We start from the raw sequence: 224,120 nt of genomic DNA, 5'->3' as shown, positions 1-224,120 counted from the left end.
GACAAGTACAGCGGCTCTGGCGGCGGCGGCGGGGACTCGGGCAAAGCCGGGTCAGCTGTTTCCAGCAAGTCCACCTCGTCCAGCAAGAACGAATACGGCTACGAGAAGACCACCACGACCACGACCTACAAGTCTGGTGTCTCGCAAACCACCACGAAGCAGACCGTAAGCACCCCAGCAGGGCCGAAGGAAGTCACAAAGACCACCACCAAGGCCGCACCACAACCCAAGGACGACCCGAAGAAGACCGGCCCGCAGCCCGTCCTCCTCGACCTAGACGGGAACGGGGTCAAGATCACCGAATACCAGAACTCCACCCAGTTCATGACCGGGAAGGACGGGTTCCAGCACCGCTCGTCCTGGGCGGGCGCGGGGGATGGGGTGCTGTTCTATGACCCCGATGGTAGGGGCGCGATCACCGAACACCGGCAGTATGTCTTCACCGAATGGAACCCCACGGCGGCGGGGGATCTGGAGGCGTTGCGCTCGATCTGGGACACCAACGGCGATGGCAAGCTGACGGCGGCGGACGCGGAGTTCGCGAAGTTCAAGGTGATGGTCACCAATGCCGATGGCTCGACCACCGTGATGACGCTGGCGGCCCTGGGGATCACCGAGATCAACCTGACGGCCAATACGGTGAACATTGAACTCCCCGATGGGTCGGTCATCACCGGGCAGACGACGTTCACCCGAGCGAACGGGACGACGGGGACGGTGGCGAACACGACGCTGGCAGGGGATGGGGCGGGGTCTTGGCGGGACCGGGACCGGCGGTTGGCGGCGTGAGTGTCCACGGTGGACAAACGCGGATGGATGTTTGGAATCAACGGGTTGGTCGCGGGCGTTAGGGATTTGGAAAGGTTTGACTTTCCGACTTTTGGGGCGCGCGCGTGACGGGTGAAAGGTGGTCGCCCTTAGGTTGATATTATGGTTCTGGAGGGGCGGCGCTGCTGGAACTTCGTGACAGTGGGTGTGCGCTGTTGCGTGTAAGGAACCACTTGGTTGAGTGAGGGTGGGGGCCGTAAAATATTCCTGTGGGAAAGTGTCAGGGGAGATTGACAGCTCACGGTTGTGTGAGGTCTGGTGAGAGCGTGGTTAACGGTTCGGTGCGCGGATGGACGGGGTTGGAGTGAGGGGTGTGGGGGGTGGGCTTGGCGCGGGGAGCAAAGATGAAGGGAAGCGGAAAGTTCGCACTTCTTCAACGCTTGCTACGCTGCGAGTGCGCATAGAGATTAGGAACCCGTGCCTTGAGTGTTCGAGCGATAACTAAAATTATAGCCTTATCAAGCTTTGGTTTCTGCTTGTTCTTGGCCGCATTTCTCCTGTCATTGTTTCTGAATCCATCACTTTCCCGAAGCGACTCTTCCGCTGAAGCGGGTCATGCTGGAGTTAGCCAATTGGAAAGGATTCTCCTTGACCTCAGCGCTACATCAGTCAGTGGAGCCATTGAACTCTCGTTGGTGCTAGTATTCTTCTTTGTATTCACCTTAATCGTCACTATCATTAGCGAAGTACTCAAAGCTGTCGGAGTTGAAAATTCTTATGCGAGCTCGATTTCCCTTCTTTTCGTAAATGGGATGCCGGCTGCTGTACTTGCCCTTGGGCTGGTAGTTCTCGACTTCTTCGTTGATGACCAGTCGTTGAGGGATACTGGCACCGCCGTGTACTTAACCCCACTCAGGAGTTTTGTTGTTTGCATGAAGCTTTCAACAATAATCCTTCTTTCAGGCTGTGCTGCGTACTTTCTAGTTAGAACCTTCAGGCGAGGACTGAGCCAATGAACCCCATTCTGGACACTGCCGCAGAGCGCATTGAGGCGATTGTTAGCGGGCAGCCTGGCACCATTGAGCTCGATCAGAGCACAATGAGGTCAGATGAAACTGTGCGGAATTATCCGATCCAGTCCCTGGTCCTGTCAAATACAGCAGCAGCAACGACGTTAACTTCTACCCGGATGCAATTCTTCGTGAACAGGCAGGTTATGAGGGCGGGACGAGCTCTGGATCGTCTTCTACGCCCAAGAGCGGCACAAGCTCTTCTAGCAGTTCGAAGAAGGACGACTATGCAACCAAGTACAGCGGCTCTGGCGGCGGTGGCGGAGACTCCGGCAAAGCCGGGTCCGCTGTGTCCAGCAAATCCACCTCTATTACCAAGAACGAATACGGCTACGAGAAGACCACCACGACCACGACCTACAAGTCTGGTGTCTCGCAAACCACCACGAAGCAGACCGTAAGCACCCCAGCAGGGCCGAAGGAAGTCACCAAGACCACCACCAAGGCCGCACCACAACCAAAGGACGACCCGAAAAAGACCGGCCCGCAGCCCATCCTCCTCGACCTTGACGGCAATGGCGTCAAGATCACGGAATACCAGAACTCCACCCAGTTCATGACCGGGAAGGATGGCCTCCAGCACCGCTCCTCCTGGGCGGGGGCGGGGGATGGGGTGCTGTTCTATGACCCCGACGGGCGGAATGCGATCACCGAACACCGGCAGTATGTCTTCACCGAATGGAACCCGACGGCGGCGGGGGATCTGGAGGCGCTCCGGTCGATCTGGGACACCAACGGCGATGGCAAGCTGAGTGCGGCGGACGCGGAGTTCGCGAAGTTCAAGGTGATGGTCACCAATGCCGATGGCTCGACCACCGTGATGACGCTGGCGGCCCTGGGGATCACCGAGATCAACCTGACGGCCAATACGGTGAACATTGAACTCCCCGACGGGTCGGTCATCACCGGGCAGACGACGTTCACGCGGTCAAACGGGACGACGGGGACGGTGGCGAACACGACGCTTACCGCCGATGCGGCGGGGTATCGGGTCGTGGAAAGCGCCACGACCAACGTCGCGAACGAGCGGGTGCTGACCCAGACGGGGTATGACACCGATGGGGGCGTGGCGTTCCGCGTGATCTCGTTCACCAACCCGGCGGGTACGGCGTCGCTGCGGATGTATGACGACAACGGCGACGGGGTGACAGACCGGGTGCAGCGGATCGACCGGGTGACGAACGGCGACGGGACGAAGGTCGAGACGGTGGTGAACCGGCTGGGCGCGGACTGGACGGTGGGGATCCTGACCAGCCGGACAGTGACGACGACCAGCGCGGACGGCAAGGTCATCACGATCCAGCGCGACTCGGTCGGCGGCGGCTGGTTCGACCAGCGCGAGGTCTGGACGACGAATGCGGATGGCAGCCGGACCGAGGTGCTTCAAGAGCTGGCACAGAACGGTGCGGTGATCCACGGGCGGACCGAGACGGTCTCGGCCAACGGTTTGGTGCGGTCGGAGGGGACGGACCGGGACGGGAACGGGGTGGCCGAGACGTTGGAGAGCCACTCGATCACCATTGCGGCGAACAACAGCCGGACCGAGGTGACCGAGATTCGGAACGGCGACGGGACGCTTCGGGCGCGGGAGACTGAGACGGTCAGCGCGGACGGGAAGGTGCGGACGGGAAGGTGCGGACGGTGGCGCTGGACCTGGACGGGAACGGCACGGTGGACCGGACGGACCAGATGTCGATCACGGGTGCGGCGGGGACGGCGACGACCTCGGTGGCGACGGTGAAGAACGGAGATGGCAGCACGCGGTCGGTGACGACGGTGGTGCAGTCGGCGGATGCGCTGGTGAAGACGGCCAGTGCGGATGTAGACGGGGATGGCGATATCGACCTGGTGACCGTGGATCAGACGGTGATTGCGGCGGATGGCAGCCGGGTCAGGACGGTGACGGCGACGAACACCGATGGCTCGGTGCGCGGCTTGATGCGCGAGACGCTAGGGGCCGACAAGGTGACGGCGCAGACCTGGGTGGACCAGAACCAGGACGGGGTGTTCCAGGCGACGGACCTGGTGCGGCAGGTTGTGGTGAATGGGGCGCTTGTCACCGCCACGCTTGTGGCCCTCACCGACCCGTCCGGGTTCCGCGCCCAGGTGGTCTCCGTCCGCGCCTGCGACGCCGCCGCCGACATCGACGACCAAGCCGATTGACCCCGGGTCCCCCAGCGCGCCGCTGGCGATGGCTGCTGCCTGCGGCTCGGGCATGAAATCCACCTCCCGAAAGCCGGCCGCCAGGTAGCAGGCGCGCAGATCCGCCTCGGCTGCCGCTTCGCGAGGATCGCCGACGCCGTGAAACACCACAGGCCGCCCCGAGAGGACGCGGTCAAAGATCGTGCCGGCCTCGGCCTCGGCCCGTGCCTTCACCTCGGCCAGAAAGCGGCCGACGATGTCGACGAAGGTCACCCGCTCGTTCAGGATCTGTCGGCGCTCATGCATGAGGCTGGTGCCCAGGACGCGCTTGAGTGCCCGCATGAAACGCCCTTCGACACCGTCAAGGAGCGCCTGATTGGCAAGTTCGCCAATCAGCATCCTGCGTGCGTCATAGTCAAAGAAGAAGGTCGTCGGGATTGTGGTCCGGCCGGACGCGAACTGGATAAGGCGCGGCCGATTGTTGCACATATAGCCGGCGGCGGTATTTGACGTGCCAAAGTCAACCCCAAGCCCAAGTGCTCGTTGTGCCATGTTGGTGATCCTCGCGGCCTGCGGAGCCAGCGCCGTAGGGGGCGTGAAGGAGGGTGTCAAGGACGTGCCCAGCCGAGACAACCTTCTGCGCCGCTTTGAAAATGAACGCATGGCCGCACAACTGACGAAAATCAGCCTCCGGCAACTTCCGCGCAGTTCACGGCCTTTCGATCCAGGCGCAACAAATGCTTTGACAGTGCGGGACGATCACCGAAAGCTGGGCTGGCACGCGCACTTCCGATCAACGGGAGGCGGACGATACCCAACAGATCCGGAGAGAAAGATGAGAACGCGCTACCCGATGGCCATTGCGGCCTTGCTGATCGGTGCCGGAGCGGCAATAGCCGAGCCGGAAAGCACTGATCCGATCAAGCTGACGCTGCACGACTGGACCGGACAGCTGATCACGACCAACATCATGGCCGCCGTGCTGGAGGAGGCGGGCTATAACGTCGAACTGGTGCAGGCCGACTACCTTGCGCAGTTCCCGGGGCTGGAATCCGGCGATCTGCACATCGCGATGGAACTGTGGGAGACGACGGCCGCCGAGGCGATGGCCGCCTCGCTGGCGACGGGCAACACGGTCAGTTTCGGGCCGACCGGGATGCAGGGCAAGGAAGAGTGGTGGTATCCCGCCTACATGAAGGAGCAATGCCCAGGACTGCCGGACTGGCAGGCGCTGAACGACTGCGCCGAGCTGTTTGCCACGCCCGAGACCGCACCCAAGGGACGCTATCTGGGCGGACCCGTCACCTGGGGCGGCTTCGATGAAGAGCGTGTCGCGGCGCTGGGGCTGAACTACGAAGTGATCCACGCAGGCACCGACGCGGCCATGTTTGCCGAGCTGGAGTCAGCCTATCAGCGCAAGGCGCCGATCCTGTTGTGGATCTATGCGCCCCACTGGGCTCCGATCAAATATGAGGGCGAATGGGTGGAATTCCCGCCCTATTCGGTCGAGTGCTACACCGATCCGGCTGCGGGACTGAACCCCGACGCGACGCATGACTGCGGCAAGCCGACAGGGGGCATCCTGAAAGTCGGCTGGGCCGGCCTGGAGGGCAAGTGGCCGGGCGCCGCGAAGGCGATCACCGCGTTCCAGATGACGAACGACGAAATGGGCGCGATGGTCGGCAAGGTGGATGTCGACGGCATGTCGGTCGAGGATGTGGTGGACGAGTGGATGACCGCGAACGAGGCTGTCTGGACGACGTGGATCCAGTGATCTCGACCGGCGGGAGGGACAAGCGCCCTCCCGCCTCTCTGCCGATTGGCTGCCGGACCTTTGCCCCTGGAAATCTAGATGATCGAACGCCCCGTCAAGCTTGCCTGTCGGCATGTCTGGAAGATCTATGGCCCGCACCCGCAGCGGCTTTTGGCCAAGGGTGGCGTGCCGAGCCTCGAAGAGATCAGGCAGTCGGATCATGTCGGCGCGGTCCGGGATGCAAGCCTTGAGATCGGCGAGGGCGAGATCTTCGTCATCATGGGGCTGTCCGGGTCGGGGAAAAGCACGTTGGTGCGCTGCCTGTCGCGGCTGATCGAACCCACGGCGGGTGAGATCCTGTACGACGGCGAGGACCTGCTGAAGGCTTCGGCCGCACGGATGATCGAGATCCGGCGGCACCGGATGGGAATGGTCTTCCAGCACTTTGCCCTTCTGCCGCATCTGACGGTCCTGGAAAACGTGGCTTTCCCGCTGGAAGTGCAGGGGATCGACCGCAGGACGCGCGAGGCTCGGGCGCGTGAGGTCGTGCAACTGGTTGGCCTGCAGGGGCGCGAGGGCAACTTTCCGCGGCAGCTTTCCGGGGGGCAGCAGCAGCGCGTGGGGATTGCCCGGAGCCTGGCCGTCGAACCGGACCTGTGGTTCCTGGACGAGCCCTTCAGCGCGCTTGACCCCCTGATCCGCCGCGAAATGCAGGAGGAGTTCCTGCGCATCCAGCGGCAGTTGAAGAAGACGATCATCTTCATCACCCATGACTTCGACGAGGCGATACGGCTGGCCGACCGCATCGCCATCATGAAGGACGGAGCCGTCGTGCAGGTGGCGACCCCGGAGGAACTGGTTCTGGCCCCGGCGAACGATTATGTTGCGGCCTTCACTGCGCATGTGGCCCGGGCGAAGGTCGTGACCCTGGGCCGGATCGCTGTTGCCGGCCAGTTCGAGAGCGTGGCCGGAACATTGCCCGCCGGGGCGCGTATCGAAGACGTCGCTGACCGCATCGTCCTGGCGGATGCGCCGTTTGCCGTCGAGCGAGATGGCGCCGTGATCGGTCATGTCACTCCGGCCGCGGTGATCTCGATCCTGATCGGCAAGCACACATGACGCTTTGGCGCGGGATCTGGGCCAGCCTTGCCCTGGTTGCGCTGGGGCTGGCGGTCTTTGCCAGTCTTCCTGCAGGCTGGCTGTGGCCGCCGCCTGAGATGCAGGTGCCGTTTGCGGGCTGGCTGACGGCGGCGATGAAATGGCTGACGGACAGCGCCGCGATCGGCCCGGTGACGGTGAAGGATTTGACACGCGGCTTCGCCGCCCTGGTCGAGGCTCCATACGAGGTGGTCAAGGTCCTGCTGGTCGACGGCATTACCGAAGGCAAAGGCCGCCGAGCGACCACGATCATCCCACCCCTGTCCTGGGTGGCGGTCACGGTAGCTGTCGTGGCCTTGGGGCATTACGCCCGCGATATCTGGCTGGGGCTGCTTGCCGGGGCGTTGATGACCTACCTGGCGGTTTTCGGGCAGTGGGACAGCGCGATGGTCACGCTGGCCTCGATCGCGATTGCGGTGCCGCTGGGGGTGCTGGGCGGCGTCGCACAGGGCATCGCGGCCTGGCGGTGGCCCTGGGTCGAGCGGGTGCTGTCCCCGATCCTTGACCTGATGCAGACGATTCCGACCTTTGCCTTTCTGGTGCCGATCCTGGTGCTGTTCGGCTTTGGCCCGGTAGCGGCCCTGCTGGCCACGATCATCTACGCCATGCCGCCGATGGTGCGAGTGACCATTGTCGCCCTGCGCGCGGTGCCGTCCGAGATTCTGGATTTCGCCAACATGGCCGGCTGCACGCCCTGGCAGCGGATGCGCAAGGTCATGTTGCCGGTGGCACTCCCCGACCTGATGGTCGGGGTCAATCAGGTCATCATGCTGAGCCTGAACATGGTCATCATCGCCTCGATGATCGGGGCCGGGGGGTTGGGCGCCGACGTACTGGCAAGCTTGCGCCAGCTGAACATCGGCGGCGGGATCGAGGCGGGGCTGGCGATCACCGCGCTTGCCGTGGTGCTGGACCGGCTGGGGCAGGCCATGTCGGAACGGGTGGCCCGGGCCGAAGTGCGGCAGGGCAACTGGTGGCGCCGCCACCCCCGAACGACCGTTGTGCTGATCGTGGCACTGGTCAGCGGGGCGCTGGGCTATCTGCTCCCCGCCTTGCAGGACTGGCCCAAGGCCTGGGAGATCACCACCAAGCCATTCTGGTCCGACCTGATCCAGCACATCAACGTCACCTACTTCGACCAGCTTGAAGCTGTGCGCGTCTGGTTCCTTGAGGCTCTGCTACTGCCGGTGAAGCGGTTCTTCCTGGGTCTGCCCTGGCTTTTTCTGCTGGCGGTCCTTTCACTTGCGGGATGGCGGCTTGGGGGGCTGCGGCTGGCGGGTCTGGTGCTGGCGCTGGGCCTATTCGTCGCGGCGACCGGGCTTTGGGAGCTGGCGATGATTACCGTCTACCTGTGCGGGTTGTCGGTGGTGATCGCCATGCTGATCGGCGTGCCGCTGGGGATCCTTGCCGCCTCGAACGAGACGGCGGGCAAGGTGATCGGCACGGTGGTCGACACGCTGCAGACGCTGCCGTCGTTCGTCTACCTCATCCCGGTGGTGATGCTGTTCCGGGTCGGTGACTTCAGTGCGATGATCGCCGTCGTCCTGTTCGCGCTGGTGCCAGCCGTGAAATACACCGCCCACGGCCTGCGCTCGGTCCCGGCCGAGCTGATCGAGGCCGGCGTGGTCTGCGGCTGCACCAGGGCGCAGATCCTGCGCAAGATCCAGTTGCCGATGGCGGTGCCGATGATCCTTCTGGGGTTGAACCAGACGATCCTCTTGGCGCTGTCGATGCTGGTCATCACCGCGCTGGTCGGCACGCGCGACCTTGGGCAAGAGGTCTATTCGGCGTTGGCCACCGCCGATGTCGGGCGCGGTCTTGTGGCCGGTTTCGCCGTCGCCGCAATCGCGATCATCGCCGACCGGCTGATCGGAGCTGCCGCATGGCGCGCGCGCGCGCGTCTGGAGGGCGCGTGATGCGGCGCATCCTAAACAGATGGACCTGAAGACAGGCGCGCAAAGCCTTCGACCGCCTGGCGGGCGGCGTTGAAGCGGGCGCTCCGATGCGCGTGCTGGCTGCCCGTTGCGCGGACATGTCGGCCTTGTCGGGTTTCGGCAAGCCCGATACCCGACGCCTCGGCGGCCATACGGGCAAGACCTGCGGCGGTCTGTTCGGTTTCATCCGGCAGGAACAGGTCATGGCCAGAGACCTCTGACAGGAACTGCACGAAATAGGGGTTCCGCGACAGGCCGCCGTCGATCGAGACCGGGCCCTGGAACGGCTGGAGTGCTGCCATTGCCGCCAGCACCTCGGCGGTGCGCAGGGCGACCCCTTCCAGAAGCGCCTGCATCATGTCGGCCTTGCCGTCGGCCAGCGACAATCCCAGCCAGGCACCCCGGACGGCACGGCTCCAATGGGGGCAGCCAAGACCCGCCAGGGCAGGAACGAAGGCGATGCCCCGGTCGATGGCGGGCGACTTGGCGAAATCGGAAATCGTGTCGTAGTCTTGGAAAAGCCCAAGCTCGCCCGCCCAGTTGACCGCCGAGGCTGCGGCATAGACGCCACCATCCAGCGCATAAGCAACCGGATTCCCGGTCGGCTGCCAGGCGACGGTGGGCAGGGGACCGGGCCTTTCTGGCCGCAACAGCCCGGTCGTGAGGCACTGGACGAAAGCGCCGGTGCCGAAGGTCACTTTGGCGTCTCCGGGTTCGCGGCAACCATGTCCCAAAAGCGCCGCCTGCTGGTCCACGATCGAGGCGGCAAGCCGGGCGCCGCCGGGCAGCACCCCCAGATCGCCCGAGGTTGGGCCGATCACCGGCAGGCACGCCATCGGCACGCCGAAAAGGGCGCAAAGATCGGCGTCCCAGGTGCCGGTCGAGAGGTTCATCAGCGAGGTGCGCGAAGCTGTGGCGATGTCAGTTTCGAACCGACCGGTGAGCCGGTCGCGGAAGAAGGCATCCGTCGTGCCCAGTCGCAGGTGACCAAGTGCTGCAAGCTCTGCCGCGCGGGGCACGTGGCGCATGATCCAGCCCAGCTTCGAGGCCGAAAAATACGCATCAAGCGGCAAACCGGCCCGCGCCATGACCAGAGGCGCGGCCCCGTCCCGCGTCAGCGCGGCGGTCACGTCGGCGGTGCGGTCGTCCTGCCAGGTGATGACCGGGCAGATTGGTCGACCGTCTCGTGCATCCCAGGCGAGGCAGCTTTCCCCTTGGTTGGCAAGGCCGACCACCTCTGCCGTAGCCCCCATCAGACAGTGCTGGATGTTGGCCAGCAGCTCTTCGCCATCCTGCTCGACTTGGCCGGGCAAGGGGTAGGTCTGGGCGTGCGGCAGGGACAGCACCGGAGTCAGACGCCCGTCCGAGGCCATCAGCAGAACACGGGTGCTGGTCGTGCCCTGATCAATCGCGGCGATCTTCATGTCTTTTCGTCAATCGTCAGCGTCAACGGGCCGTGGCCAAGTTTGTGTGGCAAGAGCAATGACAGGCGACGTTCGGGACGGCTGTCGATCCGGGTCGCGGCAAGGATGCGTCCATCCTGCATCAAGCGCAACTGGCCTTTCGCGGGACGGCTCAGGCGGACTTGCAGGCGGTCATACGGAGAGCCGGAGGCACCAGCGCCGACAACCTGCGGTACCGCCAAGCGTAGCGCGGGATGGGCAAGCGAGAGCCTCACACCTCCCGGTTCCGGCAGATGATCCTGCAAGGCGGCAAGGATGGCCTGGGCAACACGCCGTCCTTCCGACCAGCACCAGCCTGCGGTTTCCACGCCGCGCAACAAGTTGCCGCAGGCAAAGTAGGCGGGATCGGACAATCGGCCCCAGCGGTCGATGACCGGCCCGCCAGAGGCGGCATCGATCTGAAGATGGCTGCCAACTAGAAGTGCCGCGTCGGGGCGAAAGCCGCCCGAGACGATCACTCCATCGGCTGGCAGATCCCTTTGGCCGGCAGGGGTGGCAAGCGTCACGCCGTCCACCCGTGTCCGGCCGTGAATCGCGGCGATGTCGCTGTGCAGCAGGATCGGAACCCGCATCGCCGCGGCTAGCCAGCGGGCCGAAGTTCGCGTCGTGATCCGGCTTGCCGGTTCGATCATCGCCAGGGGTCTGATCCCGGCATGGCGGCAGGTCAGCAGCGCCGAGAAGGCAACCAGTTCGCTTCCCAGGATCACCGGCTGGCGGAAAGGCCGCTGCCGGTTGAGATAGACCATCCCCTGCAAGGCCCCGGTGGACAGGACCCCGCCCGGCTTTTCCCCGCCGATCAACCGGGCCGCACGGCTGGTCTCGCGAACGCCGGTTGCCATCAGGACGACCTTCGCGGTCAAGGCTGAGGGCCCTGCGTCATCCGTGATCTCGACCACGCCGCCAGGTTGCAGGGACGTGACGGTCGTACGGGTGCGGATCGTTACACCGGCAGCGCGTGCGGCATCCGTCAGGCGCGCGGCATAGTCGGGGCCGCGCAGCAGGCGTTGAAACTCGCGCATGCCGAACGGGTAATGGCCGCAGTGTCGGGGGATGCCGCCCGCCTGCGTTTCACGCTCCAGAACCAGAACACGCCGCCCGGCCTGCGCCAGGGCAGTGGCCGCCCCAAGGCCCGCCGGCCCGCTGCCGATGACGATGACCTCGGGTTCAGTCATGCGGAGGCTCCGCCATTGGCTGCGCCAGACGCCCTTCGGTCATCCGCGCCAGTTCGGCCGTGCAGTAGAACCCCTGACAGCGCCCCATCGTCACCCGCGTCCGCCGTTTCAGACCGGCAAGACTGCCCGTGGCCAAAGGTCCGGTCAGTGCCGCCTCGATCTCGCGCCGCGTCACCAGTTCGCAGTGACAGACGATCCCGCCATGTCCGGGGCATTGCCAGTCGCGGGCACCGTCAACCGAGATGTTGGTCATTCTGGGCCAGACCGGGTCGGCGATCGGAGTGTGACTGCGTTCGGCCAGCCGCACGACATGCTCCGCTATGCCGAGAGCCGCAGACAGGCCGGTGGACCTGATGCCGCCGACGCAGATGTAGCCCGGAGCAAGGTCGGTGCGGATGCGGTATTCCTTTTCCTCGGTCGCGGGGCGCAGGCCCGCATAGACCGCCGTGACCTCATGCCCGGCCAGGGCGGGCAGGATCTCTTCGCCGCGCCGCATCAGCGCCTGCAGGGTCGGCCGCTCGACTGGCGCGTGTTCGCGGTCATCCTGTTCTTCGGCCGTTGGTCCTACGAGCAAGTTGCCGAATGCAGTCCGGCACACGACGATGCCCTTGGTGATCTTGGTCGGGACCGGCAGAAGAATGTGACCAGCCAAGGCGGCGGCGGTCTTGTCATAGACGACAAACTGCCCCTTGCGGGGGCGGATGGTGAACCAGCTTTCCCCGGTGACCCGGCGGTCGACCTCATCCCCCCAAAGGCCCGCTGCATTGATGACAAGGTTGGCCGAGACGTCTCCGGTCGTGGTTGCAAGATGCCAGCGGTCGCCCGACCGCCGCCCGGCGAGGACTTCGGTCTGGCGCTTCAGTACGGCCCCATTGGCCAGGGCCTGCAGAAGATAGCCATGCGCGGCGGACCAGGGGTCGATCAGGTGCTCGCCCGGTACCTGGAAACCCGCGCGGACGGCACGAGACAGCGCGGGCTCCAGCGTCTGTGCTTCGGGTCCGGTCAGCGGCTGCACGTCCAAGACGCCATTGGCCGTCGCCTGGGCGATCAGCGCGGGCAGCCCGGCCTCTTCTTCCTCGGTCCAGGCCAGGACCATCGCCCCGGCGCGGACAAGCGGCAGGCCCAGCCGGTCGCGGATGTCATGGTAAAGCGCATAGCCTTCGCGGATGCAGGCCAGTTCAACCGAAGCTTCGGGTGCGTCAAAGCCGGTGTGCAGGATGGCACTGTTGCCCTTCGATGCCCCATCAAGGACGTCGACTGCCTTTTCCAGGACCACAACCCTTGCCCCGGCCAGCGTGAACGCCCGTGCCAGCGCAGCGCCGACCACCCCGGCACCGATCACCGCGACGTCAAATGATGTGCCCTTGTCCGGGTGATCCGCGAGGTTCATCCAATCACCACGAGGTTTTCAACAGATATTGACTACTTGGTCATTTCCGTCAAGCTGACTGTCTGAAGGGACGTCAAGATTTCACCATTCGGTCAAGAAAATTGTTGACCTTGGTCGCCCAAGGCGGTCGGTTGATCTGGGGATGATGATGAAGCCGCACGAACGACAGCCTCAGATCGAGGCGATCATCCGGCGTGAAGGGGAAGTGTCGGTCGAGATGCTTGCAGCCAGGTTCGACGTATCGGCCGAGACCATCCGCCGGGACCTTGGCAACCTGGACGCGCTTGGCCGGGTCCAGAAGGTGCATGGCGGCGCACGGCGTCGGCAACTGATCCGCGAGCCCAGCCACGACGAACGCAAGATCGTCGCCGCGGAGGCCAAGGCTGCCATTGGCCGCCGCCTGGCCCAGTCCATCCAGCCGGGCGAGACCCTGTTCATCGACACCGGATCGACCACGCTGGCCGCAGCCGAACCCCTGGCTGCGATTCCGAACCTGACGATCATCACCAATTCCTGCCGTCTGGCAGAGCGGATTTCGCATGCAGGTGCCGATGCGACGATCCACCTTCTGGGCGGGCGGTACGGAGCCGACAATGCGCAGACCACTGGCGTGGCGGTGATCGATCAATTGCAGGCCTTTCGCGCCGACCGGGCGATCCTGACGGTGGCGGCCGTCGATCCAGACCAGGGCGCCATGGATGCTAGCCTGGACGAAGCGCAGATTGCCCGTGCGATGATCAAAGGGTCGCGGACGCTGACGATCCTTGCGGATTCCACCAAGTTCGGACAGCACGCAGCCTATGCGGTCTGCGCCATCGACGATGTCGACGTGATCATCAGCGACAATCAGTTGGACAAGGCGCACAGAGAGGCGCTGAGAGTCAGGGGAGTGGACTTGTGGACCTGAGCAGAACCGCAGTGGCAGGCACACGATGCCGCATCTGATCAAGGCCTATGTGCGGATCGTCGACAGGATATCCGATTACGTCGGCTACCTTGCCGCCTCGCTGATCTTCGTGATGGTCGCGACGCTGCTTCTGGACGCGGTCACGCGCAACGTCCTGAACATCCCGATCCACTGGGCCATCGAATTCACCCAGTTCACGCTGGCCGCCTATTACTTCATGGGCGGACCGATCACGCTGAAGAACAACGAACATGTCCGTATGGACCTGTGGTACGCGAACATGTCGGACCGTGGGAAGGCCAGGCTGGATCTGGTCACGGTCTGGTGCATGATCTTCTATCTGGGTGTCATGCTTTTCGGGTCGATCTCGTCGCTGCAATACGCCATCGAGACCGATGAGAAGCGGTTCTCGATGTGGAACCCCTCGGTCATCCCGATCAAGGCGCTGCTGACGGTCTGTCTTGTCCTCATGCTGTTCCAGGCCTTTGCGCTGGTGTTCAAGCACATCGCGACCCTGCGTGGAGAGCGCCTGTAAATGTCTTACGAGATGATTGCGCTGCTGATGTTCGCCACCATGGCGCTTCTGCTGATCACCGGCCAGCGGGTCTTTGCCGCCATCGGGTTCGTGGCCGCGGGGGCGGCGCTTCTGCTGTACGGCAACGGGGCGGTCGAACTGCCCTACAATCAGGTCTTCAAGCTGTTCAATTGGTACGCTATGCTGACGCTGCCCATGTTCATCTACATGGGCTACATTCTGGCGGAAAGCGGGATCGCCGAAGACCTGTACAAGATGATGCATGTCTGGTTCGGCCGCCTGCCCGGTGGCTTGGCCGTCGGCACCATCCTGGTGATGGTCATCATCTCGGCGATGAACGGGTTGTCGGTCGCGGGCATGGCCATCGGCGCGACCATCGCCCTGCCCGAGATGCTGCGGCGCGGCTATGACAAGGTGCTGATCTCGGGCGTGGTGCAAGGCGGATCGTCGCTGGGCATCCTGATCCCGCCCTCGGTCGTGCTGGTGCTGTACGGCATGATCGCGCGACAGCCGGTGTCGAAGCTGTGGTTCGCCGGGCTGGTGCCGGGTCTGATGATGGCCGCGATGTTCATCACCTACATCGTGATCCGCGCCAAGCTGAACCCCAAGCTTGCCCCGCCGGTCCCCCCGGAAGAGCTGAACATGACCTTCGGGCAGAAGCTGGCCCTTGCGCGGGCCGGAATCATCCCCTTCCTGATCTTCTTCTTCATGACCGGGCTTTTCGTCACGGGTTACACCAGCCTTGTCGAAAGCTCGGCCGTGGGCGCGACCTCGGCCACGCTGGCGGCGCTGGTGAAGGGCCGCTTCACCTGGCGTCTGATCCGCGAAACTTCGATGAAGACCCTTGCCGTATCCTGCATGTTCCTGTGGCTGATCCTGGCGGCCTTGGCCTTCGGCGCGGTCTTCGACGGGCTGGGCGCGGTCCGGGCCATCGAGAACCTGTTCCTGAAACAATGGGACCTCAGCCCCTGGGCCATCATCATCATGATGCAACTGAGCTTCCTGATGCTGGGCATGTTTCTTGACGACACCGCCATGCTGGTCATTGTCGCGCCGCTTTACATCCCGCTGGTCGCCAGCCTCGACCTCGGCTTCGACAACCAGCTGATCTGGTACGGCGTCCTTTACACGATCACCTGCCAGATCGCCTACATCACGCCGCCTTTCGGCTACAACCTGTTCCTCATGCGCTCGCTTGCCCCAAGAGAGATCAGTCTGGGCGACATTTACCGCTCGATCTGGCCCTTTGCGGCCATGATGGCACTGACCATCGTGCTGTTGATGATTTTCCCGCAGATCGCGCTCTGGCTTCCCGAGCAGATTAATGTTCGCGGCTGACCGAACGGACCACCACGAGGGCCATAGAAGCCCGTAACAACAAGGAGATGACGATGACCGACAATAAACCGCAAAGCCCGTCCGAGGCGATCCTAGCCTCGCGCCGGAACTTCCTGCGCAAGTCCGTCCTGGGGGCGGGTGCCGCTGCGGGGGCCACGCTGGCCGCACCGTACGTCAATGCGCAGTCCGGTCCGATCAAGTGGCGGCTTCAGACCTACTCCGGCGCCCCCCTCGGCGCCCATGTGATCAAGCCGCAGATCGAGGCCTTCAACGCCGCCGCCAACGGCGAGATGGAGATCGAACTTTACTACGCCGACCAGCTTGTCCCCACCGCCGACCTCTTCCGCGCGCTGCAGAACGGCACGCTGGACGCGGTGCAATCGGACGAGGCGACGATGGCCTCGCCGGTCGACATCTCGGTCTTCGGCGGCTACTTCCCCTTCGCCACCCGCTACAGTCTCGATGTGCCGGCGCTGTTCCAGTACTACGGGCTGAAGGAAATCTGGGAAGAGGCCTACAACGAGGTCGAGGGCGTGACCTGGCTTTCCGCCGGGGCCTGGGACCCCCTGCACATCTTCACCGTGAACAAGCCGATCCGCAGCCTGGCCGACATGGCGGGCCTGCGCGTCTTCGGGGTGCCGACGGCAGGCAAGTTCCTGGCGAAATACGGCCTGATCCCGGTGACGATCCCGTGGGACAACGTCGAGGTTGCGATGCAGACCGGCGAGATCGACGGCGTCGCCTGGTGCGGCTTTACCGAGGCGTATGAGGTTGGCTGGGCCGATGTCTGCAAATACGCGCTCACGAACTCGGTCACCGGGGCCTGGTTCGGCAGCTACTTCGCCAACACCGCCAGCTGGGAAAAGGTCCCGCCGCATCTGCAACAGCTGTTCAGAAGCACGATCGACCAGTCGCACTATTATCGCCAGGTCTGGTACTGGGGCGGCGAGGCGAAGCTGCGCGTCGAGGGCGAGAAGATGGAGCTGACCTCGCTGCCGGACGCGGAATGGGCGCAGGTGGTCGAGGATTCCAAGGGCTTCTGGGACGAAGTCGCCGCGTCGTCGCCGCGGTCGGGCAGGGTGGTTGATGCGTTCAAGAAATACGCCGAGACGATGGATAAGGCTGGATATCCGTATCGGTGAACAGGCTGAGGACTGGCGGCGCGTCCGGTGAGGGCGCGCCCAAGGTTCGCGCCCTCACGTCTGTTATGGGCTGATCGCTCAGCTTGCGGTCAGGGCCTTGTCAAGCAGTGCCTGGATGTCGGCTTTGGATGTGCCGGCGACGATACGGCCCAGTTCCTCGCGGCCTTTCAGGAGCACGAGAGTAGACCGACGCGGGATGCGGAGATCCATCGCCAGGGTGTCCTTTGCATAAAGGTCCCAGTCCACCTTGTAGAACATGATTTTCCGCTCGTAGGCCGGGTTTTCGGCCTTGAGGGTGTCAAGGACACGTTCCTGGGCGGCGCAGGTCGAGCACCAGCTGGCCCAGAAGTCGAGAAGCACGATCTTGCCAGCGTCCATCGCGGTTTCTGCGGACCCAGGTGCATAGAGCAGCGGCTCTGCGGCATGAAGTCCGGGGGGCAGCAAGGTGAGGGCTGCCGTCGAGGCAAGGAAGGCGCGGCGGTTCATGAATGTCTCCTTCGGGGGTGAGGGGGTCAGAGGCTGACCGAGGCGTCGATCAGCCAGGCGGGAAGGGTGTCGATCAGCCAGGCTTCGACACCGTGGTTCAGGCGGAACCAGAGCGCGGTGCCGACCAGGATGAAGACGACGCCCATGATCGGCCTTGCGCGCTCGGCCAGGCTGCGCAGCAGGGCCTGGCGGCGGCGCAGGGCAGATTTAGCTCCGTAGGCAAGCCCAAGGATCAGCGTCGAGACGCCAAGCGCGAAAGCCACCATGATCGCCCCGGCCCGGCCCAGGCTTTCGCCGGTCGAGGCGAGTGCAATCGCCGCGCCCAGGGTCGGGCCGATACAGGGGCTCCACACCGCGCCCAGAAGCGCGCCCGAAACGAACTGGCCGCCCAGGCCGGAGTCCGTGGTCTGGTCGATCTGCGCGTCGGCCCGGTTCGCAAGGCCCGCCGTCGCCGTGGCAAAGTGTTGCGAAAAGGCGGGCACCAGCATGACAAGGCCAAATGCCACCATCACCAGAGCCGCAGCCCGCGCGACAAGGTCGCTGTCAAGGCCAAGGGCGGGGCCGATGGCGGTCACGCCAAGACCAAGGACCACGAAGGACAGGCCAAGCCCTGCGGCCAGTGCCACCGGCGCCCGGCGGTCCCGATGCAGGCTGGAGGCAAGGACAATCGGCAGGACAGGCAGGACGCAAGGGTTGATCAGCGTAAGTAGCCCGGCAAGGTAGGCAAACAGCAGTTCCAATGCGGGTCCCCGTCCTGAGTGTCTTCGCAGCCGGTGTTGACGCCAACCCGCTGCATCCACTAGGCCATTCGAAAGCAAGTGGCGTTCGTTACGGATTTCACGCGTTGGTGACTTCGTGCGGAGACGCCTGTGCGGATGTAACAAAAGTGCGTCAATCGCGAACAGGCAGGCAAGGAATGCGTAGTTGATGGACGATTGGGGCACTTTGCTGGCTGAAGCGAACTCTGGCGACAGTCGGGCCTATGCTGCCTTTCTGCGGACGATCACGCCGGTGTTGCGGGGCGTCGTCCGGGCAAAGGCAGGGGGCCTGGGCGAGGCAATCTGCGAGGATGTGCTGCAGGAAGTGCTGCTTGCGGTTCATCTCAAGCGGCACACCTGGCAGGTCGGTGCGCCGGTCCGGCCCTGGCTTTATGCCATCGCGCGGTACAAGGTCGTCGACGCCTTCCGGTCGCGCGGTGGCAAGGTGGAAGTGCCGATCGAGGATTTCGACGAAATCCTTGCTGCCGAGGCCGGACCCGACCCGACCGAGGCCGCCGATATGGCGAAGATGATCGGGCTTCTGGACGACCGCTCGGGGCGGCTGGTCCGAATGATCGGGATCGAGGGGTCCAGCGTGGCCGAGGCCGGGCAGGCCCTTAACATGACGGAGGGCGCGGTTCGGGTGGCCCTGCATCGCGCGTTCAAGACACTGGCCGCCCTAAGGGAAAGGCATTTGAAATGAAGACCGAGAACCTTATTGTGGCGCTTGCCGCCGACAGCCGGACAGAGCCGCCCTTGCGGGCGTTCCTGTGGCCTGCGCTGGCCCTGGCGTTGGCCATGGCAGTTCTGGTGGTCTTGGTCTCGCTCGGGTTCCGGGACGACCTTCTGGCGTCGCTGGGTGAACCTTTCTCGGTGATGCGCTTCGTGCTGACCGCCGCGTTGGGCGTTCTGGGGGTGCGGCTTGCGCTGGTTCTGGCCCGGCCAGAGGGGCGCAGCTTGGCCCGGCTTTGGCCGGTTGCCCTGCCGGTCCTGGCGGCGCTGGGGCTTCTGGTCTGGGCCTATGTCTCCACGCCAGCCGAGGGGAGGCAAATGGCGCTGGTCGGCAAGACAATGACCACCTGCCTGGTGATGATCCCGCTTCTGTCCGTATTGCCGGTCGCGGCGATCCTGATGAGCTTGCACAAGGGGGCCACGACCACTCCCGCATTGGCCGGCTTTGCGGCGGGGCTTGGCGGCAGTGGCCTTGCCGCGATGGCCTATGCGATGCACTGCATCGAGGACAGTCCGCTCTTCTACGTCACGTGGTACGGACTGGCGATCGCCGGGGTCACGCTGGTGTCGACGCTGATCGGGGCCCGGATTCTGCGCTGGTAGCGCCTCGGCGCAAAGCCTCGGGCCAGTGGATCGCCATCTTCGCCGAGCCCTTCGGGATTCGGTGCCCGCCCTTCGCTGGGCGAAGCTGAGGCTAGCATCCAGGGACTGAAGGCAAAGGCGCCGTGCGGCGGTTCATGCCGTGGCTTGCAACTTGTGCGCCGGAGAGGGTGCGTACCCGCCGAGCCGGGATGTTTTGAGGCCAAGCCCCACCATCGCCTCGGCCAATTTGACGGCACAGGTCACTCCGTCCAGCACCGGAAGCCGGTGCGTCGACTCCAGCCGTGCGGCCAGGTCGGCCATCCCCGCACAGCCAAGGACGATCGCCTCGGCCCGGTCTTCGGCCACCGCGCGGCCGATCTCGGCGCTGATCCGGTTGCAGGCGTCCGACCCGGGACGCTCCAGGTCAAGCACCGCAACCTCGGACGACCGCACCCGGGCGCAGCGCGTCGCCAGCCCGTATTTGTGCAGGTTATGCTCCAGCGCCGGAACGGACCGGGCCAAGGTGGTCACGACCGAGAACTTGTTCGCGATCATCGAGGCGAAATGGTAGGCCGCTTCGCCGATCCCGATCACCGGGCGGTCGGTCAGGCAGCGCGCGGCGTCAAGGCCGGTGTCGTCGAAGCAGGCGATGATCACCGCGTCAAAGCCGGGCGTGGTCTGGATCAGGTGCAAAAGGCCGGGCACCGACAGCGCCTCGTCATAGTAGCCCTCGATCGACACCGGCCCGCCCAGCGGGTTCACCGCGATGATTTCGGTCCCGGCACTCGCCGCCCCCCGCGCCGCGATGCCGATCTTTTCGGTCATCGAGGCGGTGGAGTTCGGGTTGATCACCAGCAGGCGCATTTCAGAGGTCTCCACCAAGGTAGGCGGCCTTGATCCGGTCGTCGTGCATCAGGTCTTTCGAGACGCCGGACAGCACGACCTGCCCCGTCGACATCGCATAGGCCCGGTTCGAGATCGACAGCGCCATGCGGCTGTTCTGTTCCACCAGCAGGACCGACACGCCCTCGTCACGGCTGATTGCCACGATGGCGCGGGCGATGTCCTGCACCAGTTTCGGCGCGATGCCCAGCGAGGGTTCGTCCAGAAGCAGTAACTTCGGTTTGGCCATCAGCGCGCGGCCGATCACCATCATCTGCTGCTCGCCGCCCGACAAGGTGCTGGCCTGCTGGGTGAATCGTTCCTTCAGGCGCGGAAAGCGGGTCAACACGCTCTCCAGCGTCTGCTCGATCCCCTGCTTGTCGGTGCGGGTGAAAGCCCCCATCAGCAGGTTGTCCTTCACGCTCATCAGCGGAAAGACGCGCCGCCCTTCGGGCACCATCGCGATGCCGCGCTTGACGATTTCCGCCGCCGGACGGCCGTCGATGCGGTCGCCAAGGTAGCTGATCGTGCCGGACTTGATCTTCCGCAGCCCGGTGATCGCCCGCAGGATCGAGGACTTCCCCGCCCCGTTCGCCCCGATCAGGGCCACCGTCTCGCCCTCCATCAGGTCGATGGACACGCCCTTCAGCGCGTAGACGTGGTCGTAGTACAGCTCGACATTGTCGAAGCTGAGCATCTTCTTGGCCGGTTCCAGATTGGTCGCTGTCTGGGTCATCATTCACATCCCGATCGCAGCGTCTTCGCTGCCCAGATAGGCCTCGATCACGCGGGGGTTGGCCTGGATTTCGGCGGGCGTCCCCTCGGCAATCTTTTCGCCGAAGTTGATGCAGACGATCCGGTCCGAGATCTTCATCACCGCCGGCATGTCGTGTTCGACCAGAAGGACCGTCAGCCCCCGTTCATCGCGTAACCGGCGGACAAGGGCGACCATCCGCATCGTTTCGTCATGGTTCATGCCCGCGAAGGGCTCGTCCAGCAGGATGATCTCGGGGTGCGTCGCCAGCCCGATGGCCATCCCAAGGGCGCGCAGGTGTCCCTGCGGCAAGTTCGACGCCATCTCGTCCCGGATCGCCTGCAGCCCCAGGAAGTCGATGATGTCATCGGCCGACTTCCCGAACTCTGCCTCGTCCGCCTTGGCTTGCGACGACCCGAAGAAGAACCCCAGCAGCGACGCCTTCGACCGCAGGTGATGCGAGACGATGACGTTCTCGCGCACGGTCATCGACTTGAAGATCGTCGTTTCCTGAAAGGTCCGTACCACCCCCAGCCGCGCCACCTTGTGCGGCGGCAGGCCGGAGATTTTGGTGCCCTTGTAGATCACCTCGCCCGTCGTCGGCGTGACGAACCCGGCGATCTGCTTGAAGAGCGTGGACTTCCCCGCCCCGTTCGGCCCGATCACCGACAGGATCTCCTGCGGGGCGACATCGAAGCTGATGTCATTGTTCGCCGTCAGCCCGCCGTACCGCTTGGTGACGTTCTTGACTTGCAGGATGGCGTTCATTTGCTGCCGCCTTTCTTGTCCAGAAGGCTGAGAACGCCGTTCGGCAGGATCAGCATCAGCGCGATCAGTGCGCCAGAGTAGATGAGAAGCTGGTACTGCTTGGCGATGGAAAGCAGGTCCCAGCCGAAGTACAGCAGCAGCGTCCCCAGCATCGGCCCGAACACATAGCCAAGCCCGCCAAGGAAGCAGTAAAGCATGAAGTTCACGCTATCCTGCACCACGAAGGAGGACGGGTAGATCGACTGCGAGATGGCGACGAAGATCGCCCCTGCCAGCCCGCCGAAGAAGGACGAGATGGCATAGGCAAGCACCCTCAGCATCGCGGTGTTGACGCCGATCGAGGCCGACAGCTCCTCGTTCTGCTGCAAGGACCGGCAGAGATGGCCAAGCCGCGAGTTCACGATCCGCCACAGGACCAGATAGGTCAGCACCATCAGCAGCGCGGCCATCAGATAGAAGGCAAGCTTGGGGTTCGCCAGCGTGGCGAAGTCCGGGATGATCGTCAGGCCGAAGATCGACAGCTCGCCCGGCAGCGGGATCGAGGTGATCCCCTTCGCGCCGTTGGTGATGGGCAGCGCAAGGGCAGTCAGGCGCGCAACCTCGGTCAGGACCAGCGTGACCATGGCGAAATAGACGCCGCGCAGCCGCAGGATGGGCAGGCCGATCCCCACCGACACCACCGCACAGAAGATCCCGGCCAGCGGCAGTGTCAGCCAGAAGCTGACCCCGTACTGCGTCATCAGCACGGCTGAGACATAGCCCCCCATCAGCGCATAGGCGCCCTGGCCGATGTTGATCCGGCCGATGTAGAAGGTCAGCCAGACCCCTGCAGCAGCCACGGACAGCAACGCCACCGAGGTCAGGGTGTAGTAAAAGTCCCACCGCCCGCTCAGGCTGATGAAAACCGGCACCAGGACGAAGACGACCAAAAGGAACACCCCGATGCCCAGCAGTCTTGGGGTCGACAGGACGCGGCTTTCGGCAACGGGCGCGGCTTGCGTTTGATCGGTCATCTGCTCAACCCCACGGCTTGCCCATCAGGCCCTGCGGCCGGATGGCGAGGAAGATCATCAGGGTGATGAAGATCATCAGGTAAGTGACGTCACCGTAGGCGGCCAACAGGGTCAGGCCCACCGACTCCATCATCCCCAGGATGAACCCGCCGGCGATGGCGCCCGAGATCACACCTGCCCCGCCGATCATGATCATAAGGAACGCCTTGATCGAGGTCGGGCCACCCATGCCGAGGTTGATGCCGGTGATGGTGACCAGCAGACCGCCGACCAACCCGGCCAGCATCGCACCCATCGCAAAGCCGATCATCGAATAGCGGTCGACGTCGACACCCATCAGTTGCGCGGCCATCCGGTCCTGCGCCAGCGCCCGCATGGCGCGGCCGGTGCGGGAATACTGCATGAACAGGATGAACCCGACGATCAGCCCCACGGCCAGCGCCGCGATCAGGATGCGGTCATAGGGCATGATCAGGCGCATGTCCCAGTTGAAGACGCCATTGACGATCTTCGGCACGCCCCGCTGCTTTTCGCCGAACAGAAGCAGGATCACCGCATCCAGGAAGAAGGCGATCCCGGCGGCCAGGAGCATGGTGGATTCGTCGCGCTTCGATCTTCGGATGACCGGGCGGAACAGGAACTTCTCGATCAGCGCCCCCATCACCGCCAGCACGACGGCCGAGGCGATCAGCCCCACGATGAACGGCAACCCGAACTGGGCGACGACCGTATACGTCACAAAGCCGCCAAAGACGTACATCTGCCCGTGGGCAAAGTTCAGCACGTTCATCAGCGAGAAGATCAGGGTCAGGCCCAGGGCGATCAGGGCGTATTGCGCGCCAAGATACAGGCCGTTGGCAAGGATCTGTTCCATCCGGGGGTCCTTTGCGAAAGACAGCAGGGCCCGGACCGGGGAGCGCGCCCGGACCCTGCATGCGACTCTGAACCGACGTCAGGCCTTAGTCGACCTGCGCGACGAACAGCGTCTCGAACTTGCCGTCCTGGAACTCGTTCACCACCAGCGGCACCGAAACCTGGCGCTTCTGGCCAAAGGACGAGGTGCCGACATAGGTCAGCTTCGCATCACCGACCATGAACGGGTTCGGCGCCTCGAAGGTGTCCATCGTGGTCTTGAACTCGTCCACATTGTCGATTGCCGCCGGGTTCGCCTTCAGCGTCTCGATGATGTATTCCAGCGCATAGACCTTGGTGTTCGACTCGTCGTTGTACTCGCCGAACATCGCTGTGTAGCGGGTGACGAATTCCTTCATCGCATCGCTGGCCAGTTCAGGCGTCGACGCCCCGCCGACCGAGATGAAGCCGTTCGCCAGCTCGCCCGCGCCTTCCGCCAGAACGGCGGCATCCTGCGCGGTTTCGGTCGAAATCAGGCCCGTGTAACCCAGTTCCCGGGCCGAACGGATCAGCTGCGGCGCGTTGGCGGGCGACACACCGGAAAGGACCAGCAGGTCCGGCGCGGTCTGGATCACCGGCAGCAGGACCGGGGTGAAGTCGGTGGTGTCCATCTGGTAGGTCACGGTGTCGGAAACGACGTCCAGCCCCAGATCACGCGCGGCGGCGGCCCCCGAATCGCGCTGGCTCAGCGGGTCGGATTCGTTGCCGGCGATAAAGGCGACCGTCTTTACGCCCTTGTTTTCCATCAGGTATTTGTAGATCGCCGGGCCGGACTGATAGTTCGCCACCATACCCAGGATCGCGTTGGATGCCGGCGCGGTGTACAGCTCTTTCGGGAAGGCATAGGGGAAATACATGATCCCGTTCTGCTCGGCGACCGGGCGCACCGCTGCCGCGCCGTCATCGACGTTCGGGCCGACGACATAGTGGATGCCGTCCTGCGCCATCTTCTCCAGGCCCGCGATTGCGCGCTTGGGGTCCTTCTGGTCGTCGAAGGGGACGATCTCGATGTCATAGGTGGTGTCGCCGATCTGGACGCCGCCCAGCTCGTTCAGCCAGGCCGCGCGGGCCTCCATCGACCGCTGGTTCGAAATGCCCCAGGCCGCCGCCGGACCCGAGGTCACGCCAACGAAACCGATTTTCAGCGTCGCGTTCTGGGCCCAGGCGGCCGAAGTTGCCGTAAGGGCAAGTGCGAGGGTCAGGCCCGTCGTCGCGAGGAAATTGCGTCTCTTCATTCTGATGCTCCCTGTTCATTGGGTCGGCGGAATTCGAGTCCGCGACAGCTTGATTGACAGATCTGCTGACAAGATTGTCAACAAAAATGTTCCGCATGGTACACGATCTGCCTCTTGATGGGCGGGCGCGTCCCCCGTAGCGTATATTCCGAACAGTTTTGGAACGGACATATCGATGGACACCCTCGGCAACACAGCCGAACAGGTCACGCGCGTCGACGAACTGGACGAGGAGGAGATCGTCGAGCGAATCTTCGAGGCGATCATCGACCAGCGTCTGCCGCCCGGGACCAAGCTATCCGAAGCCGCCTTGTGTGAGGCGTTCAACGTCGGCCGGATGCGAATCCGGCAAAGCCTGCTTCTGCTGGCCAGTCGCGAGGTTGTCGACCTTCTGCCGAACCGCGGGGCCTTTGTCGCCTCGCCCACGGCTGAACAGGCGCGCGAGGTCTTCGAGGCCCGACTGATGATCGAGCCGAACGTTGCCCGCCTGGCTGTCGAGAGGGCAACCGCCGACAACCTGTCGATGCTGGAGCAGCATCTTCGGCTGGAGCACGAGGCACATGTAGCCAACCGTCGCCGCGATGCCATCCGGCTGTCTGGCCAGTTCCATGTCCTGCTGGCCGAGATAGCCGACAACACAGTGGCCTTGCGCATGGTAAAGGAACTGGTGACGCGCACCTCGCTGATCATCGGGATATTCGGCAGCCCTGGGGTGTCGAACTGCCGGGACGAAGACCACGAAGATATCTGCACCGCGTTCCGCACGCGCGACAGCGACCTTGCGGCGCAGTTGATGGTCGAGCATCTGCGCCACATCCAGACCCACCTTGAATTGAACGGGCCCGCCGACGGGGCCAGCGATCTGGTGGCGATCTTCCGCAGATAGTCTGTGCGTGCGGGCGTCCGAGGAGGCCCGGCGCAACTGGAAGACGGGTCGTCGCGCGTGGCTAGATTGACTGCGCCAGCTTGAGCAGACTGCGGGCCTGCGCTGGTGTAGCTACCGGGCGGTCATGGCGTTGGCAAATCTCGACCACCCGATGCACAAGGGCCGCATTTGACGGGGCGAGTGCCGTCCGGTCTAGCCGAACATTGTCCTCAAGACCTGTGCGGGCATGGCCTCCGGCTGCGACGGACCATTCGTTCAGCGTGATCTGGTGTGGGCCAATCCCGGCTGCACACCATTCCGATCCCGGAAGCAGGCGTTTGACGGTTCGGATGTAGTAGTCGAACACGTCGCGGTCCGCGGGCATCGCGTTCTTCACGCCCATGACGAACTGCACATAGGCCGGGGCCTTAAGCCTGCCGTCCGACTGCATCGCCGCAGCCTGGTGGATGTGGGACAGGTCGAAGCACTCAATCTCGGGCTTGATGTCGAAAGCCAGCATTTCCGAGGCCAGCCAGTCCACAAGGTCGGGCGGGTTTTCATAGACCCGGGTAGGAAAGTTGTTCGAGCCGACAGAGAGCGAGGCCATGTCTGGCCGCAAGCCAAGCATTGCCCCACGGGCCTTTCCCGCGCCGGAGCGCCCACCGGTCGAGAACTGGATGATCATGCCCGGGCAGTGCTTCTCGATCCCCTCTTTCAGGCGGGCGAACTTCTCGGGGTCGGATGAGGGCGTTTCGTCGTCGTTGCGCACATGGGCATGCACGATGGTCGCGCCGGCTTCAAAAGCCTCATGGGTGGATTCGACCTGTTCAGGAACCGAGATCGGCACGGCCGGGTTGTCGGCCTTCCTTGGCAGCGAGCCGGTGATGGCGACGCAGATGATGCAGGGTTTCATGAGGGGGCCAGGATGAAGTCGTGGTCCACGAGGAAGAAGGGTTTGTCGAACCCTGCCTTGGCGATCTGGGCGGGGTCGGTGATGCGGTCGAATTTCGCGAGCAGGCTTTCCTTTACGCCGAAGACAGCGTCGGAGGTGATGTAGGGATCGTCGGGGTCGAAGATATGCGTGACGAGGCGGGCGTGATCCGGGGCCTCGATGATATAGTGCAGGTGTGCGGGGCGGTAGGGATGCCGCCCCAGGGTCTTCAAGAGCTGGCCCACCGGACCATCATCGGGGATCGGGTAATATTTCGGCTTCACGCCCTTGAACCAGTAGCTGCCGTCCGCCCCGGTGCGAAACACGCCGCGCAGGTTGAAATCGGGCTGGATGCCCTTTTGCTGGACGTCGTAGAAGCCTTCGTCATTGGCCTGCCAGACGTCGATCTTGGCATTTGCCAAGGGTGTGCCGTCGGTGGATCGGATCGTGCCGCGCACGAGCATCGGCTCGCCCTTCTGGTCAAGGCAGATGTCGGCGCCCATTGGCAGTTCTGGCGCGTCGGCGACGTGGAACGGGCCGAGGACGGTGGATTCCGACGCGCCCGACGGCTTGCGGTTGTTGATCGCGTCGACCAGCATCGACACGCCCAGAACATCGGACAGCAGGATGAACTCCTGCCGCCAGTCGGTGCACATTTGGCCCGTCGCGGTAAGGAACTGGATCGCCTGGAACCATTCTGCTTCGGTCGGCTCGATTTCCTTCACGGCGGCGTGGAGGTGGCGGGTGAGGATTGCCATGACTTCGGCAAGCCGGGCGTTCGACGCCTTGGCGTTGCGGGAGATGACGACCTCGGCGGAGGTGGCTTCGGTAAAGAACCCTTGTTCGGTCATGTCAGTGCCCCAGGATTGCGCGGAGGGTGCGGGTGAGGTCGGCCTCGGCTGTGGCAGAGGCGGTCTGGCTGCGCCAGGCGACGTGCTGGTCGGGGCGGATCAGGAGGCAGCCGCCGTCCTTGATGTCGCGGACCTTGTGCCAGTCGCCGACGTGGTCTTCGTAGTCGGCACGCGGACCAATGGTGACCGAACGGATCGGGAGCTTCAGTGACTTGGCGGCGGCTTCAGCGGCCTGGACCCAAGCCTCGCCGCCGATGCCGGTGATCAGGGTGAACTTGCCCTTGCCGCAAAGGTCCAGCGTCGAGTGCTTGCCTCCTTGGCGGTCATAGACCCAGGCGTGGGGCAGGCGCGCGCCGGGGGTGGTGGTGGGGTGATAGTAGAGCTCCATGTTGTCACCCACGGGCGCGCGGGTGCCGTCGCTGACCACGGCGCCCGAAGTGTAGCGCTGGTTCATCTCGACCCCGTGGCAGTCGAATTCGTAAACCTTGAAGTCGATGGCCTTCCGCAGCGCCTCGCGCTGGGCTTCGCCTGCGGGCGTGGCGTCGCAGCGGGCCGCCATGCTGGCTTCGATCCGGTCGTGATCCACGCCGCCGTCCATGCCCAGCGCCTCGAAGATCGGGCCGAACTCGGCGATGGACTGGTTGGCGCGGGTGACGATCTGGCGCGCGATGGGCGCGCGTTCGGTGGAGTAGCTGTCAAGAAGCCTGGGCGTGGCCTGACCCTTCACCACGGCGGCAAGTTTCCAGGCCAGGTTGAAGGCGTCCTGGATCGAGGTGTTGGACCCAAGGCCGTTCGAGGGCGGGTGCCGGTGCGCGGCGTCGCCCATGATGAAGACGCGGTCCTTCTGCATGTGGGTGGCAAAGCAGTTGTTCACCGTCCAGGTATTCGCGCTGATCAGGTCGATCTTGAGGTCCGGCACGCCGACCAGTTGCCGCGCGACCTGTGTCGCCAGCGCCTCGTCCACCACGGGGGCGGGCTGGGTGATGTCGTAGCCCCAGACGATCAGCCATTCGTTCCAGGGGCGGACCATGCGGACGAGGCCCATTCCGATGCCGCCGACGTCTGCTCCGGGCTGCATGACCCAGTAAAGGACGCTTGGCCGGTGCGCGACGTGGCGCGACAGGTCGGCACGGAACAGGATGTTCATCGACCCGCCCACGCCCATCTTGCCTTCGAACGGCAGCCCTGCGTGTTCGGCTACAAGTGAGTTCCCGCCGTCAGCCCCCACAAGGTATTTTGAGCGGATCGTGAGGTTCTTGCCCGTCAGCCGGTCCCGGCAGGTAGTGGTAACGCCGTCGGCGTCCTGTACATGGGTCAGGTATTCGGTAGACATGCGGGGCTGCGCACCGCGCGAGCAGGCGGTCTTGAAGAGGATCGGCTCCATGAAGGTCTGGGGCAGGTCGTTCATCTCGCAAGGGGAGGCGCGGAGGTGGCGGGCTTTCGACTCGGGACTGGTGCCCCAGGATTGCATCCGGCCCAGTTCCTCACCGGCGAGCGATACGCAGAAGACGTTGTTGCCCATCAGTTCCTGCGGGGCAGCGTGGAGCATCGCCTCGGCCTCGACCTCGGGGCCAAGGTCGCGGAGGACCTCCATCGTGCGCTGGTTGGTGATATGGGCGCGGGGGGTGTTGGCAAGCCAGCGGTAGCGGTTCACGACCAGCGTCTCGACGCCGTACGAGGCCAGAAGCGCGGCGGTTGCGGACCCGGCAGGCCCGGTGCCGATGATGAGCACGTCGGTGGTGATGTCGGCAGTCATGGGTGTCCTCCCTTGTGGTCGGGCCGGCTGTCCGAGCCCCGGCCCTGTATTGTCAGGCCGTGATCCAACCGTAGCGCGCGGTGTCCTTCCCGGCATAATCGGGGTCGAGGTAGATGAAGAGGCGGGTGATCTTGCCGTCCTTGACGGTGAAGCAGTCGCACCAGCGCCCGGCACCCCATTTCGGATTGTCTGCCAGCCATGGGCCGTCACGGTGTTCACCCTCCGACGTCCCTTCCACCGCAAAGCTGTCGGTGCCGTTCATGTACCAGGTGAAGCCTTCGTAGTGATGCTTGATCGACTTCAACGTGCCGCCCACGTCGGAGAACATCTTGATGACCTCCTCCTTGCCCTTGGCGATGCCCCATTTCGGGAAGAAGACCTCGGCGTCGTCGGAGAAGTGATCGAAAAGGCCAAGCCCGGTGGTGGGGGACACTCCGCCGGCGTCCAGCGACTTCAGGTAGCTTTCGGCGACGGCCTTGCGCTCATCGTCGGTGGCGGTTTGTGCGCTGGCGGCGGTCGCGATGCCGCCCACGGCCAATGCGGCGGCGGCAAAGGTGTCGCGGCGGGTGAGATCGGTTTTGTCGGTCATGTGGTCCTCCCTTCAGGTTTTATTGGGTTCGGTGGTCACGAGACGTCGTTGCACTGGGAACAGGGCGATGCCCGTACGGTCGTGGATCAGGCCCCAAAGACCGCGCGGGGCGAAGAGCATGGTGGCGATGGCCAGAAGGCCGAGGGCCAGGAGATACCAGCTGCCATAGTCGGCGAAGACGGTCTGCAGGCCCCAGAAGACGAGGACACCGAGGATCGGGCCTTCCAAACGCCCGATGCCGCCGATGACGGCAATGAAGATCACGTAGGCCGTCCAGTTTGTCACGCTGAAGGCGGCGTCAGGACTGATGCGGGCGGTCTGGACGTAGATGAGGGCGCCAACAAAGCCGGTCATGGTGGCGGCTGACAGAAAGACGGTCCACTTCACGCGGCGGGCGTCAACGCCGACCGACTGCGCAGCATTGTCGTTGTCGCGCACGGCGGCAAGGGCGAGGCCGGTGCGCGAGCGCAGGAGCGCATAGATCGCGGCCATAGTGCCGACCGCAAGCGCGAGGGCGAGCCAGTAGGCGAGGACGTCCCGGGCGGCCGCATCCCTTAAGCCGAAGACATCTGCGATGGTTGCGACGCCGATGATGTCGGCGGTTGCCTCGCGGGGGAGCGAGGTGCCGGTGCCGCCCCCAAGGGTCTTCCACTGGGCGACAAGAAGCCGCGTGATCTCTGCTATGACCCAGGTGCCGATGGCGAAGTAAGCCCCTGCCAGGCGAAAGGCGAAGAAGGCCATCGGGATGGCTAGGAGGAAGGCGGCGAGGCCTCCGAGCAGGATGGCGGGGACAGGGTCCCAGCCCCACAGGATGACGCCCGCGAACATCGCGTAGGCGCCGATGCCGACGAAGGCCTGTTGCCCGACGCTGACCATGCCGCCGAAGCCTGCGATCAGGTTCCAGAGCTGGGCCAGGGTCAGCATCGTCAGGATGAAGAACAGGTCCTGGATCAGACTGCGCGAGGCGAAGGCAGGGAGGATAAGGCCGACGCCGATCAGCGCGAGTGCGGCAATCCCGGCGATAGAGCTGGCGCGGGTGCGGGTGGTGACGCTGTGGGTCATCAGTCCACCGCCCGAGGGAAAAGGCCGCGCGGGCGGATCAAAAGGACGACCAGGAAGGCGATGTGCCCCGCCAGGATCTGCCATTCCGGGTTGATCTGCGCGCCGAAGGTCTGGGCGACACCGATGATCGCTCCGCCCGCCAGAGTGCCCCAGAGGCTGCCCAGCCCACCGATGATCACGGCCTGAAACGCGTAAAGCAGGCGGGCCGGGCCGATGGAGGGATCGAAGTTCGATCGCATGCCAAGATAAAGCGCGGCGAGAGTGACGATGACCATCGCCAGGCCGGTGGCGATAGCGAAGATGGATTTCGGGTTCAGGCCCATCAGGCTGGCGGTCGTGGGATCGTCCGAGACAGCCCGGAAGGCGCGGCCCAAGGCGGTGGTGTAGAAGATCCGGTTCAGGACGAAGATCACCCCGACGGCGCTGGCGAACGTCAGAAGCGGCAGGGTGCCGACGGTGACGACCCCAAGATCGATCGAGGCGCTTTCCAGCCGTCCAACCGACAGTCTCTGGCTGTCGGCGCTGAAAATTTCCAGCATTCCGTTCTGCAAGGCGACAGAAAGGCCAAAGGTGACCAGCAGGGGCGGCAGGATGTCTTTCCCGAGGACCCGGTTCAGGACGAAGCGCTGGAGTGTCCAGCCAGCGGCGAACATCAGGGGGGCCGCAAGCAAGGCCGCGAGGAAGGGGTTCAGGCCAAGGGTCCCGGTGATCAGCAGGATTGCGAAGGCCGCAAAGACGATAAGGTCGCCGTGCGCAAGGTTCACCAGCCGCATGATCCCGAAGACAAGGCTAAGCCCGGCGGCGAAGAGCGCATAAAGCCCGCCGAGGAGGATGCCCTGGACGAGAACGTCAATCCAGATCATTGCGCGCCTCGCGGATTGGGGCGGTTCGTGAAAGGAGCGCTGCCGCGCAACTCTTGTGTCTCGTCTCTGCGCGCGACGGGCGCGCAACGGGCTCGGCCGTTTGGGGTGCGTCGTCCGCCCACCTGCTTGAGGATGGTCGCGGACAGATGAAGGGGCAGCGGCAGGGTCATGCGGGTTCCCCGAAATAGGCGGCGTGGATCGCTTCGCGGCTAACTTCCTTCGCGCGAGCGGTCAGTGTTACGCGGCCTTCCATCAGGCAATAGACCCGGTCGGCGACAGCAAGGGCCCGGGTAATGTCCTGTTCGACAATGATGACGGCTGCGCCGGTCGCGCGGATCGCGGGGAGCGCGGCGTAGATGTCGCGGATGACCACAGGCGCAAGGCCGAGGCTGATCTCGTCGCAGAGGAGAAGCTCGGGGTTCGACATGAGGGCGCGGCCGATGGCGACCATCTGCTGCTGGCCCCCGGACAGAGCGGTGCCAGGGGAGCGGCGACGGTCCTTCAGGATGGGAAAGAGCGAATAGATTTCCTCCAGCGACCAGCGGCCCGAGCCGCGGCGGACCTGACCGCCGATCAGAAGGTTCTCCTCGACCGTGAGTGAGGGAAAGAGCTTGCGGCCTTCAGGGACCATCGCGATCCCGCGCCGCAGGATCTGGTCGGGGGACAGCGCACCAATCGGTTGGCCGTTGTGGTGGATCTGGTCGGGGACGTTCCTGATGACCCCGGTGATCGAGCGCATCAGGGTGGTCTTGCCCGCCCCGTTCGCGCCGATGATCGCCACACATTCGCCCGGGTCGACATGCAGGTCGATGCCGAAGAGGGCCTTGAACTGTCCGTACTGCGCGATGAGGCCGTGGGTTTCTAGAAGCGCCATCAGACTTCCATCCCGAGGTAGATCTCGCGCACTTCCTTCGAGGCCATGATCGCATCGGGGTCGCCGACGCCGATGATACGGCCGAAGTCGAGGACGAGGAGGCGCTCCACGACCGAGGTCAGCGCGTGCAGGACATGCTCGATCCAGATGATCGTGATGCCCTGGGCGTGCAGTGCCTTGATCGTGGCGACCAGCGCCAGACATTCGCCCTCGGTCAGTCCGCCCGCGATTTCGTCAAGGAGCAGCAGCTTCGGCCCGGTGGCCATCGCCCGCGCCAGCTCGAGCCGCTTGCGATCAAGAAGCGAAAGCGAGCCTGCCAGCGTGTTGGCCTTGGACAGAAGCTCGGTGTCCCCCAGGATCGAGACACAGGTGTCCTGCACCTCGACCTCGCGCTTGCCCTGGCCATAGGCGGCGGCGGTAAGAAGGTTTTCGAAGACCGTCAGGCCCTCGAACGGCTGCGGAATCTGGAAGCTGCGGCCGACGCCCATGCGGACGCGGTCCATCGCAGGGGAGCGGGTCACGTCGCGTCCAAGCAGGGTTATCGACCCGGTGTCGGGCAGGAAGTTCCCGGTGATCAGGTTGAAAAGGGTGGATTTCCCGGCGCCGTTCGGTCCGATGATACCGAGGGCCTGACCCTTTGGCACGGCAAACGAAACCTCGTCGGTCACCTTGAGGGCGCCGAAGCTTTTCGAGACATTTGTCAGGGTCAGGACGTTTGTCATGATTTACCGGCCTTGTGTGCGGCCCCCTGGAGTGGGGGCCGCATCTTGATCAGGCCAGCGCCTCCATCGTGCCGCCGGTCGGGATCGCCGGGGCGGTCTGGTTGTCGACGATGACGAGGTCGAAGGTGCCGTCCTCTTTCCGCCGCCACTGGCCACCGACGAGGGGGGTCTTGGTGACGTTGGTCTTTGCGAAGTCCGGCACGCCTTCCCCGTTCCAGGCGACCTTGCCGACCATCGTGTCAAGGTCGGTCGCGGCGATGGCGGCTGCAACGGCGTCGGCATCGGTCACGTCCGAAACGCGGCCCATCACGTTCGAGGCGACCTCGAACAACGAATGGACAAAGCCGATTGGCTGGGTCCAGGGGCGGCCCGACTTCGTGGTATAATCGGCCGCAAGTTCGGCTGCCGACTGGCCGGTGAGCGAGGATTTGAACGGGTGGGTGTTCGACCACCAGACCTCGGACGACAGGTTATGCCCGGCCTCGCCCAAAGCCTCGACCGATTGCGGGAAGAGGATGGCCTTGGCGACGGTGATGATCTTCGGGTTGAAGCCCTGCTGGAGGGCCTGGTTGCGGAAGGTGGTGAAGTCGGGCGGGATCACGACTCCGGTGACGATCTCGGCGTTGGCGGCCTTGAAAGCGTTGATCTGGGCAGTGAAATCGTCGTTGAGGTTCTGGTAGCGGCCCGGATCGGTCAGGGTGTAGCCCTGTGCTGCAAAGCCGGGGCCGACGCCCACGTTCGGGTCGCCCCAGGCGTTGCCGTCACCGTCATTGGGAAAGAGGCCGCCGACCTGCTTGTTGGTCTCGACCTGGTTCCACATGTTCAGGAAGACGGCAATCACATCCTCCAGACCCCAGAAGTAGTGGAACGCATAGTTGAAGGGCGTCCACGAGGCCGGGTCGCCGGGGTTGCCTTGCTGGCCGATGAACCAGGGCTGCCAGGGCGCTTTGGTGGAGATGACGGGCATCCCTTCGGCTTCACAGGTCGTCGCCACCGGATTGGTGGTTTCGGGGGTCGAGGCGACGATCATCAGGTTGATTTCGTCGTCAACGATCAGTTCTTTGGCGACCGAGGCAGCGCGGTTCGGGTCGGACTGGCTGTCCTTGACGATGACCTCGAAGTTCTGCCCCGCTTCCGTGGCGAGGAAGGCCTCGATGTTGTAGGCGTCGCTTTCGGCGAAGCCTGCCAAGGGCCCCGACTGCGGGCTGACATAGCCGATGCGGATCTTGGCGCCTTGCGCGATGGCTGGGGCGAAGAGGCCGGGGGTCGCAAGGGCAAGGCTGGTGGCGGCGCCCGATTTCAGAAGCTTGCGTCTGGTGATCATGGTGGTTCCTCCCTTTTGTTGTGGTTCAGGCCGGCCCGTCAGTCGGGGCAGTGCCCGTCGAAGGCCTGTTGCAGCAGGTGACGGATTCCGTCGCGGGTGACGGGGTGTGGGTTGGCGTAGGGGTTCTTTGTGGCGATGTCGGCGGCGCGGTCGAGGTCCTGGGCGGTCAGGCCAAGGTCGGCGAGGCGCATCGGGGCGTCCACCGATTTGGCGAAGTGCCACAGGCCCTTTCCGGCGCTGCCGTGGCCGAAGGTGTTGGAAATGGGCAGCAGGAGGCTGCCCACGGCAGGTTCGTTGTAGGCGGTGGTGTGGGGCAGAAGAACGGCGTGGGTTTCGGCATGAGGCAGTCCAAAACTGCCCCCAAGAACATGGGCGAGCTTGTGGTGCAGCGCCATCGTCACCTGACCAAGCGTCAGCGAGCAGCCCCAGGCAGCGAAAAGCGCCTTGGCACGGGCCTCCTTGTCCTGCGGGTTTTGGGCCAGCGCGGGAAGGGCATCGCGGAAAGCGGGCATCGCGTCTCGGCTAAGAGATTCGGTCACCGGATTGCGGTCGGGGGCATAGAAGCCCTCCATCGCGTGGGCAATTGCGTTCAGCGCCGAGGTCACAGTCAGGGCCAAGGGCAGCGTCAGCGTCAGGTCGACGTCGTAGATCACGACCTCGGGCCGGATCGCGGGGTCGCGGCGGGTGGTCTTCTCTCCGGCTGCGGTTTCGCCGAGGATATCGGTCATCTCGGACCCGGCATAGGTGGTGGGGATCACGACCTGATCGGCCCCGGTGCGGACGGCGATAGCCTTGCCAAGGCCGGTAGTGGAGCCGCCACCAAGGGAGACGACGCAATCCGCGTTTGCGGCGCGGTAGGCGGCGATGGCCCGGTCGGTGACATCAACCGGAGTGTGCATGGTGGCCCCGGCAAAAATGCCTGCAGCCTTGGCACCAAGTCGCTCTGCAAGGGCTTGGGCTTCGGCCTGCTGATGCGGGGTGGAGAGGACCATCGCGCGAGAACGTCCGAGGCGAGCGACCTCATCGGGGACCTGGGTCAGTGTTCCGTGGCCAAAGACGACCCTGGTGGTGAGGCCGGGGAAGGTGAACGCGCGGGTCATCGGGGGGCCTCCATCAGCGGGGAGTGCCCGGCGGCCAGATCGGAAAGGACCGAGTCCAGCATCGCGATCTCGGCGTCCGAGACCTCATGCGGGCGGTCGGGGAAGACATCACAGCGCAGGCGCGCTTCGGCGTGGCCAAGGTCGGCCGCTGCCTCGGCAAAGGCTGCGACCGGTATCCAGGGGTCGGCACTTCCGGCTGAAAGATAGACCGGCAGGCCGGAGGGAAGGGCCTTAGCGCGCACATCGCTTGCCACCCCCACCCGACAGCCGGTGAAGGCTACGACGACCTCGGGGCTGGCGCTCCCCGAGAAGGCGTGCTCCAGGGACAGACAGGCGCCCTGACTGAAACCGCCCAGCACCAGAGGCAGACCTGGCGCCTTCGTCCGCAAGTTCGAAACCACCGCAGTCAAACCCGCCAGCGAGGCGGCAAGCTCGTCCCGCGTCGTGTCGCTTAGGGGATCGACCGCCCGCGCATTGTACCAGGTCCTGTCCCCCGCCTGCGGCAGGACAAAGGCCACGTCAGCGGCGGACAAGCGACGGATCACTGCCGCCTCCATGTCCCCGGGCGACTGGTTCCTGCCGTGGACGAAGACGCAAAGCACTTTCGCCCGGTCAGCCGGAACGCCCAGAGTCAGGATGTCCGCCACTCCCGGCATCAGAACTCCGCCGGTTCCAGGCCAGCTTCCATCTCGGCCTGACGGTCGGCGAACCACGGCGGGAACACGAGACTGCGACCAATGGCGTCGGCGGGTTCGTCCTTTGCCCAGCCCTCGGGCACGGTCCAGGCCAGCTCGAACATCGCGCCACCGGGCGAGCGCATGTACATCGACTTGAAGTACATCCGGTCCTTCTGTTCGCTGACGTCGGTGTAGCCCATGCCTTCCAGGCGGGCTTTCAGGGCGATCTGGTTGTCTTCGTTGCCGGTGTTGAAGGCGAGGTGGTGGACGGTGCCCCCCGCCAGTGTCCAGGTGCCCTGCGGGCTGTCGCGGTCAGTGATGATCTCGATCACGGACCGTAACCCGTCGTTCTGCGGCACGATCCACATGCTGCCGTTGGCGTCGGTGCCTTCACGCCGGAACTGCATGCCGATGTCGAGGAATTCCTCCATCGGGGCCGCGTCCATCACGGCGACCGCGCCGCCGTAGATGCCCTTGATCGCGACCTGGGCGGTGGTGCCCTGTGCTTCGTTCACGATGGGCTTGCGGGGGTCGTCGGGGTTTTCGACCAACTCGTGAGGGATACCGCAGGGATGGGCGAACATGACGCGGGTCAGGCCGAAACGTTCGCCCTTGGCCGCCAGGATGCCGTGCTTGTTCAGCCGATCGACCCAGTAATCCGCCGCGCCCACCGGGATCGCCTGCATGATCGTGCGGGTCTGGTTGGTGCCGCGCCGACCAAAGATGCCAGGCTTTTTGAACGGAAAGGTCGTGATGATCGTCGAGGCATCGCCGTGCTTCGACCCATAGTAAAGGTGATAGACCGGCAGCACTCCGTCAAACAACACCGTGCGCTTGACCGAATAAAGGCCCAGCGCCTTGGTATAGAAGTCATAGTCTTCCTGCACGCCGTGCGTGCTCATCGTCAGGTGGTGGTACCCGGAGACAAGGGCCATAAGAGTCATCCTTCCTCTGAACTGCGTTGTGGGGGATCGTCCCGGTCCAGCACCAGGGCGACCGAAAGGGAAACTCCGGTCTTCTCGGGTCGGAAGTCGCCGATCAGGCCGGGCTTGACGGCAAACAGGGCATCCCGGTCGATGGCCGGATCGCTGCCGTCGAAGATCGAGGTCACCAGCCGCCGGTAGCCCGGAGCGGTGACTGCAAACTGGATGTGGGCGGGCCGGTCCAGCGACAGACCGATGCGACGGGCCAGCTGGCCGACCGGGCCGTCGTCGGGCAGGGAATAGCCCGCGGGTCGGATGCTGCGGAAATGGAAGCGTCCCAGCGCATCGGCAATAAAGCGGCCGCGCAGGTTGTGCTCGGGCTGGTTGTCAGGGTCCTGATTCTCGTAGCGGCCCTCGGCGTTGGCGTGCCACACCTCGACCGCGGCCCCCGCCAGCGGTTCTCCTTTCGGGCCTGTCACACTGCCGGTCACGGCCAAGGGCAGGCCCTCGCCACCTCGGCACAGGTTCGCGCCAAGTGGCAGGGCGGGCGCATCAGGGCGGTAAAAGGGACCGGGCAAGGTCGCCGGGGTGGATCGACCGTTCCCGGTTGCGACGCGTGACATCACTGCATCCGTCAAACCGAACACATCAGCGAGCAGGACCCATTCCTGCCGCCTGGAGTCGGTTGCATAGCCCACATCGGTCAGGAACTGCACCAGCGCGTCCAACTCGTCGGGCGACGGTTGCAGTCGCGAGACCACATCATAGGCATGGTCCAGGATCAGGCGAACAGCTTCACCCAGGCGTCCAGGCGCCGAGGTTGGAAGACGCAACCGCACTTGTGCGCCGCTCCTCTTTCCTTTGGAGCCAGAACCACGCCCGTCCATGTCATCCCCCCGTTGCTCCCACGACACTAGGTCGAGACGGCAACGAGGCTGATGACTTCTTGGAAGATCAGTATACCATTCTGTTATGAAATTGAGCGAGGCTCACCTGATCCAGCTTTCTGCGGTCGTTGATGCCGGTAGCGTCAGCAAGGGCGCGGCGGCGCTTGGCCTGTCGCAACCCGCCCTGTCGCGATCCCTTGCGCAGCTTGAGGCGCGGGTGGGTAAGCCGCTCTTTATCCGCGACCGCAGACCGTTGCAGGCCACCTCACTTGGAATGCAGCTTGCCGCGCATGGAAGAAGGATTCTTCTGGAAAGCCGTCGCGCGACCGAAGCGGTACAAAGCCTGCTGCGCGGCACCCGCGGCCTTGTCCGTGTCGGCGGTGTGCCTTTCTTCATGGACGCCATGATCAGCCGGATAATTGCCGCCTACCAGAACCAGCACCCCGATGTCGATTTCCAGCAGAGCTACGGCAATCTCAGCGAGGTGGGTAATGGACTTCGGGCGGATCAGCTTGACCTTGGGATCGTTCCCCTCGGCACCTCGGGTGAGCCGGAAGGCCTGGCTTTCACCGCGATACTTGCAGCGCGCAACGTCGTCTGCTGCCGCAGCGGCCACCCGCTGCAACGGGCCAAGCGCCTGACGACCGGAGAACTTGGACGCTTTCCCTGGGTGGCGCCGCTGCCTGGCTCGCCGCTTCTGGCAGACCTGTTTGCGATCCGCTCCTCGCTTGGCTCGGTAGACCTGGACATCCGCTATTCGGGGGGGTCGCTGCTGTCTGTCATCAACTACCTGTCCGAGACTGATGCCCTTGCCATCCTGCCTTTCTCGGTCTGGTTCGCCGAGCGGAAGCAAAACCGCATCGCGGTTCTGCCCGTGGACATCCCGCAACCGCAGCGACACCTGGGCATTTTGCGCCTTGTGGGACCGCCAGCAAACCCGGCGGCTGCGGCGTTTGCGGATTTCGTGGTGCACTCCTTCGAAACGATGCAGCAGCTCATCCTGCGACACGAGAATGCTGTGGTGTGGAGGCGATAGCTTGAAAAGCTGATTGTCGAGACCGAGAACCAGTTTGCGTGATTTTGCGACAAGGCGGGTCGGCCTGTTTTACAAATTGTTTGCAACTTTACATGCTGTCGGCTTATCACGGGGGGGGCAAGGAAAGGCATGGCATGTCGGCTCCGCACATCGCATTGGTATCCGACGATCTGACTGGCGCGCTGGACTCTGCCGTTCCGTTTGCACAGGCCGGATTGCGCACTGTCGTCGCGACCGGGCTTGGGTCGCTTGACCACGCATTGCGGGCTGGGGCGGATGTGGTGGCTGTTTCGTTGAACAGCCGCGAAACAGATGAAGCTGCTGCAACGTCCCGCGCGCGGCATGCGGCTGCGGCCCTGTCGGATGTGCCGGTGCTCTTCAAGAAGATTGACAGCCGCATGAAGGGACATGTCCGCGCCGAAGCGCTTGAACTTGCGACCGCACGCGGTCTGAAGCGCATGATTGTCTGTCCCGCCATTCCAGAGCTTGGACGCTTTGTCGCGCAGGGGCACGTCTCTGGTCATGGGGTTGAAGCGCCGATCCCTGTCGCCCTTCCACCGGATGCGCAGATCAAGATGGATTTTCCCGACGCGCTGACGGACGTCGATCTAGATCGGATCATTGCAAGCGCGGACGGTGCGCTGACAGTGGGTGCGCGTGGACTTGCCTCGGCACTTTCCCGACGGTCCGGCTTGCCCGCAAAGGCTTCCGCAGCCCTAGCAATGCTGTCACTGCCGATGACCCTTGTCATCGGCTCACGTGATCCGGTGACCCTTCGGCAGGTGGAGCGACTGCGGGCCGAATTCCCTGATGCGCAGTGGATCGCCGCGGCTGACGGGGAACTTGAGAAACCCCAGGTCTTTTCAGCTCTCGTCATTCTGCAGATTGTCGACGGTGGGGCCAGGCTGGACGGTGCGACCGTCTCGGCGCGGCTTGCCAAGAGCATGGCATCTTGTCCGTTGGCCAGACGCGGAACACTGCTTCTGACCGGAGGCGAAACAGCGGCGGCCTGTCTCGACGTCATGGGTGTAGGAGTTTTGCAGGTGCTGGGCGAGATCCAGCCCGGCCTTCCGGTCAGTGTACCACTGGATTTTCCCGATGGCCCGCATATTGTTACCAAATCGGGGGGATTTGGCGAACTGGACTGTCTTGCCGACCTTGTGCGCGTTGCAATGGACCAAAGTAGGGCAGCATGAACCTAGCTGGCAGGAACTCTGGACGGCACGACACCGTGGTAGAGCGGCCGAAATCCTTGTTGTTGGCCGATATCGTGCATGACCGCATACGGCGTGCGATCCTGAACGGAGAATACGCCGCCGACGAACGCCTTCCAGGAGAGAATGTGCTGGCCGAACAGCATCAGGTCTCACGCCCAGTGGTGCGCTCGGCGCTGTCGCGGCTGCGGGACGAGGGGCTGATCACCTCGCGGCAGGGGGCGGGCAGCTTCGTCAGCGCGCCTGTGACGCCGAAGCCACTGGCGTTTCAGCCACTGGAAACCATCGCCGACCTACAACGCTGTTACGAGTTTCGCCTGACTCTCGAACCTGCCGCAGCGGCCTTGGCTGCGGGGCGGCGCGGTGAAAAGGAACTGGCAGAGATTGAGACCTGCCTGCAGATCATGCGCGACGCGACCGAGCGGCGCAGCCACCGCGAGGATGCCGATTTCGACTTTCACCTGGCGATCACCACAGCGGCGAACAACCAGTACTTCGAAACCTCAATGCGGGCCTTGCGCGAACATATCGCCGTGGGGATGAAGTTCCACGGTCTGTCCTTGCAGACGGTGCGGGGCGGGCTGGACCATGTTCTGGACGAACACGCCAACATCTTTGATGCCATTTCCAGGGGCGAGGCGGAAAAGGCACGCGAAGCGATGCACATCCACATCACCGGATCGCGCGACCGGCTGTTTGAAGGCCGTCTGCTGGACCTGTCCTCGCGCAAGTGAGGCGCGCGCCGTCAGAAGGCGGCACGGTAGATGTCCAGCACCTGATCGACCGACATGTCGCGCGGGTTGTTGTCCATCAGTCGTCGGATCGAGTGGGCCTCGGCTGCCCAGCCGGGCAGATGCTCGGAGAGGGCACCAAGACGAGACAGGCGCATCTCGACCCCGAGATCGGCACACCAGCGCGCGGCATCCTCGCGCAGTGCCGACTCGCTGTCGTGCCGCAGGCCAAGCGCAGAGGCAATTTCGGCCGTTTTGGCCCCGGCGACGGGTTGATTGAACGCAAGCACATGCGGAAAGATCACCGCATTGGCCAGACCATGCGCCAGCTTCAGCCGCGTGCCCAGAGGATAGGCCAGCGCATGTCCTGCCGCCGTGTTCACCGGGCCAAGGCAGATGCCGCCGTAATAGGCCGCAAGGAGCAGCGCCGCCCGCGCCTCGGTATCGCTGCCGTCACGTACGGCGCGGGGCAGGTAACGCGCGACCAGCCCGAAGCCCAGCCTGGCGTAGTTGTCGATCAGGGGGTGGGCCTTGCGGTTGGTGAACGCCTCGACGCAATGCGCCATCGCGTCGATCCCGGTCGCGGCTGTCACCACAGCGGGAACCGACATGGTCAAATCGGGGTCCAATGCGACCATGTCGGGCATCAGGTAGCGGCTTTCCACGGCGACCTTGTTCAGGCTTGATGCATCGGTGACCAGCGCGCGGATGCCCGCCTCTGACCCGGTTCCGGCCGTCGTCGGGACAAGAGCAAGCGCGTTCTGCCGCCCGGCCACCCGGTGCGGTCCGATAACGTCGGCCAGCGTCTGACTGCCACGCAGGACGGTGATCAGCTTCGCCACATCCATGACCGAGCCGCCACCGAATCCGACGACAAGGTCCGGTTTTGCCTGCACCGCAGCGGCAACCGCCGTGGCCAGATTATCGCTGTCAGGCTCGGGCTGAACGCCGGAGAAGACCTCGACCTGCCCCGGCAGCCCAAGCCGGTCGATCAGCCCGGCCATGACGGGCTGGGTCACGACCAGAATACGCCGGAACCCTTCGATCTTCGCCCAGAGGCCAACCTGCGCGGCGCTGCCTGATCCGTAGTCGAACTGGCGCGGCTGAAACAGGCGCAGTGGCGAGGCATAGTCGGTCATGCCGGTGCTCCGGGTGTGTGCATGTCAATCTCGTCAAGCCGCCGTGCGAGGTCGGCCTGTTCAGCAGCCGTGGCGGGCAGAAGCGGAGGGCGCGTCCGCGCCCATCCGCGATTTCCGTAGCGCCGACCGACCATCGCCTTGATGGCGGGAATCTGGACATAGGAATTGGACAGGTCGCGATAGGCGTTGATCCGGGCCTGCGCTGCCGCGACGCCTACAGCCCGGTCGGGGATATTGGCGTGGCGGAAGACGAAGGCCAGGTCGCGGCCTACCAGGTTCGACGTGGCGGTAATGCAGCCCGCGCCTCCCATGCGCATCAGCGGCAGAAGCAGCGGATCGGCCCCGGCCAGAACGGCAAAACCGGGAAAGCGGGCAATCATCGCCTCCATGTTCTCGATCTTACCGGCAGAGTCCTTGATGCCGATGACGGTTTCGGGGAAGGCGGTCAGCAGTCGTTCAATAAGATCATGGCTGATCGGCAGGCCGGTCATCTGCGGTATGTGATAAAGGATTACCCGCAACCGCGCATCGCCGATGCGTTCGATCACGCTGGCATAGGCCGCGAAAAGCCCGTCATCGCTGACACCCTTGTAGTAGAACGGCGGCAGCATCACGACCGTCGTCACCCCGCAGGACAGCGCGTGGCGGGTCAGTTCTACCGTCTCGGGCACATTCGCAAGCCCGGTGCCCGGCAACAGCCGCGCAGGCGGGATGCCAGCGGAGAGCGCGGCTTCCAGGATCGCGCGCCGTTCGGCGGAGGAGAAGGAGTTCGCCTCGCCGGTGGTACCCAGAAGCGCTATGCCGTCGCAGCCGTCGTCCAGCAGCGAGTGGCAATGCTCGGCGTAGGCCTCAAGGTCGGGGGACAGGTCGGCCGCCAAGGGCGTGGCCGAGGCACAGAAGACACCGGATATGGCAAAGGTCATGGTCAGCCCCTCCGCTGGCCGGTCAGACGCGCGGCATAGGCCAGCGCGTGATCTAGGTTGCCGTTGTCCGCGATCCCGCGTCCGGCGATGTCGAAGGCGGTGCCGTGGTCGACCGAGCAGCGGTCGATGGGCAGGCCGACCGACACGTTGACCGCGCTGTCGAAGGCCACCAGCTTGATCGGGATATGCCCCTGGTCATGGTATTGCGCGACCACCAGATCGAAGGCCCCGGTATAGGCGCGGTGAAAGACCGTGTCGGCCGAAATCGGCCCCTGCACGTCGATCCCTTCGGCACGGGCTGCGGCTACTGCGGGGGCGATCTGGTCGTCATCCTCGGTTCCGAAAAGGCCACCCTCGCCGCAATGCGGGTTGATCCCCGCCACGGCGATGCGCGGCGCGGGATTGCCCAGCCGCACGAAATGCCGGTGCCCGGCGCGGATCGTGGCCAGCACGCGGTCCGTCGTGGCGCGTTCGATGGCATCCTTCAGCGAGACGTGGGTCGAGTTGTGGATCACCGACAGCCGGTCCGAGGCCAGCAGCATGTGGCAGGTCTTTGTGCCGGTCAGGTGGGCCAGAAGGCCGGTGTGGCCGTCGTGATGGTGCCCCGCCGCATTCAGCGCGGCCTTGTTGATCGGGGCAGTGACGATGCAGCCGATCCCACCAGTCAGCGCATCACGGACAGCTGCGGCGATGAACTGGTAGCTCGCCTCGCCGCAGCGTGGGTCGAGTTTGCCAAAGTCAGGCAGAGCGCCCGGAATATCCACGTGGACAATGTCCAGCTTGGCAAGGTCAAGACCGGTCTGCAGCACCGCCTCGGCGGCCGCTAGGCTGTCCCGGTTGCCATAGACCCGGATGCCACGGCGCGCGGCGACATCCATCGCGGCCAGCGATTTCACGATGATCTCGGGGCCGACACCGGCGGGATCGCCCATGGTGATGCCAATCGGGGGGGGCGTCATGCCGGGCTGTGCTCCCAGTTCGTTGCGGTGGGTGAGGATACGGCGTGGCAGGCGACAGAGTGCCCGGACACCACTTCCCGCAGAGGGGGCACGTCGCTGCGGCACTGCGCGCGGGCCAGCGGGCAGCGGGTGTGGAAGCGGCAGCCGGGGGGCGGCGCAAGCGGCGAGGGCACCTCGCCCTGCAAGCGTTGCCGGGTGCGCGCGGCGCGGGGGTCGGTGGACGGCACCGCCGAAAGAAGTGCGCGGGTGTAGGGATGCAGGGGCTGCACGAACAAGGCGGCGGCGGGCGCAAGTTCCGCCAGCCGTCCCAGATACATCACGCCGACGCGGTCCGAGATGTGGCGGACCACGGCAAGGTCATGCGCGATGAAAAGGTAGGTCAGCCCGTACTTCTGCTGCAGGTCCAGAAGCAGGTTCAGGATCTGCGCCTGCACCGACACATCCAGCGCCGAGATCGCCTCGTCGCAGACGATGAAGCGCGGCTGGCAGGCCAGGGCACGGGCGATGGCGACCCGCTGCCGTTGCCCGCCCGAAAGCTCATGTGGGTAGCGGCTGGCGAACCGCTCGGACAGGCCGACATCGGCGAGAAGCTGGTGCAGTCGGTCGCGGATTTCCGATTTCCGGGCCAGGCCGTGGAACAGGATCGGCTCGGCCAGCGCCTCGCCGATGGTCATGCGAGGGTTCAGTGTCGAATAGGGGTCCTGGAAGACGATCTGCAGGTCGCGCCGGAACGGCCGCATCCCGTCATCGTCAAGTTGCGCGATATCGGTGCCGGCATAGATCACCGACCCGCTGGTCGGCCGCTGGATGTTCAAGACGCAGTAGCCGGTAGTCGATTTCCCGCACCCGGATTCCCCGACCAGGGATAGCGTCTCGCCCTCGCTGATGTCGATGTTAAGGCAATCGAGGGCATGGACGGTGGCGGCCCGTTCACCGAAAGCGCCAAGGCGGACGGGGAACTCTTTGGTCAGGTTGCGGATGGACAGAAGGGGTGCGGTCACGATGCGCCCTCCCCTGCCGTGACGAAACAGGCCGCGCGATGGCCCGGGGCACTGCCCGCCACGGGTGCAAGGCGTGGGACAGACGTGGTGCAGACAGCGGTCACCAGTGCACAGCGCGGTGCGAAGGGGCAGCCCGGCGGGCGGCGGCCCGGCTCGGGCGGGGTGCCGGCGATGGACGGCAGGCGCGACATCGGCTTGTCGGTCAGCGTCGGCAGCGAGGCGAGGAGGCCGCGGGTGTAGGGGTGGGTGGGCCGCTCGAAAAGCACGTCCACGGGCGAATCCTCGACCACGGTTCCGGCGTAGAGGACGGCGATCCGGTCGGCGAGACCCGCGATCAGCGCAAGGTCATGGGTGATCCAGACCACCGACATCCCGAAGCGGTCCTTCAAGTCGCGGACAAGGTCCACGATCTGCGCCTGGATCGTCACGTCCAGCGCGGTTGTGGGTTCGTCCGCAATCAGAAGCCGCGGCGATCCGGCCAGACCGATGGCGATCATCACCCGCTGGCGCATCCCGCCCGACAGCTCATGCGGATAGGCCATCAGCCGGTCGCGGGGCGAAGGGATGCCGACCAGCTCCAGCAACTCGGCGGCCCGTTCCATTGCGGCAGGCTTGGCCATGCCGCTTTGATAGACCAGCGCCTCGGCGATCTGGGCCCCGACCCGCATTACCGGGTTCAGGCTGGTCATCGGGTCCTGGAAGATGAAGCCGATCTGCGATCCGCGCAGGCGGCGCAGTTCTTCGGACGACATGGCAAGCAGGTCCTTGCCCGCGAAATCCGCGACACCTCCGGTCGCGCGGATGCGGTTGGGCAGAAGGCCTACCAGCGACAGCATCGTCAGGCTTTTGCCGCAGCCGGATTCGCCCACGATGCCAAGGGATTCCCCCTCGGCCACGGTCAGGTCGATACCGTCCACCACGCGGGCAGGGCCGCTGTCACGGTCGATGTCGATGGTCAGGCCACGGATATCCAGAAGCGCGTTCATTTCTGACCCTTCGGATTCAGCGCGTCGTTCAACCCGTCGCCCAGGAAGTTGAAGGCCACTGTCACAACGGCCAGCACGGCGGCAGGGGCCAGAAGCAAGTGGGGATAGTTCGTCCAGACCCGCAGCCCGTCCGAGATCATGTTGCCCCAGCTGGGCGTCGGCGGGTTCACCCCGATACCCAGGAAGGAAAACGCGCTTTCCAGCACCATCGCGGTGCCAAGACCCGCCGAGATGGCGACGATCAGCGGGCCGACAGCGTTCGGCATCACGTAGCGGGTCAGGATGATCCGATTGGTCAACCCCAGCGCACGGGCCGCAGTGACATACGGACGATTGCGGATCGACAGGACCTGCGCCCGCACCAGACGCGCGTAAGGCGGCCACGAGATCAGCGCCATCGACCCGAAGACCAGTACGAAATCGATGATGGCCGAGTTCCGGTAAAGGGGGTTCATCGTCTCCATGTAGCGCGCTTCCATCCACAACGAGATGGGCTGCTTGAGCGATGCGTTGATGACGACGACCAGCAGCAGTTGCGGCACCGACATGGTCATGTCCGTCACCCACATCAGCGTCTTGTCGAAGCGGCCACCGTAGAAGCCCGCGATGGCACCAAGGACGACTCCGATCAGGACAGCGACCACGGTGACCAGGACAGCGACCAGAAAGGCGGTGCGTGCGCCATAGATCACGCGGGACATGACATCGCGGCCCAGGTCGTCGGTTCCGAAGGGATGGCCCAGCGAGGGCGGCAGGTTCCGCGCGTCCAGGTTTTGCGACAAGAAATCATAGGGCGTCAGCCAGGGTCCGAAGGCCGCGACAAAGACCAGAACCGCCAGCACGACAAGCCCGGCCACGGCCAGCCGGTTACGCCGAAGCCTGCGCCAGGCGTCCCGCCACAGGCTGGAGGGCCGGTCCTCGGGCGGGTTGATGATCGTGCCGTCGGTCATGTCCGCGCCGCCTTGGGATCGGTCGCGCGCGGATCAAGCAGCGGATACAAGAGATCAACCAGCAGGTTTGACGCCATGACCAGAAAGGACCCGATCAGCGTGACGGCCAGGATCACCGGATAGTCGGAATTGATCAGCGCCTGCACGGTCAGTCGGCCCAGACCCGGCAAGCCGAAGACCAGTTCGACGAAGATCGCGCCGTTGACGATGGTGATCATGATCAGCCCCAACTGCGTGACGACAGGCGTCAGCACGGGCCGCAGGATGTGGCGCAGGGCCACAACATGCTCGGGGACACCCTTGGCGCGGGCGGTGCGGACGTAATCCTCGGTCATGACGTCGATCACCGCGGCGCGGGTCTGGCGGATGATCAGCGCGATGGGCTGGAAGGACAGCACGATCAGCGGCAGGATGATCTTGACCGAGAAAAGCCCGCCCCAGCCGTAGGGAACTGCCCCGCTGGGCAGAACTGCCAGGAGCATGACCATCAAGAGCGGCCCGGCCACATAGGCCGGAATGGCCCAGAGCGTCACCGCCGTCCCCAGGATCGTGTAGTCCAGGCGGCTGTTCTGGTTCATGCCCGCGATCATGCCCAGGGGAACCGCAACCAGCGCCGTCACGATCATCGCCATCAGACCCAGCATCAAGGACACCGGGGCTGCCGCCGAGATCATCGCCCAGACCGACCGCCCCGAGAAAAGCGAGTTGCCGAAGTTCCCGTGCAGCAGGTTCCAGAGATAAGTGCCGAACTGCACCAGGAAGGGCTGGTTCAGCCCGGCCTGCTCACGGATCGCCTCGATCTTGACGGGGTCATAGGCCACGTCGCCGGGCGCGCGCAGGAAGATCAGCTTGATCGGGTCCCCCGCCCCGTAGAACGCCAGCGCATAGACGCCCAGCATCACCAGAACGACCGAAGGGATCCACAGCAGCAGCCGTCGAAGGATGTAGGCGATCATGGCGACAGGGCCCGTTCAAGGTGACAACGGGCGGGGAAAGGCCCCCGCCCGTCGCTATGGCATGGCAGGTCAGGCGATGGAAATCGCCCAGGGTGCCACGATCTGCCAGTCGAGGTTCTTTTCCATCCCCGCCACGTTCGCGGCCGCCCAGCGGGACATGGTTTGGCGGTACCACGGGATGAACATGAAATCGTCGCGGAAGATCCGCTGTGCTTCCTGCGCAAGCGCGATGCGCGCCGGATCGTCCGAGGGCTTTGCCAGCGCCTCGGTGATCAGCGCGTCGACCTTGTCGTTCTTGTAGGACATCTTCCCCGTCGCATTGCCCGAGGTCGAGGCGATGGAACCCGCCAGATAGCTTGCCGCATCGGGCACGCGGGTGCCGACGTCGTCGCGGAAGATCTGGATCGCGTTCTGGTCAGGGCCGGAATACTGATCCTGCTGCGGTTTCATGTCGACAGCGGTGATGCCAAGGTTCTGGCGCCACTGTTCGGCAATGTACTGCGCCGCCGCCTCGTTCGCGGGGCTGGAGATGCCGACGAACATCAGCTTCGGCAGACGTTCGGGCCCGCCATAGCTCGACTCGGCCAGAAGCGCCTTGGCGCGTTCGGGGTCGAAGGGATAGGGGACGAAGGTGGGGTCATCGGCACCGGGGACGGCGTTCATCACGCTGTCGGTCTTCTGGTGCGGGCCATCGGGGAACGAGGCCTTGATCAGCCCGTCGCGGTCCACCGCCAGGATCAGCGCCTCACGCACTTTCGGGTCGTCCATCGGCGCGCGGGCGGTGTTGAACCAGAAGTGCTGCGAGGTCGGGATCTCTGCCCCCGCGGCAAACTCTGGCCCCAGGTCCTGCACGATGGTCGAGGTCACCAGTTCCGTATGCGCCTGATACTCGCCCGAAGCAAGCATCTGCGTCGCGGTCACGTTGTCTTCGACGGCGGTCAGTTCGATCCGCGCCAGCTTGGGGGCCGGGCCGAAGAAGTTCGGGTTCGGGACCCAGACCAGCTCACCCGTGTCCAGGTTGGCCGATTCCAGCACGAAGGGACCCGAGGTCGCGCCGTTGGCGGCGAGGAAGAAATCGGGGACCTCATTGCCATCTGCGCCGCGCGCGACGGCGACCTTGACGATGGGCGCAATATGGTTGGCAAGCCGCTGGAAGAAGATCGGATCGGGCGCGGCCAAAGTGACCGTCAGCGTCGCGTCATCATTGACGACGATGCCCGAGATGTCGGTGGCCGAGCCGTCCTTCACCGCGCCATAGCCCGCGACACCCGCCAGCACCTGGTCGATGCGCTGGTTTTGCGTGCCCGGCATGGCCGACAGTTCCCACGAACCTTTCACATCGGCGGCGGTGATCGCGCTGCCGTCGGCGAACTTCGCCTCGGGGTTCAGCTTCAGCGTCCAGGTGACGTAATCGGCCGAGGGGGTCCATTCGGTCAGGACGTAGGGCTGGATCTCGCCCTTGTCTTTGAAATACATCGCGCTGGCGTTCCAGACGGAATTCCAGCGGTAGGGCACGCCGCCCCCGCGCAGCGGCGACCAGTCCTGCGAAAATGCAGGATTGATGGCCTTTAGCACCTGTCCGTCCTGCGCCATGACGATGCGCGCGCCCGGACCGAATGCGGCCACCGCGACGAACGAGCCGAGACCAAGCTTCAATGCGCCACGACGCGTCAGGCCGTTGCGCTCTTTCGTGTTGGTTTTCATGTTACCTCCCAAGCGTAAAGCGGACGGCCCGCGCCACGATGGCACTCCTCCGGTTCGGCAGTCTGCGACTGGAAATGGAACAGGTCGCGAGTTTCCTGTCAACTTGTTAGTTTGCTTGTGGCGAGCCGATGCATTCTGGATTCATAGCTGTAGAATTTTATATAATAAAAACAGTAATTTAGTTGTATCTTCCGGCCTCTTGGTGGCGAAATCTCCACATGAAACTTGTAATATTTGAAACTTTCCTCCACAACGGTTTCGCCCGACAGCCGGGTTGTCGAAACATTGGGAGAGCCGCGACCATGACAAAGGCCATGAGACCAGGCGAACTTTCGACAGCGGAAATAGAGGCTTACATGGACGGTCTTCTGCGACCGCACCTGACCGAGTCCGACCGGGTCGAAGCGATGCTGTCCTCGCCCTGCGTCCAGAATCATGCCGCGAATCTGTGCTGGCTACCGGATGACTCGCTGGCATGCGTTTGGTTCGGCGGCACGATGGAGGGAATGGGCGACATCTCGGTCTGGATGTCGCGCCTGCGCCCGGGTTCGCACCACTGGACGTCGGCCGAACGTCTGAGCGACCGCGCTGATCGATCCGAACAGAATCCCGTCCTGTTCGTCGCACCTAATGGCGCTGTCTGGCTCTTTCACACCTCGCAGCCGGGCGGTCGACAGGACGCATGCGAAATCCACTTCCGCCGGTCGCAGGACTGTGGTGCCACGTTCGGAGAAGCACGGCGGCTGGGCGATTTCACAGGAGTCTTCGTGCGCCAACCGCCGCGCATCGGACCACAGGGAGAATGGCTGCTGCCGGGCTTTCGGTGCGTAACCCCGCCGCAGGGTCGCTGGACCGGATCGCTGGACACTGCGGTGATGCTCGTCTCACAAGACTCCGGCATGACTTGGTCGGCCATCGAGGTGCCGGACAGTCTGGGGGCAGTGCATATGAACCCCGTTCCCGCCCAGGACGGCGTCATGCCGGCCTTCTACCGCGACCGCTGCGCGAACCGGGTCCGGCGCAGTCTGTCGGTGGATGGCGGGCTCAGCTGGTCGAAGCCGACCGTTACCGACTTGCCGAACAACAACTCCTCCGTGCAAGCCATCCGCCTTGCCGACATGCGCATCGCCCTCGTCGGCAATCCGATGAACGCCGAAATGTCGGACCAGCGCCGAGCATCGCTTTATGACGAGATTGACGACGAAGGCGAGGCTGGGGGGACCCCAGTCCTCAACGCCACAAGTGGCGCGATCTGGGGCGTGCCCCGCGCGCCGCTTGTACTAGCGCTTTCGCAGGACAATGGCGCGACATTCCCGGACATGCGTCGACTTGAAGACGGCAGCGGCTATTGTCTGACCAATAATTCCAAGGACGGGTTGAACAAGGAATACTCCTATCCGTCCATCATCGCAGGATCTGACGGGGCTTTGCATATTGCCTACACCTATCACCGTCGAGCGATCAAATATGTCAGGCTGCAACGCGCCTGAAGGGGGCAAGGGTTAGGACCGAACTCTGACCAAGCGTCAGCTCAGAGCCTGGAACTCTACCCGCCGGTTCTGGTCCGAGTCGGGATCGTAGTCTTCAAGCAGGAACCGTTCGCCCAGTCCCACCGCCTCAAGGCGATTGGCCGCGATGCCGCAGTCGTTCACGAAGAAGCGCTGCACTTCCTCGGCACGAAGGCGAGACAGCCGTTCGTTATAGTCGTCGGAGCCCGAGGCATCCGTATGGCCAATGATGCGAAAGAGCTGGATATCCGCAGTCCGCATCACGTTGCACAATGTCTGCAGCTTCGGCTTCTGTGCGTCGTCAAGCGCGGCGCTGTCGAAGGCAAACTCTATGCGGATGTTGACGCCCATGCCTTCGGGCATCTTCACAAGTGTCGCGGTTTCATTGCTGGAAACGACGGTTTCGGTCGGCTGCTTGACCGCCCCGGCCGAGGCATCGGACGCAACCTCGGTTCCGGCGGTTTCGGTGGCGGTGTCTTGGGTGGCGACTTCCGTGGCGATCTCGACATCATCCGCCGTGATCAGCGTCAGCCCACGGGTCAGCGCGGTGTTGCCTTCCACGGCGGCCTTGTAAGCATCCCGCTGCGCCAGGAACATCTGCAACAGCTCTTCCTCCGACAAATCCTGGGCTTGGCCTACAGCGGGCATCAGCGCGGCACAGACCGCAAGGCTGGTCAGCAAGCTACGCATCGTCGAACCACCTTCCAAAAAACGGATTTATAGCTGGCCCCAGTCTAGGCTATGATGCACCTGCATTCAATTCACACCTTTGGGCGGGATTTCCCGATGCTGCTGAATTCGACCCGGGGACCGATCGCCCCAGCCGTGCCGGCGGGACCGCAATGAACACCCCGATCACCGTGGTCCCCGGGCAGGAGCGGCGGTTGCCGGTTGCGGTTGGGGCGGGGCTGACCAACCGTGGCATCGTGCGCGAGCGCAATGAGGATTCGATCCTGACCGACCCGACGGGCGCGCTTTGGGCGGTTGCCGACGGGATGGGGGGCTATGGCAATGGCGACGTCGCATCCGAGATCGTGATCGATTGCCTGGCGCAGATCCCGGACGGGGTCGATCCCGGACCGGCACTGGTGGCCCGGCTGCAGGACGCGAACCAGCTGGTCCTTCAGCGCCAGCGCAGCCCGGGCATGGGGCGGATGGGTGCCACGGTAGTTGCGATGCTGATCAGCGGGGCGGTGGCACACGTGGCCTGGGTGGGCGACAGTCGCGCCTATCTCTTGCGGGGCGGTCGCCTGCGACCGCTGACCCGCGACCACTCCGTCGTGCAGGAGATGATTGACCGTGGCGAGCTGTCCCCGGCCGAGGCCGAACGTCATCCCGAATCGCATGTCATCACCAGGGCGGTGGGGGGGGGAGCCGAGCTGGACGTGGACTTGGTCAGCATCCCCCTTGCGGTCGGGGACCGGCTTTTGCTGTGCAGTGACGGGCTGACGCGTTGCGTCTACGAACAAACGGTCGAGGCGCTTCTGCGCGACGCCGCCAGCCCCGCGGACGCCTGCCAGAAGCTGGTGCGCGAGGCGCTGGACAGCGGCGCGCCGGACAATGTCTCGACCATCACCGTCCTGATCCGCGAGGGCTGAATGCAGTCGAACACCCTCATCGCGCCCATCATCGTTGCCATCGGCGTCATCATCGCGGCGGTGGCCTTCGCAATGGTCACAACGCTGCTGGAATCGGCGGACAGCGGGGCAGACCTGCGGCTTACCCGGCTGGAAGACGCCTTTGACGCGGACGCTGCCCAACGGGCGCGGCTTGAGGCCGAGATCGGCACACTCAAGGCGGATCTGGCGCGGTTGCGCGACGACCTGAGCCTTCTCGCCAACCGGGCGCCGGTGGCCCCGTCGACCGTCGCGGCGCCGGCGGTGGATGCAGAAGGTCTGACGCTGGGCGAGGACGCGCAGCATCGGCCCGAGACCGAGGCTCTGACAGAACAGATGCGGGCAGCGCGGAACCGGTTCAACAAGGGCATCACCCAGCCGCGCAACAAGACGATGCTGGCGCTTCTGGGTCGCCCGCGCGAGGATCTTGGGACTGACTGCCGGTCGATCAGCAATCCGCGGCTGAAAGACCTGGTCGAGACCCGGCAGATCGGCCCGATCAAGACCACGATGCTGAAACCCGCACTCGACAGTCTGGAGCGGATCGTCGTCAAACTGCAGAAGGACGAGCCTGACATTGCCGCCAAGCTGGGCACAGCGGGGGCCTTGTGCGTCCGCCTTATAAGGGGATCCAACAGCGCGGTCTCGAACCATTCGTTCGGCACGGCCATCGACATCACTCTGCAGGGTGAACTTGATCCCTTTGCCGATGGCACGATGCAGATCGGCCTTGTGATCCTTGCCGAACATTTCAACGAGGAGGGCTGGTACTGGGGCGGCGGCTACAACCGCGAGGACGGCATGCATTTCGAAGTCGGCGAAGAGACGCTGAAGAAATGGGTCGATGAAGGCCTGATCCCGTCGCAATGAGTTCCGACCCGAACAGCCCGCGCACCGTTCTGCCGCTCAGGCGCGGGGTGCGGAGGTCCGACCCCGCGGCCTATGAGCAGGCGGCCGGATTGGTCCTGAAGATGGTCGAGCAGCTGACAACCATCCGCGGGGTCGAGGCTCAGGTCCTGGTGCAGCGCGCGGCCGAGGCGCTGGACCGGTTCGACGCTGACCTGGAGCGGGCAGGGGTGCAGCCCTCCACAATTAGACCCGCCCGCTATGTGCTGGGGCTGATGCTTGACCAGGCGGTGCGGAAGAACCGGGGCGTGGATGTGGCGCTGTGGGGCGCGGGGGCGCATCGACTGATCTTCGACGGGCGCGACATCTCGGCGGCTTCGGTGCGGGAATTCATTCGCAAGGCGGACGAGGCGGGACCCGACTTCGAGGGCGTGAAGGTCTTTCTTGAGCGACGCCTGGCGGTGTTGGAGGGCAGCAGAACCACGTTTGACCGCAACCTTGGCGCGGGCTGGACCGGGATCACTCTGGTCCTGATCCTGGCCTTTGTCCTGCTGGTCGCCGGCTGGGCGGGGTTCGGGGAATGGCGCTTCCACCGCGACCTCACCCGGCTGTTTGATGCCGAAGCTCTGGACATCGGGCTGGACCGGGATGCGGTGATGCCCGACCTGCCGCAACGGCTGACGCGGCTTGCAGCGGCCTCGGACGGAGTGGAGCGGGCGGCTGAAAAGGCGCCGATCCAGCTCTTCGCAAGGCTTCTAGGCTTTGACGCTGCGGCTCATGCGGACGCTGTCTATAGCGCAGCTGTGCAGAAGCATATGCCCAGCGCACTGGCGCGCGCGGTCGATGCGGCTCTGGCGGCAGAGGGTGAGAGCTTGCCCCTTTACGATACGCTTCGGGCCTGGTCGGTCCTGTCTGGTCAGGCGGACTGGTCACCGGCTTACCTGGCAGGGTGGCTGGACGACCGGGCGGCGTCGATGCCGGACCTGCAACCGCTGGTGCCCCACATCCGTCGGCTGCTGCCCCCCTCCCAGTCCGTACCGCTGCCCGACCCCGAGCTTCTGGCACAAGCCCGCACCTTTGCCAGTGAGGCGCCCGAGCCAGCGCGGGCCTATCTCGAACTGAAACGGTCAGCCGGGGCTGCGGAGCTGGCACCCTGGATCCCAGAAGCTGCCGTGCCCGGACTGTCGGTCGTTCTGCAGCGCCGGTCCGGTGTTGTGATGGAGACGGCGCTTCCAGGGCTATTTACCCAAGGCGGCTGGGACTATGCCAGGCAGGTTGGCGCGGGCCTGGCAGTGCAGAACGCGCGCGGCGAAGCGGCGCGGCTCTTTGACCGGGTAGCACCAGGCCAGAACGATGCGCCCGACCAGGTTCTGGACATCCTGCAACGCGAGACACTGGCGCGATGGAAGGAATTCCTCGCCGATGTGCAAGTGCGGCCCTTCAGCGATCCGGAACAGGCTGTCCTGGTCTCGGGTCGACTGGCCGCACCGGATTCGCCGCTTTCCAGACTTCTGCCCGAAGTCTGGGCGCAGGTCGGTGGGCTGGACCGGGCACGCCCTCATGCGATGCAGTTGCGCATCGCCTCGGACTTTGCGGCGCTGATCCAGTATTCCGAGGACGGCCGGATGGAGGAGATCGCGAAGCTGTTTGCCAGCCTGAACGTCGCCTTGGGCGCGATGGACCGGGACGAGGCTCGTGGGCTGCAGCGGCTGATGTCCGCAAAGTCACGCGGGGCGACGCTGGCCGCACTGCGGACCGCCCCGGCGATGGTGGTGCAGATCGTCGAGGACGTGCTGGCCCAATCCAGCGCGGCGCAAGCCGATCCGCTGTCGAACCCGCTGACGAAGGCCTGGCAGGCCGAGGTCCTTTCCCTGTGCAAGGACGTGACCGAGGCACGCTATCCCTTTGCCGAGGGTGCCGAGGCGTCGCTGTCCGAGGTCGTCTCGCTTCTGGGATCCGGCGGTGCCCTCGACCGATTCTACCGCACCCGGGCCGAGCCCTACATCGACACGTCAAGCTCGCCCTGGCGCTGGAAGCCGGATGCGCGCTTTTCCGGGCTGGACCCGAAAAGCGCCGAATTCCTCCAGCGGACGCAAGCCATCGCGGCGGGCTTTACGGGGCAGTCCACGGATCTGACGCTGGCGGCGCTGGCCGAGCGCGGCAAGACCTTTGTCGCCATCGGGGGGCAAGGTGGCCCGGTTGAGACCACCCTGGAACCCCTGACCCTGACCTGGCCCGGGCCCGCACCCGCCTTGGGGGCCGAGATGCGCTTTACCACGGCGGACGGCAGCGCCACTCTCGCGCAAACGGGGGAATGGGGCTTGTTGCGCATCCTGGACGGAATCCGGCTGCGCGAACGTGATGGCGGCAAGCGGTTCCTGGTCGACCTCAGGTCCGGCGGGGCACGGCTTTTCATGGAAGTTCAGTTCCAGGCCGAGGCCAATCCGGTGTCACGCTGGGCACTGCTGAAAGGTCTGGCTTGCCCCACTGCGCTCTGATCGCTTTTCGGCACCACGGACTTTCAATTTCAGCTAGAGTGATGGGGCATTTGCCTCGTTACCCGATTTGACGAACCTTTCGGACAGGAGAGATCAGCATGGCTGACGGTCGCAACATCTTGGTCAGCACGGCGCTTGGCGACACGCTCATGTTTTCCCAGATGGAGGGTTTCGACGAGGTCAGCCAGTGCTTTCGTTACGACTTGGGACTGGTCAGCAAGGACATCAACGTCAAGGCCGAGGACTTGCTCGGTACCCCTGTGACGATCACTCTGCGCACCGACAGTACAAATCGATTCTTCCACGGCATCGTCGCCGAATTCGCCTTTCTGGAGCTGCGCGAGGACTACGCGCATTACCGCGCGGTGCTGCGGCCCTGGCTGTGGTTCCTGACCACGCGCAGCGACAACCGGATCTTCCAGAAGAAAAGCGTGGTCGAGATCATTGAAGAGGTGTTCAAGCCGCATGCCCATGTGAAGGTCGAGAAGCGGTTGAAGAAGTCCTATCCGCCGCGCGACTATTGCGTGCAGTACCGCGAGAGCGACCTGAATTTCGTGCAACGGCTGATGGAACACGAGGGGATCTTCTATCACTTCGACCATGCCGATGGCGAACACACCCTCGTCCTGTCCGATGCCAATGCGAGCGTTAAGGACGCCAAGGCGTTCGACACGGTGAAATTCCGTGGCGCGCCGGGGACAGTTACGGACGAAGCGGACGTGATCATGACGCTTCTGCCCCGCGCCTCTGTCCGGTCAGGGAGCTATGTTCACACCGATTACGACTTCAAGAAACCTGCGACCGATCTGATGACCAAATCCGACGCGCCTAAGTCGCACGAGGCGGCGAAGGGTGAACTCTACCACTATTCCGGCGATTATATCGAGGTCGGCGCGGGCGAACCCTTGTCCGCGATCCGGCTGGAGGAAGCGCAGGCCCCATATGTGCGGGTCGAAGCAACGGGAACTGTGCGCGGACTTTGGTCCGGCGTCAGCTTTCAGCTGGAAGAGTTTGATCGCGAAGCGGACAACGTCAAGTATCTGGTGCTCCGCTCGGACTATGTGATGTGGGATGCGCTTTTTCGCTCGGGCGGGGATCGAGAGGGCGAGGGGTTTCATGTTCGGCTGATGTTGCAGCCCCTGAGCCTGGCCTTCCGGCCGGAACGCCGCACGCCGAAGCCGCAGATGTCAGGCCCGCAGACGGCGGTTGTAGTGGGTCCGTCAGGCGAGGAGATCTTCACCGACGAATATGCCCGGGTGAAGGTTCAGTTCCACTGGGACCGGCTGGGTGGAAAGGATGAAAACTCCAGCTGCTTCGTCCGGGTCAGTTCAGTCTGGGCCGGGTCAGGCTGGGGGTTCATCCAGATCCCGCGGATCGGGCAGGAAGTGATCGTCGACTTTCTGGAAGGTGACCCGGACAAGCCTATCATCACCGGGCGGGTCTACAACGCCGCACAGATGCCGCCCTATGGGCTTCCCTCGAACGCCACACAGTCGGGGTGGAAGTCTAACTCCTCTCCTGGCGGGGGCGGCTGGAACGAGATGCGGTTCGAGGACAAGAAGGGCGCCGAGGAGGTCTACTTCCAGGCCGAGAAGGACCACAACGAGCTGATCAAGAACAACGAAACCCGCACCATCGGCAACGACTTCGCCGAGGATGTGGGCCACGATGCAACGCAGGATATTGGTCACGACCGGACCGAAACGGTCGGCAACGACAAGTCGGTGACGGTGGGGCATGACCAGACCACCAGCATCGGCAACAACGATACCGAGACGGTGGGCGTCAACCGGGCGCTGACGGTCGGCTCGAACGAGACGATCAGCATCGGGTCGAACTCGAGTGAGACGATCGGGCTGAACCACAGCCAGACCGTGGCGGTCGCTCAGACAATCACCGTGGGTGCTGCGCGGGTGGACAGCGTGGGGGCATCGGAGACCCGAACCATCGGGGCGGCGCAATCTATGACCATAGGCGCCTCGCGCGACGTGACGGTGGGGGCGTCGCAAAGCCATTCCATCGGGTCCGACGACAGCTGGACCATCGGGGCGAACCGGTCGGTGGCGGTGGGCGCTGACGAGTCGATGACGGTGGGGGGAAACCAGACCGAAAACGTATCGGGCGACGTGGCGCTGAAAATCGGCAAGGGGCGGGCAACGGACATCGCCAATGCCGAAATGGTCAACGTTGGTAAGGACATGGGGATAAAGGTCGGCAAGACGTTCATCCTGGATGTGGCCGACGAGATCACCCTGAAATGCGGCGATGCCCAGGTGACGATGAAGAAGGACGGGACAATCACCATCAAGGGCAAGGACATAAGCCTGGCGGGTTCGGGCAAGATCAATGCCAAGGCGGACGGGAACATCACCATGAAGGGCGCGAAGATCAACCAGAACTAGGTTCGGGCCGTTCGGGAATTGAGCGCGTGCCGCGCAAGCCTCTTGTCTCGCGGTTTTGCGTGAAGGACGCAAAACCGCTCGGCTGGCCTCCGGCGGGGATATTTTGGCAAATGTGAAAGGCTTATCCGGTGCCGAGAAGTTGCCGGAGTACACTCTCGGGGGTGGTGGCATCCGTGGCGACAGGGGGCTGGCCCGGAGTCCAGAGTTGCATCGGACCACTGGCCGCGGCGATGGTGTGCGGTGAAGGCAGGGCGTCAAGAGCCTGCCACAGAGCGTCCGGCGTTAGGGTCTCGGGGTGAAGCGCGAGTGCGGCGTCGCACCAGGGATCGATCTGCGCAGGTGCGAGGTCGCCATCGGCGAGCAGGAGAAGTGAGAGCGGGAAGTGCCGTCCCGCCTTGTCGCGGCTGGGCAGGATCACGCCGGCGGCAAGGCGACCGCCCGAGGGTAGACGGAAGCGAAGACCGCCGGACGGAAAGCTGTGGCCGTGGCGCTGGAGGTGGGCGATGTGGCGGGTGAGCCAGAAGTCCCAGTGCTTGCGGAAAGCCTCGGGCAGTCCGCGCCAAACGAAATCGCCCGTCGCGGGAAGCTTGCCGAAGATGCCGGCGACGGGACGCTGCGCGTCGTTCTGAGGCGTCAGAACTTCGTCGGACATTTGAAATTGCCGAACATCTTCAGGTCGAAGGGGTTGTCCACCGAGGCCGCGCGCAGCTCGAACGCGGCAGAGAAGCCCGAAAGGCCCAGACTGAGGTTGAAGACTTCTGGCAGCGATGTACCGGAGAGACGGCCCTTGCGGATCAGCCGCAGCCAGGCCCATGACCCGGTTTCCGAGGTCAGTAATTCCCCGGTTCCGTCGGCGGGCTGGAAGGACAGCGAGATCAGGTTGGTGCCGTCAGGTCCGGGCCAGGTCATCGGCATCGGGCGGGTTGCGGCATTGAGATAGGTCAGGACCTGGCCGTCGACGTTCAGGGTCACCGAGGCGGCATTTGGGGTCAGATCCTTCGCCTCCAGCGTGAAGGCCATGACCGGGCCGGAGCCGCCCGGGAACAGGCCGTCGCGGATCGAGCGCGCGCGCTCGAACGGCGCAAGGAGTGCGCCATCTAGGCCGAAGTCGGCGCGCCATGCCCAGGGCTTCACCGTGGTGTCGATGTACGGAAGCAGATTGTCTGTGACGAACTTGTCGATCCGCGCGCCGGGGGCGAAAAGCTCGCGGAAGTCGGCGACGTTGACATCGATGGCAGAGCCTTCGTCGAAGGGATAGCGGCCCTGGGTTGCCTTGATGCAGAAGTCGTAGACATCGGCGCGCCAGCGGTCGTTAAGCTGAGAGATCACCGCGTCCCGCGTTACGGCGATGGTGTCGCCGGCGATGCCCGCGACCCAGTCATCCAGCGGATCAGGCAGCGCCTTGGCGGCATTGGCGACGGCCCCGGTCAGCTCTCCCAGGCCGCCGCGGGCAAGCAGGGTCGCTTCGGGGTCAGGCGAGTTCATCGCGCTGGCCAGTTCCTTGGCCAGACCGTCGAGTTGCAGGCCGACATCGTCCAGTAGCGGCGGCAGGCCATCGACTTCCTCGATCGCAGCCTTGAGCGGTGCGAATTGAAGGGCGATGTCGGTGCCGGGGGGCGGGCCGTCCGCAGTTCCGCCGGTGGAAGTGGCAAGCTTGCTGCCCGCCTTCAGAAGCTTGCCGACCTTGCCCAGCTTGGAGACCGCCTTCTTGGCCAGCGCGTCAGTGTTCGCGCCTTCCTCTTCGGGGATAACCCGGGTCAGGTCGACCTCGTCCACCACGGCGCGGACGAGACGGCGGAGGGTGCTGTCCGGGCTGGCGAGGTCCTTCATGTTCGCGGTGGCAGTGGGCAGGTCTGTGATCGGTGCCAGGCGGATATCACGCAGAAAGCCGTTCCACTGGGCGATGAAATCGTCCTGGTAGAGTTTGAGGATGTCGGCCTCCAACGTAGCGACCGAGGCGTCGGAGCTTTCGGCGCAGCCGCCGGCAAAGACCTGCTGGTCCAGGGCGGCAGTTGCGGCGACCTCGGGGATCAGGGGAAGGACGGTGGTGTGGAAACCAGTGTAGGTGAACGCTCCGGGCAGACCGACGCGGAGGGTCCTTTCCGAGATCCGGGTCAGAACTCGGATAGCGTTGGGGCCTGCCTTTTCCGCCGGGATCCATTCCGGCAGAGCGGTGACTGCGGGGTCGGAGATCAGCGCGGAATAGGCGCGGGCGGCCAGCGGGATGGTGCAGATGGATTGCAGCGCCTGCTGGACGAGAGCGGTGTCGGGCGCGATCTTCTGTTCTTCCGATCCCATGCGGTCGATAGCTGCCAGCTGGTGTTCCAGCGCGGCCTCGGTCGGGAAGGGGTCAATGGGAGAGTGAAGCGGCAGCTGGTCCTGCCACCATTGGGCCGCGAAGTCGCGGTCGTAGGGAGCAAGTCCGGTCATCATGTAATAGACCTTCAGCGCGCCCAGAAGGTATTCCGGGTCGCGGATCTGGCGCCACATCGTCGCTTCCAGGACCGCCACCATCCGGGGGTCCAGGATGTTGCGCAGGCTGCGGTCATAGGCGATGCGCTGCGCCTCGGCCAGTTCCGACCGCGCAGTGGGGCCGATGTAGGTCAGGGGCGAGGTCGGGACGTCGGTCGCGGCTGCCCTGACTTCGGTCACGCCTTCCAGCGCCAGTTCCAGGTCCAGCGGGTCGGTCGGGGCCTGACGGGCGGCCACGTTGGCCAGGCGGCCGGAAAGGTCGGCCAGCAGACGCTCCTGATCGTCGATGCCGCCGGAATAGCGCAGGAAACTGAACAGGAACAAGAGACCTGCAAGGAGCGTGACCAGGGACGCCCCGGCGATGGAGCCGCGCCAGATCCATTTCCGGCGTTCCTCGGCGGCGGCATCGAACGTGCCAAGGCCGGCCTCAGGGAAGATGAGGTCGGTCAGCATGTTGCGCAGGAAATAAGAGCGCTTCTCGCCGAAGGGTCGACGGGTCTGGCTGTCGGCGTTCAGTCCGAAGGACCCGGCGAGTTCGCCCACCAGTCGGTCGATGGGCGAGCCTTCCTGGGTCGCGGAGGTCAGGTAGAAGCCGCGCAGCCAGGGGCTTTCCTCATACCGGCTTTCGCCGAAAACGGTGTCGATGAGGATCTTGAGCGGCGCTTCCAGGCGTTCGACCTGGGCAGGGAAGCGGAAGACCTCTGCCCGCTGCTCCAGAGGTACATCCTCGGCCATGCGCGAGGTGAGGCGGGTTTCCAGGTTCGCCAGCAGCGCCTTCATCTCGCGTTCGATGGTGGTGCGGTCAATGCGGGCGTCGGTGGGCAAGGTAGCGCCCCAAACCTGTTCGCGATCCTTGGTAGGCAGCGACCCAAAGAACGCTTCAAAGCCGGGCACGAGGTCGACCTTGGTCAGCATCAGGTAGACCGGCAGCTGGATCTGCAGGCGTTCGCGGAGTTCGGCGAGGCGTTTGCGGATTTCCCGGCCATGCTCGCGGACCGCCGCTTCTCCGGCAAGGAGTTCCTTTAGACTAAGCGTCAGGATCACGCCGTTAAGCGCCCGCTTTCCCCGGTGCTTCTTCAGCATGTCAAGGAAGCCAAGCCACTCGGCCGAGTCGATCTCGGGGTCGCTTTGTTGCTGGACATAGCGTCCGGCTGTGTCGACCAGAACAGCGTCTTCGGTGAAGAACCAGTCACAGTTTCGCGTCCCGCCGACGCCCTTCAGGTCATCGGACAGGTCGATGGGGAAGTGCAGGCCGGACTGGCGCAGCGCGGTGGTCTTGCCGCTGCCGGGGGGGCCGATGATCACGTACCAAGGCATGTCACGCAGGAACTTCTTGCCGCCCAGCTTGGAGCGCTTCATTTCGGTCAGGACCGAGGCAAACTTGGTGTTGATCTCGGCCACGTTGGCCTCGCCGGGGAGCGAGACCTTGGGGCGTTCGGGGGCGGCAAGTTCGGTGACGAAAAGTTGGTTCTTCTTGGCGGCCCCCAACTGCGCGAGAAGAAGGGAGAAGAGCCAGAAGATCAGGATGACGGCGATGACGATCATCCGCACCAGGTCATCGGCCAGTGGGGCCATGTCGCCGACCGACACCAGCGGACCGAACAGCCAGATCAGCGCGCAAAGAAGGACGACACCGATGAACGTCCACAATCGGCGCGAGAAGAGGAACCGGAAGATGGCTTTCAGGAATTTCATCAAAGCTTCTTCTCGATCTTGATCTCGATGCGGCGGTTCTCGGCCCGGCCCACTTTGGTGCCGTTGTCGCCCACGGGTTCGCTGTCCGCGCGCCCTTCGGCAGCCAGAAGCTCCACCGGGACTCCTGATGCGGTCAGAAGGTCGGCAATTGTCTTGGCGCGGGCCTCGGAGAGCCCCTGGTTCGAGGCGAAGGGGTTTGAGGCCTGGACCGGAACGCTGTCGGTGTGGCCAATCACTGTGACCTTGCCGATGACCTCTATGTTTTCGGTGATGCACTGGGCCAAGGCGGCAACGAGGGGGCCGTAGACGTCATTGATGTCGGCCTTGGCGCTGCGGAACACCTCGGGGTTCGACCCCCGCAGGGTCAGGTAGGCCAGGCCCACATCGTCGCGGCCCGAAAGGGCTGCGGCGGTGTCGGTGGGGGCTTTCGCCAGACAGGCGGGGACAAGTTCCAATACCACCGGTTCGATCTTGATCTCGGGCGCGGCGGGTTCGGCGTTGGTGCGGACCGGGCGGAATATTTCGGCCCGTTCTGGGGGCGGAAGCAGGCGGGCAAGCGCGTAAAGCTGTGTGGACTTGTTGGACAGCTGGATGCCGAGGCCGATGTAGATCGCCGAGATGACGGCGACTGCAGCAAGGCCGATGGTCCAGAGCGGCACTGCGAAACGCGGCTTTTCGTCCGGTGCGATGACGCCCTTCCAGTGGGGGGAAAGCTCTGCGGCTTCGGCTTCCGGGTTGCGGATCGCACGGGCAATAGCAGAACGCATGGCAAGAAGGGCGGCTTCACCTGTGCGGCCATCGATCCGGTATTTTCCGCGGAAACCCAGGTTCAGGCAGTGGAAACCCAGCTCCAGCATCTCCGGGTCGCGGTTGGGATAACGCAGAAGCTCTTCCAGCCGATCGAAGAACTTGGTCCCGGCATCCACTTCGCCCGACAGACCTACGACCAGGGGCTGATGCGGCCAGCTGGAATGACCGCCCCAGGGGGTGTTCAGGGCGATGTCGTCGATCAGCGCGGCGACGAACCAGGCGGCCTGATTGGCGCGGGTCATGGGGACGCCCATGCCGACAGCGCTGTCGCGGGCGTCGATCAGGTTTTCCTGCACCCGCAACCGCAAGCCTTCCGCATTGGCCGGGGGCATGGCGCGCTCCAGTTCGGGCGCGAGTTCCAGAAGCGAGGCGAAGGCAACGATCAGCGGGTTGGGATTCGCGCGGGTCAGGCGGGGTTTCGGGGCGCGCTGGCCGTAATCCTGCGGCGGGGTGCCGAAGCTGCCGGACTGGCTACCGTAGCCTTGCCGCCCAAAGGAAGACTGACCGCCGTAGTCCTGGCCGCCGGAACCTTGCCCGCCATAAGCCTGCGGGGGCTGGGGCCGCTCGGCCCCAAAGGTCGGAGGCTGCGGACTGGTGGCGGGCGTGCCAGATTTCACCGGCCGGATGCGGGTGCGCCCGGCGTCATTGGAAAGACCAAAGGGATCGTCTGGATCGCTCATCGGCTTACGGCATAGCAGTCTATTTCGGGTTCACGGTCCAATGCCCCTGATACGCCGATTACGAAACCGGGCGCGTCGACAAGCTGGACAAAATGTTCGGACTTCTGGTCAAGCTCCAGGCACAGTCGCTCGCCATCATAGGGGATCTCGCGCGGCTGGGAGTGAAGCGGCTTCAGCGGAATCCCCGGCAGGCGGGATTTCCACAGCTTCTCGAAGGCATCGGCGGCCCCAACAGTGGCCTGACTGACAAAGATGCGGCGGAGGCTCTCGTCCGACATCTCGGACCCGATGCGCAGGACGATGCGGCTGGTCTTGAGGAGGTCGGGGTTGTCGATGCGAACTTTCCAGATGTTCTGGGCGTGGCGGGCGACCTGAAGCGCGCGCGACTTCGGCTCGACGTGCCGCAGCGACAGCATCAAGGAACGCAACGTGTCGGCCAAGGCCGCGAAGGCCGGTTGTGGATCGAGGTGGTCGTAGGCGGGAAGGTCCGAAAGGCGACGCGAGGACGAGCCATAAGTCGCCATCCGTCCGGCAAGCCCCGCCAATTCCATGAAGAATTCCGACGGGTGGTGCAGGTTCTGCGCCAGCATGTGCGCCACCCGCGGGCGGGCAGAGTTGGCGAGTTCCAGAAGAAGCAGGTTTTCGATCGACCGGCCCGCGCCGCCAAGGACCAGCTTGCCATGCGCCTCGGCGATGCGGTCAAGGCCTGTGACAACCTCTTGCGAAAGGCCCGCATACCAGGGATTGGCGGCAAGGCAAAGGGCAGGGGCGAGGTAGCCCTCGGACAGGGCGACCGAACCTTCGGCGCGAAGACCGTCGACCCGCGCGATGGGAAGAGCGACATATCCCGCCGCGTCCTCTCCCGGCAGGATCAGGCGCGCCGACAGACGGGCAACCTCAAGCTCTTCGGGTTCCGCACCTCCCCGGACAGCGTCGCGGACCGTCTGGATCACACCTTGGTAGCGCGAGCCTGCGGGGTCGGCATGGGCAGGGTCGATGGTGGCGGCGCCGGGGCGTTCGATTGGGATGGCCAGCGCCACGAGTCCGGCCATATCGACCCTGATCGGCACCGGGGCCGGGGCGGACATGGTGTCGGGGATCGCGAAGGGCGTCCCGTCGGGGAAAATCCCCGTGGCCGAGGCGATTGCGACGCGGCCTGCATCCAGTGCGGGCTTGTCCAGCGTCAGCGACCGGAATCCCCAGGCCTGCATGGGTGCGGCCTGAAGCGCGCCGCGCACCAGACCCTCGGTATAGCGGTCCTGCTGCTGCAGGTGCTGGGTGCGCAGGAACAGCCCCTCGGACCAGACAACCTTGTTCTTGTCGCTCATTCTTCTGTCCTGCTCCTGCATGCACCCAAGGGGTCACATCGGCGTCAGCTTGATCCCGCTGGCGGTCACGTCAAGCGCGAAGGTGACCGCGTCGGTCGGCGAGACCGAGGACTTCGCACGGAACTGCTTGCCCGCCGGGTCGCGGAACCCAGCGACGACGGCGATCATCGCGGTCGTCGCCTCAAGTGCTACGGTCTTCGTGACCTTGCCACCGGGCGCAAGCGTTATCGTGTCGGCCTTGACAAGATCACCACCCAGCGTGGCCGAGGCGTTCTGAAGTCCGAAGAAATCTGCCCCGTCGAAGGCGCCCGAGCCGCGCAGTTGCAGAACTTGAAGCGTCAAGGGTCGGTCGGCTCCGTCCGGGCCTGGGTTCATCCCAGCCGCCCCTTGCGCAACGATGGTCACCGATCCGGGGCCTGAGGGGGCGCAGGCCACCAGCAGGACGGCGCTGCCGCCGATCAGAAAGGCACGGCGTGGAAACTCATTGGTCATTGGTCTTCTCCCTGTTGCCTTCATATGCGGTGCGGAAATCAGCGCCCACTTCGCCCAGAAACCTGTCCTCGGCAGCGCGGGCGATGTCCTTGTAGCGGTCGGTATAGGCCTTCCAGAGCTTGGCGTTGCGGCCACCGGAAAGAAGGGACTCGAGCATCCCCAAATCCTCAAGATCTTTCTCGACTGCCGCCGGATCGAACCTGTCGATCATCCTGCGCAGCGCTGACTGCACACCGACCCAGGACCGGACCTGATGGTCAGCAAGATCGCGGAAAGCACCGTTGATCGCGGTGTCGGGGTCAAGGTAGCCGGGGCCCTTTGGGCTGACCAACGCCGCAATGGCCTCGTCGGTGGATGCAAGGAATTTCAACGGGTTGACGTCAGAGTTGCTGATCACTGTCTGCGCCACGCGGGCGTTCTGCTTTTCCTTGGCGCGGGTCCGAAGCATCAGCATCAAGCCTTCCACAAGCAGGCGGAATCGCTGACCCATCGCCTCCATTTCGGCCTCCGGGTCGGTGACGGTAGACGGGTCAAGGCCGAGACCGCGGAAGAACGCATCTCGGAGGGCGGAATCGGACCCGACAGGGCGCGCGACTGCGGCCGCTCCTGGTGAGGCGACTGGCGATGCGGCCTGCGCCGGTGATGGGGCCGGGTCGCCCCGCTGGCGGGTGCGATTTTCGGTGTCGATGACGGGAGATGCGGCCGGTTCCGCGACCGGCGTTACACCGGGCGCCTCGGCAACGAGGTTTAGCGGCTCGGGTGGCCGTTGGGGCGGATCGGTGGAAGGAGCAGGGGGCGGCATGGCCCACCAGTCCTCGGTTGAAGGGGGTGGCGCTGCTGACACGGGCTCTGACGGTTTCGGGCTACTGGGTTCGTCGAAGAACGAACCGAAGCCGAAGTCGTCCTTGCGCGGGGCAATGGGTTCGGGAACGCTGCCCGCGGGGCGGGGGGCCACAGACCTGTCAAGAGTGAAAGGGTCATCGAACAAGGGCGGTGGTGCAGCACGGTCGGGCGCCGGGTCGTAGCGGCGGGCGTCGGTCGGACCAGTGTCGAAAGGCGTTGGGAGGTCCTGCGGGCGATTGACAGGCGACGGTGGAGCCACGGCCTGCGAAAAGAAGTCGTCATGCGTCATCTGCCGCTGCGCCGGGGCCTGAGTACGGGGCGTGGCCGCCGGGGCGGCAGCCTCTATCTCGACCTTGATCACAGTGTCGCCAAGCCGCAGGCGCATCCCGGTTTCCAGCCGAGCGGCATTGCCGGGGCCAAGCGGTTGGTCCTTGCCATCGATGAAAAGCCCGCCTCGGCTGGCGTCGGTCACGATGAACTGCCCCGCCTCGCCGGTTATCACGCAGTGCTTGCGCGACACATACATATCGGGGTCGTTCAACTGCCACGAACATTCGGCCCCGCGTCCGATGGAGAATTCGCCCCCGGGATGGCGCATCTCGCGTCGGTCCTGAGGGTGGGGGCTGTGTTCGATCACAAGGCGAAGGGTCATGCAGCCTCCACTTGCGCAACGCTGTAGAGGCGGAGGTCGTCGGCGTCCTGTTGGCGATTTGGCGAAAGCCAGGCCGTTCGGCCAAGCTGGCTATGACCCAGTCGGGTGTCGGGTATCTGGTCCCTTGCCAGGATAAGGCGCAGGTCGAACTCAAGCTCTCGACCCATCGCATGCCGGATCGCGTGGCGCAGGCGCGCGATGAGCTCCGGGTCGCCGAGGAATTCTGTGAAGCGGGCCAGCGGCAGCGGGCCAACCCGAAGCTCGACCAGCGTCTGGCGCTGGAAGCTGCGCGCGCCAACCACGGCAGAGCGGCCAAGCTGGGCATGCTGCCGACCAAGGCGGGACTGCAGGCGGGGCGGAATATGGGTCCAGGTGCCAAGGAACTCGACCAGGCTGACAGGGGCCTCCAGCACATCCCCCAGATAGGCTGTCAGTCGCTCGACGCTGTGGACTTGACGGCCCAGTGCGGTGGCGTGGCGAAGTTTCAGCCGGGTCTGGGCGTCGGAAAGCTTGGGCTTGGTGCCGGGCAGGGCCACCCCCGCCAGCGCCTCGACCAGGGCCTGCACCCGGCCTGCGGGACCATGTTCGATCTGCACCTCGGGGCGGGCATCCGCCCAGGAGCGCCAGTAAAGCGCCAGCATCCTGTGCTGCAAGAGGTTGCAGAAATCAAGAAATGTCGTGTCCGAAGCGGCATCGGTGCCTTCGCTGAACCAGCGTTCGGACAAACGGCTAAGCACCCAGCGGGTGATGTGCAGCGGCAACGCCCCCTCGGGGCCAAGAAGGCCCAGCACCTCGACATCGACCTTTGGTGGCGGGCCGGGGGTGAAGCCGGCGACGTCCCGGGTGCCGAATGTGAGCCGCGCGCGCTGGCCAAGGCGGGCGGGTTCCTTCGACGGCCCGCCCGACCGGCCAAAGCGGATCTGGTCGCGCTCAAGCCGACGCAGCAGCTCGTAGAAGCCCATGCTTTCAGGGGCGGGCACATCTCCGGTCAGATCAGGGCGCGGTTGCCCGGCGTCATCGGCCACGACACATCCTCCTGTCTTTGCATGAGATGGGTCTTCGTCCGCACGAACGAGTTTATCGCGGCGTTCCGGGCGAAAAGCTGGTTTAGAAGTGCAGACAGAAGGAGCGTAGAGCCACCAGCCATCGTCGCCTCATCGACGTCCAGCGTGATCTCGACCCCGTGGCCAAAGCAGATCGGGCCGGGAATACCCAGGCGCTCGACCACCTGGCGCGATCGGACGCGGGTGATCGACCGGGCGTGCCGGGCCATCGCGGGGTCTCCGCGCCCGGCGTAAAGGTCCAGCATGGCGCGCAGTGGCTCTGCGTCCTGGCCTGGTTCGGCGAGGGAAAGGTGGTTGAGCGACAGCTGCGCCACCAGCCGCCAGGCAAGGTCGTCAAGCTGGCTTTCCCCGCCAGACACGATGTTCGGCAGCGCCGCGGCGACCGAAGAGCGCGGACGGCGGAAGGGGGCGATCAGTTCGATCCGCCCGACCGGGTCGCCGGTTTCCAGTGAAAGCTTCGGGCTGTCGTCCAGGATTGGCAGGTCACGGTTGGTGCAAAGCGCGCGAATGTCCAGGCGGCGGATCGCTTTGGTCACCGTCACATCTGAAGGCCGCGCGATCGACAGGAACAGATCATCGCCCGTGTAACTGGTGCGGGTCTGGCCGCGTCTGATCTCGTCCTCTCCTGGCCGACGTGGCCGGCGTTCGGTGGTATAGACAAGGCCGGACCCGCGGTGCTGACCAACCGAATACAGTGGTTCGACTCTGGCCTCGGGGCCGTCGCTGTCAGCGTCCTCGACATTCGACAGGCGGTAGATCTCGAAGTCCCGCGGTCGGGTGCGGTCGGCGTGAACGACATGGGCGGCGGACCGGCCGTCGATCTCGATCACGTTGCACTCTTTCTCGAAGAGGTTGACCAGCGGCGAGACAAAAAGGCGGAAGTCCTTGGCGGCGATGTCCGAAAGCTCGGGGCGCGCGGCGTCAAGGTAGACCACGACTTCGCAAGGGCCGGTGGTGCACGCACGAAGTGCGGGGTTAAGGCCGTCAAGCCGCAGGTAGTGAAAACGGTCCGGCATCAGGAAATATTCCCGCATCAGTCGGTAGCCTTCGAAGGAAGGGCGGACGCGGGGCAACAGGCCTTCGCGGTCGGTGATGCCGACAAGAGAGGGGCCTTTCAGCGACAGGGATCTTCCCTTTGGCGCGCGGGCGATGGCAAGGGCGCCGTGGCCGAAGATTGCGTCGAAGATCGCCCCCCCCCGGCTGCCGCCCACGAACCAGAGGTCAAGCCGGTCGAGGCTAAGCTCGGCCAAAGAGCCGGGACCGACGCGGGTCAGCGTAAAGCGCAGTGCGGCTTCGGCCTCTGCGTGGTCAAGGCCTGCTGAATTCATCGCGCCCTTGTCCTGCAAATAGTCCACCTTCTCCAGCGCGATGGGCCAAAGCGTCACGTCCTGCGCGGTCGCATAGGTGGCGCGGGTGGCAATGCCCTCGCGGAAGGCAGCGATGGACCGGGTGCCGCGCTGCACGAGGTGGCCGTCTAGCATGGTCTGCACCTGAGGGCCTGGGTGCAGGACGGCCATCGTCATCGCAGGCGCGGGGCAGACGAGGTCGGGATAAAGCTCATCCAGCAAGTTGCGGACGTAGCGGCTGCTTTCCGCATCGATCTTCAGCCGCGTCCGGGCCGAAAGATAGGCGACACCCTCCAGCAGGCGTTCAACGTAAGGATCGGGGCACGGCACCGAGTCGAGCGAAAGGTTGCGGGCCACCGTTGGATGAAGTGCCGCAAACTCTGTCGCAAGCTCGCGGATATGGGCCAGTTCGTCTTCGTAATAGGCTAGGAAATTGCGGTCCATCACCCGTCCTCGACCGCTGTAGTTGCGCGTCCGTTGTCCAGGTCGACCATTGTGGACAACCGCAGCCGCTCTGGAACCGGCGAGAGCAACAGCATCGCGTCGACCTCGATCTTCATTCCGGCCCGATCCCCAGGGGCGACCTTCACGCGGATGCTGTCGCGCTTTAGCCGGGGCTCGAAGACGGCAATCACCTCGCGCAACTCCTTGGCAAGGGCGGCAAGATCGAAGTCCGTGATGCTGCGCCCCGAAAAGGAGGGCACGCCGTAGTTGAGAACTGACCGACGGACATGGGGAAAGTCGGCGATCATCTCTTCGGGGGTCTCATAACCTTTCCGTTCCAGATCCGAAAGCTGCAGGCCGGATTCGAAACGCTCGACGTTGAACAGCGCCTCGATGTCGCGGCGGACCGCCTCGCGCAGGACTGCGGGGCTTACGACGATGCCACGTTCTTCCAGGAAGGCGCGGCGCGCCATCTGGGTCAGGAACAGATGCAGGTCGCGCCGGGTATGGTCATCAAGACTGGCGTCCCCCTGGATCGCGCGCGCACCGCCGACAAGCACGGCCTGAACCTTGTCGGCGCCGATCCGAGCCGCAAGATCCAATCGCTGCCGATCCGTTTCCGACACGATCCCGGGCAGATCGTCCACAAGGCGGTCCCACAGGCTGGGTTGGACCGCCTCGCGTCGTGACTGGGGTGCCAGGGTCGGATCAGACATCGTTGCCTTGCCTTATCCTTCCGGGCCTGCCGACTTCAGACCTGGGCCTTGAGATCGTATTCGAAGTCGTTCTCGCCGGCGTCCGAATGGTCGGAAGCGAGTTTCTTGTAGACCGACTTGATCTTGGCATAGTTCAGACTGACGCTTTCCATCGGCGTCTCGCCGCCCGACGACGCCGAGTAGGACGACACGAACACATCGCTCAGCTCGTAGGTGAGGTAGGTGAACCCGTCTTCCCCGTTGTCGCGGACGAAGGAAATCAGCACCGTCGCCAGTGCCTTGCCCTTGGCCATCGCGACCAGGATGTCGTTTGTCGAAATGTCCACGGTCTTGGTGAATGTCAGTTCGGAAAAGTTGGGCCGGCTGGTTTCGCGGATGCCGCTGGTAAACGAGCCGATACCGCGGCCAACGCCCCATTGCAGAGACGATGCTGCGATGTGGTCCTCGTATCCGACCTGGGTGCTTTCACCCTTGATGCCGTTGCCGAGGTCGATGAAAATTCCGGCTGCCATAGCTTAACTCCTTCAGGGTTGATATCTTGTGGGTTTGAAATTCATCCGTTCTTGACCGAAGGCAGTTCGGACACCAGCCGCAAGCTGGCGTTGATCCCCTCCAGTTGGTAGTGCGGCCGCAGATAGAACCGCGCCGCGTAATAGCCGGGCCGACCCTCGACCGAGTCGACCTGGACCTCCGCCTTGGCCAAGGGCCGCTTCGCCTTGGACTTGTCGTCCGCCAGTTCCGGGTTCGCCAGAACGTAGCGGTTGATCCACTCTGACAGCCATTTCTGCATGTCGCCGCGTTCCTTGTAGGTCCCGACCTTGTCGCGGGCGATCGCCTTCAAATAGTGGGCGAAACGGCTGACCGGGAAGAGATAGGGCAGGTTGGCCGACAGCCGTTCGTTCGACTGGGCGTCCGGGTCGACCAGACGACCGGCACGGGTTTCGTCGTCCTGCAGGCTGTGTGCCCCGATGAAGGCCGCGATGTCGGTATTCTTGCGGTGCAGGATCGGCATGAACCCAAGCTTGGCCAGTTCCGCCTCGCGCCGGTCGTCGATGGCGATCTCTGTCGGGCACTTCATCGCGATGGACCCGTCATCGGTCGGGAAGCTGTGCACCGGCAGGTTGACCACCGCACCGCCGGATTCGACGCCACGGATCTGGGTGCCCCAGCCGTAAAGCTTGTGGCTGCGGTTGATGTTCACCCCCATCGCGAAAGCCGCGTTCATCCAGACATAGTGGTCGTGCTTGCCGTCGATCTCTTCTTCGAAGGCGAAGCCCTTCACCGGGATGGTGGCTGCACCATAGGGCAGGCGGGCAAGGACACGCGGCATGGTCAGGCCGATATAGCGGGCGTCCTCGCTTTCCCGCAGCGACTGCCAGCTGGCATAGTCGGGCGACGACACGATCTGCTGCAGGTCCTGCGGATTTGGCAGCTCCTGCCAGCTTTCCATTCGGAAAAGCTGCGGAGCAACCGCTGCAATGAAGGGCGCATGCGCGCTGGCGCAGATGCCCGACATGTTGCGCAGAAGGCCCACGTCGCGCGGATGGTGGCTGAACTCGTAGGCGCCGACGATGGCGCCAAAGGGCTCACCGCCGAACATGGAATACTCGTCGGTGTAAAGCTTCTTGAAGATGGGGGACTGGTCCCACATCTGGCCTTCGAAATCCTCCAGCGTGTCGGCCAGCTGGTCCTTGGTGATGTTCATCACCCGGATCTTCAGCTTCTGGTCGGTCTCGGTGTTGTTCACCAGATAGTGCAGGCCACGCCAGGTCCCCTCGATCTCGCGCAGTTCGGGGGCGTGCATGATCTCGTTCATCTGGGTGGTCAGAAGGCTGTCGATCCCGGCGATCAGGTTCTTGATCGATTTGACCGCATTGCCGGAAATGGTGGCCGTGCCCGACCGTTCGGTAGCGGCCAGCGCCAGGTTCTGCACCAGCTGATGCAGCTTCTGGCTTTCGTCTTCCTTGACACGAAAATCCTTTTCAAGAAGGTCGCTGAATTCGCCCAGATCGACGGCCTGGGCTTCTGCGACACCGGCGGACGCCTGCTTTTCCTGTTCAGCCATTCCTCAGCCCTCCTTCTTGGTGGCTTCTTCGGCGACCTGCTGTAGCAGGGGCTCGTTCTGCAGAAGCTGGGCGATGCGCTTTTCGGCGTTCACCTTGCCATCCATGTAACCGAGAAGTTCTTCAAGTTGACGACGCATCTTCAGAAGCTCGGCCAGAGCGGGGACCTGTTCGGCCACCTTGTCCGGCGTGAAGTCGGACATGTTCTTGAACGTCAGGTCGACGAACATCTCGTCATCCGCCGCACCGTCCTTGCCGCCCAGGCGGTTCGGGACGCGGGCTTTCACGCGGGGGGCCAGGGCCTCCATGAACTTGCCGAACCGCCCTGCGTCGACGTCGACGAAGCTGCGGTCGTTCACCGGCTTCATCGCCTCCTTCGTCTCGGACTTGCCGGCAAGGTCGGCCATTACGCCCATCACGAAGGGAAGCTCGATGGTGGTCGGGCTGCCGTAGTGTTCCACGTCGTAGGCGATCTGCACACGCGGGGCGCGGTTGCGTTCGATCACCTTTGCCTTGCTTTCACTTGCCATGTCTCAGACCTCTCCTGATCGTCCTGGGGCCTATTGCGAGGCCGATTTCTTGTCGTCCACGCCGGCGACGTTCTTGAATTCCTTCATCCCGCTGGGGGCGATCTCTTCCATCAGCTGCAGGAAGTTCATCGGCACCATCTTCCGCATCCGCCGCGCCAGATGCGGGATCGGGCTGGAGGGTTCGGTGCGTTCGTAGAAGTCGATGATCATGTCGAGACAGCGCTCGACGTCCCGACGCGAGTTGACCGAACCGGGGATGCCACCGGCAGGGGGTGCGGGATGGGCACCGTTCAGGGCGGGGGCGGGCGAGACTGGGTCAGTCATGGCAGTCGCCTCGGAAGGTGGGTGGCTTGTGATGGTCTGGGCCTGGGCGGCGGCGAGGGGTGCAACCAGGCGGCTCAAGACCTTGTCCAGCTCCTTGAACCGGACACCGACCCCGTTTTCCATCACCCGCGCGTTCAACGCGGCCTCAAGCCGGGCCAGCGCGGCACGGGCGGCTTCGATGGCCTGGACAAGGGCGGCCAACTCCTCGGGCCGTTCGGCGGCCTGGGCGCGGCAGGCCGCCGTCACCCGGTTCTGCTGCGCTTCATGCCGGGCCAGATGCTCGGCCACTTCCCGTTCGCCCAGACCGCTGGGCAGCTCCGACTGCGCCTGGTTGCGCGTCAGCCCCCCGGCGCAAAGGTCCGCGCCGGTGATCGGGCCGATGCCGCGCGGGCTAAGAACGACAGCAAACTCCAGGTCGCAGAGCAGGCCGTTGTCCGCGTTTTCCAGCTGGAACAACGAGTTGATCCGTCGTGTCGCCGCTTCGCGCGGAGAGGGGCTTTCCCGAAGCAATGGGTGGAGACTGTCCCAGTACTGCTCGACCGTGGCGGTCAGCAGGTCCAGACCACGGGTCAGGCCGGTGAATCCCTCGGCATTTGCCAGGGTGCGCACAACAATGACCAGAAGCCGGATGTCACGTCCGGTTGCAGCCAGTTCGACCGCCTGATCAAGCAGGCCGGACCAGTCGATGTTGACGCCGCCGATGCCACCGCTCCGAACATTTTCCACCCGAACCGCACGCGCGGCAGGCTCCACAAGCCGCTCGATCCCGTGGAATCGCGGATCGTTGCGCAGGTCCAGCCCAGAGGCATTTCCATCGCCCACCGGAACCAGGAATGGTTCAAGCTCCATCTGTGTCCAAAGCCTTCTGCGAAACGTGCAAACCACAATCTACGCGGGCAAGTCTTGCACCACCTGACTTAAAGTCAAGGTCTTGCATCGATGACCCTGGAGGCGATCGAAACGATGTTTCCCGGCTCCTCGCGCAGGATTTCCGCCAGGGCTTCGGCAAAGGAGGCGACGGATTCATCCTTGGGTCTGCGGATCCCGAAAAGCGAGGTTCTGGAAAGGAACGCGATCACCTCGGACTTGCCGAAGCTGTCCTCGCTGACCACGGTCCCGAGGAAGCCTCTCTTCGCCTGCAGGTCCTCGACCGAGAACAGGACCCGGATACGGCGCTGGCCATTCAGCACCTCGCCGACGTCGGTGATCTCGTGTGCTTCCTGCCGGATATTGGGCAACAGGTTATAGACCGACCCGGTGTTGTCGACCACCACGACCCAAAGAGACAGGCCGGTCAGATCGGCGGGGGCCAGAACCTCGGCAATCGGATTTTCGCCGGCCCGGTAGATGCCGGAAAGATTGACCTGCCCGGTCGCCCCGTCGCCCAGCCAGATCGTCAGGTTGTCCGACTCCAGTGGTGGCAGGACCTTGCGGATAGCGCAAAGGTCCGCGTTCAGGATCGTGGCGTCGATCCTTACCTTGCGCTCGCCGATCCCTGCCTCAAGGCTTTCCCGCAGCTTGTCCCGCGCGACCTCGGTCTCCAGCGCGCCCGAGACGACAACGGTGTCGCCGATTGCATAGCCGGACGCGGGCGGCTGGACGGGGCGAAGCTGGCCGCAGGTGGCGAAGGGCAGGATCATCTCCTCCACACCCGCGACCGGCAGGATGCGCGGGCCAATCACGATGTCGACGCGTGCGGTCAACCCCGCCTGCCGCGCCCAGTCCGAGATTGCAGTGGTCTTTCCGACAGCAAGGTCGCGGCTGTCGGCCAGACCGGTCAGCGTGACAGCCCGGTCGCTGACTGCCAGGTCCCATTCTGCCAGCCCCTGCATCAGGCCAAGACCCGTTACCACATGGCCGACCCAAAGTTCGTCAGGCACCCCCGCCGCAAGTGTCACCGACCCTTCAGGGGCGGGCGCACCGGCAGCCCCGGCGAAAGCCTGGCGCAAAAGCGCCGCAGCGGGCTCGTCGGGGGCATGGGCAGAGAACGCTGACCCCGCAGGGCCGAACTTCGCCGCCAGCTGATAGGGGGCAGCCACTGGAGGCGGCGGCGTGGTCAACCCGCCGAGAAGCCCGGCATACCAGGCGCCGCCGACCATCAGGCCCAGCAGCAGCGCCACCAGTACAGCCAGCGTCCCGCCACGCCCCTTGCGCACCGCGCTGCCGGACCCAGAGGCCTGTCGTCCACCCCGCGCCGAGACCGGCTTCAGCGCCTTGGCAAGTCGGTCGACCACCGCCTCTGCACTTGGCGCGCGGTCGGCCAAGGCGGGGGCGGCCAACCAGTCGATCAGGCCCTTCAGCGGGTCCGGCACACCCTCGGTGTCCAGCTTCGTCTGCTTGCGGCGCACGATCTCACCCGGAGTAGCGCCGCCGAAGGGCACCTGCCCGCGATAGGCCGCGAGCAAGGTCGCGCCCAGCGCATAAAGGTCCGACCGCTTTTCGGCCCGCCCCTCCAGCTGCTCGGGGGCGGCGTATTCGTATTTCCCTGCAAACTCGTTGCCGACGATGGTCTTCGCCCCGGCCGAGGTATCCTTGGCGATGCCGAAGTCGATGATCGTCGCTTTCTCCGGTGCCCCATCGCGCAGGACCACGTTGTCGGGCGACAGGTCCCGGTGGACGATCCCCCGCCCATGCGCTGCCACCAACCCTTCGGCAACCCGGTGGGCGATGATCATCAACTCGCGGGGGTCCATCCGGCGGCGCATCATGATGTCGTTCATCGACGGCCCGTCGATGAAATCCATCACCAGGAAGACATGCCCCTGGTCGGTCCGCGAACATTCGCTGTAGCGCACCACGGCGTCGTTCATCACGTCGCGCATCTGCTCTTCGCGCCGCATCAGCTGGATGTAGTCGTCATTGCCCGAAAACTGCGCGTTCAATGCTTTGATCGCGACGATCCGGCCTGAAATCTGGTTGCGCGCCCGGTAAACCTCGCCCGTCCCGCCCCGGCCCAACACACCCTCGATCTCGTAGGTGTGGTTCAGCACCTGGCCCTGGCGGAAGATGTCTCCGGGCAGCGGGCCGATCATGGGGTGCCTCTATCCGCCGGGGTCGGGGTTTCGGCACCTGCGACGGACACCAAAACAGTCGCCATGTGGAAATTTCCGGTTTAAGTTGACCTTGCGGAAAAGCCTGCGTCTTTCCGTCGTGATGAGCAAGCATATTCAAAACCGATAAAGGGCAAGAATTATGGCCCCACGTGGCGGCACCGAAACGATCAAGCGCAAAGAGCTTGTCGGCAAGCTCAACCCCGTCTGCCTCAAGGCTTTTTCGGCGGCGGCCCAGACCGCCAAGGCGCGTGGCAACCCGTACGTCGAGCTGGTCCATTTCATCGAGGCGCTGTCCCAGAGCGCCCGGTCTGATTTCGAGATCCTCTGCGCCTCCGCAGGGGTCGATGCATCGCGCCTGGCCGCCGACATCACCCGGGCCGTCGATGCGTTGCCACACGGCGCAGGGTCGGTCGAGGAATTCTCGGACCACATTTTCCGCGCGATCCAGGAAGGCTGGACCTTTGGCAGCCTCGACTTCGGTGACGACACCGTGCGGTCGGCTTACATCCTTCTGGGTGCGCTGAAGGTCCCGGTGTTGGAGGGGCTGCTGTTCAAGATCAGTCTGGAGTTCGACAAGATTGACCCGACCTCGATGTCCGGCCAGTTGGGCGATCTGCTGGCCGAGTCCGTCGAAGGCGCAAAGCCTGCGGGGGAAGCGACAAAGCCAAAGCAGGCCCCCGGTGGCAAGTCGGCGCTGGACCAGTACGCCACGAACCTGACCGAACGCGCCCGCGCCGGGAAGATCGACCCGGTGATCGGCCGCGATCCCGAGATTCGCCAGATCATCGACATCCTGATGCGCCGTCGCCAGAACAACCCGATCCTCACCGGCGAGGCCGGGGTGGGCAAGACTGCCGTCGTCGAAGGGTTCGCCCTTCGCCTGGCGCGTGGGGACGTCCCGCCGCAGCTGAAGGCGGTAGACCTGCACATGCTTGATGTAGGTCTGATGCAGGCGGGCGCGTCGGTGAAGGGCGAATTCGAAAAGCGCCTGAAGCAGGTGATTGACGAGGTGCAGTCCTCGGAAAAGCCCATCATCCTGTTTATCGACGAGGCTCATACGCTGATCGGGGCCGGGGGCGCCGCTGGCACCGGCGACGCGGCGAACCTTCTGAAACCGGCCCTCGCGCGTGGGGAACTTCGCACTGTCGCAGCGACGACCTGGGCCGAATACAAGGAACACATCGAGAAGGACCCCGCTCTGACCCGTCGCTTCCAGGTGGTAAAGGTCGAAGAGCCCTCCGAAGAGGCCGCTGTTCGCATGCTGCGCGGCGTGGCCGGGGTGCTGGAAAAGCACCACAAGGTCGAAATCCTGGACGAAGCAATCGAGGCCGCCGTGGCGCTGTCGCACCGCTACATCCCCTCCCGCCAGCTGCCGGACAAGGCGATCAGCCTGCTGGATACCGCCTGCGCTCGCGTCGCAGTGTCTCAGCACGCGACGCCCGCCGAAGTGGAGGATATCGAACGGCGCCTTTCCTCGCTTGAGGTCGAGCAGGGGATCATCGGGCGCGAAGAAGCCATCGGCATCGAGGTCGGCGACCGCAAGACCGAGGTTGAAGCTGCACTGGCGAAGGCCACGACCGAGCTTGAGGCCGCGAAGGCCCGCTGGGACGCCGAGAAGGCGCTGGTCGATGAGGTCCTGGCTTTGCGGGCGACCCTGCGCGGGGCCGGTCAGCCGGTAGATGAAACCGGAGTGACCGGAGAGACCCCACCCGAGGCCAGTGAAGAAACTGCCGAGCCAGAGGCCCTGACCCCCGAAGGCCGGGCCGAAATGCTGACCACGCTGCGCGCCCGCATGGCCACGCTGGCTGAAGCCCAGGGCGAACGCCCGCTGATCCTGCCCGCCGTCGACCGCCTTGCCGTCGGCGCCATTGTCCAGGACTGGACCGGAATCCCGATGGGCCGGATGCTTGCCAGCCAGACCGAACGCGCCCTCCAACTGGCCGGAACCCTGTCGGACCGCGTCGTCGGCCAGGATCACGCGATGGACATGATCGCCAACCGAATCCAGACCTCCTACGCGGGCCTGGGTGCCCCCGAAAAACCCATTGGCGTCTTCATGCTGTGCGGCCCTTCGGGCGTCGGCAAGACCGAGACCGCGCTGGCCTTGGCCGAGACGCTGTATGGCGGCGAGCAGAACCTGATCTCGATCAACATGAGTGAATTCCAGGAGGCGCACACCGTCTCGACCCTGAAAGGCGCTCCGCCGGGCTATGTCGGCTACGGCAAGGGCGGAATCCTGACCGAAGCTGTCCGCCGCCGCCCGTATTCGGTGATCCTTCTTGACGAGGTCGAAAAGGCCCACCCCGACGTGCACGAGATCTTCTTCCAGGTCTTCGACAAGGGGATGATGGACGACAGCGAAGGTCGCCGGATCGACTTCAAGAACACGCTGATCCTGCTGACCTCCAACGTCGGATCGGAAGAGATCATGGCGATGACCGACGACGGCAGGACCGGCGCCGACCTGGAGGAGTTGACCTCTTCTCTCCGCGCACCGCTTCTGAAAGTCTTCCCCGCTGCCCTTCTGGGTCGGGTGGTGACGATCCCCTTCTACCCGCTCTCGGATGCGATGATCGAGGCCATCGCCGGCCACAAGCTGCGCGGCATCGCCCGGCGGCTGGAGGTCGGGCACGGCGCCGAATTGGTGATCGGCGTCGGCGTGATGGACACGATCAAGGCCCGCTGCACCGAGATCGAAAGTGGTGGCCGGATGATCGATGCGATCCTGACGAACACCCTCCTGCCCGAACTCAGCCGGCAGGTCCTGAACCGCAAGCTGGAGGGGGCAGCCTTGACCCGGGTCACTGTGACCGGCTCGGACGCAGGCTTCGCCTATGCCTTCGAATAGGGAGTAATGCGATGCATGATGGAACCTTCCTGGGGCTGCAGGGCGTCCATCGGGCAGAGATTGTCGGGTTCGGGCCCGACACTCGCCCGCGAGTGCTGATCCCGGCCCTGGGCAAGACGACGCTGCTGGCCCGTTCGCTTGTCCCGGTTCCGGCAGAAGCGGTGGGGCGTCTGGTGGCGGTGACGATGATGGAGGAAGAACCGCTGATCCTGGGACTGATCCAGCCCCTGGTCCCGGAAGTGGAGGCGGACGGCGAAAAGCTGCTCCTGGAAGCCCGCCGCGAGGTCACGCTGCGCTGCGGGAAGGCGAGCATCCACCTCACGGCGGACGGACGGGTGACGATCCGCGGCACCCAGGTCCTGAGCCGGTCCGACGGCCCGAACCGGGTGCAGGGGGCGAGCGTCCAGTTGAATTGAGGGTGGGGTGTCCACGCGGGACAAGTTGTGAAATCTACTTTTAATCAGTGTGTTAAGTTATTTTGTTAAGGATTTCTTGAGATTTGTCCCTAGCCCGAAAAGTTGTCAGTCTGGAACCGGAAAACCATGCGCATGGTCGTGGTCGTGATCGTCGTCTGGATCGTCGATCCCGAATTCCCAGGGGCCCAGGATGAAGGGGTTGCCCATGCGGCGTTCCCACTGGATCAGCCGCTCCAAAAGGACGGGTGCCTGGCGCCGGTCATAGGGTATTCCCGGCACCAGCACCTCGGCCGCGACCGGGCCGCCGCGGGGGAAGGCGGGGGCGAACAAATCTGGCGACCGCCCGCCTTCGACCTGCCAGCCGTGCCAATATTCCAGCCGCGCGAGCGCCTTCTGAAACCAGTCCTGATAGGCGGGATCGCCTTCCAGCACATGCAGGGCCAGATTGTGCATCCAGGTGGCACGGTCGGCGATAACCGGGTTTTCGCCGATCCGTTCCAGCACGTCGTAGAGGATCGACATCGCCATGATCATCGGCCCGCGCACCGGTCCGGCATAGTCCTCGTCCTCGGGTGCATAGCGCTGGCACCGCCAGTCCGAGGTGCAGTCGGCCCACATTGCCTGGACGAAATCCCGCGCGGGCCGGTCCGCATCCAGCGGCGCCATCCGCCCTAGAATCCACTGCGCTGAGCCGATGGCGAGGGCCAGGCAGGCGTTGGGCGTGATCTCCAGCAGGCGGTCGTGAAGCTCGGCGGGAAGGAAATAGAAATAGGGCCAGAGGTCGTGCTCGTCCCAGGCAAATCCCGGGTATCCCGCCAAGTCGAAATGCCCTGCCGGAATGATCTGCATCGCTAGCGATCCCGACCATAGGGTCGACCGACGAAGCCTTCGGCCAGAAGCGTGGCAGGGGGCACCAGAAGCTGGTTCTGCGCTGGGTCGATCTCGGCCAGTTCTTCCGTGGCCCGCGCCACGAGGTCGAGCCCCGAGAGGTCGAGGGCAAGGTCGAGCACTTCGAGCGGCAGCGGCGTGCCGTGGGTTTCGACGGTTGCCGCCGCCCAGCTTTCCCGGTCGGGATAATCGTAGAGAAAAGGGGAATGCTCCACCGTCAAGGGTGCGACTGTGTTCAGACGCTCGATTATGCCGCGCAGCCAGCCATCCACGGCCGCGGCGTTCTGCGTGCCGCAGAGATGGCGCGTCAGGTGGATCATGTGGGCAATGTCCATGATGGGCCGTTCAGAAAGGAAGCCGCCGGGTGCTCGTTCCAGCAGTTCGAAGAAGAAGAACGCGATGGAGCGGCGGACGCTGCGTACCTTGTCGGAGGTGTCGTCGACATCGTCGATGGTGATGCCGAAGGTCTTTGGATAGCGGCCATCGAACTGGTAGGCGAATATCTGTTCCATCAGAAGAAGGTTCAGCTTCTGGTCGAAGACCGAGGCGGTCCGCTGGTGACACAGACCGACGCAGCCGAGGTAAATCATGTAGAGTGCGCAGTTCGTCTTTTTCAGTAATGCCTCGAAGAGCGGCGTGACCTGACCCACCGGACCGATATGGTCCGTGGCCCCGTTCCAGGGTAGGGCGGCGAAATCCGCCGGGCTCATCGGCACGATCCTTGGCAGGAACCGCACAGCGGAGAACATGGCTAAACCCCCTTTTCCGACTGTTTGCAGCCGTTGCGCGTGGTGCCATCGGCATTGCAGAGCCTGATCTTCATGCATTTGCAGGCGGACTGGATGACCTTCTTGCAATGCGCGCAGGCCTCCGTGCTGGGCGGGCCGGTCGAGCCGTCCTGAAGCCGCGGATGCCAGTCGATCGCCATGGTCAGCTTGCCCCATTTGGCGACCGGCGCGATCTCCTTGAAGATGCAGGGTTCGCTGTGACCGTAGAAACCGCCGTCGCTGTGATTGTGCGGGGGCTCGCCTGCGCAGATCGCCTGGGGAATCTTGTTGGCCTCGCGCTGCTTCTTGGTCGATTTCTTGGCTTCGGCAAAATACCCGCCACTCTTCCGGCGCAGGAGCTTGCTGGATGTCCCGGCGACGACGCTGGACGGACCGGAGGCCGGTTTGAACAATGCATGGGACACAGTGCCCGATTCGTCGAAATCCTTAAGCTTGTCCCGCTGGTTCGGGGTGGCCTTCCTGCTCTTGCTGGCGGCTTTCACCTTCTCGCGTACGTTGTCGTTCGCTGCCTTCAGTGCCTCGCAGGGGCTGCGGGCGTCGATCATGTCGACGCTCGGCTTCTCGATGCTGACGGAAAAGCCGCTGCCCGGATTGGAATGGTTGGTTGAGGTGAGGTCGGTGAAGCGTTCGGCCCCGCCGCCTTCGAAGATCACGTCGAAGGAATAGGCCTCGAACTTCAGTGGGCCGGTGATGTTGTGGGTGACGACGCTGGCGCCGAAGCTGCGGGTGGCGGGCTCGTCGCCAGTAATCTTGGAGTATTTCGAAGCGTTCTTCTTGCCTGCCTCCTTGCCAAGGACGAAAACACTGGTGCAGCCGTCCGTGGTGTCCGAGGCCATCCCGAAGTTGGGGTAAGGGATCGGCACCGGGCCTGCAGGCGGCGGCGGCGGCGACAGGCAGACGTCGGGCATCGCCGCAATGGTCTTATTCGCTGAGGCCTTCCCGGAAACCCCCAAACCATTCGCAAAGACGCTCATGCTCGCATCTCCGCCGTCAGGGCCACACGTCGCCCGTCGTCCTCACCCGCGAAGCACAGGGCGCGGTTCTGGGGCAACAATCCGGCGCGGCCCATCTCGAAGGCCCATCCCAGTTGCGCAGGCATCAGGGCGGCGCCGATCTCTCCGGCGTATTCGATCAGATTCCAGTGTTCGACATAGCCGCGGGGACGGCGAGAGCGGCCTTCGGGCGGGGCGCGGTCAAGGCGCATCTGGGCCATCATCTGCTCCTTGAACTTGAAATGCTCGCCGTTCAGATCACCGATCAATGCGGGGAAATCATAGAACGGAACGCCCGTCACCGCCAGCGCGGCGCGGATCGCTCGCGTCAGGCCCTCGCCGGTCACCGCCTTGTCGCGTGAGCCGCCGTCGCGGCTGGGCTCCAGTCCGGTGCCCATCCCGGTGATCGCCAGTTCCGGCCCCTGCGTCGCACCAGTGCGGGCGACAAGGACCGCTGCGGCGGCCTCGCCTACCGTGAAGCCCGAGGTGTTGGCACCGCAGAGAAGGCGGTTATTTGCGATGTAGTGTTCGACGATCGACTGGCGCAGCAGGCTTTCGACGCCGACCAGGATCTGAAGCGGGTAGCGGTCGGCCTGGCGTGCGGCGGTGGCGAAAAGGTGGGGCAGGCCCGATCGTCCGCCGCCGATGACGCCGGACCCGGGGGGGAGGGGGCGGCCAAGTTTGCGGGAAAGGCCGTTCAGGACCAGGGTCTCGAGGTCGGCAGGGCGGCCGGGGCGGTCCTTGGGGGCGACCGTGACGAGGATCGGGATGTCGGCGGCGGTGCGGCGAATAGCGGGGGAAAGGTGGGAGACCTGGGCCAGACATTCTTCGATAGGCGGGGTGGCGAGGTCGGGAAGAAAGCTCGCCCCTTCCCACCACTGGTGGGCTGCTACGCGGAAGCTGCCAAGGTTGGCTCCGGCGGTCGGGTCCCAGAGGTTGCCCACCTCGGACCCGATGATCTGACCGCGGATTCCGGCGATGGTCGAGGGGCCGTCGGGACCCAGGGCGGACCAGATGCCGTAGCCGATGACGGACAGGCCGGGTGCGATGCCTTGCTCAGCCATTGGGGCCGCCTTTCACGCCGCCGGGCCAGTGCGTCGCGCCCTCGAGCGGGCGTTCGACGATGATGGCGCGGGCAAATTCGAAAAGGTCGCGCTCGGCGGTGATGCGGGTGCGCCAGGTCAGGCACATGCGGTGGTCTTCGGGCAGGAAAAGGACAGTGTCCAGGTTGGCGATGCGCTGGGTAATGCGACCGGACTTGCGTTCGAAAGTCACGACGATCTGGGTAAGCGGGACCTGGCCGGAGAGTCTGCCCTCGGGCGAGAGGTTGACGATCTCGATCGCCTCGCCACCTAGGGGGTAGGAAATCTGCTGGTCGGGGGCCGAGGCCTGGAAGTAGCGGTCGTCGAAGTCCAGCGGCAACAGCGGCACGCGGTTGTCGAGCCAGAACTCGTCATAGGTTCCGGCGTACTGGCGGCGTGGCATCCAGGTGCGCCCCAGCGGGCCGAAGGCCATCGGAGGAAAGCCACCGTCGGGAGAGACGGCATCCGCACCGAATTCAGAGGTCTGGGCGAGGGGCTTGCCTTCACGGTTGACCGAGTTCGGGTAATAGCCAAGGCCCACCGGGTTTTCGGGATAGGTCTTGGCTGTGGCCGGATTGTCCGCCTCGGGGTCGATGCCGCCGTAGGCGTGGTCATAGCCGATATCCTGGACCAGGAAGGGCCGCTTTTCAGAGGGAGCATGGCCCGCAGCGCCGCGCAGCCAGATGCGGCTGCCGTGGGCGGTGAACTTCTTGGCCCACCCACCCAGCCGGATGCCGACATCCACGCTGGTCGCGGGTTCGCCGCCGGGGGCATGCGCGCGCGCCTGGGCCAGGACGTCGCAGCGCGGGCGGAAATGCGCAAAGTCGGTTTCGAAGATGGTGGCGTCCCAGGCTGGGTCTGGGCCGAAGACGTCAGCCTCGATCAGCGGAAGCTGGACTGGTGCGATCAGGGTCGGCGCGCCGCGGGCAGGCGAAAGGGTGAAGGTCGCGCGGACGACAAGGACGATCTGCTCGTGTCCCTGCTTGTCCAGCGCAAGGGTGAAGTTCGCGGGGAAGGGCGTGGTGTTCTCCAGCCTCATCCAAGCCCCCGCATCTGCACTTGACCTACCATTTGCGGGCAAAGCCCCGTGGCTGCAGCACCACAGCACCGCGCCAGTTCGGCAAGGGGGCGTCGGGCGCACGGGTGGCAAGCTCCAGCGCCACGGCGCGCTGGTCCATCTGGTAGGTCGCGGTGGTCTCGATCGGGGGCTGGATCGTCCAGGCTGGCAGGCCAAGAATATGGCGGGTGCCCGTCGCAAGGCTTCTGCGGTGCGGGGCAAGCCAGTGGATCAGCTTTTCGGGATCAGGCCAGTAGAGCTTGGCTTCCATGAAGCTTTCCAGCGGGCAGGCGGCGACGACGGGGTCCTCGGGGTCGTCCGGGAACTCCGCCAGTTCCAGCGAGTCCGCCGAAAGCCGCGCCCCGGTGATCCGACAGAAGGCAGCACCTGCGACCCGCGACAGCAGCGGCTCGTCCATCTGGCGCAAGAGCCAGTCCAGGGTGTCGGTCGCCCCGAAGGCCCCGGTCGCGACGATCCCCCAACGTTCGGTGTGCCGGTCGGCCATCAGCCGCGCTATGGCTGCCCGCGTGGCGCGGTCGTCAAGGATCAGCGGGAGAAGCTCGGCCACCATCCTCGCTTGGCGGGCAGGAGTGGCCGGGGTCACAAGCGCCCCAAGGATCGCCGGGGCAGCCCGCCGGTCGCCCAGCAGCGCCGCCGACCAGGCGGCCCAGAAACGCAACGTGGGGTCAGGGGTTTCGGCCATCTGGACAAGGTCCGGGGTCAGATCGGCGCGGCCAAGCTCGGCGGCAAGCTGCATGGCGCGGCCGGCGACGCGGGCGTCGCGGTGCGACAGAAGCGGCTTCAGGTGACCCTTGGGGTCGACCCTGCGCAACCCGCAGACGTCCAGCGCGATCCAGGTGGCCATCGGGTCCGGCCCGCCGATCCAGTCCCGCATGCGCTTGGCCATAAGCTCGGGCGCGCACCAGGCCGCGGCAGCCCCAAGGGCTGCGACCTGATCCCAGCTTAGCACCTCGGGCGGGGCGATGCTGGCGAGGGAACTGTCCGGTCGGGCGTGCAGGCAGAGGTGAAACGCGGTGAAGACCTCGCCGTATTCGACCGCGACGGCAAGCGTTTCCAGCGCCAGGTCCACTCCCGCCTCGCGGCCCATGACCAGGGCATCAAGATGGCCGGCCAGACGACATTCCAGATCGAAAAGCTCGACCAGGCGAAAGTTTGGGCCATCCTGACCAAGTCGAATCTGCGACGCCACGAAGGCGGCGTTCTCCGCGTGCAGCCGCAAAATCCGGCGGTTGATCAATGGCGCGTTGCAATTCATCCGCGAATGGTCCCGGGAAGGGCTGCGTTGGACGCAGCTTAGACCAAGCCGGAACAATTCCAAGCCCAGCTTTCCGGACCTTGCGGCCGACTTCAGTCCGGTGGGACCCAATCCGGCCGCACCGCTGCCAGGAGGCTGTCGAAGGTCCGGGCGAGAAGTTTCGACGCATCAGGGGGCAGCTGCAGGGTGTCGAGATGCGGCACCTCGCGGCGGTCGTCGCAAAGGTAACTCTCGATCCCCTCCGGGACCAGGGTCGCAAAGCGGTCCACCAGCGCCGCCTGTTCATCGGCGACAAGCGGGTGCCTGCTGTCGAAGACGATCCGGTCGGTCTGCACAAGGGCGGTCTGCAACGGCTGAAGCCAGGGCGGCGGCGGGTCGCTGCGAAGCACATCAAGCAGCAACGACCGCGCCGCGCGCTTTGTTCCGTGGTTGGCAAGGGGTCCCGCACGACGGGCAAGAAGGTAGACCAGGGCGGTTTCCAGGTCCGAGGGGCTGAGATTCGCCCGGCGGGTCGCGAAGGCGGACGCGATCTGGCCCAGACCCAGAAGATCGTCGATGAAGGCCGGGCCAAGGTCCAAGCCCTCGGCCTGCGACTGGTCGTAAAGCGACAGGTGCAGCGCGCTGACCCCGAAGACATCAGCCAGCCGGTCCAGCTGCCGCGCGGGGAGGATCGGGGCGAAGAAGGGCCTGTCATCGCGCTCGGTCACGCGGTCAAGATAGCCCTTGAAGGACAGGAACTGGCCGTGCTTCACCAGCTCGGCCCAATGCGAGGGCCAGAGCCCGACCAGTCGGCGCAGCGCATAAGCGATGCGGAATGAGGCCTTCGGATAAGCGTCCCGCAGGGCCACCAGGTCGGCTGGGTCCAGCGCGGACAGATGCTCGCACGAGATCAGGACGGCACGCCATCCCTCGCTTTCGCGGGCAAGGTCGGCAAGTCCGGCCCGGTCGCTGCGCAACAGAGCTTCGGCAAGGACGGCGTGGCTGTCTCCGACCCGCCCCGTCTGCGGATACAGGATGCCGTGGCGGGCAAGGAGGTCGACATTTGCGCTGAACGCCTTCTGAAGCGCCGTTGTGCCGGTCTTGTAGGGGCCGACATGCAGGATGACGGTTGCAACCATCGCTTTGCCTATCGGTAGCCAAGATCGGCGGCGAGCGCCCGCGTGATGCAGCGCACCGGATTGGCCCAGGGAACGGCAACGATCTGCGTGGCGGCGGCGGGCAGGAAGCCCTGCGCGCCCCGCAGCACCGGGGGCTGCCAGAGCCGGACCAGCCGGTCGAACCACAGTTCGGGAATATCAAGCTCTTCGACCCGGATCTCGGAATAGGCCGCGTTGCGGTCGACCGCCCATTGCCGGGCCAGCGCAACGCGCCGGGTCCAGTCCTGCGCCCGGCTCCGTTCCAGACTGCGCTGGACGCCGCGCCCGTGCAGCCCGGCCGGATGGGACAGAACCTGAAGGACCGGGCACATGCGCCGCATCGCCGCCAGGTCGGTCACCGCGACTTCTGCCACACGCAATCCGGGCAGAAGAGCCGCGATCCGGGCCGCGAGGCCTTGGTCGCCGTGGTCCGACAGCAGCCAGAGGTCCACAGCCTCGGGCAGCGGATGAGGTGCGGGCAACGGGCAGGGTTGCAGGAACGGCAGATGCCGGACAGTCGCCTCCGGCTTGAAGACCTGCGGGTCCGGCGCGACGACCTGGAAGCTCTCCGCTGCCGCGCGGTTGGTGTGCCAGTGGCGGGCGCGGTCATCGGGGGCAAAGACCCGGGCCAGATACTGCCCCCGCAGGTCGTCCAGCGACAGCCCGGGGTAATGGCGCAGTGTCAGTCGCGTCGCGGCAATGCGGTCCGCATCGCGCGTGACGCTATGGCCGCCGGTCCGCAGCCAGAGGTCGAGGTCGGCATCGCGCCGGAAAAGACGTTGCTTGGGGTCGTGTTCCTGCAAGGTGACCCAAGTGGTCATCGTGGTCTGGAAGATACGTGGATCGTGTTCCTCGTCCTCGTAAAGCGGCAGGAACAGCTGTTCGTCGCACGCGAAGGCCAGGTGACCAGCAGCGTCGGCCTGGGACAGGGCATCGACCAGCGTCAGGCCCTTCGGCGGGTCGAGGAACTCGTCGGCATCGGCGTGCAGGATCCAGCCGGTCGTCACAGCGCCGATCAGCTGCCGCTTCAGACGCAGCTGGCGCTGCAGGTCGAAGGTTCCGGTCCAGGGCTCGTCGATCAGCTTTTCGACCAGCCCGCCCAGCCGGGCGGCGGCGATGCTGCGGCTGGCGTCGGTCGAGCCGTGGTCAACGGCGATCACCCGGCAACCAAGTCGGTCAAGATGCTCCAGCGCGGCCGCCAGAGTGGAGGAGGCGTTTCGGAACGTCAGGATCGCGGTCACGTCGGCCTGGAGGCTGGTCCGGCGCGGCTGGGCAGGCGGGTGATGCCCTCCGGCCTGCGGCCGCTCGACCATCTGGCGTTGGCGGTCGGGGTCACGGGCGATGGGCAGCCCCAGGCTGCGGTAGAACAGGCGCCGACGCCGGAATGATGCGGGCCGGGTCAAGGCGACGATCTCTTCATGCTTGCGCAGGTTCAGCCCGATCAGCGCAGGCAGCGCGCGTGCCGGAATCCCGCGGTCGCGGATCAGGTGCCGGGACATCTCCAGCGCCGGAAATGCCCCCGCCAGTCCTGCAGGATGGGCGGCAGCATGATCCTCGGCATAGTGCCACCAGGGCGTCTCTTCGCGAAAGAGCAGGGTCTGCGGCACTGACAACTGCGGACCCTGCGCCAGAAGCCGGACCATCAGATACCAGTCGAAGGCGTGGAAAGCCTTGGGCGGAAAAGCCGTCCGCAGCGGGTCGGTCTGCATCAGCCCATACATCCGGGTGCCGCCGGGATGGGCCAGGTAACGCCGGATCCGACCTGCCGCATCGCCCTTCAGAAAGCCCAGGTTCGGGATTGGCCGCGCGGGCGGACCGATGAACGCGGCCTGTGGCAGGGCTGAAATGGCCGGTCCCCCCGCCCGCAACGCCTGCAAGGTCAGGCTCAGGAAATCGGGATGCCAATAGTCGTCCCCGGCCAGCCAGGCGAAACATGGCGACTCGGCCTGATCCAGCGGAACCTTGAAGTTGAGAAAGCCCAGCCGCACCGGTTGCCGGATCAGCCGAATGCGAGGGTCTTCGGCCGCTGCCCGTGCGGCGATCTGGTCGGTGCCGTCGACCGAGCCGTCGTCGCTGATGATCAACCGCCAATCGCCAAAAGTCTGGGCACGGACCGAGTCGATGGCTCGCTGCAAAGTGCGGGCGTTGTTCAGGGTCGGCATCCCGACCGTAACTTCGGCGTGGCGCGCGCTCATCCCGCCACCTCGGCCTCGACGGCGCGGAAGGCAAGGAAGCTTGCCTTTCGGGTCATCGCAAGGCCCTCCAGGAAGCGCGCGGTCGCCGTGGCTCCGTTCCGGGTCCCGGCGGCTGCGCAGGCCGCTGCGATCCGGGTGCGGATGTCCGGGCGCAAAAGCGCGTCAAGGCCGCGGCGCAAGGCATGGATGTCGTCGGCCCGCGCCGCCAGGCCCAGGCCCCGCAGCGCCGCATAATCCGCCCGCAGCCATTGCTCATCCTGCTCGGGGTGGTCGTTGGCCACAAACAGCGTGGGCAACGCGGCGGCGATGTTCTCGTGGAAGGTGTTGTAGCCGGCCGAGGCGACGGCGAAATCGAACGCCTTCAGATGGCGCGAGATCGGGAAGGTGTCCAGCAGGCGAACATGGGCTGGCAACGGCGTGGCGGTTTCGGAAATGCGCCAGCGGGCAAAGACCACCTGCAGATCGCTGCGCGGTCCCAGGGAAGGCTCGGCCAGGTCGAACACCAGCTGCGCCGCGGTGCCGAAGTCAAAGTTGTTGCCCGCCCCCAGTTGCAAAAGCACCGCAGGTCGGTCCGGGTCTAGACCAAGAAGAGCGCGCGCCGCAGGGCGAGGCAGGGCCTCGTCCTCGTCCAGAAAGCGGACCGGGGGGACCTTCAAGGTGATGTCCGAGCGATCGACCGTCGGTCCGCGGTCCACCGGCGCTGCAAGCTCACCCGGTTCGATCACAACGTCGAATTCCGTACTCAGGTCAAGAGCCTCGTCACCCGTTCCGGGCCGCCACAGGGGCCGCCGCTGCCAGACGCGCCACATCTCGGGTCGCAGGTCCAGCGCCGCCAGCATGCCTTCGTAAGGGACATTGCCGTCGAAGACGAAGACCTCGGGCGCATAGTAGTCCAGGATATCGCCCAGTTCGGCGGACATCTTGGCCGTCCAGACGGCATGCGGGATGTCCAGAGCGCGGAAATAGCACAGGTATTCCGCCAGCATGCCCTCATCGCGGACCACCCCGAAGGCCTTGCTCATCGTGACGATGACCGGCTCGACTGCCTGGGACAGTCGCCGGGCCGAGGCCATGCACCGCGCCAGATGCCCCATCCCGACACCGTTCGAGGTGAAAAACAGCACGCGCGGTCGGACAACGTCGGCAGGCGGCGCCTGCGGCCGGGGCGCGCCGATCAGTGCTGCAACGCGGGCCACGGCGACGCGGGGGCCGTAACGATCCGCCACGATCCGCCGCGCCCTGTCCGACAGTGCTGCCCTGGCCACGGGATCGCGTTCCAGACGGCGCACATGGCCCGCAACCTCCTCGGGAGTGCAATAGACGGCCCCATCGCCGAACAGCCCTTCGAACTGTGGCGGCAGCAGGCAGACCAGGCCCGTGGCCATCGCCTCAAGGATCGAGCGGCCGAAAGCCTCGACCCAGCGCGGGCTGTGGAAATACGAAAAGTAGTCAAGACTGTGCAGGAAGTCGCGCGCGGGCATCGCGCCGAAGGGCAGCACCTCCCAGTTCGCCGGTCGTTCGCCCACGATCTCGTCCAGCGCCTCGGAATAGCCCAGAAGGCGCACGGCAAGGTCCGGTGCTTCGGGATAGGCGGTCAGGAATGTGTCGCGGTCGCCGGGCCATTTCGCGATATCGGGCCGGCTGTGGCGACCGATCACAGGGCGGGCACGGGGCAGGGGGGACTGGCGGTCGGTGGTCCAAGCCTGCGGGTCGATGACGTTGACCCAGTCCTCGGGTGTCATCGGGGGCGGCGAGACCAGGCGCTCCAGACTTTCCCGAACTTTCGGGCCGACCGGGGCCCAGGTCACAGGTCCGAACAGCGCCTCGGCAAGGGCCGCCACCTGCGCGGTGTCATACTGCGCCACCCCCGCCGCATCGACCGCCGGGTGATGCACGATCATCAGGCAGCGATGGCTGGTGACACGGGGCGGCACGGCGGGAAGCTGCTCGAAGGCCAAGGGGTGTTGTAGAAGCGTCAGTTCCGCCGTAACCGGCTGACGCGGTGGGACGAAGCGGGCCAGCCCCTCCTCGACCAATGCGCTGATCTCGGGGTGGATCGGCCTGAGGTCGGACAGGGGACTGGTGGCAATCGCCAAGAGCCCCAGCCGGTATCCGGCCGCCGCCAGCGCGCGCGCTTCCGAGGCGATGGACGTCGATGTGCCGCCAGGAAACCGGAAGTCGCCTACGAAAAGAACGTCCACCTGCATTCTTGCTGCATCCCGGTTTCGGCGTCAGAGTATTTGCGCACAGGTTGGCTGTCCACGCCAAGGGGGCGAGAGGGGACGCAAGCGATGTTCAGGCGGATTTCCAGGGCCCTGGCTGCCGGGCGACAGGCTGCCGCCGCAAGGGACGCAGTGTCGGGCGCTGAACCGACGCAGGTGGCGAACCCGGTCAGCTGGGCGCTGATCCACTTCGGCGATGCGCGTGACCTTGTGCCCCGGCTGGCGGCGCATCGGGCCTTTTGCCTGCGTCGCGCGGTGCGGTGCCTCGTGGTGTCCGACGACATCCCGCAGCTATGCGTCACCTCGCGCGAGGTCCGGTTCGAGTTCGTGCCTTGGCCGGCCCGTTCGGCGCTGTCTATCCCCGGCGGGCATGTCGCAGCCGTCGATCACAGCTTTCGGCGTCTGGGTCGGGCCTTCGATTTCTGGCAGGTCGTCGGCTGCGACTGGGAGGGCGAGCGGGCGCAGGACCTCTTGGCACTTGCGCCGGGCTGGGCGCATCCGGCGATCCTGGCAGCCCGCTCCGGCGCAGGGAATGCTTCTCAATCGCGGGGACTCATGGTAGCCTCGTCCGATAGGTAGACCGTCCCTCACGCGGTTGAGAGGTTGCGCATGGCTCGGGTTTCTCGTCTTGCGTCGTTCTGGAAGGCCTTCTTCATGGCGCTGATCGGTGGCACCTTCGCCTCGGCCGCCTCACGCGGCGAGGTCGAGGCCTGGGAGGCCGCGCTGAAGCAGAACACGCCCGACGCCTTCTACCTGTATCTCAGCCTTTACCCCGCCGGGGACTACGTCGACCAAGCGGTTGCGGCGCTGGGCAAGCTGGGGGCAATCGGCCAGCCGCGGGCGATCACGCCGGTGGTCCCGGCAAGACCCAGGGCACCCCGGCCGATAGGAGCGCCCTACCAATGAGATTGCCGCTCATCCTCGCCCTCGGTCTTGGACTTGCCGGCTGCGTCAGCACAGGTCCGGTCGAGGACGGCCTTTACTACTCCGCGCCCAGGTCACAGGGCGCAGGCTTCGTTTCGACTGACAAGACCCCTGAGGCGGTCGCAAAGATCCTGCGCGAGGCAGGACTTGGTGCCGTCCGGGCCGGTTCTGCGTCGGTGACCCTGTCCTCCCGCGATCTGCGGCTGGTCGATTGCGGCACATATGTTCAGGTTGCGATGGGCAACCGGGCCGAGTTCCCGGCTACTGCGCCCGAGGCGGTGCTGATGGAAGGCTTCACCACCCCCGGGCTTGTTCGGCGAGTGATTGATAGCAGATCGACGATCCGGCTGACCCGCGCGGCTGATGGCTCGGGCTATGTGGTGTCGGAAACTCATTCTGTCACCCGACGCTATCAGGCGCTTGGCAGCAGCGCTCGGTCGAAGGCGACCGTAACCTTTGACGAAGGGTCTGCGGGAACCTTCACGAACGGCAGTCTCTGCCGTTCCTCGGGGCTTGTCGCCACGCTGCTGCGCTAAACGCCGACCGGCTCGTCCCCCCAGATCGATCGTGCTGCCGCTTGAAACAGGGCAGCTTGCCGCTGCCATCTTGGCCCGAGGCCGGACAGCGCCCTTGCCGTGGCCAGCCAGGCCAGACGGGACGGCACCTGCGACAACATGCGCTTCAACGCGCGGCTTTCCGCGGCGGACCAGACTGGGATCACGGTCCCAGTTTCCAGTTCAAGCTCGCGGGCGAGGCTGGAGATCCGCGTGCCCAAAGCCTCGTCAGACAGTGTAGCAAGCCGCTTCAGCGCAGCGCCCGAGGGCACTTGCCGAAGGCGCGCCAGAAGGCTGCCTAGGACCCAGTGATCTCCGAACGGACCATCCCGCCCCAGCGTCGCCAGAATGGGCGGCAGGTCTGTCGCAGGATCGGCCAGTCCGCCGCGCAGGGCCGCTGCCGCATCGACAGGCTGCGGCAGGGACCCAAGCACCAGCGGCAAGATCGCGGCAACCGGGTCCTCCAGCCGCTCGGCACGGGCCAGCCGGATGCCGCGTGGGCGCGCAAACCCGGTGACGGGACAGATCGACAGGTAGCCAAGCCCCATCCCGTCCGCCACCAGGTCCGGGTCCGGCACGTGCAGCGTTGCCTGTGGCGCAAGCATCACGCCCGGATCCAGCACAAGGCACAGCGCATCGCTGGTCGGGCGCGCGGGATCCTGTGCGTCGGACCGGACCAGGGGCAGCTCTGCCGCGACCCGCGCCACCGGCTGATCGGCATCCGTGGTCCGCAAGGCCTGCAGTCGGGTCTGAGCGGCCGCGTTGCCCAGCCGGGCTGCGGCAACCAGATGCCAGGCGGCGCGCGCCGGATCATGGCTGGACGGGCGTTCCAGCAACCTTGCCAGGTTGAAATGCGCGGCCGGGTGGCCCTGGACGGCGGCGTGCTCCAGCACCGCGCGCGCCGTTGCCGCGGCCTGGGGTGTCCTGGCCGCGGCAAGCAAGCGGTGCCCAAGCGCGTCCAGCCGGGCCGGCCGGACCGGCGAGGTCAGAAGGTCCGACCGCGCCAGCGCGCCGGACTTGGTGGCATCCAGTTCGGGCAGATCCGGCCCGCCCCGATCCATGATGCCCCGGGCCAGTTCTACCAACTCCTCCTCTAGTGCTGTCCAGTTCCAGGCCAACCCGTCGGCCGAACTGGGGCGGCCACGCTGAAACCGCGGCTGAATCCGCTCGGCCCAAAGGCGACGGATCACGTCATGGTCGTTAATCTGCCGCAGGTCCCACCCGGGCCAGAGCTCCACAAGCGCAAGGCCAAGCCGCGCGCCATACAGCATCCAGCGACCGTTCAGCGCCTGCCGCCCGACAGTGCTCCAGATAAGGATCAGCCGCAGGAGCTCGGGCTCGGACTGCAAGTCCTTGCGGCCAAGCCGCTTGGCCCCCTGCTCGGCCAGGCTGCGCAGGAAGGCTGTTTCGCGCAGACCGGCCCGGAAGGCGTGGAAGGCTGTTGCCGCCGGATCAGTGCGGACCGCGCGCTCGGGCATGGTCACCTGGGCCGACTTGCCTTGCCGGATCGCCGCCACGTCGTGATCCAGCGACAGGGTGTCATCGGGCGCGGCCTCGTGGGTGCGCATCTCGGCAATCAGCGCCTTCGGCCACAGCTTCACGCAGCCGTTGCCGCTCCACAGGCCGTTGACCACGTTGCGCGCCAGCCAGTCCAGGCGGAAGTTCCCGGTCAGCAGAGGCTCCGGCACGGGCGCATCGGCCAGGACGGGGCTGATACGGGAATCGGCGTCCACGGTCACCACCCAGTCGCCCGGAACCGCCGCAGCGGCAGCCTTGTGGCAGGCGTCCAGCCCCTTGACGCCATGCACCCGGACTGCGCGGGGAAGGATCGCCTTCAGATCCAGCCAGTTCCGGTCGGCCCAGGGTTCGTCGTAGGACAGGAACACCGCAGGGAAGTCTCGCAGGCGCGCCGTGTCATTCGCTGACAAGGTTGAAATCCAGCAGCCCGTATTGCGCGATCCAGTCAGCAGCGGTCTTCTCGCCCGCTGCCGTCTGGTCGGGTGTCATGTCTGCCGTGACCTCGGCGATGCGGGCCTGCGCCTCGGCCAGTTCTTCTGCGGAATCGATCGTGTCGCGCAGGATCGCCGCCTCGCGCGCGATGATGTAGTTGGCGTAAGCCTCGGCAAGGTCGGGCTTGCCCCCAGCCCCTTGGCGCAGCATGTCGCCGATGCGGATATAAGCGCCCAGGTAGTTGCGCTGCGCCGACAGCCGATAATAGGCCAGCGCGGTCTTGAGGTCCTTCTTGACCCCCAGACCCTCCTGGAAGGCGCGACCAAGCTGGAAGGCGGCAAAGGGATTGCCCTCGTCGCTGGATTGCACCAGCCACTGGATCCCGGTTTCCCGGTCCTGCTTGACCCCCTTGCCGCGCAGATAGGCGATGCCGATCAGGTTCTTGGCGTCCGAACTGCCAAGGACCGCGGCCTGCCGGTAGTAGTCCAGCGCCTTCGCCTCGTCGACCGGCACGCCAAAGCCCTTGCGGTAAAAATCGCCGTAGGCGACGAAGGCGTGCGAATGGCCGTTCTGCATGGCCAGCTGCATCCAGCGCTGGGCTTCAGGGTAGGATTGTTCGACACCCCAGCCTTCGCGGAAATAGACCCCGGTGACCAGCTGCGCCTGAGGCGAGCCCAGAAGCGCCCCCTTGCGCGCCGCCTGGAAAGCGCGGGCATAGTCCGGGGTGACGCCGATGCCCTGCCGGTAGAAGCTGGCGACACCCAGATATGCGGTGGGGTTGCCCAGTTCCGCCGCAAGTTCGGCATAATGCAAGGCCTCGTCGAAGCGGTTCGACAACCGCAGGACGCGCGACAGGATGCCGACCAGCCGCGGGTTCTCGGGGTCATTCTTCACCGCCTCGACACAGGCGCGCATCGCGGCGCGGGTGTTGACCAGGTCATGCGGCACCGGATCGCTCACCGCCATGACGTCGCCCACGCCGGTCGCCAGCAGATCGCAGGCCGTGACCTCGGCCATAAGCCCGTCGGGCACCTCGCGGCCCGGCCCGTCGACCTCGATCTCCATCAGGGGAAAGTCGGGGGCGGGTTCGGCCTCGATCAGGACCAGTTGGCGCTCTGCCGCCGCGGCAAGCTGGTCCTGCGGGAAAAGGTCCAGGAACAGCTTGAAGTCGCGCGGGTCGGCACTTTCGGCCACAGTCAGCCAGGCGGTGGTCGACAGGTCGATCTCGCGGCCCTTGACCAGGTCCACCAGCGCCTCCGTCGCCGTGCCGCTGCGCGGGCTGATCGGGATCGCTGTGCGGGTGTTGTCGATGTACCAGGGCATCTGCGCCCCGCCCGTCGCCAGCCGCACCCGGGCGCGCACCAGCCGCAGCACGTCGCGGATGTCCGCCTCGGCCCCGTCCAGCGCCGAGGCAAGCGCGGCGGTATAGGGGCTGTTCGCCCCGGTCCCGTCAAAGGCCACCTCACCCGGCGCAGTGGAGTAGGCGATGATCGTGTTCTCGGGCGCGTCGACCAGGGCCAGGCCGGTGCCCGCAGCACTTTCGCCGGGCAGGGGCGAGTTGCGGCAGGCGTCCAGGATCACGACCAGACTTTTCGTGCCCATCGCGTTGATCCGCGTCACCAACGCATTGATCGAGATCGCCTGCTCGCGCAGCGGGGTCGACCGGGCCGGATCAAGGTCCGAGGGCAGGATGAAATTCTCGCCGTCCAGCTGGATCGCGTGACCGGCGAAATACAGAAGACCGATTTCGGCGTCGCGCTGTTCCATCTCGATCAGCTCGATGGCGCTGTCGATCTCGCCCCGGGCGGCGTTCTCCAGGTAGTAGACCTTGAAGCCCTTGTCGTTCAGCGCGGCGGCGATGGTGCGGGAATCGTTCAGCGTATTCTTGAGTGAAGCGATGCGGCCACTGTCATAGGTCGCGATGCCAAGGACCAGCGCCCAGCGGTCCTGCGCAAACCCCGCGCCCGACATCACCAGAAGGCCAGCCATCACCAGGATGGCCCGCAGCAGCATCAGGAACGGAAACCCTGTCGTCATGGACCTACCAGACCGAAAGACCGCAGGAGGGCGCTAGGAAACAACGTCTGTATCAATCAATCCAACCATAGCATATTCTCCATCAAGGACGAGTCAAATGCTCGTGGTATGCTCCACTAATCTATTGATTTCATGGCCGATCCGCCGACCCCTCCTTATGATCTGATCGAACACGCCAATGCCGACCATTCGCGTGTCGTGCTGGTCGACTGGACGCTTGGCAATGCCTGCAGCTATGCCTGCAGCTATTGTCCGAAGGCACTGCATGACGGGTCGGTCGCCTGGCAGCGGGTCGAGGATGTTGTCGACTTCTATGACCAGCTGCACCAGCACTACACCGACGTTCGGGGCAAGCGCGTCTGGCTGCAGTTCACCGGGGGCGAGCCGACGATGCACCCGCAGATCATCCGGCTTCTGGAGGCGGCCTCGGCGCAGGGGTTTTCGGTCAGCCTGATCTCGAACGGCTCACGCACCCTGCGCTTCTGGGAGAAGATTGCCCCGCATCTCGACAGCGTGATCCTGACCTATCACAACGAATTCGCCGACCTCGACCATTTCCGCGCCGTGGGGCGGCTCCTGGCTGACCGGATGGCGGTCCATGTCAACGTCACGATGCGGCCCGACCACTTCGACCGGACGCTCGACGAAGCCCAGGCCCTGCGTGAGGTGTTGCCGGCCGTGTCGATCACGCTGAAGCCGCTGCGGGTGGGGTTCGGCAATACGCTCTTCGACTATACGCCGGACCAGCTTGCCGTCATGCAGGGCGGGCTGGCGCAGACGAAAGCGCAGCAGGGAATCATGCCGCGCGGCCTGATGACCGTGCAGGGGGCCGACGGCAGGCGGGCCAACCTGCGCGCCAACGAATTCGTCCTCCAGAGCCAGAATCGCTGGCGCGGATACCGCTGCAATGCCGGGCTGGAATCGCTGCGGGTGCGGGACAACGGCACCGTCACCCGGGCCGTCTGCGCCGTCGGCGGAGACATCGGTCGGCTTGGCGGCCCCATCGCCCTGCCGCAGGGACCGATCCTCTGCACGGCCGAGGTCTGCTCTTGCACCGCAGACATCCTGATCACCAGGGCGCGCGCCCCGACCGGCCCGATCCCCGCCTGGCCCTGACGCTGGCCTGCCGAAAGGATGGCCTTGACAGACTCTGTCGGTTCATGACATCGATGTCATGACACCGATGTCACTCGCTCGGTGAGGTCGCAAGCTTCGGGGAGGGGGCATGTCGACAATCTATGATGTTGCGCGTCGTGCCGGGGTCTCACCGAAGACGGTCAGCCGTGTGCTTAACTCGGACGGTCCCGTGGGCGAAAAGACCCGCGAGACGGTGGAAGCCGCAATGCGCGAGCTGGGTTATGTCCGCTCGAACGCGGCGCGGATGATGCGGGCGCAAAAGTCCGGGATCATCGGGCTGATCACTGGCGCGATTTCCACCAAGAACCAGCCGTCGACCCAGCAGGGCCTGCCCGACCTTTACATCGTGCAGGGCATCCAGCGGGCACTGGAAACCTCGGGCATGACGGTGATGATCGCAGATACCGCCGGGCGCAACGACCGGGTGCCCCATCTGATTGACACCTTCCTGTCGCACCGGGTCGAAGGCCTGATCTACGTCGCCGAATACCACCAGGAAGTGAACCTGCCGCACCTGCCCGATGACACGCCGCTGGTCCTTGCCAACTGCTTTGACGCGCGCGGGACGCCCGCGGTTGTCCCCGACGACCGGCGGCTGCAGCGCGACCTTGTGCGCCGCTTGATCGCTGCAGGCCATCGCCGCATCGCCTATCTCTCGCTGCGCCCCGACATGGCGGCCGGACGCCTGCGCCCGCTTGGCTACCGCGAGGCGCTGGACGAGGCGGGGCTGTCCTTCGACCCGGCCCTGTTGCAGCACGTCGATTTCGACCAGTCGGAAATCGGCCCGCAGCTTTTGTGGGACACGATCGACAGGATGCTGCAGCTGGAGCAGCCGCCGACCGTCCTGTGCTGCGGCAACGACCAGATGGCGATGATGGTCTATGGCATCCTGCGCAGCATGGGCCGCAAGATGCCGGACGAGATCGGCGTTGCGGGTTTCGACAACTACCGTGCCATCGCCGAGACGCTTTATCCGCCGCTGACGACGGTGGACCTGCCCTACAACGCCATCGGCGCGCGGTCGGGCGAGCGGTTGATGCAACTGATTTCCGGCGACGGCCGGGATGACCACAGCCCGGTCCTGGTGGCCGGCCCTGTACACTGGCGCGGCTCGGTCACCGAGCTGCGCCCCGAAAACGTGATAAGTTTCAAAACCCTCAGGGAGGAAAAGCAATGAAGATGTTCACCCTCGCGGCCTCGGCCGCGATCCTGGCGTGGGGCTCTGCCGCCCAGGCGCAGCAGACCTTGTCGATGTGGTACCACGGTGCCGGCAACGAGGTCGAAAGCAAGATCATCAACCAGATCATCGCCGACTTCAACGCCAGCCAGGCCGACTGGAAGGTGGAACTGCAAAGCTTCCCGCAAGCCGCCTACAACGATTCCGTCGTCGCAGGCGCGCTGGCCGGCAACCTGCCCGACATTCTGGACGTCGACGGTCCGGTGATGCCGAACTGGGCCTGGGCCGGCTACATGCAGCCGCTGCAAATCGACGAAGCCAAGATCGAGGCCTTCCTGCCCGGCCCCAAGGGCTATTGGGACGGCAAGCTCTATTCGATCGGCCTCTGGGACGCCGCTGTCGCCCTCGTGACCCGTCAGGCTTACCTCGACGAGCTGGGCCTGCGCACCCCCACATTGGAGCAGCCCTGGACCAAGGACGAATTCATGGCCGCTCTGGATGCCGCCAAGGCTTCGGGCAAGTTTGAATACGCCTTCGATCCGGGCATGGCCTGGACCGGCGAATGGTACCCCTACGCCTTCTCGCCCTTCCTGCAGTCCTTCGGCGGCGACATCGTCGACCGGACGACCTACAAGACCGCGGAAGGTGCCCTGAACGGCGATGCGGCGATGGCCTTCGGCGAATGGTGGCAAGGTCTCTTCAAGAACGGCTATGCGCCGGCGACGCAGGACCCGGCCGACCGCGACGGCGGCTTTGCCGCTGGCAAGTACGCCTTCTCGTGGAACGGCAACTGGGCGGCGCTGAACACGCTGAAAGCCTTCCCCGACACGGTATTCCTGCCCTCTCCTGACTTTGGCAACGGCCCCAAGATCGGTGCTGCAAGCTGGCAGTTCGGGATCTCGGCCTCGTCGAAATACCCGGAAGGCGCGTCGGCCTTCATCGAGTTCGCGCTTCAGGACAAGTACCTGGCCGACTTCTCGAACGGCATCGGCCTGATCCCGGCGACCAAGACCGCCGCGGCGATGACCGAGAACTACAAGGACGGCGGGCCAATGGCTGTCTTCTTCGGTCTGACCGAAGCACAGGCGCTGGTTCGTCCGGTGACCCCGGGCTACGTGGTCCAGGCCAAGGTCTTCGAAAAGGCGCTGGCCGACATCGCCAACGGCGCGGACGTGGCTTCGACGCTGGATGCGGCGACCGACGAGATCAACGCCGACATCGAAAAGAACGGCGGCTACGGCCACTAAGGCCTGTCGGTCCCGGTCTTCGGACCGGGGCCGGGTTCTCCCCAGAACTTCGGCTGGCGGTGTCGCCGCCAGCCACCTTTCCCCTTCACGCATCGAGGCGATCATGGCGTCGAAGTTCACCGTGTCCAACCGGACGGGCTGGCTGATGGCGGGACCTGCGGTCCTCCTGATCGCCGGGTTCGTGATCCTGCCCTTCTTCCTGGCCTTTGCCTTCTCGTTCACCAACCAGCGGCTGATTTCGCCGAACCCGACCGAGTTCGTCGGGATGTCGAACTACCGCCAACTCCTCGGCGTGACGATGGTCACGCTGGAGCCGGTCCGTGACGACGCGGGTGCGGTGGTGATGAAGGACGGCGCGCCGGAATACCCCTCGCTGCGCGCGCTGACCCGCAACAACCCCGACCGCCCCGAGCTTGCGGGCATGCGGGAATGGTTCAGCTTCTCCCTGGGCGGCGAGGATCGCACCTACGTCCTGGCCCGCGACGTGGTCTTCATGAAAGCCATCGTCAACACCTTCATCTTCGTCCTGATCGTTGCGCCCGTGCAGGCGGCCCTTGCCCTTGGCCTCGCGCTTCTGATCAACCAGCGCCTCCGCGGGATCAACGTCTTCCGGGCGATCTACTTCATGCCGGTCGTCGTCTCGATCGTCGTCGTCTCGCTGCTCTGGCGGCTAATCTATGACGGCCAGTCGGGCCTGCTGAACAACCTCCTCGGCGCCATCAGCTTCGGGATGATCGAGCCGGTGAACTGGCTCGGCAACCCTTCCACCGCCCTTGGCTCCATCATCGCCATGTCGATCTGGCAGGCGGTGGGCTTTCATATGGTGATCTGGTTGTCGGGCCTGCAGACCATCTCGCCCACCCTTTACGAGGCCGCCGCCATCGAGGGCGCCTCCAAATGGCAGGTCTTCCGCTACATCACCTGGCCGGGCCTGCGGAACACCGCGATCCTGATCCTGATCGTCATCACCATGCAGGCCTTCGGCCTTTTCGCCCAGATTGACGTGATGACGAACGGAGGCCCGCTGGACAGCACCCAGACCATCGTCTTCCAGGCCATCGAACGCGGCTACGGCAAGCAGGACATCTCGGGCGGGTCGGCGATCTCGGTGATCCTGTTCGTGATCGTGCTGTCGATTTCGCTCATCCAACGCTGGCTCACGCGGGAGAAGACCTGATGGCCATGATAGCTGCCGACAACCGCGGCCTTCGCCTGGTGACGCGCTACGCCGTCCTGGTGCTGATTGCCATAATCTTCGTCTTCCCGCTGGTCTTCATGCTGATGTCCAGCCTGAAGCCCGACCAGCAGCTTTTGCAGGACTCTGGCAACCTCCGCGCCTTCCTGCCGGTGGGCGACATCAGCCTGCAGAACTATACCGACGCCTTCCAGCGCGCGCCCGTGGCGACCTTCGTTTTCAACTCGGTCCTCGTGACCGGCGTTACCGTCGCGCTGTCGCTGCTTCTCTGCTCCGCCGCCGGCTTTGCCTTCGTCTTCGTGCGTTGGAGGGGCCGTGACACGCTCCTTGCCCTTCTCCTCGCCACGCTGATCCTGCCGTTCGAGACCATTGCCATCCCGCTTCTGATGATGGTCGCGAACCTGCCCTGGGTCGGAATGGAGGGCCTCACCTGGGGCTGGCTCAACAGTTACCGTGTCCAGATCATCCCCTTCATCGCCGACGGCCTGACGGTCTTCCTGTTTGTCCAGTACTTCAAGGACCTGCCAGGCGAGCTGATCGAAGCCGCGCGGGTCGAGGGCGCCTCCTGGTGGCAGATCTACCGCAAGATCGTCATGCCGCTGTCCGGCCCGATCTTCGCCACCGCGGCGATCCTGAAGTTCCTGGTGATGTACAACCAGTACCTCTGGCCGCTGATGGTCACGCAAGAGGAAGGCTACCGCCCGGTCATGGTCGGCCTGCAATACTTCTTCCAACTCAACGTCGCCTGGGGCGAGGTCATGGCCTACCTGTCGATGATCACTGTCCCCGTCCTTGCCTTCTATCTTTACCTGCAGAAAGCCTTCATCGCGTCGATCGCATCGACCGGCGTGAAGGGCTAACGGAGTCCGATATGTCCTTCAAACACAAAGATCTCTGGTTCTGGGACAGCTGGTATGTCCAGGACGGCGACATCTGGCACGGCTATTTCCTGCAGGCGCCAAAGTCGCTGATCGACCCCGATGCCCGCCACCTGAACGCAACCCAGCGCCATGCGGTGTCCAGGGACCTTACCAACTGGACCGACATGGGCACCACGTTTGAACCCCAGCGCAACGGGGCCGCCTGGGACGACAGCACGACCTGGACCGGATCGGTGGTGAAGGGCGACGATGGCCTCTGGCACCTGTTCTACACCGGCACCACCCTGGCCGAGCAGTCGCTCTACCAGCGCGTCGGCCATGCCACATCGAAGGACCTGCACAACTGGACCCGCGTCGGCGACGGGCTGGCGCTGGACCTCACCGGCCCCAACGCCGACTGCTACGAAATGGACCATGTCCTCGGCCACTGGCATGACCGGGCGATGCGCGACCCCTGGGTGATGAAGGACCCGGACGGCAACGGCTGGCTGATGTATTTCACCGCCCGCGTCCCCGGCGTGCCGGAGCCGAACGCCGGCGGGGCCATCGGCTTTGCCACCTCGCCGGACCTTGCGACCTGGACCCTGCAACCCCCGGTCTTCCACGGCGGCTTCGGTCAGCTGGAGGTGCCGCAGGTCTTTCAGGTCGGCGCGCATTGGTACTGCCTGTTCTGCACGTCCTCGACCCACTGGTCGGACCAGTACCGCCGTGACAACCCGGAATCCCCGGTCACCGGCACGCATTACCTGATCGCCGACCATCCTCGCGGCCCCTGGCGCATCGCCCCCGGTCCCTTCCTGGACGGGGCCGAGCCCTGCCGCCGCTACGCCGCCCGCATCGTCGACGGCCCGCAGGGCCTCGTGATCATGGGCTTTGCCGACAGCGGCAAGGCGACCTTCGGCGGCTATATCATGGACCCGGAGCCGGTCAGCATCGGCCCGGACGGTCTTCTGCACGTTGAAACCCTCGCACAGGCGGCGGAGTAGCACATGGCACGGATTTCCCTCAAGAATCTCAAGAAAAGCTACGGGCAGACCCATGTCATCAAGGGCGTCGACATCGAGATCGAGGACGGCGAGTTCTGCGTCTTCGTCGGCCCTTCGGGCTGCGGAAAATCGACGCTTCTGCGGATGATCGCGGGGCTGGAGGATATCTCGTCGGGCAGCCTGGTGATCGGCGAGCGCGAGGTCAACGACCTGCCCCCCGCGCAGCGCGGGGTTGCGATGGTGTTCCAGTCCTACGCGATCTTCCCGCACATGACGGTGCGCGAAAACGTGGCCTTCGGGCTGACGATCTCTGGCGCGTCGAAAGAGGAAAAGGACGCCAAGGTCGCCGAGGCCGCGCGCATCCTGCAGATGGAACACCTGCTGGACCGTCGCCCCAGCCAGCTGTCCGGCGGCCAGCGCCAGCGCGTCGCCATCGGGCGGGCCATCGTGCGCAAGCCGCAGGTGTTCCTGTTCGACGAACCCCTGTCGAACCTGGACGCCGCCCTGCGCATGGACATGCGGATGGAGATCGGCAAGCTGCACAACCAGCTGGGCGCGACGATGGTCTATGTCACCCACGATCAGGTCGAGGCGATGACGCTGGCCGACAAGATCGTCGTGCTGAAGGACGGCCAGGTCATGCAGATCGGCGCGCCGATGGACCTGTATCACGATCCGGCGAACCTGTTCGTGGCCGGTTTCCTGGGTGCGCCCTCGATGAACTTCCTGAAGGTCAAGGTGCACGGGGTGAACGGCGGCAAGGTGCTGGTGTCCAATGGCGCCCTGGACCCGGTCGAAGTTTCGGGCAAGCGGGCCTTGTTCAAGGTGGGCGACGAGGCGATTCTGGGCCTGCGGCCGCAGTACCTTTCGGTTGCGCAAGGTGCGGGCAAGTTGCATGGGGCGGTTGCGCTGACCGAGCGGCTTGGCGCCGAGACGGTGGTCGAGATCGCGCTCAAGGACGGCAACCCGCTGATTGCGGCCCTGTCGCACGACGCCGTTTTCGACATCGGCGCGCAGATGAACCTCGATTTTGACCCGGACCGGGCCCATCTTTTCCCGAATGAACCGGGTGCGGGAAGTGTTAACAAACACTGAATGTCCGCAGGTAATGTTCGGAAAATAAGTGATAATCTAGAAATGTCCACCGTGGACATATCTAGGTTCAGATCCCTCCGATGGCCGAGGCGAGCCGGAAACTGATCGCCTCGGCAACATGAGGTTTGCGGACCGTCGGGCTTGCCTCAAGATCGGCGATGGTCCGGGCCACCCGCAGCACCCGGTGGTAGCCCCGCGCCGACAGCCCCATCCTTTCAGCGACCCGTCCGATCAGTTCCTTCCCCTCGGCGTCCGGCGCGGCATGCTCCTCCAGTGCCGCCCCCTCCAGGTCGGCATTGACCCGCAGATCGGGGGCCGCCGCGAACCGGGCGGTCTGCCGGTCACGGGCGTCAGCAACGCGGGCGCCGATGGTGGCCGAGCTTTCTCCCGACGCGGGCAGATCAAGGTCGGCGAAGGCCACCGGCGGCACCTCGACCCGCAGATCGAACCGGTCCATCAGCGGCCCGGAGATACGGCCCAGATAATCCTCGCCACAGACCGGCGCCCGCCCGCAGGCGCGGGAGGGGTCGGACAGGTAGCCGCATTTGCAGGGGTTCGCGGCGGCGATCAGCAGGAAGCGGCAAGGGTACCGGATGTGCGCGTTGGCCCGGGCAACCATGACGGTTCCCGTCTCGATCGGCTGGCGGAGCGTGTCGAGGACCGCCCGCGGGAACTCGGGAAACTCGTCCAGGAAGAGAACCCCGTTGTGGGCCAGACTGATCTCCCCCGGCTTAGCCCCCTTTCCGCCGCCGACGATGGCGGCCATCGACGCCGTGTGGTGGGGTTCCCGGAACGGGCGATCGCGGGAAATGCCGCCCTCTGACAAGAGGCCCGCAAGGGAATGGATCATCGAGGTCTCCAGCGCCTCGGGAGCGGTCAGCGGCGGCAGGATGCCCGGAAGGCGGGCGGCGAGCATCGACTTGCCCGAGCCAGGCGTCCCGACCAGGAACAGGTGGTGCCGGCCTGCGGCGGCGATTTCCAGCGCCCGCTTGGCGCGTTCCTGGCCCTTCACCTCACGAAAGTCGCGCAGGTTGCGGCTTCCGGTGACCTCGCCAGCTTCGGCGGGAAGGATCGGCGCGCGACCGGTGTAGTGGTGCAGCACTTCTTCCAGCGAGGCGGCGGCAAGGACTTGCGTCGCGCCGACCCAGGCCGCCTCGGCCCCGCATGCCTTGGGGCAGAGAAGCGTACGATCCTCGACGGCGGCGGCCATCGCGGCGGGGAGAGCGCCGGCAACGGGGACGAGACGGCCATCCAGCGAAAGCTCGCCCAGCGCGACGGTGCCTTCGACATCCTCACGCGGGATGATCTCCAGCGCCGCGAGAAGGGCAAGGGCGATGGGCAGGTCGAAGTGGGAGCCTTCCTTGGGCAGATCGGCGGGCGAGAGGTTGACGGTGATCCTTTTGGCGGGCAGGGCAATGGAAAGCGCCTGAAGGGCGGCGCGGACGCGTTCGCGGGCCTCGGACACTGCCTTGTCCGGCAGTCCCACCAAGGTGAAGGCGGGCGAGCCAGGGGAGACAGCGCATTGCACCTCGACCAGGCGGGCCTCGACGCCTTCGAAGGCAACTGTATAGGCGCGGGCCGTCATGCGGGGCGCCCGTGGGGTGGGGCGGTTATTGAATCGAGCGCGTTCCGCGCAAGCCTTTTGTCTCGCCTCTGCGCGCGAAAAGCGCGCAACCGGCTCGGGTATGCTCCGCAGGGGATATTTGACGCAAGGTGAAAGGCGCGGGCTTTCATCGAGCGCCCGCCGCATGTTCTGCAAAGTCCGTGCATTCCGCCCCACCCGATTCACCTTGGTTAACGGGTAGGGCCGAATGGTTTACGAATGGTAAAGGGCCATGAACTTCGGCCAGGCTTCGGCGTCGGCCAGGGTCTTGTCGCGGCAGAACGCGTTGCAGAAGCCGAAGCGGCGGCCGTAGAGCTCTAAAGCGTGGGTGACGGGCTTGCCAGAGTAGGGGCAGGTGGCGTTTACGGTGTTGGCGCAGTCCACCGCCTTGGCGGGCAGCGGCACCGGACCGGGCCAGTCTCGGCGGGGATAGTCGCGGCGGTAAAAGTCCTGATCGGCGCCATCCACAAGGCCCATCGCGCGCCAGCGGCGGAACGAAGGGTGGGCAAGGTGGGCGTTGACGTAAAGCATTGCGTCGGCGTTGACAGGCAGGTTGTAGGTGGCGATGCGGCTGGCAACCGGCGCAAAGAAGGCATCGGCGGCGGAATAGGTGCCGCAGAGCCAGGGGGTGGAGGATTTCGTCGTCTCGCGCGCCCAGGTCCAGAGCGTCTCCAGCCGACTGAGGTCGGCCAGGACTTCGGGCGGCGGCTGGCAGCCGGTGTAGCTGACCCGCAGGTTCATCGGACAATGGGACCGAAGCGCGGTGAAACCTGCATGCATTTCTGCGGCCAGGACGCGGGCGGTGGCCCGGGCGTGGGGATCTGAGGGCCAGATCCGGGCCTCGGGGTGGCGGGTGGCCATTTCTTCGGCGATGGCGATGGTTTCGGGGACCACCGAACCTTCGGGCGTGCGCATCGTGGGGGCTGTACGAGCAGGGAAGAAGTCCTTGAGGACGTTGGACAGTTCGTTGGTGTAAAGCCGGGCCGGAATGGTGCGGACGGGGATGCCGAAGGCGTCGAAGAGAAGCCAGCCGCGCAGGCTCCAGCTGGAATAGGCGCGGTCGCCGATCACGAGATCATAGGTCATGAGGTTTGTCCTTTCGCGGCCATTGAAGCGGGTCGCGGACGACAAGGGAAACGCTGAATTGTGGCGGGTGTCATCACGGGCGGTGATTGACTGTGTGAACCTTGGGCGGGTCAAGCGTCAGGCAGGTGACGGAGAGGTTGTCGATCCTGTGACCGAAGGCTTGGATCGCGGTCAAGCCCCCGGCACGTTGAAGAGCGGCGAGGATCGGGCCGAAATGGGCGACGACGATCAGGTCGGGACCCTGGCTGTGGAGCCGATCAAGCGCGCCCCAGGTGCGGGCGGTGAGGTCGTTCCAGCTTTCGCCGCCAGGGGGGCGAATGTCGCCCGGGGTTTCCCAGAAAGCGCGGATGAGGCTGGGGGTCTCGGCCTCGACCTCGGCAAAGCCCCGACCCTCCCACCGACCGAAGTGGATTTCGCGCAGGGCAGAGTCGTGGGCCAGACGCGGGCGTGGGCCAAGTGCATCGGCTGTCGCAATGGCTCGGGAGAGATCGGAGGAGACCACCGGGGCTTCGGATGGCAGGTGTGATGTCAGGCGTGCGAGGGCAACTGTGTCGGAGAGGTCAGCGGGCAGGTCGGTCCAGCCAATCATCGCCTTCGCATGTGTGGGGCCGTGGCGGACAAGCCAGTAGCGGGTCATCGGGTTCTCGGATCTGCAGGGAACGCAGTATGGCCCACGCTGTGGGTCATTGCAAAGGGGCAGGCCGAAAGGGACACACCTGCGGCGTACGCGCAAGAGGCCGTCGCGACACGCATTGCTTGGGGCCAACCTTGCGCCTGGCAGAAATCCGTCTGATCAGCTGCCGCCACCGATGGCGTTCCCGTTTCAGAAGTCGCGCAAGCGTAGGGTGGGCAATCTTGCCCACCGTCCCGGCATCACGGAAGCGTGCCCTTGAGGACCAGAGGCAGGCCGGCGATCACGGTCACGACAAGGTCCGCTTCGGCCGCAAGCCGCTGATTGAGCCGACCCTGTTCATCCCTGAACCGTCGCGCCAGCGCATTTTCGGGAACAATGCCCCAGCCTGTCTCGTTGGAGACGATGACGACAGGCGCCGTGCACGCGGCCAGTCCGACCAGGAAATTGCGAACCTCGGCGGACAGGTCGTGGTCGGCCAGAAGGTGGTTGGTCAGCCACAGTGTAGCGCAATCGACAAGGACGGCTTCGTCCGACCGGGCCTGGGCGAGGGCGGCGGGCAGATCCAGGGGGGCCTCGACCGTGGTCCAGACCGGGCCCCGGTCCTGCCGGTGCCGGGCGATGCGGTCGCGCATCTCGTCGTCCCAGGCCTCGGCGGTGGCGATGTAGCGGCGGGGGCGACCGGTTGCGGTGATCAGACGCTCGGCGAAGGCGGATTTGCCCGACCTTGCGCCGCCGATGACAAGAGTGAGGGGCGGGAGTGATCCGGTCACGGGATTGCCTCGTAGAAGGGACAAGAACAGGCGGAAAAGCTGCGGCACGACGATCTGGAGGTGGTCATGGCACTGGACGGATATACCGATCAAGGCATGTCGCGCCAAGCGATGAAGGCCGAACTTCTGGACGCGGAAACCGAGCTGCGGCTGGCCCGCGCCTGGCGCGATCACCGCGATGAGCGCGCGTTGCACCGGCTGATCACCGCCTATATGCGGCTGGCAATCAGCATGGCGTCGAAATTCCGCCGCTATGGCGCGCCGATGAATGACCTCATCCAGGAAGCCAGCCTGGGGTTGATGAAGGCCGCCGACAAGTTCGACCCGGAACGCGGCGTGCGATTTTCCACCTATGCGGTCTGGTGGATCAAGGCCTCGATTCAGGACTACGTGATGCGCAACTGGTCCATGGTGCGGACCGGGTCCACCTCCAGTCAGAAGGCGCTGTTCTTCAACCTGCGCCGTGTCCAGGCCAAGCTGGAGCGCGAGGCCTCGCAGCGGGGCGAGACGCTGGACCAGCACCAGCTTCGTCAGATGGTGGCGGCCGAAGTAGGTGTGCCGGTCCACGACGTCGAGATGATGGAGGGTCGGCTTTCGGGCAGCGACTATTCGTTGAACGCCACCCAGTCCTCGGACGAAGACGGGCGCGAGTGGATCGACGCGCTGGAAGATGACGGGGTGCAGGCGGCAGATGCGGTCGAGGGTGCGCATGACGGCGCGCGCCTGCGCGACTGGCTGGTCAAGGCGATGCAGGGGCTGAACGCGCGGGAACGCTACATCGTTGCAGAGCGCAAGTTGAAGGAAGAAAGCCGGACGTTGGAAAGCCTGGGTGAGGAGCTTGGCCTGTCCAAGGAACGCGTCCGGCAGCTTGAGGCTGCGGCCTTTGCAAAGATGCGCCGGAGTCTTGAGACACAGTCGCGCGAGGTGCGCCACTTCCTTGCCTGAAGCTTGACGCGACCGGGCGTGGGATGGGAAATTGCTTCTCGAAGGGGGAGTCCATGCCCCGGTCCACGGAACCGCTGAGCCTGACACCGGACCACATCGCCCGCGTGCATCGCGTGGTTGCGGATGCCGGTCCGGCTGTTGGCGTCGAGCAGCAGACCGACGCCGACTATGCCGGATGGGTCGAGCGCATCCTGGACGCCCATCCCTGCCCAGACCGGCCGATCCAGCTTTTCGCCTATGGCTCACTGATCTGGAAGCCCGAGATGGAGCATCGGGCCGAGCGACCGGCTGTGGCTCGCGGCTATCATCGCGCCTTTTGCCTTCGGATTCATCGCTTTCGCGGTACGGTCGATGAGCCAGGCCTGATGATGGCGCTGGACCGAGGTGGGCAGTGCAGAGGGGTAATCTACGAGCTGCCGCCCGACGATCCTGCCCTCATTCTGGACCGATTGTTCCGCCGGGAGTTCACGGTGAAGCCGATCAACTCCATGCCACGCTGGTTGACCGTAGAGACAGCCGATGGTCCGCTGCGGGCGCTGGGGTTCGTGATGAACCGCGACTCTCCGTATTATGCCGGGCGCCTGCCGCCCGAAGCGGTTGCCCGGACATTGTCGCGGGCCTGCGGTCATTGGGGGTCCGGGGCGGAATATCTGCTGAACACAGTCACTCAACTTGATGCGCGGGGCATCCGCGATGCCGGGCTTTGGCGATTGCAGGGGCTGGTGGCCGAGGAGATCGACCGGAACGCCCCCCGACCTCTGCCTTGAGTTTGTCCGCCGCGGCCCCTACACCTTGAGGCAGGCCGTCTGGGGGACCTGCCGATGCTGGCTGGCAAGCGCATACTTCTGATCATCGGCGGCGGGATCGCGGCCTACAAGGCGCTGGAATTGATCCGGTTGGTCCAGAAGGCCGGGGCTTCAGTGGTGCCAGTCCTGACCCGGGCGGGGGCCGAGTTCGTGACACCGCTGTCGGTAGGTGCGCTGGCAAAGTCCAAGGTGCATGAGGCGCTGTTCGACCTGACGTCCGAGGCCGAGATGGGCCATATCGAGCTGTCGCGATCGGCGGACCTTCTGGTGGTGGCCCCGGCAACGGCGGACCTTCTGGCGAAGATGGCGACAGGGCGGGCGGACGATCTGGCCTCGACGCTATTGCTCGCGACAGACAAGCGGGTGCTGGTGGCCCCGGCGATGAACGTGAGAATGTGGCAGCATCCGGCGACCCAGCGAAACCTTGCGGTGCTGCGATCGGACGGAGTGCTGATGGTTGGCCCGGACGAGGGCGAGATGGCCTGCGGTGAATACGGGCCGGGCCGGATGGCGGAACCGGCAGACATCGTCCAAACGATAACGGTGGCCTTGGGCGGTGGGGCTTTGGCGGGAAAGCATGTGGTCGTCACCTCGGGTCCGACGCATGAACCCATCGACCCGGTGCGCTATATCGCCAACCGGTCTTCGGGTGCGCAGGGCAGCGCGCTGGGCGCAGCACTTCGCGATCTTGGGGCGCGGGTAACCTTTGTGACCGGGCCTGCGGCGGTGCCGCCTCCGATCGGGGTAGAGGTCGTGCGCGTCGAGACGGCGGCCGAGATGGCGGCGGCGGTGAACGCGGCCCTGCCCGCCGATGCTGCAGTGATGGCGGCGGCGGTGGCGGACTGGCGGGTGGCCAATGCGAGCGGGCAGAAGCTGAAGAAGGACGCGTCGGGACGGGCGCCGTCGCTGGAGTTTGCCGAGAACCCGGACATTCTTGCCACCGTGTCCAAGGGGCCGAAGCGGCCTCGGCTGGTGGTGGGCTTTGCGGCCGAGACGACCGATGTCGTGGCCCACGCCACAGCCAAGCGGGCGCGCAAGGGCTGCGACTGGATCGTGGCGAATGACGTCTCGCCGGGGACCGGAATCATGGGCGGGGCCGAGAACGCGGTGACGCTGATCTCGGAGGCGGGGGCGGAGGCATGGCCCCGGATGGGCAAGGACGAGGTCGCGCGAAAGCTGGCGGCACGCATTGCCGAGGCGTTGCGCTGAGACAAGTGCCTCCGGCGGGGATATTTGGACAAAGATGAAAGGCGGGGCGATGGGGCCGGTGGTGCAGGTGCTGTGGGAGGATTGGGCTGACCGGAGCCTGCCGTTGCCGGTCTATCAGACTGCCGGGGCAGCGGGGGCGGACCTGTGCGCGAACTTTCCCGAAGCGCAGCGGGAGGCTGGGCTGACGCTGGCGCCGATGGGGCGGGCGATCTGTCCGACGGGTATCCGGGTCGCCATCCCCGAGGGCTATGAGATGCAGGTGCGTCCAAGGTCCGGGCTGGCGTCTAAGCACGGCATCACGCTGCCGAATACGCCGGGGACCATCGACAGTGATTACCGGGGGCCACTGGGGGTGTCGCTGATCAATCTGGGGACCGAGCCTTACACGGTGCGGCATGGCGACCGGGTGGCGCAGGTGGTGGTGGCGCCGGTCGTGCAGGTGGGCTTTGCGGTGGTCGAGGGTCTGGACGAGACGGCGCGGGGAACGGGGGGGTTCGGGTCAACGGGCTTCCGGTCGTGATCGGGCTTGTCGGCTTTGTCGGCCTCTGGGCGCTGGGGCGCTGGCGCGGTTGGGGCGCGCGGTGGCTTTGGCTTGCGGCAGGCTGGTGGGCGCTGCTGATGCTGGTGCATCTGCCGATGCAGGCCGAGAACCCTCTCGCGCGCGTGGTGGGCGGAGATTTCCGGGGTTGGACAGTGTTCGGGCTGCTGGCGGCAGTCGCGCTGGGCTACCGCGAGGTGCTGCGGGCGGTGCGGCGGCGCAAGGGGGAGGAGCCTGCCGTGGCGCAGCCTGCGGGAACCTTCCGCGAGGCCGAACTGGACCGCTATGCCCGTCACATCATCCTGCGCGAGATCGGGGGGCCGGGGCAGAAGCGGCTGAAGCGCGCGCGCGTGCTGGTTGTCGGGGCGGGCGGGTTGGGGTCGCCCGTCCTGCTGTACCTCGCGGCGGCGGGCGTGGGGACGATCGGGGTCATCGATGACGACATGGTCGAGGGGTCGAACCTGCAGCGGCAGGTGATCCACACCGACGGGCGGATCGGGATGCCGAAGGTCTTCTCGGCCGAGGTCGCGATGCGGGCGTTGAACCCGTTCATCGAGGTGCGGCCCTATCATCGGCGACTGGGAGAGGAGATCGCGGAGGACCTGGTGGGGGAGTACGACCTGGTCCTCGACGGGACCGATGATTTCGAGACCCGCTATCTGGTGAATCGAGCCTGCGTGGCGGCGGGGGTGCCTTTGATCAGCGGGGCGATCACGCAGTGGGAGGGGCAGGTCAGCCTGTTCGATCCGGCGAAGGGCGGGCCGTGCTATGCCTGCGTCTTCCCGGTGAAACCTGCGCCCGGGCTGGTGCCGACCTGTGCCGAGGCGGGGGTGGCGGCGCCCTTGCCCGGGGTCATCGGATCAATGATGGCGATGGAGGCGGTGAAGTGGGTCACGGGGGCCGGGGAGGGGCTGGCCGGGCGGCTGATGATCCACGACGCACTTTATATGGAGACCCGGGTGATCGGGGTGAAGAAGCGGACGGATTGTGAGGTCTGCGGGGGGCGGCATTGAGGGGTGTCCACGGTGGACAAACGTTGAAGTATGTTTGAATTCAATGGTTTGGGTTTTTTTGTTTACCTTGCGTTAAGGTTTGCAAACGACGCCCCCCACCCCCATCCCCGCTCCACGGAGGGGGAAGAGAGGCACCTTGTGCCGGGCCGGTTCGCGGGTTGAGGCGGTTGTCGAATTGAGCGCTGAGGCGCACGCCTTTCGTCTCGCCTCTGGCCTGCGGCCAGCCGCCTCGGCGGTGCCTCCGGCGGGGATATTTGAAGAAGGGAAAGCGGGGCGGGGCTTGCCCTGGATTGTGCCCGTGCGGATGCGAGTTGTTGCCGGTCCTTGAGCGATAGCTGGGACAGACCGTTTGCAGAAGGGCGGTGCGCTGTAGCGCACCCTACAAGCGCGCCGGGAGAGTCGGGGTGAACCCCGACCTACGGGGTCACGGCGGGGATTTCGGGGGCGAGGAGGTCGGCGATGTCGAGGAGGATGTGCTCCTGTCCCCTGTCGGCGAGGGCCTGGATGCCGAGGGGGTGGGTTGCGGTGCGACCCGTTGTGACGGTGAGGCCGGGCAGGCCCATGAACGGGGGGGCGATCTGGGGCATTTGCGCCTCGATCACCTTGGTGAAGGCCTCGGGGCTTGAAGTGTCGTAGTGGTCAGGGAAGGGGAGTTGCCCTGAGACCGGGGTCAGAAGGACCGGCCAGTCGGCGAAGAAGAGGCGCCAGAGGCGGGCGAGGCGCGCGCGGGATTGCAGCGCGCGCATGAAGCTTTCCAGCGTGGGCGGCGGGGCGAGTTTGGTGAGTTCGCGGTGGACGAAGCTGGCGTCGGGGTCGGCTTCGCGGGCGATGGCTTCGGTCCCGCCGAGGCCGAATTCGGAGAGCCAGAGGGTCAGCTGCAGCTCCATCGCCTCGCGGAAGGGGGGGAGGGTCGGGGTGCCGATTTCCCAGCCTTCCGCTTCCAGCGTTCGGGCGGCCTCGGTGAGGGCCTGTTGCAGGGCCGGGTCGGTCTGGAGGCCGTCGGGAGTCAGGGCGAGGGCGGCGCGTTTGCGGTAGGGCGCTGGGGTGGCCGGGCTGTGCCAGGGGTCGCGCGGGTCGGGCTGCGAGAGGGCCCGGAGGCCAAGGCGCAGGTCGGCGGCAGAGCGGGCGAGGGGGCCGGAGACGGCCATGAGCTGCCCGCCGATCAGCCGGTCGCCTGCGGTGGCGTTGAACGCGGGGACGTGGCCAAGGCCGGGGCGGAGGCCGTGGATGCCGCAAGCGAAGGCCGGGTAGCGGATTGATCCGGCGATGTCGGTGCCATGGGCGATGGGGCCAAGGCCCGCGGCGGTGGCAGAGGCGGCCCCTCCCGATGATCCGCCGGGGGTGAGACCGGGGAAGGCGGGGTTTTTCGTCGCACCATGCAGCGGGTTGCGGGTGAACCAGCGCAAGCTGAAGGCCGGGGTGTTGGTGCGGCCGACAATGATGGCCCCGGCGCGGCGGAGGTTTGCGACGGGCGGGCTGTCTTCGGTGGCGATGAGGTCGGACTGGATGCGCAGCCCGTTCGTCGTGGCCTGACCCTGCTGGTCGATGTTGACCTTCACTGTCACGGGGACGCCTGCGAGGGGGCCGGGGTCTTCGCCCCGCGCATGCCGCGCGTCGATGGCGCGGGCCTGGTCAAGCGCCTGGTCGTCCATCCGCTGCACGATGGCGTTGAGGCCGGGGTTCAGCCGGTCGACGCGGGCGAGGGTGGCGCGGGTCGCCTCGACGGCAGTGAGTTCACGCGCGCGGATGAGGCCGACGAGGGCGGTGGCGGTCAGGGTGGCGGGATCCATCGGACGCTCCTTCTTCGGTGCAGGGTGAACCGGATCGCGCAGGTTGGGAAGGGGGAGGTGGGCGGATCGCCCACCCTACGCGGGGAGACCTCGGGAGATGGCTTTTCAGGACTGGCGGGGGAGTAGGGTGGGCGATGCGCCCACCCTACCGACCCGATCCAAGCACCGGCAAAGGACCAAGCGGGGGCAGCCGAACCTTGTGGCAGGACAACCATATCCACCTCGCGTTCCGATGGCCGCCTTGCATCGGCAAACCACCGTGGCATAGTCGTCGCTTGATCAATCAGCCCGGAGAGCCTGACCGATGAAACTGACCGCTGCTGCCCTGCTTGGACTTGCTGCCATGACCCTGCCTGCCCTGGCGCAGGACCTGCCGGACCTCGGCGGTCGTGAGGTCGTCGTGGTGACCGAGAACGCCTATCCGCCGCTGCAGTTCCTGGACAGGGACGGCGCGGCCGTGGGCTGGGAATACGACGCGATGGCCGAGATCGTGAAGCGGCTGAACATCACCGTGAAATACGAGAACACCAGCTGGGACGCGATGATCCCCGCCGTTTCGGAAGGCCAGTACGACCTTGGCATGACCGGCATCACCATCAAGGACGAGCGCAAGGAAAAGGTCGATTTCTCGGACCCTTACATGCGGTCGGAAATGCTGATGATCGTGCGTGGTGACGAAGAGCGATTTACCGATGCGGCGTCGTTCGCGGCGATTCCCGAGCTTCTGGTCTCGGCCCAGCCCGGAACCTCGCCCTTCTATGCGGCGATCTACAACATTCTGGACGGCAATGAGGAGAACCAGCGGGTGATCAAGTTCGAGACCTTCGGGGCCGGGCTGGAGGCGCTGAAGGCGGGGGACGTGGACCTGACGTTGTCGGATTCGACGGCGGCGAACGGGTATGTTCAGGCCTCGAACGGCGGGCTGAAGATCATCGGCGAGCCGCTGGCGTCCGAGGATTTCGGCTTCATCTTCCCCAAGGGGTCGGATCTGGTGGCGCCGATCAACGCGGCGATTGCGTCCATGAAGGCGGACGGGACACTGGATGCGCTGAACCAGAAGTGGTTTGTCGAGTACAAGATGGGTGAATGAAGGTGGGCCCCCGGTCCTGATGGTCCGGGGGCAACCGCATGGCGCCGAACGCCGATCCTGACAAGGACTTTCCCTGGTGGCTGGTGATCCTGACGGTCACCGGCCTGTGGCTGTTGTACGAGATGCTGGCGGACGAGGTCTATGCCTCGGCCCTGCGGGTTCTGTCCAAGGGTCTTGTCATCACGTTGACGGTGGCGGTGGTCGCCTATCTGGGGGCCTGCGCGATGGGGCTTGGCCTTGCGATGATGGGGCTGTCGCGGTTCCTGATCGTGCGGCAGGTCGCGCGGTTCTACATCGAGGTGATGCGGGGCGTGCCGATCATCGTCCTTCTGCTCTACGTCGCTTTCGTCCTGGTGCCGGGCGTTGTGGCCGGGGTGAACGCGCTGGCAGGCGACGAGGTGATGCGGACCAGAGACGTGCCCCTGCTGTGGCGTGCGGTGCTGGCTCTCATGCTTGCATACTCTGCTTTCCTGGCCGAGATCTTTCGGGCCGGTCTGCAAGCGGTGGACAAGGGCCAGATCGAAGCGGCGATGTCGCTTGGCCTGAATGGGTGGCAACGGTTTCGGCATGTTCGATTTCCGCAAGCTTTCCGGCTTATATTGCCCCCCTTGGGCAATGATTTTGTTGCAATGGTGAAAGACAGCAGCCTGGTCGCCGTGCTGGGGATCTCGGATGTCGCGCAGTTGGCCAAGGTCACGGCGGCAGGGAACTTCCGCTATTTCGAGACCTATAACGTTGCGGCTTTCCTGTATCTGGTGATGACCATCGGGCTGAGCCTGCTGCTGCGGCGGTTCGAGACCCGGATGCGGTCGCGCGGGCGGGACGGTTCGTGAGCGGAGCGGCTTGCGCCGCAAGTCTTCTGTCTCGTCGTCGGGCTTCGCCTCCTCCTCGGGCGATGGGGGCGCTTCGCCCCCCAAACCCCCAGAGGATATTTGGGCAAATGTGAAAGGGCATGGGGTGGACCTTGTTCGAAGGCGAGCCTAGCCTTCGACACAAAGGAGATTTGCAATGAACGTGCTTCTGGAACTGTGGGAAACGCCCTTCGGACTGCCGCCGTTCGAGCGCATCCGGGATGAGGATTTCGGGCCGGCCTTTGATGAGGCACTGGTTCGGGCGCGAGCGGCGGTTTCTGCGATTGCCGAGGGCCCGGCGGCGGACTTCGCCGGGGTGATCGAGGCGCTGGAACTGGCGGAGGGCGACCTCGACCGGGTGGCGGGGGTATTCTACAATCTCGCGGGGGCCGACAGCACCGAGGCGCGTGAGGCGCTGATGCGGGAGCTGGCACCGAAGATGTCGGAGTTCTCCAGCGAAGTCACCAACAACAAGGCGCTTTGGGCGAAGATCGAGGCGCTTTGGCTGGGGCGCGAGGGCCAGGGTCTGACGGCAGAGCAGGGCCGGGTGCTGGAGCTTTACCGGCAGATGTTCGTGCGGTCCGGGGCGGCGCTGGACGGGGCAGCGGCAGAGCGGTTGACGGCGGTAAAAGCGCGCCTGGCGGTGCTGGGAACGCAGTTCGGGCAGAATCTCCTGGCGGATGAGCGGGCCTGGTCGATGGAGCTAGCGGAGGCAGACCTGGCCGCGCTGCCGGAGTTCGTCCAGGATGCCGCGCGGGCAGCTGGGGCCGAGAAGGGCACGGGGCCGGTGGTGACGCTGAGCCGCAGCCTGATCGTCCCGTTCCTGCAGTTTTCGCCCAACCGGGTGCTGCGCGAGAAGGCCTATGCGGCCTGGGTCGCGCGCGGGGCCAACGGCGGCGAGACCGACAACAGGGCCATCGCGGCGGAGATACTGGCCTTGCGCGCAGAGCGGGCGCAGCTGCTGGGCTACGCGGATTTCGCGGCGTTCAAGCTGGAGCCGGAGATGGCGAAGACCCCCGACGCGGTGCGGGACCTCTTGATGCGGGTCTGGCAACCGGCGCGGGCCAAGGCACTGGCGGATGCGGCAGTGCTGGAAGCCATGCTGTGCGCAGACGGCTACCCGGCGCCGCTGGAACCCTGGGACTGGCGCTATTACAGTGAGAAGCGGCGCAAGGCGGAGCATGACCTGGATGAGGCGGTCCTGAAGCCATACCTGTCGCTTGACGCCATGCTGGGGGCGATGTTCGATTGTTCCACCCGTCTGTTCGGGCTGGAGTTCCGCGAGATCGAGGGGCCATTCTATCACCCGGATGTGCGGGGGTGGGAGGTGACGCGTCAGGGCAAGCATGTCGCGGTGTTCCTTGGCGACTACTTCGCGCGAGGCTCGAAGCGGTCGGGGGCCTGGTGCAGCGCGATGCGGTCGCAGCGCAAGCTGGGCGGCGATCAGCGGCCCATCGTGGTGAATGTGTGCAACTTCGCCAAGGGCGATCCCTGCCTTTTGAGCTATGACGATGCGCGGACGCTGTTCCACGAGTTCGGCCATGCGCTGCACCAGATGCTGTCTGACGTGACCTACGGCTTCATCAGCGGCACGTCGGTCGCGCGCGACTTTGTCGAACTGCCAAGCCAGCTTTATGAGCATTGGCTGGAGGTGCCTTCGGTGCTGGAGGCCCACGCCAGGCACCATGAGACGGGCGAGCCGATGCCCGCCGACATGCTGAAGCGGTTGCTGGATGCCGGGACCTATGACCAGGGCTTTGCCACGGTTGAGTTCGTGGCTTGCGCGATGGTCGACCTGGAGTTCCACACCGGGGTGCCGTCTGTGGACCCGATGCAGAAGCAGGCCGAGGTGCTGGAAAGCCTGGGGATGCCAAGGGCGATCCGCATGCGGCACGCGACGCCGCATTTCGCGCATGTCTTCAGCGGCGACGGCTATTCGGCAGGGTACTACAGTTACATGTGGTCCGAAGTCATGGATGCCGATGCCTTTGCGGCCTTCGAGGAGGCGGGGGATGCCTTCGACCCCAAGGTGGCGGCCAAACTGGAGCGGTACATCCTGTCGGCCGGCGGGTCCGAGGATGCCGAGGCGCTGTATCTGAAGTTCCGGGGCCGGATGCCGGGGGTGGAACCATTGCTCAAGGGTCGGGGTTTGCTGGAGCCGGCATAGCGCGGATTTGGACTGGGGAGCGAGCTTGGAAATATTCTACAGTCTGGACGCCGATGCGGCGCTTTCGAATCTGATCACTTTGGGGGTGGCCTATCTCTTGGCCCTTCCCATCGGCTGGAATCGCGAACGTGAGGAACGAAGTGCGGGGCTGCGGACGTTTCCTCTGGTCGCCATTGCGTCTTGCGGGTTCGTGATGATGGCCATCCAGGTGATCGGCGCGGAGTCCGAGCAGCAGTCGCGGATCATGGAGGGGCTGATGACCGGCATCGGTTTCATCGGTGGTGGGGCAATCCTGAAACAGGGGGACCGGGCCACGGGCACGGCGACAGCGGCGAGCCTCTGGGCGACAGGGGCCATCGGGGCGGCCGTGGGCTATGGGCAGCTTGATATCGCGGTGATCCTGAGCCTGGTGACCGTCCTGACTCTGATCCTGATGACACCACTGCGCAAGGTGGTTCACGATGGGACCGAGCTGGACCAGGACAAGGTCTAGCGCCGAAGCGCGCCCGGAGGCTGGCCGAAACGGGCCTTGAATGCGCGGGAAAGCGTCGAAGGGCTGGAGAAGCCGGTGCGCAGCGCCACCTCGGCCAGCGGGTGCCGCGTGTCGGTCAGCATCCGGCGCGCGGCCTGCAGGCGCAGGTCAAGCGCGTGGGCGGCAGGGGTGGTCCCAAGCGCCTGTCGGAAAAGCGACTCAAGCCGACGGGAGGAGAGGGACACGGCTTCGGCGGTCCTGGAGGCCGGCTCGGGGGCGTCGATCCGGGCCTCCATCCGTGCAAGTGCCTGTGCAACGCGGGAGTCCAGGGCGCGGTCCTGCGCCTCGGCGATCTGGGGTTCGGACCCCTTGCGGACGGTGGCGAGGAAGCTTGCGGCGACCTGGCGGGCCAGTGCGGCCCCGTGGCGGCTGCGGATCAGGTGAAGCATGAAGTCGGCAGCGGGGGCCGCGCCGCTGATCGTCACGCGGTTGCGGTCGATCACGAAGCGGTCGGAGACGATGTCGATCTCGGGATGGCTGGCCGCGAGATCCTCCAGGTCCTCCCAGTGCACAGTGGCGCGGTAGCCATCCAGAAGCCCCGCGCGGGCGAGGACCCAAGGGGCAGCGTCGATGCCGCCGACCAGCTGGAAGCGCGGGGCGATGCGGCGCAGGTCACGGATCAGGGGGCGAGTTGCGACCTCGTTCAGGCGGTATCCGGCGACGACGATCAGTGCCTCGGCCCCGGTCGCGTGCGAGAGGGGACCCGAGGAGGGCAGCGATATCCCGCAGGTCAGGGGCACGGGGGCACCGTCCGGCGAGACAACGCGCCAGCGATAGGCCTCATGGCCCAGCTGGCGGTTTGCGTTGCGCAACGGGTCAAGGGCCGAGGCGACTTCCAGGATGGACGCCTGCGGCAGGACCAGAAGCGCCAGGGTCAGTGGCTGGTCAGAGGGTCGAAAGATTGCATTTTCCGTCATCATGATTTCGTAAAGCGCAAAGCGGCGGCGTGCAAGGCGGCTATGGTGGTGCCCAAGCCCTTGGGAGGATGCCATGCCGCTGAACATGAACAAGGAAGTCTTCATCACCTGCGCCGTCACCGGATCGGGGGGGACTCAGGACCGCAGCCGCCATGTGCCGCGCAGCCCGAAGGAGATCGCTGAAAGCGCCATCGCGGCGGCCAAGGCGGGCGCGGCGGTGGTGCATTGCCACGTCCGCGACCCGGAAACGGGCAAGCCCAGTCGCAAACTGGAATACTACCGCGAAGTGACCGACCGCATCCGTGACAGCGACACCGACGTCGTCCTGAACCTGACCGCCGGGATGGGCGGCGACATGTATTTCGACGACACCGAGTCGATGACGACGATGGCCGCCAAGTCCGACATGTGCGGGGCCGAGGAGCGGGTGGCGCATATCGTCGAATGTCGGCCCGAAATCTGCACGCTGGACTGCGGCACGATGAACTTCAACGAGGCCGACTATGTAATGGTCAACACGCCGGGCATGCTGCGCGACATGGCCAAGCGGATGACGGCGGCGGGGGTGCGGATCGAGATCGAGGCCTTCGACACCGGCCATCTGTGGCTGGCCAAGGAATTGGTGAAGGAAGGCGTGATCCCCGAACCCGTGCTGGTGCAGCTGTGCATGGGCGTGCCGTGGGGCGCGCCGGACGACCTGAATACCTTCATGGCGATGGTGAACAACGTGCCCCAGGGCTGGCATTTCAGCGCCTTCGGCCTTGGCCGCAACGAGATGGCCTATGTCGCGGCGGCCACCATCGCCGGGGGCAATGTCCGGGTGGGGCTGGAGGACAACCTCTGGCTGGAAAAGGGGGTCCTTGCGACCAACGCCCAGCTTGTCGAACGCGCGGCGACCATCGTCGAAAACCTGGGCGCGCGGGTGATCACCCCGGCGGAAGTGCGGGCGCGATTGAAGCTGGAGAAGCGGGCCCCGGTGGCGAAGTGACGGTCGGGGACGTCGCGCGTGGACGTTCTTGTCCTTTTCCTGCTGATCATGGCCGGGTGCTACCTGGCCCCGATCCTTATGCCAGGTTGGACGTGGCTGGCTGGCCTTGTGGGGGCGGGGGGGCTGGCCGGTCTGGGTCTGTGGTTTGGCTGGGTCGAGCAGCAGACGGACTCGATCAGCTCCGGTCTGGCAGAGCTGTTCGTGTTGTATACGGGCGGAGCGCTGGCCTTGGGTGTGGCCGTGCGCGCCGTGGTGGTTTGGCGGCATTGGACCGGGAGGCAGGCGGTTCTCGCGAACGGGCTTGGTGCGGTGATTCTGGTCGCCGCAGTGGCCTGGTTATTCTGGGCAAGCTAGGGCGTGAAAGCGGGAGGTAGACATGGACAAGGTCAAGTTCACGGCGATGAAGGACGGCGATGCCGCCGACTACGCCATGCTGGATATGCATGAGCGGGACTATGCGGCGGGGACGGCGGACCGGCTGATGGGCGCATTGGTCGAGTTGGACGAAAGCCTGTCGGGCTATCAGGTGACGCGCCTTGGCCATTCCTTGCAGGCTGCGACGCGGGCCTGGCGGGCGGGCGCGGACACCGACTGGGTGGTGGCGGCCTTGCTGCATGACATCGGCGACATCTATGCCCCCTACAATCACGACGAATACGCCGCCGCGATCCTGAAGCCCTTCGTGCGCGAGCAGGTGACCTGGGTCGTGGAAAAACACGGCGACTTCCAGCGGCTTTATTACGCGCATCACGTTGGTGGGAACCAGCACGCCCGCGACCGCTTCAAGGGCCACGCCTATTACGACGACTGCGCCGAGTTTTGCGAGGCGTGGGATCAGTCAAGCTTCGACCCCGCCTATCCGACAATGACTGTTCGGGACTTCGCCCCTCTGGTCCGCGAGGTCTTCGCCCGCAGGGCCTATGATCCGGCAGTGATCCGGGCCGGTGAGCGGGTGCCGCTGACCGATGCCGCCGTTGCGGCCGGGCGGGTGGGATGACACGTCTTGCGGTGATCGCGGCGCTGGCGTTGTCGGCCTGCACGCCCCAGCCGGTCTGGGTCACGCCCACCGGGGTGCCGCTGGGTGTGGTCGATTGCGACAGCCCGGCGCCACTCGTCGTCGGCAAGCGGACCGAGGTCTGCCTGGCCCGCGCGATTGCCCAGACGCCGGCAGAGATCGCGCGGTGCGAAAGGGATGGCGGGCGGGTTGGTCCGATCTCGCCCATCGACGAGCGATTTTCCTGCACCTACCGCAAGTCGGGGGCGGCGGGGTGAGGCCATGACAGGGGACGGAAAGATGAACAGGAAAGCGGCAATCATCGGGGGTGGGGTCATCGGCGGCGGCTGGGCTGCGCGGTTCCTCTTGAACGGCTGGGATGTTGGCGTCTTCGACCCAGACCCCGAGGCCGAGCGCAAGATCGCGGCGGTGATGGCGAACGCCCGCGCCGCGCTGCCGGCACTGTCGGATGTGCCGATGCCCGCCGAGGGGCGTCTGACCTTCCACGGCACGATCAGCGAGGCGGTCGAGGGCGCGGCATATGTGCAGGAATCGGTCAGCGAACGGATCGAGCTGAAGCACAAGGTCTATGCCCAGTTGCAACAATCGAACCCCGGCGTGCTTATCGGGTCGTCCACAAGCGGATTCAAGGCCTCGGACTTGCAGAAATCTGCGGTGAACCCGGCGAATATCATCGTCGCGCATCCGTTCAACCCGGTCTATCTGCTGCCCTTGTCCGAGATTTCGGGGTCCGAGAACAACCCGTCCGAGGTGGTGGAGCGGACGGTGCAGATCATGAAGGACATCGGGATGTTCCCCCTGGTGATCCGGCACGAGATCGACGCTTTCATCGGCAACCGCTTCCTCGAGGCCGTCTGGCGCGAGGCCTTGTGGATGCTGAAGGACGGCATCGCCACCACGGAAGAGATTGACGAGGCGATCCGCATGGGCTTTGGCCTGCGCTGGGGGCAGATGGGTCTCTTTGAGACCTACCGCATCGCGGGCGGCGAGGCCGGGATGCGGCACTTCATGGCCCAGTTCGGCCCGGCACTGAAATGGCCCTGGACCAAGCTGATGGACGTGCCCGAGTTCAACGACGAGCTGGTGGACCTGGTGGCGAACCAGTCCGACGCGCAGTCCGGCATGTATGGCATCCGCGAGCTGGAGCGTATCCGTGACCGCAATCTCGTGGGCTTCCTGCGGTCGTTGAAGGAACGCAACTGGGGCGCGGGGAAGGTCCTGTGTGAGCATGACGAACGGCGGGCGGCGGCGTTCAATGCCGAGATGGCACAAGGGCTGGATCAGGGGGTCAAGGCCGCGCCTCTGGTCATGTGGCAGGGCCAGGTCTTGCCGGGCTGGATCGACTACAACGGCCATATGACGGAAAGCCGGTATTACTTCTGCAACTCGGAAACCGTGGACAACTTCCTGCGCACGATCGGCGCGGGGATGGACTACGTGGCGGCGGGGCACAGCTTCTATTCGGCCGAAACGCATATCCGCCATCTGGGCGAGGCGAAGCTGGGCGACCAGTTGCGGGGCGAGTTGCAGATCATCTCGGCGGACGAAAAGCGGTTCCGGTCCTTCGTGCGGATCATGAAGGGCGACACTTGCGTCGCGACCGTCGAACAGCTGTGCCTGCACGTCGACATGGGCGCGGGCAAGACCGTGCCTGCGGCGGCGGAGGTGTGGCGGAACCTGAAGGCGGTGGCCGAGGCCCATGCCGGACTGCCCTTGCCCGAGGGTGCAGGGCGCGCGATCGGACAGCCGGTAGAACGGGCGAGGGCGTGATGGATTTCGGACTGACCGAAGAACAGCGGATGATCGTCGACACCACGCGGGCTTTCGTGGAGGCGGAGCTTTATCCGCACGAACAGATGGTGGAACGCACCGGGGTCCTGCCGCTGGAACTGATCCGCGAGATCCAGCAGAAGGCCATGGCGGCGGGTCTCTACGCGGCCAACATGCCGGTCGAGGTCGGGGGCGCGGGGCTGGATACGCTGTCCTGGCTGCTTTACGAAAAGGAACTTGGCCGGGCGAACTATGCGCTGCACTGGACCTGCGTGGCGCGGCCGTCGAACATCCTGCTGGCGGGCAATGCGGACCAGCGCGAACGCTATCTGATGCCCTGCATCCGCGGCGAGACCTGGGATTGCCTGGCGATGACCGAACCCGGCGCGGGGTCGGATTTGCGGGGGATGAAAGCTTCGGCGCGGCAGGATGGGGGCGACTGGGTGCTGAACGGGACCAAGCATTTCATCAGCCACGCCGATCTTGCAGGCTTTGCCATTGTCTTCATGGCCAGCGGCGAGGAACAGACCCCGCGCGGGCCGAAGAAGCTGATCACGGCCTTCTTCGTGGACAAGGGCACCCCCGGCTTCACGGTGCGCGAGGGGTATCGGAACGTCTCGCACCGTGGGTATACGAATGCGGTGCTGGAGTTCGATGACTGCCGGGTGCCCGCCGCGAACGTGCTGGGTGAGGTCCACAAGGGCTTTGACGTTGCGAACTCCTGGCTTGGGGCGACGCGGCTGCAGGTGGCCTCGACCTGTCTGGGGCGGGCGGAGCGGGCGCTGGGCCATGCGATTTCCTATGCGGCCGAGCGCAAGCAGTTCGGGCAAGCCATCGGCAAGTTCCAGGGCGTCAGCTTCAAGCTGGCCGACATGGCGATGGAGTTGAAGGCGGCGGAACTCCTTACCCGCGAGGCCGCCTGGAAATACGACCAGGGCACGGTGACCGAGTCCGACATGTCGATGGCCAAGCTGAAGGCAACCGAGGTGCTGGCGATGGTGGCCGACGAGGCGATCCAGATCCACGGCGGGATGGGGCTGATGGACGAGCTGCCGTTGGAACGCATCTGGCGCGACAGCCGGGTGGAGCGGATCTGGGAGGGGACCTCGGAGATTCAGCGGCACATCATCAGCCGGGAGTTGCTGAGGGCGGTCGGGGGTTGAGTCGTTGGAGCGAGGGGTTTCACACCCCTCGCGCTCCCCGTGGGATATTTGAGGACAGATGAAAGGGTTTGTTAACCTTGGCCTGCAAGAGTCATCGGGCGGTACAGGCGGGGACGCCGATGACCGCGACAGGTGAAACCCTGCCTCGGTTTGCCGGGGCAGGGCGCCTCACCTCACCATTCATCTGTCCAAAAGTATCCTCGGGGGGGCCGGGGGGCGAAGCGCCCCCGGGGCCTGATGCCGCAGGGCGAGGCCGGGCATGAGCCGCCTAGACCGTCTCCTCCGCCCGCGCCACATTGCCGTCCTGGGGGCCGGCTGGGCATTGAACGTCATCGCTCAATGTCGAAAGATGGGGTTCGATGGCCCGGTCTGGCCGGTGCATCCGACCAAGGCCCAGATCGGGGGTCTGAAAGCCTATCCCAGCCTGGCCGCCCTGCCAGAGACGCCGGATGCCACCTTCATCGGGGTGAACCGGCATGCCACCATTGACGTGGTGGCCGAACTGGCCGCGATGGGGGCGGGGGGCGCGATCTGTTTTGCGAGCGGCTGGACCGAGGCCGGGGAACCGGGATTGCAGGACAGGCTGGTCGCGGCGGCCGGGGACATGCCGATCCTGGGGCCGAACTGCTATGGCGTCATCAATTATCTGGACGGTGCGCTTCTGTGGCCTGACCAGCATGGCGGTTTGCCGGTCAAGTCCGGTGTGGCGCTGGTGAGCCAGTCGTCGAACATCGTCATCAACCTTGGCATGCAGCAGCGCGGGCTGCCGGTGGCCTATGTCGCCTGTCTGGGCAATGCCGCAGTCGTGGGGCTGGCGGAATTGACCGGGGCGCTGCTGGACGATCCGCGCGTCACGGCAGTGGGGCTTTACATCGAGGGGATCGATGATGCCCCGGCCTTTGCCGCCCTGGCCGAGAAAGCGCGGGCGATGGGCAAGGGGGTCGTCGCGATCAAGTCGGGCAAGACCGAACTGTCCCGGACGGCGGCGGCCTCGCATACCGCTTCGCTGGCCGGCGGCGGCGCGGCCTCCAGCGCCTTTCTGCGGCAGATCGGGGTGGCAGAGGTGAACACGCCCAGCGAGTTGATCGAGACGCTGAAGATCTTCCACGTTCACGGGCCGCAGATCGGCCGGCGGATCTGTTCGCTGTCCTGCTCCGGCGGTGAGGCGGGGTTGGTGGCGGATCTGGCCGCGCCGTACGGGATCGAGTTTCCGCCCGTTCCGCAAGCCACGCATGACCGGCTGTTCGCGGTGCTGGGGGAGATCCCGACGATCTCCAACCCGTTGGATTACCACACCTTCATCTGGGGCGACGGGCCGAAGACAACCGAGGTCTTCAGCGCGATGCTGGAGGCATATGACGCAGGGCTCTACATCATCGACAGCCCCCGGGCGGATCGGTGCGACCCCTCCGGCTATGATCCGGCCTTCCGGGCGATCGTCGATGCGCAAAAGGCGACGGGGAAGATTGCACTTCCCGTCGCCTCGATCGCCGAGAACTTTGGCGAAGGGCGGGTGCAGGCGATGATGGAGGAAGGCGTCTGCGCCCTTCTGGGGCTGGAGTCGGCGCTGGCGGCCGTGAAGGCGGCGCAGACCCCGGCGGGTATTTCGGGATGGCGGCCTTTTGCCGGACTGCCGGTCCGAGAGGGGCAGATGCTGTCGGAAGCCGAGGGGAAGGCCCTGCTGGCGGGGGCCGGGATAGCGGTGCCGAAAGCGGCGACGGGGGCGACGATTGCCGATGTTTCGGCGGCGGCGGAGGGTTTGCACCCACCCTTCGCGCTCAAAGGTCTGGGCTTTGCGCACAAGACCGAAGCCGGGGCGGTGCGGTTGGGGCTTGCCTCGCTGGAGGGACAGGCCGGGATGCCGGGGGCGACGGGATATCTGGTGGAGGAGATGGTCACCGGAGCAGTGGCCGAGGTGCTGCTGGGCCTGCGGCGCGATCCGGTCTACGGGGTGACGCTGACGCTGGGGATGGGCGGGGTGACGGCGGAGGTGCTTGCCGATACGGTGACGCTGGTGCTGCCGGTAACGGAGGCCGAGGTGCTGGCGGCGGCGCGCGGGTTGCGGCTCTGGCCCTTGCTGGATGGGTATCGGGGGCGGCCCCGGGCGGACATGGCCTCGGTCGCCGCGATTGCCGTTAGGCTGGGCGCGGTGATGCTGGCCGACGAGAGCCTAGAAGAGATCGAGATCAATCCGGTGATGGTGCGCGAGAAGGGTGCCGTGGCGGTGGATGCATTGGTGAGGAGAGCGTGATGGAGATGCGGACCGAAGGCCCGGTGAAGACCCGGCGCGAGGGGGCCATTCTGGAGGTGACGCTGGACGCACCCAAGGCCAATGCGATCAGCCTGAAGACCAGCCGGGTGATGGGGCTGGTGTTCAGGGACTTCCGGGATGATGACTCACTACGGGTCTGCATCCTGCGGGCGGCGGGGGAGAAGTTCTTCTGCCCCGGTTGGGACCTGAAGGCCGCGGCCGAGGGCGATGCGGTGGACGGTGACTATGGCGTGGGGGGCTTTGGCGGCTTGCAGGAGTTGCCGAACCTCAACAAGCCGGTCATCGCGGCGGTGCAGGGCATCTGCTGCGGCGGCGGGTTGGAGCTGGCGCTGTCGGCGGACCTGATCCTGTGTTCGACGAACGCCACCTTTGCCCTGCCGGAAATCCGGTCAGGCACGGTGGCCGATGCGGCGTCGATCAAACTCCCGAAGCGCATCCCCTATCATGTGGCGATGGACCTTCTGCTCACCGGGCGCTGGTTCGACGCCGAGGAGGCGCACCGCTGGGGGCTGATCAAGGAGGTTTGCGCGCCGGAGGCGTTGCTGGGCAAGGCCTGGGATCTGGCGCGGCTGCTGGAGTCTGGCCCGCCGCTGGTCTACGCCGCGATCAAGGAAGTGGTGCGCGAGGCGGAGAACATGCGCTTTCAGGACGCGCTGAACCGGGTCTCGAAGCGGCTGCTGCCGACGGTGGATCGGCTGTATTCAAGCGAGGATCAGCTGGAAGGGGCGCGGGCGTTCGCCGAAAAGCGCGATCCGGTGTGGAAGGGGCGATAGACGGGATTGCAAGGCAGTTGGACCTATCCTTCAACATCGGCCCATGTCACGCGCACCCGTCCGCCTTTCGTTCGCGGCAGGGCCTTTCGGTCGATCAACTTCCCGGATACGCAAAAGCTGTCGTTTATCTTCACCAAGAGGAGTTTGCTGAAGTTGCCGTCCAGTTTGACGGTCACGCGGTCATGCTTGTTGAACGGCGTGATCGTCTTGATCTCGACATGGTCATTGCCAAGACGACCATCGGCTCCAGGCGCGTAGTTTCTATTCAGCTTGATACCATAGGTAATTGCGCCGAACAGCTCACCGATGTCGCCGTAGACTTGCAGGTGCCTTCCGGTGTCGACCAAGTAGTGCGCGGCAAGCTTCACCAATGCTTCAAAGTAGGGGATCAAGGTGATGTCAGCATTGGGGAATCGCAGACGCAAGTCGGCTTCGTATTCTAGCTTGGACAGAAGCGAATGTTCATCGATGTCCTCTGAGGTGACATCCTCCCAACTTATCCATTCGCCATCGTCCCAAAACGCGTTGTCTGGACCGAGGATCAAATCTCTACTCCAATTGCTCAAAAGAAGCGGGTAGATCGCGACTGTGTGTTCGTTGCTCTGTCAGTGTCAACCCGGAGGAAGGCATGCCCAACCACGACTACACCACCCGCATCCAATGGACCGGCAACCGGGGCGAGGGGACGGTGCATTACCAGGCTTATGACCGCACCTGGGACATCGCAGTGCCGGGGAAGGCGGTGGTGCATTGCTCGAACGATCCGCTTCTGGGCGGGGACCCTTCGAAGATGAACCCCGAGGACCTTCTCCTCAGTGCCCTATCGGCCTGTCACATGCTTTGGTACCTCCACTACGCCTCGGATGCGGGGATCGTGGTCACGTCCTATTCCGATGCGCCTCTGGGCCTAGGCGAGGTGAGCCGCGGCGGCGCGGGGCGGTTCGTGAAGGCAACACTTCGGCCCCACGTCGGAGTGAAGCCTGGCACGGACCTTGCGGTGGCAAGGGCGATCCACCACCGCATCCATGAGGTCTGCTTCATCGCGCGGTCGGTCAACTTTCCGGTGGATCATGCGCCGACCTTCCAGGTTGTCGACTGACGGCGCGTCCACGTCGCTGTCAGGCCTTGCTGCGCTGCAAGGAGGAGACGTCGACCGACGAGCCGCACTGGCCGCGACATTCAGTGTCGCAAACCGGACGGTTCCGGCGCGTCCCCGCCGCTAGGGTCGCTTGCGTTGCCGGGGGGCCAGCATGGACGACACAGACTATATCATCGTGGGCGCAGGATCGGCGGGCTGCGTCCTTGCCGAGCGGTTGACCGCCTCGGGCAGGCACAAGGTCACGGTGCTTGAAGCGGGCGGCTCGGACCGGCGGTTCTATGTGCAGTTGCCGCTGGGCTACGGAAAGCTTTTCTACGACCCGGCGGTGAACTGGCTTTACCGGACCGAACCAGATCCGGGGCTTGCAGGCGCACGGGACCACTGGCCGCGCGGCAAGGTGCTGGGCGGGTCCTCCAGCATCAACGCGATGGTCTGGATCCGGGGGCATCGGGCGGATTACGAGGACTGGGGACGGGAGAATCCTGGTTGGGGTTGGGACGACTGCCTTGCAGCCTACCGCGCACTTGAAGACAACGAGGCGGGCGGGGATGAGTACCGGGGCAAGGGTGGGCCGCTCTTCGTGTCGGCGAACCGGGCAGGGCTGCATCCGCTGGTTCCATCCTATGTGGCGGCCTGTGGCGAGGCCGGTCTGCCAGAGACCCCGGATTTCAACGGGGCCATGCAGGAAGGCGCCGGGGTCTACCAGATGACGATACGGAACGCGCGGCGGAACTCGGCCGCACGGGCTTTCCTGAGACCGGCGATGAAGCGGCCGAACCTGCGGGTAATTACCGGCGCGCTGGCGACAAAGGTGGTGATCGAGGGCGGCAAGGCGGTCGGGGTCGCATATCGGAAAGGCGGCGAAAACCGGGTCCTGCGCGCGAAGGGAGAGGTGATCCTGGCCGGGGGCGCGATCAATTCGCCGCAGTTGTTGCAGCTGAGCGGGATCGGGCCTGGGGCGTTGTTGCAGGCGCTGGGAATCCCGGTGGTGCTTGAGAACCAGAATGTTGGCGATCACCTGAGCGATCATCAGGGAATCAACTATACCTGGTCGATGAAAGTGCCGACCTACAATGACGAGCTGCGCCCCTGGTGGGGCAAGCTGCGGGCGGGTTTGCAGTATTTCATTGGCGGCGGCGGGCCGCTGGCCAAGTCGATCAACCACGGCGGCGGGTTCTTCCGCACCAGGGCGGAGCTCGACCGGCCGAACATGCAGCTCTATTTCCAGGCCTTCTCCACCCTTGTCCCGCGCGAGGGTGAGCGCCCGCTGCTGACGCCCGACCCCTGGTCGGGGATGTCGATCGGTCTGTCGAACTGCCGCCCGACAAGCCAGGGACATATCCGGTTGCGAACCAACCGGGCCGAGGATCACCCGGTGATCACGGCCAACGCGTTCTCGACCAACCATGACGTCGAAGAGATGCTGGCTGCGGTGAAGTTCCTGCGCAAGATCGCGGCGCAACCGGCGCTGGCGCGTCTGATCAAGGAAGAGTTGCGCCCGGGGCCAGAGGTGGTGTCGGACGATCAGCTGATTGCCGACTTCCGCGCGCGGTCGGGGACGGTTTATCACCCAAGCTGCACCTGTCGGATGGGACGGGATGGATCGGACTCGGTGGTGGATGCGGGCTTGCGGGTGCATGGCGTGGGCGGCCTGCGGGTGATCGACGCCAGCGCATTTCCGAACATCATTGCGGGAAACACCAATGCGCCCGCGATCCTGATGGGCTGGAAGGGGGCCGAGCGGGTGTTGGCCGACGCGCCGTGACCGGGGAGGCCGTCCTTGTGGCATCGAGCCACGCGGACGGCGCTGCCGCGGATCGATGCCACATGCGGCGCTTCGCCGGGCCGGGGGAGCCTCCGGCGGGGATACTTGGGCAAAGATGAAAGGCCGAAAAGCGGGCTGCGGGTGGCCGGGCTGGCGCGGCGCCCGCCGTCCCTATTCGCCCCGGGGGAATCGTTTCGATTCCTCCAGGATGTTCAGGTCCATGTGGTTGCGCATATACCGCTCGCTGGCTGCGCGAAGCGGCTGGTGATCCCACGGGAAATAGGCGCCGTTCCGCAGCGCCTCATACACCACCCAGCGACGGGCCTGGCTTTCGCGGACCTGCGCGTCATAGGCGGATAGGTCCCAGCGTTGGTCAGCGAGGGTGCGGAAATGGGCGAGGATCTCGGCGGCGCGGGGGTCCTGGGCGAGGCTTGTCGTTTCCAATGGGTCGTTCGCCACATCGAAAAGCTGTTCAGGGTCGGCCGGGCAGCGGATGTATTTCCACGCCCCTTCGCGCAGGGCGACCATCGGGGTGATCGTGCCTTCGGCGGCGTATTCCATCGCCACGGGGCCGCGTGGGGACCCGTTTGCCACCGGGATCAGGTTAACGCCTTCGGTCCAGGGGGCGACTTCGTCCATCGAGATACCGGCCAGTGCAGCCAGCGTGGGGGCGAGGTCGATGGAGGAGACCGGGGTTTCCACGAGGCCAGCGGGCATATCGGGGGCCGCGATCATCAGGGGGACGCGGGCGGAGCCTTCGAAGAAGTTCATCTTGAACCAGAGGCCCTTTTGCCCAAGCATCTCGCCGTGGTCGGAGAGGAAGACGATGTGGGCCTCCTGGCGGGTTGCCTCCAGCACAGCCAGGATCTCGCCGATCTTGTCGTCGATGTAGCTGATATTGGCGAAGTAGGCCTGCTTGGCGCGGCGGATGTGGTCGGGCGTGATCTCCATGCCCTTCCAGTCGCAGGCATCCATCAGGCGCTGGGAGTGGGGGTCCATGTCGTCATAGGCCACGGGTTCGGGCGGTTCACATTCCGGGGCGCCGTCGTAGAGGTCCCAGTACTTGCGGCGGGCGACGAAGGGGTCGTGCGGGTGGGTGAAGCTTACGGTCAGCGCCCATGGGCGGGGGTCAAGGCCGCGGGAAAGGTCGTAAAGCTTCTGGCAGGCCTGGAAGGCGACGTCATCGTCGTATTCGTACTGGTTGGTGATCTCGGCCACGCCCGCGCCGGTGACCGAGCCGAGGTTGTGGTACCACCAGTCGATGCGTTCGCCCGGCTTGCGGTAGTCCGGCGTCCAGCCGAAGTCGGCCGGGTAGATGTCGGTGGTCAGGCGTTGTTCGAAGCCATGCAGCTGGTCGGGGCCGACGAAGTGCATCTTGCCACTGAGGGCGGTCTGATAGCCGGCGCGGCGCAGGTGGTGGGCGTAGGTCGGGATGTCCGAGGCGAATTCGGCGGCGTTGTCGTAGACGCGGGTGCGGGAGGGCAGTTGCCCGGACATGAAGCTGGCGCGGGCAGGGGCACAGAGGGGCGAGGCGGTGTAGCAGTTTTTGAAGCGGGTTGACCGGGCGGCGAGGCGCTTCAGGTTCGGGGTATGCAGGAAGTCCGCCGGGCCGTCGGGGAAAAGCGTGCCGTTCAGCTGGTCGACCATCAGGATCAGAAGGTTGGGCTTGGTCATCTGGTGGTCCTTCGCTGCGTTCGACCCTGTCTAGCCGGTCGGGCAGGCGCGTCTGGCCCCCGACCGACCGGACCCTGTCGAAAGCGTCACTCCGGCTGGGCGCCGCCGGTGGCTTCCGTCACCTGATCCGCCGCCGCCCTGACCAGCACGCCGATCCGGGTCGCGTCCGACAGGCCCATGCGAAAGGCGGGACCAGAGACAGAGAGACCTGCCACCGGCTCGCCATGCGCGTTGAAGATGGGTGCCGCGACACAGCGCATCCCCTCGGCGCGTTCCTGGTCGTCGATCGAGAAGCCGCGGTCCCGGGTGCGGGAAAGATCCCGCAAGAGGGCGCTGTCGCTGGTCAGGGTCAGCGAGGTGAACTTCTCCAGCCCCTTGCGGGCGAGGATGCCGCGCGTCTTTTCCTCGGGGTACCAGGCCAGCAGCGCCTTGCCGATCCCGCTGGAGTGCATGGGCGCGCGGGTGCCGGGCGGGAAGAAGGCGCGGATTGCCTCGTAGGTTTCGACCTGGGCGACGAAGAAGACCTCGTCCTTGACCTCGATCCCCAGGTTCGCGGTCTCACCTGTTTCACGCATCAGGGCGTCCATCGGCTGACGGGCGCGTTCCACCACCTTGGTGCGGCGCAGGAAGGCGGACCCCACACGGAAGGCGCCGGGGCCGATGTGCCAGAACTGGCCGGGCTCATCGACCTCGACCATGCCGTGACCCTGCAGGGTGACAAGCGCGCGGAAGACGGTGGCGATGGCCTCGCCTGTGTCCTCGGCGATTTCCGACAAGGTGCGGCCGGGGTGCTGGGCGACATGGGTCAGGATGTCCATGCCCCGGTCCAGCGCCTGAACGGTGTTCTGGTCGGTCTTGTCGTTGAACGCCTTCGGGCGGCCGCGGGGTTTCTGGGCCATATGGTGCCTCCTGTGCGTGAAAAATCGCAAGTCATTGAGTGAATTAGGGAATAGCATGTCCGCGTAACAATGAAAAATCTTTTCGAAAAAATTGTGCGGATTGGTCGCGGGGCGTAGGTTCTGTGTGCGATCTTTCAGGGAGTTGCCCGATGTCCATGCAGAACCCCGTTTTCATTCCCGGGCCTACCAATATCCCGGATTCGGTGCGGAAGGCCTGCGACATGGCCACGCTGGACCACCGTTCACCCGCGTTTGCCCGGCTGTTCAAGCCTGCCGTGGAAGGCGTGCGACGGGTTCTGAAGATGGATCAGGGCGAGATCATCGTGATCCCATCGACGGGGACCGGCGGCTGGGAGGCGGCTGTGACGAACACCCTGTCGCCCGGCGACATAGTGCTGGCGGCACGGTTCGGGATGTTCAGCCACCGCTGGATTGACCTTTGCCAGCGGCACGGGCTGGAGGTCCAGATCATCGAGACGCCCTGGGGGCAGGGTGCGCCGCTGGCGGCCATCGAGGCGGCTTTGCAGGCGGACGGCGAGGGCAGAATCAAGGCGGTGTTGGCCACGCACAATGAAACCGCGACGGGTGTGAAGTCCGACATCGCCGGTATTCGCGCCGCGATGGATGCGGCAGGGCATGGGGCGATGCTGTTCGTGGACGGGGTGTCGTCGATTGCCTCGATGCCCTTCGACTTCGCGGGCTGGGGCGTGGATATTGCCGTGGCGGGAAGCCAGAAGGGCTTCATGCTGCCGGCGGGTCTGGCGATCCTGGGGGTCAGCCCCAAGGCCATCGCCGCGATGGAGACGGCGAGGCTGCCGCGAACCTTTTTTGATTTCAAAGACATGCTGGCGTCCTATGCCCGTGGCGGCTATCCCTATACGCCCGCCGTGGGCCTCATCGCGGGCCTTGCCCATTCGATCGACCTGCTGGAAAACGAGGGGCTGGAGAACGTCTACGCGCGCCACCACCGCCTCGCCGAAGGGGTGCGCCGCGCGGCCTTCGCTTGGGGGATGGAGCCATATGCGGCTTCGCCCGAGCTTTATTCCGATACGGTGACGGCGGTGAAGGTCCCCCAAGGCTGCGACGGGACCGCGCTGGTGCAACTGGCGGCGACGAAATACGGCATGGCCTTCGGCGTGGGCCTGGGAGAAGTCGCGGGCAAGGTCTTCCGCATCGGGCATCTCGGGATGTTGACCGAGGCGATGGTGCTGTCGGGCCTGTGCGTGGCCGAGATGTGCATGGCCGACCTTGGCTGGCCGGTGAAGCTGGGGTCGGGCGTCGCGGCAGCGCAAGAGTATTATCGTGGAACGGTTCCGGCGATGGCGCTGGCGGCGGAGTGAGGGGCCAAGACTTTTCGAAAAGTCTTGCAAAATCCTTCGAAGGATTTTGGCACCCAGTGGAAAGAGCAGGAAAATGAAGAACATGGACGGATTGCTGATCCCCACCTACGACGACATGCGGGCCGCGCACGACCGCATCCGCCCGCATATCCGCCAGACCCCGGTCCGCACCTCGGACTACCTGAATGAACTCAGCGGGTGCGAGCTGTTCTTCAAATGCGAGAACTTCCAGGAGCCGGGGGCCTTCAAGGTGCGTGGGGCGGCCAATGCGGTCTTCGGGCTGACCGAGGACCAGGCGAAACTGGGTGTGGCCACCCATTCCTCGGGCAACCATGCGTCCTGTCTGTCCTATGCCGCCATGCTGCGGGGCATCCCCTGCAACGTGGTCATGCCCCGCACTGCGCCGCAGGCCAAGAAGGACACCGTGCGCCGCTACGGCGGTGTGATCACCGAGTGTGAACCCTCCACCACCAGCCGCGAGGCGACCTTCGCCGAGGTGCAGGCGAAGACGGGCGGCGACTTCGTCCACCCCTACAACGACCCCCGCGTGATCGCCGGGCAGGGCACCTGTTCGCGTGAGTTCATGGAGCAGACCGGGGGCCTTGACATGGTGGTGGCCCCCATCGGCGGCGGCGGGATGATCTCGGGCACCTGCCTGACGCTTTCCACCCTCTCGCCCGAAACCAAGGTGATCGCCGCCGAGCCGGAACAGGCGGACGACGCCTATCGCAGCTTCAAGGCCGGGCATATCATCGCCGACGACGCGCCGAAGACCATTGCCGACGGCCTTCTGGTGCCGCTGAAGGACCTGACCTGGCATTTCGTGTCGAACCACGTCAGCGAGATCTACACCGCGTCGGAAGACGAGATCATCGAGGCGATGAAGCTGACCTGGAAGCACCTGCGCGTGGTGATGGAACCCTCCAGCGCCGTGCCGCTGGCGGTGGTCCTGAAGAACCGCGACGCCTTCCGGGGCAAGCGCGTGGGCATCATCATCACCGGCGGCAACGTCGATCTGGACAAACTTCCCTGGATGAAAGGCTAATCCCATGAACAAGCAGACGAATTTCCAGGGCCTCGAAGTGGGCTACGACATCCCTGCCCTGCCCGGCATGGATGAGGCGGACATCCAGACGCCCTGCCTGGTCCTCGACCTCGACGCGCTGGAGCGGAACATCGTCAAGATGGGCGATTACGCCCGGTCTCACGGCATGCGGCACCGGGTGCATGGCAAGATGCACAAGTCGGTCGACGTGGCCAAGCTGCAGGAACGGCTTGGCGGCTCGGTCGGCGTGTGCTGCCAGAAGGTCAGCGAAGCCGAGGTCTTTGCGCGCGGCGGGATCAAGGATGTGCTGGTCAGCAATCAGGTGCGCGACCCGGCCAAGATCGACCGGCTGGCGCGCTTGCCGAAGCTTGGCGCGCGGACCATCGTCTGTGTTGACGACGTGGCGAACGTGGCCGATCTTTCGGCGGCGGCGGTTCGCCATGGCACCGAGATCGAGGTCTTCGTCGAGATCGACTGCGGCGCGGGCCGCTGCGGCGTGAAGACGCCCGATGAGGTGGTGGCCATCGCGCAGGCCGTGGCGGCGGCACCGGGGCTGAAGTTCTCGGGCATCCAGGCCTACCAGGGCGCGATGCAGCACATGGACAAGTACGAGGACCGCAAGGCCAAGCTCGACGCTGCCATCGCCCAGGTGAAGGGCTGCGTTGACGCGCTCACGGCCGCGGGCCTGAAGCCCGACCTGGTGTCGGGGGGCGGCACAGGCAGCTACTATTTCGAAAGCACTTCCGGCGTCTACAACGAGCTTCAGTGCGGCTCCTACGCCTTCATGGACGCGGACTACGGCCGCATACTCGACAAGGACGGCAACCGGATCGACCGGGGCGAATGGGAGAATGCGCTGTTCATCCTGACCTCGGTGATGAGCCACGTGAAGGCCGACAAGGCGATCTGCGACGCGGGGCTCAAGGCGCAGTCGGTGGACTCGGGGCTTCCGGTGATCTTCGGGCGCGACGACGTGAAATACGTCAAATGCAGCGATGAACACGGGGTGATCGACGACCCGCAAGGCGTGCTGAAGGTCGGCGACAAGCTGAAGCTGATCCCCGGCCACTGCGACCCGACCTGCAACGTGCATGACTGGTATGTCGGCGTCAGGAACGGCAAGGTGGAAAGCGTCTGGCCCGTCTCGGCCCGCGGCAAAGCCTACTAAGCCCTTTCATCTTTGACCAAATATCCCACGGGGGTGCGGGGGTGTGAAACCCCCGCTCTGCCGTCCGCCATAAAGGACCACCAGATGCTCATCGTTCCCGAGGCCCTGATCGCCTCGCTCGTCTCCCCCGAAGACGCCTTCCGCGCGGTCGAGGCCTGCTTCGCCGCGATGGCAAGGGGCGAGGCCTACAACTTCCCCGTGGTGCGCGAGGCGCTGGGCGAGGGGCGGCAGTACGGCTTCAAATCCGGCCTCGACCGGGCGGCGGGACAGCTGGGGGTCAAGGCCGGTGGCTACTTCCCGGGAAATGCTGCCAAGGGACTGATCAACCACCAGTCCTCGGTCTTCCTGTTCGACCCCGACACCGGGCGGCCCGTTGCCATGGTCGGCGGAAATCTCCTTACCGCGCTGCGGACGGCGGCGGCTTCGGCCATCGCCATCGACCGGTTGGCCCGGCCAGAGGCGCAGGTGCTGGGGATCGTCGGGGCCGGGCATCAGGCGGGGTTCCAGCTTCGTGCAGCCGCGCGGGTCCGGCGGTTTGAGCGGGTCATCGCCTGGAACCTGCACCCCGAGATGCTGCCGAAACTTGGCGCCGTCGCCGCCGAACTGGGTCTGCCATTTGAACCCGTGGACCTGGTGCGGATGCGCGAGGCCGAGGTGATCGTGACCATCACCTCCTCGCCTGCGGCAAGCTTGCTGGTCCGGCATGTATCGCCGGGAACGCATCTCAGCTGCATGGGGACCGATACGAAAGGCAAGCAGGAAGTGGAGCCAACCCTGGTCGCCGGGGCGTCGGTCTTCACGGACGAAGTGGCCCAGTCCATCACCATCGGCGAGGCGCAGCATGCGGTGGCGGCGGGTGTGCTGGACGCGAGCGCCATCGTGCCGCTGGGCGATGTCCTGATCGGGAAACACCCGGGCCGGCAGTCCGAGGGCGAGATCACGCTCTTCGACGGCACTGGCGTCGGCCTGCAGGACCTGGCGGTTGCCGCTGTCGCGGTCCAGCGCGCGACCGAGCGGGGCCTGGGGATTGACGTCGGAGTCTAAGCCTGCGTTAGGGGAATTGTGCGGGGAACAAGAACGGCGTTGAAGCACCGCACGGCCCGTGCTGAGACTGCGGGCGCACGGGGCAGGGGCAGCATGATGCGGATCTTCATCAACGGATTCGGTCGGATTGGGCGGTCGGTGCTGCGGGCCTATCTGCTGACGCCCGAGCGCTGGCCAGGGCTTCAGATCGTCGGGATAAACGACATCGCCGCGTCCGAGATGTGCGCCTATCTGTTTGAGTATGACAGTGTCTTCGGACCTTGGAAGGGCGCAGTTGCGCTGCAGGACGAGGCGTTGGTTGTCGATGGCTGGAAAGTGCCGCTGCACCGGACCTCGGATTTATCGACGCTTGACCTGTCCGGGACCGATCTGGTCATGGAATGTACCGGGCGCGCCGAAGCGCGGGAGGTGGCGGAGCGGGGCTTGCAGGCAGGTGCCGCACGTGTGCTGATCTCGGGACCCTCCCAGGCGGCGGATGTGACGGTGGTGCTGGGGGCGAACCACGCTGTTCTGGCGAAGCAAAGGATCGTTTCGAATGCCTCCTGCACGACCAATGCGCTGGCGCCGCTGGCGCGGCTGATCCATGAAAACTGGGGAATCGTGACCGGGTCGATGACGACGGTCCACTGCTACACCGGCAGCCAGCCGACGGTGGACGCCCCCGCCGCCGACTATCCGCGCAGCCGGGCGGCGGCCCTTTCGATGGTGCCGACCACGACCAGTGCGGCGCTGCTTCTGGATCGGGTACTGCCGGACCTGGCGGGCCGGATCGTGGCGCAGGCGGTGCGGGTGCCGGTGGCCAGCGTGTCCTGCGTGGACTTCCATCTGGTCACCGAGGGACGGCCATCGGTCGAGGAGGTCAACGCGGCTTTCCGGGCGGCTGCCAAATCTGAAAGCAGCGTGATCGGCGCGACGGACCGGCCGCTGGTCTCGACCGACCTGCGGGCGCGGGCGGAGTCGGTGGTGATGGCCTGCCCGGAGACCAAGGTTTCGAACGGGGGGATGCTGCGGGTCTTCGGGTGGTACGACAACGAATGGGGATTTTCCAACCGGATGCTGGACATGGCAGTTCGGATGGGCTGAGTGTCCACGGTGGGCAATCGCAGAAATAAAAGCAAATTCAGTTACTTGATCGCGGACGTTAAGGATCTGGAAAGGTTGGCCGCAGGGGCCGATCCGGCCGCTCGTCAGGGACTTCGTCGCTTCTCGCTGTGGCTCTCTGCGACGAGGAGACGAAGTCGAACGAGGAGGCGGGTCAGAGGGATTTCGTGAACAGAATCCACTCTTGCGCGCCGACCGCCCAGTCATCTTTCACCACAGGACGGCGGGCGACTTCCACGAAGCCTTTCGCGCGGTAGAGGCGCAGGGCGTCCTGGTGCGTGTCCTCGGCGATCAGGCTGATGGTCGTCCGGCCGGCCTGGCGGGTCACCGCCTCGGCCTTGGCGAGAAGCGCTGAACCCAGACCGCGCCCGCGATAGGCAGGGTAGGTTGCCAACACGTTCAGATACCAGGAACCGGGCGCAAGCGCCTCCAGCTCCAGCAGAGGCACGAAGATCGGCGGGGTGTCGGGGTCGATGGCCTCGGGCTCCAGCGCGGCGGGGTAGCCCAGAAGGCAGGCGGCAACCTCGCCGTCGACTTCGGCCAGCCAGGCGTTGCGGAAGGAGAAGCTGCCGGTCTTGCGCGCGGCCCGTTCGCGGCCATAGGCCATCGGGTCCACGCCCGGGCCGGCGGATTTTTTCCAGAAATGCAGCGGCAGGTCGTCGGCGGCCATGTTGATGAAGCGGACCAGATGGTCGGCGTCTGCGGCGGTTGCATCACGGATCAGCATGGGTCACCTCCTCTGCGTCTTTGGATGAACCAGACCCGCCATGATCCTGCAAGGCGGAAACCGACGGGAAATGGCGTGTCCCGGCCTTGCGCGGGCGTAGAGGCAGTCCTACCAAGGGCAAAACCACGGAGTGACGCAGATGACCGACACTGTTTTCCGCTTTCCCGCCCCCGGACCCGAGCCGATGGTCACCGATCTGGAAGGCTGGGTGAAGACCGACGGCACGCCCACGATGAAGACCTGGGTGCAGCACACCTCGGCCGATGGCAGCGTGATCAGCGGCACCTGGGAGGCGACGGTGGGGTCGTGGCACGCGTCCTACAAGTTCTACGAGTTCGTCCACCTGATCGAAGGCCAGATCACCATCACCCCGGACGGCGGCGACCCGGTCACACTGCGGCCGGGCGATGCTTTCGCCGTCGAGCCGACCTTCAAGGGCACCTGGACCATCGAGGCCCCGGTCAGGAAGCACTTCTGCATCAAGCTGAAGTAGCTTGCTCTAGACCCAGACCCGTGTCGTTGGCAAAGGCACATCGGCCGGATCAAACAGGGGCTTCAGGTTCTTCGGCGCATATTTGATCCGCTTTCGGGTCTTCACCAGGTCGTCGGGCGAGATCAGGCCAAGCTTTCCATAGCGTTCGATCACGCTCCAGTGGACCATTTCGTTGATCGTCGGCAATGGCTTGCGGTTCGGGCCAAGCGGACGGTAAAGCCGTTCCCAGAGGTCGACCGGCACGTTCTGCTCACAGACGCTGCGGATCGTGGGCGTCAGACGGTCCTTCACCGACCAACCCTGGCGCGGGTCGTGCGTCGGGCCAAGGACATTGGTCGCAGCCAGCGGAGGCAAGAGGCCGGGCGTCTTCTCGTCGACCTGCAATCCGGCAGCCTTGGCCCGGTCGATCATCCACAGAAGCGGGATGTCGGCCAGTTCCCGGTCGGAATAGCCGCCACCGACATCGGCATGACTGCCGGCGAACCAGACCTGCTCGATGGTCGAGTGTGCCGGGGCTTTCCCGGTCCAGAGCGTCGGCACGAATTCGTCACGGTGTTCGTCGATGGCCAGGGCCTGCGCGCCATGCTTCACGATCCGCGAAGGCGAGGTGTCGTGAAAACCGTGGACCAGGCCCGACAGTTCGCCCAGGACGCCGACCGGGATGCCAAGCGCGCCCACCGTGTCCCAGACACCAAGAAAGTTGACCGTCACGTCCTCATGAGTCTCGATGTTCCGCTTGGCGTAGCGCCGCAGGAAGTCCTTGGGCGAGCGGTTCTTGAAGGTGCGGTAGTAGCTCCATGCGGTCGGCAGGTGACCCAGACTTTGCCGCTTCAGAAGGCCGGCCGAGCCGAGGAGGCCGGTCAGCGACCGGGCGGCATAGGCCCCCCGAGAGTAGCCGAAGAGAAAGATCTCGTCGGCCGGAACGTCGCGACCGCGGTCGTCCTTGTGCGCGGGCACGTAGTTCTGAGCAAGAAACAGGTAGGCGGTTCGGATGATGTCCTCGATGCCTGACCCGGTGGCCCCGGCGACCAGCCGTTCCAGTTGCGATCCGCTGGTGCCGACGCCGCGCAGGTAGACCGAGAATTGCGGCACGCCGTCGCTGCCGGAATTGGCGCGGATGGCGCGGGACAGGCGGACCACGTTGGTCTCGGATCGTTCGCTGTCGGCGGCGTTCCAGGTTCCATCAAAGCAGACGACAAGACGTTTGTGCATGGGGCTGAAATCCCTGTGTTGAAATCGCATCGCAACGTCGGATGAAATGCAGGTGCCGACGCTGGGAGAATGCTGCCCCCGGACCCCGAAGCTGTCAACGCTTGTCCCCGGCCGGGTAGCCTAATCCAGACCGTCGTCGGGGATGTTCAGCACGGTGCCGCAGGCCTTGCAGTGCACCGCGTCGTGGTCGTGGCGGCGCAGGCCGCAGGTTGGGCACGGAAAGTGCGCCTTCGGCGGGCGCAGGATCACCTGCACCAGCCGCAGAAACAGGCTGATCCCGACGATCATGATGATCACTGACAGCAGCTTGCCGCCGTTTCCGACAAGGGTGATGTCTCCGAACCCGGTGGTCGAAAGCGTGGCAACGGTGAAATACAGCGCATCGACGTAGTTTCGGATGTCCGCGTTGCGGGTGACCTGGGTCTGGTAGACCAGCGAGGTCATCGCGAAGATGAAGATCAGCAGGTTCAGCGCGGCGCGAAGGGCGGTTTCATGGCGGCGGAATCCGGGAACGTCGTCGCGCAGCTGGTCCAGGGTCTGCGGCGAGTGGAAGACGCGGTAAAGCCGGAGCACGCGCAGGAAGGCCAGCCCCTCGCCCCAGATCGGGAAGAGAAGCGAGATGATCACCAGGACGTCGGCCAGGCCCCAGAAGCTGGCAAGGTCCTTCATCGGGCGGCGCGAGATCCAGAGCCGGGCCACGAAGTCGGCAAGAAACACCACCCCGATCGCCACGTCGATCTGGATATGCCACGGCCCGCGCTCGAAGAAGGACGAGGTGACCAGCCAGGCGACGGTCAGAAGATCGAAGGCCAGAAGCGCATAGCGGAAGCGGTCTGCGGTCTGGCCGGCGCCTTCGTAGAAGGTGCGGAGGCGGGCGCGGAGGGTGGCTTCGGTCATCTGGGTCCTGCAAGGCGCATCGGGCAAGTCTAGCTGGAGGGCGGCAGGCTGTCAGGAGCAATTGCAGGCGCGGACGTTGCAGAACGCGGGGCCATCGCCCAACCGACCGCGACCGCAATGATCCCGAGGTCCGGTCATTCAAGTGTCGACGCCCGCCAGGATGCGAATGGCGGGCGCCGGGCTTGGGGGTGGGGTGGGGTCAGTCGCCCAGGTCTTCCGGCAGGGCGAGGTTCAGGATGATGGCGATGGCTGCAGCGGGTAGGAGGCCCGAGGTCAGAAGGATCTGAGCGGTGCGGCCCATGTGCTGCAACGCCTCGGGGACCAGCTGCAGGCCAAGGCTGATCGACAGCGCGGTGGCGAAGATCACCATGTTGCGGCGGTTCCACGTCACCTCGGAAAGCATGTTGACGCCAGCGGCGCAGACCATGCCGAACATCACCACCACGCCGCCACCAAGGACGTTGATCGGGACGGTGTTGATCGCGGCACCGACCTTGGGGATCAGGCCGCAGAAGATCAGGAAGATCGCGCCGATGGTCACGACATGGCGGCTCATCACGCCGGTCATGGCGATCAGGCCGACATTCTGGCTGAACGAAGTGTTCGGGAGCGCGCCGAATATCCCGGCGACAGCAGTGCCAGCGCCGTCAGCGAAGGTCGCGCCCTGGATTTCGGTGTCCGTGGCCTCTCGCCCCGCACCGCCCTTGGCGATCCCCGAGACATCGCCCACAGTCTCGATCGCCGAGACGATGGCCATGAAGCACATGCCGATGACGATGGCCGCGTTGAACTCGAAGCCCCAGCGGAACGGGTTCGGCAGCGCGAAGACCCCGGCGCGTTCGATGGCGGTGAAGCTGACCTGACCCATCGCCAGCGCGACGGCATAGCCGGCGAGGATGCCGATCAGGACGGCGGCGACGGCAAGGAAGCCGCGGGTGAAGAACTTGATCGCCAGCGTGACCAGGATCACCACCAGCGCGGGAAGCCACTGGTTGAAGCTGCCGAAGGTGATGGTGGACCAGTCGACGGGCGTGCCTGCGGCCCTGGCCTCGGCAATGGCGCGCATGCCCGCCTCCATCGCCGGGACGCCGCCCGCGGCGTACTGGATGCCGACCTTGACCAGTGCGAGACCGATCATCAGCACGATGAGGCCGGTGACCAGCGGCGGAAGGGCGTAACGGATGCGGCCAACGATGAAGCCAAGGAAGAAGTGGAAGACGCCGCCCAGCAGGACGCCGGTCATCAGCCCGCCAAGCCCCGCAGTGCCCAGCCCCGCAACGGCAGGGATCATGATCGGCACGAAGGCGAAGGAGGTGCCCTGCACGATGGGCAGCCGCGCGCCGACCGGGCCGATGCCGATGGTCTGCAACAGCGTGGCGATCCCGGCGAACAGCATAGACATCTGGATCATGTAGGTCATGTCGGGGAAGCCAAGCGCGCCCTGGTCCGAGCCGAAGCCGATCCCGGCCGCGCCGCAGACGATGATGGCTGGCGTCACGTTCGAGACGAACATCGCCAGCACATGCTGGATGCCCAGCGGCACGGCTTGCGCCAGAGGGGGCAGGTAGTCGGGGTCGCGGAGCTGATCCGGCGTCCCGATGGCGGAACTCGTCATATTATTGTCCTTTTCCCTTGGGGCTTGTTGGTATTCACGCCGTCTGCGCATTGCCCCTGCATGCGCTCCGGTTAGGACGCCCCTTATGGGGCGAGGACCGTCCACGGTTCGGTGTAACGGTGTTCTTCAAGGTTCGGCGTGGGGCCGATGCGGTCCACCACGGCGAAGATGCCGGGAGCATGCAGCGGTGTCAGCACGCCGTGCCAGCTGCCACGGTGCAGGTTGATGCCCTGCGCGCCATTTGTCAGGAAAGCGCGCGGTTCTGCCTGCGGATCGGGCGCGACGATGACAAGGAAGGGGTGTTCCGTCATCGGAATGAATGCCTGGGAGCCGTCTGGGTGGCGTTCAATCAGGTCGAAGCCGTAAGGCAGGGCACGGGGTTCGGCATGGAAGATCGAGATGCCGGCGCGGCCGCCTTCGCCGAAGTCGAGGGCGGCGCGGTCGTGGTGGCGGCGGCAGAGACCGGCGTTGATGAGGCGAAAATCGCCGGACGCAGCAAGGACATCGCCGAAGGGGGCGAAGTCTTGCGCGGTAAGGGGGACGGGGCGCAGGGTTCTCATCCGCGGCTCCTCGTGCGACTTCGTCTTCTCGTCGCGGCAGGCGGCGAGGAGTGCCGAAGGCATCGACGAGCGGCGGTCATCGTGCGGGTCCGAAGGCACCGGGGCCGCGCAGCTTGGCGTGGCGGTTCACGTCCTTGTAGAGCAGGTAGCGGAAGCGGCCCGGGCCGGCCGCATAGCAGGCCTGCGGGCAATAGGCGCGCAGCCACATGAAGTCGCCCGCTTCCACTTCCACCCAGTCCTGGTTCAGCTTGTAGGCGGCCTTGCCTTCCAGGACATAGAGGCCGTGCTCCATCACGTGGGTTTCCTCGAACGGGATCACGCCGCCGGGTTGCAGGGTCACGATGTTCACATGCGCGTCGTGGCGCAGGTCGTCGGGTTCGACGAAGCGAGTGGTGCCCCAGCGGTTCTGGGTATCAGGCATCCAGCGGACGGGCACGTCGCGTTCGTTGATCACCAGCACCTCGGGTGCCGCAATGCCCGGGGCGGGTTCGTAGATTTTCCGCAGCCAGTGAAAGCGGGCGGGTGTGCCGCCCTCGGCGAGAAGCGTCCAGCGGGTACCGGCGGGGATGAAGGCGTAGGAGCCTTCCTCCATCTCATAGCCGGTGCCGTCGATCGTCAGGGTGGCCAGCCCGCCGGTGAAGAACAGCCAGTGTTCCGCGCCGGTCTCGGCGTCGGGCGCGTCGGAGCCGCCGCCGGGCGCGACCTCCATCACGTATTGGCTGAAGGTCTCGGCGAAACCGGACATTGGACGCGCGATGAGCCAGAGCTTGGTCTTGGTCCAGCCGGGCAGGAAGCTGGTGACGATGTCGGAAAAGCAGCCCTTCGGGATCACGCAGTAGCTGCCGGTGAAGACGGCGCGCTGGGTCATGAGGGCGGATTGCGGCGGGAGGCCGCCGGGGGGCGTGTAATAGGTGCTCACGGGAGTTGGTCCTTCAGGCGCAGTTCGGCGATGCGTTCCACCTGGGCACAGGCGGTGGCGAATTCGGTCTGCGTGTCGTTGCTGATGCGGGTCTGGAAGGCCTGCAGGATCGAGGTCTTGGTGTTGTCGCGGACGGCGATGATGAAGGGGAAGCCGTGCTTTGCGACATACTCATCGTTCAACCGCTGGAAGCTGGCGCGCTCTTCGTCGGTCAGGGCGTCGAGGGCGGCGCTGGCCTGTTCCAGCGTGCTTTCCGGCGTCAGGCGCTTGGCCGCGGCCAGTTTTCCGGCGAGGTCGGGGTGGGCTTGGAGGACCTTGAGGCGTTCGTCAGCGGATGCGCTGCGGAACATCCGGGTCAGGGCGTTATGCAGGCCCGTGGCGCTGTCATGGGCAGGGCCAAGCTCCAGGTCGAAAGCGCGCTCGGCGATCCAGGGAGAATGTTCGAAAATGGAACCGAAGCGGTCCAGGAACCGTTCGCGCGTCATCTGGCTGGGGCGCTCGAACCGCTTGTGCGGATGGGTTTTTTGCCAGTGCTCGGCAATCTCGATCCGGCGCGGGAACCAGACGCCGGTGTGGGATTTTGCATAGTCGAGGAATCGCTTGAGGCCCGCGATCTTGCCGGGGCGGCCGATCAGGCGGCAATGGAGGCCGATGGAGAACATCTTGGCCGCGCCTGCCTCGCCCTCGGCATAAAGGGTGTCGAAGCTGTCCTTGAGGTACTGGTAGAACTGCTCGCCCGTGATGTAGCCCGGCGCGGTGGCGAAGCGCATGTCGTTGGCTTCCAGCGTATAGGGGATCACCAGCTGGTCGTGATCGCCATATTCGCGCCAGTAGGGCAGGTCGTCGTCGTAGGTGTCCGAAATCCACGCCAGACGCCGGGTTTCGGCCGTCAGCTGCACCGTGTTCATCGAGCAGCGGCCGGTGTACCAGCCCTGGGGAGCCTCGCCCACGACCTCCTCGTGCAGGCGGAAGCTTTCGGCGATCTGGCGGGCCTCCTCTTCGGGGGGCATGTCGCGGTGGTCGACCCATTTGAGGCCGTGCGACGCGATCTCCCACCCGGCGGCTTTCATCGCGGCGACCTGTTCGGGGTTGCGGGCCAGGGCGGATGTGACGCCATAGACAGTGACGGGGACGTCCATCGCGGTGAACAGGCGATGCAGGCGCCAGAACCCGGCGCGGGCGCCGTAGTCGTAGATCGATTCCATGTTCCAGTGCCGCTGACCGGGCCAGGGCGCGGCCCCGGCGATGTCGGACAGGAACGCCTCGGACTGGGCGTCGCCATGCAGGATACTGTTCTCGCCGCCCTCTTCGTAGTTCAGGACGATGGAGACGGCGATCTTCGCACCGCCGGGCCATGCGGCATCGGGCGGGGTCGGGCCGTGGCCACGGAAATCTCGGGGGTAGCGGTTCACGTCGGCGTCTCCTTCTTGGCGGCGAGACTAGGGGAAAAGTGCAGAAACCATTTTCAGGATTTCACGGAAGGTCATATGCCGACAATGCCGGGTCGCGCGAGGGTCGGTTTCGTGGTCAGTTATGCAGCACAGCGATGGAGGAAGATGAATGGGACGGCTTTCGACGCATGTGCTGGACACCGCGAAGGGCAGGCCTGCGGCGGGGGTGAAGATCATGCTCTATCGGATTTCCGGGCAGAGTCACCGCAAGGTGAAAGAGGTCGTCACCAACGCTGACGGACGCACGGACGGACCGCTGCTTGAAGGGGATGCGCTGGTGGCCGGGGTCTACGAGCTGGTCTTCTGTGCTGGCGACTATCTGCGCACCAGTGGGCAGGCGGACGAAGGCGTTCTTTTCCTTGACGAAATCCCGATCCGCTTCGGGGTGCCCGATGCCAGCCAGCACTACCACGTGCCACTGCTGATCTCGCCTTTCGGATACTCGACCTACCGGGGCTCCTGAGCCGCAAGCTTGTGCCCCGAAAAGGTCGTGAAAGCGTCACTTGCGCAACCGCTGCGACAGGTCTTATGTGGCCGGGTAATTTTTTGGCTTCAAGGAGAACCGCATGTTTCGGATGAATTCGTTTCTGGCCGCCCCGACCCTTGCACTTTTGATGAGCGGGACTGCCCACGCAGCGCTGACTGCGGACCAGGTCTGGCAGTCGTGGAAGGATGCAGGCGCGCAGGTCGGGCTTATCGTCTCGGCGGCGACCGAGAACAGCTCGGACGGTGTGCTGACGCTGAACGGCGTGTCGATTGCGCCCGAAGGGATGGCGGGCCTGACGATTTCGGACATGACGTTGACCGAGGAAGACGACGGGTCGGTCACGATCGAGCCGGGCGCCGATATCGGCGTGGCGATGGCGGGCGAGACCGAGGGTGAGGTGAGCGTGACGCATGACGGGCTGATCCTGACCGCGCGCGAGGCGGATGGCGGGCTGGCCTACGACTATGAAGCGGCCAAGCTGGATGTCGTCTATGACACCAGCTATCCGGGCATGTCCTTCGACGGGTCCGAAGCGCCGACCGTGACTTCGGCGGGGACCGTGGGCTTCACCAACCTGTCGGGAACCTATTCCGACACGCCCGGCACCAACCGGACCTTCGGGCTGGACATCGCGGCGGACGTGCTGGCCTACAACACCAGCCTGGATGACCCCGGGATGGAGATGAAGCAGACCTCGACCAGCGAGACCGCGGGCATCGAGATGTCGATGGCCTTTGCGCTGCCGTCCAGCATAGAGCTGGCCGCCATGTCCGCACCGGCTGACTTTGGCACCGCACTGAACGAGGGCCTGTCCTTCACCCTGTCGACCAAGCAGGGCGAATCCACCGGCACGATGACGCAGGAAAGCGCCTTCATGCCGATGGACCTGGTGATGAAGGCAGGCGGCGGCGAGGGATCGGTTGTCTTCAACAAGGATGTCTTCTCGGTCAAGTCGGTGGCGTCGGGCCTGGATATCTCGTCCGGGCCGGGGCTGATGCCGGTGCCGGTCCAGGTGACTTCGGGGCCGATACAGTTCGACCTGACGACGCCCGTGGTCGCCACGTCAGCCGCAGGCGATTATTCGTTCGTGCTGAAGCTTGCAGACTTCAGCCTGAACGAGGAAGCCTGGGCGATGTTCGACCCGAACGCAGCCCTGCCGCGGGATGCGGCGCAGATCGCCGTCGACATCTCGGGCAAGACGACGATGGACCTGCCGGCGCTGATCGCGGCAGAAGAGTCCGGGGTTCCCTATACGCCGACGCCGGAAAGCCTGAACATCACCGAACTTGGCGTCAAGGTCGCAGGGGCGGCGCTGGCGGCGACCGGGGCCTTCACCTTCGACAACTCGATGGGCATCCCGATGCCGCTGGGCGAGGCGAACGTGACCGTGACCGGCGCCAACGCGCTGATCGACGGGCTGATCGCCACCGGCCTGATGAGCGAGGACGACGCAATGGGTGCGCGGATGATGATGGGCATGTTCATGGTGCCTGCGGGTGACGACACGCTGACCTCGAAGATCGAGGCCAAGGAAGGGATGCAGATCCTGGTGAATGGTCAGCCGCTGCCAATGTAAGGCTTGCGGTTTCGGATCGGGAAGGGCGGGGCTGCGGTCCCGCCCTTTTCTTTTGCGGGCGGTGGGCGGATCGCCCACCCTACGGGTCTGGCGCAGGGGTAAGATGGGCGATGCGCCCACCCTACGCTTGTGTGGCCCGCCGCAGGTCGTCGCGGATCTGGGCGGCCATGTAGTCGGTGAACAGCTGCACCTTGGGGTCCTTGAGCCTGCGATGCTGGCTAAGGGCGGACAACTGGATCGACAGCGGCGGCGTTGCGGTAGCGACGGGGACCAGGCGGCCTTCGCGCAGATGGTCGGCGACCTCGAACAGCGGTTTCAGCACGATCCCGCGCCCGTCCAGGGCCCAGCCGGTCAGCACGTCACCGTCATCGGATTCAAACGGCCCGGTGATCTCGAACCGGCGGGGGCCATCGGGAGTTTGCAAGGTCCACTGGAATTCCTTGGCACCCGGAAAGCGCAGGTTCAGGCAATCGTGCCGGTCGCGGACAAGCGCCTCACCGTCTTCGGGCATGCCCCTGCGGTCGATATAGGCGGGGGCGGCACAAAGGAGGCGCGGGCAGTCGGCGATGGTGCGGACCTTGAGGGTGGAGTCCTCCAAGAGCCCCAGGTGGAAGGCCACGTCGATGCCTTCGGCGACCACGTCGATCCCCCGGTCAGACAGCCGCAGGCGGACGTCGATCTGGGGATACTGGTCCTTGAAGGCCGGGACGCGGGGCGCGATCAGCCTGCGACCGATGCCCAGCGGGGCGGCCACGAAGATCGTGCCACGCGGGTTTTGCGTGACATCCATCACGGCGGCTTCGGCGTCGTCGATCGCCTCCAGCACCCGGCGGGCGCCGTCATAGAAGATGCGGCCGTTTTCGGTCGGTTGCAGGCTGCGGGTGGTGCGGCTGAAGAGGCGGACGCCGAGGTGTTTCTCAAGCTCGGAAATCCGGGCCGAGGAAACGGCGGGCGAGGTGCGCTGGTCGCGGGCAGCGGCGGACATGCTGCCCAATTCGTAGACGCGGACGAACATGCGGATGTTGTTCACATAGGACAAATGCGGGCCATTGTTCGGCAGGGGTTGAAAGTGATGCGGGCTTTCTATGGATTAACAGAAAGGTGCCGCGCAGGATAGCGTTTCGGCACAGACGGAGGGCGCGATGCCCGAGCGGAGGCGAGACTGCGATGTATGACTGGGTCGTCTTGTGGGAGTGGGTGGAGATTGCGGCGCGCTGGCTGCATGTGATCACGGCCATCGCCTGGATCGGGTCGAGCTTCTACTTCATCGCGCTGGACCTTGGGTTGCACCGGGACCGCAACCTTGCCAGCGGAGCCGATGGCGAGGAATGGCAGGTCCACGGTGGGGGGTTCTACCACATCCAGAAGTACCTCGTGGCCCCGGCCTCGATGCCGGACCACCTGGTCTGGTTCAAATGGGAAAGCTACGCGACCTGGCTGAGCGGGTTTGCGATGCTGGTGCTGGTCTACTACCTTGGGGCCGAGCTTTACCTCATCGACCCGACGGTGCTGGAGCTTTCGGTTTGGCAGGCGGTGGCGATTTCGTTGGCTTCGCTGGCCTTCGGCTGGGTTGCCTACAACACGCTGTGCAAGGTCTTTGTGAATGCCGACCAGAACGTGCTGATGGTGGCGCTGTTCGTGGTGCTGGTCGGGATGAGCTGGTTCTATACCCAGGTCTTCAGTGGTCGGGCGGCGATGCTGCATCTGGGGGCGTTCACCGCCAGCATCATGTCGGGGAACGTGTTCTTCATCATCATGCCGAACCAGCGGGTGGTGGTGGCCGACCTGAAGGCCGGCCGGAAGCCGGACCCGAAGTATGGCAAGATCGCCAAGCAGCGCAGCACGCACAACAACTATCTGACGCTGCCGGTCGTGTTCCTGATGCTGTCGAACCATTACCCGCTGATCTTCGCAACCGAGTGGAACTGGGTGATCGCGTCCCTTGTCTTCCTGATGGGGGTGACGATCCGGCACTGGTTCAACACCAAGCACGCACGCAAAGGCAATCCGCACTGGACCTGGTTTGTCACTGTGCTCCTGTTCCTGATCATCGCCTGGCTGTCCACCGCGCCGATGCGGGTGGTGGAGGGCGAGGCCAAGCTGCAGGGGGCGGCGCTGGTCTATGCCTCCTCGCCGGGGTTCGAGGATGTTGTGGGAATCGTGCAGGGCCGTTGCTCGATGTGCCATGCGGCCGAGCCGGGGTGGGAGGGTCTGCACTGGCCGCCGAAGGGGGTGGTGCTGGAGACGCCGGCCCAGATCGCGTATGAGGCGCGGCGGATCTACCTGCAGGCGGGCGTGACCCATGCGATGCCGCCGGGCAACCTGAGCTACATGGAGCCAGAGGAGCGGGCGGCGATCGTCGAGTGGTTCCGCAGGGCGGGGACGCAGGACCCGGTGTGAGGGGCCAAAACTTTTCGAAAAGTTTTGGCAAATTCCTTCGAAGGAATTTGCGTTAACCTTCGGTCCGGCCTTCGCTCTCGCGGTCCTTCAAGTAGTGCCGCATCCAGGGGAAGTCGGGCAGCCAGTCCTCGCGCCGGATGGTCCAGAGTTCGTAAGTCGGGCGGAAGACCGAAGGGTCGTCCAGGCACCCGAGGTTGATGCCGATCTCGTCGTCGATATGGGCAAAGACCGGCGAGCCGCAGGTCGGGCAGAAACTGCGGTCGCGGTAGCTGCGCACCTTGCCGGTGATGGTCACCGCAGTGTCCGGGTAAATCGCCGAGGCGTGGAACAGGGCGCCGTGGTTCTTGCGGCAGTCCATGCAATGACAGATGCCGATGCGGTAGGGCTGGCCGGTGGCGGTGAAGCGAAGCGCCCCGCACAGGCAACCACCCGTCACGCTGTCCATCGGCCTAGTCCCCCAGCTTGGCGTGAACCTCGTCCAGGTCCACCGGGCCCTTCGGCAGCTTGTTCCCCGGATTGTCGAAATCATAGCGGAAAAGCTGGAAATCGCGTTTGTAGATTTCCCACATCAGGTGCATCGACAGGTCGTCGAAATAGGCTTCGACCGGATGCGCACGCTTTGGCCCGTGGCCTTCGCTTTCGTTGAAGCGGGGGATCTTGCCCAAGTCGATGGCGTGTTTCGTCTGGATATGGTCCAGCACCACCTGCATGCCGGGATTGAAATCCTCGGTGAAGAAGATGTGGTTGTAGCGCCCGCCGTTGACGATGAAGGTCGAGACATGCCCAGCCATGGCCGACCAGTGGATGTCCGGCTCCATCGGCTTTTTCCAGCGGATGGTGTCGCGGGCGAACAGAAGAAACCGGCGGAAGCTGGCGATCTGGTCGAACTCCTGCTTGCCGTCGTCGCCGCCGACCTCGACCCCGTATTTCTGCACCAGAAGCGGCACCAGGTTGCCCCGGTAGCGTTTGCCGTTGCGCTGGATGCCGCAGATCTTGTCGAAGAACGACGACAGGATGCGCGTGTAGGGATTGCGGACACAGGTAAAGGCGTAGACCTGCCGCGCGCGGACGGTGCGTTCGATCACCGGCTGGCTGGCATCAAGCGCCCATTTGTGCAGGCCCGTGGTCGCGTCATGGATGTCGCCATCGAAGAATTGGCCGTGGTCGGAATAGTACATGATCTGCCCGATGGTCGAGCAGGCGCATTTCGGCACGACCCGGTAGACGACGCTTTCGCTTTCCGTCATCCAGGTTCCGGGAAAACCCATTCTGAAATGCCCCCCTCTGGCCAGAAACCATTGACTCAGGTGTAAACTTTGATTGCGGCAATCAAGCAGACATATTCGGGCTTTTCAAGGAACGATGGGCCGGTTTAGGGAGGGGGTGTCCCCAAGCGATTGCATGACCCAGCCGAAATGACGCAAATCGCCTTCATCCTGCTCTGTCACAAGGACCCCGAGGGGGTCATCGCGCAGACATTGCGGCTGACTGCCGCCGGGGATTGTGTGTCGATCCATTTCGATGCGCGGTCGACGACGGCGGATTTCGCCCGTATCCGGTCGGCACTGGCCGGCAACCCGCTGGTCACCTTCGCGCGCCGTCGCGTCAAATGTGGCTGGGGAGAGTGGAGCCTGGTCGCGGCGACGCTGCAGGCCCTGCGGGCGGCAGTCGAGGCCTTTCCCGGAGCGACGCATTTCTACATGCTCTCGGGCGACTGCATGCCGATCAAGACGGCGGAGTACATTCACGCGGCGCTTGAACGCGACGAGGCCGACCATATCGAAAGCTTCGACTTCTACGGTTCGGGCTGGATCAAGACCGGCATCCAGGAAGAACGGCTGATCTACCGGCACTGGTTCAACGAACGGCAGCGCAAGTGGCTGTTCTATCGGTCGATCGAGGTGCAGAAGAAGCTGGGCCTTGCGCGCAAGGTGCCCGAGGATCTGAAGATCCGCATCGGCAGCCAGTGGTGGTGCCTGCGCCGCCGCACCGTCGAGGCGGTGCTGGACTTCGTGGACCGGCGCCCGGACGTGCGGCGGTTCTTCGCGACCACCTGGATCCCGGACGAGACGTTTTTCCAGACCCTTGTCGCCCACCTCGTGCCCGAACCCGAGATCCGGTCGCGCACGCTGACGTTCCTGATGTTCACCGACTACGGGATGCCGGTGACGTTCTACGATGACCACCATGACATGCTGCTGGCCCAGGGCTTCCTTTTCGCGCGCAAGATCAGTCCCGATGCAAGGCAGCTGAAAGAGCGTCTGGGCGCGCTTTATGCCGAGACGGGGCGGGCGTTCGCCATCTCGGACGACGGGAGACGGCAGTTCGCCTATCTCACTCGGCGCGGGCGGGAAGGGCGGCGTTTCGCCCAGCGGTTCTGGGAAGCCGAGGGCAGCATCGGCCGCAGCCGGACGCTTCTGGTCGTGGCCTGCAAGAAATGGCATGTGGCCAAGCGGCTGGTCGAACGGGTGCGCGGGCAGACCGGCCTGCCGGCGGTCGACTATCTCTTCAACGAGCAAGCGACGCCGCTTCCCGACCTTGGCGGGATCGAACGATCGATAGAAAAGCGGATGCGGCACCGCCGGGCGCTGGTGCGGATGCTGTTCGAACACTGGGACACTGACCGGCTTGTCCTTTGCATTGATACGGGCAGCACAGAACTGATCCAGGATTTTCGTCAGGACCGGTCGCAGATGCGGCTTCTGGAAGTTGAATGTACGTTCTCGGACGATTACCTGCTGGGCCATGCGCGGCGGGTGGGGCTGGCGGGGCCGAACACGCCGGAGACGGCAATGGGGCTCTTGCTGCCGACGATCCGCTATGATGTGAAGTTCGAAAGCGACCGGCTGCGCGATCTGGACCTTTCGGGGCATTACCGCATGGTGCAGGGCGGCACCGTCGACGAGAACACGCAGGCGTTGGCTGCATTTCTGGACATCCCGGTCGATCAGGCGCGGGAAATTGCTGCAACCGAATACCTATTCGTGGATTGAGTGACATGAGCTGGAGCTACGACCCCACCAATATCTTCGCCCGGATCCTGCGCGGCGAGATTCCGAACAAGACGGTGATGGAGACGCCGCACACGCTGGTGTTCCACGACATCCATCCCCAGGCGCCGGTGCATGTGCTGGCGATCCCGAAAGGGGCTTACGTCAGCCTTGACCATTTCGCAGCCGAGGCCTCGGCCGACGAGCTGGTCGATTTTCACCGCACTGTCGCCAAGGTCTGCGCGATCCTGGGACTGACCGGCGACGAGGGGTTCCGCGCGATCACCAACGCCGGCGCGCACGGGATGCAGGAGGTGCCGCATTATCACCTGCACATTCTGGGTGGCCGGGTGCTGGGCAGGATGCTGGAGCGGGAGTGAACCCGCAAGGATCGGGTCGCCTGGGTTTCGTGGGGCGGGCATCTTCCGGCTAGAGACGGAGGATGACATGCGATTTGTGGCGATACCGACCAAGGTTGTCCGGGCCTACCAGGCCGGGGGCGTTGATGCGAACGGGCAGGTGCCGGAGCGCAAGCTTTCGGACGGGGCCGGCAATCCCTGCCGACATTGCCTTGGGCTGATCCCCGCAGGCGTGGGGATGCTGGTGCTGGCGCACCGGCCCTTCCCGGCGCCGCAGCCCTATGCCGAGGTGGGGCCGATCTTCCTGTGCGCTGACGCCTGCGACGCGGGCGGAGGTGAGGCTGTTCCGCAGATGCTGGCCTCGTCGGACTACATCGTCCGGGGCTATGGCGCGGACGACCGGATCGTCTATGGCACGGGAGGAGTGGTCGCGACCGGGGCGATTGCGGCGCGGGCGAGGGAGCTTTTCGCGGACCCGAAGGTGGCTTACCTGCATGTGCGGTCCGCGCGGAACAATTGCTATCAATGTCGGATCGATCGCTAGGACGGTGCGGTGCGGGTTTCGAATGGAGCGGCTGGTCGCCGCACGTCTGTTCTCTCGGCCTTGCGCGAGGGGCGCAAGACCAAGGCTGACGAGGGGCGCTGCCCCTCGAGCTCCCCGGGATATTTGAGAACAGGTGAAAGGGCTTGGGTCAGGCGGGAGGGTTGGCAGCGTCCCAGGCTTTCAGCCAGCGCTTCGGTGCGGCGTCGCGCCATTGCTGGATCAGGCGGGCCCGGGCCCAGCCTTCGTCGATCCGGCCCGCGCGGACCAGCACCAGGGTGTGCGCGGTGTAGTGCGGGTGGAGGGTAAAGGTTTCCGGGTCGGCGGCCAGCAGCATTTCGCGTTCTTCGTGGCCTGCCTTGAAGACGGCGGCATCGACGTAAGGGCTCCACCAGCACCACATCCTGCCGTGGGCCTTCAGACATTCGTTGCCCCAGGGGTGGTCGACCGTGACCTGCGGCAGGTCCAGGGACAGGGCGAAGGTTTTGAGGGCGGGCCAGGTGCGGATCATGAATGGTGCCAGTCCGAACAGGTGAGCCAGAAGGGTGGGCAGCGGGTTGGGCCAGAAAGGTGTTTGGAAGGTTGGCCAGAGGGGAGCGACAGTTGCCAAGCGTCTTCATGTTGCAGCGCGGATGCTTCGCCGGTTGATCGGCCTGGCCCGCGGGGTTTTCAGGACTGTCGCCGATGCCGTCCGATGAAGGCTTCGGCAGGCGCCCGACGAACACGCAATGCCCCCTTGGGTCACAGTATCGCTTTTAGACTGCCTGCCAGCGGCCAGCAAGGACGCAACCGGCAGTGGTGCCACGGCCCAGGGGGAGCGCGCCTTGCCGCGGCGAACAGAGCTGGAGTTTCCGGCCCGTGGCGTGCGCAGCGAAACTGCCAGGTCACATTTCCAGGGGGCGGCCCGCGTGGTGGAGGTGTCCAACGGGGCCTAGGGCTTGGTTTCGTCCGGGCGCGCGCCAATCCCGTAGTCGTTGAGCTTGCGGTAGAGCGTCGGTCGGGAAATACCCAGCGCCCGGGCCGTGCTGCTGAGATTGCCGCGATGCTGGGCCAGAGCGGTCTCGATCAGGAGGACTTCGGCCATCCGCAGGGAAACCGATCCCGCCTGAAGCCGGTCATGCGTGGCCATGAGCGTCGGGTCCACCGGGCCTGGCGTGGGCGTGGTGACGGCGCGGGGCAGATCGGCCACCGTGACGTGGCGGGACTTGGCCAGAGCGTGCAGATTGATGATGGCGTTGCGCAGCTCGCGCACGTTGCCCGGCCAGGAATGAGCCAGCAGGGCAGATTGGACCTCTTCGTCGAAGATCAGCAAATCGCGTCCGGTTTCCCGCGCCAGCTTGCGATTGTAATGCTCGGCAATCAGCAGGACATCGTCGCCCCGGTCCTTCAGGGGCGGGATCGTCAGGACCGTGCTGCCGAGCCGGTAGAAGAGGTCACGCCGAAACCGCCCGGCCTCAACCTCGGCCTGAAGGTTCCGGTTGGTCAGCGAGATGAGGACCAAGGGGGTATTGGGGGTCTCGGGGCCGGTAAGCCGGATGAGACGTTCTTCAAGATAGCGCAGAAGCAGGGTCTGGTTTTCCGGGTGCAGTTCGCCGATCTCGTCCAGACACAGAAGGGGGCCGGCGTCGGCTTCGTCGGACCCTAGAAGTCGGTCGCGGAAGACGCCTTCGGTGATCGCGCCGCAGTTGATCGTGGTGAACCCGGTTTTGCCGGGCTGGTCGACGCGCGCATGGATCAGCCGGGCGAAAAGCTGCTTGCCGACGCCAGTCTGGCCTTCGATCAGGATGGCAGCATCGGTCAGGTCGATCCGGCGAGCCGTGTCCAGCGTTTCAAGGATGGCACTGCTTTGGCCGACGATCTTCAGGTTGGTGTTCGGGATGGCAACGCCGGGCAGGTCGGGCGCGACCGCCCGCGACAGGGCGGCAGGCCGGGCGGAGGGAAAGGCCGCCGGCTGATTGAAGACCAGAGCCGCGCCCTTCATGTTGCCGTCGATCTTCAGCAGCCGGATATCCTGACAACGCAGCCCTTCGGGCAAAGCGCGCAGGATCATTTCCTCGGACAGCCCGTCCGGCAGATCAAGAAACCGGGCGCCAAGACCCAGGCCCTGTCCCAGCTTGGGCACTGTCTCGTTGCAGTTGCTGTTGAATATCAGGCGGCCGAAGCGGTCGATGATCGCAAGGCCATCATTCGGACCGAAGGACTTCGGGAAATGACCGATCGTCTCCTCCATCAGGCGCATGTTGAGCAAGGACTGTTCCTGCGCGATGGCCACCTCGATGTCGCGGGCCGCCGTCGCGGCGAAGGCCGCGTTGTGCTTCTGGAAGATCGTCGTCAGCCCGCTGAGGTTGATGACGCCGATGATCGACTGGTCGACCGGATCGCGGATCGGGGCGGCGGCGCAGCTCCAGGCTTTCATGCCTTCGCAGAAATGCTCGTCCCCATGCACATAGACGGGCGCGCCCATGAAAAGCGCGGTTCCGATGCCGTTGGTGCCCGCGGCATCCTCGCTCCAGACGCCGCCGACCGTCAGGTTGATCTTCCTGGCCTTGTTCAGCGTCGAGGTGTCGCCGACAGTGTCGAGGATCACGCCCTTGCGGTCGGTCAGGATCAGCATCGCTTCCGCACCTGACAACAATGTGCCGATATGGTTCAGCGACGCCAGCGTGGCGCGGCGCAATTCGGCGTTGTCATGCGCCGACTTGTCCACAGGAAGACGACCTTCCACAACCGGCGCCGCGAATTGCTCAGGCTTGACGCCGACGGTGTTGGATCGCTGCCATGATTGGTAGATGACGGACCGGACTCCCTTCAATGGGAGACTGGGCGCATTGCGGTTTGCCAGAAAGCGGTTCCATGCCTTTGTGGTCTCTTGCGGGTCAAAGGTTGCAAAGTCGAACCCGAGATCCGAGCCCGAATTTCGCGAGTGCTCATTCGAACTCATGATTAAATCCCCTCCCCTGGATTTAATTCGAGCCACATTCAAAGTGGCGCGTGTAGCCTTTCCGCGTTGTTATGGCCTGATCGAAGGATAAGGGTCATTCGATCCCAAGCCTGGATTTGAGGTCTCGTGCCAGTTCTTCCTCGGGATAGTCCCGGTTTATCACCCGGCCTGCCAGATCTGCGATCCTGCTTTGCATGTCCGGTGCCAGAGGATTGATGAACCCGTTTTCGGCAGAAGCAATCAGGAAGCGCACCACACCGTCGATCCGCTTCAACTGACCCAGGAAATGCACCTGGACCCCTGAATGGGCGTCGGCGACGACGACGCGGCCGTTCGAGCTTATCCGAAGATAGGGCTCGGGGTCATCGGCCACCCGTGGGCCTGCCTGGTCGACGATGATCAGCCCTTCCGGCTGCGGTGGCGGAGCGGCCCGCCTGGCCTTGTCGGCCGAGTACTTGCCGCCGCTTAGCGTGTCTGCCAGCTTCTCGATCGTTCCCCAGTTGCGCTGAAGGTGCTGTCTTGCCTGGATGTCCTCCGAACGCGGGCCAGTCTTCTTTGAAAAGATGTCCAACCTAGTTCCCCCCGGTGTCGTCTTCGGTGCCTTTGGCTGTGCTATTTTTTAGGCATCTCGTGAACATGTTAACATGACACACAGGTTCTTCCTGAATCATTGTTTTCCGAAGGGAAATGCCCGCCTATCTGTAACACTGCGTTACAGTTGCCGGGTCGTGGGCGGCCTAGTTTGGCTGCCTGGGCCCTTTCGCGCCCATCCGTCCTTCGCTGATCCAGCGCGCCGCGAGGACGAAGGCCCCGGTGGCGAACTCTCTGCCATGCGCCGCGATCATTTCTTCGCCAACCAGGGCGATGCGCTGAAAGAAGGCATCCTTGCTGCGTTCTTCCTCGGTCAGCTCTATGGCCTGGGGGTGCGACATGACGGTTATCCTTTGGTGGGTTTGAACATGGCTTCAGGGAATTCGACAAGCGCGGCGGTCCCATCCGCCCCGGCCAGGGCGAGGAAGTTTCCACATTCGGACCAGGCCAGGTCTCGGACGGCGGCTCCGGTGTTTTCGCGCAGAAGGATCTCGGTCGGCTGGCCGATTTCGGCCAGGCTCACGAGACCGTTCGCGTAGCCGACGGCCACCAGGTTGCGCGTCGGGCAGGTCGCGATCGCGTCGATCAGGATCAGGCCCGACTTGCCGCTGATCAGGTTCTCCCGCCCTGTCAGCGACCAGGCGGCGGGCCGATAGGCGCCAGAGGCAACGACGGTCTGCCGGGCAAGGTTGAAGCCGATGGAGCGCACTGGGGCGGGAAAACTGCCGAAATGCTGGATTTCGGTGCCGTCTGCCGCGACCAGACAGAAGCCGTTGGTCTCCAGCAGGACGGCAAGGTACTTGCCATCGTCGCTCCACTTCAGCGCGGTCGGAACTGCGGGCAGGGTGATGTCGCGGGGGATCGGGGTGGGCGCCAAGGTCCAAAGAAACATCCCCGTCGCATGCGCCGCCGCCAGGATGCTGCCGTCAGGGCTATAGGTGATGAAGTGGACCGGGGCAGGGTGGGGCAGGGTCTGATCGTCCGTGCCGGTGCCGAGGTGGAGGTCTGACCCGCTGGACCAGGCGATGACGGTGCCATCCGGCCGTGCCGCGACGGCCCGGATCGGCCCCGGCGCGCGCTGCGGCAGATGGACTGAAAGCCCGCCGGGGGTCAGCGTGTTGATCCGTCCGCTGTCCTTGGCAAAGAGGAAGTTGGTCTGCCCGTGCCGACCGATGCTCGAGCTTCGCCCGTCAGTATGGTCGGCCGTGCGCAGCGGGGTCACATGGCCCTCCCTCGGCGCGATGGTCACCCGTCCGGTGTCCACGGCGCGGCGGGTGCGCTGGTTGGGCGAGGATTTGTCGCTGGTGCTTGCAAGGTGGATGCTGCCGTCGGCACAGCCGAAGGCTACGGCAGTGTTCGTGGCGTTGAACACCACTTCCGTCACCGGCGCGGGCAACTGCCATTCGCGGGCGATCAGGTCGAAAAGTTGCAGATTGGCGCGTTCATCCTTCATGGTCGGTTCCTTCAGGCCTGGCAGAGTCGGCTGATATCGGCATCGATCTTGGCGAGGACCTCTTCCATCCGGCGGATCTCGCCCTCGGTTTCGGCAAGCTCGGCCCTTGCGGCGCGGTCCTGGCCCTGAAGCACGTCCAAAGCCTGCAGGCTGCGGTCGTTCGCGGGCTGCTCGACCAGATCGCGCTCGGCACACATCAGCTCGATCTCCTTGCCGGCCACGCGCTGACGGCGGCTGAGAAGCTTGGACGTCTCCTGGCTAAGCAGAATGACCAGAGCGACCCGCATCCGCTGCAGTTCGGCCATCTGGACAGGGATTTCGTCTGCGTCGTTCATGGTCGCTTCCATGATTTCCCGCGGGGCAGTCCGCCAACCCGTACTTTAGGGATTGGGCTGGTTTTTTACATCGAAACCGGAAGTGTAATGATCCGTTACGGTCGTGTCACAGAGCGTTACACTCAAATTTCCATTAGGCATCTTGGAAAGCAGCGCCCTAGGGTTCTCCTACAAATAAGAAGCTGCAGATCGACTCATGCAGCTCAAGAACGAAGGAAGGGAGGCCTTGCGTTGCGAATGAAATTCACAATCCGTGAAACTGATCCAGCGTGTTGGATAGCCAGGGTTTCAGATGAAACTTTGGTTCCCCGGACCTTTGCCGACGGCAATGCCCACAACATACTCAACATAAAAGGTGAGCAACAATGTCGACACTGACGCTGAACAAGATCACATCGCAGAAGGGCATTTCTGTTGCCGATGCGACCAAGAAGATCTCGGACCTCGGGTGGAATCCTTCCTATGTCCAGGAAGCGATGACCTACCCGTCCGACTACAAGATCACCAAGGCCCCGCGCGATCCGATGAAGCAGGTGCTGCGGTCCTATTTCTCGATGCAGGAGGAAAAGGACAACCGTGTCTACGGCGCGCTGGATGCGGCGCTGCGCGGCGACATGTTCCGCAACGTCGAACCCCGCTGGGTCGAATGGATGAAGCTGTTCCTGGCGATCATACCGTTCCCGGAAATCAGTGCGGCGCGGTCGATGGCCATGGTCAGCCGCCTGGCACCGGGCGAAGACCTGCGGACCGGCTTCACCATGCAGATGGTCGATGAATTCCGCCATTCCACGATTCAGATGAACCTGAAGAAGTGGTACATGGAGAACTACATCGATCCGGCCGGCTTCGACATCACCGAAGAAGCGTTCGGCAAGTGCTATGCCACCACCATCGGCCGCCAGTTCGGCGAGGGGTTCCTCACCGGTGACGCGATGACGGCCGCCTGCATGTATCTGACCGTCGTGGCGGAAACCGCGTTCACCAATACGCTTTTCGTCGCCATGCCGTCGGAAGCCGCCCGCAACGGCGACTATGCGCTGCCGACGGTGTTCCTGTCGGTGCAGTCCGACGAAAGCCGTCACATCGGCAATGGCCACAGCCTGATGATGGCCGCGCTGAAAGAGCCGGAGAACCACCTTCTGATCGAACGCGACATGAAATACGCGTTCTGGCAGAACCACGCGATTGTCGATGCCGCCATCGGGACCTTCATCGAATACGGCACCACCGACCGCGACAAGACCAAGGAAAGCTATGCCGAGATGTGGCATCGCTGGGTCTATGAGGACTACTACCGGACCTACATGCTTCCGATGGAGAAGTACGGCATCAAGATCCACCATGATGACGTGACGCTGGCCTGGGAGCGGATCACCAAGAAGAACTATGTCCACAAGGTGGGCCAGTTCTTCGCGGTCGGCTGGCCGGTGAACTTCTGGCGGATCGAAGCCCAGACCGAGAAGGACTTTGAATGGTTCGAGCACAAGTATCCCGGCTGGTACTCGGAATTCGGCGAGTTCTGGAAGTGGTATGCCAAACTGTCGAAGCCGGGTCAGAAGGTCATCACCTTCAACGAGGAAGTCGGCTACGTCTATCCGCACCGCTGCTGGTCGTGCCTGGTCCCCTGCCTTATCCGTGAGGATATGGTCGTGGACGAGATCGACGGACAACTGCACACCTTTGCCCACGAAATCGACCGCTGGACCGCAGTCGAGGCCTTTGCGGACGAATATCAAGGGCGTCCGACGCCTGCGATGGGCCGCTTCTCGGGCAAGCGTGAGTGGGAGACGCTCTATCACGGCGTCGACCTGGCCGATGCGATCGTGGATCTGAACTTCGTCCGTTCCGACGGCAAGACGCTCATCCCGCAACCGCACCTGCGCTTTGACGACAAGGACATGTGGACGCTGGATCACGTGCGCGGCCACACGCTGGGCTCGCCGCTGATCACGCTGCGCGGCATGGACGAGGCGACCCGCAAGGCGCACCTCGCCGACTACGCCAAAGGGTTCACGATCAACCCCTGCCACTAAGCACCTGGCGGCATGGGCCGGATTTTCCGGCCCATGTCCACCCAAACCGGTCCCCGTTCGGGGCACCGGGCCAAGGAAACATGTCCTGCAAAGGTCCATGAAAATGTCCGACACCTATACCGTCCGCCTGGAGCCCGTCGGGGTCGAGTTCGAAGTCGAGGACGGCGAAACGATCCTGGACGCCGCGTTCCGCCAGGGCATTTCGCTGCCGCACGGCTGCAAGGAAGGCCAGTGTTCGGCCTGCAAGTGCAATCTGGTCGAGGGTGAGGTCGACCTGCTGAAATACTCCACCTTCGCGCTTAGCGATGGCGACCGCGAGAATGGCGGCATCCTTCTGTGCCGGTCCCTGGCCCAGGATGACCTGGTGATCGAGCTTCTGAACTTCGACGAAGAGCTTTTGTCGAAATCCATCGCCGTCAAGGCGTTCAAGGGGCGGATCAGCGCCAAGGAAAGTCTGACCCACGACATCCGGTCGATCGAGATCGCGCTGGAGTCTCCCCTGAAATTCTGGGCCGGGCAATATGTCGACATCACCGTCAGGACCAAAACGGGGGAGACGATTACACGCTCGTTCTCCATGGCAAATACGCCGGACCAAGGCCAAACCCTCAAGTTCATCATCAAGAAATACCCCGAGGGACGCTTCTCTGGCGAACTTGACAGCGGCGGGATCGAAGTCGGAGCCGAAGTCACCGTCACCGGACCCTACGGATCCTGCTTCCGACGGGAAAACCGAACCGGACCGATAGTGCTGGTCGCCGCAGGCTCGGGCATGTCGCCGATCTGGTCGATCCTGCATGACCACATCGCCAGCGGTGAGGACCGCCCTGTCTACTTCTTCTACGGCGCGCGGACCCGGGCCGATCTTTTCTATCTGGACCGGATCGCCGCGATCACCGCCGCCAACCCCGCGATCACCTTCATCCCGGTGCTGTCTCACGCCCAGGACGACGAGGAATGGACCGGGGCCGAGGGCTTCGTCCACCAGGTCGTCGGAACCGAGCTGAAGCGGATGGGCATCGAAGGTGACGCCGACGCCTATGCCTGCGGCCCGCCGCCGATGATCGATGCGCTGCAGCCGGTGCTGTTCTTGCAGGACTTCGACCCGGACCGGACCTTCTTCGACAAGTTCACCACCTCCACCGCCTCGGCGCCGGTCAAGGCGCACTGACAACAACAGGCCAAAGCCTTACAAACAGGGAGAAAGACATGGTTGCCACATCAAGCTCGGTCGGATCGGGGGCGGCAGGCGCCGCGCGGTTTGTCGACAGCGAAAGCCGACGCTACCGCTATTTCGAACCTCGCGGCAAGCGGGCCACCCACTACGAGGACGTCACGGTGGACGTCCAGCCCGATCCCGAACGCTATCTGATCCAGGACTGGATCATCGCCTTCCCGAACGGCCGGGGCGCTTACGAGAAGGACAGCACCAAGGCCAAGAGCAGCAACTGGCACGCCTTTCGTGCCCCCGACCAGGAATGGGAGCGGACGCATTACCAGCGCCAGTCGCGCATCGAGGTGATGGTCCAGTCGGTCATCAGCAACGGCCGCAAGTCCGGCGCCCAGCATGCCTTCGACGCGGCCTGGGGCAAGGTCCTGCAAAAGCATCTCGGGGCATGGAAGCATGCCGAGTTCGGCCTTGGCACCAGCCTGATGCAGGCGCAGCGCTACGGCTATACCCAGATGATCAACAACGCCACGCTGACCAATTCGTCCTACAAGCTGCGGCTCTCGCAGGACATCACGCTGTATCTCGCCGAGATCGGCATGGATATCGCGGGCTGGGATGACGAGGCGGGCAAGCGGGCCTGGCTGGAAGACCCGATCTGGCAAGGCACGCGTGAGGCGGTCGAGACGATCATGGGCTGCACCGACTATCTGGAGCAGTATTTCGCCATCAACCTGATCTTCGAGCCGCTGGTGGGCGAGCTGTTCCGCTCGGGCTTCCTGATGCAGGCCGGCGCGCCAAACAACGACTTCATGACCCCATCGGTCATCGCCGCCGCGGAAGGCGACTACGAGCGCAACCTCGCGAACACGATCGACCTGATCTACCTCCTGGTGAACGACGAAAAGTTCGGCGCGCAGAACCGCACGCTGTTCCAGTCCTGGGTCAAGAAGCACGCGGCCCTGGCCGAAAGGGCCGCCCGCAACCTGCAGCCGATCTGGAGCCAGGCCCACGCCAAGCCGGTCAGTTTCGACGAGGCGCGCGCGGTCTCTGAAGAGCGGTTCGCGAAGATCCTTGGCGAACTCAATCTCTCACGCTGAAAGGAAACAGCATGTCGAATATCGCTCGCGACAACAGCCACGACAACATCTTCAAGTCGATGAAGGACATCACCTTCGAGAAGACCGTTTCGCATCAATGCGGTGTGACGATGTCGGATTCGGTCGAGGCCCGCGCCATCGCCGAATTCATGGACCAGCAGCCGGGGGTCACGGTGACCTACAACCCCGCGCTGATCCGCATCGACGGGACGGGGAAGATGATCTTCAAGATGGATGAGATCAGCGAATACCTGGGCCGGGAAATGACGGCCGAGCTTTTCGAGGTCAACTCCTCGACGCACTACGGCCGCATGGTCCGCGCCGACGACAACACCGTCATCCTCTACGGCGACATGAACGAGATGCTCGAGTTCATCTGACCCCCAGGCGCGGGGGCCAGTCCCCCGCGGCATCCTAACCCATCCCACCACCGCGATGTCCGAAAGGCAGTTCCCATGTACATCACTCCTGAAGGCAAGGAGATCTTCGTGGTCGACGGTCATACCCACTTCTGGGATGGCAGCCCCGAAAACCAAGCCAACATCCACGGCAAGCAGTTCATCGACTGCTTTTATGCCTACCACTCCAACCTGTCCCCCAAGGAAGAGCTGTGGGAGAAGTCGAAGTTCGAGAAGTACTCGGCCGACCAGCTTTACAACGACCTCTTCATCGAGGGGCCGGATGACATCGCCATCCTGAACTCGACCTATCTCAAGGACTTCTACAAGGACGGCTTCAACACCATCGAGCGCAATCACACGGTGGCCAAGAAGTACCCCAACCGCTTTATCGTGAACGGGTCCTTCGACCCGCGCGATGGCGAGAAGGCGTTGGAATACATCCACTGGATGAAGGAAACCTACAACATCCAGGGCGTGAAGATGTACACGGCCGAATGGAACGGCTCCTCGAAGGGCTGGCGGCTGAACGACCCGGACGCCTACAAGTGCTTTGAGCTGTGCGACAAGCTGGGCATCAAGAATATCCATGTTCACAAGGGCCCAACGATCATCCCGCTGAACAAGGATGCGTTCGATGTCCATGACGTCGACTATGCGGCGACCGATTTCCAGAACCTGAACTGGATCATCGAACACGCGGGCCTGCCGCGCCTGGATGATTTCTGCTGGATCGCGACGCAGGAAACCAACGTCTATGCCGGGCTTGCCGTGGCGCTGCCCTTCATCCACACCCGGCCGCGCTATTTCGCCGAGGTGATCGCCGAGCTCTTGTTCTGGATCGGGCCTGACAAGCTGTTGTTCGGGTCGGACTATGCGATCTGGACGCCGAAGTGGCTGGTCGAGAAGTTCTGGGCCTGCCAGCTTCCCGCCGACATCTCGGCCGAAAGGGTCGGCATCCAGCTGACGGACGAGATCAAGGAAAAGATCCTCGGCCTGAATGCGGCGCGGCTCTACAACATCGACATCGCGGCCCGCAAGGCAGAGTTCGCCAAGCAGCCGATGATGATCGCGGCGGAGTGACGCCCATGCCAGACGCGCCACGTCTCCCCGCAGAGTTGCTTGCAGAACCCCCTCTTGAGCAGGTCTGGGCGCGGCTGGACCTGGTGATGGACCCCGAACTTGACGAGGCCGTGACGGATCTCGGTTTTGTGGAGTCGGTGTCCATCACCCCTTCCTTGCACCACGACGACCCCCGGGAGGTGCAGGTCAGCTTCCGGCTGCCGACCTACTGGTGTTCGCCCAACTTCGCGTTCCTGATGGCCGAAAGCATCAAGCGCGAGGTCGAGGTTCTGCCCTGGGTCGCGCGGGCCGTGGTCACGCTGCACGACCACATGGCGGCCGATGAGATGAACGCGGCGATCAACGCCGGCCGCAGTTTCGGGTCGGTGTTCGAGGACCTGCATCCCGGCGAGGACCTGAGCGCCCTGCGCGAAAAGTTCGACCGCAAGGCGTTTCAGCGGCGTCAGGAAGTGGTGATCAAGGCGCTGCAGGCGCTGACCTATTCGCCGGAATGGCTGGTCGACATGACCCTGACCGAGCTGGAGGCTGTCACGTTTCAAGACCCCGAAGATGCCCGCCAGACCGGGCGCTATCTGGCGATCCTGAAGGCCAAGGGGTTGGCCCGCCAGCCCTCGGACCGCGCCTTGCCGGACTATGACGGCGTACCGCTGACCGCAGAGGGCTTTCGCACCTACATGGAGCTATTGCGGTCGGTGCGCATCAACATGGAATTCTCGGGCTCGCTGTGCCGGGGATTGAAAGCCACCCGCTACAAGCAGGCCGACCTGTCGGGCGAGGTGCCGGTCCTGGTGGACTTCGTGCCCGCCGACCTGCCTGACGGCGCCAACTCGATCAGAACATTCCACTAAGAGCCCCCGGGCCCCGGTATTTGCGCGCAGGAGAAGACCATGCCGAAACTGATGATTCACGGAAATGACGCCCGCCGCGCCCTGGCGCATGGGGTGCAAAGGCTAAGCGCCGCAGTCGAATCCACCCTGGGTCCGATGGGAATGAACGCGATGATCGACCGACCGATCGGCACGCCGCTGATCAGCCGCGACGGGGTCTCCATCGCCTCGGAGATCGAGCTTTTCGACCGCTTCGAGAACATGGGCGCCCAGGTGGTGCGTGAAGTCTCGATGCAGACCAATGATGTGGCGGGCGATGGTACGACGACCTCGATCGTGTTGGCGAACGGGATGATCCAGCAAGGCGTTGCGTTGATCGACAAGGGCGCGAAGCCGGTCGAACTGTGCCGTGGCATTGCCCTTGCGGTCGAAACCACGACCTCGGCGCTCCGCTCGGCGTCAAAGCCCGCCACGGATGATGCGCTCTTGTCCGCCGTGGCTCGGATCAGCGCCTCGGACGTCGACCTGGGGTCGCTGGTCGCCGAAGCCTTCCGCCGGGTCGGCGCGCAGGGGGTCATCACCACCGACTACGGCACCGGGAACGTCTCGACCCTGGATGTCGTGGACGGAATGGCCTTCGACCGGGGCTACATCTCGCACCACATGGTCACCGACCTTGATGCGATGCGGGCCGTGGTGGAGAACCCCTATATCGTCCTGACCGACATCAAGATGAAGACCGCGAGCCAGCTGGAGGCGGCCAAGGCCATCGCCGCCGCGGACAAGCGCCCGCTGGTGATCCTGTCCGAGGAAACCTCGCCCGAAGTGCTGATGACGCTTCTGGGCAAGGACGGCCCCGGCAAGTTCCTGGTCGTCCACCCGCCCGAGTTCGGCCATTGGCGCCGCAACATGATGGAGGATCTGGCGATCCTCACCGGCGGCAAGGTCCTGTCGCGGGATCTGGGTGACTGTCTGGAGGCGATCACCCGCGACGACATGGGCGGGGCCGACCGGATCGAATCCACCCAGTCCGACACGAAGATCATCCGCGGTCACGGCGACGCTCAGGCCATCGCAGCCCGCCGGGCGCAGGTCCAGCGGCTATATGAACTGGCACCGCCCAATGTCGACAAGGACAAGCTGCAGGAACGGCTGGCCAAGCTGTGCGGCGGGACGGCGACGATCCTGGCGGGGGGTGTGACCCCGGTCGAACAGAAGCGCACGATCCAGCTGATCGAGGACTCGCTGAACGCCGTCCGCGCGGCGGCCGAAGAGGGTGTGCTGGTCGGCGGCGGGGTTGCCCTTGCGCGGGTCGCTCCGGCACTGGCGACGCTGTCGCAGACCGTCACCGGCGACATCCGCAAGGGGGTGGAACTGGTCCAGTCGGTCCTGACTCTGCCCTTGGCGCGGATCGCCTTCAATGCAGGCGCGGAACCGAATGACGTGGTCAGCAAGGTCAGCGCGATGACCGGCAACCAGGGCTACAACGCCGCCACCGGCCGGTTCGAGGATTTGATGGTCGCGGGCGTGGTCGATCCGGTCCGGGTGACCTGCGCCGCCCTTATGAACGCAGGCTCGGTGGCAACGCTGATCCTGACCACGGAAACCCTGATTGCCGATCTCAAGGAAGACGAGGACCCGACTGCAGGCGGGGCCCTGGGGGGCGGTGCGGAGAAACTTGGGCGGAAATGACCACTTGCGACCAGAAAGGGCGCTGACATGAAAGCTGCCAGACTTTACGAATACGACCCCGCGATGAACGTTCAGCTGAAGATCGAGACGGTCAAGGCCCCGACGATCATGGGCCCGAACGATGTCATCGTGAAGGTGGGGGCGGCGGGTCTGTGCCGCACCGACCTGCACATCATCGAGGGCGTCTGGAAGGACATCATGGACCAGGGCGGCAACCTTCTGCCCTATATCATGGGCCATGAGAACGCCGGCTGGGTCGAGGATGTCGGGTCGAACGTCACCTCGGTCAAGCATGGCGACACGGTGATCTGCCACCCGCACCGGACCTGCGGCATCTGCCTCTCATGTCGCTATGGCGACGACATGCACTGCGAACACAGCCTCTTTCCCGGCCTTGGCCTGGACGGAGGCTTTGCGGAATACTTTCTGACCTCAGAGCGCAGCCTGATCAAGCTGAACCCCAACGTGACGCCCCTGGACGTGGCCCCGATGGCCGATGCGGGCATCACCGCCTACCGGGCTGCGAAGAAGGCCGCGAAAAGCCTGCGGCCGGGGGCGTATTGCGTGATCGTCGGTGTGGGCGGCCTGGGTCACATCGCGCTCCAGTGTCTGCACGAAATCTCGGGCTGCCGGATCATCGCGGTCGACCGCGAACCGGCGGCGCGCACGCTGTGCAAGGAGCTTGGCGCGGATTTCGTCCTGGATGGGGGGCCGAACATCGTCGAGGAGATCAAAGAGATCACTGGCGGCGGTGCGCAGGTGGTGATGGATTTCGTCGGCGAGCTTGGGGTGGAGAACCTGTGCTGGAAGATGGTCCGGCCCGGGGGCGAGCTGATCATGATCGGCTATGGCGGCAAGATCGAGGTTCCGACCGCGCATCTGGTGATCAACGAGATCAACATCGGCGGCAGTCTGGTCGGCAACTACACCGAACTGGTCGAGCTGATGGAGCTGAACGCCGACGGCAAGGTCAAGATGCACTACGCCCAGTACAGTCTGGACGACATCAACCTGGCCCTGGACGACTTCAAGAACCGCCGCTTCGCCGGACGCGGGGTCATCGTGCCCTGAGCGACGCACGCCACGGGCAGACACAATCGCGCATGGGGGAGTGAGACATGGGCACCGAGACCAAGACTGCCGAGCCGGCTGCCACCACCGGCCCCTGCTTTCGCCTGATCTACCGCAGCCACAGTCGTTTGCCTGCAAGCGACGCCGCCGCACTGGCCGAGATCCTGAAGGTCGCGCGGGTCAAGAACGCCAGCCTTGGGATCACCGGGGCGCTCATGCTGTATGATGACTGGTTCGCCCAGGTGCTGGAAGGACCGCAGGCCGCCGTCGAGACTCTGTTTGCGCGGATCAAGGCTGATCCCCGCCACGACGCGATCCGGCTGACCGAAGCGGGGCCTGTTCCGAAACGCCAGTTCGAGAAATGGGCGATGGCGCTGGTGGCCGAGCATCATGAACCCGACATGCCGATGGTCGCCACCACCGGCGGTCTGGCGCAGGGTGCCCCCTGGCGCGTCTCGCTGGAGCAGGAGGCCATCCTGACCCGCCTGCGCGACCTGACGCGGGGATACGGCCGCAGCTCTTAGCCGCTGTCCCTGGTCTGCGTTGCCCTCTGGTCTGGGCCGGGCGTCAATGCGCCTCGGCCCAGTTTCGGCCCTTTCCGGCTTCGACAGCAAGGTGGACATTCAGGCTGACGGCGGGGGATGAGGCGCTTTCCATCACCTCCTTGGCGATGGGGATCAGGCGGTCGGCGTCGGATTCGCTGACCTCGAACAGCAGTTCGTCGTGGACCTGCAGGAGCATCTTTGCGTCCAGTCCGGCGATGGCCTGCGGCATGCGGATCATGGCGCGACGGATCACGTCGGCGGCGGTGCCCTGGATCGGCGCGTTGATCGCGGCGCGTTTGGCAAAGCCTGCCCCCGGCCCCTTGGCGTTGATCTCGGGTGTGTTGATCTTGCGGCCGAAGAGGGTCTGCACATGGCCATTGGCTTGGGCGAACTTCACCGTGTCGGTCATGTAGCCACGGATGCCAGGGAAACGTTCGAAGTAGCGGTCGATGAAGCCCTGGGCTTCCGCGCGCGGAATCCGCAGGTTGCGGGCAAGGCCGAAACCGGAAATGCCGTAGATCACGCCGAAATTGATCGCCTTGGCCTTGCGGCGGATGTCCGAGGTCATCTGGTCGAGAGGGACGTTGAACATCTCTGAGGCTGTCAGGGCGTGGATGTCGATCCCGTTCTCGAAAGCGCGGCGCAGTTCCGGGATGTCGGCGATGTGGGCCAGGATGCGCAGTTCGATCTGGGAATAGTCGAGCGACACCAGAACCCGACCGGCGGGGGCCACGAAAGCCTCACGGATGCGGCGGCCTTCCTCGGTGCGGACGGGGATGTTCTGCAGGTTCGGGTCAGTGGACGCCAGCCGCCCGGTGTTGGCCCCGGCGATGGAATAGGAGGTGTGGACCCTGCCCGTGCCTTCGTTGATCGCCAGTTGCAGCGCGTCGGTGTAGGTGGATTTCAGCTTGGCGATCTGTCGCCAGTCCAGGATGCGGGCGGCCAGCTGTGCGCCTTGCGGATGGTCTTCCAGGGTGGTGATGTCTTCCAAAATATCGGCGCCGGTGGCGTAGGCGTCTGTCTTGCCCTTGGTGCCACCGGGGATCTGCAGGCGATCGAAGAGGATCTCACCCAGTTGCTTTGGCGAACCGACGTTGAACTTCTCGCCCGCGACCTGGTGGATCTCCTCCTCCAGCTGGACCAGCTTTTGGGCGAAGGCGTTGGACATCATCCGCAGGGTGTCGCGGTCTACCTGGATGCCGGTCATCTCCATGTCGGCCAGGACCGGGACAAGCGGGCGTTCCAGCGTCTCGTAGACGGTGGTCACCCGGGCGCGGTGGAGTTGCGGCTTGAAACGCTGCCAGAGGCGCAGGGTGACATCGGCGTCTTCGGCGGCGTAGCAGACAGCTTCGGGGATGCCGACCTTGTCGAAAGTGACCTGGGATTTGCCAGAGCCGAGGAGGGTCTTGATCGCGATCGGGCTGTGGCCGAGATAGCGGTCGGAAAGTTCGTCCATGCCGTGATTGTGCAGGCCCGCGTGCATCGCGTAGGACATGAGCATGGTGTCGTCGAAGGGCGCGATGCGGATGCCGAGACGGGCGAAGATCTTCCAGTCGTATTTCATGTTCTGGCCGATCTTCAGGATCGACGGGTCTTCCAGAACGGGCCTGAGCGCGTTCAGCGTTTCGGTCACGGTCAGCTGATCGGGCGCAAGGGCTGTCGCGCCGAAAAGGTCGCCGCCGCCGGTGGTGTGGGCGAGGGGGATATAGGCCGCCTTGCCGGGATCGACGGCCAGCGAGATGCCCACAAGTTCCGCGCGCATCTCATCAAGGCTGGTGGTTTCGGTGTCGATGGCGACGTGGCCGACCTCGCGGATGCGGTCCAGCCAGCGGGTTAGGGTGGCCATGTCACGGATACATTCATAGGCATTGGTGTCGAAGGGCAGGTGCGGCTCGTCGCGCGCCTGCGGCTTCTCCTCGCGTGGGGTCGCGACCTGAAGCTGGGTCGTGTCTGGCATCGACGGCGGGGCGATCCCCAGCTTGTCGGCGACGCGCTTGGTCAGGGTGCGGAATTCCATCCGGGTGAGGAAGTCCATGACCTTGTCGGGTTCCGGCAGGCGGATTTCCAGGTCGTCCAGCGTCACGTCCAGGGGCGTGTCGCAGTCCAGGGTCACCAACTGGCGCGAGATGCGGATCTTGTCGGCATTGTCGACCAAGGCCTCGCGGCGCTTGGGTTGCTTGATCTCGCCGGCGCGGGCCAAAAGCGTATCAAGGTCGCCGTATTCGTTGATCAGCAGGGCCGCGGTCTTGAGGCCGATGCCGGGCGCGCCGGGGACGTTGTCGACGCTGTCGCCAGCCAGCGATTGCACGTCGATCACCCGGTCGGGGCCGACGCCGAACTTCTCCATCACTTCGTCGGGACCGATGGCGCGGGATTTCATCGGGTCGAACATGTCGACGCCGGGGCGGATCAACTGCATCAGGTCCTTGTCCGAGGAGATGATGGTGCAGGTCCCCCCCGCCTCGACCGCGCGGCAGGAAAGGGCGGCGATGATGTCGTCGGCCTCATAGCCTTCCGTCTCAAGACAGGCGACGTTGAAGGCGCGGGTCGCCTCGCGGGTCAGGGGAAACTGCGGGCGCAGGTCTTCGGGCAGGTCGGGGCGGTTGGCCTTGTACTGGTCGTAGATCGCGTTGCGGAAGGTTGTCGCGGAATGGTCGAAGACCACGGCAAGATGGGTCGCGGCCTTGCCGTTCGTGGTGGCGCGGGACAGCTCGTTCCACAGGATGTTGCAGAAGCCCGCGACAGCGCCCACCGGCAGGCCGTCGGACTTGCGGGTCAGCGGCGGCAGGGCGTGGTAGGCCCGGAAGATATAAGCCGAGCCGTCGATAAGGTGCAGGTGGTGGCCGGTGCCGAAGGTCATGGTCGTCTCCCGAGTCTGGTCGAAAGTATTGGCAGAACGCGGCGGCGAGGGCTACCCGGTTTGGCCCGTAAGGCTGGCAAGCGACAATCGGACGGACCAGTTGGTGGGGGTCCAGAGGCCGAAGGGGATGCCCGAGGCGCGCAAGGTCTGGCCCAGCCAGACGTTGCAGGTTCGCAACAGGTGAAAGTGACCGCGGGCGGGAAAGAAGGCGTCCGAGCCGGTGAAGCCGGGGTGGTTCAGCTTCGTTTCGCTGGCAAGGGCGGTGGTGGTTTCGCCGAGAAGCGCCAGGAATTGCGCCTCGGAAAGCTGGAGGAAGCGCAGGTTTGGCAGCGGCGGCAAGGGGCCAAGGGCATCAAGCCGGATCACCGCGTCATCGCCCGTGGCGGCGGTCAGGATGGCGGTGGCGGTGATGTCGGCATAGGTCCCTGCGGTGGTGTAAAAGGCGGCAGACCCCCAGCCGAAGACCAGCCATTCGGCCTTGGGGTGGTTCAGGGGAACACCAGCGGGTTCGGCAAAGGCGAAGGCGGCGCGGGTCTCGGGGGTCACCGGAAAGAGGATGTCGGTGTGGATCGGGCCCTGCAGGAGGCCAACCTGTCGCGTGATGGGGCCAGAAAGGTCTGGCCCGGGGCCGGGGATCAGCGGCAGGATCACCGAGGCGACAAGATAGATAGCCGGCAGCGCCAGCGTCAGAAGGATCAGGCGAAAGGCGCGGCGCATCAGGTCTTCCGGGATTGCATCGGGCCCGATGCTGACATGGGATGCGCGCGGGCAAAAGGTGAGGAGGTCCGTAATGCGGACGTTCGGATTTGCGCTAAGTGGGCTGGTCCTGGGGGCTGGACTTGCCCTCCTCAGGACCAGGGCATCCACCTGATCGGCGTCCTGTTCGCAGCATCGCCGCCTGGAGCGGTCCCTGGTCTGGTGATGGGCCTTTTTTGGCGCGGCTGACCAGGGCGCCAGGGGCTTGACGGACCCTCTGCGCCAGCGCATGTTCGGCCCATGCTGCATCTGATGATCCCTGTCTCGTTTTATTGGACCTGCGCCACATAGGCGGCAGGGCAGCGTTTCACGACCGAAACCAACTCCCACCAAGCCGCCCGCGAGGGTTTGGCCAGTTGGTTCACAGGTTCCCCCTCGCCGGCCCCCCCGCGAAGGAAACCGAAGATGACCACCCCCCATATCACCGTCCGGCCTGCAACGCCGGAAGACCTGCCCGAAACCCACCGGATGCTGATCGCCCTGACGGCGCAGTCCGGTGGCGCGGCACCCATCACGCCGCCGATACTGGCGCGGATCGTCGAAGGTCGCGCCTCCCGGCTTCTGGTCGCCCACCTGCCCGGCAGTCCGCAGCGCCACCCGGTCGGGTTCGTGCTGCTGCTGGTGGGGCGCAACATGGTTGCGGGGGCGGAGTGGGGGTTCGTCGAGCAGCTGTACGTGCAGGAGCCTGACCGCCAGCGCGGCATCGGGCGGGCGCTGCTGGCGGCGGCGCGGGAAGCGGCGGCCAAGGCAGGGTGTCAGGGCGTGACGGTCAGCTCAAGGCCCGAGACGGACGGGCCAGCGCTGGTCTGGCGGGCGTTGGGGGTGGACAGTCTGGAGCCGCGATTTGCCGCGGAGTGATCCCTAGTGGTCGTCGTGGGCGTGGTCGCGGTCGATCACGTAGCGCTTGTCGCAGTAGCCACATTCGACCCAGCCGGTGTCCTGGGGGATCGTCAGCCAGACGCGGGGGTGCCCCAACGCGCCCTCGCCGCCGTCGCAGGCCACTTTCCAGGTGGTGACGGTCTGGGTCTCGGGGGCTTCGGTGGGCATGGGCAGGGTCCTTTGCAAGTCCGCTCTGCCTTTTAGCGGCGGAGAGGCCGGGGGCACAAGAGGGATGCGGGATGGGGCAGGCCGCCCGGCAGGCGGGGCGGTGGGCGAACCTGCCTGACGGCAGAACCGCCCACCCTACGCGGTCACCCGCCGATCAGCACCCCGCGCGATTTCAGCGCCGCAAGCCAGCCCAGGCCCTGCGAGGTGCCCTTCGCCGGACGGTACTCGGCAGCGATCCAGATCCCGGGGCAATGCGCGTCGATCTCGTCGCAAAGGTCGGGAAGCGAGAAGCCCCCGCCGCCCGGTTCGTTCCGGGCCGGGAACCCCGCGATCTGGACGTGGTTGATCCGGTGTCGCTGGTCCTGCCACACGGCCCCTGCGTCACCGTGCAGGCGGGCGGCGTGCCACAGGTCGAACTGCAGGCCGATCCGGGGATTGGCGAGATCGTCCAGGATGCGGGCGGCCTGGTCGTAGTCGTTCAGGAAATAGCCCGGCATGTCGTCGGGGTTCAGGGGTTCGAGGCAAAGTGTCAGCTCCGGCGCCTCGGCCAGGGCCCAGGTCAGGTTCTCGACATAGCATTGTTCGGCCTGCGGACCCTTGGCGACCCCGGCCATGACGTGCACCCGGTCGGCCTTCAGCCGGGTGGCGTATTCGGCGGCGCGCAGGAAGCTGTCGCGGAAGCGCAGCTCCATCCCCGGGACGGCGGCGAAGCCCCGGTCCCCGCTGGCCCAGTCGCCCGGGGGGGTGTTGATCAGGGCAAGCGGCATCCCGTTCAGGGCGCGTTCCCAATCCGCCATCGGCGCGTCATAAGGGAAAAGCACCTCGACCCCGTCGAACCCGCAACGCTGTGCCCAGTCGGGGCGGTCAAGCGTCGGAACCTCGGTGAAGAGCAGGGTCAGGTTGGCTGCGAAACGGGGCATGTGTTGTTCAGGGCAATTCCGACGAAGGGATGACCGGGAAGAACTGCCCCGAGGACCATAGCCCGAACCACTTATGCCCGTCATGCACCTCATGGCAACCCAGATCGATCAGCCGGTAAAAGGATTTCCGGTCGATCAGCGCCCAGAGATTGCTGCGGATCAGGATATAGGGCGAGGGCTCGCCCGTCTTTGGGTCGCGCTCGACCCGCAAGGGGTGGCCGGGACCAAGGGTTGCCACATCCTCGGTCTTCGTGGTGAAGGTCAGGATCTGCTCCTGACTGTCGCCCGCCCGGTCGAAGTCGATGGCCAGAAGCGGGGCGTCGTCGACCGTGATCCCCACCTTCTCGACCGGCGTCACAAGGAAGTAGTCGTCGCCTTCGCGCTTCAGGATCGAGGAGAAAAGCTTGACCAGCGGCGCGCGACCGATGGGGGTGCCAAGGTAGAACCAGGTGCCGTCGCGCGCGATGCGCATGTCGATGTCGCCGCAGAACGGCGGGTTCCACAGGTGGATCGGGGGCGGGCCTTTCTGTCCGGCGGCATTGGCGGCGGCGGCAAGTGTGTCGGCGTTCGGTTTTGTCATGCGCGCAATGTAATGGCCTTGGGGCCGGGTGCAACGGGGTGCCGGGTCCGGGGTTGCGAGGTTCCGGTCGGGCCTGGCAAATCTTTTCGAAAAGATCTGCAAAAGCCTTCGAAGGCTTTTGGTCCCGGTGACGCGCCTCTCACGATCATTTGTGTCAAGTCGCCTTTTGCCATTTGTGCCCGCCGGGATACTTCGCTTTACTGGCGGGAATGGACCCTGAAGGGAGCTGAAGGCATGGCCGACACCAAGGCGCTGGTCGCGGAAATCGAGGCGCTGGGCGCCACCCTGGGGCAGGCGAAGGCCTCGATCAACCGCCGCTTCATCGGGCAGGAGAAGGTCGTGGACCTGGTCCTTGCCTCGATGCTGTGTGGCGGTCATGCGTTGCTCGTGGGTCTGCCGGGCCTGGGCAAGACCCGGCTGGTGGACACCCTCGGCACGGTGATGGGCCTCAAGGCCAACCGCATCCAGTTCACGCCCGACCTGATGCCCGCCGACATCCTGGGGTCCGAAGTGCTGGACACGGCAGGCGATGGCAGCCGCGCCTTCCGCTTCGTCGAAGGCCCGATCTTCTGCCAGCTGCTGATGGCGGACGAGATCAACCGCGCCTCGCCACGGACGCAATCCGCGCTGCTGCAGGCGATGCAGGAGAAAGAGGTCACCATCGCCGGCCAGCATCGGGCACTGGGCAAGCCCTTCCATGTCCTTGCCACCCAGAATCCGATCGAGCAGGAGGGGACCTATCCCCTGCCGGAAGCGCAGCTTGACCGCTTCCTTGTGCAGGTCGACGTCGAATACCCGACGCGCCAGACCGAACGCGACATCCTGATCGCCACGACCGGGGCCGAAGAGGCCGAGGCCCACCAGGTCTTCACCGCCGAAGGCCTGATCGGCGCGCAATCGGTAATCCGCCGGATGCCGGTGGGCGAGCAGGTGGTCGAGGCGATCCTGGACCTGGTGCGCTCTTGCCGTCCGGGCGAGCCCGAGGGGCGTGACCTTGCCGACAGCCTGTCCTGGGGGCCCGGACCCCGTGCGGCGCAGGCACTGATGCTGACGGTGCGGGCGCGGGCGCTGCTGGATGGTCGGCTTGCGCCCTCGATCGCCGATGTGGCGGATCTGGCGCAGGCGGTGCTGGTGCACCGGATGGCGCTGTCCTTCGCCGCCCGCGCCCGGGGCGAGACGCTGGCCGGGATCATCGCCCGCGTCACCCAGCGCACGCTCGGGCTTGAGGCCGCGGCGTGAGCATAGCCCCCCAGCCAGCGACCGGCGACCTGCGCTCGCGTGCCGAGGCGCTTGGGCAGACCCTGCCGCCCCTGCTGGCCGAGGCCGAGATGCTGGCCTCGACGGTTATGATGGGCGAGCATGGCCGCCGCAGGGCGGGGCTGGGGGACGAGTTCTGGCAGTATCGCCCGGCGCATCAGGGCGATTCGGCGCGGATGGTTGACTGGCGGCGGTCCGCGCGCAGTGACGCGCATTTCGTGCGTGAACGCGAATGGCAGGCGGCGCAGTCGGTGACGATCTGGGTCGATCCGGCCAAGTCGATGGGCTTCAGCGGCGACAAGTCCCGCGCGCCCAAGTCGGATCGGGCCAGGCTTCTGGGTCTCGCGTTAGCGGTCCTGCTGCTGCGCGGGGGGGAGCGGGTCGGACTGGCGGGCCTGGCCTCGCCCCGTGCGGGCCGGACGCAGCTCTTGCGGCTGGCGGCGCGGCTGTCCGGCGATGAGGCCGAGGCGGACTTTGGCGCGCCCGAGACCGAAGGCATGGTCAGCCACGGGCGCGCCGTGTTCCTGTCCGACTTTCTCGGCGACCTCTCCGGGATCGAGGCCGGGTTGGCCCGCGCCGCCGACCGGGGGGTGAAGGGCGTCCTGATCCAGATCCTCGACCCCGCCGAAGAGGAGTTTCCCTTCGACGGCCGCACGATCTTTGAATCGATGGGCGGCACCATGCGGCACGAGACCCAGCGTGCGGGCGATCTGCGGACCCGCTATCTGGCGCGGCTGGCGGAACGCAAGGACCGGCTCGCCGGGCTGTCCCGCGCTGTCGGCTGGCACTTCACCACCCATCACACCGGCCATCCGGCGCAATCGGCGCTGCTCTGGTCCTATCTGGCGCTGCAGGGGGGGCGGTAGATGTTCACCCTTGGCCCCATCGGTTTCGCAGTCCCCTGGCTTCTGCTGGCGCTGATTGCGCTGCCGATCCTGTGGCTTCTGCTCCGCGCCGTCCCGCCCGCGCCGATCCGGCGGCGGTTCCCCGGCGTGGCGCTCTTGCTGGGCCTGAAGGACGAAGAGGCCGAGACGGACAAGACGCCTTGGTGGCTGCTGCTGTTGCGGACACTTGCCATCGCGGCGGTGATCATCGGCTTTGCCGGGCCGGTCCTGAACCCCGACGACCGCGCACCGGGCACCGGGCCGATGCTGATCGTCGTCGACGGAGGCTGGGCCGACGCCCGCGACTGGCCGCAGCGGCTGGCGAAGGTCGAGGCGCTGGTGGCCGAGGCAGGCGTGCAGGGCCGTCCTGTGGCGCTGCTGCGGCTGACCGACATGCCGGGGGCGGTGGATTTCCAGACCTCCGAGGCCTGGGCCGGCCGGGCGGCGGGGCTGCAACCGCAGGCCTGGGCGCCCTCGGGCTTCGCTGACTGGGCCGATGCGCTGCCCGAAGGGAATTTCGAGACGACCTGGCTGTCCGACGGCCTCGTGCATGACGGTCGCGACGTGCTGCTGACTGCGCTGCAATCGCGCGGCGAGGTCCGGGTGATCGAGAACATCCGCGTCGTCTACGGCCTGCACCCGCCACGGTTCGAGGACGGCAAGGTCGTCGTCTCGGCCAGCCGGATGCCTGCCGGTGAGGCGGGCGCGGTCGAGGTCGTGGCGCAAGGCCCCGACCCGGCGGGGATCGAGCGTGACCTGGGTCGGGTGACCCTCGCCTTCGAGGGTGGGGCGGCAACCGCAGAGGCCGCGATGGACCTTCCGCCCGAACTGCGCAACCGGATCACCCGTTTCGTCCTGGAGGGCCAGCGCACGGCAGGGGCCGTCAGTCTGGCCGACGACAGTCTCAAGCGCCGCAAGATTGCGCTGATCCAAAGCGGCGCGGACGAAGAGACGCTCCAGCTTCTGTCGCCCTTGCACTACCTGCGGCAGGCACTGGCGCCCACGGCAGACATCATCGACGGAAACCTCAAGGACACCCTTCTGGCCAACCCCGACGTCGTGGTTCTGGCCGACGTTGCCGAGATTGCCGGGGCCGAACGCGACGCTCTGCTGGACTGGGTCGAAAACGGCGGCCTTCTATTGCGCTTCGCCGGCCCGGTCATGGCCGCCAGCGACGTCAGCCGCGTCGGTGAGGACCCGCTGATGCCGGTCCGGCTGCGCGAAGGCGGGCGCACTGTGGGTGGCGCGATGAGCTGGGGGGAACCGAAGGCGCTGGCCCCTTTCCCGGAAGGCTCGCCCTTCTTCGGGCTGACCGCGCCGCCGGACGTCGTGGTGCGCGAGCAGGTGCTGGCGCAACCCGATCCCGACCTTACCGAACGCACCATCGCAGCACTTGACGACGGCACGCCGCTGATGACCCGCAAGGTGATCGGCGGCGGGCAGGTGGTGCTGGTCCACGTGACCGCCAACGCCGAATGGTCATCGCTGCCGCTGTCGGGGTTGTTCGTGCAGATGCTGGAGCGGCTGGCGGTGTCGACCAAGCCCGCCCAGCCCGAAGCTGCCGACCTCTCCGGCCAGACCTGGTCGCCGGAAGTGGTTCTGGACGCCTATGGCTCGACCTCGGACGCGGGCGAATTGCCGGGGGTCGAGGGCGAGGCTCTGGCGACGGCGATTGCCGAGGGCCCAAGCCAGGCCTTCCGCCCCGGCCTTTACGCCGGGGCCGACCGCCGCGTCGCGCTGAACGTGATGGCCGACGAGACCACGCTTGACCCCGCCATCTGGCCGCAATCCGTGCCCGTTGATCGGTTGGAAGCGCGGGCGGTCCAGGCCTTGAAGGGCGATTTCCTGACCTTTGCCGCAGTCCTTCTATTGCTGGACGTGCTGGCCGCCCTCTGGCTGGCCGGTCGGTTGCGCGGGATCGCGCGCGGCTCGGCGGCAGTGCTGGCGCTGGCGCTGCTGGCCGCCATGCCGCGCGAAGCTGCGGCGCAGGACACCCCTGCTCCGACCGACGATTTTGCCATCGAGGCAACCACCTCCGTTGTCCTTGCCTATGTGCTGACCGGAAACCCCCAGGTGGACGAACTGTCGCGGCAGGGTCTTCTGGGCCTGTCCGACAAGCTGTGGCAGCGTACCTCGATCGAGCCGATGATGCCGATGGGCGTGGACATCGAAACCGACGAACTTGCCTTTTTTCCCTTCCTTTATTGGCCCGTGGTGGTCGGCGCGGCAGAGCCCTCGGATGCGGCCTATGCCAAGCTGAACCAGTATCTGCGGACCGGGGGGATGATCCTGTTCGACACCCGCGACGCCGACCTTGCGGGCTTTGGTGGCGGCACCACGCCCGAAGGCCAGGCGCTCCAGGTCATCGCCTCGGGCCTGGATATCCCTCCGCTGGAGCCGATCCCGCTGGACCACGTGCTGACCCGGACCTTCTATCTGCTGCAGGACTTCCCGGGCCGCCACCCCAGCGGACAGGTCTGGGTTGAAGCCGCGCCCAACGCCGATGCCGTCGCCGCGGAAGGGATGCCGTTCCGCAACCTCAACGACGGGGTGACGCCGGTGGTGATCGGCGGCGCGGACTGGGCCTCGGCCTGGGCGACGGATGATATCGGCGTGCCGCTTGTCCCGATCGGGCGCGGCTTCGCCGGCGAACAGCAGCGCGAGATTTCCTACCGCTTCGGCATCAACCTCATCATGCATGTGCTGACCGGCAACTACAAATCCGATCAGGTCCATGTCCCGGCACTTCTGGAAAGGCTGGGCCAATGAGCGCCTCTGTCGTCTTCGCCCCGCTGATGTCCCTCTGGCTGGTCTATGCGCTGGCTGCGGCCGCCGCTCTGCTGGTGGCGCTTGCTTTGTGGCGCGGGCTTTCTGGCTGGTGGATTCGCGCGCTGGCCCTTGGCGCCTTGGTCCTTGCTCTGGCAAACCCGGCTTTGCAGGAAGAGGAACGCCAGACCCTGTCCGACATCGTGATCCTGGTCGTTGACGAAAGCGCCAGCCAGGCCCTTGGCGACCGCAAAGCGCAGACCGAGGCCGCCATCGCCTCGGTCGAGGCCGAGATCGCGCAGATGCCAAACACGGAACTCCGCGTCCACCGCCTCGGTGACGGGGACGAGGATGCCGGGACGCTGGCCATGACCGCGCTTTCGGAAGCCCTGGCCGAAGAACCCCGCGCGCGGGTCGCAGGGGCGATCTTGCTGACCGATGGCTGGGTTCACGATCTGGGCGTCGTCCCGAACCTGCCCGCGCCCTTGCAGGTCCTGCTGACCGGGGAAGAAGCCGACTGGGACCGCCGGATCGTCGTGAAGAACGCCCCGGCCTTCGCCATCATCGGCGAGGAGTTCCAGCTTGCGCTGCGGATCGAGGACGTGGGCGCGGCTCCGGCGCTGGGGTCTGAGGTGCAGCTCACCATCGCCGTCGATACCGAGGAACCGGCAAGCTACACCGTTCCCCTGAACCAGGACCTGCAATTGCCGGTGACCCTGCCACACGGCGGCGCGAACGTGCTGCAGTTCAGCGTAGAGCCGGTGGACGGCGAGATCACCGACCGCAACAACGCTTCGGCCGTGCAGATCAACGGCGTGCGCGACCGGCTGCGGGTGCTTCTTATCAGTGGCGAGCCGCATGCCGGCGAACGCGTCTGGCGCAACCTTCTGAAATCCGATGCGGCAGTGGACCTGGTCCACTTTACCATCCTGCGCCCGCCGGAAAAGCAGCATGGCGAGCCGGTCGATGAACTCTCCCTCATCTCCTTCCCGACGCGCGAGCTTTTCGTCGAGAAGATCGAAGAATTCGACCTGATCATCTTCGACCGCTACCGGATGCGGGGCATCCTGCCGATGTCCTACATCGAGAACATCGTCACCTATGTCCGGGGTGGCGGCACCGTCCTGGTGGCGGCTGGACCGGAATTCGGTGCGGTGGACAGCCTTTACCGCTCGCCGATGGCCGAGATCCTGCCGGTTGCACCGACAGCGCAGGTGGTCGAAGAGGGCTACCGCCCGGAGCTGACCGACCTTGGCCGCCGGCATCCGGTGACCGAGGGGCTGGAGGCCGAGGCCCCCGAAGGCGGCTGGGGCCGCTGGTTCCGGCTGATCGAGGTCAAGCAGGTTGCGGGCCAGGTGCTGATGTCCGGCCCGCGCGACCTGCCGCTTCTGGTCCTGAACCGGGTCGACCAGGGCCGGGTTGCGGTGCTCGCCTCGGACCACGCCTGGCTTTGGGGCCGGGGCTATGAAGGCGGCGGGCCGCAGCTCGAACTTCTCCGCCGCCTTGCGCATTGGATGCTGAAAGAGCCGGAGCTGGAGGAAGAGACCCTGACGGCGGACGTAGCGGGCGATGCGATGACCATCACCCGCCGGACCCTGGCCGAAGCGGAACCCGGCCCTGTCACGATCACCGGCCCCGATGGCGCGGTGACCGAGCTTGCCATGCCACTCGCCGCGCCGGGCCGCTATGAGGCTGTGTTCCAGGCACCCGTTCTGGGGCTTTACCGGCTGGAGCAGGGCGAACTGACCCGCGTGATCGCCGTTGGCCCCGCGACGCCGCGCGAATTCGTCGAGACGATCGCCTCCGGGACGGACCTGGCACCCCTTGCCGAAGCGACGCGGGGTGGCGTGACGCGGCTGGAGCCGGGCAATCCCGATATCCGCAGCGTCGCCGAGGGCCGCGTCGCCGTGGGTCGCGGCTGGATCGGCATCACCCCGCGCGAGGCCTACCTCACGACCGAGGTCAACGTCGTGCCCTTCCTGCCCGCCTGGGCCTGGCTTCTGATCGCCGCTGGCCTTGCCGTGGTGGCCTGGCTGGTCGAGGGCCGCAAGGGCGCCAAGGCGGCCTGACCGGGCGCTCGTCCCTTCCTTCGGTCGGTCCTCGCAGACGCCAGCGAAGAGCGACCGAAGGAAGCGATGAGCGCTTCGAGCAGAGCCCGGCCCTTGGCGCGAATCGCTCTTCTTGCCATCCTGTCCGCATTTCAGGCGGAGGATTTCAGGATGACGGATGTCGATGTGGTCATCGTGGGCGCGGGCTGTGCTGGTCTGGCCGCGGCCAAGCGGCTGCGTGCCGCAGGTCTGACCTTCCAGGTGATCGAGGCGATGGACCGGATCGGCGGGAGGGCCTGGACCACGACCACCGATTTCGGCGTCCCTTTCGACATCGGCTGCGCCTGGCTGCATGCCGCCGACCGCAACCCCTTCTTCCCCGAGGCCGTCGCTGCAGGCTGGACCTTGCAACATCACGAGATGGCGCTGGATCACATCTGGTTCGGTCGCCGCAAGGCCACCGACGCCGAGATGGAAGCCGAACGGCGGGCCGAGGCCGAGCTTGCCGCCTGCATCGAACGTCACAAGGGCGAAAGCGACCGGCTGTCCACCCTGGTCGAGGCGTGCCACGGCCTGCGGGTCAGCGCGACTTTCGCCGGCCCGATGGACTTCGGGGCCGACGATGACGAAATCAGCGTCACCGACTACCGCGCGGCGGCAGACCTGGACCCGAACTACTTCACCCGGGAAGGCTTCGGCGCGCTGATCCACCGCTGGGGCGCGGATGTGCCGGTCACGCTGGGGACCCCGGTCAAGCGCATCCGCTGGGATGGGCCGGGGGTCGAGGTCGAGACAGCGCAGGGCACGATCCGGGCGAAAGGCGTGATCGTCACCGTCTCGACCGGGGTCCTGGCCTTCGAGGACATCACCTTCACCCCCGACCTGCCAGACAGCCATCTGGAGGCGATCTGCGACCTGCCGATGGGACTTCTGACCAAGATCCCGGTGCAGATCAAAGGCACGCGCCTTGGCCTGAAGCCCTTCGACGACGTGCTGATCGAACGCCACGCACGGCACGACCTTTACTTCCTGGCCTTCCCCTTCGACCTGGACCTGATGGTCGGCTTCGTCGGCGGCGACTTCGCCTGGGAGATGGAGGCGGCAGGCCGCGAGGCGGCGGTGGATTTCGTCACCGACCGGCTGGTGGACATCTTCGGCTCCGACGTCCGGGGTGCGGTCACCCACGGCACCATGACGAACTGGAGCGCCGAGCGCCACGTCCGGGGAGGATACGCCGCCGCGCGGCCCGGCAAGGCCCACGCCCGCGAGGTGCTGAAGGACCCGGTTGGCGAGCGGATCTGGTTCGCCGGTGAGGCCCTCGCCGGGGGCCTGAAACAGACCGCCGCCGGAGCGCGGCTCTCGGGCGAGGCGGTGGCGGGGCAGGTGGCTTTACGGCTCGCGCGCGAGTATGACCCGGCGTGAATGGCTGGCGAATTCGCGCCGCAGAAGGATGCCGGTAGCCAGGACGGTGCCGGTCAGAAATCCCCAGGGGCCAAGCAGCCATCCCAGCGCGGCAAGGGCGAAGTAGATCGACTTCAGGCCCCGGTTGAAGCTGCGCGCGGCGGTGATGTTGATCTCGGCTGCCTGACCGGCGCGGTGGAAGGCCAGGGGGTGCTGGGGGTCGTTCGGGACGGCGGCCATCAGGATCGAGCAATAACCGAACAGCCGGTGCGCCCAGACGAACTTCAAAAGCGCATTGGCCAGGAACCCGATCACCGGCAGCATCTTCAGCGCGACCTCGGGCCCCGGCCCGTTCAACGGCAGCTCCTCGGTCAGCCTTTGCACCGCCGCGGCATTGCCGATCAGCGCGACCCCGCCGCCGATGGCAATCATGCAGGCGCTGGCGAAGAAGGCCGTGCCTTGGCGCAGGCTGTCGATCAGTGTCGCGTCGAAGATCCGCGGCTCGCGGGTAACGAAGGTCCGCATCCAGTCGCGCCGGTACTCCTCCATCAGCAGCGATACCGACGGCAGGCTGCGGGGTGGATGTTCACTAAGCCAGCCCGAAACGAGCCACGCCAGGATCAGACCGGCCAGCAGGATCAGGTCAAGCGTCGGGAGGCTGCCAAGGTCCATCGTCATGCGCGAAGACTAGGGGCGGGGATTCTTCTTGTCAGCAGGGCAAATTGGTTATATTTCTTTACCAGTCAGACGGGAGATTGCCGATGGACATGCCAGCGCCCGACCAGGGGGTCATCGCCCGCAAGGCGCGGATCGTGGCGCGGCTGCGTGCCGTCCTGCCGCCCGACAGCGTGATCGACGCGCTTGCGGAACTGCGTGTCTACGAATGTGACGCGTTGACCGCCTACCGCTGCCCCCCGCTCGCCGCTGTCCTTCCGCGCACGACCGAAGAGGTTTCCCGCGTGCTGCGCGTCTGCTGGGAAGAAGGTGTGCCGGTGGTGCCGCGCGGGTCGGGGACGTCGCTCGCCGGTGGCGCAATGCCGACGGCGGACAGCGTGATCCTTGGGGTTGCCCGGATGAACGCGGTGATCCAGACGGACTACGACAACCGCTTCATCCGGGTGCAGTCGGGACGGACGAACCTGTCGGTTTCCGGCGCGGTCGAGGCCGAGGGGTTCTTCTACGCGCCTGACCCCTCCAGCCAGCTGGCCTGTGCCATCGCCGGGAACATCGCGATGAATTCGGGCGGGGCGCATTGCCTGAAATACGGGGTGACGACGAACAACCTTCTGGGCGTGACGCTGGTGAAGATGGACGGCACCGTGGTCACCCTGGGCGGGCCCTGGGGGGAACCGGCGGGGCTGGACCTCTTGGGCGTCGTCTGCGGGTCCGAGGGCCAGCTGGGCGTGGTGACCGAGGCATGGCTGCGCATCCTGCCAAAGCCGGAAGGGGCGCGGCCGGTGCTGGTCGGCTTCAATTCGAACGAGGTCGCGGGGGCCTGCGTCAGCGACATCATCAAGGCCGGCATCCTGCCGGTCGCCATCGAGTTCATGGACCGCCCCTGCATCCGCGCCACGGAAGCCTTCGCCAAGGCCGGGTACCCCGATTGCGAGGCGCTCCTCATCATCGAGGTCGAGGGGTCGGAGGCCGAGATCGCCGAACAGCTGGGCCGCATCCGCCAGATCGCGCTGGCCCACGACCCGGTGGAGTTCCGCGAAGCGGCGGACGAGGACCAGGCCAAACGCATCTGGCTGGGACGGAAAAGTGCGTTCGGTGCGATGGGGCAGATCAACGACTACATGTGCCTGGACGGCACGATCCCGGTGTCGTCTTTGCCCCATGTCCTGCGCCGTATCGGCGAGATGAGCCGCGAATTCGGTCTGGACGTCGGCAACGTCTTCCACGCGGGTGATGGCAACATGCACCCGCTGATCCTGTTCAATGCGAACACGCCGGGGGACCTGGAGCGCTGCGAGGCCTTCGGGGCCGAGATCCTGAAGCTTTGCGTCGAGGTTGGCGGCTGTCTCACGGGTGAGCACGGCGTCGGCATCGAGAAACGCGATCTGATGTCCGTGCAGTTCGCGCCCGCCGACATGGAGGCGCAGATGCGGGTGAAGGATGTGTTCGACCCGAAGTGGCTTCTGAACCCGGCTAAGGTGTTTCCGTTGGCAAGCAGCGCGACGCGGCGCGCTGGCTGAACCCGCCGGGGGCGCTGCCCCCGGACCCCCGGGATATTTCTGCAAAGATGAAAGGCAGGTCGATGCGGCCTTCGAGTGAAGCGGAACTGGCAGAGGCGGTGGCAGGGACCTTGGGTCCGCTTCTGGTGCGGGGCGGCGGGACGCGGACGCTGGGACATCCGGTGGGCGAGGTCCTGGAAACCGGCGGCCTGTCGGGGGTGGAGCTTTACGAACCCGGCGCGCTGACGCTGGTGGTCAGGGCCGGAACTCCAGTGGCGGAAGTGGAACGGGTGCTGGCAGGGGAACGGCAGCGGCTGGCCTTCGAAGTGCCGGACCTGCGCGGGCTCTTGGGGCGCGTCGGGGTCTCGACCATCGGCGGCGTGCTGGCGGCCAACGCCTCGGGCCCGCGCCGGGTGCAGGTGGGCGCAGCGCGGGACGCGGCGCTGGGGGTGCGCTTCGTCGACGGGACCGGGACCGTGGTCAAGAACGGCGGGCGGGTGATGAAGAATGTCACCGGCTATGACCTGGTGAAGCTGCTGGCGGGGAGCCTTGGCGTGCTGGGTGTGCTGAGCGAGGTCAGCTTCAAGGTGCAGGCCGTGCCCGAGGCCGAAGCGACGCTGGTGATCGAGGGGCTGGGGGACGAGGCGGGGCTGGCAGCCTTGCGGCTGGCGTTGGGCTCACCCTTCGACGTCTCGGGGGCGGCACGACATTCGGGGCGATCGCTGGTGCGCGTCGAGGGAATGGCCGGGTCGGTGGCCTATCGGGTGAGGGAGCTGACCGCGCGGCTTGGCGGCGAGGTATCGGTCGTCGAGGCCGAGGGCTCGGCGGCGCTCTGGCGCGCGGTGCGCGACGTGTCGCCCTTGCAGGGCAAGCCGGGCGATGTGTGGCGGATTGCCACCCTTCCCACCGCCGCCGCGGAGATCGTGGCGCAGCTGGAAGGCGAGGCCGTATGGGACTGGGGCGGCGGTCTGATCTGGCTGCTGTTGCAGCCGGCCAGGGGGGCGCAGGTCGCGGCGGCCGTCGCAGGGCGGGGCCATGCCACGCTGGTTTGCGGTCAGGGCGGCCCGGTCTTCCCGCCCGAGGCACCGGAAGTGGCAGCGCTGGTCGCTGGCGTGAAGGCGAAGTTCGATCCGCGCGGGATCCTGAACCGGGGCATGATCTGATGCAGACGAACTTCACGCCCGAACAGCTTGCCGATCCCGGGATCAAGCGGGCCAACGAGATCCTGCGGTCCTGCGTGCATTGCGGCTTCTGCACCGCGACCTGCCCGACCTATCAGGTGCTTGGCGATGAACTCGACAGTCCCAGGGGCCGGATCTACCTGATCAAGGACATGCTGGAGGCCGGTCGCCCGGCGGACGAAAAGACCGTCAAGCACATCGACCGCTGCCTCTCGTGCCTGGCCTGCATGACCACCTGCCCCTCGGGTGTGCATTACATGCACCTCGTCGACCACGCGCGTGCGCATATCGAAAGGACCTACAGGCGGCCCTTCATGGACCGGCTTCTGCGCGCGGTTCTGGCGCGGGTGATCCCCTATCCGGGGCGCTTCCGGCTGGCGCTGCTGGCGGCCAAGGTCGGCAAGCCCTTCGCCTGGATGATCCCCGACGCGCGTGTCCAGGCGATGCTGCGAATGGCGCCGAAGACGATCCCACCCGTCAGTCGCAACGACGACCCCCAGGTCTTTCCCGCCCAGGGCGAACGCCGTATGCGGGTCGCGCTGATGACCGGCTGTGCGCAGAAGGCGCTGAACACCGACATCAACGATGCCACCATCCGGCTTCTGCGGCGGCTGGGCTGCGAGGTCGTGGTGGCCGAGGGCCAGGGCTGCTGCGGGGCGCTGACGCATCACATGGGCAAGGAGGACCTGTCCCATGCCCATGCCGCCGCCAACATCCGCGCCTGGATGGCCGAGAAGCGCGCCGGGGGGCTGGATGCCGTCATCATCAACACCTCGGGCTGCGGGACGACTGTAAAGGACTACGGCCACATGTTCCGCACTGACCCGTTGGCCGGGGACGCGGCGACGGTGGCCGGATTGGCCAAGGATATCAGTGAAGTGCTGGTCACACTTGGCCTGCCGCAAGGCGCGCCGAAGGGCCTGCGCATCGCCTATCACGCTGCCTGCAGCCTGCAGCACGGCCAGCAGATCAAGTCCGCGCCGAAGGACCTTCTGAAACGGGCCGGTTTCGAGGTCGTGGAGCCCGCCGACAGTCATTTGTGTTGCGGCAGCGCCGGGACCTACAACCTGCTGCAACCCGAAATCAGCGCCGAGCTCAAGCGCCGGAAGGTGCAGACGCTGGAGGCGAAATCCCCTCAGGTGATCGCGGCGGGCAACATCGGCTGCATGATGCAGATCGGCTCGGGCACCGAGGTTCCGGTCGTGCATACGGTTGAACTCCTCGACTGGGCCACAGGCGGGCCGAAACCGCGCGCGCTTGACGTCTGAGCCCTTGCGCGACGCCGCAAATCCGCCAAAGTGCCAGTCTAACGAAGCGCAGGTGTAGCGCTGATGGCTGCGCGGAAAGGGGAGGTTCCATGCGTCACCTGATCCCCGGTCTACTGGCGGCCGCGCTGGCCCTTGCGGGCATGGCCCAGACGCAGACCCTGGACGACGGGCTCTTCAAGCTGGAAACGGCGGATGACGCGCGCGGCTGGGATGCGGTGGGCAAGCTGATCATGGGCAAGCACGGCTTCTGCACCGGGGCGCTTATTGGCCCGCAACTGGTTCTGACGGCGGCGCACTGCCTGTACGACAAGACCACCGGAGTCCAGATGCGGCCCGAGGAGATGGAATTCCAGGCCGGTTTTCGCAATGGCCGCGCCGTGGCCTACCGCAGCGTCACCCGGGCCGTGACCCACCCCGACTACCGTTACGGGGCGACGGACAAGCTGGACCGCGTCAGTGGGGACCTCGCCCTTCTTGAATTGAGCCAGCCGATCCGACTGCCCTCGCTTGAACCGTTCCAGACCGGCGCGGCTCCGGTCCAGGGCGATCCGGTCGGCGTCGTCTCCTACGCCCAGTATCGTGAGCAAGCCCCCTCGATCCAGGAAGCCTGCGAGGTTCTGGCCGACGAACGTCAGGCACTGATTCTGACCTGCAACGTCGATTTCGGATCGTCCGGCGCGCCGGTCTTCACCTTCGAGAACGGGGTGGCCCGAGTCGTCTCGGTGATCTCGGCCAAGGCCGAGGTTGACGGTCGCAAGGTCGCCGTTGCCGTTCCGCTTGCCGAGCCGCTGATTGCCCTGCGCGCCGCGCTGGAGGACAGCCGCGCCGAATCGGCCGGGGGCGCCAGGGCGGTCAGCGTGATTTCCGGTGGCACCGGAGCGGGTGCAAAGTTCGTCCGGCCATGAGGGCGGTCGTTGCGCTTTTCCTGCTGGCCGGCGCGGCTGCGGCGCAAGGGAATTCCGGCCTTGTCGAGCTGGTCACCCGCGAAGAGCTCCGCGGCTTCGAACCCGTCGGTCGGGTGGATATTGCGGATGGCGGCTTTTGTACTGGCGCGCTGATCGCAGCCGACCTGGTGCTGACGGCCGGTCATTGCGTGCTGGACCGTGGCGGTGTGCCGGTGGCCGCCGACCGCATCACCTTCCGCGCCGGCCTTGCCTACGGCACGGCTCTGGTCGAGGCCCGCGTCGTCCGAACCATCGTCGATCCGGCCTATCGCAACCTCGACCCGGTCCCGGTCGAGATGATCGACCTTGATGTAGCCCTTCTGCAACTGGCCGAGCCGGTTCCCAGCGCGGTGATCTCGCCCTTTGTGGTCGCCCGGCCCGCGAACGGCGACAAGGTCAGTGTCGTCTCCTACGCCGAGGGTCGGCACGAGGCCCTGTCCTGGCAGCGCGTCTGCAAGGTCGTCGGGCGCGAGGACCGCCAGATCGCAGTGGACTGCGATGTGACCCACGGCTCGTCGGGCGCGCCGGTCCTTGAACGGTCGGGCTACCGGGCGAAGATCGTCTCGATGATTTCCGCTGGCGGCGAATGGGACGGGCAGACTGTCTCTTTCGGAATGGAACTGCCCGAGCAGGTCGCCCGGCTGAAGGCCGCATTGCGCAGTGGTCAGGCGACAAGCGAGGCCAAGGCCGCACCCGACGAAGGCCGGGGTGCCGCCGTCACCGGCATGCCCGGCAAGCCGTCGAAGCGCATCACCTCAGGGTCCGGGGCCAGTGGCGGGGCGAAGTTCCTGTCGCCCTGAACGTCTTGAAACCGGGTTTTCCGTTACCTACCTGACTGTCATCCGGGTGCCATGACGGGCCCGGTCAACCCGCCTTGCCCCCTCACGGGGAAGGCCTCTGACATCGCTTCCAGGAGGATGACAATGCGCAACCTTGATTTCGCGCCGCTTTACCGTGCCACCGTCGGCTTTGACCGCATCGCCGACCTGATGGACCGGGTCCTGTCCACCGATGTGGCCCAGCCGACCTATCCGCCCTACAACATCGAAAAGACCGCCGAGGATGCCTATCGCATCTCGATCGCCGTCGCCGGGTTTACCCCGGACGACCTCAGCGTCGAAGTGAAGGACGGCTCGCTTCTGGTCTCGGCCCGCAAGGCCGCTGACGAGACCGACCGCACCTACCTGCACCGTGGCATCGCCACCCGCGCCTTCGAGCGCCGCTTTGCCCTGGCGGACCACGTCCGCGTCGCAGGCGCCGCGCATGAGCATGGGATGCTGCACATCGACCTCGTCCGCGAAGTGCCCGAGGCGATGAAGCCCCGCCGGATCGAGATCGCCCGTGAAAGCGGCGCGACCCCGGTGCTTGAGGCCAAGGCCGAAACGGTGAACTGATCGCCGTCATCCATGTGGAAAAGCCCGGGCCATGCGCCCGGGCTTTTTCGCTTTTGCGTGCTGGCGTCGCGCAAGACTGACGTGCGGCGCAATCGTCAGCAGCGCGCGCAGCCAGTCGCGGGCCTTGTCGATCTGCCCAAGATGGGCGTGCCCGGCGATCAGCATCCAGTAGGTCGCATCAAAGCGGTCGTTCAGGGCCAGCGACCGCGAGGCAAAGCCCAGCGCAACAGAGTGATTGCCCTTCAGGATATGGACATGGGCCGACCCCGTCAGGGCAAAGCGGATCGAACTGTCCGCCAGCCCGCGCCGCAGCGCCCGGTCAAAGTAGTGCAAGGCGGTGTCCAGGTCGCCGCTATGCGCGTGCATGACCCCGGCCACCTGCAGGACATAAATGTCGTTCGGGTTCGCGCGGGCCGCCTGTTCGATGACGGCCATGCCAGCCTCATAATCCCGCCCGGGCTGGATCAGTGCGATGGCGCATTGCCCCAGAACCCGCGCATCGCCCGCCGCATGCTGGATCCCGCGCCGGGCATAATCGACACAGCGCTGCACGTCGTCGGGATGGATCAGCGGCCAGCCCATCGCGCAGCGATGTTCCAGCGCCCAGACGATGTGGCCAAGGATCTGCGGATTGTGCGGCTCTTGCTGCAGCGCCTTTTCCAGCAGGTCATGCGCGGCGCGATTGCCCGCTTCGGTCTCGTCGTCGAGGAAGGCCTTGGCGCGCAAGAGGATGTCATAGGTCAGGATGCTTTCGGGCCGGCTTTGCCGCGACTGCGCCAGCTCGGTCGCTTCGATCGCCGGGGCGACAAGCGTTGCCACCCGTTCCGTGATGCGGTCCTGAAAATCGAAGACCTCCGCAAGATCGCCATCGAACCGCTCGGTCCAGAGGCTGACGCCGGTCGCTCCCTCGACCAGTTGAGCGGTGATCCGCAACCGGGCACCGGCCCGGCGCACCGATCCCTCCAGCAGGTAGCCCGCCCCAAGCTCTGCCGCGACGCTGCGGGACTCCTGCGACCGGCCCTTGTAGACAAAGGACGAACTTCGCGACACCACGGCCAGTTTGCCAAAGCGGCTGAGCGCGGCAAGGATGTCGGCCACCACGCCATCGGCGAAATAGTCGGAATCCACGTCACCCGACAGGTTCTGGAACGGCAGCGCGGCGATGACGGGTCGGGTAGTGCCGACAGGTCCGGGGGCGGGGCCGTCGGGAACGACCAGCCGGTAGCCCAGACGCGGCACGGTGACGATCCAGTCCCGCCCCTTCGCATCGGTCCCCATCAGCTTGCGCAGGTTGGCGATCTGGACGGTCAGATTGCCTTCCTCGACCACCGATCCCGGCCAGACCCGATCCATAAGGTCCGCTTTCGGGACCGGGGCCCCCTTCGCGTCCATGAGGGCGACGAGCAGGTCCGCCGCCCTCTGCCCCAGTTCCACCGCCACGCCATCGCGCGTCAGGGTGCGCTGGGCGGGGTCAAACAGCAGGGGTCCGATCGCGTGCGGCATGGGCGAAGGATACGCCGCTTGCCCCGCAAAGCAAAAGAAAGCCGGGGGCGCTGCTTTCGCGGTCCGCCGGTTCGATCCGCTTGCCAGTTGCCGCTGCACGCTGGCGCCGTCCGGGGTATTGCAGCTTGCACGGGGCGCGCTCGCAGCCGATGAAGGGGCGAAAGCAAAGGCCGCGCATGTCAGACCCAGTCAGCAGAACCCCAGCAACCCCCGCCGCCGAGATGGCCCCCGCAACCCGCGCGCTGGACGCGGGACTTCGGCCCGACCCGGTGACCGGGGCCATTGCGCCGAACCTTGTCGCCTCGGTGAACAACACCTTTACCCCGGGATCCGCAGGGTTTTCCGCCGACGGGGCCGACCTGACCGAACAGCCCTTCCTTTACGCCCGCTGGACCAACCCCACTGTCCGCGCGCTGGAGGAACGGCTCGCGGGCCTTGAAGGGGGCGAGGATGCGCTGGCCACAGCCACCGGCGTCGCCGCTGCCGCTGCAGTGTTCCTGACGCTCCTGAAGGCCGGGGACCACCTGATCGTCTCGGAAGTCTGCTACGCCGGGGTCTACGAGCTTGCCACCCGCATCCTCCCCGACCTTGGCGTCAGCGTCACCCCCTGCGACCTGACCGATCCCGCTGCCGTCCGTGCCGCCCTGCGCCCGACGACGCGGCTGATCCACGCCGAAACCCCCTGCAACCCGATCCTGCGCCTGACCGACCTTGCCGCCCTGTCGGCCATCGCCCGCAAGGCCGGGGTCCTCCTCTCGGTGGACAGCACTCTGGCAACGCCCGTCATCACCCGCCCGCTCGACCATGGCGTCGATCTGGTGATCCATTCCCTGACCAAATTCATGAACGGCCACGGCGATGCGCTTGGGGGCGCGGTGATCGGCCGCCGCAAGCTGGTCTCCCGCATCCGCTCGCGTGCCGGGGTCTATCTTGGCGCCAGCCTGTCGGCCCAGAACGCCTGGCTGATCCTGCGCGGCCTCGACACGCTGTTCCCCCGGCTGCGCATGGCTTGCGACACGGCGGGCGTGCTGGCGGACTGGCTTACGAAACACCCCGCCGTCGCCCGCGTCACCTGGCCGGGCGCGACGGACCACCCGCAACGCGACCTCGCCCAACGCCAGACGACCCTTGGCGGCGCGATGATCGCGTTTCAGACCCGCGCGGCCCCGGCCGAGGTTGCCCGCCGCATGGCCGACCGCTTTCGCATCATCCACTACGCCTTCTCGCTGGGCCACCAGCGGTCGATCTGCGTCCACATCGGGACCGAGGAAATCCAGCGCAGCACCTTCCGCATGGAGGGCGCTGCGCTGCAACGTTGGCAGGATTGGGCGGGCGAGGGGGTGTTCCGGCTGTCCGTCGGCCTTGAAGACCCTGCCGACCTGATCGCCGACCTCTCCCGCGCGTTGGACTGACCGCTCCTCGGGGACTGCGTCCCTCGTCGCTTAAGCCCCGCGACGAGGAGACGAAGTCGAACGAGGAGCAGCCGCCCTACTGCGACAGGCTTTGCGCCAGCCGCATCAGGGTCACCGCCTCGATCCGGTAGCCAAAGGCATCTTCGCCCCGGTTCTGGACCGCCAGCTCGATCGCCTGATCCCAGCCCCAGTCACCCAGGTAGACCGACCCTTGCAACAGCTGCCCGAACCCCGCCACAGCCGCAGCAAACCGCGTCTCGGCGCTGGCCCCTTCCGTCCCGGTGATCGGCGTCTCGACCAGCGTGGAGACCGCCTCACCCGGAGCCTTCCAGCGCAGCCGCAGGAAGCCCAACTCTCCGTCCGAGCCTTCGGTGGCAGCAGCCGACCCGTAGCGCAGGGGATCGTTCAGCAACGCATCCGACCCCGGCGCCGTCACCTCGTAGATCGCGGTGACCTGCGTCCCGGCGCCGATCTCGCCCGCGTCCACCTTGTCGTTGTTGAAATCCTCACGCCGCAGGGCGCGGGTCTCATAGCCGATCAGCCGGTATTCGGCGACGGTGGCGGGGCTCCATTCCACCTGGATCTTCACATCATCCGCGATGGGGAACAGCGCCCCGGTCAACTGGTCCACCAGCACCTTCCGCGCCTCGGACAAAGTGTCGATATAGGCAGCCTGGCCGTTCCCGTTCTGCGCCAGCGCCTGCATCACCGCATCGTCCAGGTTCCCGCGCCCGAAGCCAAGGACCGACAGATAGGTCCCCGTCTCGCGCTTCTTCGCGACATAGGCCTCCAGCCCGTCGGGGTCCGAGACGCCGACGTTGAAGTCGCCATCCGTTGCCAGCAGGATCCGCGTGACCTCGCCCTCGGCCTTCATCCCCTCGGCCACCTGATAGGCCAGCGCCAGCCCCTCGGCCCCCGCCGTGGACCCGCCCGCCGCCAGATTCTCCAGCGCGGACAGGATCGCAGCGCGGTCGGCAGCCTGCACCGGAGGCAGCACCACCCCCGCCGACCCGGCATAGGTCACGATGGACACCTGATCCTCGGGCCGCAGTTCCGACAGCATCAGCGACAGCGACTGCTTCAGCAGCGGCAGCTTGTTGGCATCCTCCATCGACCCCGAGGTGTCGATCAGGAACACCAGGTTCAAGGGCGGCCGCGCGGCCACCTCGGGCAGCGCCCCCTGGATGCCGATGGTCACCAGCCGAGTGCCGGGATTCCACGGCGTCGGCATCACCGAAACGGTCGAGGCAAAGGCCGCGTCCCCCTCGGGCGCCGCATAGGCATAGGGGAAATAGTTCACCATCTCCTCGATCCGCACCTGATCGGGCGTCGGCAGAGTGCCCCCGGTAAGGGAGGACCGCACCACGGCATAGGACGCGGTATCCACGTCGATCGAGAAGGTCGAGACCGGCTCCTCTGCCGTCACCTTTACCGGGTTCGGGGCTTCGTTGGAATAGGCCTCGGTGTTCTCGACCGGGGTGGGAAAGGCGTCCGGGGCTGCAACGTAGCCCGTAAGCCCCGCCGCTGGGGCCTCGGTCCGCAGCCGCATCTCGGTGTCCGCCAGACCCACCACGGGCGACACGGGCAGGGCTTCCATTTCGGCCATCGGGGCTTCGACCAGTGGTTCTGCCCCTGTGACGGATGAGGCCGCGTCACTTTCCGCTGTCCGGGCCAGGTTGTCTGCAGCGACCTTGGCCCCGGGAACCTGGGCAGTCTCTGGCGCGCCCTGGGTCTCCGCTTCTTCGGTCAGCGCAGCGCCTTCGCCGCCCAAGGGGGCGGATGTCGTTGCCGGAGCGGCATCAGACGTTGCTGCGGGTTCGGAATTCTGGAGGACCGGAGCTTCCCTGGTCTCGACGACCACGGTCGGCTTGCCGATCCGCAGATCGGCCACCGGCAAGATCACCGCAACACCGATGAGCAGCGCCGCGACCGAGGTGGTTGCAGCAAGGGCAGGGCGGGAGGTCAAATAGTGGAACATGCGACGTACTCCGTTCAGGGGGGCCGCTCCTTGGCGGTCCTCACTGGAACGGGCCGGGTCCGTCGATCCTTGGAGCGGGTCGTTCAGTCGCTCAAAATTTTCCATCGCAAGGGCCATCGCCCGCGCCTTCGCCTCCCCATCCGGGGCGGGCACGGCCTTCAAGGCCCGGCGGAGGTCGTCGAGATCGTCACTCATTTCGCGTCCTCCTTTGCCATGGCCCGCAGGCGTTTCTTCACTTCGCTCATCCGCCAGGCGATTGTCCCCTCACTGACGCCCAGCACAACCCCCGCTTCTGCCTGGGTCATTTCCTCGCCCAGCACCAAGGCGACCGTATCGCGCAACTCGGGCGACAGCTGCGTCATCGCCTGCGCCAGCCAGTCGGCGGCTTCGGCCTGCACCGCAATCTCGTCCTGCCGCGCCAGTTCCCAGTCGCCCCAGCCTTGCGAAGCACGTGCTCGGGTCTGCTGCCGACGCCGCAGGTCATGCGCCGCGTTCACTACCACGCGGTAGAGCCAGGTGGTGAACTTGGCTTCGCCCCGCCAGTTCCGCAGCTTTGACGGGAGCGCTGCGCAGATGTCCTGCGTCAGGTCCTCGGCCTCGGCCTTCGATCCGGTCAGCCGCCAGGCCAGTCCATGTATCCGGTCGTAGTGACGCCCGACCAACGTCGCAAAAGCCGCCCGGTCGCCCTGGGCAGCAGCGTTGGCCAGCATTTCGTCGGGCGTATCCATCAGCATCACTTACACAGGACGCGCGCCGAACGGCAATCCTTGGGCCCGGTCAGGAAAACCTGCATCGGGAAATCCTTTGCAACGTCGCGCCCGCCCGCTAGCCTGCCCGAAATTCATCCCTCCGGGATTCCCGATGCGTCTTGTTTCCCTGGTTCTGGCCGTCTGCCTTTGCGCCCCGTCACTTGTCGTCCCGACCCTTGCCCAGACCCTTGGCTTGGCCGAAGATCCCGCCTGGGCCGACATCATCCCGATCCCCGAAGGCGACGTCGCCCTGCGCACCGAGGTCGAGGGTGGGCAGTTCTTCCTCCTCTCCGACCACCAGCTCCGCTGGGAAGGCGAGGTGAAGCAGTCCTGGAACCGCGTCGTTGCCGAAGTGACCGACCGCGCGGGGCTGGAGGAACTGGCGACGATCCAGCTGGACTTCGACCCCACGCACGAGACCGCAAGCCTGACCCGTCTGATGATCCACCGGGGTGGTCAGGTCATCGACCTTAAGGCCTCGGTCGATCCGCAGGTGTATCGGCGCGAGACGCGGCTGGATGAGGGGGTCATCGACGGCACTCTGACTGCCGTGGTGCAAGTCGTCGACCTGCGGGTGGGGGACGTTCTGGACCAGGCCACGCTTCTGGAAAGCCGCCCCCTTGTCGGCGGAGCCGAACGCAGCGGCTCGTCCTGGCTGGAGTGGTCGACGCCTGTCGTTCTGTCCCGCACACTGCTGACCTGGCCCCGGGACCTGCCGCTCGCGCTTGGTCCCATGCCCGACCGGGTAAGCTACAGCACCACGGATCTGGGCGATGGCACACTCCGCCACGAATGGCGACGGGCAAATCACATCCCGCCCATCGAGGAAGAACTGGTGCCGAATGAGGTAATCGAGGACGCGCTTCTGCGCTTTTCGGACACCCGCGACTGGACGCCTCTGACCCGGGCCCTGGCCCCGCATTATACCCGCGACTACCCCCTGCCGCCAGACTGGGAGGCGAAGGTCGATGCCATCGCCCGCGACCACGCCACGCCCGCGACCCGCGCCTATGCCGCCCTCCGCCTGGTGCAGGACGAACTGCGCTATGTCTCGCTGTCGGTGGGGGCGGGCGGCTATTTCGCTCGCCCGCCGGACGCGGTGATCGCGTCGGGCTTCGGCGACTGCAAGGACAAGTCGCTTCTCCTCCGCGTCATCCTCTCCCGTCTCGGGATCGAAGCCGCCGTGGCGCTGACTGACCTTGATGCGGGCTACGGCCTGCCCGACGAACCGCCTACGCCTTACGTTTTCGACCACATGATCCTGCGCGCCACCCTGGACGGCCACGCCGTGTGGATGGACCCGACCGGCGCACATCAGGCCGGAGGCCTTGGCACCGCGACGATGCCTGACTACGGCTATGCGCTTGCGGTGACCGGCGGCCCCGCATCGCTGGAACGAATGGAGGTCACACCAACCGGCACCTGGGCGCAAGACAAGAGGTGCGCGAGGACTTCGTCTTCTCGCCTTTCGGCGTGCTGCTTAAGGTCGAGACCCGCCACCGAAGTGGGTCTGCAGATGCGGCGCGGTCACGCTGGGCGACCACACCCGTCTCGCAGATCGGGCGCGACTTCCTGGACTTCTACGACGGCCGCTACCCCGGCCTGCGGATGGCCCAAGCTCCCAACATGCAGGATGACCGGGAAGCAAACCAGGTGACGGTAACGGAAAGCTACTTCCTGCCCTATCCGGCTCTGGACCGGAACGGTCTGCGCCAGGACTTCGCCTTTGCTCCCGAAGGTATGGCCGAAACTTTCCCCGACCGCATCCTCGCCCCACGCCGCCTGCCGCTTTATGTCGGCGGCCCCTGGGTCGTCACGCATGAAGTCCGCGTCCGCAATGCCCCGATCGAGTTCATCGCACCCGACCCGGTGACGATCAGCAATCCCGCCTTCGACTTCAGCCTTGCTGCGAAGGTCAGCGACGGCGGCAACATGGTCCTGCACTGGAGCTATGCGCCCAAGGCCCGCGCAGTCCCACCGGATCAGGCAGCGGCAATCATCGCTGACGCCCGGACCCTGCGCGATGCCACCTGGTTCTCCTGGGACCTCTCCCCCGAATAGACCAACCCGCGAACAGACCTAGCCCTTTGCAGACCCGGCCGATATCGACCTGCCAATTGATCTCCGGCCCGGGCGGGGGAGCACCCGGGCCGGAGCAGGCGACGGACCGTGGGGACTAGAACAGCAGCCCGTCGTAGACGCCATAAGCCTTGGCCGTGGACGACAGTGACGTCCCTTCATCCCGGGCATAGGCGGTGATCGCGTTGTAGGTGCCAGGCCCGAAGGCGCCGTCGATCCCGCCGCGATAGTAGCCCCAGGCGCGCAGCTTGCGCTGGATTGCCTTGCGCTCACTTGCCGAATAGCTCTGGAAGGCCCGCGCCGCCGGGGTGGCGTAGAGCGAGGTCGTGCGGCGCGGCTCGACGTAGGTGCGCGGCTCGACATAGGTGTGGCGCGGTTCGACATAGGTCGGCGCGGGGGCGACGTAGACAGGGGCGGCCCCCATCCGGGCGCGGCGGTTCTTCAGGATCTCGTCGACGATCACCGCCGTGGCGACACCGGCGACGAAGCCTTGTTCCTTCTCGCCCCAGGCCTGCGCCGGCGTGGCGGGAACGGCGGCGATGGTCAGCGCGGTCAGGCCGGCGATCACGGTGGTCTTGGCGTTCATGACAGAGAGCAGCATGTCGTGTCCTTTCGTGGTCTCCCGGGCAGTCCGGGGTTCGATGCCACTGGTTATGGGCACCGGGGCCACGCTAGGCAAAATCAGCCGCACGTTAGGGGAAAACGTCGGAATGTTATCGGATAACTCTATTGTTCTCAGTTTGTTAGGTCAGATTTGTCCGCTGCAAAGCAGCGCGGAAAGCCGTCCTAAACCTTCCTCCAACCGCGCTTCCGGTCCTCCACCCGCTCCAATGCGGACATGCTGCGGCAACCCGTAGGCCGATCCAGGCAGCAGGAACGTCCGGTAAGGGGGCTGCAACAGCGCGCGCGCCAGCGATTCGCCGTCCGTTCCCTCGACCCGCGCCAAGCCGATCAGTCCCGCCTCGGGCCGGTGCCAGCCAAGCCGGGCCTGTCCATCCACAAAGGCCTCCAGCCGGTCCAGCGTTGCGGCCCCGTCTTTCCGCGCCTGGGCAAGAGAACCTGCAAGCCGGTCCGGGCGCAATGCCACCTCGGCGATATGCTCGCCCAGGATGTTCATGATTTCGGACCCGTTCTCGCGCAGGATCATCGCGTCGCAGATCACCTGCGGGCTTTGGCAGATCATCCAGCCGGTCCGCAGCCCTTGCAGCCCCAGCGCCTTTGACACCGACCCCGTGGTGATCCCGAACCGCGTCATCCCGGCGACAGAGGGCATCCGGTGCCCGACCCATTCCAGCCCGGCATAGACCTCGTCCACCACCAGCCAGATGCCGTGCCTTTCCGCCAGATCGGCCAAAGCGCGCAGATCGCTTTCCGGGATCAGCCGCCCCGTCGGGTTGTTCGGGTTGGTCAGAAAGATCATCCGCGTCCGGGGCGTGATCGCGCGGGCCACCGCCTGCGGATCCAGGTGCCACCCCTGGCTCTCATCGCGCGGAACTTCCACCAGCCGCGCGCCGATGGATTTCGCAATGTTTCCGGCCTGTGGCCAACCGGGGGTCTCGGTGATGATCTCGTCGCCCGAGGCTAGCAGCTGCCGGAACAGAAGATAGTTTGCTTCCGCCGTTCCTGCCGTAATCAGCACATCGTCGGGCGAGAGATCCGAGAGACCGGCCTGATCCAGCACCCGGTTGCGCAGCGCGGGTAGTCCAAGGAAACTTGCCCCGTTCCAGTCCAGCGAGAGTTCCGGGTCAAGGTCAGCAAGAAAGTCCTTCAGCCGAGGGGGGCGGGCAAAAGAGAACCCGATGAAACACTCCGGCGGCTCGGCGGCGGCCGTTTCGATGAAATATTCGAACAGTTTGTGGATTGTGACCTTCATCGGCTCTCTCTCCTGACCCCAAGAATTTCAAGTAAAATTCTTGGCAAATTCCTTGCTCAAGGAATTTGGCCGCCTCATCGCACGTCGCGCCCCTGGTTCAGGATGATGACGTTCCCCGAAGACACGTCTCCTGCGGGCGAGATCAGGAACCCCACCCAGTTCGCAATCTCCTCCGGCTGCATCGCCCGCCCATGCGGCATCGCGCTGATCGCACGCGCCAGCACCTCTTCGGTCAGCACGTTGAACAAGGGCGTCTCGGTCATCGCCGGGGCAATCGAGTTCACCGCGATCTTCTCCCGCGCGTAACGGCGGGCGAGGTCCTTGGTCAGCGTGTCCATCGCCGCTTTCGAGGCGCGGTAATGCGGCGGGTCGAAGACGTCGAAGTTGTAGGCGCCATTGGACGAGATGTTGACGATCTTCCGCACCCCCGGCCGACCCGCCATCGCCTTCACCGCGCCCTGGCAGCAATGGAAGGCCGAGGAGAAGTTGATCGCCATCTGCCGGTCCAACTCGCTCGCCGGAATGTCCGGGAAGTCCGACATGAAGCAGGTCCCGGCGTTGTTCACCAAGGCGTCCACGCCTCCGAACCGCGCGGTCAGCCGGTCAAACAGATCGGAGATGGCCTCTGCGTCGGTCAGGTCCACCGCCTCGGCCACGAACCCCTCGCGGTCCGCCCCCATCCCCAACAGCGCCGCGCCGTCGATGTCCACGCCTACGACGGTCAGCCCGTCGGCCAGCAGACGGTCGACGAAGGCCCGCCCCAAGCCCCCGGCAGCTCCGGTGACGACGGCGATACGGTTGGACATGGCCCCACTCCCCAGACATGTAAAATCCAGCCTAGGCCAAGGCCCGGGCTGGCTCAATCCGTCCTGTCACAGGATCAGGGCGCTTTCGGCAGCGCGTCGAAATCCGCCGCCGAGTGACGCTCCGGCAGCTTCTCCCAATCCTCGCCCCATGAGCGGTTGACCTTCCGGCCGCGCACCACTCCCGGCCGCGCGTCGATGCGCTGCGCCCAGGCCACCACATGCTTGTAGCTGGTCACGTCCAGGAACTCGGCGGCATTGTAGGCCCGCCCCAGCACCAGGTTTCCATACCAGGCATAGATCGCCATGTCGGCCAGCGAGTAGTCCCCCGCCATCCACTCATGCGTCGCCAGATGCTGGTCCAGCACGTCCAACTGCCGCTTTGTCTCCATCGCGTAGCGGTTGATTGCGTATTCGATCTTCACCGGGGCATAGGCGTAGAAATGGCCGAAGCCGCCGCCCACAAAGGGCGCGGACCCCATCTGCCAGAAGAGCCAGCTGAACATCTCGGTCCGCTGCGAGGCATCCTTCGGGATGAACGCGCCGCCGAACTTCTCGGCCAGATACAGCATGATCGACGCGCTCTCGAACACGCGTTGCCCGTTCCCATGATCCATCAGCGCCGGGATCTTCGAGTTCGGGTTCACCTCGACGAAGCCCGACCCGAACTGATCGCCCTTGCCGATGTCGATCAGCCAGGCGTCGTAGTCCGCGTCATGGCCCGCGTCCAGCAACTCCTCCAGCAGGATCGTAACCTTGACCCCGTTCGGCGTCGCCAGCGAGTAAAGCTGCAACGGGTGTTGGCCGACCGGCAGCGCCTTGTCATGCGTCGCACCCGCGACGGGGCGGTTGATGTTGGCGAAAGCGCCGCCCGAGGGCTGCTCCCATTTCCAGACCTTCGGCGGGGTGTAGTCGTCAGACATCGGTTAGCCCTTCGGGTTGCGGATCGGCATCATAGCTAATGCATCCCCACCCACCCTGCCAGAGGCCCTGACCTGCGGGACCGGACTGCCGAAATGCACAGAACATGAAAAAGGGCGACCCGAAGGCCGCCCTTTGTGCAAATTCCGACCCGTCAGATCGACAGGCAGATGTATTTCAGCTCCATGTAGTCATCCAGCCCATGACGTGATCCTTCGCGGCCCAGGCCCGACTGTTTCACCCCGCCAAAAGGCGCCATCTCGTTCGAGATCAACCCGGTGTTCACGCCCACCATCCCGTATTCCAGCGCCTCCTGGACCCGGGTGATCCGCCCGATGTCGCGGGCATAGAAGTAGGATGCCAGCCCGAAGATCGTGGCGTTCGCCAGCTCGATCACCTCGTCCTCGGTCTCGAACTTGAAAAGGGGCGCGAGCGGGCCGAAGGTCTCCTCGTTGGCGACCTTCATGTCGGGCGTCACGCCCGTCACGACGGTCGGCTGGAAGAAGGTCCCGCCCAATTCATGCCGCTTGCCGCCGGTAACGATCTTGCCACCGCCCGCCACGACGTCGGCGATATGCTCCTCGACCTTGTCCACTGCATCCGCGTTGATCAGCGGGCCGGTGGTGACGCCCGCTTTCAGCCCGTCGCCGATGGCCAGCTTCTCGACCGCGACGGCCAGCTTCGCCGCGAAGGCGTCATAGACCCCGGCCTGCACATAGATCCGGTTGGCGCAGACGCAGGTCTGGCCGTTGTTGCGGAACTTGGAGATCATCGCGCCCTCGACCGCCGCGTCCAGATCGGCGTCGTCGAAGACGATGAAGGGCGCGTTGCCGCCCAGCTCCATCGAGCATTTCAGGATCTGGTCCGCCGCCTGTTTCAGCAAGATGCGACCCACCTCGGTCGACCCGGTGAAGGTCAGCTTGCGGATCAGCGGGTTCTCGCAGAACTCTTTGCCGATGTCCGACGACCGCTTCGAGGTGATGACCGAGAACAGCCCCGCCGGAACCCCTGCGCGTTCCGCCAGAACCGCCAAAGCCAAGGCCGACAGCGGCGTCTCCGCCGCCGGACGCGCCACGAACCCGCAGCCCGCCGCAAGGGCAGGGGCCACTTTCCGCGCGATCATCGCGTTCGGAAAATTCCATGGCGTGATCGAGGCGGCCACCCCGATCGGCTGCTTCAGGACCTGGATGCGCTTGTCGCGCTGGTGGCCGGGGATGATTTCGCCGTAGGTGCGCTTGGCTTCTTCGCCATAGAATTCGATGTAGGACGAGCCATAGGCAATTTCGCCCTTCGCTTCGGCCAGCGGCTTGCCCATCTCGGCGGTCAGGATGGTCGCCAGATCGTCCTGGTTGGCCATGCACAGGTCGAACCACTTGCGCATCACCTGCGCGCGTTCCTTCGCCGTCCGCTTCGCCCATTCCCAGTGCGCCGCATGGGCCGCCCTGATTGCGCGGGCGGCCTCGGCCCGTCCAAGGTTCGGCAGCTGGCAGATCACGTCGCCACGCGCCGGGTTGGTCACCGGGAAGGTCGAGCCGTCATCGGCAAGGGTCCACTCACCCGCCACGTAGGACTTGGTTACCAGCAGCGAAGGGTCTTTCAGCAGCGACGCGAGGTCGGTCACGGAATCGAGCATTGGGGCCTCCATTTGTTAGCGAAAGGCCTGCCATGCGAGGGGTGGGATGTCCAGTTTTCCGGGCCGGATCAGGCCAGAGTCCGATCAAACCCGCCAGTGGCTGGACAGATGCGCAAAACTTTTCGAAAAGTTCTGCAAATTCCTTCGAAGGAATTTGGCCCCCGCCCGAACGAAGCGCCTAGCCGTTCGCGTGCATCCGCTCGATATAGGCGCGCATCTCCTCGGCCTCGTGCCGGGCCTCGCGCAGGCCTTCCATCGCGGCCTTCAGCTCGGCCTCGGTCTGGCTGATATGATTCATCAGTTCGGCTTCGCGCTGTTCCAGATAGGCCAGCGCCTGATCACGCAGTTCTTCGGCCTCGTGCAGCGACTGTGCCAGCTTGTCCATTTCGGCCATGTCGCCGCCCTGGACCCGGGTGAAGCGGTGCAAAAGCCAGTGGGTGAACCAGCCCATGGCGAAGGCGACCAGAAGGATGATTGCGGTGGCGACGACGAATTCTGTGCGGTTCATTCTTCAGCCTTCAGCCCTTCGGGGCGCGGTTTCGGCGCGATGGTCTTTTCGGTCGGCGCAACCGAGGGGCTGGTGTCAGCCGAGAAATCGGGACCTCCGGCCGTCGCAACCGGCCCGGCGTTTTCCGCCGGAGCCGCCGCCACAGGGGTCTGCGTTGCGATAGCCTCCGCCGGGGCAGCATCCGCCACGGCAGCCTCAGGCGCCGCGGTCTGGGCCTCGCCCGAGGCAGGAACTTCGGCCGCCTGCGGCACGCCTTGTAGTACGAATTCAATCCGCCGGTTCGCCTCGCGGCCCGATTCCGTCTGGTTTTCGGCAATCGGTTGCGTCTCGCCGTAGCCCAAGGCGGTCATGCCGGAAACGTCGACCCGACGTCCCTGCAAGGCCAGGAGCACCGCCTCGGCCCTTGCCTGGCTAAGTGCCTGGTTGCCGCCTTCCGACCCTTGGGAATCGGTATGGCCGCCGATCTCCATCTGCATCGGGGGGCAGTTCGACAGAATGGCGGCCAGTTCGTCCAGAACGGGTCGCGCGGTGGTGGCGATCTCGGCGGACGCTGGGGTGAAAGTGATCTTCGTCCGCGCGATGACGGTGTTCACATCGGCGGCACATTCCTCGGGCGTCGGCAGCGCGGCCAGGGGGTCCAGCGCCTCGTCATAGCGGACATTGACGCGGAAGGTCTGGCCCTGGCCCAACTCGTCCGACAGGATCTGGGTGATCCGGCCCCGCGTCGCCGTAGAGCCGGTGACCCCCGTGACTTCGACGAGGTCGGCCCGGACCAGAAGCTTGCCATGCTCGACCTCGGAAAGCGCCTTCAGCCCCGCCAGCACCCGGACCGGCCAGCCATCGGGCAGCGTCTCGTCCAGTCGCGTCGCGGTCAGGACCTGGGCGCCGGAAAAGGCCGACCTGGCAAAGGCATCGACTGCCTGGCGCTGCATCTCGTCGGTCAGCCGCCCGCGCAGCTCCACCCGTCCGGTCTCGCTCAGGGTGGCGGTGAACTCGGCCGGGCCCTGGGTCGCGGTTGCCTTCTTTTCCAGCGTCGAGGTCAGCGAGAAGACATCCGGCAACCCGGTCTCCAGCTCGCCCACCACCTTGTCGAAGGTCGCCTGCGGCACGTCGCTGCCCGCAAGCAAGGTGACATCTGCGTCCGAGAAGGTGATCGACCCCGACCCCAGTTCCGTCACCGCCCGTATCCCCAGTCCCACCGCCTCGGCCCAGCGGGGGGTCGGCGTGCCAAGGCCGACCTGGCAGACGGACGACCCCTCGACCCCCGCCGTCGCCGCCGTGCGCAGGATCTGCGACCGCGCGCGGTCCGTGTCGGCGGAACAGCTGTCGAAGCGCGCGCCCTCGGCATCCCTGACGAAGCGCAGGGTGAAAGGGGTGATGACCGGACGCGGGGCCGATATGTCCAGCACCAGCTGGACCTTTGCCGGTGCCAGCCCGCGCAGCTCGGTCTCCAGGCGCCGCTTTTCCTCGGCGCTGTCGGTAATGGCCTTGACCTCGACCCGGTCCGCCGTGACCGAAACTTTCGACAACTCCAGCCGCTCCAGCGCCTGCAGCCCGAAGGCCAACGCCTCGTTCCAGGCTTCCGGTGCGGGATAATCCGCCGTCTCCAGCATGTCCGGCAGTTCGGTGCCCTGCGCCAAGGCCGCTGCCGCCTCGGACAGCGCCGCTTCGGTCAGCCCCCCCTCGCCGGGGTTCTCGGGGATCAGGCCGCTCAGCTGGACCTCATCCTCGGTGCGCAGCATCTCGACCGAGAACTTTGGCGCTTCGATGGCCGAGGCCGGGGTCACGTCAAGCCCGTCGCGGATGCGCGAGGTGTCGATCAGCGCGCCCACCATGTTCACCGCGCGAAAGCGGTCGGCCTCACGCGGGGCGGTGCCGGTCAGGCGGACCTGCAAGCCGTCGGTGGCCACAGTGATCCACGTGATTCCGGCTTCGGTCAACCGGGTCGTCACCACCTTCTGGGTCCGCGATTCGATCACCAGAGCCGCCCCGTAGGCGACCGAGATCATGACGCCCGCCGCCAGCACGAAAGCCAGCAACGCAAGGGTGGTCGAGGACAGCTTGGCAAGGCGCGACAGCAAAAGGACCTTCCGGGAGACTCGGGACGCCCGTGCTTCCTAGGGGTTTGGGCGCGGCTGTTCAACCAAGCCATGCGGCGGCGGCAAGAAACGGCACGGGGATCAGCCCGGCATCCCGGTTGGCCCGGAACACTTGCAGGCACGACGCCGGGTCGTCCAGGTCCAGCCGCCGCATCTGCCAGCCGATGTGCCAGCCCATTGCCCAGACGCCCCCCAGCGCCACGACGAAGGCCAGCGGCCGCTGCGCTTCGGCATGGGCCAGCACCACGGCCGCGCCGAACAGGACCAGTGTCAGCGCGGCAAAGCCCCAAAGCCAACCCCGGCTGTTGTCGCCAAAAAGCCGGGCCGTCGACTTCACCCCGATCAGCGCATCATCCTCGCGGTCCTGATGCGCGTAGATCGTGTCGTAGTAGAGGGTCCAGGCAATCCCCGCCGCATAAAGCGCCACCGCCGCCGGGGGCACCGTCCCCGCATGGGCCGCCCATGCCAGAAGCGCGCCCCAGTTGAACGCCAGCCCCAGAAACACCTGCGGCCACCAGGTGAACCGCTTGGCGAACGGGTAGACCGCTACAAGCGCCAGCGAGGCGACACCCAGCCCAACCGCCAGCCAGTTGTAAGTGAACAGAATGACCGCCGCCGCCAACGCCTGCACCACCATCCAGACCAGCGCCCCCCGCACCGTTACCTGACCCGAGGGCAAGGGCCGCGACCGCGTCCGCGCCACCTGGGCGTCAATGTCGCGGTCGGTGACGTCGTTCCAGGTGCAGCCCGCCCCCCGCATCAGGAACGCCCCCAAACCGCAGGACAGCACCAGCCACATGTCCCAGCCCCGGAACCCGCTGACGCCCCCCGCCAGCGCAATCGCCCACAGACAGGGGATCAGCAAAAGCCAGGTCCCGATCGGCCGGTCCGCGCGCGAAAGTCGCAGATAGGGCCGTGCCGCGAGCGGAGCGTAAAGGTCCACCCAGTTTGCCTTCGGCGCATCCGCCACCTGTCCCGCAGGTTCGGCCTCTGGCATTTCGGGCGCTTGGGTCATAGGTTCGGGCTCATGGATGCGAAGATCAGGCTCTATGTAGATCAGCCGCTTGCCCCGGGGCAAGCCGTGCGCCTGTCGCCCGACCAGGCGCATTACCTGACCGGAGTCATGCGCCTGACCGCCGGGGCCGCCATCCTTCTTTTCAATGGCCGCGATGGGGAATGGCGCGCCACCCTCACCGATGCCAGCAAACGCGGCGCCATCGCCGTCTGTGACACCCAGACCCGGCCTCTGCACCTGCCGCCCGACCTCTGGCTTCTCTTTGCACCGATAAAGAAGGCCCGCACCGATTTCATCGTCGAAAAGGCAGTTGAACTCGGCGCGGCCCGCATCCTGCCGGTCCAGACCCGCCACACCAATTCTGACCGCATCCGCCAGGATCGCCTGCAGGCCCACGCCGTCGAGGCCGCCGAGCAATGCGGAGCGACCTATGTCCCTGAAGTCACCGACCTCCACCACCTCGACCGGCTGCTAGCCCAGTGGCCGACGGACCGACGGCTCTACTGGTGCGACGAAACCGCCCTTGGCCAACCGGCCACCATAACCCCCACCCAAGGCCCCGCCGCCATCCTGATCGGCCCCGAGGGCGGCTTTTCCGCCGACGAGGCCGCGAAACTGCGCGGCAGACCGCATGTCACCCCCCTCAGCCTCGGTCCCCGCATCCTGCGCGCCGACACCGCCGCCGTTGCGGCCCTTACGCTCTGGCAAGCCGCCTGCGGGGACTGGCGATGATCCGCGAACAGGGGGCCGGGGACCGCGCCGCAGTCGAGGCCCGTCTCGCCGCACACCTGGACCAGACCATGTTCCCGCTGACCAGTCTGCGCACGCATGGTCTGGTGCGGGGCCGTTTCGCCAGTCCGCACGATCATGCCATCCGGCTCTGGCGGATCGGGGACAGCCTTATTGCCGTGACCCGCGCCGGGATGATCCTGCCGCTGCTGGTCGGGGCCCCGGATCTGGCCGGGCTGCCTGCCGCCCTAATGGGCCTGAAGGTGACTGGAGCGGTTGGGCCGGCAGCCTCGGCGCGGCCGGTGATCGCCGCCCTCGGCCTGACCCGCCTTGCCACCGCCACTGACCGCGACGAGCCGGGCTTCGCGCTTGATCTTGCCCGGCTTGCCCAGCCCGACCTGCCCGGCACCATCCTGCGGCCCATCGTCCCCGGCGACCTGCCGTTGGTCACCGGCTGGCGGGAAACCTACATCGGCGAAGTGCTGGGCAGCACCGGCCCTGATGCCCGCGCCAAGGCCGAAGCCGATATCGCCGATTACCTGACCCGCGACAGCCACCGGCTGCTGCTTCACAACGGCAAGCCCGTTGCCATGACCGGCTTCAACGCCTCCCAGCCGGAGATCGTCCAGATCGGTGGCGTCTATACTCCGGCACACCTGCGGGGCCGGGGTTACGCCCGCCGCGCCGTCGCGCTTCACCTGTCCGAGGCCCGCGCGAAAGGGGTGTCGCGCGCTGTGCTCTTTGCCGCCTCGGACGCCGCGGCCCAGGCCTACCGCGCCCTCGGCTTCCAACCAACTGCACCCTTCACCCTCTTCCTCCTCTCCAGCCCGACCCACATCTGCGCATGTCCCTGATCCGACCCGAACTTCTGGCTGCCGCCCATCGTTGGCGTGAGGTGATTGCGGCCTTCGCTCTCGCCCTGTTCGGGGCCTGGACCGCAAGCAAGGGCGGCTATCTCCTCACGCCGCTTGGCCTTGCACTCCTGGCCATGGGTGCGGGCTGGGCGCTCACCGCCTTCCGCCGCCTGCGCTTTCAGCAGGACGGCGAGGCCCCCGGCATCGTCCGCGTGACCGAGGCCCAGATCGCCTATTTCGGCCCCCGGGTCGGCGGCTTCGTGGGTCTGCCCGAGCTTGCCGAAATCCGCCTCCTGACCCTCCGTGGCCGCCGGATCTGGAAGCTGAAGCAGGGCGATGGCCAGCTACTGCATATCCCGGTCGAATCCGACGGGGCCGAGGCGCTGTTCGATGCCTTTGCGACGCTGCCCGGTATCGACATGGCCACGCTGGTCGCGGCGCTTGGCGCGGATGCGGCCCCGTCGGACAGTCGCGTCATCGCCCTTGCCGAGGTCGACCGCCTGATCTGGGCGCGCAAGGGACCGGCTGTGGTGGTCCGGTGACAGGCGGGCCAATGGCCGCGCGGAAGCGACAGCTTTTCTGTTCAAATCCTAACAGAAGTTTAATGCGGCCTTGCAAGGTGTTGAATTCATTGGGGCCGGAACCTTGTCCACGGTGGACGCGCCTTTGGCCTCACCGCTCGCTTCCGTGACCCCCCCTTGACTTGGCCCCCGCCGCTTGACACCTCTTGGGCCGCTCGGTTCCCAAGGCCGCAGCCAGCCAAAGCAGCGAAGGTCCGAAGCTCCATGTCCATCCCTCAGTCCGGCGGCGGACCCATCGAAAGCTTCGACCAACTGGCATCCTACATGGAGGACGGCTGCAAACCGGCCGCCGACTGGCGGATCGGTGCCGAGCACGAGAAATTCGGCTGGCTCACCGACACCCGCGCGCCGCTGCCCTATGCAGGCGACCGCTCGATCTCGGCCATCTTCGCGGCGCTGGAGGCCCGGTTTGGCTGGCAGCCGGTCCGGGAAGGCGAGAATGTGATCGGCCTGACCCGAAACGGGGCGAATATCAGCCTGGAACCCGGCGGCCAGTTCGAACTGTCCGGGGCGCCCCTCGTATCGACGCTGGAGGTGGGCGCCGAACTCCAGAACCACCTTGACGAGGTCCGTGCCATCGCCGACCCGATGGGGGTCCGCTTCATGGGGATCGGTGCCGCGCCGGAATGGACGCATGACCAGATGCCTGTGATGCCCAAGGGCCGCTACCGGCTGATGACGGACTATATGGGTCGCGTCGGGACTCACGGCACGCAGATGATGTACCGCACCTGCACGGTGCAGGTGAACCTGGACTACGGGTCGGAAGCCGACTTCGTGAAGAAGCTGCGTGTGGCCCTGGCGTTGCAGCCCGTCGCGACTGCCCTCTTTGCCTCGTCTCCCTTCTTCGAGGGCAAGCCCAACCACCACCGCAGCTGGCGCAGCCGCATCTGGCGCGGGCTGGACGACAGCCGGACGGGCATGCTGCACTTCGCCTTTGACCGCGACATGGGCTTCCAGGCCTATGTCGACTGGGTGCTCGACGTGCCGATGTACTTCGTCTACCGCGACGGCAAGTATATCAATGCCCTCGGCCAGTCGTTCCGTGATTTTCTGGCGGGCAGGCTGCCCGCGCTACCGGGCGAGAAGCCCACCCTCTCGGACTGGGCCGACCACATGACCACCGTCTTCCCCGAAGCGCGGGCGAAGAAGTTCATCGAGATGCGTGGGGCCGACTGCGGCGATCAGGCACATATCGCGGCGCTACCGGCCTTCTGGGTCGGGCTGATGTATGATCAGACCGCGCTCGATTCCGCCTGGGATCTGGTGAAGGGTCTCGACGCGGAAACCCGAGAGGGCCTGCGCGTCGCCGCCTCGGTCTCGGCCTTGCAGGGCGAGGCGGGAGGGGTGAAGCTTATCGACCTTGCGCGCGCCGCAGTGGGTCTGTCCCATGCCGGCCTTGTGGCACGCGGCCTGGGCGAGGAGGTACAGCTTCTTCCGCTGGTCGAAAGCCTTAAGTCCGGCCGGGTGCAGGCGGACAAGTGGCTTGCGCTTTACGAAGGCGACTGGGCGCACGACGTTGGGCCGCTTTACGCGGCCGCCTCGCTTTAGAACGCGCCTCGTTCGCCTTCGTCTGCTCGTCGCCAAGCGGTCGCGAGGCGTCACGAAGTCATCGACAAGCAGGGCCCAAAAGCGTTACCTCCTGGTAAATGTCCACGGGCAACCCATTGATTTTGCTGCAAGCCAGACGCGGGTCCAGCGTGGACACTCAGGCCTTCTTCTGGCCGATCCGCGGCTCGGTCCCCGCCTTGATACGCTTCAGATTCTCGGCATGGCGGACGTAGATCAGCACGGTCAGGACCAGGGACAGCAACAGCAGGCTTCCGTCGGTCAGAAGCATGATCCACAGCCCCGAGCTTGCCGCCGCGACCAGCGCGGCGATCGACGAAACCCGTCCCACGGCAGCAGTCACAAGCCAGGTCAGGCAGACTGCCGCCCCCACCATCCAGTTCAGCGCCAGCAATACCCCAAGGAAGGTTGCGACGCCCTTGCCGCCCTTGAAGCCCAGCCAGACCGGGAAAAGATGCCCCAGAAATGCCGCCAGCCCCGCCACCTGCGCCGCATCCTCGGCGACAAGCCAGCGCGCGATCAGCACGGCCAAGGCCCCTTTGCCGCCGTCGAGGAGAAGCGTTGCCAGTGCGGCCCGCTTGTTCCCGGTCCGAAGGACGTTGGTCGCCCCGATGTTCCCCGACCCGATCTGCCGCAGGTCCCCAAGCCCCATCGCCTGCGTCACCACGACCCCGAACGGGATCGACCCCAGCAGGTAGCCCAGCACGGCGGTGAGCAGGAGCACGCCCTGCGAGGTCACGATCTCAGGCATGTCTCACTCTTCCGCCGCAAAGACCTGCGTCCCGCCGACCCAGGTCGCGAGCACCTTACCCTCCATCCGGGCGCCGTCAAACGGAGTGTTCTTCGACTTGGACCGCAGCTTGAAGCGGTCCATCAGGAAGGGCGCGTCGGGGTCGAAAAGGACAAGGTCGCCCGGCGCGCCAAGGGCCAGCCGACCCTGCGGCAGGCCAAGCCGGTTCGCCGGATTCAGCGCCATCGCCCGGAAAAGGGCGGGCAGGTCCAGGTGGCCGGCATGAAAAAGCCGCATCGCGGCGGGCAGGAAGGTTTCCAGCGCGACGGCGCCTGCGGCAGCATCCTCGAAGGGCAGCCGCTTCGATTCCTCGTCGGCCGGGGTGTGCATCGAACTGATGATATCGACCGTCCCGTCCGCCACCGCCGTGACCATCGCCAAGCGATCCTGTTCCGACCGCAGCGGGGGCGTGAACTTGAAGAAGGTCCGGTAGTCGCCCACGTCGAATTCGTTCAGAGTCAGATGATGGATCGAGGTCCCCGCCGTCACGTCCAGCCCTGAAGACTTTGCCCTGGTCAGCGCGGGAAGCGACTTTGCCGTTGTGATCTGGTCGGCGTGGTAGCGGACCCCGGTCATTTCGACCAGCGCGAGGTCCCGCTCCAACCCCATGCGCTCGGCCATCGGCGAAACGGCGGGGATGCCGCGCAGCGAGGCGAACTTGCCCGAGGTTGCCGAAGCTCCGACTGAAAGCCCAGGGTCCTGCGGGTGGCCCACGACCAGCGCACCCAGCGACTTTGCATAGCTCATGGCCCGGGTGATCGCCTTGGCCTCGGTCGAGACACGGAAGACGTCGGAAAAGGCAATCGCCCCGGCATCGCGCAGAAAGCCGATCTCGGTCATCTCGCGCCCCTCGCGGCCCTTGGTCAGGGCGGCCATGTGGCGGATGCGGACCGGGGCCTCGGCGGCACGGCGGGTCACGAACTCCAGCGTCTCGGGCGTGTCGATGGCCGGAAGGGTGTCGGGGCGTGCGATGATCGTTGTGACACCGCCCGCCGCCGCCGCATGTCCGGCCGAGCCGAAGCTTTCGCGGTGCCGCTCACCGGGTTCACCGATCTTAACGCCAAGGTCGACGATGCCGGGGGCAAGGCATTTCCCACCGCAATCGACGACCATCGCGCCCTTCGGGGCCTTCTCGTCACGGGCCAGGATCATGCCGTCCCTCACCGTCAGACTGCCGACGCCGTCGGTTCCGGCCTCGGGGTCGATCAGGCGGGCGTTGGTGAATTGGATCGTGGTCATGTCCGGTCCGTCCGAAGGTCCGGCCCGATATGCGACGGCGCGGCGGGCTTGTCTACTGTAAGCGTCACACCAGAGCCAGCCAGAGCGCAGCCAGAGCCACCAGGGCCAGGGCGAGGCCCAGAAGCACGAAGGCCAGGATCGGACGCTGTGGCGGCGGGGCGGGCAGGGGCGGAGGGCTGAGGACACCTTCGGCAGCGGCAGTTGGCAGGGGCTCGAAATGGATTGCCGGACGGTCCTCGCGGTAAGTGCCGATCAGCGAAAGCCGGGGGTCGAGGGTGAGCGTGACCTCGCGCCCGTGGAGCGCTTTCGACAACAGGATCAGGACGGGGCCCTGGATGGCCTTGAGCTTGGCGTGGTCGGCGGACAGGGCGGTATCGGGAACGCCCAGCCCTTCGGTCAGGTAGCCCGCAAGGCCGATGTCCGAGAGGTCCGCGACATCGAACATTTCGACGTAGGCCGGATCGAGGTCGGGGTCGCCCAGGAGCACCGGGACAAGGCGCGCTTTGTCGCCTTGCAGATCTTCGGGCGACATGACGACCTGGAAGACGCGGACGCCAAGGTGGTCCAGGGCGGGGATGGTCAGTCTGGTCACCTCCGGCCCCCGGTGATGCGCGCGGCGGTGGCGGCGGGGTCAGCCAGATACTTGATAAGATGCCGGTCGCCCGTCGTGGTGGTGATCTGCACCGCCCCCAGGAAGGGCCGGGCCGCCCTTATCTGCGCCCGCGGGATCGTCCTGCCGCCGGGGCCGAGGAGGCGACGGTCGGTCAGCCGCCAGGTCTCGGCCAGCGCCTCGGACGCGAGGTAGGCCGCGCGTGCCCCAATGGCGAGCACCGCGCCGAAGGGACCGGCGACGGGGTAGGGGTTGCCCTGCCACATCAGGAAAAGCCCTGCAGCCGCCCCAAGGACCACCGCCAGGATCAGATGCCCGCGCCAATAGGTAGCGCGGTCGGCGCGAAATTCGGCCACCAGCCTTTCGCCATCCTGCAACGGAGTGACTGTGCCGTGGATGCTGTCGGGTTCGATCCGCGCCATCACGCGATCCAGACAATGACGATGGTGAAGACGGCGATGAAGACAAGGGCGGCGGTGGCAACCATGCCGCCCTGGCGCATCTCTTGCTTGGTCGGCTTGCGGTCGGGGTCGGGGGTCATTCGGCTTTGCCTTGCAAATCTCGGATCATGAGGAACACCTTCTCAGCCTCGGCGATGTTTTCAAAGCCCGCTTTCGTGGTGCCAAGGTCACCGTCCGAGTCGCGTTCCAGTCGGGAATGGACCCAGACGGTGCTGGCGCGTGCTCCAGTTTCCAGTTCAACGGCGGTGGACGGCAGGATCGGATAGACCTTGAGGCTGGGGAAGCGTCCCGTGCGGATGACATAGGCCGCCCGGCTGGTCAGCGCATAGCGGATGTAGCGGGCGGCTGTGCGGGCTTCGATGATCGGGCCGAAGACAAGGAAGGCCCCAAAGGCGGCGAAGGGCAGGGAGAAGGCGGTGGTGACGAGCGCGTTGCCCCCATCCGGGATGTCAGAGGCCTGCGGATAGAGGAGGAGACTGTAGAAGAAGAGGGAAACGCCGATGATCAGGAAGGGCAGCCCGAAGAGCATCAGGAAGAACGTCAGTCGGCGCTGGTGGAAGCCGGGGACGGGGGCGCCCTCCCAGAGGAGGGTTTCACCGGGGCGGAGGGGGAGGGGAGGATTGCTCACTTTGTCTCAAGGCTTCGGGCCACAGGACCCAAGATGGTCTCAAGCAGCATGAGTCTGCCATAAAGCCAGAGGTGCTGGGCGGGCCAATCCGCACGTTCTTCCAACCGCGCAGGAATAGTCTCCCAAGCCTTGGCGATCTTCATCCTGGCAGGCCCATACCATTCGATCTCGCCCGGGTATGTTGCAAGTGTTTCCGTAGGGGTTGCTTCGCGTAAGGCATCCAAACGGGCGCGCGCCTGTCCCGCCGTTCCTGTTTCGCAAATGAACTCAACGCCTATGTAGCCTTTGCTTCGGACGGCCAATGCGCTCCGCTGGAACCCGAAGCCGCTTCTTGGAAATCGGATGTAGTAGTTGTGTTGGGAAGCTTTGGGGAGACCGGATGAATATGCGCCGAATAGTGAGCTGAAAGCGTCCCAATAATCGTCGTAGAAGCTCTCCGAACTCACGCCATCATCCCCACGATCTTCCGCCCCCGCTCGGCCCGCAGGTTCCGCGCCAGCAGGTCCATGCAGGCCATCCGCACCGCGACGCCCATCTCCACCTGGTCCTGGATCACCGACCGGTTGATATCGTCGGCGAGATCTCCGTCGATCTCGACCCCCCGGTTCATCGGGCCGGGGTGCATCACGATGGCCTCGGGCGAGGCGTAGGACAGCTTCTCGGCGTCCAGGCCGTAGCGGTGGTAGTATTCGCGTTCTGACGGGATGAAGCCGCCGTCCATCCGCTCCTTCTGAAGGCGCAGCATCATCACCACGTCCGCGCCCTTCAGGCCTTCGCGCATGTCGTCGAAGAGCTCGCAGCCGAAGTCCTCGACGCCCGAGGGCATCAGGGTCGGCGGGGCGATCAGGCGGAGGCGGTTCTCCATCTTGCCCAGCAGGATCAGGTTCGACCGCGCCACCCGGGAATGGGCGATGTCGCCGCAGATGGCAATCGTCAGGCGCTGGATGCGGCCCTTGGCGCGGCGGATGGTGAGTGCGTCGAGGAGCGCCTGCGTCGGATGCTCGTGCCGTCCGTCGCCCGCGTTCAGGACCGCGCAATCCACCTTCTGCGCCAGCAGGTTGACGGCCCCCGACGCCCCGTGGCGGACGACCAGCAGGTCCGGGTGCATCGCGTTCAGCGTCATTGCGGTGTCCATCAGTGTCTCGCCCTTCTTCACTGAAGAATTGGCAACCGACATGTTCATCACATCCGCCCCAAGCCGCTTGCCGGCAAGTTCGAAGGACGACTGAGTACGCGTCGAATTCTCGAAGAAGAGGTTGATCTGCGTCATCCCCGCCAGCACGTCGGACTGCTTCACGGTGCGGCGGTTCAGGTCGACATAGCGGTCCGCCAGGTCAAGGACGGTGGTGATCTCCAGGGGGGCGAGGTGTTCGATCCCCAAGAGATGGCGGGCGCGGAAGGCCATGGTCGTCCCCTTGTCCGGTTTCAACCCTCTATCGCAAAGGCCGGGGGGCGCGGCAAGGGAAAGGCTCGTCGATGACTTCGTCACTCCTCGCTGGCGTCCTGCCGATGAGGAGACGAAGTCGAACGAAGAGGTGTCACTTCCGCTTCAGATGCTCTTCCAGCCGAGGCATGATCTCGACGAAGTTGCAGGGCCGGTGGCGGCTGTCGAGCTGGGGTTTCAGGATCTCGTCCCAAGCGTCGCGGCAAGCGCCGGGGCTTCCGGGAAGCGCGAAGAGGTAGGTGCCCCCCGCCACCCCCCCCGTCGCGCGGCTTTGCACGGCGCTGGTGCCGATCTTCTGCATCGAGACGAGGGTGAATACGGTGCCAAAGGCCTCGATCTCCTTCTCATAGACCTCGCGGTGTGCCTCGACGCTGACATCGCGGCCAGTCAGGCCGGTGCCGCCGGTGGTGAGGATCACGTCTACCGCCGGGTCTGCGATCCAGGCTTTCAGGCGCGCGACGATGGCGGGGCGGTCGTCTTGGACGATCCCCCGGTCAGCAAGAACATGGCCCGCCTCGGTCAGCCGGGCGACCAGCGTGTCGCCGGACTTGTCCGTATCCGGCGTTCGGGTGTCGCTGACGGTCAGGACGGCGATGCGGACCGGGTGGAAGGGCAGAGTGTCGTCGATCCGGGACATCTTGGGTTTCGCTTTCAGTTTCTGGGCATCAGCGCCAGCCGAAGGGCCAGTGCGCCGAAAATCGTGGCGCTCATACGCGAGAGCCATTTCGCCAGGGCAGCGGACCCTGCGATCCGCTGACCGATGGAACCCGCAAAGAGTGCCACTGCACCGTTGACCATCAAGCCGCCGACCGAGAACACGACGCCCAGAGTCAGGAACTGCGGCAGGATCGCACGCGAGGGGTCCACGAACTGCGGCAGAAAGGCCAGGATGAAAAGGATGACCTTCGGGTTCAAGAGGTTGACAAGAAGCCCCTGCAGAAAGGCCCGCGCGGAGGATGTCGGCGAAACCTGCGCCTCGGCGGCAAAGGGCGAAGCGCGCAGGGCGCCGACCGCAAGCCAGAGAAGATAGCCCACGCCCAGCCAGCGGATCGCCTCGAACGCCGAAGGGTGCGCCGCGACCAGCGCACCAAGACCAAGGGCGGCCAGCAGGGTGTGGACCATGCCGCCCAGGGCAATGCCGAAGTTCGCGGCCATCGCTGCCCGGCGACCGGATTTCAACCCTTGCCCCAGGCAGAACATCATGTCCGCCCCCGGCGTCAGGTTCAACGCAAGGCCGGCGGGAACGAAGGCCAGCAGGACCAGGGGGTCGACCGGAAGCATCAGCGCAGCCTTGTCCGAAGCGACAGAAGGTCCGCCCAGGCTTCCCGTTTGGCCGAAGGATTGCGGAGGAGATAAGCCGGGTGGGCCATGGGAAGCAGCGGCTTTCCAAGGGCCTGGGTCCAGGTGCCACGCGCCCGCAGGATGCCCTTGGCCCCGGTCAGCGCGAAAAGCGGAGTATTTCCGACCACCACGATCACCTTCGGATCGACCAAGGCGATGTGACGCTCCACAAAGGGCAGCATCATCGCGATTTCCGCCGGTTCGGGGTCACGGTTGCCAGGCGGGCGCCAGGGCATGACATTCGTGATGTAAAGCGCGCTGTCTGCATCCGCCGAGCTGCGCGACAGGCCGATTGCCGCAAACATCCGGTCCAGAAGCTGTCCGGCACGACCGACGAAGGGGCGGCCCTCGCGGTCTTCCTCGGCACCGGGCGCTTCGCCCAGGATCAGGACGCGGGCCTGCGGGTTGCCATCGGAGAAGACTGTATTCCGCGCGCCCTTCTTCAGGTCGCAGTGATCGAAATCGGTCAGCGCCGCCTGCAGAGCGCCCAGAGTCTGCGCCTGTTCGGCGACTTCCTTGGCCACTGCCACCGGGTCTGCCCCACCGGATGCCGCAGGCAAAGCGGCTGGCGAGGAAGCCTTTGCAGACAAGGGCTTCGGGGCTTCCGCGGCCAGTTCATACCGGTTGACCGGAGCATCAAGAATGATCTCGTCCGCCCCGGCCTCGACCTGCCAGGCCAGCGCGGCCAGAGCGGCATGCCAATCCTCGGCGATGATTGCGGCGATTCCCATGCCACAAGACTAGGGCCCCTGTGGCCCCACCACAACCGGACGGCTCAGGGCGCCGGGCAGCCGATGACTTCGACCGCGCCGTTGGCGGCAAGGATGGTCATGGTGATACCAGAGCGGTCCAGCGCGAAGGGTTGCCCGCTGGGGGGCACAAGTTCGGTCATGCTGATCAGCTCGCCACCCCGGCGTTCGGTGACGGCTTCAGCCACCCATACCTCGCGGTCGGCGGTCTCGAAGGCCACAACCTCTGGTCGGCCGGGATCTGGCAACCGGACCGTGGCGGTCACGCGCAGACCGTCAGAGATCGGATCTATCAGGCAGGCGACGCCGGTCACCCCGGCCTCACCCGCCGTTGCGGCGCGCTTGGAAAGCGCGGTACGGATTTCGGGGTCGGGTCCGCCCGGCGGGGAAAGGTCGGAGGTCAGCGACAGGCTGGCCGGCAGACAGATGTCGTCGCAGACCCCAAGCTCGACTTCGACCGAGAGGCGGACCGGTCGCGCGGGGTCCCTCGGCGTGATTTCCACTGGCAGAACAAGATGTTCGTGATAGCCAATGGTCTGCATCCCGTTCAACTCGAACACTTTCGGGGCGGGCCAGTGGATGCGGACGGACTTCACGTTTTCGGACCCCGACCAGTCGAAGCTCGGCGGAATCCCCGCATCACCGGGGCTGCGCCAATAGGTCTTCCAGCCGGGGGCAAGCTGCATCTCGACCGCTGCCATGTGCGCGCCATTTTCCATTTGCCATCCGGGCCTTAGCTGCGCCGACAGGACATCGTCCTGCGTCGTGGCAAGGGCGGGGGCGGCGAGGAGGGCGAGGGTCGCGGTGTATCTGATCATGTGGGGAACATAGGTAAAGCCGGGCGGTTGGGAAATCACTTTGCGGCGAAGCGTCGTGAGCGTGACGTTTTCGCCATTGTTTCGGCGTGGCGGGGCGTTATCTTTCAATGACTTGCACAGGAGGTTCCGATGGACCTTTCCGGCCAGATCCTGATCGCCATGCCCGGCATGGCTGACCCCCGGTTCGAGAGGAGCGTGGTGCTGCTTTGCGCCCATTCGGCTGAGGGGGCGATGGGGTTGATCGTCAACAAGCCATTGGAAGAACTTAGTTTTTCCGGGCTTCTGGAGCACCTGAACATTCCCGTGGCACCCTCGGGCCGCGAGATCAGCGTGCATTTCGGCGGGCCGGTGGAGCGGGGGCGCGGGTTCGTCCTGCACTCGTCGGACTGGGAGCGGGGCGGGGCCGAGGGCACGATGAAGGTGCCGGGGGGCCTGGAGATGACCGCGACGATCAATGTGCTGGAGGCTTTGGCCTCGGGTGGTGGTCCCGGTAAGGCCTTGCTGGCGTTGGGATATTCCGGCTGGGGGCCGGGGCAGCTGGAGGCCGAGATCGCGCGGAACGACTGGCTGACCTGTGACGCGCCCGAGGGGGTGCTGTTCGGGGCGGATGACGGTGGAAAGTGGTCGGCGGCGCTGCGGGGGATGGGGATTGATCCTTTGACGCTGAGTGCGGCGGCGGGGCGGGCCTGAGGCGGCCGCAAGGGACTCCGGTAAGAGGTTGGGAACGCTGGGTTAATCCGGGGGATTTCGGGCTGGATGGGGGTATGGAGGGCGTATGGAAAGCGTATGGCTTCCGTACATACTCTCGGGTGGGTGGTGGGGCGTTAACCTTGAGGGGCGAATCGGGTCGGTTCGCACTTGATAGGTTTCAAAATTGATGATTTCGTAACGGTCAAATTCTTGAACCATGTCAAAGTGATGCCGTGGATGTTATTTGAGGTGTTCGATGCAAGAGCCAACCAGCTTCTTTAATCTCAGCACTGATCTTCTTCTTCCAGCAGTAGTTTCAACCGTTGTTACTGTGGCTGTTTCATTTCTTCTGAAATGGGCCGAAGTTTGGAGAAGCGCTGACGTTTCATATAGATTTGAGCAGAAGAGGAAGATCAAGGAGGCTCTAGGAAAGTACCATGGAGTTTTGCTCGATACTGCGGAGAAGATGGATGGACGCCTCGAAAATCTATCAGGTAACTACGACAAAGAATGGCTGGTAGTTGGACATCCAAGTAGCAACTCAGGATACTACTTTGTATCAACTGTGCAGCGCCTGATGTGCTTCTACGAGGTAGTATATAAGATTGAGCGAGAGGCGGTAGCCCTTGATGCGCGCAATGCAGACAGCAGTGACTTTGAGTTCCTGAACTTTGTTGCGGTATTTCGGTGGATACTCAGTGACGTTGAAGGGTTGTTCAAAGGGCTTTCATATGATCGAACGTCAGAATATGACCATCTGTATGCAGATAGCTTAAAGGAAATCTGCGCTCGCTTTGCAAAGCTAGCGGATAGAGATCGGCAATCTGCAGAAATGCATTGGTTCCTTGATAACCCTCACAACGCAGCACTTCTGAATTTGATTAGCGGTTTGAAGCCATCTGAGGGAAGAAGGCGTTGGGATCGCTTTGTGGCGCTCCACCTATTCTTGGCATGCTTCCAAGATATGTTTGGACACAAGAGGCACCAACGATCGATAGAGCGCTTTCGGCTAATCGCATCTCGTATCGAAAGCCCTATAGTGTTGCGGAATATGATCTCTATTATCAGTAGCTATGCGCTTTCGGATTGCGCATCAGGCCAAAAGCTCATTCGGGCGCTTGAGTTGGAGTATCGGAGCAAAACCGGCGCGTATATCTCATGATTCAATGAAGTGGTTCGCTTGGAAGCCGGACTTCATGCCGATCAATGCAAGATGTATCCGCCGTCACTCCCCATACGGCACCCAGACCGTCTTGATCTCGGTCGCCTGGGACAGGAACGTCCGGCCTTCGCCCTCTGCCCCCATCCAGTTCCGCGCGCGGCCGTGGTTGACCCAGGTGCGTTTGAGGTTGGCTGCGGCCTCGCGCTCGATGAGGGCGGAGAGGGGGTGGGAGGAGAAGCTCCACACGGCATCCACGTCCATGTGGCCGGCGAGGGATTTGGCGAGGTCTTGCGGGGGGCCGGTGACGATGTTGACGACCCCGGCGGGGACGTCGGAGGTGTCGAGGATCTGGTAGAAGTCGGTGGCCGACAGGGGGAGTTGGCCGGGGACGAGGATCACCGTGTTGCCCATCGCGATGGCGGGGGCCATGAGGGAGATTAGGCCGAGGAGGGGGGCCTCATCGGGGCAGAGCGCGCCGATCACGCCGGT

The 224,120-nt window shown here is 65.3% G+C and carries 207 protein-coding genes and 1 pseudogene (1 of these 208 running past the window's edge); 95 read left to right on the top strand and 113 right to left on the bottom strand.

The window, feature by feature from the left end:
- From Q8M85_RS10490 to Q8M85_RS10475, 4 genes are all read left to right on the top strand, one after another.
- On the top strand, window positions 1–789 hold a 789-nt coding region (locus tag Q8M85_RS10490), incomplete at its 5' end, for a hypothetical protein (protein ID WP_305543949.1).
- A 611-nt stretch (window positions 790–1,400) separates the two neighbouring features.
- Window positions 1,401–1,784 (top strand): hypothetical protein, encoded by a 384-nt coding sequence (locus Q8M85_RS10485; protein ID WP_305543946.1) that lies wholly within the window; start codon window positions 1,401–1,403, stop codon window positions 1,782–1,784.
- A 343-nt stretch (window positions 1,785–2,127) separates the two neighbouring features.
- Window positions 2,128–3,579, top strand: coding sequence for a hypothetical protein (locus tag Q8M85_RS10480; RefSeq protein ID WP_305543944.1), 1,452 nt, complete (start codon window positions 2,128–2,130; stop codon window positions 3,577–3,579).
- Window positions 3,528–4,001 (top strand): hypothetical protein, encoded by a 474-nt coding sequence (locus tag Q8M85_RS10475; RefSeq protein ID WP_305543973.1) that lies wholly within the window; start codon window positions 3,528–3,530, stop codon window positions 3,999–4,001. The genes Q8M85_RS10480 and Q8M85_RS10475 overlap by 52 nt, the downstream gene beginning before the upstream one ends.
- A gap of 327 nt (window positions 4,002–4,328) precedes the next feature.
- Here the strand turns inward: Q8M85_RS10475 and Q8M85_RS10470 are convergent.
- Window positions 4,329–4,469: pseudogene (locus Q8M85_RS10470) on the bottom strand (Hsp70 family protein); the annotation flags it as partial.
- Between the two features lie 346 nt (window positions 4,470–4,815).
- On the opposite strand from Q8M85_RS10470, the gene Q8M85_RS10465 reads away from it, so the two are divergent.
- From Q8M85_RS10465 to Q8M85_RS10455, 3 genes are all read left to right on the top strand, one after another.
- Window positions 4,816–5,754 (top strand): ABC transporter substrate-binding protein, encoded by a 939-nt coding sequence (locus tag Q8M85_RS10465; protein WP_305543941.1) that lies wholly within the window; start codon window positions 4,816–4,818, stop codon window positions 5,752–5,754.
- 78 nt (window positions 5,755–5,832) lie between these two features.
- Complete coding sequence (locus tag Q8M85_RS10460; RefSeq protein ID WP_305543939.1) at window positions 5,833–6,852, top strand: glycine betaine/L-proline ABC transporter ATP-binding protein; 1,020 nt, start codon at window positions 5,833–5,835, stop codon at window positions 6,850–6,852.
- A complete protein-coding gene (locus tag Q8M85_RS10455; RefSeq protein ID WP_305543936.1) occupies window positions 6,849–8,807 on the top strand; it encodes a proline/glycine betaine ABC transporter permease in 1,959 nt (652 codons plus the stop codon). The genes Q8M85_RS10460 and Q8M85_RS10455 overlap by 4 nt, the downstream gene beginning before the upstream one ends.
- An 11-nt stretch (window positions 8,808–8,818) precedes the next feature.
- On the opposite strand, the gene Q8M85_RS10450 is transcribed toward Q8M85_RS10455, so the two are convergent.
- The 3 genes from Q8M85_RS10450 to Q8M85_RS10440 are packed head-to-tail and all read right to left on the bottom strand — an operon-like array spanning window position 8,819 to window position 12,850.
- Window positions 8,819–10,249: an FGGY family carbohydrate kinase gene (locus tag Q8M85_RS10450; protein ID WP_305543933.1), complete on the bottom strand. Its 1,431-nt coding sequence runs from the start codon at window positions 10,247–10,249 to the stop codon at window positions 8,819–8,821.
- A complete protein-coding gene (locus tag Q8M85_RS10445) occupies window positions 10,246–11,460 on the bottom strand; it encodes an NAD(P)/FAD-dependent oxidoreductase (protein WP_305543930.1) in 1,215 nt (404 codons plus the stop codon). The genes Q8M85_RS10450 and Q8M85_RS10445 overlap by 4 nt, the downstream gene beginning before the upstream one ends.
- A complete protein-coding gene (locus Q8M85_RS10440) occupies window positions 11,453–12,850 on the bottom strand; it encodes an NAD(P)/FAD-dependent oxidoreductase (RefSeq protein WP_305543927.1) in 1,398 nt (465 codons plus the stop codon). The genes Q8M85_RS10445 and Q8M85_RS10440 overlap by 8 nt, the downstream gene beginning before the upstream one ends.
- 148 nt (window positions 12,851–12,998) lie before the next feature.
- Here Q8M85_RS10440 and Q8M85_RS10435 point away from each other — a divergent pair, with 148 nt between their 5' ends.
- From Q8M85_RS10435 to dctP, 4 genes are read left to right on the top strand one after another with little or no spacing between them, the layout of a single operon-like run.
- On the top strand, window positions 12,999–13,757 hold the full coding sequence (locus Q8M85_RS10435) for a DeoR/GlpR family DNA-binding transcription regulator (protein WP_305543924.1): 759 nt from the start codon (window positions 12,999–13,001) through the stop codon (window positions 13,755–13,757).
- 25 nt (window positions 13,758–13,782) lie between these two features.
- Complete coding sequence (locus tag Q8M85_RS10430) at window positions 13,783–14,292, top strand: TRAP transporter small permease subunit (protein ID WP_305543921.1); 510 nt, start codon at window positions 13,783–13,785, stop codon at window positions 14,290–14,292.
- A complete protein-coding gene (locus Q8M85_RS10425) occupies window positions 14,293–15,630 on the top strand; it encodes a TRAP transporter large permease subunit (RefSeq protein WP_305543918.1) in 1,338 nt (445 codons plus the stop codon). It abuts the gene before it with no gap.
- Between the two features lie 53 nt (window positions 15,631–15,683).
- Window positions 15,684–16,772, top strand: a complete 1,089-nt coding sequence (gene dctP, locus Q8M85_RS10420) for a TRAP transporter substrate-binding protein DctP (RefSeq protein ID WP_305543915.1) — start codon at window positions 15,684–15,686, stop codon at window positions 16,770–16,772.
- 78 nt (window positions 16,773–16,850) lie between these two features.
- Here dctP and Q8M85_RS10415 read toward each other — a convergent pair whose 3' ends face one another.
- Together Q8M85_RS10415 and Q8M85_RS10410 are read right to left on the bottom strand one after the other, a co-directional pair.
- Window positions 16,851–17,258, bottom strand: a complete 408-nt coding sequence (locus Q8M85_RS10415) for a thioredoxin family protein (RefSeq protein ID WP_305543912.1) — start codon at window positions 17,256–17,258, stop codon at window positions 16,851–16,853.
- A 26-nt stretch (window positions 17,259–17,284) separates the two neighbouring features.
- Entirely contained in the window at window positions 17,285–17,998 is a 714-nt protein-coding gene (locus Q8M85_RS10410) for a cytochrome c biogenesis CcdA family protein (RefSeq protein ID WP_305543909.1), read from the bottom strand.
- Window positions 17,999–18,185: 187 nt separating this feature from the next.
- On the opposite strand from Q8M85_RS10410, the gene Q8M85_RS10405 reads away from it, so the two are divergent.
- Complete coding sequence (locus Q8M85_RS10405; protein WP_305543970.1) at window positions 18,186–18,719, top strand: sigma-70 family RNA polymerase sigma factor; 534 nt, start codon at window positions 18,186–18,188, stop codon at window positions 18,717–18,719.
- Complete coding sequence (locus Q8M85_RS10400) at window positions 18,716–19,351, top strand: DUF1109 domain-containing protein (protein WP_305543907.1); 636 nt, start codon at window positions 18,716–18,718, stop codon at window positions 19,349–19,351. The genes Q8M85_RS10405 and Q8M85_RS10400 overlap by 4 nt, the downstream gene beginning before the upstream one ends.
- Window positions 19,352–19,483: 132 nt before the next feature.
- Here the strand turns inward: Q8M85_RS10400 and Q8M85_RS10395 are convergent, their stop codons facing one another.
- The 6 genes from Q8M85_RS10395 to Q8M85_RS10370 all read right to left on the bottom strand — a co-directional run bounded on the left by Q8M85_RS10395 (window position 19,484) and on the right by Q8M85_RS10370 (window position 24,894).
- The gene (locus tag Q8M85_RS10395) at window positions 19,484–20,194 is read right to left on the bottom strand and encodes an aspartate/glutamate racemase family protein (RefSeq protein ID WP_305543904.1); all 711 of its coding nucleotides are present in this window, start codon (window positions 20,192–20,194) and stop codon (window positions 19,484–19,486) included.
- A gap of 1 nt (window position 20,195) precedes the next feature.
- A complete protein-coding gene (locus Q8M85_RS10390; RefSeq protein WP_305543967.1) occupies window positions 20,196–20,909 on the bottom strand; it encodes an ABC transporter ATP-binding protein in 714 nt (237 codons plus the stop codon).
- 42 nt (window positions 20,910–20,951) lie between these two features.
- On the bottom strand, window positions 20,952–21,734 hold the full coding sequence (locus Q8M85_RS10385) for an ABC transporter ATP-binding protein (protein WP_305543901.1): 783 nt from the start codon (window positions 21,732–21,734) through the stop codon (window positions 20,952–20,954).
- Window positions 21,731–22,747 (bottom strand): branched-chain amino acid ABC transporter permease, encoded by a 1,017-nt coding sequence (locus tag Q8M85_RS10380; protein WP_305543899.1) that lies wholly within the window; start codon window positions 22,745–22,747, stop codon window positions 21,731–21,733. Before Q8M85_RS10380 ends, Q8M85_RS10385 begins: the two co-directional genes overlap by 4 nt.
- Before the next feature lie 4 nt (window positions 22,748–22,751).
- Window positions 22,752–23,621 (bottom strand): branched-chain amino acid ABC transporter permease, encoded by an 870-nt coding sequence (locus Q8M85_RS10375; RefSeq protein ID WP_305543898.1) that lies wholly within the window; start codon window positions 23,619–23,621, stop codon window positions 22,752–22,754.
- Between the two features lie 85 nt (window positions 23,622–23,706).
- The gene (locus tag Q8M85_RS10370) at window positions 23,707–24,894 is read right to left on the bottom strand and encodes an ABC transporter substrate-binding protein (RefSeq protein WP_305543896.1); all 1,188 of its coding nucleotides are present in this window, start codon (window positions 24,892–24,894) and stop codon (window positions 23,707–23,709) included.
- A gap of 175 nt (window positions 24,895–25,069) precedes the next feature.
- Between Q8M85_RS10370 and Q8M85_RS10365 the strand changes: the two genes are divergently transcribed.
- Window positions 25,070–25,780 (top strand): GntR family transcriptional regulator, encoded by a 711-nt coding sequence (locus tag Q8M85_RS10365; RefSeq protein ID WP_305543894.1) that lies wholly within the window; start codon window positions 25,070–25,072, stop codon window positions 25,778–25,780.
- 61 nt (window positions 25,781–25,841) lie between these two features.
- Here the strand turns inward: Q8M85_RS10365 and Q8M85_RS10360 are convergent, their stop codons facing one another.
- The 13 genes from Q8M85_RS10360 to Q8M85_RS10300 form a co-directional block, all read right to left on the bottom strand.
- On the bottom strand, window positions 25,842–26,672 hold the full coding sequence (locus Q8M85_RS10360; protein WP_305543892.1) for a 3-keto-5-aminohexanoate cleavage protein: 831 nt from the start codon (window positions 26,670–26,672) through the stop codon (window positions 25,842–25,844).
- Window positions 26,669–27,541 (bottom strand): intradiol ring-cleavage dioxygenase, encoded by an 873-nt coding sequence (locus Q8M85_RS10355; RefSeq protein ID WP_305543890.1) that lies wholly within the window; start codon window positions 27,539–27,541, stop codon window positions 26,669–26,671. Before Q8M85_RS10355 ends, Q8M85_RS10360 begins: the two co-directional genes overlap by 4 nt.
- A 1-nt stretch (window position 27,542) precedes the next feature.
- Complete coding sequence (locus tag Q8M85_RS10350; protein WP_305543887.1) at window positions 27,543–29,297, bottom strand: FAD-dependent monooxygenase; 1,755 nt, start codon at window positions 29,295–29,297, stop codon at window positions 27,543–27,545.
- A gap of 52 nt (window positions 29,298–29,349) precedes the next feature.
- Window positions 29,350–29,886: a nuclear transport factor 2 family protein gene (locus Q8M85_RS10345; protein ID WP_305543884.1), complete on the bottom strand. Its 537-nt coding sequence runs from the start codon at window positions 29,884–29,886 to the stop codon at window positions 29,350–29,352.
- Window positions 29,887–29,898: 12 nt separating this feature from the next.
- Window positions 29,899–30,948, bottom strand: a complete 1,050-nt coding sequence (locus tag Q8M85_RS10340) for a branched-chain amino acid ABC transporter permease (RefSeq protein ID WP_305543881.1) — start codon at window positions 30,946–30,948, stop codon at window positions 29,899–29,901.
- Window positions 30,948–31,811, bottom strand: a complete 864-nt coding sequence (locus Q8M85_RS10335; protein ID WP_305543879.1) for a branched-chain amino acid ABC transporter permease — start codon at window positions 31,809–31,811, stop codon at window positions 30,948–30,950. The genes Q8M85_RS10340 and Q8M85_RS10335 overlap by 1 nt, the downstream gene beginning before the upstream one ends.
- Before the next feature lie 166 nt (window positions 31,812–31,977).
- Window positions 31,978–32,685, bottom strand: a complete 708-nt coding sequence (locus tag Q8M85_RS10330; protein ID WP_305543876.1) for an ABC transporter ATP-binding protein — start codon at window positions 32,683–32,685, stop codon at window positions 31,978–31,980.
- Window positions 32,685–33,407: an ABC transporter ATP-binding protein gene (locus Q8M85_RS10325; RefSeq protein WP_305543873.1), complete on the bottom strand. Its 723-nt coding sequence runs from the start codon at window positions 33,405–33,407 to the stop codon at window positions 32,685–32,687. The genes Q8M85_RS10330 and Q8M85_RS10325 overlap by 1 nt, the downstream gene beginning before the upstream one ends.
- Before the next feature lie 49 nt (window positions 33,408–33,456).
- Complete coding sequence (locus Q8M85_RS10320) at window positions 33,457–34,731, bottom strand: ABC transporter substrate-binding protein (RefSeq protein WP_305543870.1); 1,275 nt, start codon at window positions 34,729–34,731, stop codon at window positions 33,457–33,459.
- A 38-nt stretch (window positions 34,732–34,769) separates the two neighbouring features.
- A complete protein-coding gene (locus Q8M85_RS10315) occupies window positions 34,770–35,831 on the bottom strand; it encodes a maleylacetate reductase (RefSeq protein ID WP_305543869.1) in 1,062 nt (353 codons plus the stop codon).
- The gene (locus tag Q8M85_RS10310) at window positions 35,828–36,487 is read right to left on the bottom strand and encodes an alpha/beta hydrolase (protein WP_305543868.1); all 660 of its coding nucleotides are present in this window, start codon (window positions 36,485–36,487) and stop codon (window positions 35,828–35,830) included. Before Q8M85_RS10310 ends, Q8M85_RS10315 begins: the two co-directional genes overlap by 4 nt.
- Window positions 36,487–37,443 (bottom strand): VOC family protein, encoded by a 957-nt coding sequence (locus Q8M85_RS10305; protein ID WP_305543867.1) that lies wholly within the window; start codon window positions 37,441–37,443, stop codon window positions 36,487–36,489. Before Q8M85_RS10305 ends, Q8M85_RS10310 begins: the two co-directional genes overlap by 1 nt.
- A 5-nt stretch (window positions 37,444–37,448) precedes the next feature.
- Entirely contained in the window at window positions 37,449–38,270 is an 822-nt protein-coding gene (locus Q8M85_RS10300) for a dioxygenase (RefSeq protein ID WP_305543865.1), read from the bottom strand.
- 133 nt (window positions 38,271–38,403) lie between these two features.
- On the opposite strand from Q8M85_RS10300, the gene Q8M85_RS10295 reads away from it, so the two are divergent.
- The 3 genes from Q8M85_RS10295 (at window position 38,404) to Q8M85_RS10285 (ending at window position 41,302) form a co-directional block, all read left to right on the top strand.
- Window positions 38,404–39,354 (top strand): LysR family transcriptional regulator, encoded by a 951-nt coding sequence (locus tag Q8M85_RS10295; RefSeq protein ID WP_305543862.1) that lies wholly within the window; start codon window positions 38,404–38,406, stop codon window positions 39,352–39,354.
- Window positions 39,355–39,488: 134 nt separating this feature from the next.
- Window positions 39,489–40,550, top strand: coding sequence for a four-carbon acid sugar kinase family protein (locus Q8M85_RS10290; RefSeq protein WP_305543859.1), 1,062 nt, complete (start codon window positions 39,489–39,491; stop codon window positions 40,548–40,550).
- The gene (locus tag Q8M85_RS10285) at window positions 40,547–41,302 is read left to right on the top strand and encodes a FadR/GntR family transcriptional regulator (protein ID WP_305543857.1); all 756 of its coding nucleotides are present in this window, start codon (window positions 40,547–40,549) and stop codon (window positions 41,300–41,302) included. Before Q8M85_RS10290 ends, Q8M85_RS10285 begins: the two co-directional genes overlap by 4 nt.
- A gap of 11 nt (window positions 41,303–41,313) precedes the next feature.
- On the opposite strand, the gene Q8M85_RS10280 is transcribed toward Q8M85_RS10285, so the two are convergent.
- The 8 genes from Q8M85_RS10280 to Q8M85_RS10245 form a co-directional block, all read right to left on the bottom strand.
- On the bottom strand, window positions 41,314–42,438 hold the full coding sequence (locus tag Q8M85_RS10280; RefSeq protein WP_305543854.1) for an iron-containing alcohol dehydrogenase: 1,125 nt from the start codon (window positions 42,436–42,438) through the stop codon (window positions 41,314–41,316).
- Window positions 42,435–43,361, bottom strand: a complete 927-nt coding sequence (locus tag Q8M85_RS10275) for a dihydrodipicolinate synthase family protein (protein ID WP_305543852.1) — start codon at window positions 43,359–43,361, stop codon at window positions 42,435–42,437. Before Q8M85_RS10275 ends, Q8M85_RS10280 begins: the two co-directional genes overlap by 4 nt.
- Before the next feature lie 2 nt (window positions 43,362–43,363).
- On the bottom strand, window positions 43,364–44,320 hold the full coding sequence (gene pdxA, locus Q8M85_RS10270; RefSeq protein WP_305543849.1) for a 4-hydroxythreonine-4-phosphate dehydrogenase PdxA: 957 nt from the start codon (window positions 44,318–44,320) through the stop codon (window positions 43,364–43,366).
- Window positions 44,317–45,321, bottom strand: a complete 1,005-nt coding sequence (locus Q8M85_RS10265) for an ABC transporter ATP-binding protein (RefSeq protein ID WP_305543846.1) — start codon at window positions 45,319–45,321, stop codon at window positions 44,317–44,319. The genes pdxA and Q8M85_RS10265 overlap by 4 nt, the downstream gene beginning before the upstream one ends.
- Window positions 45,318–46,307 carry an ABC transporter ATP-binding protein gene (locus tag Q8M85_RS10260; protein WP_305543843.1) on the bottom strand — a complete coding sequence of 330 codons (990 nt, stop codon included), beginning with the start codon at window positions 46,305–46,307 and terminating at the stop codon, window positions 45,318–45,320. The genes Q8M85_RS10265 and Q8M85_RS10260 overlap by 4 nt, the downstream gene beginning before the upstream one ends.
- A complete protein-coding gene (locus tag Q8M85_RS10255) occupies window positions 46,304–47,257 on the bottom strand; it encodes an ABC transporter permease (RefSeq protein WP_305543841.1) in 954 nt (317 codons plus the stop codon). The genes Q8M85_RS10260 and Q8M85_RS10255 overlap by 4 nt, the downstream gene beginning before the upstream one ends.
- On the bottom strand, window positions 47,254–48,213 hold the full coding sequence (locus Q8M85_RS10250) for an ABC transporter permease (protein ID WP_305543838.1): 960 nt from the start codon (window positions 48,211–48,213) through the stop codon (window positions 47,254–47,256). The genes Q8M85_RS10255 and Q8M85_RS10250 overlap by 4 nt, the downstream gene beginning before the upstream one ends.
- 69 nt (window positions 48,214–48,282) lie before the next feature.
- Window positions 48,283–49,917, bottom strand: a complete 1,635-nt coding sequence (locus Q8M85_RS10245; protein WP_305543834.1) for an ABC transporter substrate-binding protein — start codon at window positions 49,915–49,917, stop codon at window positions 48,283–48,285.
- 356 nt (window positions 49,918–50,273) lie between these two features.
- Here Q8M85_RS10245 and Q8M85_RS10240 point away from each other — a divergent pair, with 356 nt between their 5' ends.
- Window positions 50,274–51,407 (top strand): exo-alpha-sialidase, encoded by a 1,134-nt coding sequence (locus Q8M85_RS10240; protein WP_305543831.1) that lies wholly within the window; start codon window positions 50,274–50,276, stop codon window positions 51,405–51,407.
- A gap of 36 nt (window positions 51,408–51,443) precedes the next feature.
- Here the strand turns inward: Q8M85_RS10240 and Q8M85_RS10235 are convergent, their stop codons facing one another.
- Window positions 51,444–52,115: an OmpA family protein gene (locus Q8M85_RS10235; protein ID WP_305543828.1), complete on the bottom strand. Its 672-nt coding sequence runs from the start codon at window positions 52,113–52,115 to the stop codon at window positions 51,444–51,446.
- A 152-nt stretch (window positions 52,116–52,267) separates the two neighbouring features.
- Between Q8M85_RS10235 and Q8M85_RS10230 the strand changes: the two genes are divergently transcribed.
- The 4 genes from Q8M85_RS10230 to Q8M85_RS10215 all read left to right on the top strand — a co-directional run bounded on the left by Q8M85_RS10230 (window position 52,268) and on the right by Q8M85_RS10215 (window position 58,787).
- Window positions 52,268–53,023 (top strand): PP2C family serine/threonine-protein phosphatase, encoded by a 756-nt coding sequence (locus tag Q8M85_RS10230; RefSeq protein WP_305543826.1) that lies wholly within the window; start codon window positions 52,268–52,270, stop codon window positions 53,021–53,023.
- Window positions 53,024–53,911, top strand: a complete 888-nt coding sequence (locus tag Q8M85_RS10225; RefSeq protein ID WP_305543823.1) for a M15 family metallopeptidase — start codon at window positions 53,024–53,026, stop codon at window positions 53,909–53,911.
- Window positions 53,908–56,385: an ImcF-related family protein gene (locus Q8M85_RS10220; RefSeq protein ID WP_305543821.1), complete on the top strand. Its 2,478-nt coding sequence runs from the start codon at window positions 53,908–53,910 to the stop codon at window positions 56,383–56,385. The genes Q8M85_RS10225 and Q8M85_RS10220 overlap by 4 nt, the downstream gene beginning before the upstream one ends.
- 98 nt (window positions 56,386–56,483) lie before the next feature.
- Window positions 56,484–58,787, top strand: coding sequence for a type VI secretion system Vgr family protein (locus tag Q8M85_RS10215; RefSeq protein WP_305543818.1), 2,304 nt, complete (start codon window positions 56,484–56,486; stop codon window positions 58,785–58,787).
- A gap of 121 nt (window positions 58,788–58,908) precedes the next feature.
- Here the strand turns inward: Q8M85_RS10215 and tagF are convergent, their stop codons facing one another.
- The 14 genes from tagF to Q8M85_RS10145 form a co-directional block, all read right to left on the bottom strand.
- Complete coding sequence (gene tagF, locus Q8M85_RS10210) at window positions 58,909–59,439, bottom strand: type VI secretion system-associated protein TagF (protein ID WP_305543815.1); 531 nt, start codon at window positions 59,437–59,439, stop codon at window positions 58,909–58,911.
- Window positions 59,421–62,954, bottom strand: coding sequence for a type VI secretion system membrane subunit TssM (gene tssM, locus Q8M85_RS10205; protein ID WP_305543813.1), 3,534 nt, complete (start codon window positions 62,952–62,954; stop codon window positions 59,421–59,423). Before tssM ends, tagF begins: the two co-directional genes overlap by 19 nt.
- Complete coding sequence (gene icmH, locus Q8M85_RS10200) at window positions 62,954–64,444, bottom strand: type IVB secretion system protein IcmH/DotU (protein WP_305543810.1); 1,491 nt, start codon at window positions 64,442–64,444, stop codon at window positions 62,954–62,956. The genes tssM and icmH overlap by 1 nt, the downstream gene beginning before the upstream one ends.
- On the bottom strand, window positions 64,441–65,772 hold the full coding sequence (gene tssK / locus Q8M85_RS10195) for a type VI secretion system baseplate subunit TssK (RefSeq protein ID WP_305543807.1): 1,332 nt from the start codon (window positions 65,770–65,772) through the stop codon (window positions 64,441–64,443). The genes icmH and tssK overlap by 4 nt, the downstream gene beginning before the upstream one ends.
- A 33-nt stretch (window positions 65,773–65,805) precedes the next feature.
- Complete coding sequence (gene tssJ / locus Q8M85_RS10190) at window positions 65,806–66,264, bottom strand: type VI secretion system lipoprotein TssJ (RefSeq protein ID WP_305543804.1); 459 nt, start codon at window positions 66,262–66,264, stop codon at window positions 65,806–65,808.
- Window positions 66,254–67,759 carry a type VI secretion system-associated FHA domain protein TagH gene (gene tagH / locus Q8M85_RS10185; RefSeq protein ID WP_305543802.1) on the bottom strand — a complete coding sequence of 502 codons (1,506 nt, stop codon included), beginning with the start codon at window positions 67,757–67,759 and terminating at the stop codon, window positions 66,254–66,256. Before tagH ends, tssJ begins: the two co-directional genes overlap by 11 nt.
- Complete coding sequence (gene tssG, locus Q8M85_RS10180; RefSeq protein WP_305543799.1) at window positions 67,756–68,784, bottom strand: type VI secretion system baseplate subunit TssG; 1,029 nt, start codon at window positions 68,782–68,784, stop codon at window positions 67,756–67,758. The genes tagH and tssG overlap by 4 nt, the downstream gene beginning before the upstream one ends.
- Window positions 68,748–70,613, bottom strand: a complete 1,866-nt coding sequence (tssF, locus tag Q8M85_RS10175; protein ID WP_305543796.1) for a type VI secretion system baseplate subunit TssF — start codon at window positions 70,611–70,613, stop codon at window positions 68,748–68,750. The genes tssG and tssF overlap by 37 nt, the downstream gene beginning before the upstream one ends.
- Window positions 70,613–71,329: a type VI secretion system baseplate subunit TssE gene (tssE, locus tag Q8M85_RS10170; protein WP_305543793.1), complete on the bottom strand. Its 717-nt coding sequence runs from the start codon at window positions 71,327–71,329 to the stop codon at window positions 70,613–70,615. The genes tssF and tssE overlap by 1 nt, the downstream gene beginning before the upstream one ends.
- 35 nt (window positions 71,330–71,364) lie before the next feature.
- Complete coding sequence (locus Q8M85_RS10165; RefSeq protein ID WP_305543790.1) at window positions 71,365–71,841, bottom strand: type VI secretion system tube protein Hcp; 477 nt, start codon at window positions 71,839–71,841, stop codon at window positions 71,365–71,367.
- A gap of 41 nt (window positions 71,842–71,882) precedes the next feature.
- Window positions 71,883–73,394: a type VI secretion system contractile sheath large subunit gene (gene tssC / locus Q8M85_RS10160; protein WP_305543787.1), complete on the bottom strand. Its 1,512-nt coding sequence runs from the start codon at window positions 73,392–73,394 to the stop codon at window positions 71,883–71,885.
- Window positions 73,395–73,397: 3 nt separating this feature from the next.
- Window positions 73,398–73,922 carry a type VI secretion system contractile sheath small subunit gene (tssB, locus tag Q8M85_RS10155; RefSeq protein ID WP_305543785.1) on the bottom strand — a complete coding sequence of 175 codons (525 nt, stop codon included), beginning with the start codon at window positions 73,920–73,922 and terminating at the stop codon, window positions 73,398–73,400.
- Window positions 73,923–73,952: 30 nt separating this feature from the next.
- Window positions 73,953–75,095, bottom strand: a complete 1,143-nt coding sequence (locus Q8M85_RS10150; RefSeq protein ID WP_305543784.1) for an ImpA family type VI secretion system protein — start codon at window positions 75,093–75,095, stop codon at window positions 73,953–73,955.
- A 74-nt stretch (window positions 75,096–75,169) separates the two neighbouring features.
- The gene (locus Q8M85_RS10145) at window positions 75,170–77,278 is read right to left on the bottom strand and encodes a serine/threonine-protein kinase (RefSeq protein WP_305543783.1); all 2,109 of its coding nucleotides are present in this window, start codon (window positions 77,276–77,278) and stop codon (window positions 75,170–75,172) included.
- Between the two features lie 160 nt (window positions 77,279–77,438).
- Here Q8M85_RS10145 and tssH point away from each other — a divergent pair, with 160 nt between their 5' ends.
- Complete coding sequence (tssH, locus tag Q8M85_RS10140; protein ID WP_305543781.1) at window positions 77,439–80,147, top strand: type VI secretion system ATPase TssH; 2,709 nt, start codon at window positions 77,439–77,441, stop codon at window positions 80,145–80,147.
- A gap of 11 nt (window positions 80,148–80,158) precedes the next feature.
- Window positions 80,159–80,563 (top strand): hypothetical protein, encoded by a 405-nt coding sequence (locus Q8M85_RS10135; protein ID WP_305543779.1) that lies wholly within the window; start codon window positions 80,159–80,161, stop codon window positions 80,561–80,563.
- Window positions 80,564–80,668: 105 nt separating this feature from the next.
- On the opposite strand, the gene Q8M85_RS10130 is transcribed toward Q8M85_RS10135, so the two are convergent.
- The 9 genes from Q8M85_RS10130 to Q8M85_RS10090 all read right to left on the bottom strand — a co-directional run bounded on the left by Q8M85_RS10130 (window position 80,669) and on the right by Q8M85_RS10090 (window position 92,184).
- Window positions 80,669–81,412: a hypothetical protein gene (locus Q8M85_RS10130; RefSeq protein WP_305543777.1), complete on the bottom strand. Its 744-nt coding sequence runs from the start codon at window positions 81,410–81,412 to the stop codon at window positions 80,669–80,671.
- Between the two features lie 2 nt (window positions 81,413–81,414).
- Window positions 81,415–82,200 (bottom strand): hypothetical protein, encoded by a 786-nt coding sequence (locus Q8M85_RS10125; RefSeq protein ID WP_305543774.1) that lies wholly within the window; start codon window positions 82,198–82,200, stop codon window positions 81,415–81,417.
- 2 nt (window positions 82,201–82,202) lie between these two features.
- Window positions 82,203–83,213 carry a DUF4150 domain-containing protein gene (locus Q8M85_RS10120; RefSeq protein ID WP_305543771.1) on the bottom strand — a complete coding sequence of 337 codons (1,011 nt, stop codon included), beginning with the start codon at window positions 83,211–83,213 and terminating at the stop codon, window positions 82,203–82,205.
- A complete protein-coding gene (locus Q8M85_RS10115) occupies window positions 83,210–84,295 on the bottom strand; it encodes a 3-oxoacyl-ACP synthase (RefSeq protein WP_305543768.1) in 1,086 nt (361 codons plus the stop codon). The genes Q8M85_RS10120 and Q8M85_RS10115 overlap by 4 nt, the downstream gene beginning before the upstream one ends.
- Entirely contained in the window at window positions 84,288–85,352 is a 1,065-nt protein-coding gene (locus Q8M85_RS10110; RefSeq protein ID WP_305543765.1) for a DUF2169 domain-containing protein, read from the bottom strand. The genes Q8M85_RS10115 and Q8M85_RS10110 overlap by 8 nt, the downstream gene beginning before the upstream one ends.
- 25 nt (window positions 85,353–85,377) lie before the next feature.
- A complete protein-coding gene (locus Q8M85_RS10105) occupies window positions 85,378–86,580 on the bottom strand; it encodes a HEAT repeat domain-containing protein (protein WP_305543762.1) in 1,203 nt (400 codons plus the stop codon).
- Window positions 86,581–86,738: 158 nt separating this feature from the next.
- Complete coding sequence (locus tag Q8M85_RS10100) at window positions 86,739–87,764, bottom strand: hypothetical protein (protein WP_305543759.1); 1,026 nt, start codon at window positions 87,762–87,764, stop codon at window positions 86,739–86,741.
- A gap of 8 nt (window positions 87,765–87,772) precedes the next feature.
- Window positions 87,773–89,977, bottom strand: coding sequence for a glycosyltransferase family 2 protein (locus Q8M85_RS10095; RefSeq protein ID WP_305543757.1), 2,205 nt, complete (start codon window positions 89,975–89,977; stop codon window positions 87,773–87,775).
- Window positions 89,974–92,184: a hypothetical protein gene (locus Q8M85_RS10090; RefSeq protein ID WP_305543754.1), complete on the bottom strand. Its 2,211-nt coding sequence runs from the start codon at window positions 92,182–92,184 to the stop codon at window positions 89,974–89,976. Before Q8M85_RS10090 ends, Q8M85_RS10095 begins: the two co-directional genes overlap by 4 nt.
- Before the next feature lie 84 nt (window positions 92,185–92,268).
- On the opposite strand from Q8M85_RS10090, the gene Q8M85_RS10085 reads away from it, so the two are divergent.
- The 3 genes from Q8M85_RS10085 to Q8M85_RS10075 are packed head-to-tail and all read left to right on the top strand — an operon-like array spanning window position 92,269 to window position 93,659.
- A complete protein-coding gene (locus tag Q8M85_RS10085; protein WP_305543751.1) occupies window positions 92,269–92,778 on the top strand; it encodes a hypothetical protein in 510 nt (169 codons plus the stop codon).
- Between the two features lie 30 nt (window positions 92,779–92,808).
- Window positions 92,809–93,105: a hypothetical protein gene (locus tag Q8M85_RS10080; RefSeq protein ID WP_305543748.1), complete on the top strand. Its 297-nt coding sequence runs from the start codon at window positions 92,809–92,811 to the stop codon at window positions 93,103–93,105.
- Window positions 93,102–93,659 (top strand): hypothetical protein, encoded by a 558-nt coding sequence (locus Q8M85_RS10075; RefSeq protein WP_305543745.1) that lies wholly within the window; start codon window positions 93,102–93,104, stop codon window positions 93,657–93,659. The genes Q8M85_RS10080 and Q8M85_RS10075 overlap by 4 nt, the downstream gene beginning before the upstream one ends.
- On the opposite strand, the gene Q8M85_RS10070 is transcribed toward Q8M85_RS10075, so the two are convergent.
- Together Q8M85_RS10070 and Q8M85_RS10065 are read right to left on the bottom strand one after the other, a co-directional pair.
- Window positions 93,656–95,605: a hypothetical protein gene (locus tag Q8M85_RS10070; protein WP_305543742.1), complete on the bottom strand. Its 1,950-nt coding sequence runs from the start codon at window positions 95,603–95,605 to the stop codon at window positions 93,656–93,658. The two genes, Q8M85_RS10075 and Q8M85_RS10070, sit on opposite strands and share 4 nt — an antisense overlap.
- Window positions 95,592–97,664 (bottom strand): caspase family protein, encoded by a 2,073-nt coding sequence (locus Q8M85_RS10065; protein ID WP_305543739.1) that lies wholly within the window; start codon window positions 97,662–97,664, stop codon window positions 95,592–95,594. The genes Q8M85_RS10070 and Q8M85_RS10065 overlap by 14 nt, the downstream gene beginning before the upstream one ends.
- A gap of 132 nt (window positions 97,665–97,796) precedes the next feature.
- Between Q8M85_RS10065 and Q8M85_RS10060 the strand changes: the two genes are divergently transcribed.
- The 7 genes from Q8M85_RS10060 to Q8M85_RS10030 all read left to right on the top strand — a co-directional run bounded on the left by Q8M85_RS10060 (window position 97,797) and on the right by Q8M85_RS10030 (window position 105,382).
- A complete protein-coding gene (locus tag Q8M85_RS10060) occupies window positions 97,797–98,780 on the top strand; it encodes a radical SAM protein (protein ID WP_305543736.1) in 984 nt (327 codons plus the stop codon).
- Between the two features lie 109 nt (window positions 98,781–98,889).
- A complete protein-coding gene (locus Q8M85_RS10055) occupies window positions 98,890–99,978 on the top strand; it encodes a LacI family DNA-binding transcriptional regulator (RefSeq protein ID WP_305543733.1) in 1,089 nt (362 codons plus the stop codon).
- Entirely contained in the window at window positions 99,975–101,225 is a 1,251-nt protein-coding gene (locus tag Q8M85_RS10050) for an extracellular solute-binding protein (RefSeq protein WP_305543730.1), read from the top strand. The genes Q8M85_RS10055 and Q8M85_RS10050 overlap by 4 nt, the downstream gene beginning before the upstream one ends.
- A 103-nt stretch (window positions 101,226–101,328) precedes the next feature.
- Complete coding sequence (locus tag Q8M85_RS10045; RefSeq protein WP_305543727.1) at window positions 101,329–102,402, top strand: carbohydrate ABC transporter permease; 1,074 nt, start codon at window positions 101,329–101,331, stop codon at window positions 102,400–102,402.
- Complete coding sequence (locus Q8M85_RS10040; protein ID WP_305543724.1) at window positions 102,402–103,280, top strand: carbohydrate ABC transporter permease; 879 nt, start codon at window positions 102,402–102,404, stop codon at window positions 103,278–103,280. The genes Q8M85_RS10045 and Q8M85_RS10040 overlap by 1 nt, the downstream gene beginning before the upstream one ends.
- 11 nt (window positions 103,281–103,291) lie before the next feature.
- Window positions 103,292–104,287: a levansucrase gene (locus tag Q8M85_RS10035; RefSeq protein WP_305543721.1), complete on the top strand. Its 996-nt coding sequence runs from the start codon at window positions 103,292–103,294 to the stop codon at window positions 104,285–104,287.
- A gap of 3 nt (window positions 104,288–104,290) precedes the next feature.
- Complete coding sequence (locus tag Q8M85_RS10030) at window positions 104,291–105,382, top strand: ABC transporter ATP-binding protein (protein ID WP_305543719.1); 1,092 nt, start codon at window positions 104,291–104,293, stop codon at window positions 105,380–105,382.
- Window positions 105,383–105,449: 67 nt separating this feature from the next.
- Here Q8M85_RS10030 and Q8M85_RS10025 read toward each other — a convergent pair whose 3' ends face one another.
- The 4 genes from Q8M85_RS10025 to cobU form a co-directional block, all read right to left on the bottom strand.
- Window positions 105,450–106,967 carry a YifB family Mg chelatase-like AAA ATPase gene (locus tag Q8M85_RS10025; RefSeq protein ID WP_305543716.1) on the bottom strand — a complete coding sequence of 506 codons (1,518 nt, stop codon included), beginning with the start codon at window positions 106,965–106,967 and terminating at the stop codon, window positions 105,450–105,452.
- Between the two features lie 231 nt (window positions 106,968–107,198).
- A complete protein-coding gene (locus Q8M85_RS10020) occupies window positions 107,199–108,071 on the bottom strand; it encodes a glutathione S-transferase (RefSeq protein ID WP_305543713.1) in 873 nt (290 codons plus the stop codon).
- A 73-nt stretch (window positions 108,072–108,144) separates the two neighbouring features.
- On the bottom strand, window positions 108,145–108,708 hold the full coding sequence (locus Q8M85_RS10015; protein WP_305543710.1) for a histidine phosphatase family protein: 564 nt from the start codon (window positions 108,706–108,708) through the stop codon (window positions 108,145–108,147).
- Between the two features lie 236 nt (window positions 108,709–108,944).
- Entirely contained in the window at window positions 108,945–109,475 is a 531-nt protein-coding gene (gene cobU, locus Q8M85_RS10010; RefSeq protein ID WP_305543707.1) for a bifunctional adenosylcobinamide kinase/adenosylcobinamide-phosphate guanylyltransferase, read from the bottom strand.
- A 66-nt stretch (window positions 109,476–109,541) separates the two neighbouring features.
- Between cobU and Q8M85_RS10005 the strand changes: the two genes are divergently transcribed.
- Genes Q8M85_RS10005 through Q8M85_RS09985 form a run of 5 tightly spaced genes read left to right on the top strand, consistent with a single transcriptional unit; the run spans window position 109,542 to window position 113,986 of the window.
- Window positions 109,542–110,420 (top strand): RNA polymerase factor sigma-32, encoded by an 879-nt coding sequence (locus Q8M85_RS10005; protein ID WP_305543704.1) that lies wholly within the window; start codon window positions 109,542–109,544, stop codon window positions 110,418–110,420.
- Between the two features lie 53 nt (window positions 110,421–110,473).
- Window positions 110,474–111,187, top strand: coding sequence for a gamma-glutamylcyclotransferase (locus tag Q8M85_RS10000; RefSeq protein WP_305543701.1), 714 nt, complete (start codon window positions 110,474–110,476; stop codon window positions 111,185–111,187).
- 54 nt (window positions 111,188–111,241) lie between these two features.
- Window positions 111,242–112,435 carry a bifunctional phosphopantothenoylcysteine decarboxylase/phosphopantothenate--cysteine ligase CoaBC gene (gene coaBC / locus Q8M85_RS09995; RefSeq protein ID WP_305543698.1) on the top strand — a complete coding sequence of 398 codons (1,194 nt, stop codon included), beginning with the start codon at window positions 111,242–111,244 and terminating at the stop codon, window positions 112,433–112,435.
- Between the two features lie 49 nt (window positions 112,436–112,484).
- Complete coding sequence (gene dut / locus Q8M85_RS09990) at window positions 112,485–112,955, top strand: dUTP diphosphatase (RefSeq protein WP_305543964.1); 471 nt, start codon at window positions 112,485–112,487, stop codon at window positions 112,953–112,955.
- Window positions 112,952–113,986, top strand: a complete 1,035-nt coding sequence (locus tag Q8M85_RS09985) for a molybdopterin-synthase adenylyltransferase MoeB (protein ID WP_305543695.1) — start codon at window positions 112,952–112,954, stop codon at window positions 113,984–113,986. Before dut ends, Q8M85_RS09985 begins: the two co-directional genes overlap by 4 nt.
- 416 nt (window positions 113,987–114,402) lie before the next feature.
- On the opposite strand, the gene Q8M85_RS09980 is transcribed toward Q8M85_RS09985, so the two are convergent.
- Entirely contained in the window at window positions 114,403–115,776 is a 1,374-nt protein-coding gene (locus Q8M85_RS09980; RefSeq protein ID WP_305543692.1) for an amidase family protein, read from the bottom strand.
- 304 nt (window positions 115,777–116,080) lie between these two features.
- Here Q8M85_RS09980 and Q8M85_RS09975 point away from each other — a divergent pair, with 304 nt between their 5' ends.
- From Q8M85_RS09975 to Q8M85_RS09960, 4 genes are all read left to right on the top strand, one after another.
- Window positions 116,081–116,866, top strand: a complete 786-nt coding sequence (locus tag Q8M85_RS09975; RefSeq protein WP_305543689.1) for a transporter substrate-binding domain-containing protein — start codon at window positions 116,081–116,083, stop codon at window positions 116,864–116,866.
- A gap of 38 nt (window positions 116,867–116,904) precedes the next feature.
- Entirely contained in the window at window positions 116,905–117,699 is a 795-nt protein-coding gene (locus Q8M85_RS09970) for an amino acid ABC transporter permease (RefSeq protein ID WP_305543686.1), read from the top strand.
- 175 nt (window positions 117,700–117,874) lie between these two features.
- Complete coding sequence (locus tag Q8M85_RS09965) at window positions 117,875–119,884, top strand: M3 family metallopeptidase (RefSeq protein ID WP_305543683.1); 2,010 nt, start codon at window positions 117,875–117,877, stop codon at window positions 119,882–119,884.
- 25 nt (window positions 119,885–119,909) lie between these two features.
- Window positions 119,910–120,377, top strand: a complete 468-nt coding sequence (locus Q8M85_RS09960; RefSeq protein ID WP_305543680.1) for an MgtC/SapB family protein — start codon at window positions 119,910–119,912, stop codon at window positions 120,375–120,377.
- Here the strand turns inward: Q8M85_RS09960 and Q8M85_RS09955 are convergent.
- Entirely contained in the window at window positions 120,374–121,438 is a 1,065-nt protein-coding gene (locus tag Q8M85_RS09955; protein ID WP_305543677.1) for a GlxA family transcriptional regulator, read from the bottom strand. The two genes, Q8M85_RS09960 and Q8M85_RS09955, sit on opposite strands and share 4 nt — an antisense overlap.
- On the opposite strand from Q8M85_RS09955, the gene Q8M85_RS09950 reads away from it, so the two are divergent.
- The 8 genes from Q8M85_RS09950 (at window position 121,407) to Q8M85_RS09915 (ending at window position 129,314) form a co-directional block, all read left to right on the top strand.
- Window positions 121,407–122,321 (top strand): 3-keto-5-aminohexanoate cleavage protein, encoded by a 915-nt coding sequence (locus tag Q8M85_RS09950; RefSeq protein WP_305543675.1) that lies wholly within the window; start codon window positions 121,407–121,409, stop codon window positions 122,319–122,321. The two genes, Q8M85_RS09955 and Q8M85_RS09950, sit on opposite strands and share 32 nt — an antisense overlap.
- A gap of 18 nt (window positions 122,322–122,339) precedes the next feature.
- Window positions 122,340–122,675, top strand: a complete 336-nt coding sequence (locus tag Q8M85_RS09945; RefSeq protein ID WP_305543673.1) for a hypothetical protein — start codon at window positions 122,340–122,342, stop codon at window positions 122,673–122,675.
- Window positions 122,676–122,697: 22 nt separating this feature from the next.
- Window positions 122,698–123,318 (top strand): HD domain-containing protein, encoded by a 621-nt coding sequence (locus Q8M85_RS09940; protein ID WP_305543670.1) that lies wholly within the window; start codon window positions 122,698–122,700, stop codon window positions 123,316–123,318.
- Complete coding sequence (locus Q8M85_RS09935) at window positions 123,315–123,593, top strand: hypothetical protein (protein ID WP_305543668.1); 279 nt, start codon at window positions 123,315–123,317, stop codon at window positions 123,591–123,593. The genes Q8M85_RS09940 and Q8M85_RS09935 overlap by 4 nt, the downstream gene beginning before the upstream one ends.
- A gap of 22 nt (window positions 123,594–123,615) precedes the next feature.
- A complete protein-coding gene (locus Q8M85_RS09930) occupies window positions 123,616–125,106 on the top strand; it encodes a carnitine 3-dehydrogenase (RefSeq protein ID WP_305543666.1) in 1,491 nt (496 codons plus the stop codon).
- Window positions 125,106–126,269 carry an acyl-CoA dehydrogenase family protein gene (locus tag Q8M85_RS09925; RefSeq protein WP_305543662.1) on the top strand — a complete coding sequence of 388 codons (1,164 nt, stop codon included), beginning with the start codon at window positions 125,106–125,108 and terminating at the stop codon, window positions 126,267–126,269. Before Q8M85_RS09930 ends, Q8M85_RS09925 begins: the two co-directional genes overlap by 1 nt.
- A 259-nt stretch (window positions 126,270–126,528) precedes the next feature.
- The gene (locus tag Q8M85_RS09920) at window positions 126,529–128,520 is read left to right on the top strand and encodes an acetate--CoA ligase family protein (RefSeq protein ID WP_305543659.1); all 1,992 of its coding nucleotides are present in this window, start codon (window positions 126,529–126,531) and stop codon (window positions 128,518–128,520) included.
- Window positions 128,520–129,314, top strand: a complete 795-nt coding sequence (locus Q8M85_RS09915) for a carnitinyl-CoA dehydratase (protein WP_371135226.1) — start codon at window positions 128,520–128,522, stop codon at window positions 129,312–129,314. Before Q8M85_RS09920 ends, Q8M85_RS09915 begins: the two co-directional genes overlap by 1 nt.
- 23 nt (window positions 129,315–129,337) lie before the next feature.
- On the opposite strand, the gene Q8M85_RS09910 is transcribed toward Q8M85_RS09915, so the two are convergent.
- Window positions 129,338–129,859: a hypothetical protein gene (locus tag Q8M85_RS09910; protein ID WP_305543656.1), complete on the bottom strand. Its 522-nt coding sequence runs from the start codon at window positions 129,857–129,859 to the stop codon at window positions 129,338–129,340.
- A gap of 83 nt (window positions 129,860–129,942) precedes the next feature.
- Here Q8M85_RS09910 and Q8M85_RS09905 point away from each other — a divergent pair, with 83 nt between their 5' ends.
- Both Q8M85_RS09905 and Q8M85_RS09900 read left to right on the top strand, forming a co-directional pair.
- Window positions 129,943–130,413 carry an OsmC family protein gene (locus Q8M85_RS09905; RefSeq protein WP_305543653.1) on the top strand — a complete coding sequence of 157 codons (471 nt, stop codon included), beginning with the start codon at window positions 129,943–129,945 and terminating at the stop codon, window positions 130,411–130,413.
- A 151-nt stretch (window positions 130,414–130,564) separates the two neighbouring features.
- Window positions 130,565–132,178 carry a GMC family oxidoreductase gene (locus tag Q8M85_RS09900; RefSeq protein ID WP_305543650.1) on the top strand — a complete coding sequence of 538 codons (1,614 nt, stop codon included), beginning with the start codon at window positions 130,565–130,567 and terminating at the stop codon, window positions 132,176–132,178.
- Between the two features lie 171 nt (window positions 132,179–132,349).
- Here the strand turns inward: Q8M85_RS09900 and betC are convergent, their stop codons facing one another.
- Together betC and bhcR are read right to left on the bottom strand one after the other, a co-directional pair.
- The gene (gene betC / locus Q8M85_RS09895) at window positions 132,350–133,852 is read right to left on the bottom strand and encodes a choline-sulfatase (RefSeq protein WP_305543648.1); all 1,503 of its coding nucleotides are present in this window, start codon (window positions 133,850–133,852) and stop codon (window positions 132,350–132,352) included.
- Between the two features lie 86 nt (window positions 133,853–133,938).
- The gene (gene bhcR, locus Q8M85_RS09890) at window positions 133,939–134,751 is read right to left on the bottom strand and encodes an HTH-type transcriptional regulator BhcR (protein WP_305543645.1); all 813 of its coding nucleotides are present in this window, start codon (window positions 134,749–134,751) and stop codon (window positions 133,939–133,941) included.
- A 149-nt stretch (window positions 134,752–134,900) separates the two neighbouring features.
- On the opposite strand from bhcR, the gene bhcA reads away from it, so the two are divergent.
- From bhcA to Q8M85_RS09865, 5 genes are all read left to right on the top strand, one after another.
- Window positions 134,901–136,091 (top strand): L-aspartate--glyoxylate aminotransferase BhcA, encoded by a 1,191-nt coding sequence (gene bhcA, locus Q8M85_RS09885; RefSeq protein ID WP_305543642.1) that lies wholly within the window; start codon window positions 134,901–134,903, stop codon window positions 136,089–136,091.
- A gap of 73 nt (window positions 136,092–136,164) precedes the next feature.
- On the top strand, window positions 136,165–137,136 hold the full coding sequence (gene bhcB, locus Q8M85_RS09880) for a beta-hydroxyaspartate dehydratase BhcB (RefSeq protein ID WP_305543639.1): 972 nt from the start codon (window positions 136,165–136,167) through the stop codon (window positions 137,134–137,136).
- Window positions 137,137–137,140: 4 nt separating this feature from the next.
- Window positions 137,141–138,304 (top strand): 3-hydroxy-D-aspartate aldolase BhcC, encoded by a 1,164-nt coding sequence (gene bhcC / locus Q8M85_RS09875; protein WP_305543636.1) that lies wholly within the window; start codon window positions 137,141–137,143, stop codon window positions 138,302–138,304.
- A gap of 84 nt (window positions 138,305–138,388) precedes the next feature.
- Complete coding sequence (gene bhcD, locus Q8M85_RS09870; RefSeq protein WP_305543634.1) at window positions 138,389–139,348, top strand: iminosuccinate reductase BhcD; 960 nt, start codon at window positions 138,389–138,391, stop codon at window positions 139,346–139,348.
- 93 nt (window positions 139,349–139,441) lie between these two features.
- A complete protein-coding gene (locus Q8M85_RS09865; protein WP_305543631.1) occupies window positions 139,442–140,431 on the top strand; it encodes a type I glyceraldehyde-3-phosphate dehydrogenase in 990 nt (329 codons plus the stop codon).
- 172 nt (window positions 140,432–140,603) lie between these two features.
- Here Q8M85_RS09865 and Q8M85_RS09860 read toward each other — a convergent pair whose 3' ends face one another.
- Window positions 140,604–141,176, bottom strand: a complete 573-nt coding sequence (locus tag Q8M85_RS09860) for a GNAT family N-acetyltransferase (RefSeq protein WP_305543628.1) — start codon at window positions 141,174–141,176, stop codon at window positions 140,604–140,606.
- A 139-nt stretch (window positions 141,177–141,315) separates the two neighbouring features.
- Between Q8M85_RS09860 and Q8M85_RS09855 the strand changes: the two genes are divergently transcribed.
- The gene (locus Q8M85_RS09855) at window positions 141,316–141,669 is read left to right on the top strand and encodes a cupin domain-containing protein (protein ID WP_305543625.1); all 354 of its coding nucleotides are present in this window, start codon (window positions 141,316–141,318) and stop codon (window positions 141,667–141,669) included.
- A gap of 6 nt (window positions 141,670–141,675) precedes the next feature.
- Here Q8M85_RS09855 and Q8M85_RS09850 read toward each other — a convergent pair whose 3' ends face one another.
- The 6 genes from Q8M85_RS09850 to puuE all read right to left on the bottom strand — a co-directional run bounded on the left by Q8M85_RS09850 (window position 141,676) and on the right by puuE (window position 148,284).
- Window positions 141,676–142,881 (bottom strand): DUF2235 domain-containing protein, encoded by a 1,206-nt coding sequence (locus Q8M85_RS09850; protein WP_305543622.1) that lies wholly within the window; start codon window positions 142,879–142,881, stop codon window positions 141,676–141,678.
- 120 nt (window positions 142,882–143,001) lie between these two features.
- Window positions 143,002–143,778, bottom strand: coding sequence for a potassium channel family protein (locus Q8M85_RS09845; RefSeq protein WP_305543619.1), 777 nt, complete (start codon window positions 143,776–143,778; stop codon window positions 143,002–143,004).
- A gap of 199 nt (window positions 143,779–143,977) precedes the next feature.
- Window positions 143,978–145,393 carry a uracil-xanthine permease family protein gene (locus Q8M85_RS09840; protein ID WP_305543617.1) on the bottom strand — a complete coding sequence of 472 codons (1,416 nt, stop codon included), beginning with the start codon at window positions 145,391–145,393 and terminating at the stop codon, window positions 143,978–143,980.
- A gap of 83 nt (window positions 145,394–145,476) precedes the next feature.
- Entirely contained in the window at window positions 145,477–145,953 is a 477-nt protein-coding gene (locus Q8M85_RS09835; protein ID WP_305543615.1) for an ureidoglycolate lyase, read from the bottom strand.
- 76 nt (window positions 145,954–146,029) lie between these two features.
- On the bottom strand, window positions 146,030–146,872 hold the full coding sequence (locus Q8M85_RS09830; protein WP_305543614.1) for a bifunctional allantoicase/(S)-ureidoglycine aminohydrolase: 843 nt from the start codon (window positions 146,870–146,872) through the stop codon (window positions 146,030–146,032).
- Window positions 146,869–148,284 carry an allantoinase PuuE gene (puuE, locus tag Q8M85_RS09825; RefSeq protein ID WP_305543612.1) on the bottom strand — a complete coding sequence of 472 codons (1,416 nt, stop codon included), beginning with the start codon at window positions 148,282–148,284 and terminating at the stop codon, window positions 146,869–146,871. Before puuE ends, Q8M85_RS09830 begins: the two co-directional genes overlap by 4 nt.
- 148 nt (window positions 148,285–148,432) lie before the next feature.
- Between puuE and uraH the strand changes: the two genes are divergently transcribed.
- Window positions 148,433–148,786, top strand: a complete 354-nt coding sequence (gene uraH / locus Q8M85_RS09820) for a hydroxyisourate hydrolase (protein ID WP_305543610.1) — start codon at window positions 148,433–148,435, stop codon at window positions 148,784–148,786.
- 103 nt (window positions 148,787–148,889) lie between these two features.
- Window positions 148,890–150,386: a DUF2125 domain-containing protein gene (locus Q8M85_RS09815; protein WP_305543607.1), complete on the top strand. Its 1,497-nt coding sequence runs from the start codon at window positions 148,890–148,892 to the stop codon at window positions 150,384–150,386.
- Between the two features lie 121 nt (window positions 150,387–150,507).
- Here the strand turns inward: Q8M85_RS09815 and Q8M85_RS09810 are convergent, their stop codons facing one another.
- Window positions 150,508–151,425, bottom strand: a complete 918-nt coding sequence (locus Q8M85_RS09810) for a LysR family transcriptional regulator (RefSeq protein WP_305543605.1) — start codon at window positions 151,423–151,425, stop codon at window positions 150,508–150,510.
- Window positions 151,426–151,553: 128 nt separating this feature from the next.
- On the opposite strand from Q8M85_RS09810, the gene Q8M85_RS09805 reads away from it, so the two are divergent.
- On the top strand, window positions 151,554–152,786 hold the full coding sequence (locus Q8M85_RS09805) for a urate hydroxylase PuuD (RefSeq protein ID WP_305543603.1): 1,233 nt from the start codon (window positions 151,554–151,556) through the stop codon (window positions 152,784–152,786).
- A 52-nt stretch (window positions 152,787–152,838) separates the two neighbouring features.
- Here the strand turns inward: Q8M85_RS09805 and Q8M85_RS09800 are convergent, their stop codons facing one another.
- Both Q8M85_RS09800 and Q8M85_RS09795 read right to left on the bottom strand, forming a co-directional pair.
- Window positions 152,839–153,231: a GFA family protein gene (locus tag Q8M85_RS09800; protein ID WP_305543601.1), complete on the bottom strand. Its 393-nt coding sequence runs from the start codon at window positions 153,229–153,231 to the stop codon at window positions 152,839–152,841.
- Between the two features lie 4 nt (window positions 153,232–153,235).
- The gene (locus Q8M85_RS09795) at window positions 153,236–154,054 is read right to left on the bottom strand and encodes a sulfotransferase family protein (protein ID WP_305543600.1); all 819 of its coding nucleotides are present in this window, start codon (window positions 154,052–154,054) and stop codon (window positions 153,236–153,238) included.
- Between the two features lie 147 nt (window positions 154,055–154,201).
- Here Q8M85_RS09795 and Q8M85_RS09790 point away from each other — a divergent pair, with 147 nt between their 5' ends.
- From Q8M85_RS09790 to Q8M85_RS09780, 3 genes are all read left to right on the top strand, one after another.
- Window positions 154,202–155,779, top strand: coding sequence for a DUF5928 domain-containing protein (locus Q8M85_RS09790; protein WP_305543599.1), 1,578 nt, complete (start codon window positions 154,202–154,204; stop codon window positions 155,777–155,779).
- A gap of 5 nt (window positions 155,780–155,784) precedes the next feature.
- Window positions 155,785–156,156 (top strand): HIT domain-containing protein, encoded by a 372-nt coding sequence (locus Q8M85_RS09785; RefSeq protein WP_305543598.1) that lies wholly within the window; start codon window positions 155,785–155,787, stop codon window positions 156,154–156,156.
- A 67-nt stretch (window positions 156,157–156,223) separates the two neighbouring features.
- Entirely contained in the window at window positions 156,224–156,679 is a 456-nt protein-coding gene (locus tag Q8M85_RS09780; RefSeq protein WP_305543597.1) for a DUF1203 domain-containing protein, read from the top strand.
- A 148-nt stretch (window positions 156,680–156,827) separates the two neighbouring features.
- Here the strand turns inward: Q8M85_RS09780 and Q8M85_RS09775 are convergent, their stop codons facing one another.
- The 6 genes from Q8M85_RS09775 to Q8M85_RS09750 all read right to left on the bottom strand — a co-directional run bounded on the left by Q8M85_RS09775 (window position 156,828) and on the right by Q8M85_RS09750 (window position 161,996).
- Complete coding sequence (locus tag Q8M85_RS09775; protein ID WP_305543596.1) at window positions 156,828–157,187, bottom strand: MmcQ/YjbR family DNA-binding protein; 360 nt, start codon at window positions 157,185–157,187, stop codon at window positions 156,828–156,830.
- A 420-nt stretch (window positions 157,188–157,607) separates the two neighbouring features.
- The gene (locus Q8M85_RS09770; protein ID WP_305543594.1) at window positions 157,608–159,617 is read right to left on the bottom strand and encodes a sigma-54-dependent Fis family transcriptional regulator; all 2,010 of its coding nucleotides are present in this window, start codon (window positions 159,615–159,617) and stop codon (window positions 157,608–157,610) included.
- Window positions 159,618–159,711: 94 nt separating this feature from the next.
- Window positions 159,712–160,188: a hypothetical protein gene (locus tag Q8M85_RS09765; RefSeq protein ID WP_305543593.1), complete on the bottom strand. Its 477-nt coding sequence runs from the start codon at window positions 160,186–160,188 to the stop codon at window positions 159,712–159,714.
- Between the two features lie 166 nt (window positions 160,189–160,354).
- Window positions 160,355–160,549 carry a hypothetical protein gene (locus Q8M85_RS09760; protein WP_305543592.1) on the bottom strand — a complete coding sequence of 65 codons (195 nt, stop codon included), beginning with the start codon at window positions 160,547–160,549 and terminating at the stop codon, window positions 160,355–160,357.
- Between the two features lie 5 nt (window positions 160,550–160,554).
- Window positions 160,555–161,661 carry a WD40 repeat domain-containing protein gene (locus Q8M85_RS09755; protein WP_305543590.1) on the bottom strand — a complete coding sequence of 369 codons (1,107 nt, stop codon included), beginning with the start codon at window positions 161,659–161,661 and terminating at the stop codon, window positions 160,555–160,557.
- 11 nt (window positions 161,662–161,672) lie between these two features.
- Complete coding sequence (locus tag Q8M85_RS09750; protein ID WP_305543588.1) at window positions 161,673–161,996, bottom strand: hypothetical protein; 324 nt, start codon at window positions 161,994–161,996, stop codon at window positions 161,673–161,675.
- 365 nt (window positions 161,997–162,361) lie between these two features.
- Here Q8M85_RS09750 and Q8M85_RS09745 point away from each other — a divergent pair, with 365 nt between their 5' ends.
- The 9 genes from Q8M85_RS09745 (at window position 162,362) to Q8M85_RS09705 (ending at window position 171,892) form a co-directional block, all read left to right on the top strand.
- On the top strand, window positions 162,362–164,029 hold the full coding sequence (locus Q8M85_RS09745; protein ID WP_295079194.1) for an aromatic/alkene/methane monooxygenase hydroxylase/oxygenase subunit alpha: 1,668 nt from the start codon (window positions 162,362–162,364) through the stop codon (window positions 164,027–164,029).
- A gap of 103 nt (window positions 164,030–164,132) precedes the next feature.
- Window positions 164,133–165,200 (top strand): NADH:ubiquinone reductase (Na(+)-transporting) subunit F, encoded by a 1,068-nt coding sequence (locus Q8M85_RS09740; RefSeq protein ID WP_305543585.1) that lies wholly within the window; start codon window positions 164,133–164,135, stop codon window positions 165,198–165,200.
- A gap of 38 nt (window positions 165,201–165,238) precedes the next feature.
- Window positions 165,239–166,297, top strand: a complete 1,059-nt coding sequence (locus Q8M85_RS09735; RefSeq protein WP_305543582.1) for an aromatic/alkene monooxygenase hydroxylase subunit beta — start codon at window positions 165,239–165,241, stop codon at window positions 166,295–166,297.
- Window positions 166,298–166,308: 11 nt separating this feature from the next.
- A complete protein-coding gene (locus tag Q8M85_RS09730) occupies window positions 166,309–166,677 on the top strand; it encodes an MmoB/DmpM family protein (RefSeq protein ID WP_305543581.1) in 369 nt (122 codons plus the stop codon).
- A gap of 75 nt (window positions 166,678–166,752) precedes the next feature.
- Window positions 166,753–167,778 (top strand): amidohydrolase family protein, encoded by a 1,026-nt coding sequence (locus Q8M85_RS09725; RefSeq protein WP_305543579.1) that lies wholly within the window; start codon window positions 166,753–166,755, stop codon window positions 167,776–167,778.
- Between the two features lie 5 nt (window positions 167,779–167,783).
- Window positions 167,784–168,626, top strand: a complete 843-nt coding sequence (locus tag Q8M85_RS09720; RefSeq protein WP_305543578.1) for an iron-sulfur cluster assembly protein — start codon at window positions 167,784–167,786, stop codon at window positions 168,624–168,626.
- A 39-nt stretch (window positions 168,627–168,665) separates the two neighbouring features.
- Entirely contained in the window at window positions 168,666–170,297 is a 1,632-nt protein-coding gene (groEL, locus tag Q8M85_RS09715; RefSeq protein WP_305543575.1) for a chaperonin GroEL, read from the top strand.
- Window positions 170,298–170,324: 27 nt separating this feature from the next.
- Window positions 170,325–171,368, top strand: coding sequence for an NAD(P)-dependent alcohol dehydrogenase (locus tag Q8M85_RS09710; protein ID WP_305543572.1), 1,044 nt, complete (start codon window positions 170,325–170,327; stop codon window positions 171,366–171,368).
- A gap of 47 nt (window positions 171,369–171,415) precedes the next feature.
- Window positions 171,416–171,892, top strand: coding sequence for a BLUF domain-containing protein (locus tag Q8M85_RS09705; RefSeq protein ID WP_305543569.1), 477 nt, complete (start codon window positions 171,416–171,418; stop codon window positions 171,890–171,892).
- A gap of 43 nt (window positions 171,893–171,935) precedes the next feature.
- On the opposite strand, the gene polA is transcribed toward Q8M85_RS09705, so the two are convergent.
- Both polA and Q8M85_RS09695 read right to left on the bottom strand, forming a co-directional pair.
- Entirely contained in the window at window positions 171,936–174,773 is a 2,838-nt protein-coding gene (gene polA / locus Q8M85_RS09700; RefSeq protein ID WP_305543566.1) for a DNA polymerase I, read from the bottom strand.
- Window positions 174,774–174,824: 51 nt separating this feature from the next.
- Window positions 174,825–175,490 (bottom strand): DUF2459 domain-containing protein, encoded by a 666-nt coding sequence (locus tag Q8M85_RS09695; RefSeq protein WP_305543562.1) that lies wholly within the window; start codon window positions 175,488–175,490, stop codon window positions 174,825–174,827.
- A 444-nt stretch (window positions 175,491–175,934) separates the two neighbouring features.
- On the opposite strand from Q8M85_RS09695, the gene Q8M85_RS09690 reads away from it, so the two are divergent.
- Window positions 175,935–176,387, top strand: coding sequence for a GNAT family N-acetyltransferase (locus Q8M85_RS09690; protein ID WP_305543559.1), 453 nt, complete (start codon window positions 175,935–175,937; stop codon window positions 176,385–176,387).
- A 3-nt stretch (window positions 176,388–176,390) separates the two neighbouring features.
- Here the strand turns inward: Q8M85_RS09690 and Q8M85_RS09685 are convergent, their stop codons facing one another.
- The 3 genes from Q8M85_RS09685 to Q8M85_RS09675 form a co-directional block, all read right to left on the bottom strand.
- A complete protein-coding gene (locus Q8M85_RS09685; protein WP_305543557.1) occupies window positions 176,391–176,576 on the bottom strand; it encodes a zinc-finger domain-containing protein in 186 nt (61 codons plus the stop codon).
- Window positions 176,577–176,719: 143 nt separating this feature from the next.
- Window positions 176,720–177,496 (bottom strand): hydroxypyruvate isomerase family protein, encoded by a 777-nt coding sequence (locus Q8M85_RS09680; RefSeq protein ID WP_305543554.1) that lies wholly within the window; start codon window positions 177,494–177,496, stop codon window positions 176,720–176,722.
- 7 nt (window positions 177,497–177,503) lie between these two features.
- On the bottom strand, window positions 177,504–178,076 hold the full coding sequence (locus tag Q8M85_RS09675) for a DUF1285 domain-containing protein (protein ID WP_305543551.1): 573 nt from the start codon (window positions 178,074–178,076) through the stop codon (window positions 177,504–177,506).
- Between the two features lie 234 nt (window positions 178,077–178,310).
- Between Q8M85_RS09675 and Q8M85_RS09670 the strand changes: the two genes are divergently transcribed.
- The 5 genes from Q8M85_RS09670 (at window position 178,311) to Q8M85_RS09650 (ending at window position 186,453) form a co-directional block, all read left to right on the top strand.
- Window positions 178,311–179,315, top strand: coding sequence for a MoxR family ATPase (locus Q8M85_RS09670; protein WP_305543549.1), 1,005 nt, complete (start codon window positions 178,311–178,313; stop codon window positions 179,313–179,315).
- Window positions 179,316–179,317: 2 nt separating this feature from the next.
- On the top strand, window positions 179,318–180,199 hold the full coding sequence (locus Q8M85_RS09665) for a DUF58 domain-containing protein (protein ID WP_305543958.1): 882 nt from the start codon (window positions 179,318–179,320) through the stop codon (window positions 180,197–180,199).
- Window positions 180,200–182,986 carry a DUF4159 domain-containing protein gene (locus Q8M85_RS09660; RefSeq protein ID WP_305543546.1) on the top strand — a complete coding sequence of 929 codons (2,787 nt, stop codon included), beginning with the start codon at window positions 180,200–180,202 and terminating at the stop codon, window positions 182,984–182,986. It abuts the gene before it with no gap.
- Window positions 182,983–185,052: a hypothetical protein gene (locus Q8M85_RS09655; RefSeq protein ID WP_305543544.1), complete on the top strand. Its 2,070-nt coding sequence runs from the start codon at window positions 182,983–182,985 to the stop codon at window positions 185,050–185,052. The genes Q8M85_RS09660 and Q8M85_RS09655 overlap by 4 nt, the downstream gene beginning before the upstream one ends.
- Before the next feature lie 66 nt (window positions 185,053–185,118).
- Entirely contained in the window at window positions 185,119–186,453 is a 1,335-nt protein-coding gene (locus Q8M85_RS09650; RefSeq protein ID WP_305543541.1) for an NAD(P)/FAD-dependent oxidoreductase, read from the top strand.
- Here the strand turns inward: Q8M85_RS09650 and Q8M85_RS09645 are convergent.
- Window positions 186,421–187,110, bottom strand: a complete 690-nt coding sequence (locus tag Q8M85_RS09645) for a DUF599 domain-containing protein (RefSeq protein WP_305543540.1) — start codon at window positions 187,108–187,110, stop codon at window positions 186,421–186,423. The two genes, Q8M85_RS09650 and Q8M85_RS09645, sit on opposite strands and share 33 nt — an antisense overlap.
- An 83-nt stretch (window positions 187,111–187,193) precedes the next feature.
- Between Q8M85_RS09645 and Q8M85_RS09640 the strand changes: the two genes are divergently transcribed.
- From Q8M85_RS09640 to Q8M85_RS09615, 6 genes are all read left to right on the top strand, one after another.
- The gene (locus Q8M85_RS09640; protein WP_305543537.1) at window positions 187,194–188,627 is read left to right on the top strand and encodes an FAD-linked oxidase C-terminal domain-containing protein; all 1,434 of its coding nucleotides are present in this window, start codon (window positions 187,194–187,196) and stop codon (window positions 188,625–188,627) included.
- Window positions 188,628–188,689: 62 nt separating this feature from the next.
- Entirely contained in the window at window positions 188,690–189,769 is a 1,080-nt protein-coding gene (locus tag Q8M85_RS09635; RefSeq protein WP_305543534.1) for an FAD-binding protein, read from the top strand.
- Window positions 189,769–191,055 carry a glycolate oxidase subunit GlcF gene (glcF, locus tag Q8M85_RS09630; protein WP_305543531.1) on the top strand — a complete coding sequence of 429 codons (1,287 nt, stop codon included), beginning with the start codon at window positions 189,769–189,771 and terminating at the stop codon, window positions 191,053–191,055. The genes Q8M85_RS09635 and glcF overlap by 1 nt, the downstream gene beginning before the upstream one ends.
- An 89-nt stretch (window positions 191,056–191,144) precedes the next feature.
- Window positions 191,145–191,960 carry a serine protease gene (locus tag Q8M85_RS09625; protein WP_305543528.1) on the top strand — a complete coding sequence of 272 codons (816 nt, stop codon included), beginning with the start codon at window positions 191,145–191,147 and terminating at the stop codon, window positions 191,958–191,960.
- Window positions 191,957–192,799 carry a serine protease gene (locus Q8M85_RS09620; protein WP_305543526.1) on the top strand — a complete coding sequence of 281 codons (843 nt, stop codon included), beginning with the start codon at window positions 191,957–191,959 and terminating at the stop codon, window positions 192,797–192,799. The genes Q8M85_RS09625 and Q8M85_RS09620 overlap by 4 nt, the downstream gene beginning before the upstream one ends.
- Window positions 192,800–192,922: 123 nt before the next feature.
- The gene (locus tag Q8M85_RS09615) at window positions 192,923–193,393 is read left to right on the top strand and encodes an Hsp20 family protein (protein WP_305543523.1); all 471 of its coding nucleotides are present in this window, start codon (window positions 192,923–192,925) and stop codon (window positions 193,391–193,393) included.
- 6 nt (window positions 193,394–193,399) lie between these two features.
- On the opposite strand, the gene Q8M85_RS09610 is transcribed toward Q8M85_RS09615, so the two are convergent.
- The gene (locus tag Q8M85_RS09610) at window positions 193,400–194,896 is read right to left on the bottom strand and encodes a winged helix-turn-helix domain-containing tetratricopeptide repeat protein (RefSeq protein ID WP_305543520.1); all 1,497 of its coding nucleotides are present in this window, start codon (window positions 194,894–194,896) and stop codon (window positions 193,400–193,402) included.
- A gap of 176 nt (window positions 194,897–195,072) precedes the next feature.
- On the opposite strand from Q8M85_RS09610, the gene Q8M85_RS09605 reads away from it, so the two are divergent.
- A complete protein-coding gene (locus Q8M85_RS09605; RefSeq protein ID WP_305543518.1) occupies window positions 195,073–196,308 on the top strand; it encodes a PLP-dependent aspartate aminotransferase family protein in 1,236 nt (411 codons plus the stop codon).
- Window positions 196,309–196,384: 76 nt separating this feature from the next.
- Here Q8M85_RS09605 and Q8M85_RS09600 read toward each other — a convergent pair whose 3' ends face one another.
- Together Q8M85_RS09600 and Q8M85_RS09595 are read right to left on the bottom strand one after the other, a co-directional pair.
- On the bottom strand, window positions 196,385–198,286 hold the full coding sequence (locus Q8M85_RS09600; RefSeq protein WP_371135228.1) for a von Willebrand factor type A domain-containing protein: 1,902 nt from the start codon (window positions 198,284–198,286) through the stop codon (window positions 196,385–196,387).
- Window positions 198,287–198,477: 191 nt separating this feature from the next.
- Window positions 198,478–199,014 (bottom strand): RNA polymerase sigma factor, encoded by a 537-nt coding sequence (locus tag Q8M85_RS09595; RefSeq protein ID WP_305543512.1) that lies wholly within the window; start codon window positions 199,012–199,014, stop codon window positions 198,478–198,480.
- A gap of 133 nt (window positions 199,015–199,147) precedes the next feature.
- Between Q8M85_RS09595 and Q8M85_RS09590 the strand changes: the two genes are divergently transcribed.
- Window positions 199,148–200,692, top strand: a complete 1,545-nt coding sequence (locus Q8M85_RS09590) for a DUF3857 domain-containing protein (RefSeq protein WP_305543510.1) — start codon at window positions 199,148–199,150, stop codon at window positions 200,690–200,692.
- Complete coding sequence (locus Q8M85_RS09585; RefSeq protein ID WP_305543508.1) at window positions 200,662–201,096, top strand: hypothetical protein; 435 nt, start codon at window positions 200,662–200,664, stop codon at window positions 201,094–201,096. The genes Q8M85_RS09590 and Q8M85_RS09585 overlap by 31 nt, the downstream gene beginning before the upstream one ends.
- Before the next feature lie 115 nt (window positions 201,097–201,211).
- On the opposite strand, the gene Q8M85_RS09580 is transcribed toward Q8M85_RS09585, so the two are convergent.
- From Q8M85_RS09580 to ubiA, 8 genes are all read right to left on the bottom strand, one after another.
- A complete protein-coding gene (locus Q8M85_RS09580; RefSeq protein WP_305543505.1) occupies window positions 201,212–201,715 on the bottom strand; it encodes a peptidoglycan-binding protein in 504 nt (167 codons plus the stop codon).
- Between the two features lie 147 nt (window positions 201,716–201,862).
- Window positions 201,863–202,987 (bottom strand): pyridoxal phosphate-dependent aminotransferase, encoded by a 1,125-nt coding sequence (locus Q8M85_RS09575; protein WP_305543500.1) that lies wholly within the window; start codon window positions 202,985–202,987, stop codon window positions 201,863–201,865.
- A 74-nt stretch (window positions 202,988–203,061) separates the two neighbouring features.
- Window positions 203,062–203,793: an SDR family NAD(P)-dependent oxidoreductase gene (locus Q8M85_RS09570; RefSeq protein ID WP_305543498.1), complete on the bottom strand. Its 732-nt coding sequence runs from the start codon at window positions 203,791–203,793 to the stop codon at window positions 203,062–203,064.
- Window positions 203,794–203,867: 74 nt separating this feature from the next.
- Window positions 203,868–204,713, bottom strand: coding sequence for a glutathione-dependent disulfide-bond oxidoreductase (gene yghU / locus Q8M85_RS09565; RefSeq protein WP_305543495.1), 846 nt, complete (start codon window positions 204,711–204,713; stop codon window positions 203,868–203,870).
- A gap of 152 nt (window positions 204,714–204,865) precedes the next feature.
- Window positions 204,866–206,344, bottom strand: a complete 1,479-nt coding sequence (locus tag Q8M85_RS09560) for an NAD-dependent succinate-semialdehyde dehydrogenase (protein ID WP_305543492.1) — start codon at window positions 206,342–206,344, stop codon at window positions 204,866–204,868.
- Between the two features lie 178 nt (window positions 206,345–206,522).
- Window positions 206,523–206,852 (bottom strand): hypothetical protein, encoded by a 330-nt coding sequence (locus Q8M85_RS09555; RefSeq protein WP_305543489.1) that lies wholly within the window; start codon window positions 206,850–206,852, stop codon window positions 206,523–206,525.
- Window positions 206,849–208,933 carry an OmpA family protein gene (locus Q8M85_RS09550; protein WP_305543486.1) on the bottom strand — a complete coding sequence of 695 codons (2,085 nt, stop codon included), beginning with the start codon at window positions 208,931–208,933 and terminating at the stop codon, window positions 206,849–206,851. The genes Q8M85_RS09555 and Q8M85_RS09550 overlap by 4 nt, the downstream gene beginning before the upstream one ends.
- A gap of 58 nt (window positions 208,934–208,991) precedes the next feature.
- Window positions 208,992–209,966, bottom strand: coding sequence for a 4-hydroxybenzoate octaprenyltransferase (gene ubiA, locus Q8M85_RS09545; protein WP_305543484.1), 975 nt, complete (start codon window positions 209,964–209,966; stop codon window positions 208,992–208,994).
- 12 nt (window positions 209,967–209,978) lie between these two features.
- Between ubiA and Q8M85_RS09540 the strand changes: the two genes are divergently transcribed.
- The 4 genes from Q8M85_RS09540 (at window position 209,979) to Q8M85_RS09525 (ending at window position 213,681) form a co-directional block, all read left to right on the top strand.
- Window positions 209,979–210,698 carry a 16S rRNA (uracil(1498)-N(3))-methyltransferase gene (locus tag Q8M85_RS09540; protein WP_305543482.1) on the top strand — a complete coding sequence of 240 codons (720 nt, stop codon included), beginning with the start codon at window positions 209,979–209,981 and terminating at the stop codon, window positions 210,696–210,698.
- Window positions 210,695–211,549 (top strand): GNAT family N-acetyltransferase, encoded by an 855-nt coding sequence (locus Q8M85_RS09535; RefSeq protein WP_305543480.1) that lies wholly within the window; start codon window positions 210,695–210,697, stop codon window positions 211,547–211,549. Before Q8M85_RS09540 ends, Q8M85_RS09535 begins: the two co-directional genes overlap by 4 nt.
- Complete coding sequence (locus tag Q8M85_RS09530; RefSeq protein ID WP_305543478.1) at window positions 211,540–212,091, top strand: hypothetical protein; 552 nt, start codon at window positions 211,540–211,542, stop codon at window positions 212,089–212,091. Before Q8M85_RS09535 ends, Q8M85_RS09530 begins: the two co-directional genes overlap by 10 nt.
- A gap of 243 nt (window positions 212,092–212,334) precedes the next feature.
- The gene (locus Q8M85_RS09525; RefSeq protein WP_305543475.1) at window positions 212,335–213,681 is read left to right on the top strand and encodes a glutamate--cysteine ligase; all 1,347 of its coding nucleotides are present in this window, start codon (window positions 212,335–212,337) and stop codon (window positions 213,679–213,681) included.
- A gap of 157 nt (window positions 213,682–213,838) precedes the next feature.
- Here the strand turns inward: Q8M85_RS09525 and plsY are convergent, their stop codons facing one another.
- The 11 genes from plsY to Q8M85_RS09470 all read right to left on the bottom strand — a co-directional run bounded on the left by plsY (window position 213,839) and on the right by Q8M85_RS09470 (window position 221,779).
- On the bottom strand, window positions 213,839–214,450 hold the full coding sequence (gene plsY / locus Q8M85_RS09520; protein WP_305543472.1) for a glycerol-3-phosphate 1-O-acyltransferase PlsY: 612 nt from the start codon (window positions 214,448–214,450) through the stop codon (window positions 213,839–213,841).
- A gap of 3 nt (window positions 214,451–214,453) precedes the next feature.
- Entirely contained in the window at window positions 214,454–215,728 is a 1,275-nt protein-coding gene (gene pyrC, locus Q8M85_RS09515; protein WP_305543470.1) for a dihydroorotase, read from the bottom strand.
- 64 nt (window positions 215,729–215,792) lie between these two features.
- Window positions 215,793–216,320, bottom strand: coding sequence for a hypothetical protein (locus Q8M85_RS09510; RefSeq protein ID WP_305543467.1), 528 nt, complete (start codon window positions 216,318–216,320; stop codon window positions 215,793–215,795).
- Window positions 216,317–216,760: a hypothetical protein gene (locus Q8M85_RS09505; protein WP_305543465.1), complete on the bottom strand. Its 444-nt coding sequence runs from the start codon at window positions 216,758–216,760 to the stop codon at window positions 216,317–216,319. Before Q8M85_RS09505 ends, Q8M85_RS09510 begins: the two co-directional genes overlap by 4 nt.
- Window positions 216,761–216,875: 115 nt before the next feature.
- Window positions 216,876–217,427 (bottom strand): hypothetical protein, encoded by a 552-nt coding sequence (locus tag Q8M85_RS09500; RefSeq protein WP_305543462.1) that lies wholly within the window; start codon window positions 217,425–217,427, stop codon window positions 216,876–216,878.
- The gene (locus Q8M85_RS09495; RefSeq protein WP_305543459.1) at window positions 217,424–217,873 is read right to left on the bottom strand and encodes a hypothetical protein; all 450 of its coding nucleotides are present in this window, start codon (window positions 217,871–217,873) and stop codon (window positions 217,424–217,426) included. Before Q8M85_RS09495 ends, Q8M85_RS09500 begins: the two co-directional genes overlap by 4 nt.
- Window positions 217,870–218,832: an aspartate carbamoyltransferase catalytic subunit gene (locus tag Q8M85_RS09490; protein ID WP_305543456.1), complete on the bottom strand. Its 963-nt coding sequence runs from the start codon at window positions 218,830–218,832 to the stop codon at window positions 217,870–217,872. The genes Q8M85_RS09495 and Q8M85_RS09490 overlap by 4 nt, the downstream gene beginning before the upstream one ends.
- Before the next feature lie 133 nt (window positions 218,833–218,965).
- Window positions 218,966–219,508, bottom strand: a complete 543-nt coding sequence (gene moaB, locus Q8M85_RS09485) for a molybdenum cofactor biosynthesis protein B (RefSeq protein WP_305543454.1) — start codon at window positions 219,506–219,508, stop codon at window positions 218,966–218,968.
- A gap of 14 nt (window positions 219,509–219,522) precedes the next feature.
- Window positions 219,523–220,152 carry a LysE family translocator gene (locus Q8M85_RS09480; RefSeq protein WP_305543451.1) on the bottom strand — a complete coding sequence of 210 codons (630 nt, stop codon included), beginning with the start codon at window positions 220,150–220,152 and terminating at the stop codon, window positions 219,523–219,525.
- Complete coding sequence (locus Q8M85_RS09475; RefSeq protein WP_371135225.1) at window positions 220,152–220,943, bottom strand: uracil-DNA glycosylase family protein; 792 nt, start codon at window positions 220,941–220,943, stop codon at window positions 220,152–220,154. Before Q8M85_RS09475 ends, Q8M85_RS09480 begins: the two co-directional genes overlap by 1 nt.
- Window positions 220,944–220,987: 44 nt before the next feature.
- A complete protein-coding gene (locus tag Q8M85_RS09470) occupies window positions 220,988–221,779 on the bottom strand; it encodes a protein-disulfide reductase DsbD domain-containing protein (protein ID WP_305543449.1) in 792 nt (263 codons plus the stop codon).
- 129 nt (window positions 221,780–221,908) lie between these two features.
- Here Q8M85_RS09470 and Q8M85_RS09465 point away from each other — a divergent pair, with 129 nt between their 5' ends.
- Window positions 221,909–222,469, top strand: coding sequence for a YqgE/AlgH family protein (locus Q8M85_RS09465; RefSeq protein WP_305543447.1), 561 nt, complete (start codon window positions 221,909–221,911; stop codon window positions 222,467–222,469).
- Between the two features lie 256 nt (window positions 222,470–222,725).
- The gene (locus Q8M85_RS09460) at window positions 222,726–223,631 is read left to right on the top strand and encodes a hypothetical protein (RefSeq protein WP_305543445.1); all 906 of its coding nucleotides are present in this window, start codon (window positions 222,726–222,728) and stop codon (window positions 223,629–223,631) included.
- 63 nt (window positions 223,632–223,694) lie between these two features.
- On the opposite strand, the gene Q8M85_RS09455 is transcribed toward Q8M85_RS09460, so the two are convergent.
- Window positions 223,695–224,120, bottom strand: the 3' portion of a protein-coding gene (locus Q8M85_RS09455; RefSeq protein WP_305543442.1) for an aldehyde dehydrogenase family protein. The gene runs 1,914 nt beyond the window's last position; only the last 426 of its 2,340 coding nucleotides appear in the window; its start codon lies beyond the right edge, outside the window; the stop codon is at window positions 223,695–223,697.

It is taken from the genome of Tabrizicola sp. (assembly GCF_030694085.1).
In the GTDB taxonomy this organism is placed as follows: domain Bacteria; phylum Pseudomonadota; class Alphaproteobacteria; order Rhodobacterales; family Rhodobacteraceae; genus Tabrizicola.
This window is presented reverse-complemented; position numbering and strand designations above follow the sequence as displayed.

Coding starts and splice junctions, on each gene's coding strand:
- Q8M85_RS09595 (WP_305543512.1), bottom strand. CDS start 199,014: ATGGATACGCCCGACGAAATGCTGGCCAACGCTGCTGCCCAGGGCGAC.
- Q8M85_RS10045 (WP_305543727.1), top strand. CDS start 101,329: ATGGCGTCGAAGTTCACCGTGTCCAACCGGACGGGCTGGCTGATGGCG.
- Q8M85_RS10425 (WP_305543918.1), top strand. CDS start 14,293: ATGTCTTACGAGATGATTGCGCTGCTGATGTTCGCCACCATGGCGCTT.
- Q8M85_RS10260 (WP_305543843.1), bottom strand. CDS start 46,307: ATGAACGCGCTTCTGGATATCCGTGGCCTGACCATCGACATCGACCGT.
- Q8M85_RS10215 (WP_305543818.1), top strand. CDS start 56,484: ATGGCTGACGGTCGCAACATCTTGGTCAGCACGGCGCTTGGCGACACG.
- Q8M85_RS10135 (WP_305543779.1), top strand. CDS start 80,159: ATGCATGATGGAACCTTCCTGGGGCTGCAGGGCGTCCATCGGGCAGAG.
- Q8M85_RS10015 (WP_305543710.1), bottom strand. CDS start 108,708: ATGACCCGCTACTGGCTTGTCCGCCACGGCCCCACACATGCGAAGGCG.
- Q8M85_RS10025 (WP_305543716.1), bottom strand. CDS start 106,967: ATGACGGCCCGCGCCTATACAGTTGCCTTCGAAGGCGTCGAGGCCCGC.
- tssH (WP_305543781.1), top strand. CDS start 77,439: ATGGCCCCACGTGGCGGCACCGAAACGATCAAGCGCAAAGAGCTTGTC.
- Q8M85_RS10115 (WP_305543768.1), bottom strand. CDS start 84,295: ATGGCTGAGCAAGGCATCGCACCCGGCCTGTCCGTCATCGGCTACGGC.
- Q8M85_RS09460 (WP_305543445.1), top strand. CDS start 222,726: ATGCAAGAGCCAACCAGCTTCTTTAATCTCAGCACTGATCTTCTTCTT.
- Q8M85_RS10285 (WP_305543857.1), top strand. CDS start 40,547: ATGAACCTAGCTGGCAGGAACTCTGGACGGCACGACACCGTGGTAGAG.
- tssE (WP_305543793.1), bottom strand. CDS start 71,329: ATGTCTGATCCGACCCTGGCACCCCAGTCACGACGCGAGGCGGTCCAA.
- coaBC (WP_305543698.1), top strand. CDS start 111,242: ATGCTGGCTGGCAAGCGCATACTTCTGATCATCGGCGGCGGGATCGCG.
- Q8M85_RS10065 (WP_305543739.1), bottom strand. CDS start 97,664: ATGACGACAGGGTTTCCGTTCCTGATGCTGCTGCGGGCCATCCTGGTG.
- Q8M85_RS10325 (WP_305543873.1), bottom strand. CDS start 33,407: ATGACAAACGTCCTGACCCTGACAAATGTCTCGAAAAGCTTCGGCGCC.
- Q8M85_RS10080 (WP_305543748.1), top strand. CDS start 92,809: ATGGCTCGGGTTTCTCGTCTTGCGTCGTTCTGGAAGGCCTTCTTCATG.
- Q8M85_RS09585 (WP_305543508.1), top strand. CDS start 200,662: ATGCAGGATGACCGGGAAGCAAACCAGGTGACGGTAACGGAAAGCTAC.
- Q8M85_RS09655 (WP_305543544.1), top strand. CDS start 182,983: ATGAGCGCCTCTGTCGTCTTCGCCCCGCTGATGTCCCTCTGGCTGGTC.
- Q8M85_RS09775 (WP_305543596.1), bottom strand. CDS start 157,187: ATGATCCGCACCTGGCCCGCCCTCAAAACCTTCGCCCTGTCCCTGGAC.
- Q8M85_RS10360 (WP_305543892.1), bottom strand. CDS start 26,672: ATGAAACCCTGCATCATCTGCGTCGCCATCACCGGCTCGCTGCCAAGG.
- Q8M85_RS10005 (WP_305543704.1), top strand. CDS start 109,542: ATGGCACTGGACGGATATACCGATCAAGGCATGTCGCGCCAAGCGATG.
- Q8M85_RS09915 (WP_371135226.1), top strand. CDS start 128,520: ATGGAGATGCGGACCGAAGGCCCGGTGAAGACCCGGCGCGAGGGGGCC.
- Q8M85_RS09800 (WP_305543601.1), bottom strand. CDS start 153,231: ATGGACAGCGTGACGGGTGGTTGCCTGTGCGGGGCGCTTCGCTTCACC.
- Q8M85_RS09850 (WP_305543622.1), bottom strand. CDS start 142,881: ATGCACAAACGTCTTGTCGTCTGCTTTGATGGAACCTGGAACGCCGCC.
- Q8M85_RS10315 (WP_305543869.1), bottom strand. CDS start 35,831: ATGACCCGCGCGTTCACCTTCCCCGGCCTCACCACCAGGGTCGTCTTT.
- Q8M85_RS10405 (WP_305543970.1), top strand. CDS start 18,186: ATGGACGATTGGGGCACTTTGCTGGCTGAAGCGAACTCTGGCGACAGT.
- Q8M85_RS09640 (WP_305543537.1), top strand. CDS start 187,194: ATGGACATGCCAGCGCCCGACCAGGGGGTCATCGCCCGCAAGGCGCGG.
- Q8M85_RS09855 (WP_305543625.1), top strand. CDS start 141,316: ATGACCGACACTGTTTTCCGCTTTCCCGCCCCCGGACCCGAGCCGATG.
- Q8M85_RS09975 (WP_305543689.1), top strand. CDS start 116,081: ATGAAACTGACCGCTGCTGCCCTGCTTGGACTTGCTGCCATGACCCTG.
- Q8M85_RS09955 (WP_305543677.1), bottom strand. CDS start 121,438: ATGAAGACTTCCTTGTTCATGTTCAGCGGCATGGCATCCTCCCAAGGG.
- Q8M85_RS10305 (WP_305543867.1), bottom strand. CDS start 37,443: ATGGCCCTTGTCTCCGGGTACCACCACCTGACGATGAGCACGCACGGC.
- Q8M85_RS09480 (WP_305543451.1), bottom strand. CDS start 220,152: ATGCTTCCGGTCGACCCCCTGGTCCTGCTGGCCTTCGTTCCCGCCGGC.
- tssC (WP_305543787.1), bottom strand. CDS start 73,394: ATGGCTGAACAGGAAAAGCAGGCGTCCGCCGGTGTCGCAGAAGCCCAG.
- Q8M85_RS10375 (WP_305543898.1), bottom strand. CDS start 23,621: ATGGAACAGATCCTTGCCAACGGCCTGTATCTTGGCGCGCAATACGCC.
- icmH (WP_305543810.1), bottom strand. CDS start 64,444: ATGAGCGATCCAGACGATCCCTTTGGTCTTTCCAATGACGCCGGGCGC.
- Q8M85_RS10100 (WP_305543759.1), bottom strand. CDS start 87,764: ATGGTTGCAACCGTCATCCTGCATGTCGGCCCCTACAAGACCGGCACA.
- Q8M85_RS09815 (WP_305543607.1), top strand. CDS start 148,890: ATGTTTCGGATGAATTCGTTTCTGGCCGCCCCGACCCTTGCACTTTTG.
- pyrC (WP_305543470.1), bottom strand. CDS start 215,728: ATGACCACGATCCAATTCACCAACGCCCGCCTGATCGACCCCGAGGCC.
- Q8M85_RS09785 (WP_305543598.1), top strand. CDS start 155,785: ATGAGCTGGAGCTACGACCCCACCAATATCTTCGCCCGGATCCTGCGC.
- Q8M85_RS10230 (WP_305543826.1), top strand. CDS start 52,268: ATGAACACCCCGATCACCGTGGTCCCCGGGCAGGAGCGGCGGTTGCCG.
- Q8M85_RS09645 (WP_305543540.1), bottom strand. CDS start 187,110: ATGACGATGGACCTTGGCAGCCTCCCGACGCTTGACCTGATCCTGCTG.
- bhcC (WP_305543636.1), top strand. CDS start 137,141: ATGAACAAGCAGACGAATTTCCAGGGCCTCGAAGTGGGCTACGACATC.
- Q8M85_RS10340 (WP_305543881.1), bottom strand. CDS start 30,948: ATGACCCACAGCGTCACCACCCGCACCCGCGCCAGCTCTATCGCCGGG.
- polA (WP_305543566.1), bottom strand. CDS start 174,773: ATGACCTTCGGCACCGGCCACCACCTGCACCTTATCGACGGCTCGGCT.
- Q8M85_RS09570 (WP_305543498.1), bottom strand. CDS start 203,793: ATGTCCAACCGTATCGCCGTCGTCACCGGAGCTGCCGGGGGCTTGGGG.
- Q8M85_RS10030 (WP_305543719.1), top strand. CDS start 104,291: ATGGCACGGATTTCCCTCAAGAATCTCAAGAAAAGCTACGGGCAGACC.
- ubiA (WP_305543484.1), bottom strand. CDS start 209,966: ATGACCCAAGCGCCCGAAATGCCAGAGGCCGAACCTGCGGGACAGGTG.
- Q8M85_RS09725 (WP_305543579.1), top strand. CDS start 166,753: ATGTACATCACTCCTGAAGGCAAGGAGATCTTCGTGGTCGACGGTCAT.
- tagH (WP_305543802.1), bottom strand. CDS start 67,759: ATGACCCTTCGCCTTGTGATCGAACACAGCCCCCACCCTCAGGACCGA.
- Q8M85_RS10130 (WP_305543777.1), bottom strand. CDS start 81,412: ATGCAGATCATTCCGGCAGGGCATTTCGACTTGGCGGGATACCCGGGA.
- Q8M85_RS09755 (WP_305543590.1), bottom strand. CDS start 161,661: ATGAAGGATGAACGCGCCAATCTGCAACTTTTCGACCTGATCGCCCGC.
- Q8M85_RS10450 (WP_305543933.1), bottom strand. CDS start 10,249: ATGAAGATCGCCGCGATTGATCAGGGCACGACCAGCACCCGTGTTCTG.
- Q8M85_RS09795 (WP_305543600.1), bottom strand. CDS start 154,054: ATGGGTTTTCCCGGAACCTGGATGACGGAAAGCGAAAGCGTCGTCTAC.
- bhcR (WP_305543645.1), bottom strand. CDS start 134,751: ATGGCCCAGAAACCCCGCGGCCGCCCGAAGGCGTTCAACGACAAGACC.
- tssF (WP_305543796.1), bottom strand. CDS start 70,613: ATGGACCGCAATTTCCTAGCCTATTACGAAGACGAACTGGCCCATATC.
- Q8M85_RS10255 (WP_305543841.1), bottom strand. CDS start 47,257: ATGACCGACGGCACGATCATCAACCCGCCCGAGGACCGGCCCTCCAGC.
- Q8M85_RS10250 (WP_305543838.1), bottom strand. CDS start 48,213: ATGATCGCCTACATCCTTCGACGGCTGCTGCTGTGGATCCCTTCGGTC.
- Q8M85_RS09540 (WP_305543482.1), top strand. CDS start 209,979: ATGGATGCGAAGATCAGGCTCTATGTAGATCAGCCGCTTGCCCCGGGG.
- Q8M85_RS10365 (WP_305543894.1), top strand. CDS start 25,070: ATGGACACCCTCGGCAACACAGCCGAACAGGTCACGCGCGTCGACGAA.
- Q8M85_RS10000 (WP_305543701.1), top strand. CDS start 110,474: ATGCCCCGGTCCACGGAACCGCTGAGCCTGACACCGGACCACATCGCC.
- Q8M85_RS09530 (WP_305543478.1), top strand. CDS start 211,540: ATGTCCCTGATCCGACCCGAACTTCTGGCTGCCGCCCATCGTTGGCGT.
- Q8M85_RS10245 (WP_305543834.1), bottom strand. CDS start 49,917: ATGAAAACCAACACGAAAGAGCGCAACGGCCTGACGCGTCGTGGCGCA.
- Q8M85_RS09950 (WP_305543675.1), top strand. CDS start 121,407: ATGCCGCTGAACATGAACAAGGAAGTCTTCATCACCTGCGCCGTCACC.
- tssB (WP_305543785.1), bottom strand. CDS start 73,922: ATGGCAAGTGAAAGCAAGGCAAAGGTGATCGAACGCAACCGCGCCCCG.
- Q8M85_RS09625 (WP_305543528.1), top strand. CDS start 191,145: ATGCGTCACCTGATCCCCGGTCTACTGGCGGCCGCGCTGGCCCTTGCG.
- Q8M85_RS09720 (WP_305543578.1), top strand. CDS start 167,784: ATGCCAGACGCGCCACGTCTCCCCGCAGAGTTGCTTGCAGAACCCCCT.
- Q8M85_RS09980 (WP_305543692.1), bottom strand. CDS start 115,776: ATGGATCCCGCCACCCTGACCGCCACCGCCCTCGTCGGCCTCATCCGC.
- glcF (WP_305543531.1), top strand. CDS start 189,769: ATGCAGACGAACTTCACGCCCGAACAGCTTGCCGATCCCGGGATCAAG.
- Q8M85_RS10335 (WP_305543879.1), bottom strand. CDS start 31,811: ATGATCTGGATTGACGTTCTCGTCCAGGGCATCCTCCTCGGCGGGCTT.
- Q8M85_RS10385 (WP_305543901.1), bottom strand. CDS start 21,734: ATGAACGCCATCCTGCAAGTCAAGAACGTCACCAAGCGGTACGGCGGG.
- Q8M85_RS10475 (WP_305543973.1), top strand. CDS start 3,528: ATGTCGATCACGGGTGCGGCGGGGACGGCGACGACCTCGGTGGCGACG.
- Q8M85_RS10235 (WP_305543828.1), bottom strand. CDS start 52,115: ATGCGTAGCTTGCTGACCAGCCTTGCGGTCTGTGCCGCGCTGATGCCC.
- Q8M85_RS10085 (WP_305543751.1), top strand. CDS start 92,269: ATGTTCAGGCGGATTTCCAGGGCCCTGGCTGCCGGGCGACAGGCTGCC.
- Q8M85_RS09610 (WP_305543520.1), bottom strand. CDS start 194,896: ATGCCGCACGCGATCGGACCCCTGCTGTTTGACCCCGCCCAGCGCACC.
- Q8M85_RS09925 (WP_305543662.1), top strand. CDS start 125,106: ATGGATTTCGGACTGACCGAAGAACAGCGGATGATCGTCGACACCACG.
- Q8M85_RS09935 (WP_305543668.1), top strand. CDS start 123,315: ATGACACGTCTTGCGGTGATCGCGGCGCTGGCGTTGTCGGCCTGCACG.
- Q8M85_RS09905 (WP_305543653.1), top strand. CDS start 129,943: ATGCCCAACCACGACTACACCACCCGCATCCAATGGACCGGCAACCGG.
- Q8M85_RS10380 (WP_305543899.1), bottom strand. CDS start 22,747: ATGACCGATCAAACGCAAGCCGCGCCCGTTGCCGAAAGCCGCGTCCTG.
- Q8M85_RS09575 (WP_305543500.1), bottom strand. CDS start 202,987: ATGAAGGTCACAATCCACAAACTGTTCGAATATTTCATCGAAACGGCC.
- Q8M85_RS09965 (WP_305543683.1), top strand. CDS start 117,875: ATGAACGTGCTTCTGGAACTGTGGGAAACGCCCTTCGGACTGCCGCCG.
- Q8M85_RS09790 (WP_305543599.1), top strand. CDS start 154,202: ATGACGCAAATCGCCTTCATCCTGCTCTGTCACAAGGACCCCGAGGGG.
- dctP (WP_305543915.1), top strand. CDS start 15,684: ATGACCGACAATAAACCGCAAAGCCCGTCCGAGGCGATCCTAGCCTCG.
- betC (WP_305543648.1), bottom strand. CDS start 133,852: ATGACCAAGCCCAACCTTCTGATCCTGATGGTCGACCAGCTGAACGGC.
- Q8M85_RS10295 (WP_305543862.1), top strand. CDS start 38,404: ATGAAATTGAGCGAGGCTCACCTGATCCAGCTTTCTGCGGTCGTTGAT.
- Q8M85_RS09560 (WP_305543492.1), bottom strand. CDS start 206,344: ATGCTCGATTCCGTGACCGACCTCGCGTCGCTGCTGAAAGACCCTTCG.
- Q8M85_RS09635 (WP_305543534.1), top strand. CDS start 188,690: ATGCGGCCTTCGAGTGAAGCGGAACTGGCAGAGGCGGTGGCAGGGACC.
- Q8M85_RS10455 (WP_305543936.1), top strand. CDS start 6,849: ATGACGCTTTGGCGCGGGATCTGGGCCAGCCTTGCCCTGGTTGCGCTG.
- Q8M85_RS10240 (WP_305543831.1), top strand. CDS start 50,274: ATGGACGGTCTTCTGCGACCGCACCTGACCGAGTCCGACCGGGTCGAA.
- Q8M85_RS10120 (WP_305543771.1), bottom strand. CDS start 83,213: ATGAGCGTCTTTGCGAATGGTTTGGGGGTTTCCGGGAAGGCCTCAGCG.
- Q8M85_RS10415 (WP_305543912.1), bottom strand. CDS start 17,258: ATGAACCGCCGCGCCTTCCTTGCCTCGACGGCAGCCCTCACCTTGCTG.
- Q8M85_RS09505 (WP_305543465.1), bottom strand. CDS start 216,760: ATGGCGCGGATCGAACCCGACAGCATCCACGGCACAGTCACTCCGTTG.
- Q8M85_RS09920 (WP_305543659.1), top strand. CDS start 126,529: ATGAGCCGCCTAGACCGTCTCCTCCGCCCGCGCCACATTGCCGTCCTG.
- Q8M85_RS10355 (WP_305543890.1), bottom strand. CDS start 27,541: ATGACCGAACAAGGGTTCTTTACCGAAGCCACCTCCGCCGAGGTCGTC.
- Q8M85_RS10400 (WP_305543907.1), top strand. CDS start 18,716: ATGAAGACCGAGAACCTTATTGTGGCGCTTGCCGCCGACAGCCGGACA.
- Q8M85_RS09835 (WP_305543615.1), bottom strand. CDS start 145,953: ATGAGAACCCTGCGCCCCGTCCCCCTTACCGCGCAAGACTTCGCCCCC.
- Q8M85_RS09675 (WP_305543551.1), bottom strand. CDS start 178,076: ATGACAAAACCGAACGCCGACACACTTGCCGCCGCCGCCAATGCCGCC.
- Q8M85_RS09760 (WP_305543592.1), bottom strand. CDS start 160,549: ATGTCGCACCCCCAGGCCATAGAGCTGACCGAGGAAGAACGCAGCAAG.
- Q8M85_RS09600 (WP_371135228.1), bottom strand. CDS start 198,286: ATGTTCCACTATTTGACCTCCCGCCCTGCCCTTGCTGCAACCACCTCG.
- Q8M85_RS09680 (WP_305543554.1), bottom strand. CDS start 177,496: ATGCCCCGTTTCGCAGCCAACCTGACCCTGCTCTTCACCGAGGTTCCG.
- Q8M85_RS09685 (WP_305543557.1), bottom strand. CDS start 176,576: ATGCCCACCGAAGCCCCCGAGACCCAGACCGTCACCACCTGGAAAGTG.
- Q8M85_RS10370 (WP_305543896.1), bottom strand. CDS start 24,894: ATGAAGAGACGCAATTTCCTCGCGACGACGGGCCTGACCCTCGCACTT.
- Q8M85_RS09840 (WP_305543617.1), bottom strand. CDS start 145,393: ATGACGAGTTCCGCCATCGGGACGCCGGATCAGCTCCGCGACCCCGAC.
- Q8M85_RS10440 (WP_305543927.1), bottom strand. CDS start 12,850: ATGAACCTCGCGGATCACCCGGACAAGGGCACATCATTTGACGTCGCG.
- Q8M85_RS09705 (WP_305543569.1), top strand. CDS start 171,416: ATGGGCACCGAGACCAAGACTGCCGAGCCGGCTGCCACCACCGGCCCC.
- Q8M85_RS09940 (WP_305543670.1), top strand. CDS start 122,698: ATGGACAAGGTCAAGTTCACGGCGATGAAGGACGGCGATGCCGCCGAC.
- moaB (WP_305543454.1), bottom strand. CDS start 219,508: ATGTCCCGGATCGACGACACTCTGCCCTTCCACCCGGTCCGCATCGCC.
- Q8M85_RS09475 (WP_371135225.1), bottom strand. CDS start 220,943: ATGGGAATCGCCGCAATCATCGCCGAGGATTGGCATGCCGCTCTGGCC.
- bhcA (WP_305543642.1), top strand. CDS start 134,901: ATGTCCATGCAGAACCCCGTTTTCATTCCCGGGCCTACCAATATCCCG.
- Q8M85_RS09845 (WP_305543619.1), bottom strand. CDS start 143,778: ATGACCGAAGCCACCCTCCGCGCCCGCCTCCGCACCTTCTACGAAGGC.
- Q8M85_RS10280 (WP_305543854.1), bottom strand. CDS start 42,438: ATGACCGACTATGCCTCGCCACTGCGCCTGTTTCAGCCGCGCCAGTTC.
- Q8M85_RS09465 (WP_305543447.1), top strand. CDS start 221,909: ATGGACCTTTCCGGCCAGATCCTGATCGCCATGCCCGGCATGGCTGAC.
- plsY (WP_305543472.1), bottom strand. CDS start 214,450: ATGCCTGAGATCGTGACCTCGCAGGGCGTGCTCCTGCTCACCGCCGTG.
- Q8M85_RS09750 (WP_305543588.1), bottom strand. CDS start 161,996: ATGAACGACGCAGACGAAATCCCTGTCCAGATGGCCGAACTGCAGCGG.
- Q8M85_RS09695 (WP_305543562.1), bottom strand. CDS start 175,490: ATGCGCCGCGCCTTTCGCCTGATCCTTCTGACGCTGGCGCTGCCGGCT.
- dut (WP_305543964.1), top strand. CDS start 112,485: ATGGGGCCGGTGGTGCAGGTGCTGTGGGAGGATTGGGCTGACCGGAGC.
- Q8M85_RS09535 (WP_305543480.1), top strand. CDS start 210,695: ATGATCCGCGAACAGGGGGCCGGGGACCGCGCCGCAGTCGAGGCCCGT.
- Q8M85_RS10020 (WP_305543713.1), bottom strand. CDS start 108,071: ATGACCTATGATCTCGTGATCGGCGACCGCGCCTATTCCAGCTGGAGC.
- Q8M85_RS10040 (WP_305543724.1), top strand. CDS start 102,402: ATGGCCATGATAGCTGCCGACAACCGCGGCCTTCGCCTGGTGACGCGC.
- Q8M85_RS09525 (WP_305543475.1), top strand. CDS start 212,335: ATGTCCATCCCTCAGTCCGGCGGCGGACCCATCGAAAGCTTCGACCAA.
- bhcD (WP_305543634.1), top strand. CDS start 138,389: ATGCTCATCGTTCCCGAGGCCCTGATCGCCTCGCTCGTCTCCCCCGAA.
- uraH (WP_305543610.1), top strand. CDS start 148,433: ATGGGACGGCTTTCGACGCATGTGCTGGACACCGCGAAGGGCAGGCCT.
- Q8M85_RS10035 (WP_305543721.1), top strand. CDS start 103,292: ATGTCCTTCAAACACAAAGATCTCTGGTTCTGGGACAGCTGGTATGTC.
- Q8M85_RS10220 (WP_305543821.1), top strand. CDS start 53,908: ATGAGTTCCGACCCGAACAGCCCGCGCACCGTTCTGCCGCTCAGGCGC.
- Q8M85_RS09865 (WP_305543631.1), top strand. CDS start 139,442: ATGATGCGGATCTTCATCAACGGATTCGGTCGGATTGGGCGGTCGGTG.
- Q8M85_RS09620 (WP_305543526.1), top strand. CDS start 191,957: ATGAGGGCGGTCGTTGCGCTTTTCCTGCTGGCCGGCGCGGCTGCGGCG.
- Q8M85_RS09730 (WP_305543581.1), top strand. CDS start 166,309: ATGTCGAATATCGCTCGCGACAACAGCCACGACAACATCTTCAAGTCG.
- Q8M85_RS10090 (WP_305543754.1), bottom strand. CDS start 92,184: ATGCAGGTGGACGTTCTTTTCGTAGGCGACTTCCGGTTTCCTGGCGGC.
- Q8M85_RS10435 (WP_305543924.1), top strand. CDS start 12,999: ATGAAGCCGCACGAACGACAGCCTCAGATCGAGGCGATCATCCGGCGT.
- Q8M85_RS10460 (WP_305543939.1), top strand. CDS start 5,833: ATGATCGAACGCCCCGTCAAGCTTGCCTGTCGGCATGTCTGGAAGATC.
- Q8M85_RS09615 (WP_305543523.1), top strand. CDS start 192,923: ATGCGCAACCTTGATTTCGCGCCGCTTTACCGTGCCACCGTCGGCTTT.
- Q8M85_RS10345 (WP_305543884.1), bottom strand. CDS start 29,886: ATGACCGACAAAACCGATCTCACCCGCCGCGACACCTTTGCCGCCGCC.
- tssM (WP_305543813.1), bottom strand. CDS start 62,954: ATGAAATTCCTGAAAGCCATCTTCCGGTTCCTCTTCTCGCGCCGATTG.
- Q8M85_RS10465 (WP_305543941.1), top strand. CDS start 4,816: ATGAGAACGCGCTACCCGATGGCCATTGCGGCCTTGCTGATCGGTGCC.
- Q8M85_RS10060 (WP_305543736.1), top strand. CDS start 97,797: ATGGCCGATCCGCCGACCCCTCCTTATGATCTGATCGAACACGCCAAT.
- Q8M85_RS10395 (WP_305543904.1), bottom strand. CDS start 20,194: ATGCGCCTGCTGGTGATCAACCCGAACTCCACCGCCTCGATGACCGAA.
- Q8M85_RS09900 (WP_305543650.1), top strand. CDS start 130,565: ATGGACGACACAGACTATATCATCGTGGGCGCAGGATCGGCGGGCTGC.
- bhcB (WP_305543639.1), top strand. CDS start 136,165: ATGAAGAACATGGACGGATTGCTGATCCCCACCTACGACGACATGCGG.
- Q8M85_RS09805 (WP_305543603.1), top strand. CDS start 151,554: ATGTATGACTGGGTCGTCTTGTGGGAGTGGGTGGAGATTGCGGCGCGC.
- Q8M85_RS09740 (WP_305543585.1), top strand. CDS start 164,133: ATGTCCGACACCTATACCGTCCGCCTGGAGCCCGTCGGGGTCGAGTTC.
- Q8M85_RS10165 (WP_305543790.1), bottom strand. CDS start 71,841: ATGGCAGCCGGAATTTTCATCGACCTCGGCAACGGCATCAAGGGTGAA.
- pdxA (WP_305543849.1), bottom strand. CDS start 44,320: ATGACGCCCCCCCCGATTGGCATCACCATGGGCGATCCCGCCGGTGTC.
- Q8M85_RS09745 (WP_295079194.1), top strand. CDS start 162,362: ATGTCGACACTGACGCTGAACAAGATCACATCGCAGAAGGGCATTTCT.
- Q8M85_RS10310 (WP_305543868.1), bottom strand. CDS start 36,487: ATGCCGGGAGTGGCGGACATCCTGACTCTGGGCGTTCCGGCTGACCGG.
- yghU (WP_305543495.1), bottom strand. CDS start 204,713: ATGTCTGACGACTACACCCCGCCGAAGGTCTGGAAATGGGAGCAGCCC.
- Q8M85_RS09590 (WP_305543510.1), top strand. CDS start 199,148: ATGCGTCTTGTTTCCCTGGTTCTGGCCGTCTGCCTTTGCGCCCCGTCA.
- Q8M85_RS09930 (WP_305543666.1), top strand. CDS start 123,616: ATGAACAGGAAAGCGGCAATCATCGGGGGTGGGGTCATCGGCGGCGGC.
- Q8M85_RS09580 (WP_305543505.1), bottom strand. CDS start 201,715: ATGCTGCTCTCTGTCATGAACGCCAAGACCACCGTGATCGCCGGCCTG.
- Q8M85_RS10225 (WP_305543823.1), top strand. CDS start 53,024: ATGCAGTCGAACACCCTCATCGCGCCCATCATCGTTGCCATCGGCGTC.
- Q8M85_RS09660 (WP_305543546.1), top strand. CDS start 180,200: ATGTTCACCCTTGGCCCCATCGGTTTCGCAGTCCCCTGGCTTCTGCTG.
- Q8M85_RS10125 (WP_305543774.1), bottom strand. CDS start 82,200: ATGTTCTCCGCTGTGCGGTTCCTGCCAAGGATCGTGCCGATGAGCCCG.
- Q8M85_RS10145 (WP_305543783.1), bottom strand. CDS start 77,278: ATGATCGGCCCGCTGCCCGGAGACATCTTCCGCCAGGGCCAGGTGCTG.
- Q8M85_RS10330 (WP_305543876.1), bottom strand. CDS start 32,685: ATGGCGCTTCTAGAAACCCACGGCCTCATCGCGCAGTACGGACAGTTC.
- Q8M85_RS09690 (WP_305543559.1), top strand. CDS start 175,935: ATGACCACCCCCCATATCACCGTCCGGCCTGCAACGCCGGAAGACCTG.
- Q8M85_RS09735 (WP_305543582.1), top strand. CDS start 165,239: ATGGTTGCCACATCAAGCTCGGTCGGATCGGGGGCGGCAGGCGCCGCG.
- Q8M85_RS09770 (WP_305543594.1), bottom strand. CDS start 159,617: ATGAGTTCGAATGAGCACTCGCGAAATTCGGGCTCGGATCTCGGGTTC.
- Q8M85_RS09780 (WP_305543597.1), top strand. CDS start 156,224: ATGCGATTTGTGGCGATACCGACCAAGGTTGTCCGGGCCTACCAGGCC.
- Q8M85_RS10275 (WP_305543852.1), bottom strand. CDS start 43,361: ATGACCTTTGCCATATCCGGTGTCTTCTGTGCCTCGGCCACGCCCTTG.
- Q8M85_RS10430 (WP_305543921.1), top strand. CDS start 13,783: ATGCCGCATCTGATCAAGGCCTATGTGCGGATCGTCGACAGGATATCC.
- Q8M85_RS09490 (WP_305543456.1), bottom strand. CDS start 218,832: ATGGCCTTCCGCGCCCGCCATCTCTTGGGGATCGAACACCTCGCCCCC.
- tssK (WP_305543807.1), bottom strand. CDS start 65,772: ATGAGCGACAAGAACAAGGTTGTCTGGTCCGAGGGGCTGTTCCTGCGC.
- tagF (WP_305543815.1), bottom strand. CDS start 59,439: ATGTCCGACGAAGTTCTGACGCCTCAGAACGACGCGCAGCGTCCCGTC.
- Q8M85_RS10320 (WP_305543870.1), bottom strand. CDS start 34,731: ATGATCACCAGACGCAAGCTTCTGAAATCGGGCGCCGCCACCAGCCTT.
- groEL (WP_305543575.1), top strand. CDS start 168,666: ATGCCGAAACTGATGATTCACGGAAATGACGCCCGCCGCGCCCTGGCG.
- Q8M85_RS09555 (WP_305543489.1), bottom strand. CDS start 206,852: ATGAACCGCACAGAATTCGTCGTCGCCACCGCAATCATCCTTCTGGTC.
- Q8M85_RS10095 (WP_305543757.1), bottom strand. CDS start 89,977: ATGAGCGCGCGCCACGCCGAAGTTACGGTCGGGATGCCGACCCTGAAC.
- Q8M85_RS09470 (WP_305543449.1), bottom strand. CDS start 221,779: ATGATCAGATACACCGCGACCCTCGCCCTCCTCGCCGCCCCCGCCCTT.
- Q8M85_RS10350 (WP_305543887.1), bottom strand. CDS start 29,297: ATGACTGCCGACATCACCACCGACGTGCTCATCATCGGCACCGGGCCT.
- Q8M85_RS09710 (WP_305543572.1), top strand. CDS start 170,325: ATGAAAGCTGCCAGACTTTACGAATACGACCCCGCGATGAACGTTCAG.
- Q8M85_RS10390 (WP_305543967.1), bottom strand. CDS start 20,909: ATGCTCAGCTTCGACAATGTCGAGCTGTACTACGACCACGTCTACGCG.
- Q8M85_RS09860 (WP_305543628.1), bottom strand. CDS start 141,176: ATGCTGATCCGTGATGCAACCGCCGCAGACGCCGACCATCTGGTCCGC.
- Q8M85_RS10445 (WP_305543930.1), bottom strand. CDS start 11,460: ATGACTGAACCCGAGGTCATCGTCATCGGCAGCGGGCCGGCGGGCCTT.
- Q8M85_RS09605 (WP_305543518.1), top strand. CDS start 195,073: ATGTCAGACCCAGTCAGCAGAACCCCAGCAACCCCCGCCGCCGAGATG.
- Q8M85_RS09670 (WP_305543549.1), top strand. CDS start 178,311: ATGGCCGACACCAAGGCGCTGGTCGCGGAAATCGAGGCGCTGGGCGCC.
- tssJ (WP_305543804.1), bottom strand. CDS start 66,264: ATGACCAATGAGTTTCCACGCCGTGCCTTTCTGATCGGCGGCAGCGCC.
- Q8M85_RS10075 (WP_305543745.1), top strand. CDS start 93,102: ATGAGATTGCCGCTCATCCTCGCCCTCGGTCTTGGACTTGCCGGCTGC.
- Q8M85_RS10150 (WP_305543784.1), bottom strand. CDS start 75,095: ATGGAGCTTGAACCATTCCTGGTTCCGGTGGGCGATGGAAATGCCTCT.
- Q8M85_RS09650 (WP_305543541.1), top strand. CDS start 185,119: ATGAGCGCTTCGAGCAGAGCCCGGCCCTTGGCGCGAATCGCTCTTCTT.
- Q8M85_RS10050 (WP_305543730.1), top strand. CDS start 99,975: ATGAAGATGTTCACCCTCGCGGCCTCGGCCGCGATCCTGGCGTGGGGC.
- Q8M85_RS10110 (WP_305543765.1), bottom strand. CDS start 85,352: ATGAGGCTGGAGAACACCACGCCCTTCCCCGCGAACTTCACCCTTGCG.
- Q8M85_RS10290 (WP_305543859.1), top strand. CDS start 39,489: ATGTCGGCTCCGCACATCGCATTGGTATCCGACGATCTGACTGGCGCG.
- Q8M85_RS10055 (WP_305543733.1), top strand. CDS start 98,890: ATGTCGACAATCTATGATGTTGCGCGTCGTGCCGGGGTCTCACCGAAG.
- Q8M85_RS09970 (WP_305543686.1), top strand. CDS start 116,905: ATGGCGCCGAACGCCGATCCTGACAAGGACTTTCCCTGGTGGCTGGTG.